This is a genomic window from Marimonas arenosa (assembly GCF_030848945.1).
GTDB classification, from domain to species: Bacteria; Pseudomonadota; Alphaproteobacteria; order Rhodobacterales; family Rhodobacteraceae; genus Marimonas; species Marimonas arenosa.
In genome coordinates this window covers 285,963-508,427 of the sequence record NZ_JANHAX010000003.1, presented here as the reverse complement: position 1 = coordinate 508,427, position 222,465 = coordinate 285,963, and the positions used below count along the sequence as shown (strand labels likewise).

The 222,465-nt window shown below is 63.9% G+C and carries 234 protein-coding genes, 1 tRNA gene, 2 pseudogenes and 1 riboswitch (2 of these 238 running past the window's edge); of the genes and pseudogenes, 134 read left to right on the top strand and 103 right to left on the bottom strand.

Going from position 1 to position 222,465, the window contains the following annotated elements:
- From recO to NO357_RS12655, 7 genes are all read right to left on the bottom strand, one after another.
- Positions 1–116, bottom strand: partial view of a DNA repair protein RecO gene (gene recO, locus NO357_RS12685; RefSeq protein ID WP_306736040.1) — the beginning only. Its footprint begins 619 nt before the window's first position; only the first 116 of its 735 coding nucleotides appear in the window; it begins with the start codon at positions 114–116; the stop codon falls past the left edge of the window.
- A 419-nt stretch (positions 117–535) separates the two neighbouring features.
- On the bottom strand, positions 536–1,486 hold the full coding sequence (locus NO357_RS12680; protein WP_306736039.1) for a phosphotransferase enzyme family protein: 951 nt from the start codon (positions 1,484–1,486) through the stop codon (positions 536–538).
- Complete coding sequence (locus NO357_RS12675) at positions 1,479–2,741, bottom strand: aspartate aminotransferase family protein (RefSeq protein WP_306736038.1); 1,263 nt, start codon at positions 2,739–2,741, stop codon at positions 1,479–1,481. The genes NO357_RS12680 and NO357_RS12675 overlap by 8 nt, the downstream gene beginning before the upstream one ends.
- 227 nt (positions 2,742–2,968) lie before the next feature.
- Positions 2,969–4,141, bottom strand: a complete 1,173-nt coding sequence (locus NO357_RS12670; RefSeq protein ID WP_306736037.1) for a lytic murein transglycosylase — start codon at positions 4,139–4,141, stop codon at positions 2,969–2,971.
- A gap of 60 nt (positions 4,142–4,201) precedes the next feature.
- Complete coding sequence (gene cbiB, locus NO357_RS12665; RefSeq protein ID WP_306736036.1) at positions 4,202–5,098, bottom strand: adenosylcobinamide-phosphate synthase CbiB; 897 nt, start codon at positions 5,096–5,098, stop codon at positions 4,202–4,204.
- Between the two features lie 52 nt (positions 5,099–5,150).
- The gene (locus NO357_RS12660; protein WP_306736035.1) at positions 5,151–6,167 is read right to left on the bottom strand and encodes a threonine-phosphate decarboxylase; all 1,017 of its coding nucleotides are present in this window, start codon (positions 6,165–6,167) and stop codon (positions 5,151–5,153) included.
- On the bottom strand, positions 6,164–6,565 hold the full coding sequence (locus tag NO357_RS12655; RefSeq protein ID WP_306736034.1) for a DUF1636 family protein: 402 nt from the start codon (positions 6,563–6,565) through the stop codon (positions 6,164–6,166). The genes NO357_RS12660 and NO357_RS12655 overlap by 4 nt, the downstream gene beginning before the upstream one ends.
- A 151-nt stretch (positions 6,566–6,716) precedes the next feature.
- Between NO357_RS12655 and NO357_RS12650 the strand changes: the two genes are divergently transcribed.
- Positions 6,717–7,082: a response regulator gene (locus NO357_RS12650; RefSeq protein ID WP_306736033.1), complete on the top strand. Its 366-nt coding sequence runs from the start codon at positions 6,717–6,719 to the stop codon at positions 7,080–7,082.
- A 168-nt stretch (positions 7,083–7,250) separates the two neighbouring features.
- Here the strand turns inward: NO357_RS12650 and NO357_RS12645 are convergent, their stop codons facing one another.
- The gene (locus NO357_RS12645; RefSeq protein WP_306736032.1) at positions 7,251–8,237 is read right to left on the bottom strand and encodes a glutathione S-transferase family protein; all 987 of its coding nucleotides are present in this window, start codon (positions 8,235–8,237) and stop codon (positions 7,251–7,253) included.
- Positions 8,238–8,550: 313 nt separating this feature from the next.
- Between NO357_RS12645 and NO357_RS12640 the strand changes: the two genes are divergently transcribed.
- From NO357_RS12640 to NO357_RS12605, 8 genes are all read left to right on the top strand, one after another.
- Positions 8,551–8,769: a DUF6732 family protein gene (locus tag NO357_RS12640; protein WP_306736031.1), complete on the top strand. Its 219-nt coding sequence runs from the start codon at positions 8,551–8,553 to the stop codon at positions 8,767–8,769.
- Positions 8,770–8,774: 5 nt separating this feature from the next.
- Entirely contained in the window at positions 8,775–9,983 is a 1,209-nt protein-coding gene (locus tag NO357_RS12635) for a sirohydrochlorin chelatase (RefSeq protein WP_306736030.1), read from the top strand.
- Positions 9,984–10,068: 85 nt separating this feature from the next.
- Entirely contained in the window at positions 10,069–10,707 is a 639-nt protein-coding gene (locus tag NO357_RS12630; RefSeq protein ID WP_306736029.1) for a precorrin-8X methylmutase, read from the top strand.
- Positions 10,704–11,906: a precorrin-6y C5,15-methyltransferase (decarboxylating) subunit CbiE gene (gene cbiE / locus NO357_RS12625; RefSeq protein WP_306736028.1), complete on the top strand. Its 1,203-nt coding sequence runs from the start codon at positions 10,704–10,706 to the stop codon at positions 11,904–11,906. The genes NO357_RS12630 and cbiE overlap by 4 nt, the downstream gene beginning before the upstream one ends.
- A 2-nt stretch (positions 11,907–11,908) precedes the next feature.
- Positions 11,909–12,610, top strand: coding sequence for a precorrin-2 C(20)-methyltransferase (gene cobI, locus NO357_RS12620; RefSeq protein WP_306736027.1), 702 nt, complete (start codon positions 11,909–11,911; stop codon positions 12,608–12,610).
- Positions 12,601–14,406 (top strand): precorrin-3B C(17)-methyltransferase, encoded by a 1,806-nt coding sequence (gene cobJ, locus NO357_RS12615; protein WP_306736026.1) that lies wholly within the window; start codon positions 12,601–12,603, stop codon positions 14,404–14,406. Before cobI ends, cobJ begins: the two co-directional genes overlap by 10 nt.
- The gene (gene cobM / locus NO357_RS12610; protein WP_306736025.1) at positions 14,403–15,194 is read left to right on the top strand and encodes a precorrin-4 C(11)-methyltransferase; all 792 of its coding nucleotides are present in this window, start codon (positions 14,403–14,405) and stop codon (positions 15,192–15,194) included. Before cobJ ends, cobM begins: the two co-directional genes overlap by 4 nt.
- 96 nt (positions 15,195–15,290) lie before the next feature.
- Entirely contained in the window at positions 15,291–15,644 is a 354-nt protein-coding gene (locus NO357_RS12605) for a hypothetical protein (RefSeq protein WP_306736024.1), read from the top strand.
- A 29-nt stretch (positions 15,645–15,673) separates the two neighbouring features.
- Here the strand turns inward: NO357_RS12605 and NO357_RS12600 are convergent, their stop codons facing one another.
- A complete protein-coding gene (locus tag NO357_RS12600; protein ID WP_306736023.1) occupies positions 15,674–16,843 on the bottom strand; it encodes a MalY/PatB family protein in 1,170 nt (389 codons plus the stop codon).
- Positions 16,844–16,942: 99 nt separating this feature from the next.
- Here NO357_RS12600 and def (NO357_RS12595) point away from each other — a divergent pair, with 99 nt between their 5' ends.
- The 7 genes from def (NO357_RS12595) to NO357_RS12565 all read left to right on the top strand — a co-directional run bounded on the left by def (NO357_RS12595) (position 16,943) and on the right by NO357_RS12565 (position 20,494).
- The gene (gene def / locus NO357_RS12595) at positions 16,943–17,461 is read left to right on the top strand and encodes a peptide deformylase (RefSeq protein WP_306736022.1); all 519 of its coding nucleotides are present in this window, start codon (positions 16,943–16,945) and stop codon (positions 17,459–17,461) included.
- A gap of 11 nt (positions 17,462–17,472) precedes the next feature.
- Entirely contained in the window at positions 17,473–17,970 is a 498-nt protein-coding gene (gene def, locus NO357_RS12590; RefSeq protein ID WP_306736021.1) for a peptide deformylase, read from the top strand.
- Complete coding sequence (gene def, locus NO357_RS12585; RefSeq protein ID WP_306736020.1) at positions 17,967–18,461, top strand: peptide deformylase; 495 nt, start codon at positions 17,967–17,969, stop codon at positions 18,459–18,461. Before def (NO357_RS12590) ends, def (NO357_RS12585) begins: the two co-directional genes overlap by 4 nt.
- A gap of 89 nt (positions 18,462–18,550) precedes the next feature.
- Positions 18,551–19,459: a methionyl-tRNA formyltransferase gene (gene fmt / locus NO357_RS12580; protein ID WP_306736019.1), complete on the top strand. Its 909-nt coding sequence runs from the start codon at positions 18,551–18,553 to the stop codon at positions 19,457–19,459.
- A 10-nt stretch (positions 19,460–19,469) separates the two neighbouring features.
- Positions 19,470–19,709, top strand: a complete 240-nt coding sequence (locus NO357_RS12575) for a hypothetical protein (protein WP_306736018.1) — start codon at positions 19,470–19,472, stop codon at positions 19,707–19,709.
- 15 nt (positions 19,710–19,724) lie between these two features.
- Positions 19,725–19,970: a GlsB/YeaQ/YmgE family stress response membrane protein gene (locus tag NO357_RS12570; protein ID WP_306736017.1), complete on the top strand. Its 246-nt coding sequence runs from the start codon at positions 19,725–19,727 to the stop codon at positions 19,968–19,970.
- A 269-nt stretch (positions 19,971–20,239) separates the two neighbouring features.
- Complete coding sequence (locus NO357_RS12565; protein WP_306736016.1) at positions 20,240–20,494, top strand: hypothetical protein; 255 nt, start codon at positions 20,240–20,242, stop codon at positions 20,492–20,494.
- A 6-nt stretch (positions 20,495–20,500) separates the two neighbouring features.
- On the opposite strand, the gene rnhA is transcribed toward NO357_RS12565, so the two are convergent.
- From rnhA to ispH, 5 genes are all read right to left on the bottom strand, one after another.
- Positions 20,501–20,983, bottom strand: a complete 483-nt coding sequence (gene rnhA / locus NO357_RS12560; protein ID WP_306736015.1) for a ribonuclease HI — start codon at positions 20,981–20,983, stop codon at positions 20,501–20,503.
- A complete protein-coding gene (locus NO357_RS12555; protein ID WP_306736014.1) occupies positions 20,976–21,566 on the bottom strand; it encodes a class I SAM-dependent methyltransferase in 591 nt (196 codons plus the stop codon). Before NO357_RS12555 ends, rnhA begins: the two co-directional genes overlap by 8 nt.
- Positions 21,563–22,027 carry a DUF3429 domain-containing protein gene (locus tag NO357_RS12550; protein ID WP_376744383.1) on the bottom strand — a complete coding sequence of 155 codons (465 nt, stop codon included), beginning with the start codon at positions 22,025–22,027 and terminating at the stop codon, positions 21,563–21,565. Before NO357_RS12550 ends, NO357_RS12555 begins: the two co-directional genes overlap by 4 nt.
- A gap of 140 nt (positions 22,028–22,167) precedes the next feature.
- A complete protein-coding gene (locus NO357_RS12545) occupies positions 22,168–22,815 on the bottom strand; it encodes a glutathione S-transferase family protein (RefSeq protein ID WP_306736012.1) in 648 nt (215 codons plus the stop codon).
- Complete coding sequence (gene ispH, locus NO357_RS12540; protein WP_306736011.1) at positions 22,815–23,765, bottom strand: 4-hydroxy-3-methylbut-2-enyl diphosphate reductase; 951 nt, start codon at positions 23,763–23,765, stop codon at positions 22,815–22,817. Before ispH ends, NO357_RS12545 begins: the two co-directional genes overlap by 1 nt.
- Positions 23,766–23,930: 165 nt before the next feature.
- On the opposite strand from ispH, the gene NO357_RS12535 reads away from it, so the two are divergent.
- The gene (locus NO357_RS12535) at positions 23,931–24,398 is read left to right on the top strand and encodes a c-type cytochrome (RefSeq protein ID WP_376744376.1); all 468 of its coding nucleotides are present in this window, start codon (positions 23,931–23,933) and stop codon (positions 24,396–24,398) included.
- Between the two features lie 221 nt (positions 24,399–24,619).
- Here the strand turns inward: NO357_RS12535 and NO357_RS12530 are convergent, their stop codons facing one another.
- Positions 24,620–25,198, bottom strand: a complete 579-nt coding sequence (locus NO357_RS12530; RefSeq protein ID WP_306736010.1) for a LabA-like NYN domain-containing protein — start codon at positions 25,196–25,198, stop codon at positions 24,620–24,622.
- A gap of 136 nt (positions 25,199–25,334) precedes the next feature.
- On the opposite strand from NO357_RS12530, the gene folK reads away from it, so the two are divergent.
- From folK to acpS, 7 genes are all read left to right on the top strand, one after another.
- Positions 25,335–25,904: a 2-amino-4-hydroxy-6-hydroxymethyldihydropteridine diphosphokinase gene (gene folK / locus NO357_RS12525; RefSeq protein WP_306736009.1), complete on the top strand. Its 570-nt coding sequence runs from the start codon at positions 25,335–25,337 to the stop codon at positions 25,902–25,904.
- A 286-nt stretch (positions 25,905–26,190) separates the two neighbouring features.
- Positions 26,191–26,544: a DNA-directed RNA polymerase subunit omega gene (gene rpoZ, locus NO357_RS12520; RefSeq protein WP_306736008.1), complete on the top strand. Its 354-nt coding sequence runs from the start codon at positions 26,191–26,193 to the stop codon at positions 26,542–26,544.
- Positions 26,545–26,575: 31 nt separating this feature from the next.
- Positions 26,576–28,747, top strand: a complete 2,172-nt coding sequence (locus NO357_RS12515) for a RelA/SpoT family protein (RefSeq protein ID WP_306736007.1) — start codon at positions 26,576–26,578, stop codon at positions 28,745–28,747.
- Positions 28,748–28,809: 62 nt separating this feature from the next.
- Positions 28,810–29,472, top strand: a complete 663-nt coding sequence (locus NO357_RS12510; protein WP_306736006.1) for a DUF2062 domain-containing protein — start codon at positions 28,810–28,812, stop codon at positions 29,470–29,472.
- Between the two features lie 105 nt (positions 29,473–29,577).
- On the top strand, positions 29,578–30,327 hold the full coding sequence (locus tag NO357_RS12505) for a pyridoxine 5'-phosphate synthase (protein ID WP_306736005.1): 750 nt from the start codon (positions 29,578–29,580) through the stop codon (positions 30,325–30,327).
- The gene (locus NO357_RS12500; RefSeq protein WP_306736004.1) at positions 30,324–30,815 is read left to right on the top strand and encodes a hypothetical protein; all 492 of its coding nucleotides are present in this window, start codon (positions 30,324–30,326) and stop codon (positions 30,813–30,815) included. The genes NO357_RS12505 and NO357_RS12500 overlap by 4 nt, the downstream gene beginning before the upstream one ends.
- The gene (acpS, locus tag NO357_RS12495) at positions 30,812–31,255 is read left to right on the top strand and encodes a holo-ACP synthase (RefSeq protein ID WP_306736003.1); all 444 of its coding nucleotides are present in this window, start codon (positions 30,812–30,814) and stop codon (positions 31,253–31,255) included. The genes NO357_RS12500 and acpS overlap by 4 nt, the downstream gene beginning before the upstream one ends.
- Before the next feature lie 280 nt (positions 31,256–31,535).
- Here the strand turns inward: acpS and NO357_RS12490 are convergent, their stop codons facing one another.
- The 3 genes from NO357_RS12490 to NO357_RS12480 form a co-directional block, all read right to left on the bottom strand.
- A complete protein-coding gene (locus NO357_RS12490) occupies positions 31,536–31,868 on the bottom strand; it encodes a hypothetical protein (RefSeq protein ID WP_306736002.1) in 333 nt (110 codons plus the stop codon).
- A complete protein-coding gene (locus NO357_RS12485; protein WP_306736001.1) occupies positions 31,869–32,330 on the bottom strand; it encodes a hypothetical protein in 462 nt (153 codons plus the stop codon).
- A gap of 337 nt (positions 32,331–32,667) precedes the next feature.
- Positions 32,668–33,090, bottom strand: coding sequence for a hypothetical protein (locus tag NO357_RS12480; RefSeq protein ID WP_306736000.1), 423 nt, complete (start codon positions 33,088–33,090; stop codon positions 32,668–32,670).
- 115 nt (positions 33,091–33,205) lie between these two features.
- Here NO357_RS12480 and NO357_RS12475 point away from each other — a divergent pair, with 115 nt between their 5' ends.
- The gene (locus tag NO357_RS12475) at positions 33,206–33,889 is read left to right on the top strand and encodes a helix-turn-helix transcriptional regulator (protein WP_306735999.1); all 684 of its coding nucleotides are present in this window, start codon (positions 33,206–33,208) and stop codon (positions 33,887–33,889) included.
- A gap of 233 nt (positions 33,890–34,122) precedes the next feature.
- On the opposite strand, the gene NO357_RS12470 is transcribed toward NO357_RS12475, so the two are convergent.
- Positions 34,123–34,533: a VOC family protein gene (locus tag NO357_RS12470; protein ID WP_306735998.1), complete on the bottom strand. Its 411-nt coding sequence runs from the start codon at positions 34,531–34,533 to the stop codon at positions 34,123–34,125.
- Between the two features lie 127 nt (positions 34,534–34,660).
- Here NO357_RS12470 and lepB point away from each other — a divergent pair, with 127 nt between their 5' ends.
- From lepB to NO357_RS12455, 3 genes are all read left to right on the top strand, one after another.
- A complete protein-coding gene (gene lepB, locus NO357_RS12465) occupies positions 34,661–35,497 on the top strand; it encodes a signal peptidase I (protein WP_306735997.1) in 837 nt (278 codons plus the stop codon).
- Positions 35,494–36,174: a ribonuclease III gene (gene rnc / locus NO357_RS12460; RefSeq protein ID WP_306735996.1), complete on the top strand. Its 681-nt coding sequence runs from the start codon at positions 35,494–35,496 to the stop codon at positions 36,172–36,174. Before lepB ends, rnc begins: the two co-directional genes overlap by 4 nt.
- 367 nt (positions 36,175–36,541) lie before the next feature.
- The gene (locus NO357_RS12455; protein ID WP_306735995.1) at positions 36,542–36,724 is read left to right on the top strand and encodes a P-loop NTPase family protein; all 183 of its coding nucleotides are present in this window, start codon (positions 36,542–36,544) and stop codon (positions 36,722–36,724) included.
- On the opposite strand, the gene NO357_RS12450 is transcribed toward NO357_RS12455, so the two are convergent.
- On the bottom strand, positions 36,721–37,203 hold the full coding sequence (locus tag NO357_RS12450; protein ID WP_306735994.1) for a RidA family protein: 483 nt from the start codon (positions 37,201–37,203) through the stop codon (positions 36,721–36,723). The two genes, NO357_RS12455 and NO357_RS12450, sit on opposite strands and share 4 nt — an antisense overlap.
- Positions 37,204–37,325: 122 nt before the next feature.
- Between NO357_RS12450 and era the strand changes: the two genes are divergently transcribed.
- The 7 genes from era (at position 37,326) to NO357_RS12415 (ending at position 45,591) form a co-directional block, all read left to right on the top strand.
- Positions 37,326–38,231 carry a GTPase Era gene (gene era, locus NO357_RS12445; protein ID WP_306735993.1) on the top strand — a complete coding sequence of 302 codons (906 nt, stop codon included), beginning with the start codon at positions 37,326–37,328 and terminating at the stop codon, positions 38,229–38,231.
- Positions 38,232–38,315: 84 nt separating this feature from the next.
- Positions 38,316–38,648, top strand: coding sequence for a DUF1491 family protein (locus NO357_RS12440; protein ID WP_306735992.1), 333 nt, complete (start codon positions 38,316–38,318; stop codon positions 38,646–38,648).
- A 173-nt stretch (positions 38,649–38,821) separates the two neighbouring features.
- A complete protein-coding gene (locus NO357_RS12435; protein WP_306735991.1) occupies positions 38,822–40,936 on the top strand; it encodes a 3-hydroxyacyl-CoA dehydrogenase NAD-binding domain-containing protein in 2,115 nt (704 codons plus the stop codon).
- Between the two features lie 89 nt (positions 40,937–41,025).
- Positions 41,026–42,222, top strand: a complete 1,197-nt coding sequence (locus NO357_RS12430) for an acyl-CoA dehydrogenase family protein (RefSeq protein WP_306735990.1) — start codon at positions 41,026–41,028, stop codon at positions 42,220–42,222.
- Between the two features lie 13 nt (positions 42,223–42,235).
- Positions 42,236–43,327: an acyl-CoA dehydrogenase family protein gene (locus NO357_RS12425; RefSeq protein ID WP_306735989.1), complete on the top strand. Its 1,092-nt coding sequence runs from the start codon at positions 42,236–42,238 to the stop codon at positions 43,325–43,327.
- A 124-nt stretch (positions 43,328–43,451) separates the two neighbouring features.
- The gene (locus NO357_RS12420) at positions 43,452–44,123 is read left to right on the top strand and encodes an ankyrin repeat domain-containing protein (protein WP_306735988.1); all 672 of its coding nucleotides are present in this window, start codon (positions 43,452–43,454) and stop codon (positions 44,121–44,123) included.
- A 58-nt stretch (positions 44,124–44,181) separates the two neighbouring features.
- Positions 44,182–45,591 (top strand): FAD-binding oxidoreductase, encoded by a 1,410-nt coding sequence (locus NO357_RS12415; protein WP_306735987.1) that lies wholly within the window; start codon positions 44,182–44,184, stop codon positions 45,589–45,591.
- A gap of 277 nt (positions 45,592–45,868) precedes the next feature.
- Here NO357_RS12415 and NO357_RS12410 read toward each other — a convergent pair whose 3' ends face one another.
- Together NO357_RS12410 and NO357_RS12405 are read right to left on the bottom strand one after the other, a co-directional pair.
- On the bottom strand, positions 45,869–46,516 hold the full coding sequence (locus NO357_RS12410) for a class I SAM-dependent DNA methyltransferase (protein ID WP_306735986.1): 648 nt from the start codon (positions 46,514–46,516) through the stop codon (positions 45,869–45,871).
- A gap of 28 nt (positions 46,517–46,544) precedes the next feature.
- Positions 46,545–46,964 carry a nuclear transport factor 2 family protein gene (locus NO357_RS12405; RefSeq protein ID WP_306735985.1) on the bottom strand — a complete coding sequence of 140 codons (420 nt, stop codon included), beginning with the start codon at positions 46,962–46,964 and terminating at the stop codon, positions 46,545–46,547.
- 100 nt (positions 46,965–47,064) lie between these two features.
- Here NO357_RS12405 and NO357_RS12400 point away from each other — a divergent pair, with 100 nt between their 5' ends.
- Complete coding sequence (locus NO357_RS12400; protein WP_306735984.1) at positions 47,065–47,709, top strand: RluA family pseudouridine synthase; 645 nt, start codon at positions 47,065–47,067, stop codon at positions 47,707–47,709.
- Between the two features lie 78 nt (positions 47,710–47,787).
- Here the strand turns inward: NO357_RS12400 and NO357_RS12395 are convergent, their stop codons facing one another.
- Together NO357_RS12395 and NO357_RS12390 are read right to left on the bottom strand one after the other, a co-directional pair.
- Positions 47,788–48,492: a hypothetical protein gene (locus NO357_RS12395; RefSeq protein ID WP_306735983.1), complete on the bottom strand. Its 705-nt coding sequence runs from the start codon at positions 48,490–48,492 to the stop codon at positions 47,788–47,790.
- Positions 48,493–48,644: 152 nt separating this feature from the next.
- The gene (locus NO357_RS12390) at positions 48,645–49,751 is read right to left on the bottom strand and encodes a Hint domain-containing protein (protein WP_306735982.1); all 1,107 of its coding nucleotides are present in this window, start codon (positions 49,749–49,751) and stop codon (positions 48,645–48,647) included.
- Positions 49,752–50,021: 270 nt separating this feature from the next.
- Here NO357_RS12390 and dapE point away from each other — a divergent pair, with 270 nt between their 5' ends.
- The 4 genes from dapE (at position 50,022) to NO357_RS12370 (ending at position 55,694) form a co-directional block, all read left to right on the top strand.
- Positions 50,022–51,170, top strand: coding sequence for a succinyl-diaminopimelate desuccinylase (gene dapE, locus NO357_RS12385; RefSeq protein ID WP_306735981.1), 1,149 nt, complete (start codon positions 50,022–50,024; stop codon positions 51,168–51,170).
- 100 nt (positions 51,171–51,270) lie between these two features.
- On the top strand, positions 51,271–51,816 hold the full coding sequence (locus NO357_RS12380; RefSeq protein WP_306735980.1) for a TIGR04282 family arsenosugar biosynthesis glycosyltransferase: 546 nt from the start codon (positions 51,271–51,273) through the stop codon (positions 51,814–51,816).
- 233 nt (positions 51,817–52,049) lie between these two features.
- On the top strand, positions 52,050–54,311 hold the full coding sequence (rnr, locus tag NO357_RS12375) for a ribonuclease R (protein ID WP_306735979.1): 2,262 nt from the start codon (positions 52,050–52,052) through the stop codon (positions 54,309–54,311).
- Between the two features lie 132 nt (positions 54,312–54,443).
- Complete coding sequence (locus NO357_RS12370; protein WP_376744375.1) at positions 54,444–55,694, top strand: lytic murein transglycosylase; 1,251 nt, start codon at positions 54,444–54,446, stop codon at positions 55,692–55,694.
- Positions 55,695–55,963: 269 nt separating this feature from the next.
- Here NO357_RS12370 and NO357_RS12365 read toward each other — a convergent pair whose 3' ends face one another.
- Positions 55,964–56,380: a hypothetical protein gene (locus NO357_RS12365; protein WP_306735978.1), complete on the bottom strand. Its 417-nt coding sequence runs from the start codon at positions 56,378–56,380 to the stop codon at positions 55,964–55,966.
- A gap of 307 nt (positions 56,381–56,687) precedes the next feature.
- Between NO357_RS12365 and NO357_RS12360 the strand changes: the two genes are divergently transcribed.
- Positions 56,688–57,080: a GFA family protein gene (locus NO357_RS12360; RefSeq protein WP_306735977.1), complete on the top strand. Its 393-nt coding sequence runs from the start codon at positions 56,688–56,690 to the stop codon at positions 57,078–57,080.
- Between the two features lie 15 nt (positions 57,081–57,095).
- Positions 57,096–57,704, top strand: coding sequence for a cob(I)yrinic acid a,c-diamide adenosyltransferase (gene cobO / locus NO357_RS12355; RefSeq protein WP_306735976.1), 609 nt, complete (start codon positions 57,096–57,098; stop codon positions 57,702–57,704).
- Positions 57,705–57,891: 187 nt separating this feature from the next.
- Here the strand turns inward: cobO and NO357_RS12350 are convergent, their stop codons facing one another.
- A complete protein-coding gene (locus tag NO357_RS12350) occupies positions 57,892–58,245 on the bottom strand; it encodes a phasin family protein (RefSeq protein WP_306735975.1) in 354 nt (117 codons plus the stop codon).
- On the opposite strand from NO357_RS12350, the gene NO357_RS12345 reads away from it, so the two are divergent.
- From NO357_RS12345 to NO357_RS12320, 6 genes are all read left to right on the top strand, one after another.
- Entirely contained in the window at positions 58,244–58,474 is a 231-nt protein-coding gene (locus NO357_RS12345; RefSeq protein WP_306735974.1) for a hypothetical protein, read from the top strand. The genes NO357_RS12350 and NO357_RS12345 overlap by 2 nt on opposite strands.
- A gap of 185 nt (positions 58,475–58,659) precedes the next feature.
- Entirely contained in the window at positions 58,660–60,060 is a 1,401-nt protein-coding gene (locus NO357_RS12340; protein ID WP_306735973.1) for a selenium-binding protein SBP56-related protein, read from the top strand.
- Positions 60,061–60,086: 26 nt separating this feature from the next.
- Positions 60,087–60,737: a hypothetical protein gene (locus tag NO357_RS12335; protein ID WP_376744382.1), complete on the top strand. Its 651-nt coding sequence runs from the start codon at positions 60,087–60,089 to the stop codon at positions 60,735–60,737.
- Between the two features lie 51 nt (positions 60,738–60,788).
- Positions 60,789–61,136, top strand: coding sequence for a Lin0512 family protein (locus NO357_RS12330; protein WP_306735971.1), 348 nt, complete (start codon positions 60,789–60,791; stop codon positions 61,134–61,136).
- Positions 61,133–61,498, top strand: a complete 366-nt coding sequence (locus NO357_RS12325) for a Lin0512 family protein (RefSeq protein ID WP_306735970.1) — start codon at positions 61,133–61,135, stop codon at positions 61,496–61,498. Before NO357_RS12330 ends, NO357_RS12325 begins: the two co-directional genes overlap by 4 nt.
- Positions 61,499–61,598: 100 nt before the next feature.
- A complete protein-coding gene (locus NO357_RS12320; protein ID WP_306735969.1) occupies positions 61,599–62,366 on the top strand; it encodes a FadR/GntR family transcriptional regulator in 768 nt (255 codons plus the stop codon).
- Positions 62,367–62,670: 304 nt separating this feature from the next.
- On the opposite strand, the gene NO357_RS12315 is transcribed toward NO357_RS12320, so the two are convergent.
- From NO357_RS12315 to NO357_RS12295, 5 genes are all read right to left on the bottom strand, one after another.
- On the bottom strand, positions 62,671–63,228 hold the full coding sequence (locus NO357_RS12315; RefSeq protein WP_306735968.1) for a F0F1 ATP synthase subunit B: 558 nt from the start codon (positions 63,226–63,228) through the stop codon (positions 62,671–62,673).
- A 4-nt stretch (positions 63,229–63,232) separates the two neighbouring features.
- Complete coding sequence (locus NO357_RS12310) at positions 63,233–63,826, bottom strand: F0F1 ATP synthase subunit B' (protein ID WP_306735967.1); 594 nt, start codon at positions 63,824–63,826, stop codon at positions 63,233–63,235.
- 82 nt (positions 63,827–63,908) lie between these two features.
- Positions 63,909–64,145: a F0F1 ATP synthase subunit C gene (locus tag NO357_RS12305; protein ID WP_306735966.1), complete on the bottom strand. Its 237-nt coding sequence runs from the start codon at positions 64,143–64,145 to the stop codon at positions 63,909–63,911.
- A gap of 74 nt (positions 64,146–64,219) precedes the next feature.
- The gene (locus NO357_RS12300) at positions 64,220–65,011 is read right to left on the bottom strand and encodes a F0F1 ATP synthase subunit A (protein WP_306735965.1); all 792 of its coding nucleotides are present in this window, start codon (positions 65,009–65,011) and stop codon (positions 64,220–64,222) included.
- A gap of 3 nt (positions 65,012–65,014) precedes the next feature.
- Positions 65,015–65,347: an AtpZ/AtpI family protein gene (locus tag NO357_RS12295; protein WP_306735964.1), complete on the bottom strand. Its 333-nt coding sequence runs from the start codon at positions 65,345–65,347 to the stop codon at positions 65,015–65,017.
- A gap of 230 nt (positions 65,348–65,577) precedes the next feature.
- Here NO357_RS12295 and NO357_RS12290 point away from each other — a divergent pair, with 230 nt between their 5' ends.
- The gene (locus NO357_RS12290; protein WP_306735963.1) at positions 65,578–65,925 is read left to right on the top strand and encodes an ArsR/SmtB family transcription factor; all 348 of its coding nucleotides are present in this window, start codon (positions 65,578–65,580) and stop codon (positions 65,923–65,925) included.
- Positions 65,925–66,890, top strand: coding sequence for a glycosyltransferase family 61 protein (locus NO357_RS12285; protein ID WP_306735962.1), 966 nt, complete (start codon positions 65,925–65,927; stop codon positions 66,888–66,890). Before NO357_RS12290 ends, NO357_RS12285 begins: the two co-directional genes overlap by 1 nt.
- Positions 66,891–67,009: 119 nt before the next feature.
- Here the strand turns inward: NO357_RS12285 and NO357_RS12280 are convergent, their stop codons facing one another.
- Positions 67,010–67,864, bottom strand: a complete 855-nt coding sequence (locus NO357_RS12280; RefSeq protein ID WP_306736190.1) for a DMT family transporter — start codon at positions 67,862–67,864, stop codon at positions 67,010–67,012.
- A gap of 41 nt (positions 67,865–67,905) precedes the next feature.
- Positions 67,906–68,775, bottom strand: coding sequence for a LysR family transcriptional regulator (locus tag NO357_RS12275; RefSeq protein ID WP_306735961.1), 870 nt, complete (start codon positions 68,773–68,775; stop codon positions 67,906–67,908).
- Positions 68,776–68,887: 112 nt separating this feature from the next.
- Between NO357_RS12275 and NO357_RS12270 the strand changes: the two genes are divergently transcribed.
- On the top strand, positions 68,888–69,382 hold the full coding sequence (locus NO357_RS12270) for a hypothetical protein (RefSeq protein WP_306735960.1): 495 nt from the start codon (positions 68,888–68,890) through the stop codon (positions 69,380–69,382).
- Here NO357_RS12270 and NO357_RS12265 read toward each other — a convergent pair.
- Entirely contained in the window at positions 69,333–70,109 is a 777-nt protein-coding gene (locus NO357_RS12265; protein WP_306735959.1) for a glycosyltransferase family protein, read from the bottom strand. The two genes, NO357_RS12270 and NO357_RS12265, sit on opposite strands and share 50 nt — an antisense overlap.
- A 120-nt stretch (positions 70,110–70,229) precedes the next feature.
- On the bottom strand, positions 70,230–71,513 hold the full coding sequence (locus NO357_RS12260; RefSeq protein WP_306735958.1) for a hypothetical protein: 1,284 nt from the start codon (positions 71,511–71,513) through the stop codon (positions 70,230–70,232).
- 258 nt (positions 71,514–71,771) lie between these two features.
- Here NO357_RS12260 and ffh point away from each other — a divergent pair, with 258 nt between their 5' ends.
- From ffh to NO357_RS12220, 8 genes are all read left to right on the top strand, one after another.
- Entirely contained in the window at positions 71,772–73,274 is a 1,503-nt protein-coding gene (gene ffh / locus NO357_RS12255) for a signal recognition particle protein (protein WP_306735957.1), read from the top strand.
- Position 73,275: 1 nt separating this feature from the next.
- Positions 73,276–73,569, top strand: coding sequence for a hypothetical protein (locus tag NO357_RS12250; protein ID WP_306735956.1), 294 nt, complete (start codon positions 73,276–73,278; stop codon positions 73,567–73,569).
- A complete protein-coding gene (locus NO357_RS12245; protein WP_306735955.1) occupies positions 73,566–74,117 on the top strand; it encodes a GNAT family N-acetyltransferase in 552 nt (183 codons plus the stop codon). Before NO357_RS12250 ends, NO357_RS12245 begins: the two co-directional genes overlap by 4 nt.
- A complete protein-coding gene (locus NO357_RS12240; RefSeq protein ID WP_376744381.1) occupies positions 74,117–74,743 on the top strand; it encodes a GNAT family N-acetyltransferase in 627 nt (208 codons plus the stop codon). Before NO357_RS12245 ends, NO357_RS12240 begins: the two co-directional genes overlap by 1 nt.
- Positions 74,736–75,032, top strand: coding sequence for a chorismate mutase (locus NO357_RS12235; protein WP_306735953.1), 297 nt, complete (start codon positions 74,736–74,738; stop codon positions 75,030–75,032). Before NO357_RS12240 ends, NO357_RS12235 begins: the two co-directional genes overlap by 8 nt.
- Before the next feature lie 44 nt (positions 75,033–75,076).
- The gene (gene rpsP / locus NO357_RS12230; protein ID WP_306735952.1) at positions 75,077–75,523 is read left to right on the top strand and encodes a 30S ribosomal protein S16; all 447 of its coding nucleotides are present in this window, start codon (positions 75,077–75,079) and stop codon (positions 75,521–75,523) included.
- 98 nt (positions 75,524–75,621) lie between these two features.
- On the top strand, positions 75,622–76,125 hold the full coding sequence (gene rimM / locus NO357_RS12225; RefSeq protein WP_306735951.1) for a ribosome maturation factor RimM: 504 nt from the start codon (positions 75,622–75,624) through the stop codon (positions 76,123–76,125).
- A complete protein-coding gene (locus NO357_RS12220; protein ID WP_306735950.1) occupies positions 76,125–76,904 on the top strand; it encodes a hypothetical protein in 780 nt (259 codons plus the stop codon). The genes rimM and NO357_RS12220 overlap by 1 nt, the downstream gene beginning before the upstream one ends.
- 27 nt (positions 76,905–76,931) lie before the next feature.
- On the opposite strand, the gene NO357_RS12215 is transcribed toward NO357_RS12220, so the two are convergent.
- Entirely contained in the window at positions 76,932–78,425 is a 1,494-nt protein-coding gene (locus NO357_RS12215; protein WP_306735949.1) for an FMN-binding glutamate synthase family protein, read from the bottom strand.
- Between the two features lie 103 nt (positions 78,426–78,528).
- On the opposite strand from NO357_RS12215, the gene NO357_RS12210 reads away from it, so the two are divergent.
- Together NO357_RS12210 and NO357_RS12205 are read left to right on the top strand one after the other, a co-directional pair.
- Positions 78,529–78,972: a DUF302 domain-containing protein gene (locus NO357_RS12210; RefSeq protein WP_306735948.1), complete on the top strand. Its 444-nt coding sequence runs from the start codon at positions 78,529–78,531 to the stop codon at positions 78,970–78,972.
- 337 nt (positions 78,973–79,309) lie between these two features.
- On the top strand, positions 79,310–80,569 hold the full coding sequence (locus tag NO357_RS12205) for a calcium-binding protein (RefSeq protein ID WP_306735947.1): 1,260 nt from the start codon (positions 79,310–79,312) through the stop codon (positions 80,567–80,569).
- A gap of 75 nt (positions 80,570–80,644) precedes the next feature.
- Here the strand turns inward: NO357_RS12205 and clpB are convergent, their stop codons facing one another.
- On the bottom strand, positions 80,645–83,263 hold the full coding sequence (gene clpB / locus NO357_RS12200; protein WP_306735946.1) for an ATP-dependent chaperone ClpB: 2,619 nt from the start codon (positions 83,261–83,263) through the stop codon (positions 80,645–80,647).
- Between the two features lie 242 nt (positions 83,264–83,505).
- Between clpB and NO357_RS12195 the strand changes: the two genes are divergently transcribed.
- Together NO357_RS12195 and pyrF are read left to right on the top strand one after the other, a co-directional pair.
- A complete protein-coding gene (locus NO357_RS12195; protein WP_306735945.1) occupies positions 83,506–83,781 on the top strand; it encodes a hypothetical protein in 276 nt (91 codons plus the stop codon).
- A gap of 57 nt (positions 83,782–83,838) precedes the next feature.
- On the top strand, positions 83,839–84,552 hold the full coding sequence (gene pyrF / locus NO357_RS12190) for an orotidine-5'-phosphate decarboxylase (protein WP_306735944.1): 714 nt from the start codon (positions 83,839–83,841) through the stop codon (positions 84,550–84,552).
- A 97-nt stretch (positions 84,553–84,649) separates the two neighbouring features.
- Here the strand turns inward: pyrF and NO357_RS12185 are convergent, their stop codons facing one another.
- Positions 84,650–85,378: a DUF5765 domain-containing protein gene (locus NO357_RS12185; protein WP_306735943.1), complete on the bottom strand. Its 729-nt coding sequence runs from the start codon at positions 85,376–85,378 to the stop codon at positions 84,650–84,652.
- A gap of 179 nt (positions 85,379–85,557) precedes the next feature.
- On the opposite strand from NO357_RS12185, the gene NO357_RS12180 reads away from it, so the two are divergent.
- Positions 85,558–86,301 (top strand): hypothetical protein, encoded by a 744-nt coding sequence (locus NO357_RS12180; RefSeq protein ID WP_306735942.1) that lies wholly within the window; start codon positions 85,558–85,560, stop codon positions 86,299–86,301.
- 223 nt (positions 86,302–86,524) lie between these two features.
- Positions 86,525–88,282 carry a calcium-binding protein gene (locus NO357_RS12175; protein ID WP_306735941.1) on the top strand — a complete coding sequence of 586 codons (1,758 nt, stop codon included), beginning with the start codon at positions 86,525–86,527 and terminating at the stop codon, positions 88,280–88,282.
- A 136-nt stretch (positions 88,283–88,418) separates the two neighbouring features.
- Here NO357_RS12175 and NO357_RS12170 read toward each other — a convergent pair whose 3' ends face one another.
- Positions 88,419–88,712, bottom strand: coding sequence for an NfeD family protein (locus NO357_RS12170; protein WP_306735940.1), 294 nt, complete (start codon positions 88,710–88,712; stop codon positions 88,419–88,421).
- Complete coding sequence (locus tag NO357_RS12165) at positions 88,712–89,605, bottom strand: SPFH domain-containing protein (RefSeq protein ID WP_306735939.1); 894 nt, start codon at positions 89,603–89,605, stop codon at positions 88,712–88,714. The genes NO357_RS12170 and NO357_RS12165 overlap by 1 nt, the downstream gene beginning before the upstream one ends.
- 161 nt (positions 89,606–89,766) lie before the next feature.
- Here NO357_RS12165 and NO357_RS12160 point away from each other — a divergent pair, with 161 nt between their 5' ends.
- On the top strand, positions 89,767–91,020 hold the full coding sequence (locus NO357_RS12160; RefSeq protein ID WP_306735938.1) for a DNA polymerase IV: 1,254 nt from the start codon (positions 89,767–89,769) through the stop codon (positions 91,018–91,020).
- Positions 91,021–91,155: 135 nt separating this feature from the next.
- Positions 91,156–91,854: an RraA family protein gene (locus NO357_RS12155; RefSeq protein WP_306735937.1), complete on the top strand. Its 699-nt coding sequence runs from the start codon at positions 91,156–91,158 to the stop codon at positions 91,852–91,854.
- Positions 91,855–92,079: 225 nt separating this feature from the next.
- On the opposite strand, the gene NO357_RS12150 is transcribed toward NO357_RS12155, so the two are convergent.
- Entirely contained in the window at positions 92,080–92,943 is an 864-nt protein-coding gene (locus tag NO357_RS12150) for an N-formylglutamate amidohydrolase (RefSeq protein ID WP_306735936.1), read from the bottom strand.
- A gap of 145 nt (positions 92,944–93,088) precedes the next feature.
- Between NO357_RS12150 and NO357_RS12145 the strand changes: the two genes are divergently transcribed.
- The 3 genes from NO357_RS12145 (at position 93,089) to NO357_RS12135 (ending at position 95,291) form a co-directional block, all read left to right on the top strand.
- Positions 93,089–93,163, top strand: a tRNA-Val gene (locus NO357_RS12145).
- A gap of 84 nt (positions 93,164–93,247) precedes the next feature.
- The gene (gene ykgO / locus NO357_RS12140) at positions 93,248–93,373 is read left to right on the top strand and encodes a type B 50S ribosomal protein L36 (protein ID WP_008562923.1); all 126 of its coding nucleotides are present in this window, start codon (positions 93,248–93,250) and stop codon (positions 93,371–93,373) included.
- Between the two features lie 157 nt (positions 93,374–93,530).
- On the top strand, positions 93,531–95,291 hold the full coding sequence (locus NO357_RS12135; RefSeq protein ID WP_306735935.1) for a PHA/PHB synthase family protein: 1,761 nt from the start codon (positions 93,531–93,533) through the stop codon (positions 95,289–95,291).
- 22 nt (positions 95,292–95,313) lie between these two features.
- On the opposite strand, the gene NO357_RS12130 is transcribed toward NO357_RS12135, so the two are convergent.
- Entirely contained in the window at positions 95,314–96,948 is a 1,635-nt protein-coding gene (locus tag NO357_RS12130; RefSeq protein WP_306735934.1) for a peptidoglycan-binding domain-containing protein, read from the bottom strand.
- Positions 96,949–96,989: 41 nt separating this feature from the next.
- Positions 96,990–98,162 (bottom strand): phenylacetate--CoA ligase family protein, encoded by a 1,173-nt coding sequence (locus NO357_RS12125; RefSeq protein WP_306735933.1) that lies wholly within the window; start codon positions 98,160–98,162, stop codon positions 96,990–96,992.
- 104 nt (positions 98,163–98,266) lie between these two features.
- Here NO357_RS12125 and NO357_RS12120 point away from each other — a divergent pair, with 104 nt between their 5' ends.
- Positions 98,267–99,091 (top strand): hypothetical protein, encoded by an 825-nt coding sequence (locus NO357_RS12120; protein ID WP_306735932.1) that lies wholly within the window; start codon positions 98,267–98,269, stop codon positions 99,089–99,091.
- A 65-nt stretch (positions 99,092–99,156) separates the two neighbouring features.
- On the opposite strand, the gene NO357_RS12115 is transcribed toward NO357_RS12120, so the two are convergent.
- The 8 genes from NO357_RS12115 to NO357_RS12080 all read right to left on the bottom strand — a co-directional run bounded on the left by NO357_RS12115 (position 99,157) and on the right by NO357_RS12080 (position 107,673).
- Complete coding sequence (locus NO357_RS12115; protein WP_306735931.1) at positions 99,157–99,984, bottom strand: ABC transporter ATP-binding protein; 828 nt, start codon at positions 99,982–99,984, stop codon at positions 99,157–99,159.
- A 69-nt stretch (positions 99,985–100,053) separates the two neighbouring features.
- On the bottom strand, positions 100,054–101,343 hold the full coding sequence (locus tag NO357_RS12110; RefSeq protein WP_306735930.1) for an ABC transporter substrate-binding protein: 1,290 nt from the start codon (positions 101,341–101,343) through the stop codon (positions 100,054–100,056).
- A gap of 79 nt (positions 101,344–101,422) precedes the next feature.
- Positions 101,423–102,532, bottom strand: coding sequence for a branched-chain amino acid ABC transporter permease (locus tag NO357_RS12105; protein ID WP_306735929.1), 1,110 nt, complete (start codon positions 102,530–102,532; stop codon positions 101,423–101,425).
- On the bottom strand, positions 102,532–102,786 hold the full coding sequence (locus NO357_RS12100; RefSeq protein WP_306735928.1) for a hypothetical protein: 255 nt from the start codon (positions 102,784–102,786) through the stop codon (positions 102,532–102,534). Before NO357_RS12100 ends, NO357_RS12105 begins: the two co-directional genes overlap by 1 nt.
- A 2-nt stretch (positions 102,787–102,788) precedes the next feature.
- Entirely contained in the window at positions 102,789–103,790 is a 1,002-nt protein-coding gene (locus tag NO357_RS12095; protein WP_306735927.1) for a branched-chain amino acid ABC transporter permease, read from the bottom strand.
- 13 nt (positions 103,791–103,803) lie between these two features.
- On the bottom strand, positions 103,804–104,619 hold the full coding sequence (locus NO357_RS12090; protein ID WP_376744380.1) for an ABC transporter ATP-binding protein: 816 nt from the start codon (positions 104,617–104,619) through the stop codon (positions 103,804–103,806).
- A gap of 5 nt (positions 104,620–104,624) precedes the next feature.
- Positions 104,625–106,598 (bottom strand): AMP-binding protein, encoded by a 1,974-nt coding sequence (locus NO357_RS12085; protein WP_306735925.1) that lies wholly within the window; start codon positions 106,596–106,598, stop codon positions 104,625–104,627.
- 172 nt (positions 106,599–106,770) lie between these two features.
- On the bottom strand, positions 106,771–107,673 hold the full coding sequence (locus NO357_RS12080) for a cation diffusion facilitator family transporter (protein WP_306735924.1): 903 nt from the start codon (positions 107,671–107,673) through the stop codon (positions 106,771–106,773).
- A gap of 161 nt (positions 107,674–107,834) precedes the next feature.
- Here NO357_RS12080 and NO357_RS12075 point away from each other — a divergent pair, with 161 nt between their 5' ends.
- The 4 genes from NO357_RS12075 (at position 107,835) to NO357_RS12060 (ending at position 111,553) form a co-directional block, all read left to right on the top strand.
- Positions 107,835–109,760 carry a PAS-domain containing protein gene (locus tag NO357_RS12075; protein WP_306735923.1) on the top strand — a complete coding sequence of 642 codons (1,926 nt, stop codon included), beginning with the start codon at positions 107,835–107,837 and terminating at the stop codon, positions 109,758–109,760.
- Between the two features lie 92 nt (positions 109,761–109,852).
- Positions 109,853–110,557: a response regulator transcription factor gene (locus NO357_RS12070; RefSeq protein WP_306735922.1), complete on the top strand. Its 705-nt coding sequence runs from the start codon at positions 109,853–109,855 to the stop codon at positions 110,555–110,557.
- 24 nt (positions 110,558–110,581) lie between these two features.
- Entirely contained in the window at positions 110,582–111,007 is a 426-nt protein-coding gene (locus NO357_RS12065) for a hypothetical protein (RefSeq protein ID WP_306735921.1), read from the top strand.
- A 147-nt stretch (positions 111,008–111,154) separates the two neighbouring features.
- Positions 111,155–111,553, top strand: coding sequence for an MAPEG family protein (locus tag NO357_RS12060; protein ID WP_306735920.1), 399 nt, complete (start codon positions 111,155–111,157; stop codon positions 111,551–111,553).
- Positions 111,554–111,663: 110 nt separating this feature from the next.
- Here NO357_RS12060 and NO357_RS12055 read toward each other — a convergent pair whose 3' ends face one another.
- The 3 genes from NO357_RS12055 to fdhF are packed head-to-tail and all read right to left on the bottom strand — an operon-like array spanning position 111,664 to position 116,110.
- Positions 111,664–112,863 (bottom strand): hydantoinase/carbamoylase family amidase, encoded by a 1,200-nt coding sequence (locus tag NO357_RS12055; RefSeq protein WP_306736189.1) that lies wholly within the window; start codon positions 112,861–112,863, stop codon positions 111,664–111,666.
- A gap of 35 nt (positions 112,864–112,898) precedes the next feature.
- Complete coding sequence (locus NO357_RS12050) at positions 112,899–113,318, bottom strand: acyl-CoA thioesterase (RefSeq protein WP_306735919.1); 420 nt, start codon at positions 113,316–113,318, stop codon at positions 112,899–112,901.
- Between the two features lie 11 nt (positions 113,319–113,329).
- Positions 113,330–116,110 (bottom strand): formate dehydrogenase subunit alpha, encoded by a 2,781-nt coding sequence (fdhF, locus tag NO357_RS12045; protein ID WP_306735918.1) that lies wholly within the window; start codon positions 116,108–116,110, stop codon positions 113,330–113,332.
- 300 nt (positions 116,111–116,410) lie between these two features.
- On the opposite strand from fdhF, the gene NO357_RS12040 reads away from it, so the two are divergent.
- From NO357_RS12040 to NO357_RS12030, 3 genes are all read left to right on the top strand, one after another.
- Positions 116,411–117,070, top strand: coding sequence for a histidine phosphatase family protein (locus NO357_RS12040; RefSeq protein ID WP_306735917.1), 660 nt, complete (start codon positions 116,411–116,413; stop codon positions 117,068–117,070).
- A 95-nt stretch (positions 117,071–117,165) separates the two neighbouring features.
- On the top strand, positions 117,166–118,221 hold the full coding sequence (locus NO357_RS12035; RefSeq protein ID WP_306735916.1) for a saccharopine dehydrogenase: 1,056 nt from the start codon (positions 117,166–117,168) through the stop codon (positions 118,219–118,221).
- A 3-nt stretch (positions 118,222–118,224) separates the two neighbouring features.
- Positions 118,225–119,352: a saccharopine dehydrogenase family protein gene (locus tag NO357_RS12030; protein ID WP_306735915.1), complete on the top strand. Its 1,128-nt coding sequence runs from the start codon at positions 118,225–118,227 to the stop codon at positions 119,350–119,352.
- Between the two features lie 58 nt (positions 119,353–119,410).
- Here NO357_RS12030 and NO357_RS12025 read toward each other — a convergent pair whose 3' ends face one another.
- From NO357_RS12025 to mutL, 4 genes are all read right to left on the bottom strand, one after another.
- Positions 119,411–119,668, bottom strand: coding sequence for a hypothetical protein (locus NO357_RS12025; protein ID WP_306735914.1), 258 nt, complete (start codon positions 119,666–119,668; stop codon positions 119,411–119,413).
- Positions 119,669–120,020: 352 nt separating this feature from the next.
- Entirely contained in the window at positions 120,021–120,347 is a 327-nt protein-coding gene (locus tag NO357_RS12020; protein ID WP_306735913.1) for a DUF3775 domain-containing protein, read from the bottom strand.
- 102 nt (positions 120,348–120,449) lie between these two features.
- On the bottom strand, positions 120,450–121,616 hold the full coding sequence (locus NO357_RS12015) for a DNA recombination protein RmuC (protein WP_306735912.1): 1,167 nt from the start codon (positions 121,614–121,616) through the stop codon (positions 120,450–120,452).
- Positions 121,613–123,466 (bottom strand): DNA mismatch repair endonuclease MutL, encoded by a 1,854-nt coding sequence (gene mutL, locus NO357_RS12010; protein WP_306735911.1) that lies wholly within the window; start codon positions 123,464–123,466, stop codon positions 121,613–121,615. Before mutL ends, NO357_RS12015 begins: the two co-directional genes overlap by 4 nt.
- A gap of 134 nt (positions 123,467–123,600) precedes the next feature.
- On the opposite strand from mutL, the gene NO357_RS12005 reads away from it, so the two are divergent.
- Positions 123,601–123,987, top strand: coding sequence for a rhodanese-like domain-containing protein (locus NO357_RS12005; RefSeq protein ID WP_306735910.1), 387 nt, complete (start codon positions 123,601–123,603; stop codon positions 123,985–123,987).
- A gap of 65 nt (positions 123,988–124,052) precedes the next feature.
- On the opposite strand, the gene amtB is transcribed toward NO357_RS12005, so the two are convergent.
- Both amtB and NO357_RS11995 read right to left on the bottom strand, forming a co-directional pair.
- Positions 124,053–125,375 carry an ammonium transporter AmtB gene (amtB, locus tag NO357_RS12000; RefSeq protein ID WP_306735909.1) on the bottom strand — a complete coding sequence of 441 codons (1,323 nt, stop codon included), beginning with the start codon at positions 125,373–125,375 and terminating at the stop codon, positions 124,053–124,055.
- A gap of 26 nt (positions 125,376–125,401) precedes the next feature.
- Positions 125,402–125,740: a P-II family nitrogen regulator gene (locus NO357_RS11995; RefSeq protein ID WP_306735908.1), complete on the bottom strand. Its 339-nt coding sequence runs from the start codon at positions 125,738–125,740 to the stop codon at positions 125,402–125,404.
- 256 nt (positions 125,741–125,996) lie between these two features.
- Between NO357_RS11995 and NO357_RS11990 the strand changes: the two genes are divergently transcribed.
- The gene (locus tag NO357_RS11990) at positions 125,997–128,165 is read left to right on the top strand and encodes a transglycosylase domain-containing protein (RefSeq protein WP_306735907.1); all 2,169 of its coding nucleotides are present in this window, start codon (positions 125,997–125,999) and stop codon (positions 128,163–128,165) included.
- A gap of 72 nt (positions 128,166–128,237) precedes the next feature.
- Here NO357_RS11990 and NO357_RS11985 read toward each other — a convergent pair whose 3' ends face one another.
- Entirely contained in the window at positions 128,238–128,855 is a 618-nt protein-coding gene (locus NO357_RS11985; protein ID WP_306735906.1) for an MlaC/ttg2D family ABC transporter substrate-binding protein, read from the bottom strand.
- On the bottom strand, positions 128,833–129,633 hold the full coding sequence (locus NO357_RS11980) for an MlaA family lipoprotein (RefSeq protein WP_306735905.1): 801 nt from the start codon (positions 129,631–129,633) through the stop codon (positions 128,833–128,835). The genes NO357_RS11985 and NO357_RS11980 overlap by 23 nt, the downstream gene beginning before the upstream one ends.
- 185 nt (positions 129,634–129,818) lie before the next feature.
- On the opposite strand from NO357_RS11980, the gene NO357_RS11975 reads away from it, so the two are divergent.
- The 7 genes and pseudogenes from NO357_RS11975 to NO357_RS11945 all read left to right on the top strand — a co-directional run.
- Positions 129,819–131,546 carry a type I secretion system permease/ATPase gene (locus NO357_RS11975; protein ID WP_306735904.1) on the top strand — a complete coding sequence of 576 codons (1,728 nt, stop codon included), beginning with the start codon at positions 129,819–129,821 and terminating at the stop codon, positions 131,544–131,546.
- Positions 131,546–132,856 carry an HlyD family type I secretion periplasmic adaptor subunit gene (locus NO357_RS11970; protein ID WP_306735903.1) on the top strand — a complete coding sequence of 437 codons (1,311 nt, stop codon included), beginning with the start codon at positions 131,546–131,548 and terminating at the stop codon, positions 132,854–132,856. The genes NO357_RS11975 and NO357_RS11970 overlap by 1 nt, the downstream gene beginning before the upstream one ends.
- Positions 132,857–132,950: 94 nt before the next feature.
- Entirely contained in the window at positions 132,951–133,412 is a 462-nt protein-coding gene (locus tag NO357_RS11965) for a RidA family protein (RefSeq protein ID WP_306735902.1), read from the top strand.
- Positions 133,413–133,433: 21 nt separating this feature from the next.
- A complete protein-coding gene (locus NO357_RS11960) occupies positions 133,434–134,192 on the top strand; it encodes a glycerophosphodiester phosphodiesterase family protein (protein ID WP_306736188.1) in 759 nt (252 codons plus the stop codon).
- Between the two features lie 69 nt (positions 134,193–134,261).
- Positions 134,262–135,452: a GNAT family N-acetyltransferase gene (locus NO357_RS11955; RefSeq protein WP_306735901.1), complete on the top strand. Its 1,191-nt coding sequence runs from the start codon at positions 134,262–134,264 to the stop codon at positions 135,450–135,452.
- Positions 135,449–135,745: a 4a-hydroxytetrahydrobiopterin dehydratase gene (locus NO357_RS11950; protein ID WP_306735900.1), complete on the top strand. Its 297-nt coding sequence runs from the start codon at positions 135,449–135,451 to the stop codon at positions 135,743–135,745. The genes NO357_RS11955 and NO357_RS11950 overlap by 4 nt, the downstream gene beginning before the upstream one ends.
- A 151-nt stretch (positions 135,746–135,896) precedes the next feature.
- Positions 135,897–136,361, top strand: a pseudogene (locus NO357_RS11945) (hypothetical protein); the annotation flags it as partial.
- 24 nt (positions 136,362–136,385) lie between these two features.
- On the opposite strand, the gene NO357_RS11940 reads toward NO357_RS11945, so the two are convergent.
- Positions 136,386–136,874 (bottom strand): peroxiredoxin, encoded by a 489-nt coding sequence (locus tag NO357_RS11940; RefSeq protein WP_306735899.1) that lies wholly within the window; start codon positions 136,872–136,874, stop codon positions 136,386–136,388.
- Between the two features lie 86 nt (positions 136,875–136,960).
- Between NO357_RS11940 and NO357_RS11935 the strand changes: the two genes are divergently transcribed.
- The 6 genes from NO357_RS11935 to NO357_RS11910 all read left to right on the top strand — a co-directional run bounded on the left by NO357_RS11935 (position 136,961) and on the right by NO357_RS11910 (position 141,373).
- The gene (locus NO357_RS11935) at positions 136,961–138,169 is read left to right on the top strand and encodes an NAD(P)/FAD-dependent oxidoreductase (RefSeq protein WP_306735898.1); all 1,209 of its coding nucleotides are present in this window, start codon (positions 136,961–136,963) and stop codon (positions 138,167–138,169) included.
- A 49-nt stretch (positions 138,170–138,218) separates the two neighbouring features.
- Positions 138,219–138,782: a 16S rRNA (guanine(966)-N(2))-methyltransferase RsmD gene (gene rsmD, locus NO357_RS11930; protein ID WP_306735897.1), complete on the top strand. Its 564-nt coding sequence runs from the start codon at positions 138,219–138,221 to the stop codon at positions 138,780–138,782.
- Between the two features lie 117 nt (positions 138,783–138,899).
- Positions 138,900–139,382, top strand: a complete 483-nt coding sequence (locus NO357_RS11925) for a PepSY domain-containing protein (RefSeq protein ID WP_306735896.1) — start codon at positions 138,900–138,902, stop codon at positions 139,380–139,382.
- Positions 139,382–140,020: a cytochrome b/b6 domain-containing protein gene (locus tag NO357_RS11920; protein WP_306735895.1), complete on the top strand. Its 639-nt coding sequence runs from the start codon at positions 139,382–139,384 to the stop codon at positions 140,018–140,020. The genes NO357_RS11925 and NO357_RS11920 overlap by 1 nt, the downstream gene beginning before the upstream one ends.
- Complete coding sequence (locus tag NO357_RS11915) at positions 140,017–140,529, top strand: helix-turn-helix transcriptional regulator (protein ID WP_306735894.1); 513 nt, start codon at positions 140,017–140,019, stop codon at positions 140,527–140,529. The genes NO357_RS11920 and NO357_RS11915 overlap by 4 nt, the downstream gene beginning before the upstream one ends.
- A gap of 130 nt (positions 140,530–140,659) precedes the next feature.
- Entirely contained in the window at positions 140,660–141,373 is a 714-nt protein-coding gene (locus tag NO357_RS11910; RefSeq protein ID WP_306735893.1) for a hypothetical protein, read from the top strand.
- An 84-nt stretch (positions 141,374–141,457) separates the two neighbouring features.
- Here the strand turns inward: NO357_RS11910 and NO357_RS11905 are convergent, their stop codons facing one another.
- Positions 141,458–142,633, bottom strand: coding sequence for an MFS transporter (locus tag NO357_RS11905; protein WP_306735892.1), 1,176 nt, complete (start codon positions 142,631–142,633; stop codon positions 141,458–141,460).
- A 137-nt stretch (positions 142,634–142,770) separates the two neighbouring features.
- Between NO357_RS11905 and NO357_RS11900 the strand changes: the two genes are divergently transcribed.
- A complete protein-coding gene (locus NO357_RS11900; RefSeq protein WP_306735891.1) occupies positions 142,771–143,388 on the top strand; it encodes a hypothetical protein in 618 nt (205 codons plus the stop codon).
- Positions 143,389–143,413: 25 nt separating this feature from the next.
- Here the strand turns inward: NO357_RS11900 and map are convergent, their stop codons facing one another.
- Positions 143,414–144,259 (bottom strand): type I methionyl aminopeptidase, encoded by an 846-nt coding sequence (gene map / locus NO357_RS11895; protein WP_306735890.1) that lies wholly within the window; start codon positions 144,257–144,259, stop codon positions 143,414–143,416.
- A 290-nt stretch (positions 144,260–144,549) separates the two neighbouring features.
- Between map and NO357_RS11890 the strand changes: the two genes are divergently transcribed.
- The 3 genes from NO357_RS11890 to tdh all read left to right on the top strand — a co-directional run bounded on the left by NO357_RS11890 (position 144,550) and on the right by tdh (position 147,389).
- Positions 144,550–144,858, top strand: a complete 309-nt coding sequence (locus NO357_RS11890) for a hypothetical protein (protein ID WP_306735889.1) — start codon at positions 144,550–144,552, stop codon at positions 144,856–144,858.
- Between the two features lie 303 nt (positions 144,859–145,161).
- Positions 145,162–146,355: a glycine C-acetyltransferase gene (locus NO357_RS11885; RefSeq protein WP_306735888.1), complete on the top strand. Its 1,194-nt coding sequence runs from the start codon at positions 145,162–145,164 to the stop codon at positions 146,353–146,355.
- An 8-nt stretch (positions 146,356–146,363) separates the two neighbouring features.
- The gene (gene tdh, locus NO357_RS11880) at positions 146,364–147,389 is read left to right on the top strand and encodes an L-threonine 3-dehydrogenase (protein WP_306736187.1); all 1,026 of its coding nucleotides are present in this window, start codon (positions 146,364–146,366) and stop codon (positions 147,387–147,389) included.
- A gap of 321 nt (positions 147,390–147,710) precedes the next feature.
- Here the strand turns inward: tdh and sfsA are convergent, their stop codons facing one another.
- Positions 147,711–148,409, bottom strand: coding sequence for a DNA/RNA nuclease SfsA (gene sfsA / locus NO357_RS11875; protein WP_306735887.1), 699 nt, complete (start codon positions 148,407–148,409; stop codon positions 147,711–147,713).
- 46 nt (positions 148,410–148,455) lie between these two features.
- On the opposite strand from sfsA, the gene NO357_RS11870 reads away from it, so the two are divergent.
- From NO357_RS11870 to NO357_RS11850, 5 genes are all read left to right on the top strand, one after another.
- Positions 148,456–149,178, top strand: coding sequence for a competence/damage-inducible protein A (locus NO357_RS11870; protein ID WP_306735886.1), 723 nt, complete (start codon positions 148,456–148,458; stop codon positions 149,176–149,178).
- Positions 149,175–149,918 carry a GNAT family N-acetyltransferase gene (locus NO357_RS11865; protein WP_306735885.1) on the top strand — a complete coding sequence of 248 codons (744 nt, stop codon included), beginning with the start codon at positions 149,175–149,177 and terminating at the stop codon, positions 149,916–149,918. The genes NO357_RS11870 and NO357_RS11865 overlap by 4 nt, the downstream gene beginning before the upstream one ends.
- The gene (locus NO357_RS11860) at positions 149,915–150,487 is read left to right on the top strand and encodes a peroxidase-related enzyme (RefSeq protein WP_306735884.1); all 573 of its coding nucleotides are present in this window, start codon (positions 149,915–149,917) and stop codon (positions 150,485–150,487) included. The genes NO357_RS11865 and NO357_RS11860 overlap by 4 nt, the downstream gene beginning before the upstream one ends.
- Complete coding sequence (locus NO357_RS11855) at positions 150,459–151,463, top strand: OmpA family protein (RefSeq protein ID WP_306735883.1); 1,005 nt, start codon at positions 150,459–150,461, stop codon at positions 151,461–151,463. Before NO357_RS11860 ends, NO357_RS11855 begins: the two co-directional genes overlap by 29 nt.
- 76 nt (positions 151,464–151,539) lie before the next feature.
- Positions 151,540–153,138, top strand: coding sequence for a serine hydrolase (locus NO357_RS11850; protein WP_306735882.1), 1,599 nt, complete (start codon positions 151,540–151,542; stop codon positions 153,136–153,138).
- A gap of 212 nt (positions 153,139–153,350) precedes the next feature.
- Here NO357_RS11850 and NO357_RS11845 read toward each other — a convergent pair whose 3' ends face one another.
- The 4 genes from NO357_RS11845 to smc form a co-directional block, all read right to left on the bottom strand.
- Positions 153,351–154,256 (bottom strand): LysR family transcriptional regulator, encoded by a 906-nt coding sequence (locus NO357_RS11845; protein ID WP_306735881.1) that lies wholly within the window; start codon positions 154,254–154,256, stop codon positions 153,351–153,353.
- A 185-nt stretch (positions 154,257–154,441) separates the two neighbouring features.
- Positions 154,442–157,420, bottom strand: a complete 2,979-nt coding sequence (locus NO357_RS11840; RefSeq protein WP_306735880.1) for a calcium-binding protein — start codon at positions 157,418–157,420, stop codon at positions 154,442–154,444.
- Between the two features lie 136 nt (positions 157,421–157,556).
- Positions 157,557–158,879, bottom strand: coding sequence for a calcium-binding protein (locus NO357_RS11835; protein ID WP_306735879.1), 1,323 nt, complete (start codon positions 158,877–158,879; stop codon positions 157,557–157,559).
- Positions 158,880–159,069: 190 nt separating this feature from the next.
- On the bottom strand, positions 159,070–162,525 hold the full coding sequence (gene smc, locus NO357_RS11830) for a chromosome segregation protein SMC (RefSeq protein WP_306735878.1): 3,456 nt from the start codon (positions 162,523–162,525) through the stop codon (positions 159,070–159,072).
- A 207-nt stretch (positions 162,526–162,732) separates the two neighbouring features.
- Positions 162,733–162,952, top strand: a riboswitch (cobalamin riboswitch).
- A 122-nt stretch (positions 162,953–163,074) separates the two neighbouring features.
- On the opposite strand from smc, the gene NO357_RS11825 reads away from it, so the two are divergent.
- The 4 genes from NO357_RS11825 to cobN all read left to right on the top strand — a co-directional run bounded on the left by NO357_RS11825 (position 163,075) and on the right by cobN (position 169,159).
- Positions 163,075–163,722, top strand: coding sequence for a HupE/UreJ family protein (locus NO357_RS11825; protein WP_306735877.1), 648 nt, complete (start codon positions 163,075–163,077; stop codon positions 163,720–163,722).
- Between the two features lie 79 nt (positions 163,723–163,801).
- Complete coding sequence (gene cobW / locus NO357_RS11820; RefSeq protein ID WP_306735876.1) at positions 163,802–164,866, top strand: cobalamin biosynthesis protein CobW; 1,065 nt, start codon at positions 163,802–163,804, stop codon at positions 164,864–164,866.
- Entirely contained in the window at positions 164,863–165,318 is a 456-nt protein-coding gene (locus tag NO357_RS11815) for a GNAT family N-acetyltransferase (protein ID WP_306735875.1), read from the top strand. The genes cobW and NO357_RS11815 overlap by 4 nt, the downstream gene beginning before the upstream one ends.
- Before the next feature lie 79 nt (positions 165,319–165,397).
- Positions 165,398–169,159 (top strand): cobaltochelatase subunit CobN, encoded by a 3,762-nt coding sequence (gene cobN / locus NO357_RS11810; protein WP_306735874.1) that lies wholly within the window; start codon positions 165,398–165,400, stop codon positions 169,157–169,159.
- A 216-nt stretch (positions 169,160–169,375) separates the two neighbouring features.
- Here the strand turns inward: cobN and NO357_RS11805 are convergent, their stop codons facing one another.
- Entirely contained in the window at positions 169,376–170,194 is an 819-nt protein-coding gene (locus tag NO357_RS11805; RefSeq protein ID WP_306735873.1) for a sulfotransferase family protein, read from the bottom strand.
- Between the two features lie 239 nt (positions 170,195–170,433).
- Between NO357_RS11805 and NO357_RS11800 the strand changes: the two genes are divergently transcribed.
- Both NO357_RS11800 and NO357_RS11795 read left to right on the top strand, forming a co-directional pair.
- Positions 170,434–172,011 carry a DUF5928 domain-containing protein gene (locus tag NO357_RS11800; protein WP_306735872.1) on the top strand — a complete coding sequence of 526 codons (1,578 nt, stop codon included), beginning with the start codon at positions 170,434–170,436 and terminating at the stop codon, positions 172,009–172,011.
- 84 nt (positions 172,012–172,095) lie between these two features.
- The gene (locus NO357_RS11795; RefSeq protein ID WP_306735871.1) at positions 172,096–172,275 is read left to right on the top strand and encodes a zinc-finger domain-containing protein; all 180 of its coding nucleotides are present in this window, start codon (positions 172,096–172,098) and stop codon (positions 172,273–172,275) included.
- 26 nt (positions 172,276–172,301) lie between these two features.
- Here NO357_RS11795 and NO357_RS11790 read toward each other — a convergent pair whose 3' ends face one another.
- Positions 172,302–172,898, bottom strand: a complete 597-nt coding sequence (locus NO357_RS11790; protein WP_306735870.1) for a TetR/AcrR family transcriptional regulator — start codon at positions 172,896–172,898, stop codon at positions 172,302–172,304.
- A gap of 89 nt (positions 172,899–172,987) precedes the next feature.
- Here NO357_RS11790 and NO357_RS11785 point away from each other — a divergent pair, with 89 nt between their 5' ends.
- The 5 genes from NO357_RS11785 (at position 172,988) to NO357_RS11765 (ending at position 178,015) form a co-directional block, all read left to right on the top strand.
- Positions 172,988–173,377 carry an SRPBCC family protein gene (locus NO357_RS11785; RefSeq protein ID WP_306735869.1) on the top strand — a complete coding sequence of 130 codons (390 nt, stop codon included), beginning with the start codon at positions 172,988–172,990 and terminating at the stop codon, positions 173,375–173,377.
- A gap of 23 nt (positions 173,378–173,400) precedes the next feature.
- Entirely contained in the window at positions 173,401–173,808 is a 408-nt protein-coding gene (locus tag NO357_RS11780) for a hypothetical protein (RefSeq protein ID WP_306735868.1), read from the top strand.
- Positions 173,809–173,995: 187 nt separating this feature from the next.
- Positions 173,996–176,803 carry a DNA polymerase I gene (gene polA / locus NO357_RS11775; protein ID WP_306735867.1) on the top strand — a complete coding sequence of 936 codons (2,808 nt, stop codon included), beginning with the start codon at positions 173,996–173,998 and terminating at the stop codon, positions 176,801–176,803.
- A gap of 121 nt (positions 176,804–176,924) precedes the next feature.
- Complete coding sequence (locus NO357_RS11770; RefSeq protein ID WP_306735866.1) at positions 176,925–177,614, top strand: SGNH/GDSL hydrolase family protein; 690 nt, start codon at positions 176,925–176,927, stop codon at positions 177,612–177,614.
- A 41-nt stretch (positions 177,615–177,655) separates the two neighbouring features.
- Positions 177,656–178,015, top strand: a complete 360-nt coding sequence (locus NO357_RS11765) for a hypothetical protein (protein ID WP_306735865.1) — start codon at positions 177,656–177,658, stop codon at positions 178,013–178,015.
- 52 nt (positions 178,016–178,067) lie between these two features.
- Here the strand turns inward: NO357_RS11765 and NO357_RS11760 are convergent, their stop codons facing one another.
- A complete protein-coding gene (locus tag NO357_RS11760) occupies positions 178,068–178,472 on the bottom strand; it encodes a MerR family transcriptional regulator (protein WP_306735864.1) in 405 nt (134 codons plus the stop codon).
- Between the two features lie 77 nt (positions 178,473–178,549).
- Between NO357_RS11760 and NO357_RS11755 the strand changes: the two are divergent.
- The 3 genes and pseudogenes from NO357_RS11755 (at position 178,550) to NO357_RS11745 (ending at position 181,117) form a co-directional block, all read left to right on the top strand.
- Positions 178,550–179,317: pseudogene (locus NO357_RS11755) on the top strand (transglutaminase-like domain-containing protein).
- Positions 179,307–180,215 (top strand): cation diffusion facilitator family transporter, encoded by a 909-nt coding sequence (locus NO357_RS11750; protein ID WP_306735863.1) that lies wholly within the window; start codon positions 179,307–179,309, stop codon positions 180,213–180,215. The pseudogene NO357_RS11755 and the gene NO357_RS11750 overlap by 11 nt, the downstream one beginning before the upstream one ends.
- 8 nt (positions 180,216–180,223) lie before the next feature.
- Complete coding sequence (locus tag NO357_RS11745) at positions 180,224–181,117, top strand: acyl-CoA thioesterase (RefSeq protein WP_306735862.1); 894 nt, start codon at positions 180,224–180,226, stop codon at positions 181,115–181,117.
- Here NO357_RS11745 and NO357_RS11740 read toward each other — a convergent pair.
- From NO357_RS11740 to NO357_RS11705, 8 genes are all read right to left on the bottom strand, one after another.
- Positions 181,089–181,307, bottom strand: coding sequence for a hypothetical protein (locus NO357_RS11740; RefSeq protein ID WP_306735861.1), 219 nt, complete (start codon positions 181,305–181,307; stop codon positions 181,089–181,091). The genes NO357_RS11745 and NO357_RS11740 overlap by 29 nt on opposite strands.
- A gap of 6 nt (positions 181,308–181,313) precedes the next feature.
- Positions 181,314–182,012, bottom strand: a complete 699-nt coding sequence (locus tag NO357_RS11735; RefSeq protein WP_306735860.1) for a helix-turn-helix transcriptional regulator — start codon at positions 182,010–182,012, stop codon at positions 181,314–181,316.
- 5 nt (positions 182,013–182,017) lie between these two features.
- Positions 182,018–182,392: a VOC family protein gene (locus tag NO357_RS11730; protein WP_306735859.1), complete on the bottom strand. Its 375-nt coding sequence runs from the start codon at positions 182,390–182,392 to the stop codon at positions 182,018–182,020.
- A gap of 72 nt (positions 182,393–182,464) precedes the next feature.
- Positions 182,465–183,148, bottom strand: coding sequence for an NnrU family protein (locus tag NO357_RS11725; protein ID WP_306735858.1), 684 nt, complete (start codon positions 183,146–183,148; stop codon positions 182,465–182,467).
- A gap of 1 nt (position 183,149) precedes the next feature.
- Positions 183,150–184,013, bottom strand: a complete 864-nt coding sequence (locus NO357_RS11720) for a beta-keto acid cleavage family enzyme (protein WP_306735857.1) — start codon at positions 184,011–184,013, stop codon at positions 183,150–183,152.
- 3 nt (positions 184,014–184,016) lie between these two features.
- On the bottom strand, positions 184,017–184,808 hold the full coding sequence (locus NO357_RS11715) for a TIGR03084 family metal-binding protein (protein ID WP_306735856.1): 792 nt from the start codon (positions 184,806–184,808) through the stop codon (positions 184,017–184,019).
- Entirely contained in the window at positions 184,805–186,784 is a 1,980-nt protein-coding gene (locus tag NO357_RS11710) for an acetyl/propionyl/methylcrotonyl-CoA carboxylase subunit alpha (RefSeq protein ID WP_306735855.1), read from the bottom strand. The genes NO357_RS11715 and NO357_RS11710 overlap by 4 nt, the downstream gene beginning before the upstream one ends.
- A complete protein-coding gene (locus NO357_RS11705; protein WP_306735854.1) occupies positions 186,784–188,403 on the bottom strand; it encodes an acyl-CoA carboxylase subunit beta in 1,620 nt (539 codons plus the stop codon). The genes NO357_RS11710 and NO357_RS11705 overlap by 1 nt, the downstream gene beginning before the upstream one ends.
- Positions 188,404–188,602: 199 nt before the next feature.
- On the opposite strand from NO357_RS11705, the gene modA reads away from it, so the two are divergent.
- Genes modA through modC form a run of 3 tightly spaced genes read left to right on the top strand, consistent with a single transcriptional unit; the run spans position 188,603 to position 191,168 of the window.
- The gene (gene modA, locus NO357_RS11700; RefSeq protein WP_306735853.1) at positions 188,603–189,382 is read left to right on the top strand and encodes a molybdate ABC transporter substrate-binding protein; all 780 of its coding nucleotides are present in this window, start codon (positions 188,603–188,605) and stop codon (positions 189,380–189,382) included.
- Entirely contained in the window at positions 189,379–190,071 is a 693-nt protein-coding gene (modB, locus tag NO357_RS11695; protein ID WP_306735852.1) for a molybdate ABC transporter permease subunit, read from the top strand. The genes modA and modB overlap by 4 nt, the downstream gene beginning before the upstream one ends.
- Positions 190,068–191,168: a molybdenum ABC transporter ATP-binding protein gene (gene modC / locus NO357_RS11690; protein WP_306735851.1), complete on the top strand. Its 1,101-nt coding sequence runs from the start codon at positions 190,068–190,070 to the stop codon at positions 191,166–191,168. The genes modB and modC overlap by 4 nt, the downstream gene beginning before the upstream one ends.
- Positions 191,169–191,212: 44 nt before the next feature.
- On the opposite strand, the gene fliP is transcribed toward modC, so the two are convergent.
- The 4 genes from fliP to fliF are packed head-to-tail and all read right to left on the bottom strand — an operon-like array spanning position 191,213 to position 194,526.
- Complete coding sequence (gene fliP / locus NO357_RS11685) at positions 191,213–191,914, bottom strand: flagellar type III secretion system pore protein FliP (protein WP_306736186.1); 702 nt, start codon at positions 191,912–191,914, stop codon at positions 191,213–191,215.
- Positions 191,915–191,961: 47 nt separating this feature from the next.
- Entirely contained in the window at positions 191,962–192,261 is a 300-nt protein-coding gene (locus NO357_RS11680) for a FliM/FliN family flagellar motor switch protein (RefSeq protein ID WP_306735850.1), read from the bottom strand.
- On the bottom strand, positions 192,251–192,865 hold the full coding sequence (locus NO357_RS11675; protein ID WP_306735849.1) for a FliH/SctL family protein: 615 nt from the start codon (positions 192,863–192,865) through the stop codon (positions 192,251–192,253). The genes NO357_RS11680 and NO357_RS11675 overlap by 11 nt, the downstream gene beginning before the upstream one ends.
- Positions 192,865–194,526: a flagellar basal-body MS-ring/collar protein FliF gene (gene fliF, locus NO357_RS11670; protein WP_306735848.1), complete on the bottom strand. Its 1,662-nt coding sequence runs from the start codon at positions 194,524–194,526 to the stop codon at positions 192,865–192,867. The genes NO357_RS11675 and fliF overlap by 1 nt, the downstream gene beginning before the upstream one ends.
- A gap of 134 nt (positions 194,527–194,660) precedes the next feature.
- On the opposite strand from fliF, the gene NO357_RS11665 reads away from it, so the two are divergent.
- The 10 genes from NO357_RS11665 (at position 194,661) to NO357_RS11620 (ending at position 204,770) form a co-directional block, all read left to right on the top strand.
- Positions 194,661–195,191, top strand: coding sequence for a flagellar basal body-associated FliL family protein (locus NO357_RS11665; RefSeq protein ID WP_306735847.1), 531 nt, complete (start codon positions 194,661–194,663; stop codon positions 195,189–195,191).
- 9 nt (positions 195,192–195,200) lie between these two features.
- Positions 195,201–195,566 (top strand): hypothetical protein, encoded by a 366-nt coding sequence (locus tag NO357_RS11660; protein WP_306735846.1) that lies wholly within the window; start codon positions 195,201–195,203, stop codon positions 195,564–195,566.
- Positions 195,563–196,186, top strand: a complete 624-nt coding sequence (locus NO357_RS11655) for a MotE family protein (RefSeq protein WP_306735845.1) — start codon at positions 195,563–195,565, stop codon at positions 196,184–196,186. The genes NO357_RS11660 and NO357_RS11655 overlap by 4 nt, the downstream gene beginning before the upstream one ends.
- Before the next feature lie 72 nt (positions 196,187–196,258).
- Positions 196,259–197,128, top strand: a complete 870-nt coding sequence (gene motA, locus NO357_RS11650; protein WP_306735844.1) for a flagellar motor stator protein MotA — start codon at positions 196,259–196,261, stop codon at positions 197,126–197,128.
- A complete protein-coding gene (locus NO357_RS11645; protein ID WP_306735843.1) occupies positions 197,125–199,524 on the top strand; it encodes an RAD23 family protein in 2,400 nt (799 codons plus the stop codon). Before motA ends, NO357_RS11645 begins: the two co-directional genes overlap by 4 nt.
- Before the next feature lie 86 nt (positions 199,525–199,610).
- A complete protein-coding gene (locus NO357_RS11640; protein WP_376744374.1) occupies positions 199,611–200,369 on the top strand; it encodes a transglycosylase SLT domain-containing protein in 759 nt (252 codons plus the stop codon).
- A gap of 6 nt (positions 200,370–200,375) precedes the next feature.
- Positions 200,376–202,454, top strand: coding sequence for a flagellar biosynthesis protein FlhA (flhA, locus tag NO357_RS11635; protein WP_306735842.1), 2,079 nt, complete (start codon positions 200,376–200,378; stop codon positions 202,452–202,454).
- A complete protein-coding gene (locus NO357_RS11630; RefSeq protein ID WP_306735841.1) occupies positions 202,451–203,224 on the top strand; it encodes a flagellar biosynthetic protein FliR in 774 nt (257 codons plus the stop codon). Before flhA ends, NO357_RS11630 begins: the two co-directional genes overlap by 4 nt.
- Positions 203,221–204,309 (top strand): EscU/YscU/HrcU family type III secretion system export apparatus switch protein, encoded by a 1,089-nt coding sequence (locus NO357_RS11625; RefSeq protein ID WP_306735840.1) that lies wholly within the window; start codon positions 203,221–203,223, stop codon positions 204,307–204,309. Before NO357_RS11630 ends, NO357_RS11625 begins: the two co-directional genes overlap by 4 nt.
- Entirely contained in the window at positions 204,306–204,770 is a 465-nt protein-coding gene (locus NO357_RS11620) for a hypothetical protein (RefSeq protein WP_306735839.1), read from the top strand. Before NO357_RS11625 ends, NO357_RS11620 begins: the two co-directional genes overlap by 4 nt.
- A gap of 80 nt (positions 204,771–204,850) precedes the next feature.
- Here NO357_RS11620 and NO357_RS11615 read toward each other — a convergent pair whose 3' ends face one another.
- From NO357_RS11615 to NO357_RS11575, 9 genes are read right to left on the bottom strand one after another with little or no spacing between them, the layout of a single operon-like run.
- On the bottom strand, positions 204,851–205,378 hold the full coding sequence (locus tag NO357_RS11615) for a flagellar basal body-associated FliL family protein (RefSeq protein WP_306735838.1): 528 nt from the start codon (positions 205,376–205,378) through the stop codon (positions 204,851–204,853).
- A gap of 41 nt (positions 205,379–205,419) precedes the next feature.
- Positions 205,420–206,160 (bottom strand): flagellar basal body L-ring protein FlgH, encoded by a 741-nt coding sequence (flgH, locus tag NO357_RS11610; RefSeq protein WP_306735837.1) that lies wholly within the window; start codon positions 206,158–206,160, stop codon positions 205,420–205,422.
- A 12-nt stretch (positions 206,161–206,172) separates the two neighbouring features.
- A complete protein-coding gene (flgA, locus tag NO357_RS11605; RefSeq protein ID WP_306735836.1) occupies positions 206,173–206,592 on the bottom strand; it encodes a flagellar basal body P-ring formation chaperone FlgA in 420 nt (139 codons plus the stop codon).
- Positions 206,592–207,377, bottom strand: coding sequence for a flagellar basal-body rod protein FlgG (flgG, locus tag NO357_RS11600; RefSeq protein ID WP_306735835.1), 786 nt, complete (start codon positions 207,375–207,377; stop codon positions 206,592–206,594). The genes flgA and flgG overlap by 1 nt, the downstream gene beginning before the upstream one ends.
- A 19-nt stretch (positions 207,378–207,396) precedes the next feature.
- The gene (locus NO357_RS11595) at positions 207,397–208,110 is read right to left on the bottom strand and encodes a flagellar hook-basal body complex protein (protein ID WP_306735834.1); all 714 of its coding nucleotides are present in this window, start codon (positions 208,108–208,110) and stop codon (positions 207,397–207,399) included.
- Between the two features lie 3 nt (positions 208,111–208,113).
- Positions 208,114–208,380: a flagellar biosynthetic protein FliQ gene (locus NO357_RS11590; protein WP_376744373.1), complete on the bottom strand. Its 267-nt coding sequence runs from the start codon at positions 208,378–208,380 to the stop codon at positions 208,114–208,116.
- 10 nt (positions 208,381–208,390) lie between these two features.
- Complete coding sequence (gene fliE, locus NO357_RS11585) at positions 208,391–208,681, bottom strand: flagellar hook-basal body complex protein FliE (RefSeq protein ID WP_306735833.1); 291 nt, start codon at positions 208,679–208,681, stop codon at positions 208,391–208,393.
- Between the two features lie 12 nt (positions 208,682–208,693).
- Positions 208,694–209,089 carry a flagellar basal body rod protein FlgC gene (flgC, locus tag NO357_RS11580; protein ID WP_306735832.1) on the bottom strand — a complete coding sequence of 132 codons (396 nt, stop codon included), beginning with the start codon at positions 209,087–209,089 and terminating at the stop codon, positions 208,694–208,696.
- A gap of 3 nt (positions 209,090–209,092) precedes the next feature.
- The gene (locus NO357_RS11575) at positions 209,093–209,485 is read right to left on the bottom strand and encodes a FlgB family protein (protein ID WP_306735831.1); all 393 of its coding nucleotides are present in this window, start codon (positions 209,483–209,485) and stop codon (positions 209,093–209,095) included.
- 87 nt (positions 209,486–209,572) lie between these two features.
- Between NO357_RS11575 and NO357_RS11570 the strand changes: the two genes are divergently transcribed.
- Positions 209,573–211,033: a FliI/YscN family ATPase gene (locus tag NO357_RS11570; protein ID WP_306735830.1), complete on the top strand. Its 1,461-nt coding sequence runs from the start codon at positions 209,573–209,575 to the stop codon at positions 211,031–211,033.
- An 11-nt stretch (positions 211,034–211,044) separates the two neighbouring features.
- Here NO357_RS11570 and NO357_RS11565 read toward each other — a convergent pair whose 3' ends face one another.
- The 6 genes from NO357_RS11565 to NO357_RS11540 form a co-directional block, all read right to left on the bottom strand.
- On the bottom strand, positions 211,045–211,860 hold the full coding sequence (locus tag NO357_RS11565; RefSeq protein ID WP_306735829.1) for a DUF1217 domain-containing protein: 816 nt from the start codon (positions 211,858–211,860) through the stop codon (positions 211,045–211,047).
- Positions 211,860–212,264 carry a flagellar biosynthesis repressor FlbT gene (gene flbT, locus NO357_RS11560; RefSeq protein ID WP_306735828.1) on the bottom strand — a complete coding sequence of 135 codons (405 nt, stop codon included), beginning with the start codon at positions 212,262–212,264 and terminating at the stop codon, positions 211,860–211,862. The genes NO357_RS11565 and flbT overlap by 1 nt, the downstream gene beginning before the upstream one ends.
- Positions 212,261–212,638: a flagellar biosynthesis regulator FlaF gene (gene flaF, locus NO357_RS11555; protein ID WP_306735827.1), complete on the bottom strand. Its 378-nt coding sequence runs from the start codon at positions 212,636–212,638 to the stop codon at positions 212,261–212,263. The genes flbT and flaF overlap by 4 nt, the downstream gene beginning before the upstream one ends.
- Before the next feature lie 98 nt (positions 212,639–212,736).
- The gene (locus NO357_RS11550; RefSeq protein ID WP_306735826.1) at positions 212,737–213,561 is read right to left on the bottom strand and encodes a flagellin N-terminal helical domain-containing protein; all 825 of its coding nucleotides are present in this window, start codon (positions 213,559–213,561) and stop codon (positions 212,737–212,739) included.
- Positions 213,562–213,802: 241 nt separating this feature from the next.
- A complete protein-coding gene (locus NO357_RS11545; protein WP_306735825.1) occupies positions 213,803–214,162 on the bottom strand; it encodes a flagellar biosynthesis protein FlgN in 360 nt (119 codons plus the stop codon).
- The gene (locus tag NO357_RS11540) at positions 214,152–214,400 is read right to left on the bottom strand and encodes a rod-binding protein (RefSeq protein WP_306736183.1); all 249 of its coding nucleotides are present in this window, start codon (positions 214,398–214,400) and stop codon (positions 214,152–214,154) included. The genes NO357_RS11545 and NO357_RS11540 overlap by 11 nt, the downstream gene beginning before the upstream one ends.
- A gap of 183 nt (positions 214,401–214,583) precedes the next feature.
- On the opposite strand from NO357_RS11540, the gene NO357_RS11535 reads away from it, so the two are divergent.
- The 4 genes from NO357_RS11535 to NO357_RS11520 all read left to right on the top strand — a co-directional run bounded on the left by NO357_RS11535 (position 214,584) and on the right by NO357_RS11520 (position 218,656).
- Positions 214,584–216,416: a flagellar hook-length control protein FliK gene (locus tag NO357_RS11535; protein WP_306735824.1), complete on the top strand. Its 1,833-nt coding sequence runs from the start codon at positions 214,584–214,586 to the stop codon at positions 216,414–216,416.
- A gap of 21 nt (positions 216,417–216,437) precedes the next feature.
- Positions 216,438–217,118: a flagellar hook capping FlgD N-terminal domain-containing protein gene (locus tag NO357_RS11530; protein ID WP_306735823.1), complete on the top strand. Its 681-nt coding sequence runs from the start codon at positions 216,438–216,440 to the stop codon at positions 217,116–217,118.
- A gap of 134 nt (positions 217,119–217,252) precedes the next feature.
- Positions 217,253–218,128 carry a phosphotransferase family protein gene (locus NO357_RS11525; protein WP_306735822.1) on the top strand — a complete coding sequence of 292 codons (876 nt, stop codon included), beginning with the start codon at positions 217,253–217,255 and terminating at the stop codon, positions 218,126–218,128.
- Positions 218,129–218,470: 342 nt separating this feature from the next.
- Positions 218,471–218,656: a hypothetical protein gene (locus NO357_RS11520; RefSeq protein WP_306735821.1), complete on the top strand. Its 186-nt coding sequence runs from the start codon at positions 218,471–218,473 to the stop codon at positions 218,654–218,656.
- Between the two features lie 131 nt (positions 218,657–218,787).
- Here the strand turns inward: NO357_RS11520 and NO357_RS11515 are convergent, their stop codons facing one another.
- The 3 genes from NO357_RS11515 to ubiB form a co-directional block, all read right to left on the bottom strand.
- The gene (locus NO357_RS11515) at positions 218,788–219,474 is read right to left on the bottom strand and encodes a YjbF family lipoprotein (protein ID WP_306735820.1); all 687 of its coding nucleotides are present in this window, start codon (positions 219,472–219,474) and stop codon (positions 218,788–218,790) included.
- Positions 219,471–221,651: a YjbH domain-containing protein gene (locus NO357_RS11510; RefSeq protein ID WP_306735819.1), complete on the bottom strand. Its 2,181-nt coding sequence runs from the start codon at positions 221,649–221,651 to the stop codon at positions 219,471–219,473. Before NO357_RS11510 ends, NO357_RS11515 begins: the two co-directional genes overlap by 4 nt.
- Before the next feature lie 132 nt (positions 221,652–221,783).
- On the bottom strand, positions 221,784–222,465 hold the 3' portion of the coding sequence (gene ubiB / locus NO357_RS11505; protein WP_306735818.1) for a 2-polyprenylphenol 6-hydroxylase. The gene runs 851 nt beyond the window's last position; the window shows 682 of its 1,533 coding nt (coding positions 852–1,533); its start codon lies off the right edge, out of view; the stop codon is at positions 221,784–221,786.

Sequence of the window (222,465 nt, the reverse complement as noted above, 5' to 3'; positions counted from 1 at the left end):
CCGCCACGCACCACGCCGGCATGGCGGCCATGGGCCTCGGTGAACACCTCGATAATGGCCGAGGTTTCCCCGTGCCGCCGTACCGCCAGCAATATCCCCTGATCCCGCCACTCCATGCGGCAAACCTAAAGGGTTTCTGGAAAAAGCTGAATCACGGATTTTCGCAAACCGCTGCGCAATGTCCCTGCATTGCGCCGCGTTTCTCCCGGGTGCCGGCGCCGCAGCGGGGGCCTCGCCAGTTCACCACGCTTTCACCCCCCAAGCCGTCGAAGAAGCCGGGCGCCACATCCCGGACGGGAGCATCCTTGATGGACTGGTCGAGTTCGCACGGTACCACGTTCTCCGGACGGTTGGCGCGAAGCGCGGCGCAGAACGCCGCCGGCCCCGCAGCATCCATCGGGCAGATATCGACGTCTTCGCGCCAGCCCCGCCGAGCCAGCCCGGCCGCCCTGCCCGCGGATGCATTGGGCCAGGTAAGTCAGCTCGTCATTCTTGGTGTCATATGGGCCGACCAACGGGATCGTCATGTGGTTGCTCATGGCGTCCCTCCGTAGGTCTCCAGCCAGCGCCAGGCGCTGCGTGTGGCCGTGGCGACGGCCCGTTGCGAGCGCTCCGCGGCCCCCGGCTCTCCCAGGCGGTCAGCGATCCAGCCGGGATAGGTCAGCGCCCTGAGCAACAGGAACAGATCGAGCTCGTCCTGTCTTACCTGCCGCCGCACGGCATAACCCTCGCATAGCGCGCGGCGCAGCTCCGGGTAATCCGGTGCATCTTCGAAGCGCAACAGGAAGGTGGCGAGATCGAAATCGCGAAATCCCCAACCGCCGTCATCGAAATCGATCAGGAAAACCCGGTCGCCGTCACGCAGCATGTTTTCGCTCAACAGATCGGCATGGATCAGCCCGTAATCCGCTCCGGCCTCCAGCCGTGCCAGCACCGGCCCCGCCGCCGCCCGGACCCGCTCCAGCAACACTCGCTCCGCCGGTTTCAGATGCGGATGCTCCCAGAACCGGCCCCACAGCGGCGCCTCACCCAGAAGCCCGTCCCGGTCCCAGGCTGGCCGGGTGAACGCCGCGGGCCTTTCCCATGCGTCCGAGATGTCGTGCATCCGCGCCATCACGGCACCGAGTCGCCGGCAGAAGACGGCGCGGTCTCCAACCCCGGCCAGTTCACCTGCCCGCCCCAGCGGCGCCCCCGGCACCCAGCTCAGCACATCCACCTGGTGCTCCCCGACCGTGGCGAGATAGCCGCCTTCCGGCCGCGCCACCGGGTCCGGCACGTCGAGCCCGCCGGCAGCCAGCACATGCATCCAGTCCAGTTCCGAGGCCAGTTCGTCATCACTGCGATATCCGGGGCGGTGTAGCCGAAGCGCGAAATCCCCGGCGCCGGTCGCAACGCGGAACACCACGTTCTCCCGCCGTGCCGCCAGCCTCACCCGGGCACCGTCAAAGCCCCAAAGCCGGGCCGCCTCCTGAGCGATCTCAAGCAAGCGGCACCTCGCCCAAGGCTTCGTCCACCGCGTCCAGCATCCGGTCGGCATCGTCGCGGGAAAACACCATCGGCGGGCGGATCTTCAACACGTTGTAGTGAATGCCGAGGAAATTCATCAGCACGCCCTTGTGGCGCAGGGCATTGGCGACCTTCTTGGTAAATTCGGTCGCTGGGGTCTTCTCACTCCGGTCCAGCACAAGTTCCGCGCCAAGGAACAGCCCCGCGCCGCGCACATCCCCGATGCAGGCATGCCGCCCCGCCAGGTCGCGCAGCCCGTCGCGGGCATACTCGCCCACCGCGCGCGCATTTTCCTGCAACTCTTCCTCGCGGATCACGTCCAGCGTCGCCTGCGCTGCCGCCATGCTGACAGGGTTGCCGGCGAAGGTGTTGAAATAGCGGAAGGTATCGCGGAACGCCTCCATCACCCGGCGTTCGGTCACCACGCCTGCCACCGGGTGACCGTTCCCCATCGGCTTACCCAGCGTCACGATCTCAGGGACGACTCCGGCTTTCTCATGGCCCCAGAAATGCGTGCCGAGCCGGCCGAAACCGGGCTGCACCTCGTCGGCAATGACCAGCCCGCCGGCGCGCCGCACCGCCTCGACCGCGGGCAACACCCAGCCCTCCGGCAAATCCGGGAACCCTTCGTTGGCAAAAAACGGACAGATGATCAGCGCCGCCACGCCATGCCCCCTCTCCTCCAACCGCCGGATCGCGGCTTCGACATGCGCCGCCCAGGACGCGGCCGTGATCGGGCGATAACTGTCAGGTGCGGGAACGAACTCGACGCTGTCCCAGCGGTCGGGAGGCGGGTTGGTGCAAGACAGCTGGCTCACCGCATCGGTGTTGCCGTGATAGGTGTGATCGGTGGCGATGATACCGCGTTTGCCGGTCACCGCGCGGGCCATGCGCAGTGCGATGTCGTTCGCCTCGGACCCGGTGCACGTGAACGTCATCGCGTTCAGTGGCTCGGCGAAGGTCGCGGTCAGATCCTCGGCAAAGGCCACGATCCCCTCATGCAGATAGCGTGTATGGGTATTGAGCGTGCCAGCCTGACGGCAGATCGCCTCGACCACCTTTGGATGGCAGTGCCCGACATGCGGCACGTTGTTGTAGCAGTCGAGATACTCGCGACCCTCGGCATCCCAGAGCTTGGTGCCCGCGCCCCGCACCAGATGCACCGGTTCGTCGTAGAAAGTGGTCAGGCGCGGCCCGAGCAGGCGGTCGCGACGGTCGAGAAGAGGTTCGCTCACAGTTGTTTCCTGCCGTTCATGGGATAACTGAACCGTCTATCGCACGAACCGGCTGGCCATGGCCACAACCGGATTGCACCCTACCGGGCCGCCGGCAGTTTCAATCGGAAAGGAACGAGCGTCAGAAAGCTCCGCCGATAAGGTCGGCTGAGGCAGAAGCGCCTTTGGCCGCCGGGCCTTGAGCCTTCGCCCGCGCCTCGATGCGGACTGCGGGGCAGAACACTCTTTCACAACCGCCCGAGCAACACCGCCGTCGGCCAGCCGTCTACCGGCATCCCCAACTTTGCCTGCATCGACCGCACAGCGGCGCGGGTGCCGGCGCCGAGGATTCCGTCGATCTTGCCGACGTCGTAGCCCATCGCCTGCAACTTGCGCTGCAACTCCTTCATCTGCTCTCCCGACAGTCCCGGCTCGGGGTCGCCCGGCTCGAACACCGGGGCGCCCTCAAGACGGGTGGCGAAATACGCCGCGGTCAGCACGTAGACGAAACTCTGATTCCACTCGAAATAGACACGGAAATTCGGATAGGCGAGAAACGCCGGTCCGTTGCGCCCCTGCGGGATGATGACCGAAGCCGGCAGGTTCGCCGACAGCCGCCCCTTGCGCGGCTTGACCCCCAGCTTCGCCCAGTCGTCGGTCGGCAGCTGGGTCTCAAGCCCGGTCTTCGACCAGTCGAGCCCCTCGGGCACCGACACCTCCTGCAACCACGGCTCACCGGCGCGCCAACCCAGGCCTTGCAGCATCTTGGCCCCCGACATCAGCGCATCTGGCGCCGAGGTCTTCAGGCTGACATGCCCGTCACCATCGCCGTCAACCCCGTTCTCAAGGATGTCGCGCGGCAGCATCTGCACCATCCCGATCTCGCCCGCCCAGGCGCCGGTGGTGCGCGCCGGGTCGAAATCCCCGCGCTCGAAAAGCTCCAGTGCCGCGAAGATCTGCGGCCGGAACAGGTGCGGCCTCCGGCAATCATGCGACAAGGTCACCAGCGCATTGAGGGTATTGAAATTGCCCTGGAAGCCACCGTAATCGGTCTCGAACGCCCAGAAGGCCAGCAGCACGCCCCGCGATACGCCATAGCGCTGCTCGATGGTATCGAACACGCGGTCGAATTTCCGCGCCATCGACCGGCCGGTGTTCAGCCGTCCCGCGCTTATCAGCCGCCGGGCGAAGCTGGTGAAATCCATCTGGAACACGCCCTGTGCCCGATCGGCCTTGAGCACCTTGGCGTCCTGGCGCACCCCGGCAAAGAACCGGTCCACCGTCGCCGGCGCATGGCCCATCGCCACCGCCTCTGTCTTCAGATCCTGCACGAAGCCCTGGAAGCTGCCGCCGCAAGCCACCTCGGCCGCAGCCGCCTGTGCCCCGACACCGACCGCGATGGCAGAAAGAAATCGACGCATCTGTCCACTTGTCCTCGATTGCATTCCGGAAAGGTTAACAGCTTCCCGATTGCGTGCCAGTCAGAAAAGCACCGCCAGCACCGCGAACCCCAGAAGCCCGGCCCAAACCCGCCACAGCGCGGTGCAGGCCGCCTCGATCTCGCGCGGCCCCGGTGCACGGTCGCCGTTCGGATTGACCCAGGCAAAATCCCGCATCGCGCCGTCATAAGACCGCGGTCCGGCCAGGGCGACACCAAGCGCCCGCGCCATCGCCGCCTCGGGCCAGCCGGCATTCGGCGAGCGGTGGCGGCGGGCATCGGCAACGATCTCCCGCCACGCGCCCAATTGAGCATGTGAGGCCGCAATCAGCAGCGCCGTCAGTCGCGCAGGCACCAGATTCAACAGGTCATCGAGCCGCGCAGCGGCCCAGCCGAACGCCGCGTGCCGCTCGGTGCGATAGCCGATCATGCTATCGGCTGTGTTGGTGATCTTGTAGACCAGCAACCCCGGCAGCCCGGCGACGAGATACCAAAATACCGGCGCCAGCACCCCGTCACTGAAGTTTTCGGCCGCGCTTTCGATGGCGGCGCGCGCCACCGCCCCCGCGTCCATCGCGGCAGTATCTCTTCCGACGATCATCGCCACCGCCCGCCGCCCCTCGGTCAGCGACATCCGCAATCCCGTCGCCACCGCGCGGACGTGATCGACCAGTGATTTCTGCGCCAGCAGCACTGCCACCGCCAGCACCTCGGCCAGCCAGCCCAGCTCTGCGATCGCCCATCCCAACAGCACCGCCCCCAGCACCAGTGCCGCCACCAAGGCCACGCCCTTCAGCCGACGTGCCGGGCCGCGGTTGAACCGCCTGTCGCACCATCCCACCGCGCGCCCCATCAGCACCGCCGGATGCGGCACCCGGTCCCAGACCACCCGAGGCTCGCCGAAAACCCCGTCGAGGATCATGCCCAGCAGAAGGCTCATGGCGCGCCCCGACACGGTCGGGCGTCGACCCGCGATCCTGCGGTCGCCGTGATCACAACGCCGCCTCCAACCGCTCCCACTGATGCGGCGCCGGCAGACCCAGCCGCAGCCAAGTCTCCGAATAAGGGAAGACCCGGCTCCAGATATGCCGCTCGGCGAGACCCGCCTGGAACGCCAGCGCATCCTCGACGGCGTAAAGCCGGAACAGGTCGGTTCCTCCCAGCAACTGCCCGTGCCTGGCCATTAACCGGTCAAGCCGCACCGCATCCGCGGCCAGCCGCGCCCGCGTCGCCGCGGCCCAGGGGCGATCGGCCAGCGCACGCGCGCCGACCTCCAGCGCCGGGCCAGACACCGACCACGGCCCCAACAGATCCGCGAGCGCCGGGTTCTCGTAGCTGACGGTGACGGGTTTGCCCTTCCCAAACCAACGCTCCAGTTGGGACTGGCCGCGATCGTGGAGCGTCTTCGGGTGGCCTATAGCGAAGCCCAACCGCAGGCCGGCCAGTCCCCAGAATTTGCCCAAGCTCTTCAGAACCATCACCCCCGGCTCATCGGTGCGGGCGACAAAGCTCGCCTCCGGCATGACATCACAGAAACTTTCATCGACAATCGTCCAGGCGCGGTTGCCGACAACTTGGGGATCGGCCAACCTGCCATCCGGGTTGTTGGGATGAACGAAAACTTGCGCCCGCGCCTCGACCGAAGGCTTGTCCAACACGATCCACTCCGCCAGCTCGAAAGCAGCCGCGTGCTCGTTGTAGGTCGGCCCCGGGATATAGACCAAATCGAACGCCCGCATCCGCGGCATCGCGGAAATGATTGCGCTTGCTCCATTGGCAGCAACGACTTCCGCCCCCTCCGGCACATTCCAGAACGTCCGCGCCGCCTGCAACAACCGCTCCATCGCCCGGTTGTCAGGCAGCGCCGTCCACGCCTCGGGCGAAATCTCGCCGACCGGATAGGGCACCGGATTGATCCCGGTCGATAGGTCGATCCAGTCGGCCCGCTCGCCGCCCCAGCGCGCCACCGCGGCATCCAGCCCGCCGCCGTGATCGCGCGGCTGGCTCATGCCTCCGTATCCACGGGCGGCGGCACCTGGCGCGACACGAAATGGCCTTTCACCCCCTGTGGCCACTCGCGGAACGGCACTTGGCCGGTTTCGCTGGCAGCGTGTAACCCGGCATAGTCGACAATCGCCTGCGCCGACACCGCGTCAGGCGTGAATTTCCCAAGGGAATACCCAATCTTGCCTTCGGCCTGTACGACCACGTTGCAGGCTCGTTCGCAGCCCATAGTGCAGGAGACTCGGCGCGTTCTGACCTCGCCGCGGCCCTCGGCGGCCGCCTCGATCAGCGCCGCCAGCGCCTCGCCATCGGTCTGCGCGTCACGCGCCGCGTCCCAGCCTTCGCGCTTGCAGGTATCGCAGATCGTGATCCAGGTGTTCACCTTGCGCCTCCATTCCAGCATCCGGTGCCCCTTCAACCGGATTTCCTATGGCGAAACAAGCCATCCCGTTCACAGCGTTGCCAACAGTTAAACTTTTATTCATGTTTTGCTTCATTTCATATGTTAAGAAAACTCTAATGAAGAAAGGCGCTTGAACGCTGGCCGGGGGAACATGAAAGCGCTCATTGTCGAAAGCAAACGCGAACTCGGTCTGATCTGGAAAATGCATCTCGAGCGCCAGGAGATCGACACCGCCTTGGCCGTCGGCGAGTCCGACGCCGTCGCGCATCTTCAGGCGCAGGAAACCGACGTGCTGATCGTCGACATCGTGCTCGACGACGGCAGCGCGCTCGCCGTGGCCGATTTCGCCTCGTTCCGCCATCCTCGGGCCCAGGTGATCTTCGTGACCAACACCAGCTTCTTTTCCGACGGATCGATCTTCCGGCTCTGCCCAAACGCCTGTGCCTTCCTTCAGGCCGACACGCCACCCGAGGATATCGCCGCCATGGCCGAGCACTACGGCCGGCCGCGGGACTGAAGCGCACGCCGGATTAAGTAAATTTCCGGTGAATCCATACCTGATCGTATGCCATACGCTTCGCAGCCAGACTGCCAGCCAGCGCGCCATACACGCGAAAACCGGGCGTCCGCGGCGATTAACCTGCCGGGACGGCGGATTTACGATACTTTGGTTTCATTTCCGGCTTCAAACCCGCATCGCCGCCCGGCCATGGGCCATTTCAAAGTCCAGAACCGGGCCAACCGGCACGATCCGGTGCGGATTTATGGTCGCGTGGCTGTAATGATAGTGCCGCGTGATGTGGTCGAGGTGCACGGTCTCGCGCACGCCGGGCCATTGGTAAAGTTCGCGGGTATAGGCCCAGAGATTGGGGTAGTCGACGATCCTGCGCCGGTTGCACTTGAAGTGGCCGTGATAGACCGCATCGAACCGCACCAGCGTCGGGAACAGCCGCCAGTCGGCCTCGGTGACCCGGTCTCCCATCAGGTAGCGGTGCTCGGACAAACACCGTTCCAGCCAGTCGAGCGTCTCGAAAAGCGGCACCACCGCCGCCTCGTAGGCGGCCTGCGTCGTGGCAAACCCAGCCTTGTACACGCCATTGTTCAAGGTGTCGTAAATCCTTGAATTCACGTCCTCAATTTCGCTCCGAAGCGGTGCGGGCCAGAAGTCCAGATCGTTGCCGGTCAGGCCGTCGAAGGCCGAATTGAACATCCGGATAATTTCGGAACTCTCATTCGACACGATGGTTTCGCGCTCCCGGTCCCACAGCACTGGGACCGTCACCCGCCCGGACACCCGCGGATCAGCCCTGACGTAGATGTCGCGCAGGTACGCCAAGCCAAAGAGCTCATCGCCTGTCGCTCCGGGGAATTCGGTGTCGAAACTCCAGCCGTCCTCCAGCATGTCGGGATGGACAACCGACACGCCGACATGCGGCGCCAGCCCCTTGAGCGCGCGAAAGATCAGCGTGCGATGCGCCCAGGGACAGGCATAGGAGACATACATGTGATAGCGCCCGCTCTCGGCCGCGAATCCCCCCTCGCCCGACGGCCCCGGCGCCCCGTCGGGCGTGATCCAGTTGCGAAACCCGGCCGTCGTCCTCTTGAACGCACCGCCGCTTTTTTTGGTGTCATACCATCCGGTTGTCCATGTCCCGTCCACAAGCTGACCCATACCGCTGCTCCTTTTTCTTTGCTTTACAAAGACTAAGCACCACCGTTGTAGGACCCAATAGGCGCTCCGCGCGCAGGGGCCTTCGTATCAGCGCACATGTCGTAAAGCAGAGCCGCCGCGGCGGATTGGGAATTGCACCGACCGGCGCCCCCGCCTATACGAAAGACAGACGAAGCCCGTCCAAGGGCCGGAAAGGAGTGTCTGTCAGGATCGACCCATCCCGGGGATCAGGTCAGGCGTCGTCGACAGCGGGCCACCCTGGCCGCTTCGGGTTTCGGCATGTCGGGCCAATCTGAACGACGAGGGGACCAACATGCGCATGCTCACCATCCCGACCGCCACCTTCATGGCCAGCGCCGCCCAGGCCCATCCCGGCCACCTGGCCGAGGTCGCCGGCCATGGTCACTGGCTCGGTGCCGCCGCCCTCGGTGCCGCTATTGCCATCGGGCTGTGGAAGGCCGCGAAAGATCGCAAGGATGCCGCCGAAGGCGACGAGACCGAAGACACCGAAGCCGATCCTCAGGAGGCATGACCCCGATGTCGAAAATCGGTGTGATGATCTGCGGCCACGGCTCGCGCTCTCAAAAAGCCGTCGATGAATTCTCGGTGCTGGCCGAGAAACTGCCGGGCTACTTCCCCGACGACTGGGATTGCGAATTCGGCTATCTCGAATTCGCCAACCCGGTGATCCGCGCCGGCCTCGACAAGCTGCGAGAAAGAGGTTGTGACCGCATCCTCGCCGTCCCGGGCATGTTGTTTGCCGCGATGCACACCAAGAACGACATCCCCACCGTGCTCAACACCTATGCCGCGCAGCACGGCTTGCAGGTGTCCTATGGCCGTGAACTCGGGGTTGATCCCAAGATGATCGCCGCGGCCGGAGCCCGCATCCGGGAGGCGGTGGATCGCGCCAATGTCAAGCTCGGGGCCGTGCCGCTCGCGGAAACCTGCCTCGTCGTCATCGGTCGCGGCGCGTCCGATCCCGACGCCAACGGCAATGTCGCCAAGATCGCGCGCCTGCTGCAGGAAGGCATGGGTTTCGGCTGGCTTGAGGTCGGCTATTCGGGCGTCACCTTCCCGCTGGTCGAGCCATGCCTCCGCCACGCTGCCAAACTCGGCTACAGGCGCATCGTCGTCTTCCCCTATTTCCTGTTCTCCGGCATCCTGATCGATCGCATTTACGGGTTCACCGATCAGGTGGCGGCGCAGCATCCCGACATCCAGTTCGTCAAGGCAGGGTATCTTGGCGATCATCCCAAGGTGCTCGAAACCTTCGCCGAACGCGTGACCGAACAACTGGCGACGACCCCGCCACCCAATTGCGGCACCTGCGCCTATCGCACCCAGATCCTGGCGTTGGAATCGGGCGAAACCCGTGAAATCCCGCCCGGGGAGCGGGCCGGCCATCCGGCTTTCAGCGAGGTTCCGCCAACCAATTGTGTGATGTGCAAATACCGTACCCAGGTGCTGGGCTTCGAGGCTGAGGTCGGTAGCGTACAGGAAAGCCATCATCACCATGTCGAAGGCCAGGGGGCAAACGCCCCGGGCTCCAATGTCGCCGACTGCACACTCTGCGACACGTTCTGCACCGGCGAGTGTCGGCTCGATCTTGACCGGCACCATCATCACCACCATTCCCACGATCATGACCATTCCCACGACCACGAGCATCACCACCACCACCCAGTCTATCCCCACGCCAAACACCCGCATGGACCTGAGAGCGCCCGAAAACACCGTGCCTGATCCGCTCTTTACCTGACCCCAAATACCTCGGGGGTCCGGGGGCAGCGCCCCGGGTCCCGCAGGCACCACTCGCGAAAGATCAGACTTGCGCCCCTACGAGAAAAACCCCAGCGCCATCTACGCCGAAAGCTTCGCCACCGTCCGGCGCGAAGCGCGGCTGGATCGCTTCCCCCCGGGCCTGCAATCTGTTGCCATCCGCCTCATTCACTCCTGCGGCATGGTCGAGGTCGCCGACCGTCTGGCCTTTTCACCGCTGGCATATGACGCCGGCCACGCGGCGCTGCGTCGCGGCGCGCCGATCCTGTGCGATTGCGAAATGGTCGCAGCCGGCATTATCCGCCGTTATCTGCCAGCGAAGAACGAGGTAGTCTGCACCCTCAACCACCCCAAGACGCGGGGAATCGCCGCCGGCATCGGCAACACCCGCTCGGCCGCCGCGGTCGAGCTCTGGACCGACTGGCTCGAAGGCGCCGTCGTTGCCATCGGCAATGCACCGACGGCACTCTTCCACCTGCTGGAACTAATCGACGACGGCGCCGCGCCGCCCGCACTGATCCTCGGCTTCCCGGTCGGGTTCGTCGGCGCCGCCGAATCCAAAGCCGAGCTCGCCGCCAATCCGCGCGGCGCGGATTTCATCGCCCTGCGCGGCCGCCGCGGCGGCTCCGCCATGGCTTCGGCAGCCGTCAACGCGCTGGCCGCCGGATTGCCGGAGGATCGTTTGTGACCGCACCTTGGCTGCATATTGTCGGCATCGGCGAGGATGGGCTTGAGGGCCTGACCCCGGCCACCCGCGCCGTGGTCGAGGCGGCTGAAATCATCATCGGCGGCGACCGGCACCACACGCTGTCGGGCAACGCCACCGCCGAACGCCTCTCCTGGCCCTCGCCGTTCGATGCGCTGATCGACAACCTGGCCGGGCTCAAGGGCAAGCGCGTCGTCGTGCTCGCCACCGGCGATCCCTTGTGGTTCTCGGTCGGCGCCCGTATCGGCCGCGCCATCGACCCGGCCGAAATCACCTACCACCCCCAGCTTTCGGCGTTTCAACTGGCCGCGGCCCGAATGGGCTGGTCGATGGCCGATCTCGAAACCCTCACCGTGCATGGCCGCCCGGTCGAGCAGATGATCGCCTTCATCCAGCCGGATGCGCGGTTGCTGATCCTCACCACCGGCGAGGAAACGCCGGCGCAGATCGCCCGCTTCCTCGCCGAGCGCGGCTTCGGCCAATCGCGCATGACCGTACTGGCGAGTATGGGCGGCAAAAACGAACAACGCTTCGACGGGATCGCCGCAACCTGGGCCCACACCGTTCCCGCCTTCAACACGCTGGCGGTCGAATGCGTCGCCGCGCCGGATGCCGCGCTCTTGCCGCGCGTGCCCGGCCTGCCGGACGAGATGTTCCAATCCGACGGCACCATGACCAAGCAGGAGGTCCGCGCCGCCACGCTGGCCAAGCTGATGCCGATGCGCGGCGCGCTGTTGTGGGATATCGGGTCGGGATGCGGCTCGGTCGCCATAGAATGGATGCGCGGCGCCCGCCACACCCGCGCCATCGGCATCGAACCGCGGCCCGACCGCCGCGCGCTGGCCGCCGCCAACGCGCTGGCGCTGGGCACACCCCGGCTCGAGCTGATCGACGGCACCGTGCCACAGGCGCTCACCGGGCTGGAGCCGCCCGACGCGATCTTCATCGGCGGCGGGCTCAGCCACCAGACCTTGGACGCCGCCTGGGAGGCACTGCGTCCGCTGGGCCGTCTCGTCGCCAACGCCGTGACGCTGGAATCCGAGGCCATCCTTCTGGAATTGAACAAGAAATATGGAGGCCAGTTGGTCAAGCTCCAGATCTCCCGCGCCGCGCCGGTTGGTCCCCGCACTGGCTGGCGTCCGTTGATGCCGGTCACGCAGTGGAGCCTCGTGAAACGATGACAATGCCGGGAACTCTCTTTGGCGTCGGCCTTGGTCCCGGCGATCCTGAACTGATTACGCTGAAGGCAGCACGCCTGATCGCCGCCACCCCGATCATTGCCTATCCGGCGCTTCCCGGCACCGAAAGTATCGCCCGCAACATCGCCGCGACGCATATCTCCGCCAGCGCCCACGAGATCCGCCTCGACATCCCGATGACCCGCGACCGCGCCCCGGCGCAGGCGGCGTATGACCTCGGTGCGGCACGCATCGCCGAGGCGCTGGACTGCGGCCAGGATGTCGCCTTTCTCTGCGAAGGCGATCCATTCTTCTACGGCTCGTTCATGTATGTCCATGCCCGGTTGGCGCCGCACCATACGGTCGAGGTTGTTCCCGGTGTCGCCTCGGTCATGGCCGCGGCGGCGCGTGCCGGCCTGCCGCTGACCGCACGCAACGAGGTGTTCGCCGTGCTGCCCGCCCCGCTCGACGACAAAACCCTTCGTGGGCGTATGGAATCGGCTAACAGTTTCGCCATCGTGAAGCTCGGCCGCCACATGCCGCGTGTCCGCGCGCTGCTGAACGAACTCGGCCTCACCGGTCGCGCCCATTACATCGAACGCGCCACCCTGCCGGATGAGCGCGCCGTGCCGCTCTCAGACGCGCCGCAATCCGCCCCCTATTTCTCGATGATTCTCGTCACGAAAGGCGCCGACCCATGGCTGTGACCCCCGTGATCCTGTGCCTCAACCGCGCCGGCGAACCGTTGGCGCACCGCCTCGCCACCGCGCTCGGCGCGCCGGTGCATGGCCGCGAAGCCCGCGTTGACAAGGCCGACGCGTTCTTCCCCAATGCGCTCGATCACGCCCGCGATCTGTTTGCCGCCGGCACACCGATCATTGGCGTCTGCGCCTCGGGCATCCTGGTCCGCGCCGTTGCACCCCTGCTGTCCGACAAGACCACCGAACCGCCGGTTCTCTCGATCTCCGACGACGGCAAGGTCGTCGTGCCCCTGCTCGGCGGCCATCGCGGCGCCAACCGGCTGGCGCGGCGGATCGCCGGGGCCATCGGCGCCACCCCCGCCGTCACCACCGCCGGCGACATCGCGCTTGGCGTGGCGCTCGACGAACCGCCCGCAGGCTACCGCCTTGCCAACCCCGAGCATGCCAAGCCGGTGATGGCCGCGCTGCTGAACGGCGCCGGGTTCACGCTCAGCGGCCCCGACATCTTCGGCCTCGACGACACCGGCGGCGACATTGAGCTCTGCGTCAGTGAGACGTCCGTGCCGGGGAGCCGTCAGCGGCTCGTTTACCATCCGCAAGCGTATGCTCTGGGCCTAGGCTGCGCCCGAGGCGCCGACCCGGAAGAGATGTGGCAACTCGTGACGCAAACGCTGGAGAAGAACGACATCGCCCCGGGCGCGATCGCCTGCGTCGCCACCATCGACCTCAAGGCCGACGAACCCGCGATGATTCAGACCGCCCGCCGCCTGAACGTGCCGCTGCGGTTGTTCTCGGCGGAAGAACTCGAAGCGCAAACTCCGCGTCTGGCCAACCCGTCCGAAGTCGTCTTCGCCGAAGTCGGCACGCATGGCGTCTCGGAAGCGGCCGCGCTCGCCATCGGCGGCGACCTTGCCGTTCCCAAGCGCAAGACGGAAAACTGCACCTGCGCCCTCTCCCGCGCGGATGCACCCTTGACCCAACTTAACGGCCGTCCCCGCGGCCGCCTGTCGGTGGTGGGTATCGGCCCCGGCCAGGCCGCGTGGCGCACGCCCGAGGTGTCACGGCTCATCGCCGAGGCCGACGAGTTGGTCGGCTACGGGCTTTATATCGACCTGCTGGGCCCGCTCGCCGCCGGCAAACAACGCTCGGATTTCCCGCTGGGCGGCGAAGAGGCCCGCTGCCGCTATGCGCTCGAACGGGCCGGCGAAGGCCACAACGTCGCGCTGATCTGCTCTGGCGATGCCGGCATCTATGCCATGGGCGCGCTGGTTTTCGAGCTGCTCGACCGGACGCCGGAGGATCACGGCGTTTCTGATGCCGCCCGACGCGCCGAAATCGTCTGCTCGCCCGGCGTCTCAGCCCTGCAGGGCGCGGCCGCCCGCGCCGGGGCCCCCCTGGGACATGATTTCTGCACCATATCGCTCTCCGATCTGCTGACACCCCGGGCCGACATCCTGCGCCGCATCAAGGCCGCGGCCGAGGGCGATTTCGTGATCGCGTTCTACAATCCGGTCAGCAAGACCCGCCGCACCCTGCTGGCCGAAGCGCGCGAAATTCTGCTGCGCCACCGCCTCGCCGATACGCCGGTAATGCTGGCCACCAATCTCGGGCGTCCGGAAGAAACCATACGCTACCGTAGGCTTGATGAGCTGCAGGTTGACGAGGTCGACATGCTCACCGTCGTGCTGGTCGGGTCATCCAACACCCGGCTGGCGCAACTGGGCGAGGGCCCGCGCATGTTCACCCCGCGCGGCTATGCCCGCAAGATCGATGGCGATCTGGCAAAAGGACCCCCTCAATGACCGTCTATTTCATCGGCGCCGGTCCGGGCGACCCCGAGTTGCTAACGCTCAAGGCCCAACGCATCATTTCCGACTGCCCGGTCTGCCTCTATGCCGGCTCGCTGGTCCCGCCCGAGGTGGTGGCCTGCGCACCGCAGGGTGCGCGCGTGATGGACACCGCGGCGATGACGCTCGACGACACCCATGCCGAGATCCGCGCCGCCCATGACCGTGGCGAAGACGTGGCCCGCGTGCATTCCGGCGATCCCTCGCTTTATGGCGCGATCGCCGAGCAGATCCGGCGGCTCAAGGCCGACGGCATCGACTACCAGATCATCCCCGGCGTGCCCGCCTATGCCGCCGCCGCCGCCGCCATCGGGCAGGAACTCACCATCCCCGAGATCGCCCAGTCGATCGTGCTGACCCGCCTGTCGATGCAATCCACCTCGATGCCGCCGGGCGAAACCCTGGAAAACTTCGGCCGCAGCGGTGCCACGCTCGCCATCCACCTCGCCGTGCGCAACATGCGCGAGATCGAGCGCCAGCTGACCCCGCATTACGGCTCCGATTGCCCGGTGGTGGTGGCCTATCGCGTCGGCTGGCCGGATCAGCAGATCATCCGCGGCACGCTTTCTGACATCCGCGCCGCGGTCCGCGCTGCCAAGATCACCCGCACCGCGCTGATCCTGGTCGGACCGGCGCTGGCCGAATCGCATGACTTCACCGATTCGGCGCTCTATGACCCGGCGAAACCCCATGTGCTACGCCCAGTAGCAGGTGTCGACCTGGTAGAAGACCACAACACATAGGGTCGTCCGAGGGAATCGCCGCATATCATCAAAGCTTTTCTTGACTGTTCGCCTTTTCGGGCCAGACTTTTCCACAACACCACTGGGAACGGGCCGATGACCGATTTTCTGACCAAGGAGCTACGCGAAGGACTCGCTCAGGCGCGGAAACTGGCTGCGAAAAGAAACGCGCGGCTGCGTGTACAGGTGGGTGAGGAAACCTACCCGGTGCTCCGCATTTGGGACAACGGATTCTCGCTTGATGCCGAGGACGCGCCACATATGCGGGGGCTGGTCGACCTCTACGAGGGTGGTCGCCATAAGGCACAATGCCTAATCATTGCCTCGGAAGAGGACGGCGACGAGATGCGCTTTGAATACAAACGCGCGACCGAGGCGCATGACAGCGCGCCCGTGGATTTCGTCCGCGAAGACGGCGCGCCGGTTGCGTTGATCGAACGGCTTCACTGACGGCAGCGACCGCCCGCATCAAACACCGGCTATTGCAGATCGGCGAAAGCCTGCTGCATCCGCTCCACCGCCTTCTCGACCACGCTGCGTGGGGTCGCCAGGTTAAAACGCAGGAAGCTTTCGCCACCCGTTCCAAAGGTCGGTCCATGGTTAACCGCGATCCGCGCCCCTTGTTCGACCCGCCTGGTGAACTCTCCGCGCGCCATGCCAGTGCCGGCAAAATCGACCCAGGCAAGGTAGGTCGCCTCAAGCGCCATGGACTGCAGCCCCGGGATTGCGTTGATGCCATCGTCGAAAAGCCTGCGGTTACCGTCGAGATAGGCGCAGAGCGCGTCCACCCACTCCGCCCCTTCGGGACTGTAGGCCGCCTCGGCCATGAACAGACCGAACGAGTTGGGAGACAGTCCCAGCCCAGCCATCCGTGCCCCGAACTCCGCACGAAGCTTCTTGTCGGGGATGATTACGTTGCCGGAATGGCTGCCGGCGATGTTGAAGGTCTTGGTCGTGGCGCTCATCATCACCAGGCGGTCTTCGATACCGTCGATCATCGTCATCGGGATGTGGTTATGTCCCGGCATAACTAGATCGTGGTGGATCTCGTCCGAGACCAGCAGCAGATCATGCCTGCGAGCGAACTCAGCGACCTGCTCCAATTCGGTTTTCGACCATACCCGCCCCCCCGGATTGTGCGGACTACACAGGATCACCATTTTTTCCGTACCATCCAGTATGGAATCGTATGCTTCGAAATCCATCTCATAGCGCCCGTCGCGGATCACCATCGGGCATTCCACCACTCGCCGGCCGTTGGCTTTGATAACCTTGGCGAAGGCATGATAAACCGGCGTGAACAACACCACGCCATCGCCCGGATCGGTCCAGGTATCGACGCACATCGCCGTGCCGTTGACGAGGCCGTGAGTGGTGAAAATCCACTCCGGGTCGATGGCCCAGCCATGGCGGGTCTTCATCCACCACTGGATCGCCGCGCGATAGGCCGCATCATCGCCATAGTAACCATAGATGCCGTGATCCAGCATGCCCTGCAACGCATTCTGGATGCATTGCGGCGGGCGAAAATCCATGTCCGCCACCCACATCGCGATGCCGTCATCCGCCGACACCCCGTAGAGCTTCTCCATCATGTCCCATTTCACCGAATGGGTGCCGTGCCGATCAATGATCTCGTCAAAACTCATGGGGGGGCCTCCTTGACACATCGGGCAGCACGCTACCCGATCCCTCCCGACGCGCAACCCCATGTTGCGATTGGCCCCGGCATCGCCTAAATCAGCCACATGAAACGGCCTATCCTCATCCACCCCGATCCGCGGCTCAAGAAGGTCTGCGATCCGGTCACCGACCTCAGCGACGAGCTGCGCGCGCTAGCTGACGACATGCTCGAGACGATGTATGACGCTCCCGGCATCGGCTTGGCGGCGCCACAGGTTGGCATTACCCAGCGCCTGATCGTGCTCGATTGTGTCAAAGAGGAGAACGCGCCCCCCCGCCCGCTGATTATGTTCAACCCCGAGGTCGTGGCCTCGTCGGACGAAAAGAACACCTATGAGGAAGGCTGCCTGTCGATCCCCGATCAATATGCCGAGATCACCCGGCCGGCCAAAGTGACCGTCACATGGATCGACCGCGAAGGCAGCGAACAGCGCGAGGATTTCGGCGGCCTCTGGGCCACCTGCGTCCAGCACGAGATAGACCATCTGAACGGCAAGCTGTTCATCGACTATCTCAGCGCCATGAAACGCCAGATGATCACTCGCAAGATGCAGAAGCTGAAGCGCGAAAAGGCGCGCGCTTAAAGGCGGCGGGCATGAGCATACTGCCGATCCTGACATGGCCTGACCCACGGCTTTCACAGCAATGCGAGCATGTCGGCCACGCCGACCTGCGCCCGCTGATATCCGATATGTTCGATACCTTGTATGCCGCCAAGGGCCGCGGCCTTGCGGCACCGCAGATCGGCGTCATGAAACGGCTCTTCGTGATGGACGTGACCTGGAAGGAAGGCGAACACAACCCTCTCGTGATGATCGACCCGGTGGTCATGGCGTGCGAACGCGTGCCGGTCACCATGGAGGAGATGTGCCTGTCAGTCCCCGGCGTTACGGTGCCGGTCGAACGCCACAAGGCGGTGACGATACAATGGACGGACGAGACCGGTGACATTCACATGGGCGATTTCGACGGGGCCGAGGCGCGTGTTATCCAGCACGAATTCGACCACCTGAACGGTATGGTCCACTTCGACCGCATCGACCCTGCGCTGCGCACCAAGCTGGAAGATCCCTATCTGGAGGCGCGGGGATGACCGTCCGCCGCTGCATCCCCTGGCCCGACAAACGCCTGCGAACCCCGGCCGATCCGGTTTCCGAGATCAACGACGTGATCCGCGCCACCTGGGACGACATGATCGACACGATGGAGGCGATGCCTGGCGTCGGGCTTGCCGCACCACAGATCGGCGTCTTGCTGCGCCTCGCCGTGGTCGATGCCAGCGAGGAGCGCGGCAAGGCAATCCGCATGGCCAACCCCGAGATCATCGACGCATCGGTGATTCTGCGCGAACATGACGAAGCCAGCCCCAACCTGCCCGGCGTCTCGGCGAAAATCAAACGTCCCCGCGGCGTGACCGTGCGGTTTCTGAACGAACACGGCCAAGTTGACCGCCGCGAACTTGTCGGTCTCTGGGCCACCTCCGTCCAGCACCAGATCGACCATCTTAATGGCCGGATGTATTTCGACCACCTCTCCAAACTGAAGCGCGATATGCTGATCAAGCGTGCCCGCAAGGTGAAATGACCTGCTCCTTAATCTGGCCTGAAACACTCCGGGAGCGTAGAGGCAGGTCCCCACTCCCACTTTTGCTTCCTGACCAAGGATACTGAGCGATGCGCATCATTTTCATGGGAAGCCCCGACTTCTCCGTCCCCGTCCTCGACGCGCTGGTCGACGCCGGACACGAAATCGTCGCCGTCTATTGCCAACCCCCACGCCCCGCCGGCCGCGGTAAAAAGGACCGCCCTACGCCGGTCCACGCCAGAGCCGACGAACTCGGACTACCGGTCCGCCATCCGGTGACACTCAAATCGTCCAACGAACAGTCTGCCTTCGCCGCGCTGAATGCCGACGTCGCCGTGGTCGTCGCCTATGGTCTCCTCCTGCCCAAACCGATCCTCGACGCCCCGAAACACGGCTGCCTCAATATCCATGCCTCACTGCTGCCGCGTTGGCGCGGCGCGGCGCCGATCCATCGCGCCATCATGGAAGGCGACGCTGAAACCGGCATCTGCATCATGCAGATGGAGCAAGGACTCGACACCGGCCCGGTGCTGCTGCGCCGCGCCACCCCCATTGGCCCCGAGGAAACCACGGCCCAACTGCACGACCGTCTGTTGCAGATCGGGGCCGAGCTCATCACCGAGGCTCTTGACAAACTCGGCAGCCTCACCCCCGAGCCGCAGTCGGAAGACGGCGTGTCCTATGCCGCCAAGATCGACAAATCCGAGGCCCGCATCGACTGGATCAGACCGGCCGAAGAGATCGACCGCCAGATCCGCGGCCTGTCCCCCTTCCCCGGCGCCTGGTGCAACCACGAGGGCGCGCGGCTGAAACTCCTGAGATCGCGCCTGACAACCGGCACCGGCCAGCCCGGGGAAATCCTCGACGAGGCGTTGACCATCGCCTGCGGCGTCGGCGCCATTCAGATCACGCGCTTGCAAAAAGCCGGTTCACGCGCGCAGGATGCAGAGGAGTTCCTGCGCGGCATGCCGATCCCGCGCGGCGCACGGTTGAACTGAGGATACCACCATGTTTCCCACCCTGATGGGTACCGTCATCATTGCCGGCATCATCGGCTACGCGTCCGAGAAGTCGGGCTTCACCCGCAACGGCTATGTTCAGTCGATCATCATCTGCGTCGGCGGGGCGTTTCTGTTCTATTTCGTCCGGTTGATGTTCGGCTTCGGTTTTTCCAGCCCGGGGCTCAACGCTATCGTCTCTTCCATCGGCGCGTTGATCATCGTGCCGACCCATTACCGTAAACGCTGAAGACAGGAGACGCGCATGCAAATCGTCTGGCTCATCATCATCGGCGCGGCCGCAGGGTTCATCGCGACGCGGATGATGAAGATGGAAACCAATATCGTCACCACCATTGCCATCGGCATCGGTGGCGCGCTTATCGGCGGGCTGGTCCTGCGGGCGCTGCTCACGGTTCTGGGGGCCGCTGCCGGATTCATCGGTGCCATCCTCGGGGCGCTGGTGCTGATCTGGCTTTGGCAGACCTACATCGACAAAGGTCGGGACTGAGCCGACCTGTTTTCTGGGTGATTCCTTGCCTTCCGGGTTTTTGCACCTGCGGCAAGCCGTTGGATTCTCTGGAAACTCACCGCTTTGCGTTCAGAAGATTCGGGCGCAGACTTCCCTTGTCGGTTGAAACGCGCGCGCCGACGACAACGCATTGCGCGGAAATCGGAAGCTAGCGGTTTCTGTGGCATATGCGAACCGTGCATTCGTTTCACGGCGTTTCGCCTCCACCGTGTCCCCGGTTTGCAGGCGAAACGCGTTTGGGAGGACATATGACCATCTTCGTCTCGGCCGTCATCGGCCTCATAGCCGGTTGTTTCGTCAACTACGCGATCACCCTCAGAACCGGAAAGGCGCGCAACTTCGTTGTCTGTATCGTGGGCGCGTTTCTCGGCGGCGCGCTGATCCCGTCGCTGATATCGATCTCCGGTTTCTGGAGCGCGCTGATCGGTTCGGTCCTGGGGGTTCTGGTGCTGCTGTGGATCACTTTCAGGCTCGTGGTCAACCCGATCCACACCAGTTCCTGAACCGCCTCAGGCCTGACCTCTGTTGCCCGCTCCGTTACTCGGCTTGAACGGGGCCATGCCCTTGCGGGCAAGTTCGTCGGCCTTCTCGTTCTCGGGATGGCCGGCATGGCCTTTAACCCATTCCCAATGCACATCGTGGCGCGCCTGCGCCGTGTCGAGCCGCTGCCACAGCTCGACGTTTTTCACCGGTTTCTTATTCGACGTTTTCCAGCCGTTCCGTTTCCAGCCGTGGATCCATCCGGTCACCCCGTTCTTCACATAGGCCGAATCCGTCACCACGGTGATCGTGGAGGGTCGCTCCAGCACCTCAAGCGCATTGATCGCCGCCAGAAGTTCCATGCGGTTGTTTGTCGTCTCTGCCTCGCCGCCGCTCAGCTCACGCTCCTTAAGGACGCGATCCCCCTGCATCGCGCGCAACAGCACGCCCCAGCCACCTGGCCCGGGATTGCCGCTGCAGGCCCCGTCGGTATAGGCGAAAAGCTCAGCCACGGCAGAGCATCGAAACGTGTTTCGCTGTTTCGCCACTCAATCCCGCGCCCTCGCCGAACCGGCGCGTCACGATGGAAAACCCGGCTTCCTGCAACAGGCCGGTCAGTTCGTTCGCGCCATAGTAAGCATAGAAACGGCCGATCGCATCCGGCCCCTCGCCCTCGCCCAGTTTCACCGCGACATGCAGCGTCATCCCAGGCTTGCCCGCGCGCCGGATGCGGGCTAGCACGCCGGGCAGCTCGGCTTTACGGATATGCAGCAGGCTGAAATTGGCCCAAACCCCGTCATAGACTCCGACGACGTCAAGCTCGTCGAATCGTGCCTGCCATGCGGTGACGCCGGAATGGCTTGCTGCACGAGCCACCATCTTGGCCGAGGCGTCGGTGGCGTCTACCTCGTACCCCCACGCCGCCAGCTTGCCGGCATACTGGCCGGGTCCGCAGCCTAGGTCGAGCACTCGCCCGCCCGCGGGCAGCTGCACAGCGAATTCCTCTAGTTCGGGCAATTCGTAAAGCTTCTCATTGAGCTTGGCATAGTCTTCGTCTCGCGCATCATAGACGGAAATGGTTTTTGTATCGATCATGCCAGCACGACCCCTATGCCAAGACACACTACCACCACCACGGTCAGCATCACCCTCAGAGTCATCCACCACGGCGGGGCCAGCCCGGCGCGCCAATAAACCCAGTCGAGCGCCAGAAGCCCCAGGAACCCGGCAATCAGCGCCAGACCAGCCGCATAGGGCCCGCCGCCGGTCATAAAGAAAGCCCAGAGCGCCGGTATCACCGACACGCCGTAGGCCCAGCCGGCCTTGTCGTGAGGAGCCCGGGCGGCGAAGCCCCAGAGCACGCCGGACATGAACGACAGGATCACCATGCCATAGAACAGCTGCACGTAAGGCCCTACCATGCGCGGCCCGATTACCTCGCGAGCGCTGTCCCCCAATGCCGGCGCCACCGTCGTCAGCGCCCCCCAGACGAAGGGAATGAGCCCGGCCAACCCCAACCACAGCGCTGTCCGGGGCAGGGTCGTGTCGCTTGTCATCATGTCTTCTCCATCACCGGACAGCCGGCCAACGCCGCGAGGCTTGCCGCCTTTCGGGAAGAAGAGCCACGACCAGCGCGGTGATCGGGAACTGAATCGACAACATCCGGAGTCTCCTGCCGTTCTCTCGCCGCCGGACCCTAGCGGCCTGCGGCACCGTTTGGAAGTGGCCGGGCGGTCTGCCGAAGGCTGTCGCGCGCTGCGATCCGACGCCACCAGGTCGACAGCGCTGGATACTCCGCCAGCATCTCCGCCCCCTGTGGCGCGCTGGCGAAAGCCGCGATCATCGGCGCCAGATGGCAATCGGCCCGTCCGAACGCCGCGCCGAGCACCAGCCCCTCAGCCGCGACAGCTTCGAACGCCGCCAGCATCCGCGGCGCGGCGGCAAGCCCCTCGACCAGCACCGCATCCGATGCAGGCTCGCCCATTGCCGGGCGGAACACCGCGTGGGAATAGACCTGCCGCACCAGCGGCCAATAGGCATAGGCATCGACGATCCCGATCACCTGCACCGCCCGTGCCATCGCCTCTACGTCCGCCGGCATCAGCGCCGGCCCGTCGAAGGCGGCATCGATATAGGCCGTGATCGCCGCCGTTTCATAGACCTCGAATCGCCCATGCCGCAGCACCGGCACCCGCCCGAACGGATGCGGCGGCCCCTCGGCGCCTTCGGCAAACGGGTCATATTCCTGATAGTCGAAACCTACGCCCTTCTCGGCAAAGGCGATCCGCGCCGCGCGGGTATAGACGCTGAAGCGATAGCCGGTCAGCAGTGGCCGGCCTGGCATCAGACCGGTTCCCGTAAAACCCGCGGCACCTTGAACTCGACCGCCTCCTTGGCGGTTTCGACTTCCTCGATGGTCACGTCGAACCGCGCTTTCAGGGCATCGATCACCTCATCCACCAGCAACTCTGGCGCCGACGCCCCGGCGGTAATGCCGACCGAACGCACCTGTCCCAGCCCGTCCCAGTCGATCTCGGTCGCCCGCTGCACCAGCCAGGCCTTGTCGCAGCCCGCCCGCGCCGCCACCTCGACCAACCGCCGCGAGTTCGACGAATTCGGCGCGCCGACCACGAAGATGGCATCGGCCTTGCTGGCAATCGCCTTCACCGCCTCCTGCCGGTTGGTTGTGGCATAGCAGATGTCCTCCTTGTGCGGCCCCCGGATCGCAGGAAAGCGGGCCTGGAGGGCTGCAACGATATCGATCGTGTCGTCCACGCTCAGCGTCGTCTGGGTGACGAAGGCCAGCTTCTCGGGATCGCGCACTGCGACCCGGGCCACGTCCTCGGCCGTCTCGACCAGCAGGACCTCGCCCGTTGGCAGCTGGCCCATCGTGCCGATGGTTTCGGGGTGCCCGGCATGGCCGATCATGATGATCTGCAACCCCGCCGCAGCGTGGCGCTCGGCCTCGATATGCACCTTGCTAACCAGCGGGCAGGTGGCATCGACAAAGACCATCTGCCGCCGCGCCGCCTCCGCGGGGACGGATTTCGGCACGCCGTGGGCGGAAAAGATCACCGGCCGGTCGTCGGGGCAATCCGAAAGCTTCTCAACGAACACCGCGCCCTTGTCCCGAAGATCATCCACCACGTACTTGTTGTGCACGATTTCGTGGCGGACATAGACCGGCGCCCCCCATTTCTCGATCGCCATCTCGACGATCTTGATTGCCCTGTCCACTCCCGCGCAAAACCCGCGTGGCGCGGCGAGGAAAAGGGTCAGGGGGGGCTGGGTCATTGGCATACTCTCCTTTCCCTGAGCTATGCCACCCGGGCCGACAGGTCCAGAGCCACCGGCCAAAAACCGTGATCGTAAATCAAGGTCTCACGGACAGGTTACTTGACCTTCCTACACTGGAGACCTTCTCGATCAGGACAAACCTGACAGCATATGGGACAAATAGTGACCCAGACGAAAACCGCTCTTTTCTTCCTGGCCGCTCTCGCCGCTGCGGCCGCACTCTGGTTGTTCCGGCCTGTCTCCGCCCCGGCGGCCGGGTTGGGGCTGTTTCCTTATACCGATCCCCAGGCTGTCGCCCTAGGCGAACAGCTTTATGCCGAATACTGCGCCGCCTGCCACGGGACTGATCTCGAAGGCGAGCCCGACTGGCGGGTACGCGATGAAGATGGTTATCTGCCAGCCCCGCCGCATGACGCGACCGGTCACACCTGGCACCATCCCGACGAGCAGCTTTTCCTGATCACAAAGCACGGCACCGCAGCCTTGGTCGGCGGCGACTACCAATCACGCATGATGGGTTTCGGCGACGTTCTTACAGACGACGATATCCTCGCCGTGCTGGCCTACATCAAGTCCACCTGGCCAGCTGGCGTCATAAACCGGCACAACCAGATCAACGCGGCGCAATGATCAACCGTATCGTCACGCCTGCCCGCGTGGTTCAAAGCAGGTCGAAGCGAGAAGTCACAAATCGGGCATGGGCACAAACCGCGGCCCTGGCCAAGCCGGACTGCGTTGCCGTCGACGCCGGGCCGCAACATCTCGGGTCAACCGATTCTCGCCAGAACGAAAAAGGCCGGGCTGCGCATGGCATACCCGGCCTTTCTCGGTGTTCCGGTCCCGGTCGCGCCTCAGCGGTCACCGGCCATCGCCACCTCGCGGTCGCGATCCGGCTGGGGCTCGCGCGGGGGACGGCCGATCACTTCTTTCAGCTCGTCGAGTTCGATGAAATTGTCGGCTTGGCGGCGGAGTTCGTCAGCAATCATCGGCGGCTGGCTGCGGATGGTCGAAACCACCGAAACCCGCACGCCCTGGCGCTGCAGGCTTTCCACCAGCGGGCGGAAATCGCCATCGCCCGAGAACAACACAATATGGTCAACCCGCGGGGCAAGCTCCATGGCATCGACGGTCAGCTCGATGTCCATGTTGCCTTTCACCTTACGGCGCCCCTGGCTGTCAGTGTATTCCTTGGCCGGCTTGGTCACCATCGAAAAGCCATTATAGTGCAACCAGTCGACCAGCGGGCGGATCGGCGAATAATCGTCGTTCTCCAAAAGCGCCGTGTAGTAGAAAGCACGCAACAGCTTGCCGCGGCGCATGAATTCGTGGCGCAGAAGCTTGTAGTCGATGTCGAAACCCAATGCCTTGGCTGCCGCATACAGGTTCGAGCCATCGATGAACAGCGCAAGCCGTTCGTCTTTGTAAAACATAAAATTTCCTTCCGATCTGGCCCGGCCTTTTCCGTGAGTGTGTAATGATCGGCCGAGCGGTCTGCGACGATTATTCAAATTTTTTGCGTGTTTCAAGGCTATAGAACACGCGCAATAAGATAGGGAGTGCGTCAAATTGGATCAAGTTGCACTGATTGCGTTCGGCGCAAACCGGCCATCGCCCGCCGGTGACCCTGTTGAAACTGTGCGCGCCGCGCTGGCAGGGTTGGCGGCGTCCCAGGGTCTGTGCCTTCGCGCCGCCAGCCGCCTGTTCCGCACGCCGGCCTTCCCACAGGGGTCTGGGCCTGACTTCGTCAACGCCGCCGCGGCCTTCGATTGCAGTCTCGAACCCGCGGCCCTTCTCGCCCTCCTGCATCGCGTCGAGGCCGAACACGGCCGTCGCCGCGACATCCGCTGGGGCGCACGGAGTCTCGATCTCGACCTCCTGGCGCTGGGTGACGCGGTGCTGCCGGACACCGAGACCTGGCGCCACTGGCATGACCTGACGCCCGACCGCCAGACCCTCGAGGCGCCCAAACTGTTGATCCTGCCCCACCCCCGGCTCCAGGACCGCGCCTTCGTGTTGGTGCCGCTGGCCGAGATCGCCCCGGACTGGCGCCACCCCGTGCTCGGTTTGACCGTGACCGGGATGCGCGACCGCCTGCCGCCAGAGGATCTGGCGGGTGTCACCCCACTGCCGGGCTGAAGTTCAACTCAGCGCCGCGCGATGTCACTGCCTTTGCCAAGAGATCATGGGACCCCGCTGATCCTGAACTTCATCGCCGGCCAGGCAATCGGATCGACCCGGTCGACACCGTCTCAGACAGGGGCAAAGGCAAGCCCGGTCTCGACTGTGCTTGGGCCGGAAAACCGGTGCTGCGGCGCAGGATTGGTTTGGCGCTTTTCCACGCCTGAAATCGACGCATTCCCCTTGTAATTCGCCGCAAGGCAGCATAATAAGCGCGTTCTGAAGCCCTGATCAGGAGTGTCCCATGGCCCGTGTGACCGTTGAAGACTGCGTCGACAAGGTTCCCAACCGTTTCGAGCTGGTGATGCTTGCCGCCCATCGCGCTCGCGAAATTTCCGCTGGCGCGCCGATCACGGTGGACCGTGACAACGACAAGAACCCGGTTGTCGCCCTGCGCGAGATCGCCGACGAAACCCAGTCGGCCGACGACTTGCGCGAACGCCTGATCGAATCGCATCAGACCCAGATCGAGGTGGACGAGCCCGAGGATGACGCCATGGCGCTGCTGATGGGAGCCGAACAGGACAAACCAGACGAGGACGACGTCTCGGAAGAGCAGCTCCTCCGCGCGCTGATGGAAGCACAGGGTCAGGGCTGACCCCCGGCCCGAGGGACAAGGTGCGGAGCGGATGATTCCCGTCGATGACCTGATCGCCAAGGTCCGCGCCTACAACCCCAAGACAAACGAAGCCAAGTTACGCGAGGCCTATGCCTTCGGTATGGCTGCGCATGACGGGCAATACCGCCATTCCGGCGAACCCTATTTCAGCCATCCGGTGGAGGTGGCGATGATCCTTGCCAGCCAGCGGCTGGACGACGCCACCATCATCACCGCGTTGTTGCACGATACGATCGAAGACACAGGGGCGTCCTATTCCGAGGTAGAGAAACGCTTCGGCCGCGAGATCGCGGATCTGGTCGATGGCGTTACCAAGCTGACCAATCTCCAGCTCACCTCGTCCGAAACCAAACAGGCCGAGAACTTCCGCAAGCTTTTCATCGCGATGTCTCGCGATCTGCGCGTGATCCTGGTGAAACTGGCCGACCGGCTGCACAACATGCGCACCATCAAGGCAATGCGCCCTGACAAGCAGGTGCAGAAAAGCCGGGAGACGATGGATATCTACGCACCCCTCGCGGGCCGCATGGGTATGCAGTGGATGCGCGAGGAACTCGAGGACCTCGCCTTCAAGGTTCTCAATCCCGAGGGCCGCAACTCGATCATGCGGCGGTTCCTGACGCTTCAGAAGGAAACCGGCGATGTCGTTGAACACATTACCGGCGACATGAAGTCCGAGCTCAAGAAGGCCGGCATCAACGCCATCGTACTGGGCCGCGCCAAGAAACCCTATTCGATCTGGCGCAAGATGCAGGAGAAGGAACTCTCTTTCTCACGCCTCAGCGACATCTACGGTTTCCGCATCCTGACCGAGACCGAGGAAGACTGCTATGCCACGCTGGGCGTGATCCACCGCCGCTGGCGCGCCGTGCCAGGGCGGTTCAAGGACTACATCTCGCAGCCCAAATCGAACGGTTACCGCAGCATCCACACCACCGTTTCCGGTCGCAACGGTCGCCGGGTCGAGGTCCAGATCCGCACCTTCCAGATGCACGACGTGGCCGAGAGCGGCGTCGCCGCGCACTGGTCCTATCGCGACGGCGTGCCTTCCGAGAACCCGTTTGCCGTCGATCCTGCCGCCTGGGTTGCCGGTCTCACCGAGCGCTTCCGGGACGACGAGGACCACGAAGATTTCCTCGAGGCGGTGAAACTCGAAATGTATGCCGACCAGGTGTTCTGCTTCACGCCAAAGGGCGATGTGGTCAAGCTGCCGCGTGGCGCCACACCGATCGACTTCGCCTACGCCATTCACACCCGCATCGGCGATGCCTGTGTCGGCGCCAAGATCGACGGCATGCGCGTGCCGCTCTGGACCCGGGTCAAAAACGGTCAGTCGGTCGAGGTAATCACGGCCGAGGGCCAGACACCGCAGGCGACATGGCTCGACATCGCGACCACTGGCAAGGCCAGAACCGCGATCCGCCGTGCCCTGCGCGAGGTCGATCGCGACCGTTTCATCAAGCTTGGGCGCGAACTCGCGCGCGCCGCCTTCGAGCATGTCGGAAAACGCGCCACTGACAAGGCCCTCGACACCGCGGCCAGCAAGCTGCGCCTCACCGACCGCAACGAATTGCTGGCTAGGCTTGGCAGCGCCGAACTGACCACCCAGCGGGTGATCGAGGCGCTCTATCCCGACCTTTCGGGCGAAGACCATACCGAGGTCAGCTCGGAACGCGCCGTGATCGGGCTCTCGGCCGATCAGTCGATGCATCGTGCACTCTGCTGCCAACCGCTGCCGGGCGAACGCATCGTCGGCATCACCTATCGCGGGCAAGGCGTGGTCATCCATGCCATCGACTGCGAGAACCTGTCGAACTACGAAGACCAGCCTGAACGCTGGCTCGACCTGCACTGGCAACCTGGCCAGCACGGGCCGATCTACACGGTCACGCTCGATCTCACGATAGGGAACGACGCCGGCGTTCTTGGACGAGTGTGCACGTTGATCGGAGAGCAAAAGGCCAATATTTCAGATCTTGAATTTCTCGACAGGAAACCAGACTTTTACAGACTGTTGATAGATGTCGATCTGAGAGACGCAACGCACCTGCATCGGCTGGCATCGGTTCTCGAAGCAGAAAGTGACATCGCCGAAATCAGGCGCCACCGCGATCCTGCCCGCGCCGGGCAGCGCATGACCGGTGACAACGGGCGGCGTCAGGGCGACATCGACCGGGGCTGAGAGAAAACTTTCAAGTCCGGCAGACGGGTCTGACCGGGCGGCAATTTCTGGGGGGAAGACCATTGGTCTTCAAGCGACGCGACAAACGGCCCATCTGGAAGATTGTGGTCGAGCTGTTCTATCCACGCGGCGGCTGGCTGCGCGCCGCCCAGTATGTTCGTCACCGACTGCACCGCCTGCCCGATCCGCCACACAAGATCTCGCGCGGCATCTGGGCCGGGGTCTTCACTACCTTTACGCCGTTCTACGGCCTGCATTTCGTCATCGCCGCGATCCTCGCCTTTGTCATGCAAGGCAATATTATCGCCGCGCTTCTTGCGACCTTCTTCGGCAATCCGCTGACCTATCTGCCGATCGGGATCATTTGCCTCAAAACCGGTCACTGGCTACTGGGCACCGAGTTCGATCCCGAACATGTCGAACGCTCGCTCGGCAGCAAATTCGCCGACGCCGGCAGCGACCTGTGGCACAACATCACCACCACCTTTTCCGGCGGGCAGCCCGACTGGGAGGGTCTCTCGGTCTTCTATGACGAGGTGTTCTTTCCCTACCTCATCGGCGGACTCATCCCCGGCATTATCGCCGCAACAGTCTCCTACTATCTCGCGGTGCCGCTGATTCAGGCCTACCAGCATCGCCGCAAGGGCCGCATCCGCGCCAAGCTTGACACGATCAAGGCCAAGCGCGCCGCCGCCAAGGCCAAGGATCGCGCCGCCGGCAAATGACCACACCCCAGCAGGATTGGCCTGACCTCCGGTTCAGCCATTGGCCCTTACGGCGCTTTTGCAAAGCGTCTAGGTTCGGTCCGAACAACAAGGGAATCACGGTGCATGCAGCCTCTCGGCAAACTCCGCCTCGGCGTGAATATCGACCACGTCGCCACCGTCCGCAATGCGCGCGGAAGCAGTTACCCCGAACCGCTGCGCGCCGCGCTTCTGGCTGAAGAGGCAGGCGCTGATGGCATCACCGCGCACTTGCGCGAAGACCGCCGCCACGTCCGCGACGACGATATCGAGGCGCTGATGGACGCGCTCACCGTGCCGCTGAACTTCGAGATGGCCGCGACCGAAGAAATGCAGAAGATCGCCCTGCGCCACGTCCCGCACGCCGTCTGCATCGTGCCGGAAAAGCGCGAGGAACGTACCACCGAAGGCGGGCTGGAAGTGGCGCGCGAAGAAAACCGCCTGGCGCATTACATTGCGCCGCTGCGTGAGGCCGGCTGCCGTGTGTCGCTTTTCATCGCGGCCGACAAGGCGCAGGTCGAGGCCGCCGCCCGGATCGGCGCCCAGGTCGTCGAGCTTCATACTGGGGCGTATTGTGATTTCCACTACGACGGCAATTTCGCCGAGCGCGACGCTGAACTAGAACGTCTGCGCGAGATGTCGGCCCACGCTCATTCCCTCGGCCTCGAGGTTCATGCGGGCCACGGACTCACTTACGAAACGGTGAAACCCATCGCCGCCTTTCCGGAAGTGATGGAGCTCAATATCGGGCATTTCCTGATCGCCGAGGCGATCTTTTCCGGCCTGCCCGTCGCTATTGCCGAAATGCGCCGCCTGATGGACGAGGCGCGTGGATGACCGTCGGTGGAGTGACTTCCTTGGTGATACCCTGCTGCCCTTTACGGAAACTTCTGCCCGCACTACTGGCCTTCGCCCTTCCCCTGCCTGCCGCCGCGCAAGAGGTCAGCCCCTGTGACTGGGAGGCTTCCGCCGGCAACATCGTGGAGCCATGGGAGGACAACACCCGCACCTTTTCCAATGGCAAGACCCGTTTGGCCTTGCTCGACACGATCGAGCCCGCCGCGGGGTCGTTTCATGTACTGGTCCTCTCCCTACCGCTGAACGAACTGGGCGATCGCCAGTGCCGCACGATCGGCATGGGCGGCGGGATCGGGTTTTCCGGAGCCGATTTTTCGACTCTCGATGCCACCTACGATCCAGCCATCGGCCTCATCTTCACCATGACGGTTGGCCGTTACGTACCCGACACCGGCCTGTTCGACTCGGTTGGGCTTCGCTTCACGCTCAACCAGGCCACCGGTCAGATCAGGGCGGCGCTGCAATGATCCTGGGCATCGGCACCGACCTGGCCAATATCGACCGCATTTCGCGCACGCTCGAACGTTTCGGCGACCGTTTCCGCAACCGCGTCTTCACGGACGTGGAACAGCGCAAGGCAGAACGACGCCACGACACGCCTGGAACCTACGCCAAGCGCTGGGCCGCCAAGGAAGCCTGCTCCAAGGCGCTGGGCACCGGCCTCAGGATGGGGATTTCCTGGAAGGACATGGCGGTTTCCAACCTGCATACCGGCCAGCCAGTGATGCATGTCACGGGATGGGCCAAGGACCGGCTGGATGAAATGACGCCACCGGGCCACGAGGCCATCATTCACGTCACGCTGACCGACGATCACCCGTGGGCGCAGGCCTTCGTGCTGATCGAGGCGCGGCCGGTCGAGGAAACTGCCCCGCCCGGTACGCGCCGCCCGCGCGCTCAGCACTGACCTGATCGACCTCAATCCAAGGCCCGCTTTGCGAGACTGAGTGGACCCGCGCGCGAGCAGCGGATGCACGTGCAAAAAGTTCAAAATGACGTTCGCGCCCGCAGCGTTGAGGATTCGGCTGCGCGGCGGATTTCATCGAACCGGTCATTGAAAGCCACGCTGAGGAGCGATTCTCAAACCGCCCGTTCGCTGCGGTAGGCTTCAACAATCAAGACGCGGGCCGAAGCGTTCATTCGGGGCTCTCCCGATGACAACCAAGTCAAGGCCAGAACCCTCGTGGCTATTCCAACTTCAGCGCATACTCCTCGCGAAGAAGTCTCAATACCCCTTGGCTGTCCTCATAGCGGCGCGACACCTCCGCCAACTCCGCTTCCGAAAAATCTCCATCTCCGTCGGTATCGGCCTCTTCGATTGCCTGCGTGATCGGATCGAAGAACTCGTTCACACCAGCGCCGAGATCGCCGTCGAGATCGAAGATCGAAAAGTAGGGCGGCCCGATGAGATTCGGATTTCCGAGTTCGTCCTGATAAGTGTACGTCCGGTCTATCGCGCCCGAGAGGGCAACATCGCCTTCCGCCTCCACATCGGCGCGAGCGCGGATGTCAGAGGTCAATTACTGCAGCTTCAATTCGAATCGTGCGCGGGCGTCCGAATAGCTTTCCTCAACTGGTTTCCACCCACCGATCTCCAGCCAGGCCCGACGAACGAAGCTGACCTCCAGCTCATCCTGCGTCACGATGGAATCCCGATCCAGATCGTACCGGAAGAGGTTGGCCGTTTGCTTGACGTCATACGCCGCCACCATGACCCTTGCTGAGTCGACCGCGTCCTGGGCGCTAATGACATCGTCCGTATTCCTTTGCGCCGCAACGAAAAAATTTGCCGCGGCCTGCTTCAAGTCCTCTACGCTGTGTCTGTCTTCGCCGATTTGGTCGCGAAGTTGGACGAACACGCCGACGTAGTAGTCAAGCGCGGCCCTACGATGCAGTTCCTTGTCAGTTTGAGCCGCTATTGACGATGCGCCGGCAATTAACACCGCTATTGCCGCAAGAGCTATACTGACATGAGCTTTCATAAACGTCGGGCTCCTAACCTTGAGTGTTAAAATGGTATCACGCGGCAATGCCTGCTTGAACCCCGGCGCCACGAGGCGAAGCGAAGGACACTACTTTGGGCTCAGAGCGAGCGCTCGACGAAAAGTCCGGAACGACCCTTGTCCCCGAGGGAATGGCACACGATCCTGGATTGGTTCCCGTGGCAGGCAAGAATTCGAACAGCTTGGCAGCAGGCAGGGCAGTTATAGCCAACGGCGGGTCTCGGGACACTGAAACGTCACCGATCGCTGCAACTACGCATGGCGACAGATCACCCTTGTCGCATGTATTTGGTCCTGCCGCGAAAGGTTGCTTCACCTAGACCTCAAACCCTCGGTTCCACCATCGGTTTGGATTTTCCCGATCTTCGCTGAAATCTGCGCGACTTGCTAAGACCTGCTGAACGATGATGACCGGTTCCTCGTAGCAATGAGTGTGTCGAACGGCCTCAATCGCCTTGGCAAGTTTTCCTAGGTCGCCCTCGACTGTGAATGTCAGCACCCTTGCTGGCATCTCGACCGCTTCTTCCGTGTTGCCTAGCTTCGACCCCTGCTTTGGTTGGAAGAACTGCTTTCCCGGCCCACTCTCGAACGCGACACCTTCGTAAGGGCCATATTGAAGGCCGACGGCATCAACCACCGCTTGACGAACGCGCGCGTCATCACGATCCGCCAGTTCGACCCAAACCATCCACGATGCAACAAATGAACAGGTCGTCAACTTACCGTTGAGTTCTGACATTTCTCTCATACTTGGAACCCTCTCCACTTCGATTTGAGGGTCCAATAGCAGAGGCTTACTGACACATAGGTGGCAGTAGTGTTATGTTTTCGTTGAATGCAGCTGAAGGACATCCATGGCGAGAACAGAGCGCCTTTTTGATATCATTCGAATTCTCCGCGCAGCCAGCAAACCTGTTCTCGCGGCAGACATCGCGGAAACACTGGAAGTTTCGATCAGGACCATCTATCGCGACGTTGCCCATCTTCAGGCACGGCAGGTACCCATCTACGGGGAAACCGGGATCGGCTATGTCATGCGGGCCGGATACGATCTTCCTCCGCTGGCTTTTGATGAGGATGAGGCTGAGGCGATCATCGTCGGCCTGTCTCTGGTCTCGAGGACAGGCGACAAGGGATTGTGGAAGTCCGCGAAGAGTGCAGCACGAAAGCTTCGAGAAGTGGCACCGGGCGTGCGGCATCTGATAGCCTCCTCATGGGGGAGTGAGGCATCGAACACAAACGACATCTTGTACATAAGGCGCGCCATACGAGCGGAACGTAAATTGCAGCTGTCCTATTGCGACGCTGACGGATCAAGGACCGATCGCACCGTTTGGCCTTTGGCGATGATCTACTACTGCGACAACGAAGTGCTCGTTTCCTGGTGTGAAATGCGGGCAGCGGTCAGGCATTTTCGCGTGGACAGGATGCTCAGTTGCACCGTTCTCGCAGATCAGTTTCCGGACTGTGGGGCAGCGATCTTGTCGGACTGGGAGGAAAACCAGAAGGGGCTGGTCGTTCAGGCAAACCAGCTTTGAGCCCAAGTGTTGAGCAAGCTGACACTCGAAACGACGCTGAGAAAACCTGCTTTGTCCCGCGTCTCGGGCATTGCCCGTCGAAATAACGCTGCGCTTTGCCTAAGTGGTCGCATTTTCTTCTGCCACGCAGCGGGTGTCTTTCGGCGGCGCAGCACGTCGGAGCGCTGCGTGCGCACGCAGCACGGTTTTAGCACTTCCGCAATGGGCTCAGAGCCGCTGTTCCCACCGCCGCCTCACGCGTCCTTCCTCTGATGCACCTCGATCACGTTGCCGTCCGGGTCATAGAAAAATATCTGGTGCCAGCCGGCCACCGCCCGATCGCCCCAGTCGGAATAGGGCACGCCTTTTACCTCCAGTTCACGCTTAAACGCCGCGATATCGTCGCAGCGATAAGCGATGTGGCCGCGGGCGACCGGGTTCACGATCTGCCCGGTCCGGAACCCCGCCATTACGTCCTTCTCAGCCAGGTGCAGCTGCACCGCGCCGTCCCAGACAAAGCCGACATCGCCGGCATAGCCCTTTTTCTTCTCCAGCACCGGGATATCCTGCGTCGGCACCGGCATATCCAGAACGTCGCGGTAAAACCGCGTCATCTCTTCGACCTTCTCGGTCGCCAGGTTGATGTGATGCAGCTTCAATTTCATCTCTGGGTCCTTTTTCTCGTTGACCCGGAGGTTACGCATATCCCACCACCCCTGTCTGCCCCAAGCTTGACAGCAGCAGCCCTGCCCCTCATGTAGCGCTTGCAACCAGAACAGGGAGTTTCGGGGCATGAGCAGCGAAGGCACTTTCGGCGGCGCCATCATCGAGACGATCAAGACCATCGTCTATGCGCTGCTCATCGCCGGCGTCTTCCGCACGGTGTTCTTCCAGCCCTTCTGGATTCCGTCCGGCTCGATGAAGGACACGTTGCTGATCGGCGATTTCCTCTTCGTCAACAAGATGGCCTATGGCTATTCCTACGCCTCCTGCCCCTCTATCCGCATTCAGCGGCTGGGGATCGATATCGACGCGAAAGACATCTGCGGCTGGATGCGGGACGACAACTCGCGGATCATGGGCGGTGAACCCGAGCGCGGCGACGTCGTGGTGTTCCGCCACCCGGTGACCGGGTCTGACTACATCAAACGCCTGATCGGCCTGCCAGGCGACCGCATCCAGATGAAGGACGGCGTGCTGCAGATCAACGGCGAACCGGTACAGCTCGAAGACGGCGGCACCTTTGCCGAAGTGATGGCTCCGCAAGGCCCCGAGCGCAACCTGCCACGCTGTGAAAACGGCCCCGTCGGCCAGGGCGGCACCTGCGAGAAACCCCGCTCCTACGAAACCTTGCCGAACGGCGTGCGCCACGCCGTCCTGAACATCGGCGATTTCCGCACCGACAACACCCCGGTCTTCACCGTGCCGCCGGGGCAGTATTTCTTCATGGGCGACAACCGCGACAACTCTACCGACAGCCGCGTCGCCCAGACCGCGGGCGGTGTGGGCTTCGTCGACTACGAAGACCTCATCGGCCGCGCCGACCGGATCATGTTCTCCTCTGCCGGGCGCTCGATGCTGTTCTTCTGGACCTGGCGCTCGGACCGCTATTTCAAGGCGATCGAATGAAGCTCGGCAAAGAGCTCAAAGCCTTCGAAGACCGCCTCGGCCACCGGTTCACCACGCCAGAATTGCTGGTCCGCGCCGTCACCCACGCCTCGATCTCCTCGCCGACCCGCGACGATAACCAGCGGCTCGAATTCCTCGGCGACCGGGTGCTTGGCCTCGCCATGGCCGAAGCCGTTCTCGAACACGACCCGTCGGCCACCGAAGGCCAACTCGCGCCGCGCTTCAACGCGCTCGTGCGCAAGGAAACCTGCGCCGACGTTGCCCGAGAGATCGACCTCGGGGCGGTGCTGAAGATCGGCCGCTCCGAGATGATGTCCGGCGGGCGGCGCAAGAAGGCGCTTCTGGGCGACGCGATGGAGGCGGTGATCGCCGCAGTCTATCACGATGCCGGGTTCGAGGTGGCGCGGGCGCTGATCCTGCGGCTTTGGGGCCAGCGGATCGCCCAGGTCGAGGCCGACGCCCGCGATGCCAAGACCAGCCTGCAGGAATGGGCCCAGGCCCGCGGCATGGCCCCGCCGGTCTATACCGAGATCGCCCGCAAAGGCCCGGACCACGCCCCAGAATTCACCGTCGAGGCGCGGCTGGAGAACGGCGCCGCCGTCGAGGCAACCGCCCGGTCGAAACGCGCCGCCGAACAGGCCGCGGCAAAAGCGCTGTTTACCCGTCTGTCGGGCTGAGCGTCATACCCGGCCCCGCGCAAGGCCCCGCGTTCACATCACCGGCGCATCGGGCAGCGGCACCACCACGCTGGGCCGGATCCTGGTGGACGCGCTCAGGCTTCCGCATCTCTGAACCGACAGGTTCAACTGGCGACGCACCGACCGCCCTTCACGGAAAAGCCGGCAGCGAACGGGTGCGCTTGTCACAATAATTACAGGGTGGCGGTGGCTGGGGGATCTCGGGCGTGCTCATGGGCTTGGGCGAGGCCGCCATCGCCGAGGTCGGTCTCATCGTCTTCCTGACTGCGCCGACCGAGCTTCGGCTCGCCCGGCTGCGCGCCCGTGAGCGGGCCAAATTCGGCGACCGCCTGGTCCGGGCGGCGACTTGCATCGCATCGACGCCGGTTTTCTCGACTGGGCCAGCCGCTACGACGACACCAGCTTTACCGGGCGCAACCTGCGCAGGCAGCGGGAATGGTTCGAAGCTCGGTCGGCTGCTATCTTGTGCCTTCAATCCACCGCTGCACAGGCTGTGCTGGCCGAAAAAATATGCGCCCATCTGCGCTAGGCGATCAGAACCTCCCCCTCAATCTCGATGGCGAAATTCATCGGCAGCGCGGCGACACCCACGGCCGAGCGCGCATGCCGCCCCACTTCGCGCCCGAACACGTCGAGAATCAGATCGGAAAACCCGTTGATCACCAGGTGCTGATCGGTAAATCCCGGCGCCGAGTTGACCATCCCGAATACCCGCGCCCATCCCGTCACGCGTGTCAACTCACCCAGTTCCGCCTTCAAGTGCGCCAACACGCTCAGACCGATCTCACGCGCGGCGCCCTGCGCTTCCTCCAGCGTCAGGTCCGCCCCCACTTGCCCGAACGGCCCGCTGATCGCCCCGTCCATGCCATGTCGCGGGTGTCCCGAAATCAGGATCCGGTCGCCGCGCCGGTTTACCATCGAAAACGGCAGATACACGCCTTCCGGCACGACCACCGGCGGCGGCAGCGTCAGCCCCAACTCGTCAAGCCTCTCCTCAGGTGTCGTCATTCGCACCTCCTCCCTTTCTGTTTCGTGTCATCCTTGCCCGGCCGCACCGCCCGATCAAGCGGACTCGCCAACGCCCGCGCAATCCGCTATCCCCGCCGCAACACCATCGAGGAAACCCCTGAATGACCACCAGATGCGGCTTCGTCGCCCTGATCGGAGAGCCTAACGCCGGCAAGTCGACGCTGACCAACCACATGGTCGGTGCCAAGGTCTCGATCGTCACCCACAAGGTCCAGACCACCCGCGCCCGCATTCGCGGCGTCGCGCTCGAAGGCGACAGCCAGATTGTCTTCGTCGATACGCCGGGGCTCTTCCGCCCTCGCCGCCGACTCGACCGCGCCATGGTGGCGGCCGCTTGGGGCGGCGCCGCCGATGCCGATATCATCGTGCTTTTGGTCGAGGCCCATCGCGGCATCACCGAAGGTGTGACACGCATCCTTGACGGCCTCTCGGAGCTGCCAAAGGGCCGTAAAATCGCTCTGGCGATCAACAAGATCGACAAGGTCGAGGCACCCCAGCTCCTCAAGCTCACCAAGGACCTCAACGACCGCTTCCCCTTTTCCGAGACCTTCATGATCTCGGCCGAGAAGGGCCATGGCACCGGCGCCCTGCGCGCCTGGCTTGCAGAAAATCTGCCCGAAGGCCCCTGGCTCTACCCCGAAGACCAGATCGCCGATCTTCCCCTGCGCATGATCGCCGCCGAAGTCACCCGCGAAAAACTCACCCTGCGGCTGCACCAGGAACTGCCCTACCAACTCACCGTCGAGACCGAGAACTGGGAAGAGCGCAAAGACGGTTCCGCCCGCATCGACCAGGTGATCTACGTGATGCGAGACGGTCACAAAGGCATCGTTCTGGGCAAGAAGGGTGAAACCATCAAGGCAATCTCGAAACTCGCCCGTGAAGAACTCGAAGAGTTCCTTGGCCGACGCATCCACCTCTTCCTTCAGGTCAAGGTGCGCCCGGGTTGGCTGGAAGAAAGCGAACGCTACAGCGAAATGGGCCTCGATTTCAAAGATGGCAACTGACCCGATCGCAGGCCCAAGCCCGCTGCTTCATCTTGCCGAAAATATTCCGGGGGTGTGGGGGCTGGCCCCCACATGCGCCCGGATATGACGCGCCTCACGGCAGAATTCTGGGTGAAGGCCTATCTCGCCCGCCTGCGTCTGCAGGACATTCCCGCTTTCATTACCGCGCATGGCGACGACACCTCCGGTGCCGTGCTGGTCAAACTCAACACGCTGGATGGCAGCGCCCAGGCATTCCACCGCACTTTCGACGTCATGACCGGGGCGCGCAAATGGGACCTGCTGGCCGAGGGTCCGGAAAGTGACGTGGATCGCTCGATCACGAAACAGCGCGGCTTCGATCCCGACCTCTGGGTGATCGAAGTCGAGGACCGCGCCGGCCGTCACCTCCTCGACGAGCCGGGCCTCAGCGATTGAACGCAAGGCAGGCTTCAGCCCGTACCCTCGCCCCGTAACGCCGCGTCAAAACGCGTGACGTGGCGGCGAAATCCACTGCCGCTGTTGCCCCTTTGCCCTCAGACAAGGCATATTCTCCGCCATGCCGGGCACCCGCGCTGCGGCTCCGGAAGAGAACATCAGGGAAAAAAGCGATGAGCGATCAGGTCACCCTTACGCGCGATGGCGATATTGCCGTCGTGACCGTCAACAACCCGCCGGTGAACGCGCTGGGCACCGCCGTGCGCCAGGGCCTGGTCCGGGCGATGGACGACATTGATGCCGACACCTCGGTCAAGGCCGCCATCATCATCGGCGAAGGCCGCACCTTTCCCGCCGGCGCCGACATCCGCGAATTTGGCCAGAAACCCCAGCCCCCGGCGCTGTGGGAGGTCTGCACGCGCATTGAAGAGACCACCAAGCCGGTGATCGCCGCCATCCATGGCACCGCGCTGGGCGGCGGCCTGGAAATCTCGCTCGGCGCGCATTACCGGATCGCCGATCCCAAGGGCCGCGTCGGCCTGCCGGAAGTCCTGATCGGCGTCATGCCCGGTGCCGGCGGAACTATCCGGTTGCCGCGCATCATCGGTATCGCGCCAGCACTGGAAATCATGGTTTCGGGCCGCCAGGTCCCGGCGCAGGAGGCCCATGCGCTGGGCATTATCGACCGGCTCGCCGAAACCGACCTGCTCGACGACGCCAAGACCTTCGCGCGCGCGCTGATCGCCGAAGGCGCCGGCCCACGCAAAACCTCGGACCGTACCGAGGGCCTCGGCTCCGATGCGGAAAACGCCGCCGCCCTGCAGGCCGCCCGCGACGGCATCGTCAAGAAGGCCAAGGGCCTGTATGCCCCGGCCCGCATGGTCGACTCGATGGAATACTCGCTCAGCCACAGCCTGCTCGAGGCTTCGCACTATGAACGCGATGCCTTCATGTCCTGCCTCGGCACGCCGCAGCAACAAGGCCTCAACCACGCCTTCTTCGCCGAGCGTGCGAGTTCAAAGGTCCCCGAAAACGGCCGCGCCGAGCCGCGTCCCTTGAACAAGATCGGCGTCATCGGCGGCGGCACCATGGGCGCAGGCATCACCGTGGCGGCCCTGAACGCCGGCCTCAACGTCACCATGGTCGAACGTGACGACGAGTCGATCGCCAAGGGCCGGCAAAACGTCGAAAAGGTCTACGCCCGCGACGTCCAGAAAGGCCGTAAAACCGAGGACCAGAAAGCCGCTATCATGGCGCGCTACATCCCCTCGACCGACTACGCTGACCTCGCCGACGCCGACCTGATTATCGAAGCCGTGTTCGAGAACATGGACGTTAAAAAGGAGGTTTTCGGTATCCTCGACAAGGTCGCCAAGCCCGGCGCCGTGCTGGCGTCGAACACCTCCTATCTGAATATCGACGAAATCGCTTCGGCCACGTCCCGGCCTCAGGACGTGATCGGCCTGCACTTCTTCTCGCCCGCAAACATCATGCGGCTGCTGGAAATCGTCATCCCCTCCAAGGCCTCGGACGATGCCATCGCCACCGGCTTCGCACTGGCCAAGGCAATGAAGAAAGTGCCCGTCCGTGCAGGCCTTTGCGACGGGTTCATCGGCAACCGCATCCTCGCCAAATATGGCGCGGCGGCGGCCTATATGGTCGAAGACGGCGCCTTGCCCTATGCCATCGACGAAGCGCTGGTGAATTTCGGCTACCCGATGGGCATCCACGCCATGGGCGATCTGGCGGGCCTCGATATCGGCTGGTCAAACCGCAAGAACAAGGCTGCGAGCCGCTCGAATGATACCCGCTACACCGGAACCATCGCTGACCGTATCTGCGAAAACGGCTGGTTCGGCCAGAAGACCGGCAAGGGCTGGTATGTCTACGAGGCGGGAAGCCGCCGCGGCACGCCCAACCCGGATATCGACGCGATCATCACCCAGGCCCGCGCTGATCTCGGCATCACCCCGCGCGATTTCACCGAGGAAGAGATCATCCGCCGCTACCTCGCCGCGATGATCAACGAGGGCGCCAAGGTGCTGGAAGAAGGTATCGCGCTCAAACCCTCGGACATCGACGTGACCTTCCTCTTCGGCTACGGCTTCCCGCGCTATCGCGGCGGCCCGATGAAATACGCCGACATGTACGGGCTCGAAAACGTGCTGAACGACCTGCGCGAGTTCGAAAAGGAAGACCCGAAATTCTGGAAACCGGCTCAGCTGCTGGTCGATATGGTCGAAAAAGGTGAAACCTTCGACGACCTCAACAAACGTGCCTTGGCCTGACACATGAAGGCCGGGAACAACAGCAGAGCGGTGCTCCCTGTCGCGCAGCGACGGGATGCGACCGCCCAACAGCGACGAGGAGACCTCTGATGGACCTCAATTTCACCCCCGAAGAACAGGACTTTCGCACCGAGGTGCGCGACTGGATCGCGGCGAACCTGCCGGAAGAGATCGCCCGCAAGGTCCGCCACGACGCGCCGCTCACCAAAGACGAAATGGAGCGCTGGCAGCTGATCCTGCATGAAAAAGGCTGGCTGACCTATTCCTGGCCGGCGGAATTTGGCGGTACCGGCTGGGGCCCGGTCAAGCAGTTCATATTCGAGGACGAAATGGCCCGCGCCTGCTGCCCGCGCATCCTGCCTTTCGGCCTCAAGATGCTGGGCCCTGTGCTGATGAAATTCGGCTCGAAGGAACAGCAGGACTACTACCTGCCGCGGATGTGCGACGGCACCCATTGGTGGTGCCAGGGCTATTCCGAGCCCGGCGCCGGGTCCGATCTCGCCTCACTTAAAACCTCGGCCGTGCGCGATGGCGACCATTACATCGTCAACGGCCAGAAAACCTGGACAACACTGGGCCAGCATGCCGACATGATCTTCTGCCTTGTTCGCACTTCGACCGAAGGCAAGCCGCAGGAAGGCATCTCGTTCCTGCTGATCGACATGCAAAGCGCCGGCATCGAGGTCCGCCCGATCCAGACGATCGACGGCGGCCGCGAAGTCAACGAGGTCTGGTTCACCGACGTGAAGGTGCCGACCGAAAACCTCGTGGGCGAAGAGAACAAGGGCTGGACCTACGCCAAGTACCTGCTCACCCACGAACGCACCAACATCGCCGGCGTGGGTAAATCGAACCAGGAACTCGACCGACTGAAAGATCTCGCCACCAGCCAGAAACGCAACGGCAAACCGCTGGCCGAAGACCCGCTGTTCGCCGCCCGACTGGCGAAGGTTGAGATCGAACTGATGAACATGGAGATCACCAACCTCCGCGTTCTGGCCCAGGCCGAAGCCGGCGGTGCTCCCGGCGCCGAAAGCTCGATGCTCAAGATCCTCGGCACCGAGATCGAACAGGAACTGACCGACCTCACCCGCCGTGCCCTCGGCCGTTCTGCCCAGGCGCTCACGCCGGAAGTGGACGAAACCGGCTACAACGGCCCGCATGTCGCCCCCGAAGGCTTCAACAATGCCTCGGGCGTCTATTTCAACCACCGCAAGACGACGATCTACGGCGGCTCGAATGAGATTCAGAAGAACATCATCACCAAGATGATCGTCGGGCTCTGAGGGGGAAAACATCATGGACTTCAGCCATAACGAAACCCGCCGCATGCTCGCCGACACCATCGAGCGATATCTTCGCGACAAATATCCCCTCGGCCCCCGGGTCGAGGCAGGCAACAGCGACGCGGGCTTCCAGCCGGCCCATTACGAGGCTTTGGCCGAGCTTGGCGTCCTCGCCGCGCTGTTCTCAGAAGACTTGGGTGGCTTCGGCGGCGAAGGCTTCGACATCGCCGTGGTATTCGAGGAACTGGGCAAACGACTGGTCAACGAACCTGTGCTCGACAGCGCCCTCGTCCCCGGCAGCATCCTTGGCCTCGCGGGCAAGACCGATGCGCTGGAAGAGATCATCGCCGGCGCCGCCCGTTACGCACTCGCCGCCGAAGAGCCGCAGGCGCTCTATGACCTGACGGACGTGGAAACAACCGCCAACAAATCGGGCGACGGCTATACGCTTACCGGCACCAAGACGGTGGTGAAATACGCCGAAGGCGCCGCGGGCTACATCGTCTCGGCGCAGAACGACGGCAAACTGTCTCTCTTCCTCGTCGCGCCCGATGTCGCCGAGCGGCGCGACTTCATCACCTCCGACGGTGGCCGTGCCGCGGAACTCAGTTTCACCGACGCCCCCGCCGAGCTGCTGCTCGAAGATGGCGCAGCGGCATTGGAGGATGCTGCCGACCGTGCCATCGTCGCGCTCTCGGCCGAGGCCTTGGGCATCATGCAGACGATCCGTGAGATGACCATCGAGTACCTGCGCACCCGCAAACAGTTCGGCGTGGTCATTGGCAAGTTCCAGGCACTGCAGCACCGCATGGCCGAGATGCTTCTGGAAATCGAACAAGCCCGCTCGGCGGTGATCAACGCAGCCAACGCGCTCGGCTCGAAATCCGGCGCCGAGAAAGCCCGCATCCTCGCCGCTACCAAGTATTCCATCGGCCGCATCGGCCAGCTGGTGGCCGAGGAAAGCATCCAGATGCATGGTGGCATCGGCATGACCTGGGAGTACGATCTCGGCCACTATGCCAAGCGGCTGATCATGATCGACCACGAGTGGGGCGATCAGGATTTTCACCTCGCCCGCTTCATCGAGTTGGGCCGCGCCGCGTGAGCCGGCACGCATCCTGCGCCTCCGCAGGGTGCGTGTCCGCACGCACCATCCCTGTGCGAAAACAAAATACCGTCCGAATGCGTCCCTTGGCATACTCTCCGCTGACTTCAGACGGAGCCGATCCATGTTACGTCCCCTGATCACCACTCTTTGCCTTTTCGCCGCCCCGGCCCTGGCCCAGACCACACCGTCACAGGCCGAGGTCGCCGCCTATGATGGCCTCCACCGCGCCGCGCACGAAGGCAACGTCGCCGAAATCCGTCGCCTGGCGTCCGAAGGCGCCGACGTCAACGCCCGCGACCGCCGCCGCCGCACCCCGGCCCATGTCGCCGCTTTCGCCTCTAACGACGACGCCCTCCAGGCGCTCGGGGAAGCCGGGGCCGACATGAACGCGCTCGAACACCAGGCCTACGACGTCGTAACCATCGCCGCCGTCGCCGACGACCCCGAACTGATGTCGCTCGCCATCGCGCTTGGCAACGACCCTGGCCTTGTCACCTCCCCCTATGACGGAACGGCCCTCATCGCCGCAGCACATCTCGGCCATGACGAAGTGGTCCGCCGCCTGATCGCGGCCGGCGCCCCGCTCGATCACGTCAACAACCTCGGCTGGACCGCGCTCATTGAGGCGGTGATCCTCGGCGACGGCGGCCCGACGCATCAGGCTTGCGTCAGGGCCCTGATCGAAGCTGGCGCCAACCCCACCATCGCCGACCGTGACGGAACGACGCCACTGGAACATGCCCGCGCGCGCGGCTTTGACGCCATCGCCACCGTGATCGACGCTGCGAACTGACCTTGCCACCCCCACCGAACCACGCCAATCTTGGCGACAGAGCAAGAGCGAGGGCAGCATGATCGACACACTCAAGGACATTGTCGGCGACAGCCATGTTCTGACCGGCACCGACATGGGCAAATACTCCCACGACTTCACCCGCAGCTATGCCTGGACCCCGCTGGCCGTGGTCCGCCCAGCCAACACGGACGAGGTCGCGGCCATCGTGAGGCTGGCCAACGACTCGAAAACCGCGATCGTCCCGGTCTCCGGAAACACCGGGCTTGCCGGCGGCGCCCGCGCCGACGGCGCGATCATGCTCTCGCTCGAACGGATGAACGCGATCCGCGAGATCCGCCCGGACGCCCGCATCGCCATCGTCGAAGCCGGCGTCGTGCTGTCCACCCTGCGCGAGGCGGCCGAAGAACACGGTCTCATCTTCCCGCTGACCTTCGGCGCGCAGGGCAGTGCCATGATCGGCGGCAACCTCTCGACCAATGCCGGCGGCTCGAACGTGCTGCGCTACGGTAATACCCGCGACCTGGTACTGGGGGTCGAGGCGGTCCTGCCCACCGGCGAGGTGGTCGACCTGATGTCGGAGCTGCACAAGGACAATTCCGGCTACAACCTCAAGCACCTGCTGATCGGCGCCGAAGGCACGCTCGGCATCATCACCGCCGCGGTCCTGAAGCTGGTGCCGAAGCCCGGTGCCTATGCCACTGCCATGGTCGCCGTGCCCGCGCTCGACCAGGCGCTCGGGCTCCTCAATCGCCTGCAGCAGGCCACCGGCGGCGCGGTCGAGGCGTTCGAATACATGCCGCGCAGCTATATCGAACAGCATCTGAAAACCATCGACGGCGCCCGCGAACCGTTCGAGGCGCCGCATGAGGTCAACATCCTCGTCGAACTTGGCGCCACCGCCCCCCGCGACACCCAGCCCGGCCCCGACGGCCGCGCCCCGATCGCTGCCTATTTCGAGGACATTCTCGCCGAGTTTTTCGAAGACGGTGCGATCCTTGATGCCGTCGTGGCACAGAACGAAGCCCAGCGCCGCGAGATGTGGGAACGCCGCGAAGCCGCCGCCGAGGTCACCCTGTCGCGCCAGCCGATCCAGAACAACGACGTCGCCGTGCCGCTGGACCAGGTCGCCACCTTCCTCGACCGCGCCAACATCATGCTTGGCCGGGTCGACCCCGGCAGCACCGCCATGGTCGTCTCACATTTGGGCGACGGCAACGTGCACTATGCCGTCTGGCCCAAAAGCCAGGACCCCGAGCGCATGGACGCGATCATGGAAGGCGTCGAGGACATCGTGCTCGATCTCGGCGGCAGCTTCTCGGCCGAGCACGGCATCGGCACCTCGAAACTGCCGTCGATGGCACGGCGCAAGAACAAACCCGCGCTGGCAGCGATGCGCGCGATCAAAACGGCGCTCGACCCCAACAACATCATGAACCCCGGCAAGGTGCTGCCGCCGGAAAACTGAAGACGAAGCCCGGGAGGATTTGCGCCGGCCTCGCTGTCGCCCCGGAGTCGTTTCTTGGCGAAGCGTAGCTGCCGGACCGGGCGCTGGTTCCGCTGCGAAGACATTCAGGCACAGCCAGACGGGTCGCGTCGGAACTGGTCTCTTTCTTGGCAAAAATACTCATGGCCCGAGGCATCGGCTAGCCTCAGACCTCGAAGATCGCCGCGCCGCCCCCCGGGCGCGGCGGGCGGGTGGGCCGGCGCCGAGCCGCCGGGGGCGGCCCCGACGACAGTCCCTGTCACTGCTTGCGGAAAACCGCGATCCACCCAGTATCCGCGGCATGCGCGCCCGTGGCCTGGTCACCGTAGTACCGCACCGGGACAAGCCGAAACCCGTCGATCTGCCCTTCCAGCGCCGCGAACTTGGCCGCGAAACCGGCCGTCTCCCAATGCTCGCCGTTGATCGACAGCGCAATCAAACCGCCCTTGCGCACGACGCGCAGCACCTCGTCGACGCCGTCAGGTCCGACATGGCCATTGGTGAAGGTTCCGGCGCTCACCGCGCTGGCATAGGCGCCGTCATCGACCGGCAGGCGGTCCAGCAGGTCACCTTCGAACAGCCGGCGGTAGACGTCTTTCTTCGCCGCCTTTTCCAGCATGCCGGGTGAAATATCGGTGCCGTCCACCGGCCCCACGCCCAGCGCGCCCAGCGTCACCCCGACAAGCCCGGTGCCCGCGCCCACGTCCAGAACCGGCGCGTCGGGTCCTTCGGCGACAAACACCTCGGCAACCCGCTCGGGCAGTCGGTAGTCCATGATTTCCACGAATTCACTGTCATAAGCCTCCGCCCAATCGTCGTAATGACGGCGGTTGTCATCCGGAGTTTTCAACGCATAGACCGCGTCAAGATCGTCGTTGCCATCGCCCATGGCCCCAGCCAAGCCCATCCGGCCCCACCCGGTCAAGCCTCGCGCCTCAATTCCCTGACCGCAGCGCCTCGCCGAACTGCAGAAACCGCGGGTCGCTCTTCACCCGTTCGTTCATCGCCTCGCGCAGCGCCGCCACCGATTTCAGCGGCCGCATCACCACCTCGAATTCGGCAATCAATCCGTCCGCGTCGAGCGTGATCAGGTCCACCCCGACGGCGTCGAGATCACCCACCCGGCACTGGAACTCCAGCGCCCAGTCGCGGCCGTCGCCCATCACCCGGCGATAGCGGAAATCGGAAAACACCTGGCCGACATGCCCCAGCACCGCCGCCACCGCGTCACGCCCCTGCCAGACGGCCCAGTATGTCGGCGGCAGGAATCGCACGGTCTCGGCCATCAACGGCGCAATCGCCGTGTCGTCGCCCTTGGCCACAACTTCCATCATGCGCTCGACCGTCGGATGCATCGCGTTCCTCCCTTGCCGGTCCAGCCTGCGCCGCGCCGGTTCACGGGGCAAGCCTGACGTCGGGTTGCGCGGCGCTCTCCGCCACGCTATCCCGCCGCGCATGAGCAACAGCTACCACCCGCCGCAAGACCCGCTCGACGTGCTTTACGAAGATCACGAACTGATCGCGGTCAACAAACCGGCGGGGCTGCTGTCTGTGCCGGGCAAGGGCGAGCACCTGTCCGATTGCTTGCTCACCCGGGTGCAGGCGGCGTTTCCCACCGCTTTGCTGGTGCACCGGCTCGACCGCGACACCTCGGGCGTGATGATCTTCGCCGCGACGCCCCATGCCCAGCGCCATCTCGGCCTGCAATTCGAGAAGCGGCAGGTGAAGAAAACCTATGTCGCCCGGGTGCATGGTCGCATGGCGGAAAAAGACGGCACCATCGACCTGCCGCTGATCGTCGACTGGCCCAACAGGCCGCGCCAGATTGTCTGCTTTGACACCGGCAAAGAGGCCGTCACCGACTTCAAGGTGCTGAAAACCTCCGACACCGAAAGCCGCGTCCGCCTGATGCCCAGGACCGGCCGCAGCCACCAACTGCGCGTGCACCTGGCCGCCATTGGCCACCCGATCCTGGGCGACCCGTTCTATTCCCAAAACCCGGGTGACTACTCGCGCATGATGCTGCACGCCGAAGAGTTGCGCCTGCGCCATCCCGATGGCGGCCGCGGCATGCGGTTCTTCGCCAAGGCACCGTTCTGATCCTGCCGTCTCTCGCGTGCTCACACGGCCCGCCAAGGCGGCGGAAAGACCGGCTGCACTGTCAGCCGCACCGCCGCTTTACTTCCCCGGGTCTTTCGGCATCGGATCGAACTTAGCCCGCATCTCGGGCGGCAGTTTCTTTGCCGCCCGATGATAGTCTCCGCGCGCGTCGGAGTATTCCGCCCGCGCAAAGGCTTCGGTCAGCGGGTTCTTCTCTGCGATGGCTTTCTTGACCTTGGCGCGTTTCGTCTCGGCAATATTGCGCAACTTGATCACCTCGAACGCGCGCAGGATACCGCGCGCCCATTTCCGCAGCGCCTTGTCCTGCTTCTGGTTGGCATAGCATTGCATCTGCTGAAAGATCAGGTTGAACTCGATGGATTTCCAACCGGAATAGCTGTCGCCCATCTTGTTGATCTGGGAAACGAAATTCTCCAGCCGTTTCTTGGTGGTCGCCAACCCCTTGAGCTTGTCCTTCTTGGCATAGCCGGCAATCTTGCTCTGGATGTCGCGGACTTCACGCAGCCTCGATTGCTTGTAGTTGATGCAGGGTCCGGCGCCGCGTGGCGCGGTCTGGGCCCGTGGCTGCTGCGGCGCAGCCGGGGCGTTGGTCATGCCTGTATCCGACCCGTCGCTGGCGCCGGATCCCCGCGGGCGGGGCTGGTCGTCGGAGAAACCACCGCCGTCGCCGCCATCGGCATGCACTGCGGTCGGCCCTCCCGGGCCGCCGCTCAGGGCCAGCGCCAGTACCAGAAACGCCGTGATGAAAACGCGATTGACCATATGTTCGTCCCCTTGGTCTGCCTTGGATGATCAGACTGCCCGGCACTGAAACCGCCGAGCTCTACTGGCACGTCGCGACAGCAGCCTAGCACAAGAACCGGGAAAACTCCGAACGCCAGCGTGCCGCAGCCGAAGACAGGGCCGATCCGGGCTCAGGCAGCCCGGCGCTGCATCAGGGTGATCGCCTCGAACGGCTTAATCACCAGATAGGCCGACCGCCCGTGTTCCGGCAGCAGCCGCCGGTCGCATCCCGCCATCAGGCTCGCAACCAACTGTGCCGGCTTGCGCCGGATCCGGCCGACATAAAGGCTTTCCACCGGGCAGCCCGCGGCGATCAGCGATTCATGCCGCGGCAGGATCACCTGATGGTAGGTCGCCGTCACGGCACCGGTCAGTTCGATCGCGGAAATCCCGTTGACCAGGTGCCGCGCCGGCACCAGAACCGCTTCGCGTCCGAAGATGTACTCCACCTCGGAACCGCCCACCACCAGCCGTTGGTCGGGGGCGACGACGATGTCGCTCTGCAATCCGAAATAAGGGGCCCGCAGCCGCACCGGCCGGAACGACCCACAGGCCGGCACCGTGCGGCGCACCGTCTGAAGCACCGGCACCAGCCCTGATTCCAGGGTTTCCACCATATCGCCCTGCTTCAGCCTGCCGGCATAAGCATAGGCCCCTTCCCCCAACACCGGCACCTTGGCCGACAGGGTCGGCATCGGTCCGATCGGCTCGACCCGGTCCGAGACGGCGAAGAACACGACATCCGCGTCCAGATGCCGACGCCGGGGGTCGGTGGCCATCACCCGTATGTCTTCCACCGCCAGTGGTGGCGCGCCGATCAGGTCGACCGAGCTGACCCGGTCGTATTCCGGTTGCTCGATCGCCAGTCGGCCCCAACTCGGGCCGTCCCGGCCCTTAAGGGTCGTGTCCCAGCTATAGGTGATCCGCAGGATGTCGGGCCGATCGTGACTGTTGTGATAGAGCGCCGTGTGGAACACCTCGCCCCCGTCGGCGATCACGACAACAAGCCCGCCGCCGGGCAGGGCCTGCACCGACAGGCGATAGTCATGCCGCTGGCCTCTTTCGTAAGCCAGCAGCATCTGCGGCCGCCCATCCGGCGACAGACGCGTCTCCAGCATCAGGCTGCCGCGCGGCAAGCGGCCGTTCTGCAACATCGGACCGGCTGTGCCGACACCCGGTTCGAGCCCATCGGCACTGAAACGATGCTCCTCGGCATCCGAAATCGCGATCCAGCTCATCGCCGGTCCTCTGCTCAGCACCCGGGCAGATGTATGGCACCGCCGCACGGACGCAGTGCCCGCACCTTTCGATTTCTTCGCCAATCCGCTCGTCCGGGTGGGTCCCGGATCAGCCCTGCCTCGGGTCTTTTCCCTGCAGAAATCGTAACACGCCCTGGCCCTCCCTGTTAAGTCCGGATTTTTCCGCTGCGGCGCCCTCGGTTGCCGCCATTTGCGCCCGGCCGCGTTCTCGGCTAGGCCTTGTGCCGAAACCCCAGCAATAGGCCCGCCATGACCGCCAACCTTGATCCCGTCCACCTGACTCAGAACCTGATCCGCTGCAACTCCGTCACCCCGGCCGAAGGCGGTGCGCTGGCGCTTCTCGACGAGGTCCTTTCCGAGGCCGGGTTCACCTGTGTCCGGGTGGACCGCGGCGGCGTGGCCAACCTCTTCGCCCGCTGGGGCGACAAGGGCCATGCACGCAGCTTCGGCTTCAACGGCCACACAGACGTGGTTCCGCCGGGAGACGACGCCGCCTGGACCCACGGCCCGTTCTCGGGCGACCTTGTCGATGGCGTCCTCTGGGGCCGCGGCGCCACCGACATGAAATCCGGCGTCGCCGCCTTCGCCGCAGCCGCAGTGGATTTCGTCAGAAACACACCCCCAGAAGGGGCCATCATTCTCGCCATCACTGGCGACGAGGAAGGCGACGCGGTGGACGGCACGACCGCACTGCTGGACTGGATGTCGAACAATGGCGAGGCGATGTCCGTCTGCCTCGTGGGCGAACCCACCTGCCCCGACGAGATGGGCGAAATGATGAAGATCGGCCGCCGCGGCTCGATGTCCGCGTGGTTCACGGTGACCGGCAAACAGGGACACTCGGCTTATCCTCATCGCGCGGTCAACCCGCTCCCGGCGATGGCCCGGCTGATGGACCGGCTGGCTTCGCACAAGCTCGACGATGGCTCCGAGCATTTCGACGCCTCCTCCCTCGCCATTGTCGGCATCGACACCGGCAACCCGGCCACCAACGTCATTCCCGCCCATTGCACCGGCACCGTCAACATCCGCTTCAATGACCTGCATTCCGGCGCGTCGCTGTCGAAATGGATGGAGGAGGAAGCCGACATGGTCGCTGCCGATTTCGGCGTCGGCATCGACATGCGAGTGAAGATCTCGGGCGAAAGTTTTCTGACACCCCCGGGGCCGCTCTCGGACCTCGTCGCCGGCGCAGTCGAAGGTGAGACCGGCCGCCGCCCGGTGCTCTCGACCTCGGGCGGCACCTCGGATGCACGCTTCGTCAAGCATCACTGCCCGGTGGTCGAATTCGGCCTGGTCGGTCATTTCATGCACCAGGTCGACGAACGCGTGCCGGCCGACCAGATCACTCAGTTGAAGACGATCTACGGCCGAATCCTGCGGGATTATTTTGCCTGACCGTCCGGCGCGCCGCTTTTCCTGCCGGCGGGGTCCCGACCGAAATCACCTGCCGGGACAACGCATCCCGGCTGTACCGCGTAGACCCCGCCTGATCATCATGGTCAAGGCACCTGTCGCGGGACGGGTCAAAACCCGGCTCGCCCACGATATCGGCACGATCCCGGCGACTTGGTGGTTCCGTCATCAGGTTGCCCGTCTCGTCCGCGAGGTGACCGATCCGCGCTGGGACACGATATTGGCCGTCTCTCCCGACACTGACCTCCGCGCGCCATTTTGGCCCGCGCTCCTGCCGCGCGTCCCGCAAGGCGCGGGCGATCTCGGCCAGCGCATGGCCCGGCTCCTGCGCCTGCCGCATCCCGGCCCCGTCTGCCTGATCGGCGGAGATCTCCCCGGGCTCAAGGCGGCCCATATCGCTCGGGCCGTCCGCCTCTGCCGGGGCCACGATGCCGTGTTCGGCCCCGCCAGCGACGGCGGCTTCTGGCTGGTCGGCCTGCGCCACCCGTCGCTGGCCCGCGCCGGCCTGTTCAACAGCGTCCGCTGGTCGACGCCGCATGCCCTGGCTGACAGCCTCGCCTCGCTGGACCGCCGCCGGGTCGCGCTGGCCGACACCCTCGCGGATGTCGATCGCGCCGCCGATCTCTGACAGATATCGCAGCCCGGGACCGCCGGCCCTCCCTTCATCGTGCCAAGAACATCCCGGAGGTGTCGGGGTTGGCCGCCACGCCCGCCCTCCCGCGCCCCGCGCCGAACGGACCGCGCCAAGCCGCCTCGGCGCAGCGGGGAGGGCGGGCGGGCGCTGTGCCGAGGCGGCGACCCAAGGTGTCCACCCGCGACTTTCCCGATGACGCGGACCACAGCCCGTGCTAACCCGGCGCCATGAGCCAGCTGCCGACAAAGGACGAGATTCTGCAATGGATCTCCGACAATCCGACTGAAACCGCCAAACGCGATATCGCCCGCGCCTTCGGGATCAAGGGCGCGGCGCGGATCGACCTCAAGCGCCTGCTTAAGGAACTCGAGGAAGAAGGCCACCTGCAAAAGCGCAAGAAGACCTATCGCGACCCCGAAAAGCTGCCGCCCGTCGCCGTTCTCCAGATCTCCGATCCGACTCCCGACGGCGATCTCACCGCCCGGCCGATGGAATGGAAGGGCGACAGCCCCGAGCCGCGCGTCCTGATCATCGCACGCGCCTCGGATCCGGCGCTGGGTGTCGGCGATCGCATCCTGGCCCGCCTCACCGAGACCAAGGGCGACTTCGCCTACGAGGCCCGCCTCATCCGCCGTATCGGCACCAACCCCCGCCGCGTCCTCGGCATCTTCCGCAAGACCCCCGAAGGCGGCCGGATCCTGCCTATCGACAAGGGTGACGGCAAGGAATGGCTGGTTGGCAAGGCCGAGATGGGCGGCGCCAGGGAAGGCGAGTTGGTCGAGGCCGAACAATCCGGCCCGAAAGGCCGTATGGGCCTGCCGCGCGCCCGCATCGTCGGCCGCCTGGGTGACCCGTCTCAACCCAAGGCCGTCTCGCTCATCGCCATCCACCAGCACGGGTTGCCGCACGATTTCCCCGACGCGGTCATTGCCGAGGCCGACGCCATGCACCCGGCGGGGCTCGACGCCCGCGAAGACCTGCGCGACATGCCGCTGATCACCATCGACCCGGCCGACGCCCGCGACCATGACGATGCCGTCTGGGCGCATGAGGACGACGACCCCAAGAACGACGGCGGCCATGTCATCTGGGTTGCGATCGCCGATGTGGCCCAGTATGTCCGCCCCGACACCGCGCTCGACGCCGAAGCCCGCAAGCGCGGCAATTCCTCTTATTTCCCCGACCGCGTCGTGCCGATGCTTCCCGACCGGCTTTCCGGTGATCTCTGCTCGCTGCACGAAGGGGTCGAGCGCGCCTGTCTGGCCGTGCGCATCCAGATCGACGCCCATGGCGAAAAACGCGCGCACCGCTTCACCCGCGGCCTGATGCGCTCGGTCGCCTCGCTGAATTACCACGAGGTGCAAGAGGCCCAGGACGGCAACCCGAACGAAAAATGCGCCCCCCTGATGGAAGACGTCATCCGGCCGCTCTATGCCGCCTACGATGCGCTCACCCAGGCCCGTCACCGCCGCCAGCCGCTCGACCTCGACCTGCCCGAGCGCAAGATCGTGCTCTCCGAGGAAGGCGAGGTCCAGTCGGTCAACTTCGCCGACCGTCTCGACGCCCACCGGCTGATCGAGGACTTCATGATCCTCGCCAACGTCGCCGCTGCCGAAGACCTCATCGCCCGGCGCTCGCCCCTGCTCTTCCGCGTCCACGAGGAACCGCCCAAGGAAAAGCTCGACGCGCTGCGCGACACGGCGCAGGCCGCCGGCCTGACGCTGGCCAAGGGTCAGGTGTTGAAAACCTCGCACCTGAACGCGCTGCTGTCTTCGGCCGAGGGCACCGATCATGACGAGTTGATCAACCTCGCAACGCTGCGGTCGATGACCCAGGCTTATTACAGCCCGTCGAATTTCGGCCATTTCGGTCTCGCCCTGCAGGCCTATGCCCATTTCACCTCGCCGATCCGGCGCTACTCCGACCTGATCGTGCACCGCGCCCTGATCACCGCCCACAAATGGGGCGACGATGGTCTGTCCCCGGACGACATCCAGCGGCTCGAACCCACCGCTGCCCATATCAGCGAAACCGAGCGCCGCTCGATGATGGCCGAGCGCGACACCACCGACCGCTACCTCGCCGCCTTCCTTTCCGAGCGTGTCGGCAGCGAGTTCTCCGGGCGCATCTCCGGCATTGCGCGGTTCGGCGTCTTCGTCCGGCTCGATGAAACCGGCGCCGACGGGCTCATCCCGATGCGCAGCCTGGGTCACGAATATTTCCATTTCGACCGCGACGCGGGCCATCTCGTCGGTGCAGACACCGGCACCGTTATTTCGCTGGGCGACCGAGTCGTCGTCCGCCTGTCCGAAGCCGCGCCGGTCACCGGTGGAATCGCGCTGGAACTGATCACGCACCAGGGCAAATCCCTGCCGCAAGGCTCCGGTGCCGGGCGCGGCCGCCGCGGCAAACCGGCGAAACGCAAACTCGCGCGCGCGAAGAAAAAAGCCGCTAAAACCGACCGCAAGGTCAAACGCCGCCGCAAATAGCCCCCCGGGCCCGCTCTCCTCACCCGGGCGTGATCCGGGTCTTTTCCGGCAGGCGGAATTCCCCCTGCACCCTTCCCCCGCACCCGATTCCGCCCTACCATGCAGGCAAATCCCACCAAGGGGCACGAGCATATGCGTATCGGTTTTCTTCCTGCCCTTCTCGGGCTGTTTCTGGCCGCCCCGGCCCTTGCCAACCCGCCTGAAACTTCGCTCCGCCCTCTCACCCGCGCCGCCAAGACCATGGTTTCCACCAAAAACGCCGCCTTCCAGCGCTGGGTGCACGATTTTCGCGCCCGCGCCGCCGCCGGAGGCATCCCCACCGAGATCCTCGACGCCGCCTTTACGGGCATCAAATACAATACCGACGTGGTGCAGAAAGACCGCACTCAGAACGAGTTCACAAAGACCGTCTGGGTCTATCTCGACAGTGCCGCCTCCGACGCCCGCATTGCCGCCGGCAAGAAGGCAATGAAAAAACACGCCGCCCTGCTCGGGCAAATCGAAAAACGCTACGGCGTCGAAAAGGAAATCGTCACCGCGATCTGGGGACTGGAAAGCGCCTATGGCAGCTTCCGCGGCTCGATTCCGACGATCGAGGCGCTGGCGACGCTCGCCTTCGATGGCCGCCGCGGGGCCTTTTTCGAGACCCAGCTCCTCGATGCACTGAAAATTCTGAACGATGGCCACACCAGCCCAGCCGGGATGAAAGGCAGCTGGGCCGGTGCCATGGGCCATACCCAGTTCATGCCATCCAGCTGGCACGCCCACGCGGTAGACTACGACCGCGACGGCAAGCGTGACATCTGGGGCGACGACCCGGCCGACGCGCTGGCCTCGGCAGCCAACTACCTCAAGGCCAATGGCTGGGAAACCAGGGTGCCCTGGGGGATCGAAGTGCGCCTGCCCGAGGGTTTCAACTACCTCCTCGCCCGCCGCGATCTGGAAAAAATGCCGTCGGAATGGGCCAACCTCGGGGTGAAGGATATTCGGGGAAACCCGGTGCCCGACCACGGCCCGGCCACTATCCTGCTGCCCGGTGGCGCCGAGGGGGCCGCTTTCATGATCTTCCGCAACTTCGCGGTCATCGAAAGCTACAATACTGCCGATGCCTATGTGATCGGCGTCGGCCATCTTGCCGACCGCATCGCCGGCGGGCCGCCGATCCAGGGCGGCTGGCCGCGCGAAGACCGCGCCCTCACCCTGCCCGAGCGCATGGAGTTGCAGACCCTGCTGCGCCGCCACGGCTTCGACCCGCAGAAACTCGACGGCAAGATCGGCCCGCTCACCATCGACGCCGTGCGGTCCTTCCAGAAGGCCCATGGGCTCACGCCCGACGGCTACGCCTCGCCGGGCTTCCTGCAAACCCTGCGCCGGATGCGCTGAATCAGCGGCGTCCCCGTACGCGCAGGCGCTTGGGGCGCGCGCGGTCCCGCACGCCTCATGAATATTTTGGCAAGAGGAAACCGGAAACACCCAACCTCTTCCTCTTGCTGCAAACTATCCCCGCCGGAGACATTCAACGGATGCTCCAGACACGGAACTCCGGGCTGCGCAGCCCCATGGCCGCCCGAGGGCGTCGGGGCGGGCGGGCGTGACGCTGCGGCCGGGCCCGCGCTCTCCGGGGTGGGCGACGCCCGAGGGCGGCCATTTCCTCAATAGGGGCGCGGCGTGCAGGTCATCTCGGCGATCCTCTCAGCCAAACTCCGGTTCACATAGACGTCGTCGATATCGCAGTCGTATTCGATCCGCCCGGGCGCGACCGTCATCGGCGTTGCGTCACCCGCGCATCGCAGCCGGGCGGTGATCAGCGCCTGGTCGCCCCCGAGTTTCGTCACTTCGCAGCCCGACACCTTCTCGATGGCCACCACCGCCCGCGGCGCCACGGCCTCGAGCCGCGGCGCCCATTCCCGGTTCAGCCGAATCGCTTCCGCCCGGTTGCCATCGACTCGGACGTCGAAAGTGCTTTGCCCCGCCGTTATCCGCACCGGCGCCACCCCGCGAAACCCGAGGCTGGGCGTGTTGCAGGCGGTCAGAGTCAGGTAAATTCCAAGCTTCAGCAATGTTTTCATGCCGTTAAGAAACCGAAACGGGGTTAACAGACGGTTAACTGTGCCTCGATCATAAAAGCGTCATCAGCGAGTCAACTTTCCCCGTTGCATTCCATTTTCGGCATGATATTTATATTCCAAATGTGAAATGTGACATGCAAAACGTGTCACAAGGAACACCGGGCCGCGACCTCCCTTGCGCCCGGTTCAGCGGGCGGGCGGCTCCTTCCTCCTTAACAGGCCGCCCGCCCTTATTTTCCCGCCACCACCGGCTTGCATCCGCCCGGTTGCCTGCGCACACTGTTCTTCGCGAACAGGAGAACGGCGCATGCCCAACAGCGATGATATCACCGGCCACTGCCTGTGCGGCGCCTGCGGTTTCGCCTATTCCGGTGCGCCCCGTTTCATGGCCCATTGCCACTGCGAAAGCTGCCGCCGGGCCACCGCATCGCCGTTCACCAGCTTCATCGGCGTGCCTGACGGGCAATGGCGCTGGACCGGCGAAACCCCCGTCGATTTTGCCTCCTCTCCCGGCGTCATCCGCAGTTTCTACCCGCATTGCGGCAGCCAGATAGCCTACCGCGCCGACCGCTTCCCGGGCGAGATCCACTTCTACGCCGCGCTTCTCGACGACCCCGGGCATTTCCGCCCCATGGGCCACGTGCACACCGACGAAATGCTGCCCTGGCTCCACCTCTGTGACGACCTGCCAAGGACATGATCCAAGGACATGACAATGACCAATGATGCCGACCGCCACGCCAGCAAGATGGCCAAGAAAAAAGCCGCCCGCGATAAGATCATGGCCACCAAAACCGACAAGAAGGGCCTGGTCATTGTCCACACCGGCAAGGGCAAGGGCAAAAGCTCGGCCGCCTTCGGCATGATCTTCCGCTGCATCGCCCACGGGATGCAATGCGCCGTGGTGCAATTCATCAAGGGCGGCATGAAAACCGGCGAACGTGACCTGATCGAACGCCACTTCTCCGATATCTGCGCTTTTCACACCATGGGCGAAGGCTTCACCTGGGAAACCCAAGACCGCGACCGCGACATCGAGATGGCTCGTGCCGCCTGGGAGAAATCGAAAGAACTGATCCGCGACCCCGCCAACAGCATGGTGCTTCTGGACGAGATCAATATCGCACTGCGCTACGATTACATTCCCATCGACGAGGTGGTCACGTTTCTCACCGACGAGAAACCCGAAATGACCCACGTCGTCCTGACCGGCCGCAACGCCAAGGACGAACTGATCGAGATCGCCGATCTCGTGACCGAGATGGAACTGGTCAAGCACCCGTTCCGCTCCGGCATCAAGGCGCAGATCGGGGTGGAGTATTGAGCGCGTCCGTCTGCTTCACACAACGAAGCCGCCGTCCGGTTCTCCCGGCGCCCGCGTCATCTCGGCAGCAGCCTGCCACCAAGCATTCGAGCGGACTGACGGAAATCCCTGCCACGCAGCATGCCTGAGACAACAGGCCGTGTTGGCCCAGATTCCGCAGACGATCCTGTCACCACCCCGCCTGGGCTCACAGCGGCACGTCGTTATATTCGCGGGAATGACCCGATTGCACGTCCTTGATCGTGTCTTCCGTCGCCTTGGACATCATTTCGAAGAGGCGCTTGGCTTCGTCGGTGTATTGTTCAATGGCCTTTTGGAAAAACTCTGTTTGAACCTGCAGCAATTCCGTCGGGTTCTTGCATGCCAGCATGGCCTTTTGAATGTCCAGATCCTGTTGCAGGCGATCCGCTACGAACCGTGTGCTTTCGGACAGGACGTCCAGCCAGGCTTTGGTGGCGACCGGACTGACGGCCATCATCGCGGAGGCAAATGCAGGTGTGGCGATGTCCGCGTCGGTTTTCGTCTTCTTGGGTTTTCCCATGTCTCGTACTCCTCTGCAGATTTCGCTGCCTCGCAACTCCGTCACCGCGAAGCGCGAAACATCTATTTTGTTTTTATACCACTTCCTGGGACGCGGCATTGACCTGAATCGTGCGCATGCAAAAAACCGCCAAGAGAAAGCGGTCACGATCCGTTTGCTGGCGAAAACCAGCCGGGCAAAGCTCAAAGCCGACCAGGCAAGGCCTATCGGGCGCCAGAAACCGAACTGACCGGCCCTGGCGAAATCCGGACGTCACGGCCCCCGATGCCTCCGTCCCAAAAGTGGCGCCCCTCTGCCTCCGCTGACCCGAGGGACAGATTCCAATTGTCTGACATTTGATTCTGTGCGACATTCTGCCACAGACGCACTCAAGCATTTTTATCACCAACCGCGTCACCAAGGGAGGAATTACACATGAACCTACGCCCCGACCCGACATTTCACGCCACTGCCAAACTCGCCATGGAGGCTCCGGTCGAAACGCTGGCGTTTACGCTGATGCTTAGCCCCGATGGCTCTCAGCCCGACGGTCTCGCCGTGGTCGATGTCGATCCGAAATCCAAGAAATACGGCCAGATCGTGCATCAGGTGATCATGCCCAACAAGGGCGACGAGTTTCACCATTTCGGCTGGAATGCCTGCTCCTCGGCGCTGTCGCCGCTTACCGGCCATGCCTTCCTCGAACGCCGCTACCTGATCATCCCGGGCATCCGCTCAAGCCGCATCTACGTGGTCGACGTCAAGGACCCGCTGAAAGCGAAAATCCACAAGATCATCGAACCCGAAGAGGTGTTTGCCAAGACCGGCTATTCGCGGCCCCACACCATCCATTGCGGCCCCGAAGGCATCTATGTCTCGACGCTGGGCGGCGGCGGCGAAGACGGCACCGACGGCCCGCCGGGCATCTTCATCATGGATTGCGAAACCTTCGAGATCCTCGGCCGCTACGAGATGGACCGGGGCGCGCAGGATAAGCACTATGATTTCTGGTGGAACCTGCCGCGCGACTATATGGTCAGCTCGGAATGGGGCCTGCCGCCGCAGTTCGAAAACGGCATCGTGCCGGAAGACCTGCTCAGCAACAAATACGGCCACAAGATCCACTTCTGGAACCTGCGCGAACGCCGCAACGTCCAGACCATCGACCTGGGCGAAAACCACCAGATGGCGCTCGAGATTCGCCCCGCCCACGACCCGTCCAAGGATTACGGTTTCTGCGGCGTGGTGGTCGACACCACCAACCTGCAGGGCGCGATCTTCACCTGGTGGCAGAAGGACGACGGCACGTTCGAAGCCAAGAAAACCATCACCATCGATCCGCATCCCGCCGCCAAGGACGACCTGCCGCCGCTCTTGCAAGGGTTCGAGGCCGTGCCGCCGCTGGTCACCGACATCGACCTCAGCCTCGATGACAAGTATCTCTATGTCGCCTGCTGGGGCCAGGGCGAGATGCATCAATACGACGTCTCCGACCCGATGAACCCGAAACTCACCGGCAAGGTCGAAATCGGCGGCATCGTCAAGAAAACCTCGCATCCCAACGGCAAGGCCTTCGCCTACGGGCCGCAGATGGTCGAGATCAGCCGCGACGGCAAGCGGGTATACTGGACCAACTCGCTCTACTCCACCTGGGATGACCAATTCTATCCCGATGACGAGGGCGGCCAGATGGTTATGGCCAATGTCGGGGAAAACGGCGGGCTGGAACTCGAGAAGGACTTCTACATCGAGTTCCCCAAGGGCTATCGCAGCCACCAGATCCGCCTCGAAGGCGGTGATTGCTCGACCGACAGCTTCTGCTACCCCTCCGTTTGACGCCCGGGTTCTGAAACGTGGATGACATGACAACGGCGGCGGCCCTGTGGTGGGCCGTCGTCGCCTCGGGAATATATCACGGGGTCAACCCCGGCATGGGGTGGCCGCTGGCAGTGTCCGCCGCGCTGATGGAACGCGACTACGGCAGCCTCTACAAAGCGCTCGGCGCGCTGGCCGGGGGTCACCTACTTGCGATGGCGGCGATCCTGTTTCCCTTTACCGCGCTCTTGGTGCTGGCCGAATGGCAGAAAGAAATCCAGATCGGCGCCGCACTTGTGGTCATCGCGCTCGGAATCTACCTGTTGCTCAACCGCCGGCATCCCCGCTTCCTGGCCCGGGTGCCGCCGTCTCGGCTGGCGCTGTGGTCGTTCCTGGCGGCCATGGCCCATGGTGCGGGGCTGATGCTGGTGCCGATCTATCTCGGCATTTGCCGTACGGTGGAAAGCGATCAGGGCCACGCCGCCGCTGCAACTCTGATGTCGGGCAATACCAGTGTTGCCGCAACGGTGGCCGTGCTGCACACCCTCGCCATGATGCTGTCAGGCGGCGCGCTCGCAGTCGGAGTCTATCACTGGCTCGGCCTTAAATTCCTGTCGAAAAGCTGGTTCAACCTCGATGTCGTCTGGGCGTTCAGCCTGATCGCCGTGGGCGGTATTTCGCTCCTTAGCCTGCATTGACGCCACGCGCGGTACAGGTCAAGCATGGCGCATCTTGAGCGAGAAAACGACATGCCAGAGACCCGCCTTCTCACCGAATTCGGCATCGGTACCTCCCTGCGTCGGCAGGACTATACAGAGGCCGCCTTGCGCGCCGTCCGCGACGCGCTTTGGCGCAACTCGATCAATCTGGCCGAGTTGTTCGGCGCGCGGAAAGAGGCGATGATCCTCGATGTCGAGATCGGCGTGGCCCGGCCCGACGCGGTGGACGTCGACGAGATCAAGGCCGCCTTTCCCTATGGCCAGCCCCGCATCCACGTGCGCCAGGGCGGGCTTGACGTTCCTCGTCCCGACGCGCCCCCGAACGTGATCGCCAACGTCGCGATCTCGGTCTCGCTCGATCTGGAGCCCCGGCAATGACCGATCAACGCTTCATCATCGAAATGGGCATGGGTACCGACCTGCACGGCCGCGACTATACCAAGGCCGCCAGGCGCGCCGTGGAGAACGCACTGCGACGGTCGTCCTTGCACATCCTCGGGCTGCCGGGCCTCGACCGCGCGGCGCTGCGGGTCAAGGTGACGATCGGTGTTCAGGCCCCGGATCGGGTCGATGTCGATGCTATCTGTGCGTGCCTGCCCCATGGCTCGCCCGAAGTGATGATCACGCGCGGCGGGCTCGACGTCACGCACCCAGAAACCGGCGACACCGCTGCGATTGCCAGCGCCGCGATCGAGGCCTTCCTGCCACCGCAGTCCGGGATGGTGCCGCCGCCGAGCTGACCAAGCGCCGGACCAGTTGTGGTGCACGGACTGCAAACGGTGTCTTGTCCTGCATCCAGGGCGGTCATATTATCTGACCAATTCAAAGCGAGTGCCCGGTATGCCGTTCCAACCCGTCCAATCCGAGAAACTGTCCACCGCCGTGGTCCGGCAGATCGAGCTTCTGATCCTGCGCGGCATCCTGCGGCCCGGAGAGCGGTTGCCGTCGGAACGGGAGCTCGCCGAGCGGCTCGGCGTCTCGCGCCCATCGCTGCGCGAGGCCATCGGCGAACTGCAGCAAAGCGGGCTGCTGGCGGCGCGCGCAGGTTCCGGCGTTTATGTCGCCGAAGTGCTCGGATCTGCGTTTTCACCAGCGTTGGTACGGTTGTTCGGGACCCACGAAGAAGCTGTGAACGACTATGTCGCCTTCCGGCGCGATCTCGAGGGTTTGGCGGCGGAACGCGCGGCGAAATACGGCTCCGACCTGGATTTGAAGGTGATCGATCAGGCCTATCGCCGGATGGAAGCGGCACACGACGGCCGCAACCCCGCCCGCGACGCTGAACTCGACGCGGCGTTTCACATGGCTATCATTGAAGCCAGCCACAACGTGGTGATGTTGCACATGATGCGCTCGATGTACGAGCTGCTGCGTGAAGGCGTGTTCTACAACCGCGGTCAGATGTTCCAGCGGGCCAGTTGGCGCGAGGACCTGTTGGCTCAGCACAAGGCGATCAACGACGCGCTGCAGGCGCGCGACGGCGCCGGAGCTCGGGCCGCCATTGGCCGGCACATGGATTACGTCGAGTCGGCGCTGGCCGCCCAACGCAAATCTGACCGAAATGCAGCGATTGCACGCCAGCGGATCGAACACGACAATGTACGCTAGAATGGGCCGGTGGTTCTGCGACTCGTCGTTCTCGGTTGGTCCGGACCCGAGGTTCACTGCAACGCCCAGCGCAAACAGCGTCGACGCCGCGGCGCGCGCCAGACATCGCGCAGCGTGTCTCCGGAGCGTTCGGGGTCAGCAACAAGCCTGCTCCGGTTATTATTCGGTAAGGCCCTAACCGGTTCCGAGCACTGCCGGCAATCCTGTTGCAGCCACCGGCCACGATCCGTCCCATCATGGAAAACGTAAAGAGCCCAGACGCTTGCGGTCCGGGCTCTTCAACAGTTCTGGGTGTGGGCCAGCCTCAGTGCAGCTTGGTTTCCACCTCGGCAATGGCCGCGTCGATCAGCTTGTTACCTTCCGCCGCCGTCATCTGCTTGGCGATCACGTCACGGGCGGCACCGACGGCGATCTGGACCGCCTGGTCGCGCACGTCCTTGATGGCCGAGGCCTGGGCGCTGGCAATCTGGTCTTCCGCCGCGGCCAACCGGCGCGCAATCGAGACCTTCAGGTCTTCCTTCGCCTGTTCGGCGGCCAAACGCGCCTCTTCCTTGGCGTGCTCGACAATCCGCTGTGCCTGGTCGGCAACGTCCTTCTGCTTGCGCTCATAGGAGGCCAGAACACTCTGGGCTTCGTCGCGCAGCTTGCGGGCTTCATCCAGCTCTGCCTTGATCCCCTCGGCGCGCTTATCCAGCATCCCGCCCAGCAGGCCGGGCACCTTGAGATAAACCAGCACGGCGATGAACAGGATGAACGAGATCAGCACCACGAAGTTGGTGTTGGCCAGCGAGAAAAACGGCCCCGAAGCGGCCAGCGCCGGGCTGGCGGCAAAAAGGGCAATCAGCGTAGCAAGAATGCGCATGGTCTTACCCTTTCATCCGAGTGCCGATGGCACTGGTGATCGTCTTGGCGTCGGCCTTGCCACCCATGGCGGCGACGATTTCCTTGGCCGTGTCCTTGGCCACCTCTTTCACGGCTTCCAGCGCACCGGCGCGGATCTCCGCGATGGCTTTCTCGCTTTCGGCCGATTTGGCCGCGATCTCGGCGTCCGCCTTGGCGATCTCGGCGTCGAGCTCGCTCTGGATCTCGGCCTTGGCCTCGGCGACGATACGGCCGGCCTCGGCACGGGCATCGGCAAGCGCCTTGTTATAGGCCTCCTCGGCCTCGACCGCCTTGTGCTTCAGATCTTCGGCCGCGGCCAGATCGCTGGTGATCGAGCCCTGACGCTCGGCCAGGATGCCGGCGATCCTCGGCAGCGCGATCTTTGACAGCACAAAGAAGATCACGACAAGCGTGACGACCAGCCAGAACACCTGGTTGCCCATCCACTCGCCGCAGAGCTGCGGCATGCCGATGGCGCCGCCATACTCGTTCAGGCAGACGCTGGTTGTCGCGCCATGCGCCGCGTCTGCGGCTCCGTGCGCTGCATCGGTGGCGGCTGCGTGCGTTTCCGTTGCCATGTCGTCGTCCTCCTCGAACCGGGATTACAACGGGTGGATCAGGCTTGGCCGACCCACCCGCGCGTAAGGATGGTTCGTTGGATCAGACGGCGAACATCAGCAGAAGCGCGACGAGGAACGAGAAGATCCCCAGCGCTTCCGAGAACGCGATGCCGATGAACATGGTCGCGATCTGGCCGCCGGCGGCCGACGGGTTGCGCAGGGCGCCCGACAGGAAGTTGCCGACCACGTGGCCCACACCAACAGCCGCGCCGCCCATGCCGGTGCATGCGAGGCCCGCGCCGATGTAAGCGCCCATTTGTACGATATCGCCTTCCATAGTCTTGTCTCCTTACGTTGGAATTAGCTTGATTTCAGGGTTCCATAAGGTGCGCAGTCACTGCGCACCGTTGTTTAGTGATGCGGGTGCAGCGCGTCCTTCAGATAGACACAGGTCAGGATCGCGAACACATAGGCCTGGATGAACGACACCAGCAGTTCAAGCGCATAAATCGCGGTGATCGCCAGGACCGCAAAGGGCGAGATTGCCAGCAGCGCGGCGAAGGCGGCGAACACCTTGATCACGGCGTGCCCGGCCATCATGTTGCCGGCCAGACGAATGGAGTGGCTGACGGGCCGCACGAAATAGGAAATCACCTCGATGATCGCCAGGATCGGGCGCAGCACCAGAGGCGCGCTCGAGATCCAGAACAGGCTCAGAAAGCCAAAGCCGTTCTTCCAGAAGCCGATGATGGTGACGCTCAGGAACACTACCATCGCCATGACCGCGGTGACGGCGATATGCGAGGTGGTGGTGAAGGCCATCGGCAGAAGGCCCAGCATGTTGGCCATCACGATGAACATGAAAAGCGTCATGATATAGGGGAAATAGCGCAGCCCGTCCTTGCCGGCCACGTCCTCGACCATCTTGTAGACGAAGCCATAGGCCAGTTCCGCGATCGACTGGGTGCGTCCCGGCACCACCGCGCGGCGCGACGTGCCCACGACCAGCAGCAGGATGATCGACAAAACCGCAAGCGCCATCCACAAAGTCACGTTGGTGATCGTGAAAGTGCCCACCGGACCGTCGCCAAACAGCGGCTTGACGATGAACTGGTCCATTGGGTGAAAGACGAGGCTCGACCCCTCTTCGGCGTGCTCCGCGCCATTTGCGGCGGCTTCGGTGGAATGCGTCTCGGTTGCCACGTCTTACGTCCTCTCGTCGTCTTCGGGCGCCTGGCCCATCTCCTGCGCCTGGAACTCCTTAGCGGTGCGCATCATCGTGCGAACCCCAGCCACGAAGCCCAGCAATGTGAACAGTATGAGAAAGATCGGGATCGTCCCGAACAGGCTGTCCAGCCCGAATCCCATACCGAAGCCGATCAAGAGACCGGCGACCAATTCGATCACCATCCGCCAGCCCTGCTGGGCCTGGGAATAGTGCTCGTCCTGGTGGCGCTTTTCCGGCGCCCCGGCCTTCTTCGCAGCCTCGATCCGGGCTTCCAGCGCTCGCAGACGCTCATTCGGATCAGGTTCGGACATGAGGAAAGCCCCCATCGGACGAGTGCGCCTTTGCTATGTGGGCGGCCCCGCAGAGTCAAGCGCGCCCACATCCAACGTAAAAACATGTTAACCAACTGTTATATAACAATAAATGTTCGGAACAGAAACGGTGCGCCCTTCCGCCGCGCCGGGCGTTAGCGCTGACTCCGGAAGAAATCCATATTCAACCAAATGGTTGACGAATGCGCGGGCCTTGCGCAAATGGGCGCATGAGCGACGCTCTCGATACCACCTTCGCGGCGCTGGCCGATCCCACCCGCCGGGCGATCCTTACCATGCTTCTCGAAGATGACATGGCGGTCACCGACGTGGCCGAACCCTTCGAGATGTCGCTGGCCGCGATTTCCAAGCATCTCGGCATCCTCAGCCGCGCCGGGCTGATCAGCCAGGAAAAACGCGGCCGGGTGAAATGGTGCAAACTCGAGCCCGACGCCCTGCGAGCCGCCTCGGTCTGGATGCAAGGCTTCGGCCAGTTCGAGCCGGTCAACCTCGACGCCTTCGAGCGCTTCCTCGCCGCCGAGCTCGGCGAGGCGCAGCCCGAGGACCCCGCCGCCTGATGCACAGCTTCGATCGCATTCCCGCGCCTCATGTCGACACGCTGCACGGTGCCGTTGCCGTGCCGCCCGCCGCGGGCCACAACCTGCCCGGCGGCGTGTTCGATGCGCAAGGCGATATCGTGCCGAATTCCCGCACCATGATGGGCGGTCCGCGCTGGTCGGACATCCCCGAGAGACCAAGCCCCGAAACCTTGGAACAGCTGGCTGGCCGCCATCTCTATGGCGGCGTCGGCCGGGTGCATTTCGGCCATTTCTTCATCGAGTCGATCTCACGGCTCTGGGCACTCGACCAACTCGACGGGCCCGTCGACAGTGTTCTGTTCTCACCGATGCACGGGCGCAAGCCCAAGATGACCTTTGGCAAGACGCTGGGCGAACTGATCCGCGTGTTCTGCGGCGACGTGCCCGTCACCCCCATTGCCGTGCCGACCCACGTCGAGGAAATGCTCGTGCCCAGCCAGGGAGTAGGTCACCTCAACTGGTCCACCGGCACGCCCGTGTTCCGCCGCTTCGTCCGATCCCGGCTGGAAGCCCATTATGCCCCGCTCGGCCCCGAGAAACTCTATGTCTCGCGCACACGCCTCGCCAACAAGGACAGTCTCGTCGACCAGGAAGCCCAGATCGAAGAACTGATGGCGGCGGCCGGCTATACCGTCTTTCATCCCGAGCGCTACACCATCCGCCAGCAGATCGAACACCTGATGGCCGCCCGCGCAGTGGTCGGCGCCGACGGCTCGGCCTTCCATCTTGCCGCTCATGTGCTCCAGCCGGGCACCCGTGTCGGCCTGATCAAACGCCGCCACCGCACCGCCGTCTTCAACGCCATCGCCGAACAGCTCAAGGCCTTCGGCGAGATCGAACTCTCCACCCTCCACCCGCTCAAGCCCCAAGAGCCGGGCGAGCCCCGCGCTCGGCTCAACTTGTTCCGCCTCGAGCGCGCCCTGCGACAGAAAGGGTTCATCTGAGGCGGGCCTGCGTCAGATCGCGCGTGCATCGACACTTCAGAAAGAAACACAGGGCATAGCATGGTCACGGCCGTGCGATGCCGGGCCGCTTACGCGACGGTTCCGGGCACGTCATGCTTTCAATGCCCCTCATCCTTCAAGAGCACCAACAATGCCAGCACGGTCAGGCCGACACCGCCCAGCACCAAGGGCGGCGGCACCTCGTGACCCAGCGCGATCTCCCACGCGATCACCCAGCTGGGCGTGAGGTAGGTATAGGCCATCACCTTGGCTGCCGGCAGCCGCAGCGTGGCGAACTGCAGCAGCACGAAGGTCACCGCGCTGGCGAAAACGGCCACATAGATCAGCGTCACCCACACGATCCCCGGCAGCGCCGCCCAATCGGTTGTGCGGATGTCCTGCCAGCCATAAACCGTTACCACCAGGCATCCCGCCACCAGCATTCCGAAGGTAAAGACCACCGGTGTCTCGCCGCGGTTCAGAAACCGCACCATCGGGGTATAGGCGGCGTGCGCGACGCAGCCCCAGAAATAGATCACCTCGCCGCGCCCCACCGCAAAGGCCCGGAACGCGCCCCAGTCGGCGCGGAAGATCACCCACAACGCCCCTGCGCCCCCCAACGCCAGTGCCGCCGCCATCCTTGCCGTGGTCACCTGCCGCAGCATCACGTATCCGATCACCGCCGACAGGACTGGCGTCAAGGTAAACACCGCCGCCGCCGAGACCGGTGGCGCCGTCTTCAGCCCCTCGAACATCAGAACGAAGTAGGTGGCGAAGGTCCCGCCCAGCAGAAAATAGCGCCAGGGCGCCTGCGCCGCCGCGCGCGGGATCCCGGTGGTGATCAACGCGGCGGCGCCCACCAGAACCGCGGCGATCAGAAAGCGCGGTGCGTTCAGCGCCGCCGGCGCGATGTGCGGCGCCGCCATCACCCCGAGCGAAAAAGATCCTGCCACCAGCGCCGAAAAAGCCAGCATCGCCAGATGCCCCTGGCCTGCTCGACTCAAGGCGCGTGCGGTCACTTGAAGTGTTCCTTGAGGTACTGCACCAGGGCCTGCACCTTGGCAGTGCGATGCAGGTCCATATGGGTGACCAGCCACAGCGGTACGTCCCAGTCTTCCCGGTGCCCCAGCACCTCGACCAGCGCATCGTTGCCCAACGCCTCCGCGCGCGGCAGGAAGCCGAGTCCCGCCCCGGCCAGAATGGCCTGCTCCTGCGCCCGGAAATCGTCGGCCCGGAACGTCATTGCCTCAACCGGTGCGTGACCGCGCAGCCACACCGCGAACGGCGCGCGCGACTCTGTGTCGTCGGTCGTCACAAAGTGATGCTGCATCAGTTCAGCCTCGCTGGCGGGCCGGCCCTGTCGCTCCAGGTAGTCGCAGCTCCCGAACAGCCCGACCTCGAGCACCGTCAGCCGCTGCACCACGTTGTCGAGCTCGCCCGGCGCCTCGGACCCGGCGCGAACTGCTACATGGGCCTCGCCATATTCCAGCCGGAACACCCGTTCGCTCGCCAGAAGCCGTACAACCACGCCGGGATGCTCGATCTGAAACGCTCCCAGAACCGGCGCCAGAAGCGGCGTGATTTCAGGCAGTGCCGTCACCACCAGCTCGCCCGTGACCTCGCTGCCCCGGCCCTTGATCCGGCCGGCCAGTTGCGAGAACTGCTCGTCGGTCGCCTTGGCCACACGCAGCAGGTCTTCACCGGCTTCGGTCGGCGTATAGCCGCGGGCATGGCGCTGAAACAGTTTCACGCCCAGGCGCCCTTCCAGCGCATCGATATGGCGGATCACGGTGGCGTGGTGCACCCCCAGCGCCTCGGCCGCGCCACTGACCGTACCACAACGCGCCACATGATAAGCGGTGCGTACCTCGTCCCAGTGTTCCATTTTACCCTCGCTCCGATCAATCTGTGCACATGCTCACACAGATACGACATTTTCGCCGACAGCGTGGAAAAACGCAATTTATACTGGCGCGGGACACGCGTATTCTGTCGCCATGAAAGTCAAGAAGAACACCGACCACACACTGATCGCCGAAGACAATCCGTGGCTCTTCGGCTTCATGATCATCGGCTTCATCCTGGTCTTTTCCGGCGTAGGCGTTTTCCTTATTGCCGACGGCGAATGGATGGGACTGGGCTTTCTCGCGGGCGGCTTGCTGCTCGCCCCGATCTTCTTCGTCATCTTCGTCCGCCGCGTGCAACTGGTCTTCTACCGCCCCGAAGGCTGGGCCGAGATCCGCCGCAAGAACGTCTTCCGACAGACAGCCACCCGCTATGACCTGTCCGAGATCCGGCGCGCCGTGGTCCAGACCACAAGCGGCGACAGCGGCACGCTCTACCGCGTCGCCCTGGTCGTCGAGAAGGGCGGGGTCGAAGGCGACATCCCGCTCACCCAAGCCTATTCCAATGTCGGCGACCATCGCGGTGTCGCCCAGGCGATCAACGCCTGGTTGGGCGTTTCGGAGACGGAGCTTTCGGATACCGCCTGAGCCGCCCCGCCCCGCGCCATTCCGCCTCCAGCGCCGCGCGCTCGGCCTCGATCAACGCGTCCAGATCGGCAATCTGCGCGCCGCGCCCCTCCAAGTGGTCCTTCAGCCGGTGCGAATGCAGGATGGTGGGGCGCACATCGCCCGGCTCCCAGGCATCCAGCATCGTCACCCGGCGCAGGTTGAACTCGGGCGGCAGCACGTAGAACCTCAGGTCCGAACGCCACAGCATGTCCTTCAGGATCACCTGATCGCGGTCCACCTGCGCCTCGGCAAACCGCCTTGCCCAGTCCAGCAGAAAGCCGGTCACACGGTCCGATCGCCGGTATAGCACCACGCCCGAATTCATCTGCGGAAAAGCATAAGGCGTTTCCGCCTCCAGCCCCTCGCGGATCAGTGCCGTGTCGCGCCGCATGTCATGCGCCAGCGCCATCTCGAACCGCTCCAGCACGTCGAACAGATCGCCCAGCGGCGCCAGCACCAGCGTATCGCAGTCAAGGTAGAGCGTGCGTGCGAACCGGGTCTGCGCCATGCAATCAAGTTTCGAGCGCGGATGCGGATCGGCAATCCGATGCACCCTGTCGAAAAGCCCGTCCTGCACGTCCTCCGGGTCATCGGTGAACAGATCCACCGCAAGCTCCGGCTGCACCGCGTTCAGTGACCGCGCCGAGGCCTCGGCCAACGCGCGATAGCCTGCTCCGGTCGCGACATAGATCACACCCTTCTCCATGACCTCAGCCTAGCGTGCGCCCGGCGCGCCGAACAGGCCCCGCATGTCCGCCTCAACGGTCGGCCGGCGGCCGCGGGTAAAGCGCCGTCCTCCCCGACGCGCGTGTACGGCCTCCACCCGTCATTCCTCGCCGCGCCGCAACAGCCCCTTCATCCTTTCCAGCGCGCCTTTGACCTTGCCATCGGACTGTCCGGCCGCGTCCTTCGCCTCGTCGGTCGTCGCTCGCCCGATCAACTGGTCCGCCACGATGTCCCAGAACCCTGACAAATCCCCTGACCGCGCCACCGCGATCTGCTTCTGATCAAGGTTCAGCCGGTAATGGAACTCCGCATCGCCGCCCTTGGCCGCCACGATCTTGCCGAACCCCTTGGCCAGCGCCGTCTCCCGCAGCCCGGCTCCCGCCGGTGCTGTCACCTCAAGCCCCTCGAAGGCCAGCCGCCAGTCCATCTCGATCCAGTCCTCCTCAAGACTCCAGCGGTCATCGACGCGCGCCGAGACCGTACCGCCGTTCAGCCAGGTCAGCGGCGCCCTCGGCACCAGCAGCTTCAGCTTGTCGGCCTCGACCGCCTCGAACCGCCAGAAGGTCTCGCGCCCGTAATCGGTGATCGCCCGGGTTTCCACCGACAGACTCTGACCGGCCACTTGGGCCTGCATGTTAGAGCGGAACAGCAGATCGAAAAGCGCCGTTTCGCTGCGGAACGGCACCACTTCGGCCCGGGTGACGACAAAGGGATAGGTCGCCGTGCCCCTTGGCCGCACCTCAAGTGCGACATCCTCGACCCTGATGGCATCGGCAATGAACGCCCGCCGCTTCGATCTGCGTTTGTCCGGCGTCTTGCCGTTCCGCTCGGGTGGGGTCACGAAACCACGCACGCCTACCACCTCGGCCTGTTCGATCCGCGGCTCAGCCAAAAGGCTGGTCAACACCACGTCCAGCGCCACCCGTTCCGCCGTCACATCGAATTCCAGACCCGCACCCGCCTGCCGCCGCATCCGGATGCCGTCCAGCGCCAGTTCGCCCGTCAGAAGGTTCCCGGCACTGCGCTCATAGGTGATCTCCACACCCGACTTGGCCTCGGCCCGGTTCAGCCCCCAGCGCAGGATCGGATCGAAGAAAAGATAGCTCGCCGCGATCCCTGCAAGCCCGATCGCAAACACAATCCCCGCGCTCCAATGTACCAGCTTGCGCGGAATCAGCGGTTTGCGCGCCGGGGCCGGTCCCGCACCCGCCTCATCCGCCGACCGAAGTTTTTTCCGCCGCTTTCGACCAAGCAATTCGAACAACAATCCAAACAGCGCGATCAGCACCTCGCCGACGAAACTGAACACCGCGCCGGCTACCGCCACGACCGGCACCATCAGGATCTCGAGCAGCGGCGCAAAAAGAATAAGAAGCGCTTCCAAGAAACTTGCCTCCGGCAATCACGACACGCGCCGACCCTAGCGGCCCTGTCGCGCGGGTCAAACCCTCACGCTTGACTCGCCTGCGCTACAGGCCTACATCCCCGGTAAATCTCCGGAAGTTCACAGGCTTCCGGTCCCTTGGGCCTTGTCCCGGGATCGCCCCCCACCAGCGCGTTGCGCCCGTGGGGGCATTTGTGCATTCGCCGTCTGGCCCCCACATGAGGGTCAGGCAAACGACAACCGGTCAAGGAGGCCGCAATGTTTGAAAACCTGTCCGAGCGCCTGTCCGGCGTCTTCGACCGACTGACGAAACAGGGCGCGCTCTCCGAGGACGATGTCAAGACTGCCCTGCGCGAGGTCCGTGTCGCACTTTTGGAAGCCGACGTGTCGCTCCCCGTCGCCCGCGATTTCGTCAAGCGGGTGCAGGAGCAGGCCACCGGCCAGGCCGTCACCAAGTCCATCACCCCCGGCCAGCAGGTCGTCAAGATCGTCCACGACGCCTTGGTCGACACGCTCACCGGCGACGAAGACCCCGGCAAGCTCAAGGTCGATAACCCGCCCGCGCCGATCCTGATGGTCGGCCTGCAGGGCGGCGGCAAGACCACCACCACCGGCAAGCTCGCCAAGCGTCTGAAGGACCGCGAAGGCAAGAAAGTGCTGATGGCATCGCTCGACGTTTATCGCCCCGCCGCGATGGATCAGCTTGCCATCCTCGGCCAGCAGATCGGCGTCGATACCCTGCCCATCGTGCCCGGCCAGAAACCCGTCGACATCGCCAAACGCGCCAAGCAGCAGGCGGCCTTGGGCGGTTACGACGTCTACATGCTCGACACCGCCGGCCGCCTGCATATCGACGAAGTGCTGATGCAGGAGGTCGAAGACGTCCGCAACGTGACAGAACCGCGTGAAACCCTTCTGGTGGTCGACGGCCTCACCGGCCAGGTCGCCGTCGAAGTGGCACAAGAGTTCGACGACAAGATCGGCATTTCCGGAGTCGTGCTCACCCGGATGGACGGCGACGGCCGCGGCGGTGCCGCGCTGTCGATGCGCGCGGTGACCGGCAAGCCGATCCGCTTTGTCGGCCTTGGCGAAAAGATGGACGCACTGGAAACCTTCGAGCCCGAGCGCATCGCCGGCCGTATCCTCGGCATGGGCGATATCGTCAGCTTGGTGGAAAAGGCCCAGGAAACCATCGAGGCCGAACAGGCCGAACGCATGATGAAGCGCTTCCAGAAGGGCCGCTTCAACATGAACGATCTGAAGATGCAGCTCGAACAGATGATGAAGATGGGCGGCATGGAAGGCGTGATGGGCATGATGCCCGGTATGGGCAAAATGGCCAAACAGGTCGAACAGGCCGGATTTGACGACAGCATCCTGAAACAACAGATCGCGCTGATCAATTCGATGACCAAGATCGAACGCGCCAATCCCCAGATCCTTCAGGCCAGCCGCAAGAAACGCATCGCCAAGGGCGCCGGGCTCGAGGTCAGCGATCTCAACAAGCTTCTGAAGATGCAGCGCCAGATGGGCGACATGATGAAAAAGATGGGCCGCATGGGCAAAGGCGGCATGCTGAAACAGGCCATGAAGGGCATGTTCGGCAAGGGCGGACTGCCCAAGGACATGGCCGAAGGCATGGACCAGCAAGCGCTGGAACAGGCCGCCAAGCAGCTCGGCAAGGGCGGCGGGTTGCCCGGCTTGGGCGGCGGCGGCATGGCGCTGCCCCCGGGTCTCAGCGGGTTCGGGAAGAAGAAGTAACGTGTCGCCCCGAGCCGCATATCCCCACGAATTGCCGATCGAGGGCAACACAGCGGAATTCGCCGCGATCCTGCGTGCGTCTCTGCCGCAGCTTGTGGCCGAGCGCCTCGCTCTCCATGCACCCGTTCTCGAAGACTTCGCTGACTATCGTGAAATCCTGATGTCCGGCCGCGCACGTTTCATGCAAGACAAGCCGCCGAGCCGCCAAGGCGCGTGGCGCGACGACAAGACCGCCGCCGAATTCGACGAACCGGTCCTCGTCTACCGCCACCTCCCGCGCGGAGGAACCGCATGACCCTCTCGCTCACCATCCCCACGCTCGAAACCGCCCGGCTGATCCTGCGCGCGCCGCAGGAAAGCGATTTCGAGTACGAGCGCGAATTCTACGCCAGCGAGGCCTCGCAATTCGTCGGCGGGCCGCAGCCCAAGCACCGCACCTGGCGGATGCTGGCCCTGTTCCTCGGCCACTGGGCACTGCGCGGCTATGGCTTCTGGGCGCTCGAGGACAAGGACACCCGCACCTATCAGGGTCGGGTCGGCCTGTGGTTCCCGCATGGCTGGTTCGAACGCGAAATCGGCTGGACCCTGATGCCACACGGCCAGGGCAAGGGCTATGCCACCGAGGCCGCCTTGGCCGCCCGCGCCCACGCCTATGACGTGCTGGGCTGGGACACGGCCATTTCGCAGATCGCTCCCGGAAACGACCCGTCCAAGGCCGTCGCCCGCCGGCTGGGCGCGCGGTTCGAGCAGGTCTACGACGACCCGGAATACGGGCCGATCGAAATTTGGCGGCACCTTGAACCCTCCGAAATCGTAAATGGTGGAATGGAAGCCTACGCATGATGGATACCGGCAGTTTCTCGATCCACACCGAGAACATCCCCACGCTAGAGACCCGGCGCCTGATCCTGCGCGGGCCCGAGGCCGAGGATTACCCTGATTTCAAGGCGACGTTTTCCTCCTATCGCTCGCGCTTCATGGGCGGGCCCTTGAATTCCTACGAAGCGTGGATGCTCTATGCCGCCGAGATCGGCCACTGGAATATCCGCGGCTACGGCATGTGGATGATCCACCTGAAAGACACCGGCGAAACCGTCGGCATGACCGGCGGCTGGATGCCGGCAAAATGGCCGGAGCGCGAGATCGCCTGGATCATCTGGCCCGACAAGGGCGGACATGGCTATGCGCTCGAGGCGACCCACGCCGCGCGCAACTACTTCTATTACAGTCAGGGCTGGGAGGGGGCGGTCAGCTATATCGACCCGAAAAACCTCGACTCGATCCGCCTTGCCGAACGTCTCGGCGCCAAGAAAGACCCGGACGCTGCGACCATCGACGGTTCGGATGCGGTCTATCGCCATCCCTCGCCAGAAGCCCTCAAGGGTACCCAACTCGAACATGGCATCGAAATGGAAATCGCGCACTACGCCGACCCACTCTTCAAGCCGAAAGGATGGGCCATTGACTGACGCCGTCACCCGCGCAGCCGCGCTCCTGAAAGACCACCGCCTGAGCATCGACCGGCTCGACGCGATCCTGGTCTATACGCTGGGCGAACGGTTCAAGCACACCCAGGCCGTGGGCAAGCTCAAGGCCGAACACGATCTTCCGCCGTCCGATCCCGCGCGCGAAGCGCAGCAGATCGCCCGGCTCGAAGCTTTGGCGAACGAGGCCGATCTCGACCCCGAATTCGCCAAGAAGTTCCTCAATTTCATCATCGCTGAAGTCATTCAGCATCACAAACAACACCAATCGTAAGGCGGGTCACCCGCCAAACCCGCCATTCAAAGGAGACACGAACAATGGCAATGAAAATCCGGCTCGCCCGCGGCGGCTCGAAAAAACGTCCCTTCTACCGCATCGTCGCAGCCGACTCGCGCATGCCGCGCGATGGCCGCTTCATCGAAAAGCTGGGCACCTACAACCCGCTGCTGCCGAAAGACAGCGAAGAGCGCGTCAAGATGGACATGGAGCGCGTGCAGTACTGGCTCGGCCAGGGCGCACAGACCACCGACCGCGTCTCCCGGATGCTCGAGGCCGCCGGCGTGCTCGAAAAGAAAGAGCGCAACAATCCCAAGAAGGGTACCCCGGGCAAAGCCGCGCAGGAGCGCGCCGAAGCCAAGGCCACCAAAGCCGCGGAAGCGGCTGAAGCCGCCGCTGCGCCAGCCGAAGAGGAGGCCCCGGCTGCGGAAGCCCCCGCCGAGGGCGCGCCGGCTGAAGAAACTGCTGCCGAAGAGACCACCGAGTAATCGGCGCACCCTGCCTGCGGCCCCACCGCAGGCAGGGCACACTCCCCGGACCGAACCCTGGCCGGACCGGGTCACACACAATGATTGGGGCAAAACCCATGCCTGATCGCATCTGCGTCGGCGCGATTGCAGGCGCCTACGGTGTCCGCGGCGAGGTTCGGCTGAAAAGCTTTACTGCCGATCCGCAGGCGATCGCCGACTATTCCCCGCTGACCAGCGAGGACGGTACACAATCCTTCACGGTCACGATCACCCGCCCGATCAACAACGGCTTTGCCGCCCGGTTGTCAGGCATTTCCACAAAAGAACAGGCCGACGATTTGCGCGGGCTCAGGCTCTACGTCTCGCGTGACAAGCTGCCCTCGCTGCCTGACGACGAATTCTACCACGCCGACCTGATCGGCCTTGTCGTCGTCGACACCGGCGGCACCGAGCTCGGCCGGGTGAAATCGGTGCAGAACCACGGCGCCGGCGACCTGCTGGAAATCCACGGGCCGAACCTCAAGTCCACCGTGCTGCTGCCTTTCACGCACGAGGCGGTGCCCACCGTAGATCTCGCCGCGGGGCGTATCGTCGCCGACCCCCCCGACGGCCTGTTCTGATGACGCAAATCCTGGTCCACGCCGGTTTCCACAAAACCGGTACGACCAGCGTGCAACAAACCCTGCGCGAAAACCGCGGCCTCCTGAAAGAACGCGTCGTCCTGGCACTGCCGTGGAAATTGAAGCCGCTTCTGCATGCCGCACGGGCCTGGTCCGCCTATCGCGACCCCTTGAGCCTTGCCAAGTTCACCCACCGGGCCGAGGCCTTCGTGGCCGAACTGCCGCCGCTCAGACATCGTGGCCTGATCATGTGTTCCGAGGAACTCTCCGGCCATCTGCCCGGCCGCGGCGGCATCCCTGACTACCGCGGCGCCGTTCCCCTGATGGGCGAACTGACCCGCGCCCTGCGCCGTCGCTTTCCCGACCACGACCTCCGCGTCGTTTATTCCACGCGTGCGCCCGACGCCTGGCTCGAAAGCGCCTACTGGGAACAGGTGAAATCCTCGTCGCAAACAATGTCACTCGCCGCCTTCCGCGACCAATATACTCGGGCCGCCGATTTCAACCCCGTCCTGGCGGCCATACGGCGGGCCATCGCCCCGGCTTCACTGGAGAGTTTCGCGCTGGAAGACTGCGCCGCAGACCGCCTCGGCCCGGCCGCGCCACTGCTGCGCCTCGCCGGCCTCGACGACGCGGTGTGCGCCGGGCTCACACCGCTGCCCCCGGCCAACACCCGCCTGGCACAAGAGGCACTCGATCATCTGCTGGACCTCAATCGCACGCATCCTGACAGCGCCGACCGCGCCGCGGCGAAACAAGCCTATCTCGACACGCTCTGAGCCCAGACCAGGCCGCATCGAAGGCCGTTATGTCCCCGCCAGCCCGTCCTGACTCGGAAACAGCCGGTTCATCGGGATCGAGCGGCCGTCATCCTGCACGATCCGCACATGCCGCCGCCGCATCTGCCGCGGCTCGGCCACGCCAACCGAATGGGCGATGGTCTCGACCTCCTTGATGATCGACTTGGCGTAATCCGCCACACGATGCTCTTTCTCCTCAACCACCAGCCCCCTTTGCAGCCTCGGATCATGGGTGGTGATCCCGGTCGGGCAGGTGTTGCGGTTGCATTTCAGCGCCTGGATGCAGCCAAGGCTGAACATGAAGCCCCGGGCCGAGGTCACGAAATCGGCCCCGGAGCAGATCGCCCAGGCGACATCGCCGGGATTGACCAGCTTGCCGCTGGCGACGATGCGAATCCGGTCTTTCAACCCGTGCCGGTCGCGCAGATCGACGATCCGAGGCAGCGCCTCGCGGATCGGCATGCCGACCAGGTCCATCAGCGGCATCGGTGCCGCCCCCGTGCCGCCCTCGCCGCCGTCGATGGTGATGAAATCCGGCGCGCTTTCGGGACCGCGCTCTTCGATCAGGGCAAAGAACGCGTCCCACGGGTCGGACGAGCCCAGTACGGTCTTGAACCCCACCGGCCTGCCGGTGACCGCCCGGATATGGCCGATCATGTCCAGCAGATCGCCCCAGTCATCGATCTCGGCATGGCGGTTCGGTGAAATCGAAGGCTGCCCTTCGGCAATGCCCCTGATCTCGGCAATCTCCGCGCTCACCTTCTCACCCGGCAGGATGCCACCCTTTCCGGGTTTGGCGCCCTGCGCCAGCTTCAGTTCGAACATCTTCACATGCGGATTGTCAGACACCGCGCGCAGCTTGTCGTCGCTCAGTCGGCCGGCGGCGTCGCGCACGCCATACTTGGCCGTGCCGATCTGAAAAACAATATCGCACCCCCCCTCAAGGTGAAACGGCGACAGCCCGCCCTCACCGGTGTTCATCCAGATCCCCGCCTTGGCCGCGCCCCGGCTCAACGCCCGTACCGCCGGGCGTGACAGCGCCCCATAGCTCATACCCGAGATGTTGAAGATCGACTTCGCCTTGTAGGGAATCGCCGCTCCCGGCCCGATCACCATCGGCTCGGTCACGGCATATTGCTCGGCCAGCGGCGGAAAGGCCGCGTTCATGAAAATCGGCGTCCCGGGCACGCCCAGATTGCGGGTCGAACCGAACGCCACCGTATTGTCCATGCCTTCGGCCGCCCGCTCGACCCAATCGCGCTGGGCCCGGTTGAACGGCATTTCCTCGCGATCCATGGCAAAGAAATACTGGCGGAAGAACTCGCCCAGCGCCGTAAACAAGCGCCGGAACCGCCCGATCACCGGGTAATTGCGCCGGATCGCGTCCTTGCGCTGCAGCCGGTCGGCCACGAACAGTGCCAGCACAGCCAATACGGTCAGACCGATCACCAGCACGAACAGAGTGACCAGAATGTTGAGTGCGTTCATCGCAAAACCCATGGCCCATTCCCTCCCGACGCGATATTCTTCTCTTTGCTGCACTTTGCGGCGGATCGGCGGACGGGACAAGTCACCGCTCCGTCAGCTTTCGGGAGGAGACATCATGAAACAATTCGCACTGGCGGCCGCGACGGCTTTCTTTGCCACCGTGGCCCAGGCCCAGACCGACGTGATCACCTACACCACCGACGAAAGCTTCGAGGACGTGGTCTTCGGACTGGAGAACGCCATCGTCGATGCCGGGCTGGTGGTCGATTCTGTCAGCCATGTCGGCGATATGCTGGAACGCACCAAGGCCGATGTCGGCTCCGACGTGACCATCTTCGCCCATGCCGACACCTATTCCTTCTGCTCGGCCGCGATCTCGCGACGGGTCATGGAGGCGGATCCGATGAACGTGGTATTCTGCCCCTATGACATCTTCGTCATCCAAAGACCCGGCGACGACAAGGTGACGATCGGTTTCCGCGACTATCCCGACGGCGCCATGCAGGCCGTCGAAGACCTGCTCGACGGCATTGCCAGGGCGGCGATCGGCTTGAACTGAAGACCACTGCCAAGAGCCGCCCGGGCGGCCCGACCGGCGCCATGCGCTCTTGTGCCCATGGCGGGACCGTGATTCTCGGCGAAATCCGGCCGGTCCCTTGGCTGAAATGGACAATGTACGGCGCACCGCGGAACTGTTTCGCGGACATGCACGAATATGTTTTCCGAAACGGGCAAAATCCGTGAATATGTCCAATTTCCGCCACATTTCTTGGGGCGGCCCGGGCCCCGTGCTACCCAGTTTACCCTAGTCGATACCGGCACTGCCGATGGGCGGCCCGCCGTGCAGGCGGGCCTTCGTGCCGCGACAATTTGAGAATGTTGAAGGACGCGAATACATGATTGCACTTGGGCCGACGATCCTCGGGACACCGCTCGACGACAAGCTTTCTGGCACCAGCGCCGCGGACTGGGCGGTTTTGCTCGAAGGCGCCGACATCTTTTCCGGCGCTGACGGCGATGACACGATCGAGGGCGGCCCGGGCAACGACACCCTGTTCGGCGATGGCGGCCATGACCTGATCCTCGGCGGTGCCGACGGCGACCGGATCTACGCTGGTGCGGGCGATGATATCGTGAATGGCGAAGCGGGGCGCGACCGGATCTACGGCGAAGACGGCGCCGACACCCTGTCCGGCGGCGATGGCAACGACCAGCTCTTCGGCGGGACCGGCGACGACCAGCTCGACGGCGGCGCCAACAACGATCTGCTCGACGGCGGCGATGGCAGCGACACGCTGGCAGGCGGCAGCCACAACGACATTCTCCTCGGTGGCGGCGGCGCCGACCTGCTCCTGGGGGAAGGCGGCCACGACCGTCTCGACGGCGGCAACGACGCCGACCGGCTTGAGGGCGGCAGCGGCCGCGACACCCTCACGGGTGGGCTGGGTGACGATACCCTGCTTGGCGGCGACGGCCGCGACACGCTCTCGGGCGGCGATGGCCAGGACCTGCTTCTGGGCGGCAATGACGGCGACCTTCTTTCGGGCGAAGCCGACAACGACCGGCTCTATGGCGAGGCCGGGGACGACACGCTCTCAGGCGGCGACGGCCGCGACCGACTCTCAGGCGGCGAAGGCAACGATACGCTCTCCGGCGACGCCCAGAACGACCAGCTCTATGGCGACGCCGGCAACGACCTGCTTCTGGGTGGCGCCAACAACGACCGCCTCGTCGGCGGGACCGGCGACGACACGCTCGAAGGCGGGTCGCACAGCGATCTGTTGTTCGGCGGGGCCGACAACGACCTGCTTGCAGGCGACGGCGGGCATGACCGGCTCTATGGCGAGGATGGCAACGATACGCTCTCGGGTGGCGACGGCCGCGACTATCTGTCAGGCGGCACCGGCAACGACGAGCTTACCGGCGGCGCGGCGGCCGATACCTTCATCTTTGCCCCCGGCGGCGGCCACGACACGGTTACCGATTTCGAAGACGGCGTCGATGTGATCGACCTCACGGCCTATGGCACAGGGATTGTCGTGGGTGCGGTGCAAAATGGCACCGGCGTTGACATCACCGTCGACGGCACTCTCATCGCGACGCTTCAGAACGTGTCGGTCACCGACATCAACGGCAGCGATTTCCTGCTCGCCTGATCGGCGACCAACCGCAACAAAAAAACGGCCCGCCGGATCGCTCCGGTGGGCCGTTATCTTTCAGACAGTCCCGGCTCAGTGCACCACGGCATCGTCCGGTTTGGGCCGGTTGCTGGCGCCCACCCGGTCACCGATGATCAGACCCTCGGCACCGGCGCTCACCGGCACGGTCGCACCGTCCAGGATGTCGCCCGCCAGGATCGCTTCGGCCAGCGGATCCTGCAGCGCGCGCTGGATCACCCGCTTCAGCGGCCGCGCGCCATAGACCGGGTCATAGCCTTCGTCGGCCAGCCAGGTCTTGGCCGCGTCGTCCAGCTCCAGCGTGATCTTGCGACCCGCCAGGCGCTTGGCCAGACGGCGCAGCTGGATCTCGACGATACCGTCCATGTCGCCACGGCTCAGCCGGTCGAACACGATCATGTCATCGAGACGGTTGAGGAACTCCGGCCGGAAATGCGCCCGTACCGCGTCCATCACATCACGCCGCGCCTGGCCAGCATCCGCCCCCTCGGGCAGTTGACTCAGAGCCTGGCTCCCGAGGTTCGAGGTCAGCACGATCAGCGTCTGCTTGAAGTCGACCGTGCGGCCCTGACCGTCGGTCAGCACGCCGTCATCGAGCACCTGCAGCAGCACGTTGAACACTTCCGGGTGCGCCTTCTCGACCTCGTCGAACAGCACCACCTGATACGGGCGCCGACGCACGGCCTCGGTCAACACGCCGCCCTCGTCATAGCCGACATAGCCCGGAGGCGCCCCGATCAGCCGGGCCACCGAATGCTTCTCCATGAACTCCGACATGTCGATGCGCACCATGGCGTTGTCGTCATCAAACAGGAACTCGGCCACGGCCTTGGTCAGCTCGGTCTTGCCGACACCCGTGGGCCCGAGGAAGAGGAAAGACCCCAGCGGCCGACCCTCGTCGTTGAGACCGGCACGTGCCCGGCGCACGGCGTTGGCCACCGCGGTCACCGCCGCATCCTGGCCGATCACCCGGCGGTGCAGGTTCTCCTCCATGCCGAGCAGCTTCTCGCGCTCGCCTTCCAGCATCTTGCCGGCGGGGATCCCGGTCCAGCGCTCGACCACAGCGGCGATCTGGTCGGGGCGCACGGCCTCTTCCACCATCATGCCCTGGTCTTCCGCCTTTTCGGCTTCGCCGAGCTGCTTTTCCAGCCCCGGAATGACGCCATAGCTGAGCTCACCGGCCTTCGCCAGATTGCCTTCGCGCTTGGCGATGTCGAGTTCCGCACGAGCCCGATCGAGTTGCTCCTTGATGTCCCGGGCCGACGCGAGCTTGTCACGCTCGGCCTGCCACTTGGCGGTCATCTCGGCGGACTTCTCCTGCAACTCGGCCAGTTCCTTCTCGAGTTTCTCCAGCCGGTCTTTCGACGCCTGATCGTCTTCCAGCTTCAGCGCTTCGACTTCGATCTGCATCTGCAGGATGTTGCGGTCGAGCTGGTCGAGCTCTTCGGGCTTGCTGTCGACCTCCATGCGCAGCCGCGACGCGGCTTCGTCGACAAGGTCGATCGCCTTGTCCGGCAGGAACCGGTCGGTGATATAGCGATGCGACAGCGTCGCCGCCGCCACCAGCGCCGAGTCCGAGATCCGCACCCCGTGGTGCAGCTCATATTTCTCCTTGATGCCGCGCAGGATACTGACGGTATCCTCGACCGTCGGCTCCTCGATCATCACCGGCTGGAACCGCCGCGCCAGGGCGGCGTCCTTCTCGACATATTTGCGGTATTCGTCCAGCGTGGTCGCGCCGATGCAGTGCAGTTCGCCGCGCGCCAGCGCCGGTTTGATCAGGTTGGCCGCGTCCATCGCGCCATCGGTCTTGCCGGCGCCCACCAGCGTGTGCATCTCGTCGATGAACAGGAGGACCTCACCGGCCGCGTTCGTCACCTCGTTGAGAACCGCCTTCAGCCGCTCCTCGAACTCGCCGCGATACTTCGCACCGGCAATCAACGCGCCCATGTCGAGCGCCAGCAGCTTCTTGTTCTTCAGCGATTCCGGCACGTCGCCGTTGATGATGCGCAACGCCATACCCTCGGCGATCGCGGTCTTACCGACACCGGGTTCACCGATCAGCACCGGGTTGTTCTTGGTCCGGCGGGACAGCACCTGCATCGAGCGGCGGATTTCCTCGTCGCGTCCGATGATCGGGTCGATCTTGCCTTCGCTGGCGGCTTCGGTCAGGTCGCGCGCGTATTTCTTCAGCGCGTCGTAGCCTTCCTCGGCACTCGCGGTGTCGGCAGTGCGGCCTTTGCGGATGTCATTGATCGCGGCATTCAGCGCCTGCGCGTTGACCGCGCCGGCATCCAACGCCTCCTTGGCCTTCGACTTGACCATGCATAGCGCCATCAGAAGGCGCTCGACCGGCACGTAGCTATCGCCGGCCTTTTTGGCCAGTTTCTCGGCCTCGTCGACAACCTTGACGAAGGCGCCGTCCATGTAAACCTGGCCAGCATCACCCGACACCTTGGCGATCTTGCCGAGCGCAAGATCCACCGCCTCGGCCACGCGCTCGGGTGCACCACCGGCGCGCTTGATCAGGTTGCTCGCCAGCCCCTGGTCATCGTCCATCAATGCTTTCAGAAGGTGTTCGGGAAGAAGCCGCTGGTGATCTTCCCGCATCGCGATCGTCTGTGCAGCCTGAATGAAACCGCGCGATCGTTCGGTGAACTTCTCCAAGTTCATGTCTCTCTCCTTTGTCAAGCTTTCCCATGTCGCGCACCCTCTCAGAGGCATGCGTCCGTCGGGAATCTCAAATTTGAAATGGGGACGAAAACCTGGCCCTTCAAGCAGCCATGTGCGGATTTTCGCACATGGTCACAATTTTCCGTGACCGCCCTACAAACTGTCATAGTCGATTTCTAAGTTATCCACAGGTTTTCCCGAAGCGCGGCGAAGCGCACAGAGCAGTAAAGGAGCGAGAACCGATGACCGCAGACAAACTGAGAATTTCCGAGATCCGCTTCAACCCGGAACGTGCCGGGTTCGAGGCACTGGTCACCGTCCATGACGGCCGCCACAGCTTCCGCTATCCCGCCTTCGTCGCGGCCCCGGTCCATGCCGAATACCGCCTCGTCGCCCGCGGTCTGACCGAGCGCGCGCTTGCCGCGCATCGCGCGGGTAAACATGGGCTGCGCGCCTGGCTCCGGCCGCTGACCGCAGCCCGACCCGTTCAGCCCGAGCTGCCCCCGCTCGCGGCTTGACGTCGGGGGGTTTTCCCCCGACAAGGGCGGCACGCCAGAGTACCCGGAGTGCCGCCCATGCCCGCTTCCCCTCAGCCCGCCAGTCCCGATGACCGCCTGATCGTCGCCCTCGATGTGCCGAACGCGCTCGAAGGCCTGGCGCTTGCCGAAAAGCTCGGCGATACGGTCAGCTTCTACAAGATCGGGCTCGGCATGCTGACCACCGGCGGGCTGGCCCTGGCGCGCGAACTCAAGGACGAGAGGGGCAAGCGAATCTTCCTCGACATGAAGTTCTTTGATATCGGCGCGACCGTGGAAAAGGCGGTGCACGGCGTGGCGCAGTTCGACCTCGATTTCCTCACCGTCCATGGCGACCCGCACGTGGTCCGCGCCGCCAAGCAGGGCGCCTCGGGCAAGGACCTCAAGATCCTCGCCGTCACCATCCTGACCTCGCTTGACCGAGACGACCTCGACAATGGCATGATGAAGCCCGGAGCAATGGCCGACATGGTGGTCGAACGTGCCGAGCGCGCCTTTGAGGCCGGCGCCGACGGGGTGATCGCCTCGCCGCAGGAGGCCGCGCTGATCCGCGCCCTGCCCGCTGCCGCCGGCCGGCTGATCGTCACCCCCGGCGTCCGCCCCGCCGGGGCCGACCGCGGCGACCAGAAGCGTATCGCCACGCCGGGTCGGGCCATCCGCGACGGTGCCGACCACATCGTCGTCGGCCGCCCGATCTGGCAGGCTCCAGACCCTGCCGCCGCCGCCCGCGCCGTGATCCAGGACCTGCCGTAGGCCTCTCGTTCACACTCGCCCATCGGCATTTGCCGCCGCCACTCCGGCAAGCTCTCCTGCCCGGTATCCGGTATAATGTCGCGTCCGCCATGAAGCCCTAAGGTTTCGCGTCGGCAACGGACCGACCCGCGCCGAAGACATGTCGGCGCACGAGCGGGCTGAGCCCGCCCAGAACCAGCCCGATCGAGAACAGACACCACACCGCCGGTATTTCGTTGGGATTGTCCGTCAGCACCGTCGCAAGCATCGGACCAAGCATCGCGTGGAAAATTACCAGACGCCACGCGCCATAGAAAAGTGGCAACACAAATACCGACAAAACATAAGCCGGGAAGGGAAAATAGTCCCGGAACACCTCTCCCAGCGATCCCCACATATCGTTGAGCTGCATCTCCCAAGCGATGTGCCAGTTGCCCGAAAACGTGCAAAAGGCCGGACCACAGAGTATGTCGCCGGGCCTGCATCGACCGGCCCAATCGAACGGCACCAGACGCATCAGGATCAGGATCGTGGCAAGCCCTGCGGCCGCATAGACCAGCCGCCTCGTCGCCGGAGGCACGACAGCCGGCGCCACGGCCATGGCAAAGGCGTTGATGAAGATCGGCTGCAACGCGATGTGTATGTAGGACAGCACCGTGACCGACTGGTTCACCGGCAGGCTGCATTCATCGACCACCCAGTAGCCGGCAACCTGCAAGGCCTCCATCAATGTGAAGAACCCGAGGGTTATCGGAATCGCCGAGGGTTCGCCCCGCCGGGTCGTGATCACGGTTGCGGCAGCGCCAATGCCAACCATCGCGACCGAGGCGCCTTCGCTCCAGCACATCTTGCTCGTTCCCCATATTGTTCCGTCAATTCTGTAAGGCGCGTTCTCATCGGTCAATGACGCAATCGATCAGACAGGTGTTTTTGTTTGGGCGCCATCGGCAGCCCACGTCGGCCAGATCCCTGTCACTTGCCAGGCCGATCCAGAAAGCGCACCCTATGGGCGAGGAGGCCTCATTGATGAAACCGCAAGAGATGTCTCGGCGCCAGCTGGAGCGCACCGCCAGTCACCACGAAGAAGCGATGAACCGCCTGCGCCGGTCGATCGGCCTGATCGGCGTCGGCCTACCGATCCTGCTGCTCGCCGGCGTCGCGCTGTTCGGCGTCGCCATGCAGGACTCGATCTCCGAGTTCTTTTTCACCCCGATGCGCGAGGTCTTCGTGCTCACCCTGACCGGTATCGGCGTCTTCCTGATCAACTACTACGGCCACGACCCCGAACGCGGCGATCTGCTCACCGACTGGCGGGTCTCGACCACGGCTGGGGTCACTGCGCTGGGCGTCGCGTTGATCCCCACCTTCTGCGGCCCCGAGGCTTGCTATCGCCCGCTCTCCCTGCTCGACGGCCTGATATCCAGCGACATGCTGCAAAGCGCCCTGCATTTCGGTTCCGCCGGGTTGTTTCTCACCGCGCTGGCGGTGATGTGCCTCAAGCTCTTCACCAAGACCGACCGGGCGTCGCCCGGCCGCCACAAGCTGCGCCGCAACCGCCTTTACCGTGCCTGCGGCTGGACCATCGTGGCGATGGTGGCGGGCCTGTTCGTCTTCAAACTCCTGCTGCGCGACATCGGCCGCAGTTGGGACGCGGCCTGGCACTTCACCTTCTGGGCGGAATCCGTCGCCGTCTGGGCCTTCGGCATCGCCTGGCTGGTCAAGGGCGAGGCCATGGCCCGCACCCTCACCTTCCTGCACGGCCGGGACTGACTCGCGGCCGTTGATCCCCCACGCCGCCAACCCGGCGGTGTTGGGCAGATAAGCGCCGGTAATCCCGGTCTCTTTCGCAAGCTTCTGCCGGTTCACAGGCGGTTCTTTGCCCGCAGCCGCAATTCGCCCCGGTCTCGCCATAATGCCGTCAAAGCAATGGCGTGGATGGGCGTGCGCGACACCCACGGCTTACAACCTGAAGGACAGCTAGAAGGACAGCGATATGCCCAACCCGACCCAAGGCACGACCGGCACACATCTCGACGACATCATCGACATGATCTGGGCAGATGCCGACCTCGTCGATCACATCTCCGAGGCCGACATCATCGGCGGCACCCAGGCCGCCGACGCGATCAACCAAATGATCCTCGAAGCGATCGAGACGCACGGCCTGTTCGACGATGGGTTGATCCAGGTCGAGGATATCTACGTCATCAACCAGTATATCCGCGACAACTATTACGACGAATTCGTGGCCCTTCACGGCGATGACGAGGGCTACATGGAAACCGGCTATCACCTCGTCCAGAATGATGGCGGCTCGACCACGCTGGAATACGAACAGCTGGTCAACACCGTGTTCGACGGCATCTACCATCTCGGTTTCGAAATCGTTGATGGCCGGATCTACAACGAGGACGGCAATGCCAATGCCACGGTGACCGACCTCGCGCACTGGCTGACTTGGGTCATGACCGGCGGGTTGTCCTACTATTTCGGCACCGAGACCAACAACCGTGTGAACGGCGAGATCCTCGACGACACGCTGCTGCTCGGGGCCGGCGACGATACCGGCAACGGCGCCGGCGGCGATGACACGATCAAGGCCGGTGCCGGGGCCGACCATGTCAATGGCGGCGACGGTCACGACGTGCTGCATGGAGAGCTTGGCCATGACCATCTCTCGGGCGGCAATGGCCGCGACACGCTCTACGGCGAAGCCGGCGACGACGTGCTTTCGGGCGGCGACGCCGAGGACAAGCTGATCGGCGGCAGCGGCGCCGACTCGCTCTACGGCGGCAATGAAAACGACACGCTCGATGGCGGCGGAGGGGCCGACCGGGTCTATGGCGACTACGGCAATGACGTGCTGCGCGGCGGCAACGGCACCGATACGCTGGCCGGAGGCAATGGTCATGACCGGATGTTCGGTCAGCTCGGCCACGACCGGCTCTATGCCGGCGAAGGCAACGACAAGCTGTATGGCGGCATCGGCAACGACTCCCTTTACGGCGACGAGGGCAACGACGAACTCACCGGCAACTCCGGCAATGACGAGCTTTGGGGGGGCGACGGCAACGACACCGTCCGCGGCGGACTGGGCGACGACAAGCTCGGCGGCGGGGTCGGCTTCGACAAGCTGTTCGGCCATGCCGGCGACGACACGCTCTATGGCCAGGAAGGCCTCGACAAGCTGTTCGGTGGTGCCAACAACGACCGGCTCTACGGCGGCACCGGTGCGGATACGCTCAACGGCGGCGACGGCCTCGATACGCTTTACGGCGAAGATGGCGACGATCTTCTCATCGGCGGCCTCGGCGCCGATTACCTGCATGGCGGCTTCAACAATGACACGCTTTACGGCCAGATCGGCGACGACTCGCTCTACGGCGCCGAGGATGACGACATGCTCTACGGCGAGGCCGGTGACGACAGCCTGCGCGGCCAGGACGGCAATGACACGCTGATGGGCGGCGAGGGCAACGACAACCTCGATGGCGGCGCCGGGGCCGACACCTTCCTGTTCACCGCCAGCGACAACGGCAATGACGAGATCCACAATTTCGATGCCGCCGAAGGCGACCGGATCGTGATCCAGAGCGGGATCGACGTGGAACTGGCGTCGTTGTCGGGCGGTGACCACACGTTGGTCATCCTGACCGATTCCACAACCGGCACGGTCGTGGGCACCGTCACCGCCTACTGGGCCGATATCGAGATGAGCGACATCGTGATCGACGACACCGCCTTCGTCTGAGGCACATGTCCACGGGCCTCCCGGGGGACACGCCCCCTGAGGGGTCCGCGCCGGGCCGCTCCAGGACCAAGGCACACAACATCCGCGCGGCGCCATCCCGGGCGCGGCGTCCCGGGCGGGCGGCCCGCCCCTCCGTTCAGTCTTCGTTGATGTCCCGGGTCCAGACCTTCTTCTGGCCTTTGCGCTCGCCCTCGATGCGGCGCAGCACCAGCCAGGCCACCAGCGAGGCCAGCGCAAAGACCAGTAGCTTCATCGACAGCGATCCGGTCAGCAGGGCGGCAATCTGCTGCCCGCCCAGCGCCAGCAGCAGGCCGACCACCACGGCGCCCACCGCGAAGCCGACGAAGATGAAGCCCGGCGCGAACAGCTCCAGGATGGCCAGAACCAGACCGCCGGCCACCCACACCCACCAGGTATCAAGGTAATCCATCACTTCGCCCCCTTCAGCATGTTGAAGGCATCACCAAAAGCCTCCAGCACGTTGGCCGGCAGCAGAACCGTCTGGTTACCCTGGCCTTCGCCAACCTTGGTCAGCGCCTCGACCTGCTTCAGCGCCACCTGGTATTGCGCCGCTTCGAGCCCGTTGTCCTTGATCGCCTGCGCCACCACGCCGGTGGCATAGGCCTCGGCATCGGCCTGGATGCGCCGCGCCTTGGCCACCTGTTCGGCCGCGTAAAGCTCGGCATCGGCATTCAGTTCGATCGCCCGCTTCTCCCCTTCCGCCCGGGTCACCGCGGCGCGGCGTTCCCGTTCGGCGTTCAGCTGCTGCAACATCGCATCCCGCGTCGCCTGGTCGAGGTTCACATCGAGAATCTCGGCCCGCGTCACCTCGATCCCCCAATTGTCGACCGCGTCCTCGACGCTGGCCTTGATATGAGTGATCAGCTGGGACCGGTTCGACTGCACCTCGTCAAGCTCCATCTTGCCGATCTCGGCCCGCACGATCCCCGCTACCGTGGTGGCAATCGCCGCATCCACGTCTCGGATCCGGTACACCGTCTTTTCCGGTTCCAGAATGCGGTAGAACACGCTGGTTTCGACCTGCACCAGCACGTTGTCGGCGGTGATCGCGTCCTGGCTGGCATTGGGCAGCTGGCGTTCGAGAATGGAAATCTTGTGTCGCACCCGGTCGAGGAAGGGCACGATGAAGTTGATCCCCGGCCCCAATACGGATTTCAACCGCCCGAAGCGCTCGACCACGTGCTTTTCGGACTGCGGTACGATCCGCACGCCGAGGAAGATCGAAATGATGATAAACGCTGCCAGCAGCAGCAAAATGACCGAACTGTTCGAAACCTCGTTCACAATCTGATCCGGGTTCATATCCAACTACCTTTCAAGACGAAACTGCCCTTCATATTGGGTGTGCATCGGCAATTTGGAAGAAAAAAGCCGCGAAGCGCGCCGTTTCATGGCATTTGCGCCACGCCCGCGACGGCCCATTTTTCTGGCAGAACAAGCGGCGAACATGTAGGCTGCCGGCCATGCCCGCCCTGTGCCGCACCTGTCTTGAAACCTTCGATGACGGCCGCCGCTGCCCGGCCTGCGGGTCCCCGCGCGTGACCGCCCACCCCGAGCTGTTCAGCCTCTCGATCGCCCACATGGATTGCGATGCCTTCTATGCCAGCGTGGAAAAACGCGACAATCCCGACCTGGCGGACAAGCCGGTGATCATCGGTGGCGGCAAGCGCGGCGTCGTCTCCACCGCCTGCTATATCGCCCGCATCCGCGGCGTGAAATCCGCCATGCCGATGTTCCAGGCGCTGAAACTCTGCCCCGACGCGGTGGTCATCCGCCCGCGGATGAAAGTTTACGCCGAGGTCTCGAAACAGATCCGCGCCCTGATGGACGAGTTGACCCCCGACGTCGAACCGCTGTCGCTCGACGAAGCCTTCATGGATCTCTCGGGCACAAGGCGCCTGCACGGCCATCCTCCCGCGGTGATGCTCGCGCGGCTGGTCAAGCGCATGAAGGACGATCTCGGCCTCACCGGCTCCATCGGCCTTTCGCACAACAAGTTCCTGGCGAAAATCGCCTCCGACCTCGACAAGCCGCGCGGCTTTTCGGTGATCGGCCAGGCGGAAACCGCCGCCTTCCTGCAAGACAAACCGGTGCGCCTGATCTGGGGCGTGGGTCAGGCCACGCAGGCGCAGCTAGAAAAAGCCGGCATCCACCGCTTTTCCGACCTGCTCAGGTGGGAGCGCGAAGACCTCCATGCCCGCTTCGGCGCGATGGGCGACCGGCTCTACCATCTCGCGCGGGGCGAAGATCACCGCCGCGTCTCGGCCAACGCGCCGGTGAAGTCGATTTCGAACGAGACCACGTTTTTCGAGGACACCGCCGACCCCGACCTGCTCGACGGCCATATCTGGCGGCTGGCCGAAAACGTCTCCGACCGGGCCAAGGCCCGCGGGATGGCTGGCAGGGTGGTGACGCTCAAGCTCAAGCGCGCCAACCACGCATTGCTGACCCGCCGCGTGACCCTGCACGACGCGACCCAGATGGCCGACACCATCTACCGCACCGCCCGCGCCCTCTATGACGCGGCGGGCGACCAGGGCCCCTACCGCCTCATTGGCGTCGGCATCTCGCATCTCGTCGCCGAGGCGCAGGCCGACCGCTCGACCGACCTGCTCGACCCGCAAGCCGCCAAACGCAGCGGCGCCGAACGCGCCACCGACGCCATCAGGGCGAAATTCGGCGAGGGGGCGATATTGAAGGGGCGGGCACTGAGATAAGTTTTCAGAAAGGCCGGTTTGAGCCCTTAGCAGACGCGATGCTCATGATTTCGCACAACGGAAACTGGGTTGTATTGCTGTAGATGGGGAATTGTTGCAGCATTTCCCATCTGAACACAGGGATAGAGACATACGATGATTGAAGCCCTACCGACGCTGACGATAAGGTCCGCGTTTCGACGGCCGACCGATGCGCAGATTTCCGCCTTTCAGGGGATTCCAACGGGATTTGTTGTGGACGCTCTTCTCGGAGGAGGCGCTCTGTCGTCCAGCATCCAGCCGATTGGAGGCGGACGGGATCTGCATTGCGTCGCCGCAGGGCCCGCTTTGACTGCCGACTGCGGCGCTGCGGATGTACTTGCAACATTCGCGTCCCTGAAATTCATCAAACCCGGCGACGTGGTCGTATCGGCGTTTGCAGCCCATACCGGTTGCGCCGCTGCGGGGGATCGCCTTGTCGGCATGATGAAAAACAATGGCGCGGCGGGTTTTGTCACAGATGGCCCGGTTCGGGACTATGAAGGCATCGTGCCAGTCGGATTACCGGTTTGGTGCGCAGGTCTTACGCCTGCATCTCCGCACATGTCGGGTCCCGGATCGGTGGGCTTTCCGATACAGATCGGCGGTCAGGAGATCGAAACGGGCGACATGATTGTCGCCGACCGAGATGGAGTGGTTACCGTTCCCTTCGAGCGAATAGACGAGGTTATCCAAAAGCTGGCGCATATCTCTGAACTGGAGACGTCATTGGACGCCGAAGTGGCTCAAGGATTGAAGGTGCCCAATTGGGTGGAGGAGTATCTGGCAAGCGACAACACCGTTCGGAAGGACTGAGAAATTTCTCAACTTATGCCACGACAGCTTCGTCCCGCTGAAGAGACATCCAAAAACCAGCCGCGCGGCCCCTTAACCCATCCCCTATCCTAACCTTACCCCACCGCACGCCAGACGGGGTGCCAGCCAGGCTGCCAGCCGGGCTGCCATACACCGGGTTTTCTGAACTCGAGCGCCGTTAACCCTGTGGGACTCTGACTTGACAAAGCTTTAGCCGGGGACCGATCACTCCGCCGCCAGCGGCAGCTCCTGGGCGCGGCCGATCTCGGCGATCTCGGCCACGACCTGGCGCATCAAGCGCCTGAAAGCATTGAAGTTTCCGTTGGGTCGCACCATCGTCTCGTTCATATAGAGCGAGCGGTCGACCTCGATCTGCACCGCGTGGCGATTCTGCGCCGGGCGGCCGTAGGTCTGCACGATATAGGCACCGGCAAAAGGCGAATTGCGGACCACGGTCAGCCCGGCGGACGCAAAAGAAGCTTCAATTCTTTCAACCACTTCGGTCGAGGCCGCCGCGCCGAAACGATCGCCGATCACCACCTCGGGACGCTTTTTCACGCCGCGCGCAATCACGTCCAGCGCCTCGTGTGGCATCGAATGGCAATCGACCAGAATCGCTTCGCCGAACAGGGCGTGCGCCTGGTTCAGCTGAAGTTCAAGCATCTGGTGATAGGGTTTCCAATAGGTATCGATCCGCCGTCTCGCCTCTGCATAGGCCAGCTTACCGCGATAGATCGGCCGCCCGCCCGACACCACCCGCGGGATCACGCCCAACCCGCTGGCAATGCGCGGGTTATGGCCCTGCTTGGCCACCCCCTCGATCAGCGCCGGGTCGAGCTCATCAGGCCCGCGGTTGAGGTCGACGAAACAGCGCGGCGCCCCGGCCCGCAGGAAAGGTGCTCCAAATTGGGGTGCAAAATCAAATAGTTGATCCACAAACGCATCTTCGGACGAACGGATTGTCTGGCGATCGAGCCGGGTCGAACGCAGGAAGGTCCAGGGATAATCCCGCCCCGAATGCGGCGAGGCGAACACCACCGAGGTGGTGCGCTTCTCGGGGTGGATCAGATCATAGGCAACCTTGGGCATCGCGTCTCCTGTTGCGACATGATTACCCGGTTTTTTCAGCGCTCAAAAGCCCTTGATCCCTGTCCCGACTCCTTTTATAGACGCGCAGACCGGCGCGGATTTTCCCGCGCCCCAGTTTATTGGGGTGCAGTCCCACCGGACCATAGGGCGGTTAGCTCAGCGGTAGAGCACTACGTTGACATCGTAGGGGTCACTGGTTCGATCCCAGTACCGCCCACCATGGAATTCACGGCCTCGCATCCAACGCGGGGCGCCCGAAACCCGAAGGCGCATGGCCCAGCGCCGCGAAAATGAGGAGAGACCGATGAAGGTCAAGAACTCGCTGCGTTCGCTGAAGAACCGGCACCGCGATTGCCGCGTCGTGCGCCGCAAAGGCCGCGTTTACGTGATCAACAAGACCCAGCGCCGGTTCAAGGCCCGGCAAGGCTGAACCTGACGCAAAGCTTTGAAAAACCGCCCGTTTTCCGGGCGGTTTTTTCGTTTCCGGGCAGAAGGTTCGGCACAGAAGCGGCCCGGACAGGCCGTTTCACAACTTCGACATGAAGCTTCCGCAAAAAACCGTCATCCTGTCCCTAGACACGAATCGCATGCCACACATCACCATGACGCCTCCGCCCGCAAAACACACCGGCCACGACAAGCTCGGCCATCCCCACGATCTGCTCGACCGCGCGCTGCGCGCCCATTTCGCTCGTCTGACCATGGGCGCCTCGCCGCATTCCGCAGCCGATGCCTGGTTCGACTGGGCGGTGCACCTGTCGCGCGCCCCGGGCCGCCAGCTCGAACTGGCCGAGCACGGGGTTGAAAACGCCTGGAAGGTCTTCGCTCACGCCATCGGCCAGGGCGAGCCCCCCTTCGCCCCCGGCCCGAACGATCACCGCTTCACTCACCACGGGTGGGCCAAGCCACCGTTCAACGCGATGCAGCAGGCCTATCTCGCACTCGAAGACTGGTGGGATCACGCCGCTTGCGACATTCCCGGTCTCCAGCATTCCGACGCCCAGCGAGTGCACTTCATGGCGCGCCAAGCGCTTGACATGGTGTCGCCGTCGAACCTGCTTTTCACCAATCCCGAGACTATCGAGGCCACCGCGAAATCCCGCGGCGGCAACCTCGCCTTGGGTGCTCAACTCTTCTGGCGCGATCTCATGAAAGCAGCGCTGCACGAAAAGGACACGCCGCCAGAGAACTTCCAGGTTGGTCGTGATCTGGCCTGCACCCCCGGCAAGGTGGTCTATCGCAACGAACTGTTCGAATTGCTGCAATACACACCACAAACCGACACGGTCCGTCCCGAACCGATCCTGATCGTGCCGGCCTGGATCATGAAATATTACATTCTCGACCTGCGGCCCGAGAATTCCCTGATCAACTACCTCGTTGGTCAGGGCTTTACCGTATTCTGCATCTCGTGGATCAATCCCGGTCCCGAGCTGCGCGACGTCTCGCTCGACGACTACCGCGCCAAGGGGGTGATGGCGGCGATGGACGCGGTCTCGACCATTTCCGGCGGCGAGAAGATCCACGCCACCGGCTATTGCCTTGGCGGCACCATCCTGGCGATCGCGGCCGCAACCATGGCCCGCGACGGCGACGACCGGCTTGCCTCCATGACCCTGCTCGCGGCCCAGACCGACTTCACCGAGGCCGGCGAGTTGCTGCTCTTTCTCGACGAAAGCCAGGTCTCGTTGCTCGAGGATCTGATGTATGATCAGGGTTATCTCGACGCCGCCCAGATGGTCGGTGCCTTCCGAGCCATCCGCGCCGAAGACCTGGTCTGGACCCGCGCGGTGCGGCGCTATCTGATGGGAATCGAGGAAGCAGCTACCGACTTGGGCACATGGAACGCCGATGCGACCCGCATGCCGGCGCGGATGCATTCGGAGTACCTGCGTGGGCTGTTCATGGAGAACCGCCTGACCGCCGGTCGTTTTGCCGTCAACGGCCGTGTCATCGCACTCTCGGATATCACCGCGCCGATCTTTCTTGTCGGAACCGAAAAAGACCACATCGCGCCTTGGCAATCCGTGTACAAGACAAAGCTCTTCACCGATGGCGACCTGACCTTCGTGCTGACCAAGGGCGGCCACAACGGTGGAATCGTTTCGGAACCCGGCCACAAGGGCCGGCACTACCGTATCCATCATCGTCCGCCCGGCGCGCTCTATACCGGGCCCGAAGAATGGTTCGCGACCAACGGCCAAATCGAGGGCAGCTGGTGGCCGGCCTGGACCGACTGGTTGGCCGGGAAAAGCGGTGATCCCACCGACCCGCCACCGTTGGGGGCACCCAAGGCCGGCTATCGGCCGCTCGACGACGCCCCCGGCAGCTACGTTTTGCAGCGCTGAGGACCCGGGTCACCAGTGCGCTTCAGCGCGACAACATGAGAACGACCATCGTTTGCTGGCTCACGAACCCGGTCACCGGCAAGCCCCGTTCACGCTGGAAGCGGCGGATTGCGCGACGGGTCTCTCGGGTAAAGTTGCCGTCCACGTCGCCGGGCTTGAAGCCCCGCACCGACAGGATCTGTTCCACCACCTTGCGCGCGCCCTGGTTCGGCAGGATCTCGGCCTCGTGCTTTCTCAACCGCTCGATCTCGGCGGCATTCTCGGACTCGGCCCGCAGTTCGGCGATGCGGTCGCGCGCCTCGGCCGCGAAACTGCCATTTGGGAAACGGTCGAGGAAACCGCGATATGCCGCGATAGTATTGGCCTCCTGTGCCCGATCCCAGGCGGCCCGTTCACGGGCCTCGGCCCGCGCGAGACGTTCTTCCAGAATCAGGTCGAGCCGGGCTTGCGCATCCTCGGCGAAAAGCCCGTCCGGGTATCGCTCGAGATAGCGTCGAAGGCTGGCCTCGTCGCGGCCCAGCTGCTGCCAGAACTGTCGGTCAGCACGTTCCTCTGCCTCGCGTCGCAACTGCGCCTCGCGTTCCAACTCGGCGGCACGCACAGCGGCCTGGCGCTGCAGTTCGGCCACTTGCCCAGCGGTCAGAAAGCCGTTGCCTTCATAGCCGGCGGAGCGCTGCCAGGCGGCAATCGCCGCCCGCGAGCCCCGGCCGAAAAGCCCGTCGATGCCGCGCGGATCGAAGCCCAGAAGCGCCAAGTTGCGCTGGATCTGGCGCCGGTCGTTGCGCGTGAGCCCCAGCGCCTCCTCAGCCTCGCGTGCCACGTCCAGCGGATCGCGCGTCAACTCGGCCAACCTGGTCCGCGCCTCGGCAGCGAACAAGCCGGCAGGAAAACGATTGAGATAGGCCTGCAGCGCCTCGAGCGACCCAATATCGCGCACCGCGTTCCAATAGGCCATTTCGCCCATCGGCCCCACGGTGGTCCGTTCACCAGCGACGGTAAAACTTTCGGCCTGCGAGCTGTATCCCCGTGCGGCGCTGTTGCGCGGCAGCCCGCGCAGCGCTTGCTCGATGCTGTTTTGCGGGTCGAGCAGAGTGTCGCGCGCCCAGCGCCGCAGCGCCCCCATCTGGCCCTGCACCACGATCACGCCCTGGGGCGCCGTCACGCTGCCAGGGCCCGGGCGCAGGCCCATGCCCAATTCGACCGCCGCATCTACCTGACCGATCATCAAAACCGCCTTGCCCGGCGCCAGGCCGGCGATCTCGGCCAAGGCACCAAGGCTCAGCCCCTGCGCCCCGATGTTGAGCATGTCCGGCTTCTCGGCGGTGTCAGCCAGAAGCCAGCTGTCACGGTCGTTTTCCGCCATCAGGCCGGTGATGGCGATGATCACCCGATCGGGCTCGGGCGTGCGCTGCATCGTCGCGCGCAAGTCGCGGGCCTTTTGCCGCATGTCGGCCAGGCTGCTATCGCGCGCCGTGAACACCGTCCAGCCGCGCTCTTTCAGGTCCTCAGCCAAGCCGGCTGCGGCCTCGCCTGCGATCAGTGGCGCCTGGCCTTCGTATTTATGGTTGGAGATCACCAGCGCCAGGTCATCCGCCCAAGCGCCGGCGGCCAGAACCGACAGGCAAATGCCCACCAGCCCGTTGAAAACGTACTTCATCGCACAGCTCCCCTGTTGATCCGAGGGCTGCGCCCCCGGGGTCAATCGTAAGTGCGCGTATCTTCGATGACTTTTCCGTCGTTGGGAAGGCTGCCAGGCGCGACGATTTCGATCTGGCCTTTCAACTTCAGGACTTCGCTGACCGACTTGGCATAGACCGCAGCATCGCCGCCGGCGGCCTCGATCTGCACCGTCATCGTGTCCATCTCGCCGTCGCGTCCGGCAATCACGCGTGCCTTGGCGATTTCGGTATGCTTGGCCACCAGCGCCGCCACCTGCTCGGGCCGAACGAACATGCCCTTGATCTTCGTGGTCTGGTCGGCCCGCCCCATCCAGCCCTTGATCCGCATATTGGTGCGCCCGCAAGGGCTTGCACCGGGCAGAACCGCAGAGAGATCGCCGGTGGCGAAGCGGATGAGCGCATAGTCGGGGTTCAACGTCGTCACCACCACTTCACCGACCTCTCCGGGCGCAACCGGATCACCGGTGCCCGGCGTGACGATCTCGACGATCACGCCCTCGTCGACAATCATGCCCTCCATTGCCGGGCTTTCGTAGGCGATCGACCCCAGATCGGCGGTGCCATAGCCCTGCAGGCATTGGATGCCTCGGTCGGCGTATTCCTGCCGAAGGGTCGGGAACAGGGCACCGCCGCCTACCGCCGCCTTCGAGAAGCCGAGGGGCAGTCCCATTTCTTCAGCCTTGTCGAGGATAATCTTGAGGTAATCCGGCGTCCCGGTATAGGCGGTGCAACCGATGTCATGGGCGGCCTGGGCCTGCAGTTCTGTCTGGCCGGTGCCAGCGGGCAGCACCGCGCAGCCAATGGCCCGGGCGCCGGTCTCGAACATCATGCCGGCTGGCGTCAGATGGTAGGAAAAACAGTTCTGCACGATGTCATTGGCCCGGATGCCCGCGGCATACATCGCCCGGCCCGACCGCCACCAATCGCGGCTGATCCCGCCCGGCTCATAGATCGGTCCGGGGCTCTGGAAATAGTGCGCGACGTTCGACACCGGCAGGCTGCCAAACGGCGGCTGCGCCTTCTGCCGCGCGCCAAGGTCGGACTTCCGCAGCACCGGCAGCCCGACAAGAGCCGCCAGATCCGGCAGCGATGCCAACCCATACTTTTCCAACTGCCCGTTCAGGGCCTGAAGTTGCTCTGCCGCGCGCTGATCCGCCGAACGGGTTTCCAGATCATCGAAATACTGGCTCATCGGCCCGACCTCCCAAACTTTGCATACACCGGTATACAGTTCTTGCTTTCCCCTGCGTCATCCTCTACTAGGAGGCGAGTTTTGCCGCCTGTGGGGACTTGCCCGTGACTGACGTTTTCGATGCCCGCATCACGTTCCATGACGATCTGCAGACCATGGAGGCCGATTTCTCGGGCTTCGATTTTTCCAGCTCGGCGCTGGTCAATGAATTCTACGACCGGATCGAAGAGCGCATCCGCGAAACCGGCGAGGACCAGTGGTTCTTCCTGGTCAACTATTCGGGCTGCACCATCGACAGCTCGGCCTGGATCGCGTTTTCGCGCCGCGGCAAGGATCTCAACATGGCCCATTCCATGGGCTCGGTGCGGTTTGACGCCTCCGAGGCCACCCGCCGCCAGATCGAGCGCGACGCCGCAACCGAACGCTTCGATCCCAACCTCTTCGCCGACCGCGACAGCGCCATCGCCCGGATCAAGACCTTCAAATCCAAGCGCCGTGCCCGGATCACGCATGATCCCAATTTCACCCTCGACCAGATCGCCGCGCGGATCAGCTTCGATCCCGATGGTCCGATCATGGAGGCCGATTTCTCCAACATGACCTTCGAGCATTCCCGCGATGTCGATGATGTCTATGACTACCTCGAAGAGAAGATCAAAGAAAGCGACCGCAAGTGGTTCTTCCTCGTCAACATGGAGAATTGCGAGATCCATCCCGGGGCCTGGGTCCGCTACGCCTATCGCGGCAAGCGGCTCAACATCGCCGCCTCGCTCGGCTCGGTCCGCTTCGCCCCCGGCTCGGAAACCGAAGAGGAAATCCGCCTGCGCGCCGAAAGCCAGGGCTTCCGCCCCAACATCCGCAACACGCGGGCGGAGGCGCTGGAGTGCATTGCCGAGATCAAAGCAGACCTCCTCGCCCGCCAGGGCTAAGCCAGCCTCTGCCAGCCGGACCGCGGCAAACGGCCCGTTTTCAGCTATCGAGATGGCGGGTCGCATCAGCTCAGCCAGCGTTTTCGGCGGCGATAGGACCGGACTTCACGGAAGGATTTGCGGCCTTCGTCGGACATGCCGAGATAGAATTCCTTGACGTCCGGGTTCTCACGTAGATCGGCCGCGGGGCCGTCCATGACCACACGCCCCGATTCCAGGATGTAGCCGTAGTTTGCAAAGCGCAGCGCAACGTTGGTGTTCTGCTCGGCCAACAGGAAGGTCACGCCTTCCTTTTCGTTCAAGTCCTTGACGATACCGAAAATCTCTTCCACCAGCTGCGGCGCCAGGCCCATCGACGGCTCGTCCAGAAGAATGGTTTCAGGCTTGGACATTAGCGCCCGGCCGACGGCCAGCATCTGCTGTTCACCACCCGAGGTATAGCCGGCCTGGCTACGGCGGCGTTCCTTGAGGCGCGGGAAATAGGAATAGACCTTTTCCAGATCTTCACCAACGGCGCTGCCTCTGTCCCGCCGGGTATAGGCCCCTGTCATCAGGTTTTCCTCGACCGTCAGGTGCTCGAAGCAATGGCGGCCCTCCATCACCTGGATCACGCCGCGCTTGACCAGTTCGGCCGGATCACGTTCGGCGATGTCTTCGCCGCGATAAGTGATCGACCCCTTGGTCACCTCGCCACGTTCCGAATGCAGCAGGTTCGACACCGCCTTCAGCGTCGTGGTCTTGCCCGCGCCGTTGCCGCCGAGCAGGGCGGTGATCCCGCCCTTCGGCACCTTGAGCGACACACCCTTCAGCACCAGGATCACGTGATTGTAGATCACCTCGATATTGTTGACCTCAAGGAGCGTCTCTTGTTGGGTCTGTCCGGCGTCAAGCATTGTACGATCCACAGATATCTTGGTTGATATCCCGGCCCGCCGATATGGCGGACCGGGCATTTGCCTGCCTTACGGGCAGAACTTCTTCTCTTCGAGCTTGTTCTCGGCAGCATAGGCTTCCGAGTCGGCCTTGATCAGCGGCCCGAGAACATCCTGATCCGACTGCATGTAGTCGGTGATCAGGCTCCAGCTGCCGGACTTGGCATCCCACTGGGACACAGCGCCATAGCCGTCACCGCCATGGTTGGTGCAGGTCACGGTGAAGCTCGGGCCGAAGTCCGGCATGCCCAGTTCGGTCATGCGTGCCTCGGTGATCGACAGACCTTCCATGCCATCCCGCATTTGGGCCGGCGTGATCGCTGCCGTTCCGTGGAGTTCCTGCGCAGTACGGGCGGCTTCCGCGGCCAGCATCGCGGCATAGAGACCACGGTTATAGAGCACGGTGCCGATCTGGTCGCCCGCACCGGCGGCTTTGCCGGTGTCGACGACGTGCTTCTTGATGTCGTCGAAGATCGGGTAGTCCGAGCCCACGTTGTGGAAGGTCAACGCCTTGTAGCCATTTGCGCCTTCACCGGCCGGCTTCACGTCGTTTTCCGAGCCCGACCACCAGATGCCGATGAAATTTTCCATCGGGAAGCGGATGTTCACGGCTTCCTGGATCGCGACCTGGTTCATCACGCCCCAGCCCCACATCAATACGTAATCAGGACGCTCGCGGCGGATTTGTAGCCACTGCGATTTCTGCTCCTGGCCAGGGTGGTCGACCGGCAGCAGGCTCAGCTCGTAGCCGTGCTTCTTGGCCAGCTCTTCCAGCGTGCGGATCGGCTCCTTGCCGTAGGCCGAATTGTGATAGACCAGTGCAACGCGCTTGCCATTGATGTCGCCGCCGTTGAGGTCAAGCAGGTGCTTGATGGCAATCGAGGCGCCATCCCAGTAGTTGGCCGGGTAGTTGAAGATGTTGCGGAACACCGACCCGTTCTTGGCCGAGGTCCGGCCATAGCCCATCGAGTGCACCGGGATGCCGTCGGCGGTGGCTTTCGGGATCAGCTGATAGGTAATGCCTGTCGAGAGCGGCTGATAGACCAGCGCGCCCTGGCCCTTGGTCGACTCGTAGCATTCCACACCCTTCTCGGTGTTGTAGCCGGTTTCGCATTCGATCAGGTTGATCTTCTCGCCACCGATGCCGCCGTCACGCTCGTTCAGCAGGGTGAAATAGTCGGCATAGCCGTCCGCGAAGGGGATGCCGTTGGCGGCATAGGGCCCCGTGCGGTAGCTCAGCGAGGTAAAGGTCAGTTCTGCCAGCGCCGGGCCAGCGGCCAGTGCCGCGCCTAGTGCCAGAGTGGCCAGTTTCATGTTCATCGGGTTACTCCTCCCATTGGTTGATTCCGATGTTGGCTCCGGGGATTGTCCCCCCCGAATTGGGTATCAAGCCGATCCCTCAGTGCGGGAAGGGCCAGAGTCTCAGTTTCTCCTTGATCACCCTCCAGAGTTGCGCCAGCCCATGCGGTTCGAGGATCAGGAAGGTGACGATCAACGCACCTACGATCATGAATTCCAGATGCGCCGCGAGGTCGGTGGGCCAGCCGAGCCCACCCACCAGCACGTTCTTCAACAGCACCGGCAGCAGCACCAGGAAGGCCGCGCCGGCAAAGGAGCCGAAGATCGAGCCCAGCCCGCCGATGATCACCATGAACAGCACCAGGAACGATTTCTGGATACCGAAGGCTTCGCCTACCTCGACTGCGCCGAGATAGACCGAAAAGAACAGCGCTCCGGCGATGCCGACATAGAACGAACTCACCGCGAAGGCCGTCAGCTTGGCGCGCAGCGGGTTCACCCCGATGATCTCGGCAGCGATGTCCATGTCACGGATCGCCATCCATTTGCGGCCGACACTGCCACGGGTCAGGTTGCGGGCGATGAAGGCCAGGATCACAACGAAGACGAGGCAGAACAGATAAGTGGCCCAAGCCTCGGTCGCGGGACCGGTAACGGGAATGCCGAACACGCCGCGCTCCGGCGCATTGATCTGGCCCGAGGCAGAATAGTTATATGCCCATTCCCACTTGTTGAAGAGCCAGACCAGGAAGAACTGCGCCGCCAGCGTCGCCACCGCCAGGTAGAATCCTTTGATGCGGAGAGATGGCAGGCCAAAGAGCACGCCAACGAAGGCGGTGACGAACCCGGCCAGGATGACCGAGAAGAAGATGTTGATCGGCGGCAGGGCGTATTGCACGCCATCGATCCAGATGTCGATCCCGGTCATGAACTTGTAGCAGGCATAGGCGCCCACCGCCATGAAACCACCGGTGCCCAGGCTGACCTGCCCGGCATAGCCCACCAGGATGTTCAGCCCGATCGCCGCGATCGCATAGATCAGGAACGGCAGGAAAATCGCGTTCACCCAGTAGGAATTGATCAGGAACGGGATGACGGCGAAGGCCACGAGCAGAACGGCGTAGAACCCGATCCTATCGAATTTGATCGGAAAGCTTTGCCCGTCATCGACATAAGAGGTTTTGTAATCCCCGGCCTCACGATACAGCATCAGGAGGTCTCCCCGTTATTTTCTTCAAGATGCGATTTGTCGGCCATTTTCGGCGCCTTGGCATAGCCAGAAGCCTCGCTGATGCGCACCAGTTTCAGGTAGGCCCACATCCCCAGCGCCCCGCCCGCGGCCGCGAGGACCGCGGCCGTCAACATCTGGCTGGTGTTGCTTACTTCTGTCGTCAGGGCGATATAGCCAAAGGCCCAGAAGCCCGCCCAGGCTATGACGTTCAGGATGGCGATTAGTTTGTTCACTATCACACCCTCTCGATGATCTTCTCGCCAAACAGGCCCTGCGGCCGGAAGACGAGGAAGAGCAGCGCCAGCACATAGGCAAACCAGTTCTCGGTCGCCCCACCGACCAGCGGACCGATCCAGAACTCGAACAGCTTCTCGCCCACGCCGATGATCAACCCGCCGACGATGGCGCCCGGTATCGAGGTAAACCCGCCCAGCATCAGAACCGGCAGTGCCTTCAGTGCGATCAGCGAAAGCGAGAACTGCACCCCCGATTTGGCGCCCCACATGATGCCCGCAACCAGCGCCACGAAACCTGCCAGCGACCAGACCAGAACCCAGATGAAGTTCAGGTTGATCCCAACGCTCAACGCCGCCTGGTGGTCATCGGCCACCGCGCGCATGGCGCGGCCCTGCTTGGTGTATTGCGAAAACAGCACCAGCGCCCCCACCAGAACCGCGGCAACCATGGTCGCAATCATATCGAGGTTGTCGATATACATCCCGTAGTAACGCTCACCCTCGGCGGCCCAGGTCCGGGTGATGTCCTCGATCGCGAAGGATCCGCCCTGTGGCAAGCCGACGTTCAGCGTCTTGATGTCCGAGCCCCACATCATGTCGCCGAAGCCTTCCATGAAATAGGCCAGGCCGATGGTCGCCATGAACAGGATGATCGGCTCCTGGCCGACCAAGTGTTTGAAGATCACCTGCTGCACGAACCAGGCGAAAAGCACCATTATTGCAATCGTCAGAACGATCCCTACCAGCGCCGGCAGGTGCCAGCCGAAATGGTGCACGTCGGTACCGAGGACCGCGTTGATCAGGTGCGAAAACGGCACCTGCCCCTCCATGATCCCCACCAGCGTCAGCGCCGCGAAGAGCGCCATCACGCCCTGGGCATAGTTGAAGATGCCCGACGCCTTGTAGATCAGCACGAAGCCCAGCGCGACCAGTGCATAGAGGACCCCGGCCATCAACCCGTTGGCCATCACTTCCAGCGTGTTCAGAAATGCTGCTGACATGCCTCTGCCCCCTCTAATCGTGCGCCACGCCAAGATAGGCGTCGATCACATCCTGGTTGTTGCGCACCTCGTCCGGGGTGCCGTCTCCGATCTTCTTGCCATAGTCCATCACCACCACCCGGTCGGACAGGTCCATGACCACGCCCATGTCATGCTCGATCAGGGCGATGGTGGTGCCGAACTCGTCGTTCACATCGAGGATGAAACGGCTCATGTCCTCCTTCTCCTCCACGTTCATGCCCGCCATCGGCTCGTCGAGCAGCAGAAGCGACGGCTGCACCGCCAGCGCGCGGGCCAGTTCGACCCGCTTCTTAAGACCATATGGCAGGCGCGCGACAGGTGTCTTGCGGATGTGCTGGATTTCCAGGAAGTCGATCACTTTCTCGGCCACTTCGCGGTTGGCGACTTCTTCGGCCTCGGCCTTGCCCTTCCACAGCGCCTGGGCGAAAAGCCCGGTCTTCATGTGATTGAGCCGCCCGGTCATGACATTGTCGAGCACGGTCATGCCTTCGAACAGCGCGATGTTCTGAAACGTCCGGGCGATGCCCTGCTGCGCCACCTCGTAAGGCTTCATCTGCGGTCGCGGCGCGCCCTTGTACCAGACTTCGCCCTCCTGTGGGATGTAGAAACCGGAAATCACGTTCAGCATCGACGATTTGCCGGCACCGTTCGGGCCAATGATGGCGCGGATCTCGCCCTCGCGGATGTCGAAGCTGATATCGGTGATCGCCTTCACCCCGCCAAACCGCAGGGTGATGTTCTTCATCTCCATCAGCACGCCACCGATCTTGCGGCCGTCGGCGGTGAAATATCCCTCTTCGCTGCTCATCTCGTTCATTCCGCTGCCACCTTGTGCGGGGTCACCGGCACGACCTTGGCGTCGCGGATTTCCAGCGTCGCCTTGATCGAGCCCTTGCGCCCGTCTTCATATGTCACTTCCGTCTCGGTGCTCACCTTCTCGGACCCGTCATAAAGCGCCTCGACGATGTCGTTGAACTTCTCGGCCACGAAGGCGCGGCGCACCTTGCGTGTCCGCGTCATCTCGCCATCGTCGGCATCCAGTTCCTTGTGCAGAATCACGAAGCGGTGGATCTGACAGCCCGAAAGCATCGGGTCTTCGGCCACCGATTTGTTCACCGTCTCGACATGTTCCTGGATCGTGTCCAGAACCCGCGGATGCCCGGCCAGCTCCTGGTAAGAGGCGTAACCGATATTGTTGCGCTCGGCCCAGTTGCCCACAGCCGTGAGATCGATGTTGATGAAGGCGACGCAATGGTCCTTGTCCGCGCCGAACAGCACGGCTTCAAGAATATCGGGATAGAACTTCAGCTTGTTCTCGACGTATTTAGGCGCAAACATCGACCCATCGGCCATCTTGCCCACGTCCTTGGCGCGGTCGATGATCCGCAGATGCCCGCTGCCTTCCTCGAAGAAGCCCGCGTCGCCGGTATCGACCCAGCCTTCGGCATCCTTGGTGTCGGCCGTCGACTCGGGGTTCTTGTAGTACTCCACGAAGGTGCCGGGGGATCGGTAGTAGATCCGGCCCTCGTCGTTGATGCGGATTTCCACGTCCGGCGCCGGCACGCCGACGGTGTCGGCGCGGACCTCGCCATCGGGCTGCACAGTGATGAACACCGACGCCTCGGTCTGGCCATAGAGCTGCTTGAGATTGATTCCAAGCGACCGGTAGAAATCGAAGATTTCCGGCCCGATCGCTTCGCCTGCCGTGTAGCCCACGCGCACGCGGCTCAGGCCCAGTGTATTCTTGAGCGGGCCATAGATCATCAGGTCGTAAAACTTGTACTTCAGCCGGTCCATGAAGCTCACCGGCTTGCCGTCGAGGATATTCGGGCCGACCTTCTTGGCATGCGCCATGGCGCGGTCGAACATTCGCTTCTTGAACTTGCCCGCATCCTCCATCCGGATCATCACGTTGGTCAGCTGGGTCTCGAAAACCCGCGGCGGTGCAAAATAATATGTCGGCCCGATCTCGCGCAGGTCGGTCATCATCGTGTCGGCGCTTTCCGGGCAGTTGACGCAGAACCCGGTCCAATAGGCCTGGCCGATCGAAAAGATGAAATCACCCACCCAGGCCATCGGCAGATAGGCCAGCACCTCGTCGCCCGGGCCGAGATGATCGAACTCGGACGAGTTCTTGGCGCTGACGATGATATTGCGGTTGCTGAGCACTACGCCCTTGGGTTTGCCGGTGGTGCCCGAGGTGTAAAGCATGACGCACTGGCTGTCGTAGTTCAGCTTCTCGCGCCGCGCCTTCAGGTCTTCGATCCACTCGTAGTAGGCCGCACGGCCCTGTTCCTGAATATCGACGAAGCGGTGCAGTTGGTGGTGATCGTATTTCCGCAAACCGCGCTGGTCGATATAGATCATGTGCTCAAACTGGTGCAGGCGATCCTGAATCTCGATCACCTTGTCGACCTGCTCCTGGTCTTCGACAATGGTAAAGCGTGCGCCGCAATGCTCGAGAACATAGGCCATCTCTTCGGCGGCACTGTCATTGTAAAGCGGCACCGGGATCGCGCCTACCGATTGTGCGGCCACCATCGACCAATAAAAGTGCGGCCGGTTGCGTCCAATGACGGCGATGTAATCGCCCTCGTTGACGCCCAGGTTGATCAACCCCAGCGCTAAGGCTTCGATCTCCTTCTCGGCTTCAGCCCAGGTCCAGCTTTGCCAGATGCCGAATTCCTTCTCGCGATAGGCTGCCTTGTTGCCGAATTCGCGCGCGTTACGCTGCAAAAGCGCCGGAATGGACTCAAGTCCCCCGGCCGTCGCTGACGGTTCAACCAAGTCTTATCCTCCCTCTACCCGCTTCCCTACGGGCGGTCCCTATTTTGCCACAGGGTGATTCTCCCGTGCTCTAGGGTGCGTGTTTGACGCTCGCCGTCAACTTTTTCCCCAAGATTTCCGAATTCTAACGAATTGTAACAAGAAACAGCACCGCAGTCCGGCCCGCACCGTCTCAGGGCGAATTCAACAAAACGCGCACCCTGGTCACCTCGGGCATGATCACCCGAACGCGTGCCTCAATCGAGTCCAGAACGGCTTCGATTTGCGTCGTGTTCAGATCCTCGCGCAGATCCAGATCCGTATCCACCAGGATCTCAAAGGCCCCGGAATGAATGGCGACCAGGTTGTTCACGGCTTCCACCATCGGATCGGCCAGGATCGCCGCGCGCAGGTCCCGAAGCTTCTCTTCGGACAGCGACCGCCCGGTGATCAGCGCCCGGGCCTGCGCCATCAGAACGATCGATCCCACCGCCATGCACACTGCAGCCGACAAGGCGCCAAGCGCATCGAGAACCAGAAGCCCGAACATGTTGTACAGCAACAGCGCAACAAGGCCCAAGATACTGGTGAACGTGCCGATGACATCGCGAATGAAGGCGCCCTTCACCAGCGGCTGATCCACGCGCTGCAAAACTTTGCGCAGCCCTGCGCGCCCGACCCCCAGTTTGCGGGCGCTCAGCCCGACGGCATAGCCATTGGTGAACACCGCCAGCACCAGAACCGCCACCGCCAGCAGCGGCGTGTCCAACGGCTTCGGGTCCATCAGTTGCTGAACCCCGCGCCACGCGCTCAGTCCCGCGCCGAAGATCAACATCGAAACCGCCGACAGAATGCTCCAGAAAAACGCTTCTCGCGCGTATCCCAGCGGATGCCGTGCATCTGGCGGACGGGCCGCGCGGCGCGCGCCCAGCACCAGCAGCGCCGAGCCAACACCATCGCCAAGGCCTTGCGCCATTTGTCCGAAAACCACGGCACTGCCCGTCACCAATGCGACAACGAGATTAGTGATCACATCCAATAGATTGACGAGAAAGGAAACCAGAACGACTTTGCGCTGGGTGATCTTCTTGGCCATGCTTCGATTTCCCCCTGTCGGCTTCCGCCGCCATTCTACTCGGCCCAAGCCTTGCCTCTATAGCTGAAATCCCGGCCCAGACCATCTCGGTTGCCGGGCACCCTCGGCAACCGGCTTCCCAGACGCGCGCCTTTGCGCTACCTCCAAAGCAGGGAGGCCCCATGCAAACCACCGGCACCGATACCCATGCCATGACCATGGCCGGGCTGAACCTCATTCAGCAGGCGCTGTCGATCTATGACCGCGAGTTGCAGCTTGTCGTCTCGAACCGCATGTTCCGCGACATGTTCGACCTGCCCACGGCGCTGGTCACCCCCGGCGCCAGTTTCGAGGATACCATCCGCTACCTCGCCACCCGCGGCGAATACGGCCCCATCGACGATTTGAACGTTTTCGTCGCCGCCCGCACCGAACAGGCCCGCGCGTTCGAGCCGCACTACATGGAGCGCGCCCGCGCCAATGGCCGCTGGATTTCGGTGGAAGGTTCTCCCCTGCCCGAAGGCGGCTGGGTGGCCGTCTATACCGACATCACCGCCGCCAAGCGCGCGGAAGAACTGCTACGCACGCGCTCGGAAACACTCTCCGATCAACTCCTGTCCCATGCTGAAGAGCTATCCGCCGCCAACCGCGAACTGGCCGCCACCGTCACCGCGCTGGAGGAGGCAAAGCGCCAGATCACCGAGGCCGAGGCGCGTACCCGGCTGACCACCGAGATGATGCCAGCCCATATCGCCCACGTCGGCCCCGACCGGCGTTACACGTATTCAAACCGTCGTCTCAGCGCGGTGATGCCGGGCTCGAAACCCGATCCCGTCGGCCTTCACGCCGCCGAGGTTCTGGGCCCGCAGCCCTGGTCGATGATCGCGCCCGAACTCGACAAGGCCTATGCCGGCCAGCCATCTGTCTTCGAGTTCACCCATGGCCCCAGTTCGCGCCGCATCCGCGTGGCACTGACCCCCGATCCGGCCACGGGCGGGGCCTATATCCTGTCGATGGACATCACCGAGGAATCCCAGACCCGCGCCGCCCTGCAGCAGACCCGCCGGCGGGAGATCGCGGCACAGATGATCTCGGGGCTAGCGCATGACTTTTCCAATCTGCTCACCATCATCCTCGGCACCCAGTCGCGCCTGCAGCGAATGCAGGCGCTGCCCGAGGCCGCGGACGAGCTGATTGCCGCCACGCTGTCAGCGGCGCGCCGCGGCGGCACGCTGCTCAATCGCATCGCCGACATGACCGGCGCGCGCGAGGTCACGCCCCAGCCCACCGACATCCGCGCCTTCCTGCGCGATTTCGAAACCCTGGCCAGTTCGGCCCTGCCGCCACAGATCACGCTCTCCGTCAACAACCTCATCGCGCAGGACGCGCTGATGCTCGATGCCGGCATGCTGCAGGACAGCCTGCTGAACCTGGTGCTCAACGCCCGCGATGCCTGTGGCGGCAGCGGTGCCATCACGCTCACCGCCTGCACCGTTCAGAACACCTGGGCCGAGTTCAGCGTCTGCGACACCGGCCCCGGCTTCACCGAAGAAGCTCTTGAGCACGGGTTCGAGCCCTTCTTCACCACCAAGGGTGGTGAAGGCTCAGGCCTCGGCCTCGCCATGGTCTACGATATGACCAAGCTCGCCGGTGGCCGCGCCACGCTCGCCAATTGCGACACCGGTGGCCAGGTGGCGGTCCGCCTGCCGCTGCGCCCCGCCCCCCTGCCGGTGCCCCCCGGCCTTGTGCTGCTGGTCGAGGACAGCCCGGATCTGCGTGCTTCGGTGCGCGACATGCTGACCGGCGCAGGCCACACCGTGATCGAAGCCGCCTCCGCGGACGAGGCGTTGGCGCTCGCGGGGCAGATCCCTGACATTTCGCTGCTACTTTCAGACATCTCACTCGAAGGTACAGCCACAGGCATCGACCTGATCGACCAACTGCCCGACCCGCACCCACCGTGTTTCCTGATGACGTCGCTGCCCGCCGCCCACCCGCTCCACCAGCAGGCTCTCGCCCGCGCACCGGTTCTGCCGAAACCCTTCACCGCCGAAATTCTGACCGCGTTTCTCTCACGGCAATCCGAACCCGCCCCTTCCTCCGTTTAAAAAACGCCTCGGGGCATGGTGACAAAATGCCCTGCATTTTGCACCTTGGGGGCTGGCCCCAGCACCAGCCGCCGCCACCTAGGACGAACCCCATGAGCGACTCCCCTCTCGTCACCATTCTCGACGACGAACCGGCCATCCGCGCCATGCTGACGCAGGCGCTGGAAGAAGCCGGGTTCCGCACCATGAGCTTCTCACGGGCCACTGAGTTTGAAGCCGCACTTAAGACAACCACGCCTGATGTCTGTCTGGTCGACCTGTCGCTGCCCGACCGCGACGGGCTGACGCTAGTCCACAGGCTGGCGCTTGAACAGGGCGCCACCGTCATCATTATCTCTGGCCGCGCCCAGGTGCAGGACCGGGTGACCGGGCTGGAACTGGGCGCAGACGACTACATCATCAAACCGTTTGACCCGGCCGAGGTCGTGGCCCGCATCCGCGCCCGGCTGCGCAAACCCACCCCGGCGCAGCTATCGGGCGAAACCGCCCGCTTCAATGGCTGGACAGCACATTTCGACCGCTACCTGCTTATCGACGACACCGACCGGGAAACTCCCTTTTCACATGCCGAGGGCGAAGTGCTGCGGCTCTTTCTGGAGCGGCCCAAGAGATTGATCTCGCGGGCGATGATGCAGGAGATGCTGGGCGGGGCCGCAGGCGAAAGCTTCGACCGTGCCATGGACGTGCGCATATCGCGGCTGCGCACCAAATTGCGTGAGGATCCCAAGAACCCGCGCCTGATAAAAACCATCTACGGAGCGGGTTATATCTTTCTCGGTGATGTAAGCTGGCGCTGAAACCGCCGCCATCAAGGGTGTGACATGTCGCTTGAATTCTTGCTTATTCAGGTGCCCGGTTGGGCGCTTTTCATCTATCTCGTCATTGCCCAATGCAGCGCGGCGGTTTCCTGGCGGCTGGGCGAGCGCATGGGAACGCAGGAGACGGCCGAAAACGTCACCGCCGTCGGCGTCGCGTTTTGGAAAGGCTATGCCTTCGCCGACTTGGTCCTCTACACACCGCTGCTCGGGCTCGGTCTTTTTGGCCACGCCAGCGGCGCGAGCTGGGCGCCCCTTGCTCTCGGTGCCGCGCTCGGCATCACCGCCTATTGGCCGCTGGCGTGCCTGCGGTCCATCTCGGCAGCACGCGGCGCGGCGGGTTGGACCCTGCCCAAGGAACGCGATTACTGGGTTGTTCTTCCGCTGATCGCAGCGTGGGGCCTTCTTGGCATCGTCCTGCTTTGGTTATGACGCTCCCAATATCTTGTGGCCCGCGACAATACGACACAGAAATGTAGATTTTGTCCCGAATTTAGGCTAATGTGCGGGCCAAGAGAAAGGTGAAAACTTTCCACACCGTCGGCCAAAGAGCCGAAAATACAGGAAGGGATTCGGACAGTGACCCAACTTGAAACCTACACCGCCCTTGCGGCGCTTTGGCTTGCCATATCCTGGCTGCCGTACATTCTTGATCGCATCATGGTCCGCGGCCTGATCGGCGCGACGGCCAATTACGACCCGAACGCCACCCCGCAGACCGCCTGGGCCCAACGGGCCATGCGCGCTCACCGGGTTGGCGTTGAGGCGTTCGTAGCCTTCGGCCCGTTGGCGGTTATGGCGATGCTGATGGCGCCGGATGACACTTATCCCGGCATCCTGGCGATGACGTGGTTTTACGCCATGCTCGCCCATTACATCATCTATTGCCTCGGCATCCCGGTCATCCGCACGCTGGCATTTACCGTGGCGGCGGCATCGACCGTTGCCCTGGGCTTGCGGCTGCTCGGCATGATCTGACAGCGACTCTCCCGAGGCCCTGCCAATTTTTGCTCCCCCGGCAGGGCAAAACGGCCGGTGCAGTCATCCTTCAGCCAGAGGACTGCACCGGCCGAATTTCGTTCACCAGCCTATCCGCCCAGCCGCGCCACAGCCCCGGCCAGCACCTTCAGCCCGGTGACCAAATCGCGTTCGTCGGTGTCCTCCTCGAAAGCATGGCTGATCCCGCCGATCGATGGCACGAACAACATCGCGACCGGCATGTGCACCGCCACATTGGTGGCGTCATGCAGCGCGCCGGACGGCATGACCCGCCATTTGCCGGGCGCCTCTGCCTCGGCCGCCGCTTCCAGGGCGCCGCGCAGGCGCGAGTCCATTTCCACCGGCTCGAGACCCAGCATCGGCCCGAATTCGAGTCCAAGTCCGCGCGCCTCCGCCACTTCCCGCGCCGTTGTGCGAATGATGTCCTCCATCCGTTTCAGCCGCTCGGCATCACCGTCGCGCCACTGCATGGAAAAGGTCGCACGCCCCGGCACGATCGAGTGGGCGTCGGGGTGAAGGCTGACATGACCGATGGTCCAGACCGTCTGCGGCGTCACCACATTCTGGAAGCGTTCGCCCAACAGGGCATTGAATGCGGCCAGCCCCTGGAAGGCATCGCGGCGCAGATGCATCGGCGTGGTGCCGGCATGGTTCTGTTGGCCCTCCAGCGTGATTCGCATGTCACGAATACCGACGATACCGCTGACAACCCCCGCCGCCTCTCCAGCCTGATCCAGCCAGGGTCCCTGCTCGATATGCATCTCGATGAAGCCGGTGAACCGCTTCGGGTCGACCCAGTCACCCAGCAGATGCGCCATCGCGCCGCGTGCCTCGGACAGCCGCATGCCGTCGCGGTCCTCGAGCTCATCGGCCTGTTCCAAGCTTAGAGCACCGGACCAAACGGTTGAACCGGTGGTGACCCCGAACCGGCCTTCCTCGTCCTGAAAGCTGACCACCGAAACCGGCGGCCCGCCCGCCTCCTTCGCGGCCCTGACCACCTCAAGCGCCGCACAAACCCCCAGCGCCCCATCGAGCCAGCCACCTTCGGGCTGGCTGTCGGAGTGTGACCCCAGAAGGAGCGAGCGTCCCTCGGCAAGTCCGAAAAGGCTTCCCATCGGGTCGTAATGCGTTGCAAGTCCTGCCGCATCCATCCGTCCGCGCAACCATTCCCGCGCGGCAATATCAGCGTCGCAATAGGCCGGGCGCACGACACCTTTGCCAATGCCTGAAGCACCAAACTGGCGCAATTCGTGCAGGTCGGCTAGGAAACGATCAGGTTTGACAGTCAGGGACACGTGGACCTCCGGTTTCTTTGGTCACGACCTCAATTCGCGGCCATGAAATCTTTGGCGGTTTCTTTGACCTCGTCCGGAATCGGTTCGGCCGTTCTGGTTTCGAGCCCCAACATCACACATTTGAAAAGGGTCTGAAATGCAATCGTTTTGTCTGCCGCGCGGACCAATCGGTGGCGAAAGATGATCGACTTCGTTCCGATTTCGACAACTTCCGTTTCAAGGAAGATGCTTTCGCCTGCAATCAGCTCCGCACGAAACTCGCTCTCCGCATGAACAACCGCAAACGAAAGGCGGCGCCCGGATAGCATGTCGTCTGCCGTCAGCCCCATTTCGGTCTGTATCGCGAAAACCCCGTCGGAACAGGCCTGGAAGTACCGCGAGACATTCATGTGACCCAGAAAGTCGCAATCCGAAGGGTCGACCACCGACCTAAATGAAACATACGCCATGTTGTCCCCGTCTATTCTGCCGCCAAACTCTCGGCTTTCTCGACCCTTACCGCCGCGAACTTGAACTCGGGGATCTTGCCGTAGGGGTCGAGCGCCGGGTTGGTCAGGACATTCGCCGCCGCCTCGACATAGGCAAACGGCAGGAACACCATATCCTCGGCGACCGCCCGGTCGGCCCGCGCCATCACGGTCACCGAACCCCGCCGCGTGGTCAGCCGCACATACCCGCCGGGCTCAACGCCCAACCTCTGTAGTGTGGCCGGGTGCAGCGAGCAGTTGGCCTCGGGCTCAACCGTGTCGAGGACCTTCGACCGCCGCGTCATCGACCCGGTATGCCAATGCTCCAGCTGCCGGCCCGTGGTCAGGATCATCGGATAGTTCGCATCCGGCGCCTCGTCGGGCGGAATGACGCTCGCAGGTGTGAACTTCGCCCGCCCCTCGGCCCGTGGGAATCCGTCGCCGAACACAATCGCCTGACCCGGATCTTCCGGGCTGAGCGACGGGTATGTCACCGCCCCTTCGCTGTTCAGCCGCTCCCAGCTGATGTTGTTCAGACTCTTCATACCCTGCTTCATCTCGGCAAAGACATCCGCCGGGCTGGCATAGTCCCAATCCAGCCCCAGCCTTTGCGCCAGTTCGACGGTAATCGCCCAGTCCTCGCGCGCCTCACCCGGCGGTGTGACAGCGGGACGGCCCATCTGCACCTGCCGGTTGGTGTTCGTGACCGTGCCGGATTTCTCGTAGAAAGCGCTCGCCGGCAGGATCACGTCGGCATAGTTCGCCGTCTCGGTCAAAAAGATGTCCTGCACCACCAGGTGCTCCAGCCGCGCCAGCGCCTCCCGTGCATGTTCCACGTCCGGGTCCGACATCGCCGGGTTTTCGCCAAGGATATACATTCCCCGAATGTCACCCGCATGCACCGCATCCATGATTTCGGTTACGGTCAGGCCCTTCTGCGCGTCGTCATAACCACCCGCACCCCAGATCTCGTTGAAGGCCGAGCGCACGCCATCGTCGGTCACGCTCTGATAGTCCGGCAGGAACATCGGGATCAGCCCGGCGTCCGACGCTCCCTGCACGTTGTTCTGTCCGCGCAGCGGATGCAGTCCGGCGCCAGGCTTGCCGACATTGCCGGTCATCAGGGCCAGGCTGATCAGACAGCGCGAATTGTCCGTGCCGTGGATATGCTGGCTCACCCCCATACCCCAGAAGATCATCCCCGCCTTGGCGCCGGCAAAGATCCGCGCCACTTCGCGGATCTCCTGCGGTTCGATGCCGCAGATTCCGCTCACCGCTTCGGGGGTGAAGGTTTTGAGATGCTCTTTCTCCGCCTCCCAGTTCTCGGTGAAGCGGTGGATATACTGGCTGTCGTACAGCCCCTCCTCGACGATCACATGCATGATCGCGTTCAGAAGGCTCACATCCGCCCCCGGCCGGAATTGCAGCATGTGGCTGGCAAACCGGCGCAGGCCAACCCCGCGCGGGTCCATCACGATCAGCTTGCCGCCGCGCTTGGCGAACTGCTTGAAATAGGTCGCGGCGACGGGATGGTTCTCGATCGGGTTGCAGCCGATCATGATGGCTACGTCGGCATGCTCGATCTCGTTGAAGGTCGCCGTAACTGCGCCGGAACCGACATTTTCCATCAACGCCGCAACGCTCGACGCATGGCACAGCCGAGTGCAGTGATCGACATTGTTATGACCGAACCCCTGACGGATCAGCTTTTGGAACAGATAAGCCTCTTCGTTAGTACACTTGGCGCTGCCGAACCCGGCCACTGCGCGGCCGCCCGCCTCGTCGCGCAGACGCGCCAAGCCACCGGCTGCGCGCTCCATCGCCTCGTCCCAGTTCGCCTCGCGGAACACCTCGGAAAAATTGCCCGGGTCGACGTTCAACCCCTTGGCTGGGGCATCGTCCCGTCGGATCAGCGGCCGTGTCAGCCGATGCGGATGGTGAATGTAGTCGAAGCCGAACCGCCCCTTGACGCAAAGCCGTCCCTCATTGGCCGGCCCGTCGACGCCATCGACATAGACCACCTTGTCGGCCTTCACTTTCAACGAGACCTGGCAACCCACGCCACAGAACGGGCAGACGCTTTGCACCTCGCGGTCAATATCCGCCCGGTCGCCCTTCTGTGCTGCGTCCAGCACCGTTGCCGGCATCAACGCGCCGGTGGGGCAGGCCTGCACGCATTCACCGCAGGCCACGCAGGTCGAGGACCCCATCGGATCGCCCTGGTCGAACACCGGAAAGGCGGCGTGCCCGCGCCCAGCCATGCCGATCACGTCGTTGACCTGCACCTCGCGGCAGGCCCGTACACAGAGCCCGCAGGAAATGCAGGCATCGAGATTGACCCGCATCGCTACGTGGCTGTCATCCAACAGTGGCACACGCTCCGTCTCCAGCGTCGGAAACCGGCTGGCCTCGATACCGTTCGCCTCGGCCATGTCCCAGAAATGCGCCGAGGCATCATGTGCTTCGCCCCGAGGCGGCTGATCGGCGGCCAGCATCTCGATCACCATCTTGCGTGCCGACGTCGCCCGCGCCGAGGAGGTCTTGACAACCATCCCCTCGGCTGCCTCGCGGATGCAGGACGCCACCAGTGTCCGCTCGCCCTCGACCTCGACCATGCAGGAGCGGCAATTGCCGTCCGGCCGATAACCCTTGGCCGGCTTGTGGCAGAGATGCGGGATCACCTGCCTGCGGTTCCGGGCGACCTCCCAGATCGTCCGACCCTTTTCTGTCTGAACTTCTTCGCCATCGAGCGTGAATCGGATCATGTCCGCCATCGCGCAGCCCTCCTGTTTCGCGGTCCAACATAACCCAAGCCGGCCTCCTGCCGCATCCTCTAATCCCGACCGCTCGCACCCGATTCGCGCCACCCGGCCTTTCATCTTTCCGCAAATGCTCCCGCCGGAGGCGTTCCATCCACACAATGGGCGGACCGTTTGCCGGTCTCAACCCGCCCCTTTTGGCATGTTGTTAGGATGAGCCGGACGCGTGACAAGAGGCGACCGGAAAAACCCGGCCATCCCCCTTCCCACCGACGCCCCGCTGGCATAGGGAAGAACCCCGAAAGGACCGCAGCCATGCCCCACATTACACTCGTGCGCCACGGCCAGGCCAACGCGATGGCCAAGGACGAAACCGGCTATGACAAGCTCTCTGATCTGGGCCACCAGCAGGCCCGCTGGCTGGGCGAGCATTTCGAGGCCACCGGCGAACGCTTCGCCCGGGTCTATTCCGGCACGCTGCACCGCCAGGTCGACACCGCCCGTTCAATGGGGGCGGAGCGCCACGCGCCGCTGGTGCAGGACGCGCGCCTCAACGAGCTCAGTTACTTCACCATGGCCCGGCTGATGGAAGAACAGCACGGTTTGCCCCTCCCCGCCACGCGCGAAGCCTATGTCACCCACCTGCCGCAGGTCTTCGGCGCCTGGGAACGCGACGAAATCGCGAACACGCCGGAATCCTACGCCGACTTCACCGCCCGGATCGACGCGTTGCTCGAAGAGATCGCGCAATCAAACGGCCGCGCCCTCCTGGTCACCTCGGGCGGGGTGATCGCCACAATCATTCGCCGCGTGCTCAACCTCGACGTTCAAGGCTGGGCACATATCGCGCTCACCATCATGAACAGCTCGGTTCACCGCCTGCACGTGCTGCACGGCTACCCTACACTGGCGCATTTCAACGCCATCCCGCATCTCGAACACCGCGACCGCCAGTTCGCCCAAACCCATCTCTGAAGCCTGAGACGCGCCCATAGGGGATTGCCTGGCAGGCGACTGCACGGCAGTCTGCCGAGAGGGACGCAGCGAGGCCACCCCGCAGGAGACCTAATATGACACATCTCTGGGTCCGCGCCGAACAACGCGAAAACGAGGAACGCGTCGGTCTCACCCCCGAAGGTGCCAAGCGCTTGATCGACGCCGGCTTTCGCGTGACCGTCGAGAAAAGCAGCGTCCGCGCCATTCCGCTGCAAGGTTATGTCGAAGCCGGTGCCGAGATCGTGCCTGAAAATTCCTGGCCGCAAGCCCCGCAGAACGCCATCATCTTCGGCCTCAAGGAGTTGCCCGACGACGGCACGCCGCTGCCGCACCGCCACATTATGTTCGGTCATGCCTTCAAGGGTCAGCATTCCGGCAAGGCACTGCTCGAACGCTTCAAGGCCGGCGGCGGCACGCTCTATGACCTTGAATATCTCGTCGATGAGGCCGGCCGCCGCGTCGCTGCCTTCGGTTACTGGGCGGGCTTCGCCGGCGCAGCCGTGACGCTCATGGCCTGGGCAGCGCAGCAGCATGGCGAAATCTGCGGTCCGGTCCACGCCTATCCGCACAAAGACGCCCTGTTGGCCGACCTCGCCGACCGGCTCGACACAACCCAGCACCCCCGCCCGAATGCCATTGTCATCGGCGCCCTGGGCCGGGTCGGCACCGGGGCTGCCGATCTCTGCGAAGCAGTGGGCGTTGACGTCACCAAATGGGACTTGGACGAGACCGCCCATGGCGGCCCCTTCCCCGAGATCCTGACCCTTGATCTCTTCCTCAACTGTATTCTCGCCCGCCCCGGCACGCCGGTCTTCGTGCCGCGTTCGGCGCTGGCCGCCCCTCGCAAACTCACCGCCATCGGCGATATCGCCTGCGATCCCGACAGCGATTACAACCCGGTGCCGGTTTATGACCGCGCGACAACATGGGAAGCCCCCGTCATCCGCGCCCATGACGCCCTTCCGCTCGACGTGATGGCGATCGACAACCTGCCCTCGATGCTGCCTGTCGAATCCTCGGAAGATTATGCCGCCCAACTCTTGCCAACCCTGCTGACGCTGTCCAATCTCGACGGTGGCGTCTGGAAACGCGCCCGAGAACAATATCTGACCCATGTCAAAGAGGTTTGATCCATGACAATCCACTGGTGCGGCACCGGCCTCAGTTCCATCCCCGGCCTGCGCCGCTTGATCGAGGCGGGCCACCCCGTCACCGTCTGGAACCGCACCGTCGAAAGGGCCAGAGACGCAGTCGGAGATCTGACCGACGATATCCGCGCCTTTGACATGGACGCGCTGACCGCGGCGACGCGCAAAGGCGATATCGTCGTTTCGATGCTGCCCGGCGACTGGCACGTGCCGCTGGCCAAAATGTGCCTTGACCGTGAGGCGCATTTCGTCAGTTCGTCCTACATCTCGCCCGAGATGCGCGCGCTGGACTCCGAAGCCCGCGACAAGGGCCTCCGCTTTGTCAACGAGGTCGGGCTCGACCCCGGAATCGACCACCTGATGGCGCACCGGCTGGTGGCCGATTACCGCGCGTCCAAGGCTTATGCGCCCGACAACGCGATCAGCTTCATCTCCTATTGCGGCGGCGTGCCGAAAATTCCCAATGCCTTCCGCTACAAGTTCTCCTGGGCACCGGTCGGAGTGCTGAAGGCGCTACGCTCGCCGTCGCGCTCGATCCGCTATTTCACGGAACTCAACGTCGCTCAGCCCTGGGATGCAATCAGCCGCTACGACGCGCCACTGCCGGACCCCGAAAGCTTCGAGGTCTACCCCAACCGCGATAGCCTGCCGTTCATCGCGGAATACGGATTTGGCGAAGGCTGGAAGATCAAGGATTTCGTCCGCGGCACGCTGCGGCTGAATGGCTGGGCGGACGCCTGGGGAGAAATCTTCGCCGAAGTCGGCACCGCCACCGACAAGAGGCTACAAGAAATCGCCGACAATCTGCTGGCCGAAAACGCCTATGACGCCGACGAGCCCGACCGCGTCGTGCTCTGTGTCGGGCTCAGGGCCGAGAAGGACGGCCAGGCCGTCTGGCACAAGACCTATGTCATGGATGCATGGGGCGACGAGCGCGGCACCGCGATGGCGCGGCTCGTCTCGGTGCCGGTGTCGCTGGCAGTCGAATCAGTGCTCAACCGAGAGATTGCGGCAGGGGTTCACGCCGCTCCGTCCGATCCGAAGCTGGTCGCACGCTGGCTCGGCGAAATCGACAGGCTCGCGCAGCACATGGAAATCGTATCCCAAGCCTGATGCTGTTGGCCGGGGCCCCCTAAGGCGCCCCGGCGGGTTTCGATGTCACACCCGGTGATCAGCGGGCGTTGTACCCAGATGCGTGGGCATCGGTGGTGCCCGCATCGAACACAGTGACCGCCTTGGTGCCGTCGGTGCTCCAATCGACGTTCGGTCCAGCCGGGTAGACGGCTACTTCGATCGTCCCGCTCTGGCCCGACCGCAGTTCGCCGGCAGCAGCTTTTTCATCAATGGCGCGCTCATAGGGGCCGATCATGGCCGAAGCGCTGGTGGCGAGGGCGAACGTGGTTGCGAAGGCTGCGATTGCGAGTTTCATAATGTCTTCCTTCCAAGGTTGGTTCTGGTTGCGTTGGACGATCGTTTCGTTCGATCTGCATCCAACATGCGCTTCCCGATGACAGCTTTCAAAACACATGGCCTCACCGCCGCGTGCTCAGCCGCGAGAGATCGTCTGTTTTCACCCCTTGGGTCCCAAGAAGGGCTTTTTTCCAATATTTTTCATAATGTTATATAAGGATGAAAAGATCGTCTCTGTAACCTCGCTCACGCATCACGGCCCCGTTCCTGCGCCGTGATGCGATTCGTGAACGAAAATGCATGCATCTGCATACCGAAAACCGGCGCCGTGCTACCCGCCCGGTTTCCGTCGTGAACAATGTTTCGGGAAATCAGCCCCCGCGGACGAGGTCATCCTCCTCATCCACCGCCGAAAGACCCAATTCGTCGAGCCCGTTTTCGAGGTGATCCGACAGGTGCGGCGTGCCGATCAGGTAATCCGCAGTGGGAATTGTCGCCTCTGCCAGCGCCGTCGCCTTGGCCTCTTCCAACTCGTCCGCAGCAAAACTTTCGCGGCCGATCCACATCACGGCGACCAGGCTCGCCTGCTCTTCCTCGGTCAGCCGCTCGATGAATCCACGCAGCTCGCCCTCGGCCCGGCCGAGTTCCCGAGCCATCAGAATCACCTGCGCAATCTTGTAAACCGAAATATCCAGCATGATCCTGTCTCCCGTTCGCGGTCTGTTGTTATTGTCGTTCAAAGATTCCGCTCGCGCAATCCCCCGTCGTTGATCTGGCGCAAACAACCCTTCCACGGGGTCTCAGCCCTTGGCATCGCTCTTGGGCAGCGCCACCACGGTGGGTTCTTTCGGCGCCAGTTCCTCAAAATCGAAATTGTCCAGCCGCCGCGCCCGCCGCCCGGCCTTGCTGGCCGAGATCTTGATGTCGGAGATATCCTTCGCCGCCTGACCGAAATGGGTGTCGAGCTTCTCGACTCGCGCCGACAGCCGATCGACATCTTGAAAGAGCAGCCCCAGTTCACGCCGGATGGCCCCGGCCTGCTCGCGCATCCGCGCATCCTTCAGGATCGCTCGCATGGTGTTCAGCGTTGCCATGCAGGTGGTGGGCGACACGATCCAGACCCGCGCGGCAAACCCTTCGCGCACCAGCTCGGGGAAATTGGCGTGCAGCTCGGCATAGACCGCCTCGGAGGGCAGGAACATCAGCGCGCCGTCAGCGGTTTCGCCTTCCAAAATGTAACGCTCCGCAATCGCCTTGATATGGATGCGCACCGAGGCCCGCATCATCCGCGTCGCCTCGGTCAGTTCGGCCTGCGTGCCGGCATTGCGCAGCGCCTCGTAAGCCTCCAGCGGGAACTTCGAATCGACAACGATAGGCCCCGGCGGGTTCGGCAGATGGATCAGCAGGTCCGCCCGCTTGCCGTTCGACAGCGTTGCCTGCATGGTGTAGCTGTCGCTCGGCAGCGCCTTCGAGACGATATCGTTAAGCTGGATCTCCCCGAACGCTCCGCGGGTCTGCTTGTTCGACAGGATATCCTGCAGGCTCAGGACATCCCCTGAAAGCTTGGTGATGTTCTCCTGCGCCTTGTCGATGGCCGTCAGCCGCTCCTGCAACTCGCCCAGGGATTTCGCCGTGCGCTGGGCGCTGCCGTGCAGGTTTTCGTGCATCTTGCCTGATACATCCGCGAGCCGCTTTTCCATCAGCTCCATCATGCTTTTCTGGGCCATTGTCTGGGCCTCGCTAACATGGTTCAGCCCACCAGCCAGTTGCTGCTGCCCGTCCGACAGGTGCTCGACCCGCGCCGTCATCGACACCAACTGGTGCAGCAAGGGCTCGGTTGCTCGGGCACTGCGCCCGGCGGCGCGGACCGCCATGAGCAGCAGGATCAGCATGATGAGCAACACTGCCCCACCGCCTATCGCAGTAAGCTGCCATTCGGTCAGCACGGTTCCGTTAATCTCGATCATGTCCGCCCGAACAGCCTCTCGATGTCCTTCAGTTTCAACTCCACATATGTTGGTCGGCCATGATTGCACTGGCCCGAATGCGGCGTCGCCTCCATCTCGCGCAGAAGCGCGTTCATCTCCTCGCCGCGCATCCGCCGTCCCGAACGAATCGACCCGTGACAGGCTACCCGGCTTAAGATCGCCTCTATCCGCGCCTGCACCGTGATCGCTTCGCCGATATCGTCCAACTCGTCGAGAATGTCGCGAAGTATGGCCTCGGCATTCACCTCGCCCAGCAACGCCGGGGTCTCGCGCACCGCCACCGCGGTACCGCCAAAGGGCTCGACTCCCAGCCCCAGCCGCTCCAACTCGGGCGCGATCTCCATCAACCTGGCGCAGTCCCCATCGCTCATCTCGACGATCTCGGGGATCAGCAGCGCTTGGGCTGCAACGCCGTTCTCTGCCATTTGACGCTTGAGTTTCTCGTAGATCAGCCGCTCATGCGCCGCGTGCTGGTCGACGATGACGATGCCGGTTTCGGTCTGGGCAATGATATAGTTCTCATGTACCTGGGCCCGCGCGGCCCCCAGGGGCAGCGCCTCGCCCGGCTCTTGCGTACCGGTCTCGTCCGGGTCGCGCTTCGGCTCAATCCGCGCGCTCATCGCCTCGGCAAAGCCTGGTGCTTCGTATTGCGGTGCCTGTGCCTGATAGGTCATCGACAACGCAGGCCGCGACGCCCGGTCCATCTGGTACACCCGCGCCGTACCTGCCGCCTCAGGCCGCATCGCTTCCAGCGTCGCGTCAGCCACGGTGGACGAGGCGCGGTGTCCTGCCTCGGCCAGTGCGTGCCGCAACGCCGAAACGATCAACCCCCGCGCCGCGCCCGGTTCGCGGAACCGCACCTCGGATTTCGCCGGATGCACGTTGACGTCGACCAGGTGCGAGTCACATTCGACAAACAGCGCCGCGGCCGGATGGCGGTCGCGGCTGAGAAAATCGAAATAGGCGGCGCGCAGAGCGCCATAGAGCATCTTGTCCTTCACCGGCCGGCCATTGACGAACAGATATTGCGCCACCGCCGCGCCGCGCGAATAGGTCGGCAGCGCGGCATAGCCGGACAGTATCAGCCCCTCGCGCTCGGCCTCGATCCTGAGCGCGTTCTCGGCGAACTCGCGTCCCAGCACCCGCGCCAGCCGCCCGTGCAGCGCGTCGAACAGCTCACCCTGTTCGGCGTCGGCGCGGAAAACCTCTCGCCCGTCGCCATTCGACACGTCGCGCAGCACGAAGCCGACAAAGGGTTCCGCCATTGCCAGCCGCTTGATCACATCGCCGATCGCCTGCGCCTCGGCCCGGTCCGAGCGCATGAACTTGAGCCGCGCTGGGGTGGCGTGGAAAATGTCGCGCAACTCGACGATGGTACCTCCGGTCAGCGCCGCCGGCCTCACCACGCTTGCCCGCCCGCCCGACACCTCGATCCGCGCGCCCTCGAACCCGTCGGCCCGGGTGGTGATCGAAAGCCGCCCGACCGCGCCGAGACTGGGAAGTGCCTCACCGCGAAACCCAAAGGTGTGTATGTCGAGCAGATCTGAACCGTCGATCTTCGACGTTGCATGCCGGCTCAGCGCCAGCGGCAAGTCCTCTGGTGCCATGCCGCAACCATCATCCTTGACCCGGATCAGTGTCTTGCCACCTTGCGAATAGTCCACCTCGATCCGCCGTGCGCCGGCATCGATGGCGTTCTCGACGAGCTCTTTCACCGCGCTCGCCGGCCGCTCCACCACCTCGCCGGCCGCAATACGATTTATCGCTGCGTCATCCAACTGGCGGATTCTGGGGCGGTTTTCGCTTATCTGGGGGCTCAGTTCGGACATGACGCAAGATTTAGCATGTCCGCGCGCGATTCGACCACCCGGGACCGACATATTCCAATTCTTGAAAGCCGAAATATGAGTCTCTAAGTGACCTTTCATCACACGCCCACAACGAAACGAAAGGAAACGCCAACATGAAGACCGAAACCCTTGGCACCGCCACGCTCGAAACCTGGACGCCGGCGCAGACCCAGGCCGCACTGGACCAGGGCGAGATCGTTTTGATCGACGTGCGCACCCCGCAGGAGTACATGTTCGAACATATCGACGGCGCGCTGCTGCTGCCGATGTCGTTTTTCCGGGCCGACAAGCTACCAGGCCAGTCGGACAAGCGGATCGTGTTCTACTGCGGTTCAGGCGTGCGCTCGGAACGGGTTGCCCGCGCTTACCTCGAAGCCGGCTATGACTGCATTGCCCATATCGAGGGCGGCATGGCCGGATGGAAGACCGCCAGATTGCCCTATATCGGCACCAACATGGCCACTGGGGCGCCGCAGAACGTTCTGCCGCAGGCGGCCTGATCCCACAGAAAAGCCCGGGCACACGCGGTGCCCGGGCCAGTTTTCAAGGGTAATCCGGAAGGAGATCAGCCCTTGGCGAATTCCGGATAGGCTTCCATGCCCAGTTCGGCTTGGTCGAGCCCGGTGATCTCTTCTTCTTCAGACACCCGGATACCTATGGTGGCTCTCAGGATGAACCACACCACGGCCGAGACCACGAAGACGAAGACACCAACCACGACGATCGAATAGAGCTGCTGACCCAGCGACGCTTCATCGTTGGTCAGAACCACCGCGATGGTGCCCCAGATACCGGCGAACAGGTGCACCGGGATGGCACCGACCACGTCGTCGATCTTCAGTTTGTCGAGGAACGGCACCGCGAAGACGACGATCACGCCGCCCACCATGCCGATCAGCGTGGCCGCACCCAAACCCGGGGTCAACGGCTCAGCGGTGATCGACACGAGGCCCGCCAGCGCGCCGTTCAGCACCATGGTCAGGTCGACCTTCTTGTAGATCAGCTGCGTCAGGATCATCGCGGCGATCGCACCACCGGCTGCTGCGGTGTTGGTGTTGGCAAAGATGCGGCTGATGTCAGCGACGTTGCCGGCGGTGTCCATGTAGAGCTGCGATCCGCCATTGAAGCCGAACCAGCCCAGCCACAGGATGAACGTGCCCAGCGTTGCCAGCGGCAAGTTCGAACCCAGCATCGGATGCACCCGGCCGTCCTTGTACTTGCCCAGGCGCGGCCCGAGGATCAGTGCGCCGGCCAGAGCCGCCCAGCCACCGACCGAGTGCACGACGGTCGAGCCGGCGAAATCGAGGAAGCCACCGGCGTCAAGGAAGCCGCCACCCCATTTCCACGACGCCTGGATCGGGTAGATCAAGCCGGTCAGGATCACGACGAACACCAGGAACGGCCACAGCTTGATCCGCTCGGCCAGGGTGCCCGAAACGATCGAGGCCGTGGTGGCACAGAACATCAGCTGGAAGTAGAAGTCCGATCCCACCGACGCATAGGTCAGGTCGGTTTCGGTATCGGCCAGCCCCACCGGCTCCATCGCCGCGGGCGAGAAGGCGCCGAGGATGCCGTCAATGCTCCAGCCATCGCCGGGATACATCAGGTTGTAACCGATCAGGTAATACATCAGCGCGGCAATCGAGAAGAGCGCCATGTTCTTGGTCAGCTGCATGGTCACGTTCTTCTGCCGCACAAGCCCGGCTTCCAGCATGGTGAACCCGGCGGCCATCCACATCACCAGGAAACCAGTGACGAGGAACATGAAGGTGGTGAAGATATAGCCGATTTCTTCGTTCGGCGGCGTCACGTCCGCCTCTTGGGCCATGGCCAGCGTCGGCAGCGTCATCACTGCAGCAGCCAGACCGAATTTCGTCAGGGTTTTCATCTCTTGTCGTCCTTTCCCCAGTCGCCTCAGATGGCGTCTTCGTTGGTTTCACCGGTGCGCACCCGCACCGCCTGGCTCACGTCGAGCACGAAAATCTTGCCGTCACCGATCTTGCCGGTGCGTGCCGTGGCGGTGATGGTCTCGATCACCTGGTCGGCCATCGCCGCAGACACCACGATTTCCAGCTTGATCTTGGGCACGAAGTTCACGGCGTATTCCGCGCCGCGGTAGATCTCGGTGTGGCCCGACTGCGCGCCGAAGCCTTTGATTTCGGTTACCATCATGCCGCGCACACCGATTGCGGTCAGCGCTTCGCGGACCTCCTCGAGCTTGAACGGCTTGATCGTCGCTATGATGAGTTTCACGAGTTTCCCCTTCCATTTCGCCGGAGCGCCCGGCCATGTTGCACGTGCAGAAAACAGCGCTTGATCGTGGATTCGGAAGAAATGGCCCCGAAGCTGCGACGTTTTTGCAGGCCAATCGCCTATTTTTTAACCTATTAAAAATTTTTGCCTACTTTTTACGCAAGTCGAGAAGGGCCAAATGCGAAGCACCCCCTCTACTTTTTCTTTCTCGACGGGTAGTGTGCCGTGAAAGAACACGTGCCGGGCAGAGCAGAGCATGAGTAATTCAGGTCGCAAACGGCCGCCCTTGGTGGCGGACAGACGCTATCCCAAGGCGCAGTCAAAGCCGAAAGCCAAGGCGAAGGCAAAACCCGCCACACGCACGTCGCGCAAGTCCCGCCGCAAGCCCGCCCGCAAGCGCAATTTCATCGTCGCCTTCTTTCTGGGCATCATCAGCTGGGTGTTACGTCTGATCTGGAGCCTCAGCTGGCGCATCGGGCTGATCACCGCCGCCATCATCGGGCTGGCCGTAGGCTATGTCGCCTACACCCTGCCGCCGGTCGACCAGTTGTTGGACGGCCGCGCCCGTGGCTCGGTTACCCTGCTCGATAACAAGGGCGATGTATTCGCCTGGCGCGGCGATCAGTTTGGCGGCGTGGTCACCGCAAACTCCGTCTCACCGCATCTCAAACACGCGGTCATCGCCACCGAAGACAAGCGCTTCTACCGCCATTTCGGCGTCAGCCCCCGCGGCGTCGCGTCGGCCATCCGCATCAATCTGCGCGAAGGCCGTGGGCCGCTGTCCGGCCACGGCGGCTCGACCATTACCCAGCAGACCGCCAAGTTGCTCTGTCTCGGCGTGCCCTATGATCCGGAAAAGTGGAAAACCGAGGCCGACTACGAATCCGACTGCCGCACAGGTTCGCTCGCCCGTAAGATCAGGGAAGCAATTTATGCACTCGCCATGGAGGCCAAGTATTCCAAGGACGAAATCCTCACGGTTTATCTCAACCGCGCCTTCCTCGGTGCCGGCGCCCGCGGGTTCGAAGCCGCGGCGCAGCGCTATTTCGGCAAGTCCGCCGCACAAGTGAACCCGCAGGAATCGGCGATGCTGGCCGGTCTGCTGGTCGCACCCACTCGCTATGCGCCCACCAACAATCTCACGCGCTCCCAGGCCCGCGCCGAAACCGTGCTCAAGTTGATGTACGAACAGGGCTATCTCAGCGATACCCAGCACGCCAGCGCCGTCGCCAGCCCGGCCACACTCTCCGAAGCGGCCCAGAAAAAGGCGGGCGGCTACTTCGCCGACTGGGTCATGGTGACGGGGCCGGAATTCTTCACCCGCGACACCACCGAAGACGTGATCATCCGCACCACGCTCGACCAGCGCATCCAGGCCGCTGCCGAAGACGCGATGCGCACCGTGTTCGAGGCCAAGGTCAAGGAAGGCTCCGAAGCTCAGGCCGCCATCGTGGTGATGTCTTCGGACGGTGCAGTGCGTGCCATGGTTGGCGGCCGAAAAACCCGCGTGTCAGGCGAATTCAACCGCGCCACCATGGCCAAACGCCAGACCGGTTCCGCCTTCAAGCCGTTCGTCTATGCTGCCGCGCTCGATCTCGGCCGCTCGCCGCTCGATCCGATCGAAGATGCGCCTTATTGCGTCAACGTCCCCGGTTCCGGCGAATATTGCCCCAAAAACTATACCCGCAAGTTTTACGGCACGGTCACGCTAACCGATGCGCTGAAGAACTCTCTCAACATCCCCGCGGTGAAGCTGGCCGTCGAATCCGGACTCGACGTGGTGCGCACCGTGGCCGAGCAATTCGGCATCGCGTCGGACCTGGCGCAGGGCCCGGCACTGGCGCTCGGCGCCTCCGATGCCTCGCTTTTGGAGATGACCGGCGCCTATGCCGGTATTCTCAACGGCGGCAGCGCCGTGGTGCCCTACGGCATGACCGACCTGCGGCTTCTAGGCTCGGAAGAGCCGATCTTCTCGGCCTCCTCCGGCATCGGCGAGAGGGTGATCCAGGAAAGCTCGGCGGCCCAGTTGACCTGGATGATGCGTAAAGTGGTGACAGAAGGCACCGGCGCCCGTGCCGCCCTGTCCGACCGCGAAGTTGCCGGGAAGACAGGCACCTCGCAATCAGCCCGCGATGCCTGGTTTCTGGGTTTTTCGGCCGACTACGTGGTCGGCGTCTGGATGGGCAACGACGACAACCAACCGCTCAAGAACGTGACCGGCGGCGGCCTGCCAGCCGAAATCTGGCGTGAAACCATGCAGCGCGTGCATGAGGGTCTGCCACCACGGCCGTTGCCGATGCGTGCACCCAAGCCGCCGACATCACAGGTGGTTACGCCGCAGCCGCATATCAGCGATGAAGGCCGGCGTACCCGCGGCACCATCGACAACATGCTGCGCGGCATCCTCGGCGCCGACAATCGCTGACCCTATTTGCCGCGGCCCGCCGGAAGGCAAGCGTCGCTGGTGTCAGCCGGCTCACGGTTCTGAAAACGCGGCTCAGCTTGCCTTTTGCAAATCGCTGATCAGCGCGTCGATATCGCCGCGGCGCTTGTCGAGCATCGCCCCGATCTCGGTGCGCTCGGTCAGCAGCATGTTGACCCCCTCGACGAAGAGGTTGAAGAACTTGTCGCGCCCCGACCGGTCGGAAACCAGGAAGGTCACCTCGAACGGCGCTTCGCCACGCAGATGCGCAATAGTCTTCACTTCATAGAAGTTCTTCACCTTGCGTGCTTTCTGCACCTCGATCTTGCTGCCGATGAACTCGCGGAAGCGTCTGCCGTATTTACGGCTGACATAGATCTGGAAGGCCTTGGTAAAGGCGTTCATCTGGGCGCTCGTCGCCCGGCGCGCATCGACCCCGAGCGCATAGCGCGCGATGGTCGGCACGTCCGAGTAACGCACGAAGATCCTTTCGAACTCCCGTATCTTCTGCGTTTCCGAACTCGGCGTGGCAATCACCTTGTTGATGTCGGACACGATCGCATCGACAAGTTTCTTTGCCCCGGCCTCGCTCAGCGCCAATGCCGGACCGGCTGCGGCGGTAAGCGCCAGCGACGAAATCATGCCCAGAAGGACGCTGCGGCGGCGGGGATTACTCTGTGTAAGGGTCTGCATAGGGGTCACCATATGGATCATCGTAAGGATCGACATAAGCACTGCTGTCATCACCGCCAAGCTCGAAGCGGCGGTTCTGCAAATAAATCAGCCGCGACTGGGCATAGCTGTCGGCGCTTTCATAGAGGATCGAATCGACCGTGTCGGAATAGCGCCCGCGGTCACCCACTCTCGCGGCGAGTTTTGCAGCGGTGCCGTAATATTTCTCCGGGCTGGGGAGGACATAGCTCAGCGGATTGGTGAACAGGTCCACCACCTTGCCCACCGCGTCGCGCTCGGTCGAGGGGCCCAGCACCGGCAGCTCGACGAAGGCACCTTCCGGCACACCCCAGACATGCAGGGTCTCGCCGAAATCGGTCTCGACCTCATAAAGGCCCAGCTCACCAGCCGGATCTCCCAGCCCACCGATGCCGATAACCGTGTTGAAAACGAAGCGCAGCGTGTTTTGCCCGGCACCCGCCAGGTCGCCCTGCAACACGTTGTTCACCACCGTGCCCGGCAGGCTCAGGTTCGACGCGAAATTCGATACCCCCTCCTGGACCGGTTCGGGCACGATACCGGAATACCCTTTGCCGGCCGAACGAACGAACGTGCGGTCCAGTGCCCGGTTGAGCTCGTGGTTGCGGCGGTTCACGTCTTCATAAGGGTCGTGCACGCCGTCCGGCGCGCCCCCCGGCCCCGGCACCGAACAGGCCGTCAGCGCCAACGCTGCAACGGCGATCGTCAGAAACCGTTTCAGATCACGATTGCCGGGGAAAGAGATGAACGTATCAGCCAATGGAAATTCCGTTCCGAACTAGGTAGGCTTTACTTAAGTGTTGCCACGATATAGCCCAATGTGATTTCCGGCTTCAACGCCAGATGTGGCAGATCGGTGACAACGCCGGCAGGCCTGCCCCGGAAGACAAGAAATATCGCCCACCTTTCCAACGGTTGATCATAAACAAGCCCATGCGCAGAAACATGCCATCAATCGACGCAGGCCTGACCGAACTTCGCGCCGCGCGTCGCGAAAGCCGTGGCCTCTACTGGGCGGTGGGGTTGTTCGGGGTTTTCGTCAACCTCCTGATGCTCACCGGCCCGCTCTACATGCTGCAGGTCTATGACCGGGTGCTGGGTTCGCGCTCGGTGGCGACACTGATCGCGCTTTCGGCGCTGGTGCTGTTCCTCTATGCCATGTACGGGTTGCTCGATTTCGCCCGCGGTCGGGTAATGGCGCGCGCTGGCGCCCGCTTCCAGTCGCGGCTTGACGGCCGGGTGTTCGACGCGGTCCTGCGCAAGTCAGCCCTGCGGGGCCCGTCCGAAACCGCCTCCAACCTCGCCGATCTCGAATCGGTGCAGCGGCTGATGTCCTCGCCGGCGCTGCTGGCGATCGCTGACATGCCGTTCACGCCACTTTTCCTCATGGCGATCTTCGTCTTTCACCCCTGGCTCGGCACCCTCGCGGTAACCGGCGGCGCGGCGCTCATCCTGCTGGCGGCGATCAACCAGTGGGTCTCGCGCACCCCGCTCACCCGGGCCGGCACCGCCGGAATGCAGGCCGAACGGATGGCCGGTAACCTGCGCGAAGAGGCCGAACTCGTGGTCTCGCTCGGGATGCGCGACGCCGCCTTCCGCCGCTGGCAGTCAGGCCGCACCCAATCCCTCGAGGCGCAGATCGGCGCCGCCGATCTCTCGGGCTCGTTCACCTCACTGTCCAAGGCGTTCCGCCTGTTGCTGCAGTCGGCGATGCTCGGGCTCGGCGCTTATCTCGTGCTTCAGGGCGAGTTGACGCCAGGCGCGATGATCGCCGGCTCAATCCTGCTTGGCCGGGCGCTGCAGCCGGTCGAACAGACTGTCAGCCAATGGCCGATGATCGAACGTGCCCGCCGCGGTTGGCATAACCTCGCCCAGCTTCTGACCGAAGTGTCCCCCGAGTCGCCCCGCACCGCCCTGCCGCGCCCACGCGCGCGCCTGGATGTACAAAGCCTCACCGTGGTGCCGCCCGGTCAAAACCAGGCCAGCCTGCGAATGATCAACTTCAAGCTCGAACCCGGCACGGCTTTGGGCGTGATCGGCCCCTCCGGCGCCGGCAAGTCGACGCTGGCGCACGCGCTCACGGGCACCTGGCGCCCGGCGGGCGGCCATATCCGCCTCGACGGCGCCGCGCTCGATCAGTACGACCCCAACGTGCTCGGCTCTTATATTGGTTACCTGCCGCAGCGGGTACAGCTGTTCGACGGAACCATCGCCGAGAACATTGCCCGGCTGTCGCCCAACCCCGACGACACCAAGGTGGTCGACGCCGCCAGGAAGGCGGACGCGCACGAGATGATCGTAGCGCTGCCGCAGGGCTATGACACGCCGGTCACCTCGGCCGGCGGGCGACTCTCGGGCGGCCAGATCCAGCGCGTCGGCCTGGCCCGCGCGATGTATGGCGACCCGGTCCTGCTGGTGCTGGACGAGCCCAACTCGAACCTCGACAACTCCGGCTCGATGGCGCTGAACAAGGCGATCCGCGCGATGAAGGAGGCCGGTGGCGCGGTCATCATCATGGCCCACCGCCCCGCCGCGATCCAGGAATGCGAATTGCTCATGGTGCTTGAAAACGGCACCCGCCGCGCCTTCGGTCCGCGTGACGAGGTGCTGCGCGAAACCGTGCAAAACGCCTCCGATATCGCCAAGGCCCAACGGCCCGGAGGTATCCGCTGATGGTTGACAAGGCTCCCAAGCGCTGGTCTGCGCACGTGCCGTTGATCGTCGGTTTCCTCGGCGTGGCCCTGCTGCTGGGCGGTTTCGGCACCTGGGCCACGATGACCGAGATCGCCGGCGCTGTTGTTGCGCCCGGACGGATCGAGGTCGACCAGAACCGCCAGGTCGTGCAGCACCCCTATGGCGGCGTGGTGGCCGATGTGCTGGTCAGCGAAGGCGCTACGATCGAGGCCGGTCAAACCCTGATCCGCCTCGACCCGACCGAACTGCTGTCGCAGAAGGCGATCATCGAATCCGAACTGTTCGAGATCATGGCCCGCTCGGCCCGGCTCGAAGCCGAACGCGCCAGCAGCGACGAGTTGCGCTTCAACGAAGAACTTCAGGCCCGCGCCGCCGCAGACCCCGATATCGCCGAGCTTATGAACGGCCAGGAAAACCTGCTGCGCGCCCGCTCCGAGTCGATCGACCGAGAAACCGAGCAGCTCTCGCGCCAGCGCGATCAGCTGCGCAGCCAGATCAAGGGGATCGACGCCCAGTCCGCTGCGCTCGAAACCCAGCTTGATCTGATCAGCGAAGAACTGACCGCACAGCAAACCCTGCTCGACAAGGGGTTGGCGCAGGCCTCGCGGGTGCTGGCACTGCGGCGCGAGCAGGCCAACCTCTCCGGCACCGTCGGCGAACTGACGGCCCGCAAGGCCCAGGCCGAGGAACGCATCACCGAGATCGAGATCGGCATCCTCAAGCTCGGCACCAATCGCCGGGAGGAGGCGCTTTCGCAACTGCGTGACCTGCGAATCCGCGAGTTGGAGCTGCTGGAGAAACGCCGCGCCGTGGACGAGAAACTTGCCCGGCTCGAGATCACCGCACCGGTTTCCGGCGTGATCTACAACCTTGCCGTCTTCGCCCGTCGCGCCGTGATCGCCGCCGGCGATCCGCTGCTCTTCATCGTGCCGCAGGACCGGCCGCTGGTGATCACCGCCCAGGTCGATCCGATCCATGTCGACATGGTCTATGTCGGCCAGAAGGTGACCCTGCGGTTTCCCGCCTTCGACCAGCGCGACACGCCCGATATCTTCGGCCACGTCGCCAACCTTTCGGCCGACGCCTTCCGTGACGAGACCACCGGCGCCACCTTCTACCGTGCCGAAATCGTAATGGACGACGGCGAAGCCGAACGACTGCCCGACGGCGCCAGTCTGATTCCAGGCATGCCAGTCGACAGTTTCATCCGCACCGACGACCGCACGCCACTCGCTTACCTTTTGCGCCCGATCACGGTCTATTTCTCCAAGGCCTTCCGCGAAAGCTGACCGCCCGCGCCCGCGGGTCAAGCAACGTCTCGCCTTTGTCATCGCTTTCCTCTAGCGTCTGCGCGACTCGCGAACAGCCAAGGAGGACAGTCCCATGTCGAAAATCGAAGCCCGCCTCGCCGAACTCGGCGTCACCCTACCCGACGCGCCGGCACCGGCCGCCAACTACGTGCCCTTCGTGCAGGTCGGCGATCTGGTCTTCGTCTCGGGACAGATCTCGATGCAGGACGGCAATCTCATCACCGGCAAGGTCGGCACCGACCTCACGACCGAGGAAGGCGCGGCCGCCGCGAAAACCTGTGCCGTGTCGCTTCTGGCCCAGCTCAAAGCGGCCTGCGGCGGCGATCTCGACCGGCTGGTACGGGTGGTGAAGCTTACCGGTTTCGTCAATTCGGCCCCCGATTTCACCCAGCAGCCGCAGGTGATCAACGGTTGCTCCGATTTCCTGGTCGAAGCGCTCGGCGATGCCGGTCGCCATTCCCGCTCAGCAGTGTCGGCCGGCGCATTGCCGCTCGGAGTCGCCGTGGAAATCGAGGCAATCTTCCAGATCAAGTAACCCTCGGCCTGTCCGTTGAAGATACCCGCGCTCGATCCCGTCTTCCTGGCCCGTCCCATCGCCCACCGGGCGCTGCATGACATGGCCGATGCCCGCCCAGAAAACTCCCGCGCGGCGATCCGAGCGGCGATCGCGGCGGGTTACGGGATCGAGATCGACCTGCAACTGTCGCTCGACGGCCACGCCATGGTGTTTCACGACTACGACCTCGGGCGGCTGACGCCGGAGACCGGCCCAATTCGCCAGCGCAGCGCAGCCGAGCTGGCCGCGATCCCGCTCAAACATGGCGACGGAGAAAGTGTGCCAACTCTCGAAGACGTGCTGGCGCTGGTCGCCGGAAGGGCGCCATTGCTGATCGAGATCAAGGACCAGGACGGCGCCATGGGCAGCAATGTCGGGCCCCTGGAATACGCCGCGGCCGAGGCGTTGAAATCCTATCAAGGCCCGGTGGCGCTGATGTCCTTTAACCCGCATGCGGTCGACGTGCTGCGCCAGCTCCTGCCCGAGACCACCCGTGGCATCACCACCTGCGGCTACAGCCCGCTCGACTGGCCGCTGCTGTCGGATGCGACCTGCGATCACCTGCGGCTGATCCCTGATTACGACGCCGTGGGCGCGAGCTTCGTGTCCCACGACGTGAAAGACCTGCACAACCCGCGTCTGACCGAGCTCAAGGCGCATGGCGCACATGTTCTGACCTGGACTGTCACTTCGCCCGAGATCGAGGCCGAGGCCCGCAAGGTGGCCGAGAACATCACCTTCGAAGGCTACCTCGCGTGACTGGCCTACCTCAGGCGCACGCCAAGCTACCACCTTGTCGCCGCGCCCTCGCGCACCGATATTCAAACCATGGACAGTGAAACGGCTATCGATATCCGGATCCTCTCCTCGCTCGACAAGATCGCAGCGGCAGAGTGGGATGCCTGCGCCTGCCCTGAGGCCGCCGATGGCGGTCGCCCGAACGATCCCTTCACCACGCACCGGTTCCTCGCCGCTCTTGAGCAGAGCGGCTCGGTCGGCCCCGGCAGCGGCTGGCAGCCGCGCTATCTCACCGCCCGCCTCGGCGACACGCTGATCGCCTGCGCACCGCTCTACGCCAAGTCCCATTCCCAGGGCGAGTACATCTTCGACCATAACTGGGCCCACGCCTACGAGCGCGCCGGCGGGCGCTACTATCCGAAGTTCCAGATCGCGGTGCCCTTCACCCCTGTCTCCGGCCGCCGCCTGCTGGTTAGACCGGGCTTCGAGGAAACCGGACGCGCCGCGCTCGTGCAGGGTGCAATCCAGCTCGCGACGCAGAACGGGATCAGTTCGCTCCACATCACCTTCTGCACCGAGGCCGAAGCACGGGCCGGCCAGGACATGGGCCTCTTGCACCGCACCACTCAGCAATTCCATTGGGAGAACGCGGACTATGCCGGCTTCGACGACTTCCTGGGTTCGCTGAGTTCGCGCAAGCGCAAGAATATCCGCAAGGAGCGCATGCAGGCGCAAAACTTCGGCGGCCGCATCCTGGAACTCAGCGGCGACGATATTTTTCCCGAACACTGGGATGCGATGTGGCACTTCTACCAGGACACCGGCAGCCGCAAATGGGGCTCGCCCTATCTCACCAGGTCGTTCTTCGACATTGCCCACGAAAGCCTGCGCGACGATATCCTGCTGGTGCTGGCCGAACGCGACGGGCACTATGTCGCCGGTGCTCTCAACCTGATCGGTCGTGACACGCTCTATGGCCGCTACTGGGGCTGCGCCGAACATCACCCCTGCCTGCATTTCGAGATCTGCTACTATCAGGCCATCGACTACGCCATCGGCCATGGCCTTTCCCGAATCGAGGCCGGGGCGCAGGGCGAACACAAGCTGGCGCGCGGATATTTGCCCACCACCTGCCACGCGCTGCACTGGATCGCCGATCCGGGTTTCGCCGATGCGGTTTCGCGCTATCTTGAGGCCGAGCGCGAAGCCGTAGCCGAGGAGATCGAGATCCTCACCGCCTACGGCCCTTTCCGCAAGACCCACGAGGAGGAACACGATTGAACGAACTGCTCTCCGACACCGCCCGCGAAAACCTGCTGCCGCCGCTATTCGCCAGGGGCTGGGCGATGGCCGAGGGGCGCGATGCCATCGTCAAGACCTACAAGTTCGAGGAATTCACCAGCGCCTTCGGCTGGATGACTCAGGCTGCGCTCTGGGCCGAGAAATGGAACCATCACCCGGAATGGTGCAATACCTACAACCGCGTGACGGTCACGCTGACCACGCACGATGCCGGCGGGTTATCTTCGCTCGATGCCAAGCTGGCGCGCAAACTCGACAGCCTCGGGACGTAATACGGCCCCAAACAACCATTGAGGTGCATCAGGGACAGGACCTGCCATCTGCTGTATTGGGACCAGGTTATCACCAATTCGGCCCCATCCGGAACGGCGAGGTCACCCATGAAAGGCGCAATCTTCTACACCACCCGGTTCGGGCAGCACCGCACAATACGCGCAATGGATCGGCGCGGCGTCCGGCCTTGACGCCCACGATATCAAGACGACCGACGCCAAACCGGACAGCTTCGACTTCCTCGTCCTTGGCTGCCCGGTGATCTATCACAGGTTGCCGATCGCGCTCTGGTTGCGCCGCAATGCCGCCGCCATCGACAGCAAACCGGTCATCTTCTTCACCGTGTCGGGGGCACCCGCCGGGGCCAAGCTCGACGGCTGGATCGCGGGCAGCCTGCCGCCAGGGCTCGTCACCCGCATGGATCACTTTGCCCTCCTCGGGCGGCAGGACCCCAACGAGCTTACCCGTTACGACCGGGTGATGCTGATCATCGGCAGCCTGATGAACCGCGACCGCAAAGCCGCCAGCGAAGAACTGCACGGCTTCGACTTCATGGACAAGGACAGCATCGCCCCCGTGCTCGACCGCATCCGCACGCTTCAATCCGGCGCGTGACCGGCCCGCGGCCGATGCCGCGCCTCACAAGTTCTCGAGCAGCTTTTCGCCGACGGTCAGTTCGCACACGCCGCCCTGCACTTCCTCGTTGAGATGGGTCACAACCCCGTCCTCGGCCACCAGGGCATAACGCTTCGAGCGGCCGAACATCCCGCCCTGCGGGAAATCGAACTCCATGCCCAGCGCGCGGGTGAAATCGCCGCTCGCGTCGCCAAGCAACGTCACGCCGGCCTCGGCCGCGCCCATATCCTTGTCCCACGCGGCCATGGTGAACCCGTCATTGACCGAAATGCAGTAGATGTCTTCCACGCCTTTTTCGGCAAACGCATCACGCGTCCGCATGAAACTGGGCAAATGCGCCGCGCTGCAGGTTCTCGAGAACGCTGCCGGCAGGCCAAACAGAACCACCTTGCGCCCTTTCACCATGTCCGCCGTCTGCACCGCCTCGATGCCGTTTTCGTTGAATGTGTAAAGCGTCGCATCCGGTATCCGGTCGCCAACCTTAATCGCCATTTCGGGTTCTCCTATTCGCGCGTTGCGTTTTGCTTTGGTCACGCTATAGGCTCGCCGCGCGGGTTCAATCCGAAAATGAGGTCGTCATGGCTCACATCGTCGTTATCGGGGCTGGCCAAGCCGGTTCGTCGCTCTGCGCCAAGCTGCGTAACCTGGGGCATACCGGTTCGATCACACTGATCGGCGAAGAATCCGCACCGCCCTACCAGCGTCCGCCGCTCAGCAAGGCCTATCTGCTCGGCGAGATGGAGCTCGAACGGCTCTATCTCAGGCCCGAAAGCTTCTACGCCGAGAACGGGATCGAACTGCGGCTCAACACCACCGTGCAGGCCATCGACCGCGCCGACAAGACGGTGATCGCCGGGGGCGAGACCATTACCTACGACATGTTGGCGCTATGCACCGGCTCGGTGCCGCGCCGCCTGCCGGGTCGGATCGGCGGCGAGTTGGAAGGCGTGCATGTGGTGCGCACGCTTTACGATGTCGATGAGATGGCCCCCGAATTTGCCGAGGGCCGCCATGCGCTGATCGTCGGCGGCGGTTATATCGGGCTCGAAGCCGCGGCGGTGGCGGCCAAGAAGGGGCTCAAAGTCACATTAGTCGAGATGGCCGAGCGCATTCTTCAGCGTGTCGCCGCACCGGAAACCTCCGACTACTTCCGCGCCCTGCACGCCGCATATGGTGTCGACATCCGCGAGGGCGTCGGCCTCGATACCCTTCTGGGCGACACCCGCGTCACCGGGGCAAAACTCTCTGACGGGACCGAGCTTGCGGTCGATTTCGTCATCGTCGGTGTCGGTATCACTCCAGCCACCGCGCTGGCCGAGGCCGCCGGGCTCGAGATCGACAACGGCATCAAGACCGACGCGCAGGGTCGCACCTCCGACCCAGCGATCTGGGCGGCGGGCGATTGCGCCTCATTTCCCTACCACGGCGAACGCATCCGGCTCGAGTCGGTGCCAAATGCCATCGATCAGGCCGAATGCGTGGCCGAAAACATGCTCGGCGCCGGCAAGGACTACGTGGCAAAACCGTGGTTCTGGTCGGATCAATACGACGTCAAACTCCAGATCGCGGGACTGAACAGCGGCTATACCCAAGTGATCACCCGGCCGGGCGACAAGGACGGCAGCACTTCGTTCTGGTACTATCAGGGCGACACACTGCTTGCCGTCGACGCGATGAACGACCCGCGTGCCTACATGATCGGCAAACGCCTGATCGAGGCCGGCAAGTCACCCGACCCGGCGGCCGTGGCCGATCCGGCCACCGATCTGAAATCGCTGATGCGATGACTGACGCCTACCTCCGTAGGGCGCGTTTTCAACGCACCGCTCCGATCCAATGCGCATAATCGGAGGCTCCTTCCGCGGTCGGGCGCTGGCCTCGGTTGGCAAGGGCGATGCCGGCGCGCATCTGCGCCCCACCACCGACCGTACCCGGGAAAACCTTTTCAACATCCTGCAGGGCGGCCGGTTTGGCGATCCCATCACCGACGCCCGCGTGCTCGACCTCTTTGCCGGCACCGGCGCGCTGGGGCTCGAAGCGCTCAGCCGCGGCGCCGCCCATGTCACCTTCGTCGATGATGGCGCCAAGGCGCAGGCATTGATCCGCCGCAATGTCGAGATCTGCCAGGCCCGCGACAAGACCGAACTGATCCGCCGCGATGCCCGCCGGCTCGGACAATGCCCCTCGGCACCCTACACCCTCGTCTTCCTTGACCCGCCCTACGGCAAGAGCTTGGGTGAAACGGCGCTGGTGGCCGCGCTGTCTGGCGACTGGATTGCCCCAGGCGCGCTGATCGTCTGGGAGGAGAACAGTGTTGTCACTCCGCCCGCCGGGCTGACCCTGCTCGACAGCCGGCGCTATGGCGATACCACCCTCTCGATCCTGCAGGCCTCCGTGTAAGCGCACGCTTATTCGCCAGTTGTTAAGCTGCGGTCCTATCGCGCCGGGTAGCGATCTGCGCCAGGTTAGCGTCACGACGGGGCACGCCGCCCCGACACGTCTGAACAGGAGACCCCGATGACACGAATTGCCAAATCCCTCGCCTTGATCGCCGCAGCCACGCTGGCATCCGGCGCAATGGCCGTTACTCCCGATACCGGTGCAATCCTCGGCAGTAACGCCGCCACGATCGGCACCGCGCTGGCCGAAGACGGTTTCGAGATCACCCGCTACCGCAAGGCGGCGGCGCTCATCCAGGTGACCGCCGTCAAGGATGGCCGCAAGCACTTCATCCTGGTATCATCGCGTGACGGCGCAGTGATCAGCCACAAGACCGCAACGACGATCTCCGACCCGATGACGCGACCGGCGCTACCATCCCAACCCGCAGAGCTTCCAGCTGATCTGACCGAAAAACTGGCAACGCAAGGCTACGAACTCCGGCGGATCAAATCCGAAGGGCACGAACTCGAAGCCTACGCCCTGCGCGACGGCCGGATGTGGGAACTCAAGCTCGACGCCGCCACCGGCGAGATCCTGCGGGCCGAGGTCGAAGACTGATGCCAGCGCCCGTGCGACCCGGGGGCAGGCGGGGCTGGGATCCGCTTGTCCGCCTCACCCACTGGACCATCGCGCTGGCGATCCTGGTCAACGGGGCGCTCCTGCGCGATGGCACCGTGGCGCATGTCTGGATCGGCTATGCCGCGCTGTCGGCGCTGATCCTGCGGTTGCTCTGGGGCCTCATTGCCCCCGGCCCCGCCGCGCTGGCCGAGATGCCACTGGCCCCGTCCCGGGCATTGGCACATCTGCGCGACCTCGTGGCGTGGCGCTGGCACGACAGCCCCGGCCACACCCCGCTCGGCGCCTGGATGGCGGTGGCGATCTGGTCGCTGCTGGCGGTGACCGCCGTCACCGGCCTCGTGCTCGAGGCCGATCCCTTCCCCGATGACGACACCCACCACGCCTGGTCGGACTATCGCTACGACCATGACGACGACGAAGAGGATGAAGATGACGACGCGCACGAAACCGGCGGCGCGGGCGCGGAGGTTGCCGAAGACCTGCACGAGGCGGCGGCAACCGGCCTGCTGATCCTCGCGGCGCTGCACGTGGCCGGTGTCGGACTTGAATCCCGGCTTTCTGGCGTCAATCTTGCAAAGGGCATGATCTTCAACCGCCGCGAAAGGACCAAGCGATGAGCCACCCGCCCGGGGATCTGCGCCGCGCCTCGCTTCTGGCAGCTGCGCTGGCGCTGCAGACGCTGGCGGCGGTGTTCTTCATCGGCGACGTGGCCAGCGACTACCGCTGGATCGGCTTCGACCCGCATACCACCTTCGAGGCCATGGTGGCTCTGGCGCTAATCATCGGCATCGGCATCAGCGCACTCGAGATGCGCCGCACATTGCTGCGAATCCGCCGCGCCGAAGAGGCGCTGTCACTCGCCTCCGGTGCTTTCGCCGAGGTGATCGAAGCGCGTTTTGCCGGCTGGGGGCTCACCCCGGCCGAAGCCGATGTGGCGCTGTTCACGCTGAAGGGGCTCGAAACCAGCGAAATCGCCGCGCTCCGCAGTGCCGCCGAAAGCACCGTCCGCGCCCAGCTGACCCGTGTCTTCGCCAAGTCCGGCGCAGGTAGCCGGGCGCAGTTCGTCGCGCTATTCGTCGAAGATCTGCTGGAAAATGCCCGAGCCGGCCCGGATAGCGGGCTCTGACATCCGAACATCACCCCGGCCAAGGCTCACGATCGCGTGTTCCGCTCCAAGGGTTTGACATGGCTCAATTGCAAGGCTGAAAAAATCCGGCACTGCTGCGCCATCCTGCCCGCTGATCGAGGAATTACCGATGACCCTGCGCCCCGTCTCGCTCGCCCTGGCCCTACTCTTTGCCCCGCTCGCCGCCACCGCCGGCCCGGTGGCCGATTTCGAAACGGCCTATCGCGACGCCTATGCCACCTACCGAAAAGCACTGTTCCTGACCAATTCCGGCGACACCGCCGGCTCGGCCGAGGCCGCGCACGCGCTCTCGGACAAATGGACCGCGTTGCGCGACAGCTGGGAGGCCGCCCCGCCGCCGCATTATGAAGATGACCCCGGCTGGCGCGATACGCTGGTGCAGGTGGCCTGGCTGATCAACCGGAGTTCCGGCCAGATCGTCGAAGGCGACCTAAACGGTGCGCACGAAACGCTCGAAGGCGTCCGCGAAGAGCTCGCAGCCCTGCACGACCGCAATGGGATCGAATCCTTCTCCGACCGGATGAACGCCTATCACGCCGAGATGGAACACGTGCTGATGACTGATCTCTCGACACTCGACGCCGCCGCGATCGACGCGCTGCAGGAACGCGCCGCACTGCTCCATTACCTCGCCCGCGACCTTCTGGCCGCACCACCACCCGAAGGCCGCGATAACCCGGACTTCGATGCGCTGGCCAAAACCTTCGAGGCCTCGGTCGCAGCGTTCCTCGCCGCGGCGCGCGCAGGAGACGCCGAAGCCATCCGCAAGGCAGCGGCGGGACTCAAGAAGCCTTATGCCAGGCTGTTCGTGAAGTTCGGCTGAAGCGCCCGGTTTCATCAGCGGGTCAGGCCACCACCGGCCTGACCAAACCTGGTACGCCATCACCTGTGCCACGCAACAGCGGCGCTATCGCACTGCGATCCGCTCGGACCACAGAAGATGCAGCACCGCCCACCCGGCGACCAGCGCACCGCCGATCCCCAGCATACCCAGCCCCCAATGAATCAGCACTGCGCCGCCAAAGGCCGACCCGGCCGCAACCCCGGCATAGAGCGCCGCGGCATTGAGCGCCATCATCACCGGCGCCCGCTCCGGAGCCAGTCGCAAGAGCCGGGTTTGCTGCGCCACGAAGAACGACCAGCCGAAGGTGGACCAGCCGAACACCAGCAACAGCAGCAGAAAATGCGGCACCGGCAGCGCAGCGAAGCTGGCGTTGAACGCAACCTGAGACAACGACAGGATCAACAGGGTCCGGAACGGCCCGATCCGGTCGGTGAGCCAGCCTCCCATCAGGTTGCCTGCCACCGCGCCGGACCCATAGAGCAACAGCACCACCGCCATCTGGTCGCGGCCGAACCCCATGGTCTCGGTCAAGAGCGGCGTGAGGAAGGTGAAAACCACGTAAGTCGCACCCACGAAGCTGAAGGTGAACAGCACCGCGACCATGTGCCGCCAGTTCGACAGGACCAGACCCAGATCCGACAGCCTGACCGCCCGAAACGTCAACCCGGCCGGAATCAGGAGCCACACACCAACCAGCACCGGCAGGGCCATGCCGCCAACGATCCAGAACGCGGCCCGCCACCCGATGGAATAGGCCAGGAAACTGCCCGCCGGTACGCCAACCACCTGGGCCAGCGTGAACCCCAGGAACACTGCTGAGAGCGCCCTGCCCTGCGCCTCAGGCCGGCTGATTCCGGCAGCCACCGCCGCCGCCACAGGCGTGACGATCCCGGCGCCCGCCGCCGCGATCACCCGCGCCGCGTTCAGCACGATATCGCTGGGCGCCGTCGCTGCCACCACGCAGGAGACAGCAAAGAGGCCAAGTCCCGCAGCCAGCACCTTGCGCCGCCCGGCCTCGCCGGTGAGCGATACGATCACCGGCGACAGCACCGCATAACTCACGGCATAGGAGGTCATGATCCAGCCGCCGCGCGCCGCGCTCACGCCCAGGTCCTCGATAATCGGCACCATCGCCCCGATCACCAGGAAGGCGCCGATGCCGATAATGAAATTGGCCGCCGCCAGGACCGGGATGATCAGGCGGGTAGCGGCGACTGTGCTGGGTTGGGTGCTTGGCACGGCGCCTCTCCTGCGGGCAAGGAAGCCCGTTGAGGCATTGTTGCGCTGGATCGCGCGCCGGGCCAAGCGCGTTTGCGCCATGGTGACGGGACGTTTTCAAGCTTTTCGCGGCGCGCCAGTCATGCGATCTTGCCTATATGGAGAAGGATCCCGACGGTATTCCGGCGATGGAATTCGATGACGCCGTGCGCAAACGGCCGGGGATGTATCTGGGCGATACCGGCCGGGTGGGAACCGCACGCCTGATCGGGTCGGCGGTCTACATTCTGGCCATGCTCACCCATGCAAGGCGCGACAATGGCCCATGGTACAGTCACCACGCCTTTCTGGACGTGTCGCTGGATGGACGTACCGTCACCACCGTGATCGACCATCACCCAGACGAAGCGCCGGATATCGCCCAACGTTGCGCGGCACTAACGCAGAACCGGGAGAACCCTCGGCGGGATGACGGGCTTGGTCCCCGGGCCTTCTTTGGGTTTGCCGACCTTCCAGTGCTGTCAGCCCTGACCGAAGGCCTGCATATCATCCGATCCATTGGTGACAACCGCGCGCAAACCGTGCTTGCCGATCCCGCGCCCCTGGCAATTAAGCTTGCCCCGGGGGTCAAAGGGGCTGCCATCGCTTCGCGGTTCGAAATCCGCGACCAGGTCGATCCCCGCGGGCTGACCCTGGATTTTCTGGAAGGTTTTCTGGAAGGCCGTCGCATGGTCGGTCTTGTTTTGCGCGACATCCGCGTGCGTCACGACACTTAAACGCCGGAATCCCGAACCCGCGACCCTAGCCCCAGGTCGGGTGGAACTTGCCGGCGGGTGACAGCGTGAAGATCTCGACCCCGTCCGCCGTCACCCCGACCGAATGCTCGAACTGCGCCGAAAGCGATTTGTCTCGCGTCACCGCCGTCCAGTCATCGGCCAGAACCTTTGTCTCGGGTCGCCCGAGATTGACCATCGGCTCGATGGTGAAGAACATGCCTTCCTCAAGCACAGGCCCGGTGCCCGTACGGCCGTAATGCAGCACGTTGGGCGGTGCGTGAAACACCCGGCCCAGCCCGTGGCCGCAGAAATCGCGCACCACGCTCATCCGGTGGCTTTCCACGTAAGTCTGGATCGCATGGCCGATATCGCCGAACGTATTGCCAGGCTTCACCGCCTCGATCCCCTTGAACAGCGCATCATGCGTGACCTGGATCAACCGCTCGGCCTTGCGGCTGAGTTTGCCCGCCACGTACATCCGCGACGTGTCGCCATACCAGCCATCGACGATCACGGTCACGTCGATATTGAGGATATCGCCGTCCTTCAGCACCTTGTCGCCAGGGATGCCGTGGCAGACAACGTGGTTCACGCTGATGCAACTGGCATGCTGATAGCCCTTGTAGCCGATCGTCGCCGAGAGCGCCCCGGCGGCATCGACCTTCTCCTCGATCATCCGGTCGATCTCGCCGGTGGTCTGGCCGGGAAAGACGTGCTCGGCAAGCTCGTCTAGAATCCGCGCCGCCAGTTCGCCGGCCTTGTGCATGCCGGCGAAATCCGCCTTTTCGTGAATCCGGATGCCGTCGCGCGTCATGCGCCCCCGATGCGTCTCGTTCACTGGCTTTGCCTTCTTGCCGATATTCAGGATCATGAACCCTATTTAGGGCAGTTCGACGCCAAGGACCAGAGCATGAGCCCGGGCAGTATGTGCCCTTTCCGGGCTCCGGCACCCGACGCTAACCTGCTGTAAGAGTTACAATGCCTTTCAGGACCTTTCCCATGCACCGTCTCGCTTTTGCCGTGATTCTTTGCGCCGCTGCCCCCGCCTCGGCCGACACCTGACGCGACGAGATCGCCGCCCTGTTCGACCGTGGTGCCCTCGATCCGTTCACCCGTCCACCGCACCGGATCGAAACGACGGTAACGGATGCGGCCGGTGCCGTGAACTACGAGATGCTCACCACCTGCGACACGCCGCTGCGCGCGATGTCGGGGCTCAAGGGCCAGATGGTGACGCTGATGATCGGCGCCGACACCTGGATCGCGCCGGACCCGGATGGTCCCTGGACGAAGCCCCCCAACCGGAACCCGCCGGATATGGAGGCTTTCCACAAATTGCTGCGCGACCAGTTGGCCGCCAATCTCGGCGATGACAACTGCCCGGGCATGGTCATCCAGGATGGTCGGAGCTATCTCGGTTATCGTTACACCTCCCGGACCGATCCCAGCCCTGACCAGGGCGGCAGGTAGTTCGGCGCCAGCTATACTGTCTTCATCGACGCTGGAACCGGCCTCCTGATGCGCGACGAACAGACCGGCGCCTTCTCTCTTTACCAGCCTGAGCCTGGTAACGACCTGACCGTCGCTCTGTACGGCTAATACCCCACGATCCGCCTCGCGGTCCCGGAATGATCCGTGTCGCGCGGGTGGGCGCCGGGCTTTCGCACGGCAAGCGCGCAAAGCGACACCACCCGCCCACCTCCTGCCGCAATTTGACACTCCGCCCTGCCGCGCGCACCCTAAGCTGACGCCACAGCCGGATGAAAGCCCGCCATGACCCCAGAATTCACCCGCCAGTTGCACGACACGCTTGCACAGATCGAAGCCGACGGGCTTTTGAAACGCGAACGCGCGATCACGTCACCCCAAGGCGCCCATATCGACGTCGCCGGGCGCGACATGCTCAACCTCTGTGCCAACAACTATCTCGGCCTCGCCGATCACCCTTCCCTGATCGCCGCCGCCAAGCAGGCGCTCGACCATGATGGCTTCGGCATGGCCTCGGTGCGCTTCATCTGCGGCACGCACGAACTGCACCGGGCGCTGGAATCCCGCCTGGCACAGTTCCTCAGCAAGGACGACTCCCTCCTTTTCGCCGCCTGTTTCGATGCCAATGGCGGCCTGTTCGAGCCATTGCTCGGCCCCGAAGACGCGGTGATTTCCGACGCGCTCAACCACGCCTCGATCATCGACGGTATCCGGCTCTGCAAGGCGCGTCGCTACCGCTATGCCAATGCCGACATGGACGATCTGGAAACTCAGCTTAAAGCCGCCCGCGCCGATGGTGCGCGCCACATCCTGATCGCCACCGACGGGGTCTTTTCGATGGACGGCTTGCTCGCCCCCCTGCCCGCCATAACGGATCTCGCCGCGCGATATCAGGCAATGGTAATGGTCGACGATTGCCACGCCACCGGCTTCATGGGGCCGAAAGGCCAGGGCACCGGTCACCACCACGGCCTGCACGACAAGATCGACATCGTCACCGGAACCCTGGGCAAGGCGCTGGGCGGCGCGATGGGCGGCTTCATCGCCGGGCCGCAGCCGGTGATCGACCTCCTGCGCCAGCGCGCCCGGCCGTATCTCTTCTCCAACGCGCTGCCGCCGATGATCTGTGCCGCAGCGCTTGCCGCGCTCGATATCGTCGAAAAGGGCGACGACCTGCGCACCCGCCTGTTCGACAACGCCGGCTACTGGCGCGCGGGCCTCACCGCCCGCGGCTTCGAACTGCTGCCAGGCGAACATCCGATTATCCCCGTGATGATCGGCGACGCGCGCCAGTCGCAGGACATGGCAGCGCGGCTGGGCGATCTCGGCGTCTATGTCGCCGGGTTCTTCTTTCCCGTGGTGCCCCAGGGCACCGCCCGGATCCGCACCCAGATGAACGCCGCCCTGACTCGCGCCGATCTCGATTTTGCCCTCGACGCCTTTGAAAGCGCCGGCCGCGATACCAGAGTCCTGACATGAGCAACACCATGAAAGCCCTCGTCAAAAAGTCCCCCGGTCCCGGCCTGTCCTTCACCCACGTCCCGGTTCCCGAAATCGGACCGGACGACGTGCTGATCAAGATCCGCAAAACCGGCATCTGCGGCACCGACGTCCATATCTGGACCTGGGACGACTGGGCGGCCAAGACGGTGCCGACACCGCTTGTGGTGGGGCATGAATTCGCCGGCGAGATCGTCGCGCTGGGCCAAGACGTCGAAGATCTGGAAATCGGCCAGCGCTGCTCTGGCGAAGGCCACATCATCGGCCACCATTCCCGCCAGGCCCGCGCTGGCAAGTTCCACCTCGATCCCGAAACCCGCGGCATAGGTGTCAATGTCCCCGGCGCGTTTGCCGAATATCTCCGCCTGCCAGCGTTCAACGTCGTGCCCCTGCCCGACACCGTCGACGACGAGATCGGCGCCATCCTCGATCCGCTGGGCAATGCCGTGCACACCGCGCTCAGCTTCGATCTCATCGGCGAAGACGTACTGATCACCGGCGCCGGACCGATCGGTATCATGGCCGCCGCCGTCGCTCGGCATGTCGGCGCCCGTCACGTGGTGATCACCGACGTCAACCAGGCCCGGCTCGATCTGGCCACGCAGGTGGCCGACGTGGTCCCGGTCAATGTCGCGCACCAGGACCTGCGCGAGGTGGAAGGCGCACTGCGGATGAAACAGGGCTTCGATGTCGGTCTCGAAATGTCCGGCAACCCGGCGGCATTCGACCAGATGGTCGACACGCTGGTGATGGGCGGGCGCATCGCCATGCTCGGCATCCCGTCCGGGCCGACGCAGGTCGACTGGACCAAGATCGTGTTCAAGGCCATCACCATCAAAGGCGTCTATGGCCGCGAAATCTTCGAAACCTGGTACAAGATGCTTGCCATGCTGGAAAACGGCCTCGATGTGCGCGGCGTCATCACCCACCGTTTCCCCGTCGCCGATTTTTCCCAGGCGTTCGAGGCGATGCTGTCCGGGACCAGCGGCAAGGTCGTGCTCGACTGGACCTGAGCAGGCGGCGTGCTGCACGCAAGGGTCGGATTTCTGTCAGACCCGCCGCCGGCAGCACCTTTCGGTACGGAACATCCCGAGAAGACGCAGGCTTTGGGACCACTGCCCCCCAAAACCTCGGGACATTCCAGGTCAGGTGAAACCGGCAAACCGGTCCGCTCTTCATCTTGCCGAAAATACTCCCGCCGGAGGCCCGCATCGCCGCTGGCTCAACGTCGGGAGAACGCCTCCATGGCCACCCGAGGGCGTCGGGGCGGGCGGGCGCGCCGCTGCGGCCAGGGGGGGGCGCTGCCAGGGTGGGCGACGCCCGAGGGCGGCCATTCATCCCACGAAGGGCAGCGCCCGTCCCAGCGTGATCGCGTCCGGGGAAATCCGGCAGTCGAACGCCATCACCTCGACCCCGGCGGCGCGTGCCGCGGCCAGACCCTCGGCATAGGCCGGGTCGATATCGCCGGCGATGCCCATCCGGTCGCAATCGGTGCGCTGCACCAGATAGAACATCACCGCCCGCGCGCCGCCCTGTGCCACCCGGCTCAGCTCGTGCAGATGTTTCAACCCCCGCGCGGTGCGGGCATCGGGAAACTCCGCCAGCCCCGCTTCGCGGCACAGCGTCACCGATTTCACCTCGATATAGATGTCGGGCCCCGCCCCCGAGAGCAGGAAGTCGATCCGCGAGTTCTGGCCGTACTTCACCTCCGGCCGCACCATTTCCGCCTCCAGCCCCGGCACCGCGCCCGCCATCAGTGCCGCCTTCAGCGCGCGGTTTGGCACCGATGTGTCGACGCCGGTGAAATGGCCGTTCTCGTGATCGACCAGTCGCCAGCCGATTTTCAGCTTTTTCTTCGGATCGTCATTGGGCTCGACCCAGATTCGCGTCCCCGGCTCGGCCAGACCCATCATCGACCCGGGATTGGCGCAGTGCGCCGTCACTTCGCGCCCGTCCTCCAGCCGGACATCGGCCAGGAAGCGTTTGTAGCGGCGGATCAGCCGCGCCGGCTCAAGAGGGGTTTGAAAGCGCATCGCGCAAGGCCTATACCGGCCTCGCGCGCCCTGCAAGGAGTGACCGATGCCCAATCCCACCGCCGCCATGCTAGTGATCGGAGACGAGATTCTCTCCGGTCGGACCCGCGACGCCAACATGCACTACCTCGCGGGCGAACTGGCCAAGACCGGCATCGACCTCAAGGAGGTCCGCATTGTCTCGGACACCGCGGAGGCCATTACAGACGCGGTCGGAACGCTCGCCGACACATACACCCACGTCTTTACCTCCGGCGGCATCGGCCCAACCCATGACGACATCACCGCCGATTGCATCGCCGCCGCCTTCAGCCTCGCCATCGACGTGCGCGACGACGCCCGCGCAATCCTCGAAGAACACTACCAGCGCACCGGTACCGCGCTGAACGAGGCCCGGTTGCGCATGGCCCGCATCCCCGAGGGCGCGACGCTGATCGACAACCCGGTCTCGGCGGCCCCCGGCTTCACGCTCGGAAACGTCCATGTCATGGCCGGGGTACCGCAGATCTTCCAAGCCATGGTTGCCTCCGTGTTGCCTACTCTCACCGGTGGCGCGCCGCTGTTGTCGCAAAGCCTGCGCATCGAGCGCGGCGAAGGTGACATTGCCGGTCCGCTGGCCAAACTGGCACAAGAATTTCCCGACCTCACCATCGGGTCCTACCCCTATTCCCATTCCGGCACGTTCGGTGCCCACATCGTGATCCGCGGCCATGACGGCGCCCGGCTCGACGCCGCCATGCAGAAGCTCAGTCGGCTCTTCCCCGAATGACCCTGCCCGATATCAACACAGTTTACGACGTGATCGACGGCACCTGGCCCGCCGCGGACTATGTCACGTCCGGCCCGTTCACCCTGCGCAAGGGCAGCGGCGGCGGCCAGCGCGTCGCCGCCGCGACGACGGCCCGGCCGGTTGGCGAGGAAGAGATCACCGCGGCTGAGACGGAAATGCGCCGGCTCAACGCTGGCGACCAGCCGCCGCTTTTCATGATCCGCGCGGGTCAGACGGATCTCGACGCCCGGCTTGACGCGCGCGGCTATGACATCGTCGACCCGGTCAATCTCTACGCCACGCCGGTCGACACCCTCACCACCGAACCGGTCCCGCCGGTTACCGCCATCCCAGTCTGGGAACCGCTCGCGATCATGCGCGATATCTGGGCGGCTGGCGGTATCGGGCCCGGCCGACTCGCCGTGATGGAGCGCGCCCCGGGACCCAAGACCGCCATCATCGCCCGCTGGAACGACCACCCCGGCGGCTGCGGCTTCGTTGCCATCCATGACAGCATCGCCATGGTGCACGCGCTGGAAATCCTGCCACATCAGCGCAACCAGGGTCTGGGCAAATGGATGATGCGCCGCGCCGCTTTCTGGGCGCGCGAAAACGGGGCCCACACCCTCTCGGTCGTCTGCACGCAGGCCAATCAGGGCGCCAACGCGCTCTACGCTTCCCTTGGGATGACCCTTGTGGGACAGTATCACTACAGAAAGCTGAAAGAGCCCAAGACATGAGCAAAACCCGACAACCCACCGCTCTCGACCTGCCGATGGTCGATCCCCTGCCCGACGCCACGCAGAAATATTTCGACATCTGCGACGACAAGCTCGGCCTCGTCCCCAACGTGCTCCAGGCCTACGCGTTCGACATCGACAAGCTCAACGCCTTTACCGGGCTCTACAACGACCTGATGCTCGCCCCCTCGGGTCTATCCAAGCTCGAACGCGAGATGATCGCGGTCTGTGTCTCTTCGATCAACAAATGCTTCTACTGCCTCACTGCCCACGGTCAGGCGGTGCGCGAGCTTTCGGGCGATCCGATGCTCGGCGAGATGATGGTAATGAACTGGCGCGTGGCCGATCTCGACGAACGCCAATACGCGATGCTGGAGTTTGCCGAGATGATGACGGTCGAGAGCCACAAAATCGAAGAGAAGCACCGCCAGAAGCTGCGCGACGCGGGCTTCTCCGATCGTGACATCTGGGATATCGCCAACGTGGCGGGGTTCTACAACATGTCCAACCGTGTGGCTTCGGCCACAGACATGCGCCCGAATGACGAATACCACGCGAAATCGCGGTAATCTGCGCGCGGGCCTTGCCGCCGCGCTGGCAGTGCTGATGGCCGCGGCGATACCGGCCCGGGGGCTTGACCTGGCGCTTCCCTCGAATGCCCGTCAAACCGCCCGAACCGAGGCGGCGCCGGACAGCTATGCGCTTGCCAAGGCGCCGTTCGCCAACGGCAGCCTGCCGACGCAGACCATCGAAGGCCGAGTCAGCCGCAGCGCCTGGCGGGTCGAGGCGCAGGGAATTACCACGCTCCAGCTGCTCGCCCCCCTGCGTGGCCAGCTCCAGGCCGACGGATTCGAGATCCTATTCGAATGCGAGGCTGCGGACTGCGGCGGTTTCGATTTCCGCTACGGGCTCGAGGTCTTTGCCGAACCCGCCATGCATGTCGATCTGTTTGATTTCCGCTACCTCGCGGCGCGGCGCGGCGCGGACGGGTCCGCATCCGACTACGTCGCCCTGCTCGTCAGCCGTTCCTCGGCCGCCGGGTTCATCCAAATCACCACCGTATCGCCGCCCGGACGCGATGGCCCGAAAACCTCCACCGGCGCCACCCCGGTCCGCCCGCCGCCGCTTCCCGGCTCCGCCACGCCAACCACGGTTTCGCACCCCGACCAGCCGCTCGACCGCGCGCTGCTGGAACAGGGCCGGGCGGTATTGTCCGACCTCACCTTCGAAACCGGCTCGTCAGCGCTCGGCGACGGCGCCTTCGCCTCGCTAACGGCACTGGCCGACTTTCTCAAGGCCGACCCCGCCCGCCGCATCGCACTTGTCGGTCATACCGATGCCGTGGGTTCGCTGACCAACAACATCGCACTGTCGAAACGCCGCGCCGCCTCGGTGCTCGAACGGCTTGTCTCGGCCCATGATGTTCCGCGCAACCAGCTCGCGGCCGAGGGCATGGGTTATCTCGCGCCGCTCACCACCAATCTGACCGCGGAAGGCCGCGAGCAGAACCGCCGTGTCGAGGCGATTCTGCTCAACACCGAATAGACCTCTGGATTTGTGACAGGTCATTGGGCCAGCGCCGTGTTCGGTCTAGGATCAAACGTAAAAGGAGGCTTTTGCCTTGTTTCTTACCGTGCTCCGCGCAATCGCCCTGATACTGGCTCTCACCGGCATCACCCGCGCCGACGAGGCGCCGTTGCTGATGCTGCCGGTCGCCGTCTTGCAGGACAATGCCGACGTTGTCGCCGCCCATGCTGCGGCCGGCACCGATCTGAATGCGCTCGATCCTTATGGCTCGCGTCCGCTGACCATAGCCGCCACCTTCGGCAGCATGAACGCGCTGCAAGCCCTGATCCAGGGCGGCGCCGATCTCGAAGCCCGCGACGCGCAAGGCTCCACGGCGCTTCACATTGCCGCCTTCTTCGGCCGCACCCGGATGGTCGAAACCCTGCTTTCCGCCGGCGCCGACCCGCTGGCGCGCAACGGCGATGGCTCGACCGCGCTCGACATCGTGCTGGCCCCCTTCGCCTCCGACGTGCCGATCTACGACACTTTGGCCAAAGCGCTGGGCCCGCTTGGGCTGACCCTCGACTACGGCGCCATCGCCGCCGCCCGCCCCGGAATCGCCGCCCTGCTGCGCCCCGACCCCGAGGTCCTGGCGAAGGTGGATTTCACGCCGCCGCCAGACACGCCCTTTCCGGTGGTCAAGGCGGAAAAGGCCCTGCTGGACCGTGCCGCACTGGCCGAGCTTTACTATGAGGCCGGACATCTGGAGAACATCTATGGCCTGCTCGTCCTCAGGGGCGGCGCGGCGGTGGCCGAGCGTTATTTCAACGGCAACGGCCCGGACCAGCTTTCGACTCGTCACTCGATCACCAAAAGCGTGCTTTCGGCGCTTTACGGCATCGCGCTTGAACAGGGCTGCGCGCCCTCGCTCGACGCGAACCTGATTGACTATTTTCCCGAAATCGCAGACCAGATCGGCGACCCGCGCAAAAAGACCATCACAATGCGACAGGCGCTGCAGATGCGCTCGGGCTTTCCGATGGAAACGACCAATCCGCCGCTGCACGACGCCCTATTCTTCTCGGAAGACTGGGACTGGATCCCGCATTTCGCCGACTTCCCGCTGGCCACCGACCCGGGCACCACATTCGCCTATTCCAACCTGACCTCGCAGTTGATTGCGATTGCCCTGCAACGCGCCTGCAGCACCGACCTTAAAAGCTTTGGCCAAGATAACCTGTTCAGCCCCATCGGCGGCACCGTCGCCAGCTGGAGCGCGGACCCGCAAGGCTATTCCATGGGCTGGGGCGAATTGACGATCACCGCCCGCGATATGGCGCGCTTCGGGCAACTCTACCTCAACTTCGGGTTCCATGACGGCAAGACGGTCGTGCCCCCGGAGTGGGTCTCGGCCTCATCGCTCGACAGCTATTCCGAGGATGCCTGGACCACGCCGCGCCTCGGCCGTCATATCGGCGGCGTAGGTTACGGCTATCAGTGGTGGTCGGGACAGGCGGGCAACACCGCCTTCGTCTTCGCTTGGGGGCATGGCGGCCAGATCATTGCTCTGATCCCTCGGCACGCGCTGGTCATCGTCGCCACCGCTGACCCGCAGTTCGGCCTCGACCCGGCCAAGGGCGAAGGCTGGGACAAGGAACAGGCGATCCTCAACCTTGTCGGCAAATACATCGCCACGCTTGGCGTCCGGCCCTGACGTCCAAGCCGCGCGCTGCATTAACCTCAACGGCGGCGATTACATACGGCAGCGTATGCCATACGCTTCGCAGCCAGCCTGCCAGCCAGGTTGCCAGATTGCCGGTCTCGACCGTACGGTGCCATTAATCACTGACAAAAAGAGGCCCCGGAATGGATCCGGGGCCAGTCAGGTTGCGGAAGACGCCCTTGCGGGCCACCTTCAGGGGAAACTCACCAGTCGTTCGGTCCCTTCTCGCCGAAGACATGGACAAGGAAATCGATGAATGCGCGCACCTTCGGCTGGGTGAAGCGACCCGGCGGATAGACCGCGTAAATGCCCTGAGTTTCGACCGGCAAATCGGGGATCACGTCCTCGACCAGACCCTTGTTCATCGCGTCGGCGTAAAGGAAGGACGGCAGATAAGCGATGCCCAGGCCCGAAATCGCCGCGTTCAGAAGGCTTTGGCCGTCATTCACACTCAGCCAGCCCGCGGTTCTCACCTGGCGCTTCTCGCCCGACGGCGCGGTCAGCTTCCAGACGTTGCCGGCCGACTGGTTGGAGTAGTGCAGCAGCTTGTGTTCGTTCAGATCGTCAATCTTCTCGGGTCGCCCATAACGCCGGAAATATTCCGGGCTGGCGATCATCCGCCTGACCGTCTCGGTCAGTTTTCGGGCGCGCAGCGTGCTGTCCTCCAGCTCACCGATGCGGATTGCCATATCGAAACCTTCCGAAATCAGTTCAACATAGCGGTTGTTCAGCACCATGTTGACCGTGATATCGGGAAACTCGGCCAAGAAATCACCCAGAACCGGGCTCAGGTGATTGACCCCGAAATCCGTTGCCACGCTGATCCTAAGCAACCCCGAGGGATCGGATTGCATCGAGGATACCAGCGCATCCGCCTCGCCCGCATCGTTCAGCACGCGCCGCGCACGGTCGTAATAGGCCAGACCAATTTCGGTGGGAGAAACGCGTCGCGTGGTACGGTTCAAAAGGCGCGCGCCCAGCCGGGCCTCGAGCGAGGAGACGTGTTTCGAGACGGCAGATTTCGAAATCCCCATCTTCTTGGCGGCATCTGTAAAGCCCCCTTGGTCCACCACAGTGGCGAAGGCTTCCATTTCCGTCAAACGGTCCATACTCGATCCCTCAAAGCGTCTTTTTATCTTGTCTCGAGGCTCGTTTATGGTCGCAGAATTGGGCAGAATACGGGCGGAAGAGAGATAATATCGGGGATTTGTCGCGGATCGTTGAAGGCAGCGAAACGGTCGGCAGGGTGCTTCCAATGTGGACCACGCGCCATAATTCCGGTGGCCCCAGGCTCTCAGAACACAAAATCACCGGCGCCGAGATCGGCGATATCGACTTTTAACAACGTTATCGAATTGCCGCCGCCGGTGTCGATCACCACGTTCGCGCCAACCTGGGTCATGTGATTGGCCGCAAGGTCGGCATAATCGGAAATCGCCGAAACATCGCGCAGGATGATCGTTTCACTGTTGTTCGTGGCATCGAAGTCGTTGATCGTGTCGTCCCCGTGACCGTCGGCGAAAACGAAGCGGTCGGCGTTAAAGCCGCCGATCAGCACGTCGTTGCCTATACCGCCATCCAACCTGTCGAAGCCGAGCCCGCCGATCAACGTGTCGTTGCCGGCACCGCCGTACAAAGTATCGTGACCACCGCTACCCTGCAGGTTGTCGTTGCCCTGACCGCCATACATCGTATCGCGACCGGTGCCGCCGACCAGCAGGTCGTAGCCACCGCCGCCATAAAGACGGTCAGCGCCGGCATTGCCACGCAGCACGTCGCCGCCGCTGCCGCCATAGAGCGTGTCGTCGCCGTCATAGCCCAGAAGCGTATCGTTCTGGCCGCCGCCATACAACCGGTCATTGCCGCCCTCGCCATGCAGGAAGTCGTCCCCGACCCCGCCAGAAAGCCAGTCGTTGCCCAGCCCTCCGCGCAGCACGTCATGGCCGAGATCGCCTTCCAGCACGTCGCAGCCACTGCCGCCAAGAAGCGTGTCCCGGCCCGTGCCGCCGTCGAGAGAATCCGCGCCGGCATTGCCAACAAGCTTGTCCGCGCCATCACCGCCAAGAAGCGTATCATTGCCGATACCGCCGTAAAGCCGGTCAGCATCCGTACCACCGTCCATCGCATCGTCGCCCGAACCGCCGCGCATCTCATCGTTGCCGCTGCCGCCGATCAGCGTGTCGTCGTCATCCCCACCGTCGAGCAGGTCGTTGCCCGCCCCCCCGTCCAGCGTGTCTTCACCGGCCAGACCGGACAGCGTGTCATTGCCGCCATTGCCCAGGATTGCCTCGCGGAAACTGCTTCCCTCGATCGACTCGGCGTCGCCATCCCCGATGATCCGGGCAAAGTCATCCGGACTGGAAATGGCTAGCGGTAGAGAATAGGCAAACGTCGTCAAATCGCCCATATCGATCTGCAAAACCATCGAATATCCCGCCGTGTCGCCAAAAACCTCGACAGAGGTAAACTGGAGGTATTGTTCGGCCAGGAAGAAGACATTCATCACGCCCGGACCGTTGGCCACCCCTGCATTCCAAGTCAGGATTTCGAAACGGATGAGCGTGTCGTCGCGGAAATCGAAGGTATCGCCATTGTCATAGCCGACGATATTGAAGGTATCCTGACCCGCGCCGCCGTTGTAATACTCACCGGCCGCATCGTGCCCGCCATAGACCTCTACCCGGTCGTCCCCGGCACCGGCGTAAACAGTATCCCGCCCGCCGCGCGGCCTGATGCGATCATCACCCGCACCGGCCCGGAAAAAGTTGTTGACCGATCCTTGTTGGCCGCGGATGTAGTCGTCGAAGGCGGTCCCGATAATGTTGTCGATATGACTTAGAGTATCCCCCGCGGCATCGCCGCTGGAGCCACTAAGGCCTGCGATGACCTGAATCCCCGTCGATGCGCCGGAATAGTCGACCCAGTCGTCGCCGCTCCCACCATGCATGCTGTCGGCACCGGCGCCGCCGATGAAGGTGTCGTTGCCTTCGCCGCCATCCATGGTGTCGTTACCATCGCCGCCATCAAGGACATCGTTGCCGCCATTGCCATACATCTGGTCGGCGCCGTCGCCACCGCGCAGGGTGTCGTTGCCGCCGATCACGGTCGCGGTCAGCGGATAGTTCAGCGTGTCGCCATAGATCGTGTCGTTGCCACCGCCACCTTCCAGAATGTCGTCGCCGCCGGTCAGCGTGCTGGAGCCGAACACTTCCTCGACATCGCCGAAGATCCTGTCGCCGTTCGCCCCGCCGGTGATCGAATCGTTGCCGCCCACAACATTGGCGCCGTCGATGGATTGTGCGTCCCCGACAAGCAGCGACGATGCCGCCGCCCCGCCGGCCAGGCTGATGGTATCGTCCCCACCGATCAGCTGCGCACCGTTCAACACTGTCTCCGAGTCACCGTGCGCGATGACATTACCATTGGTGACCAGCGAGAAGAAATCGTCGCCACCGGTCACGGTGCTGGCCCCATCGATGAAGCGCGCGTCGCCATGCAGGTCGTAATCGGTGTTGCTGACGATATCGCTGATAAACTGATCGGGGCCGCCGACAACGGTCGCGGTGCCAAACACATTGCGCACGTCGCCCGTGAAGGTCACATTGGGGTCCCCGGTAAACGCAATCGTTTCGTTGAAAACGTCACGGCCGCCGTTCAGCGTGCCATCCGTCACCGAAAAGACATCGCCGATCACCCAATCGAACGCCCCGTTGAACGTGTCCCACCCGCCATAGACCGAGGCGCCCGCTGCAATCGTGTTCCCGTCGCCACGGATATAGCTGTTGTTGCCGCCATTGCCGGTGAAGGTGTCGTCGCCCACCTGGCCGGCGCCGGTGCCGCGCAACAGCGTCTCGCCGCTGACGGCGTCGAAGAAATCTCCCGCCACTGTGGCCCCGGCATTCGAGCCGCCAAAGACAAACGCCGTGTTGCCCGCCAGGATTTCACGGTAGAGGATTTCATTCTGCAGCGCATCGTTGGTATTGCCGATCAGCTGGGCGTCGATGCCGCTGTCGAGCGTGATGACGACGTCGGGGTTGGTTTCATTGCCATTACCTATGGCGATTTCCAACTGGGTGAAACTTCCTGAAATCGGATTACTGCCGCCGATGTAGCCCAGGGTCGCGCCCGTCAGCTCTATGTCATCAAGCGGAGAAAGGTTGTTTCCGTAAGAGAAATCGCCCCCGTTTTCGACCACCCCGGCAGAGCCGTAGCTGAGGTCGTGGGTGAACATGTCGTAGAAACTGTCGAGATTGGCAAAATTGATCGTTGTCATGAATTAAGAGTCCCACCGAAATTCCAAAAAATATTCCGGAACTGTGCGGGAAAACATGTCAACAGGTCAACATTATCCGACCGGGCAGCACCTGCTTGTGATCGGGCGGCCGGTGATGCCAGCTGACAGGCGCGTCCTAGAATACGAAGTCGCCAGCGTCGAGATCAGCGATATTCACATTTTGAATCGTGATCGAGTTGCCGGCACCGGTATCGATCACCACGTCCGCACCGACCTGGGTCATGTGGTTGGCCGCCAGGTCGGCATAACCGGTGATGGCCGAAACACCCCGCAGGATGATCACCTCGCTGTCGCTGAACTCGTCGAAGTCATTGATCGTGTCGTCCCCGTGACCGTCGGCGAAAACGAAACGGTCGGCGTTCAGCCCCCCAATCAGCACGTCATCGTCAAGGCCACCCTCGAGGCGGTCAATCCCACCTCCGCCGATCAGCGTGTCGTCGCCAATGCCCCCGAACAGCGTGTCATAGCCACCGGCACCCTGGAGGTTGTCGTTGCCCAGATTGCCATAGATCGTGTCGCGTCCGGTGCCGCCGATCAGCAGGTCGAACCCGCGGCCGCCATACATCCGGTCATCGTCGCCATTGCCGCGCAGTTCATCCCCGCCGCTGCCCCCGAACAGCGTGTCGTTGCCGTCATAACCCAACAGCGAATCCCGCTCACTGCCGCCATAGAGCCGGTCGTTGCCGTCCTCGCCATGCAACTTGTCGTTCCCTGCCTGACCGTAGAGCGTGTCATTGCCGAGCCCGCCGCGCAGCGTGTCGTTACCGAGATCCCCCTCGAGCAGGTCGCGCCCGCTGCCGCCAAGCAGACTGTCCCGGCCGCCGCCGCCTTGGATCGTGTCGGCACCGGCAACACCAAGCAGCGTGTCATTGCCGAAGCCGCCATACAGGCTGTCATTCTCGACCTCACCGGACAAATGGTCGTTTCCTTCGGCACCGAAGATGATGTCAATTCCATCCGTTCCCGTGATGCTGCGGTCGAACCCGAACACCGTATCCGATCCGACGGCGCCATAGGTCGTGGTGTCCGGCGGATCGGGCTCGACATCTGCAAAGACGAGGCCCACAAGTTGCAGCAGGGTGGCCGTCACCGAGTTGCTGTTGTCGGTCAGCGGGTAATAGTCGATCCCCTCGGCGTCGATCAGCACAGCTAGTTGCAGAAGCAGCAGGTACACGTCATCGGCGCTGACCCCGGCAGGGAACACGAGTTCAACCTGACCCCTGTCCTCTGGCGTGTCGTCACCCCGGGCGTCAATCGAATCTTCGAGAAGAATGTCGTAGTAAACGTCGATCGTCCCGAACGTCCCCCCTCCCGGCCCGCCGGATACGCCGCCGATCACCCACTCGGTTCCACTGTCCTCCTGGTAGACGACATAAGAATGAAGCGCGGTGACCCCGCCGACCTCAATGACTCGCGCCTCGATGTAAAGCGTCCCCATACCAGTCCGGCTCCTCGCTGATCCGGGGGCAGTTTTGCCGTTTCACGACTTATGCTGCGCAATCCCCGCGAGTCACGTCCGTTTCGCGGCAGGACAATGACCCAACACCATCATTCTGCACCCGCATCGCCAGAGCGAAAACCCCGTTTCTCCAGAGATGCCGAAATTTTCAGGGATCGGGGCGCGGGTTTCAGGCCACCAGCTGCTCAGCCTTCTTCAGATCGACCGACACCAGCTGGCTGACACCCTGCTCCTGCATGGTGACCCCGAACAGTCGGTCCATCCGCGCCATGGTCACGGCATGGTGGGTGATGATCAGGAACCGCGTGTCGGTGCGGCGGCACATCTCGTCCAGAAGATCGCAGAACCGGGTAACATTGGCATCGTCCAGCGGCGCATCGACCTCGTCGAGCACGCAGATCGGCGCCGGGTTGGCCAGGAACACGGCAAAGATCAGCGCCAGCGCGGTCAAAGTCTGTTCCCCGCCTGAAAGCAGGCTCAGCGTCGACAGTTTCTTACCCGGCGGCTGGCACATGATCTCGAGCCCCGCCTCCAGCGGATCGTCGCTTTCGACCAGGACGAGGTTGGCCTCACCGCCGCCAAAAAGATGCTTGAACAACAGCGAGAAGTTGGCATTGACCTGCTCGAAAGCTGTCAGCAGCCGCTCGCGCCCTTCGCGGTTGAGGCTGGCGATGCCGTTCCTCAGGGTGCGGATCGCTTCTTCCAGGTCGGTTTTCTCCTTGACCAGTTCGTCGTGCTCCTCCTGCACTTCCCGCGCGTCCTCCTCAGCCCGCAGGTTGACCGCACCCAGCGCATCGCGCTGCCGTTTCAGACGGTTGACATCTGCCTCGATGGATTCCGCCGGAGGCATCTTCTCGGGATCGGCGGCGAGGCTCTCCAGCAACTCGGCCGGGCCGCAGTCCTGCTCCTCCTCGATCCGCTCCTGGGCATAGGCCACCGTCTCGCGCGCGGCATCTGCCCGCGCTTCGGCCCGCGCCCGCGCCTCGCGCGCCTCGCCGGCGGCGCGTTCGGCCTCACGTTCTGCCTGAACCGCTGTGCGCTGCGCCTCCTCGCCCACGGCCAGTGCATCCGCCGCCGTTTGTCGCCGTGCTTCCGCCTCGGCAATCGCATCGGCCAATTCCTCGCGCTTGGCAGCGATCTCGCCCGGCGCGGCGTTGGCCTCGGACAGTTCGAGCTCCGAAGCCTCTTTCCGCTCCTGCAACTCGGCGATCCGCTTGCCGGCTGTTTCCAGCCTGTGCTTCCAGCCCGAGATTTCCTTGGTGACTTCCTGGTCCCGCTTCGTGCGCGCCTCGCCTTCCCGGCGCAACTCGTCATGGGCCGAGCGCTTCGACATCATGGTGATCCGCGCCGCCTCGACCGTCATCTTGATGTCGTCGACCTGCGCCCGCGCGGCATCGAGATCACCCAGATCGTCCACACCCTGCTCGGCCTCGGTCATTTGCTTGCGCGCCGCCATGGCGTCTTCCTCGTGGCGGCTCACCGCCAGACCCGCGCTTTCCAGCCGCGAGCTGGCGAGGTTGCGATCGGCCTCAGACCGGCTCAGGGCGCGAGCCGCATCGTTGACCCTGTTGTCCGCCTCGCGCCGTGCCTGCCGGGCTAGCCGGTCGGCCTCGGTCAGATCGGTCAGCCTTTTCTGCAACATCTCATGAGCCTGCTTCGCCCCCATGGCACGGGCGGTAGCCGTCTCCATCTGCTGCTTCAGCGCCTCGAGCCGGTTCAACTGCTGCAGCCGCAACGCCGCGGCGCTCGGGGCGTCTTCTGCCCAGGCCCGGAAGCCGTCCCAGCGCCACAGATCGCCCTCCAGCGTCACCAGCCGTTGCCCGGGCTTCAAAAGCGATTGCAGCCGCGGCCCGTCCTCGGGGTCGACCAGCCCGATCTGGCTCATCCGCCGCACCAGCACCTCGGGCACCGAGACATGGTTAGTCAGCGCATCCGCCCCCTCGGGCAAGGGTTGCGGCTGGGCGTAGGCCGGCAGCGCGGTCCAACCCGATGGCCCATCCGCGTCAACCTCCGGTGCGCGCAGATCGTCGGCCAGCGCCGCGCCCAGCGCCTTCTCATATCCCTGTTCGACCTGCAGCCGGTCGAGAATCTGCCCACCCTCGGCGGTGTCCCGCTCCACCAGTTTGGCCAGCGCCGTCGCCTCGGCAGACAGCGCCCCCAGTTCACCTTCGGCCTCCGAGCGCTCGGCCCGGGCATCGGCCTCACGTGCCTGGCAATCGGCCCGCGCCGCATCGGCCTGCGCCAGCGCCTCCTCGACCTCTTCCGCCTTGGCAACCGCCGCGGTCTCCGCCTCGCTCGCCGTTGCATGGTCGGCTTCCGCCCTCTTAAGCGCCGCCTCGGCCTCGCTTGCCGCCGTCTTGGCCTTGGCCGCTTCGGCTTCGCTGCGCTCCAGCGTCCTGCGGCTGTCCTCCAGCAAGCGGTGTGCCGACTGGTGCCGCGCGGCCAGCCGCGCCACGTCCTCGGTCAGCTGGGAAAGGTCGTTCTCACGCTCGGACAGTACCCGCGCCGCCTCGTGTGCCTCGGCCGCCGCCGACTCGAGACGGGCCTCGTGGCCTTCGCCGGCCTTGGCCAGCTCGCGCGCCTCCCACTCCAGCCGCTCGATCGTCTCGCCCGCGTCGCGGTTGAGCCCCGACTCGCGCTCCATATCGGCACCCAGTTGCGCGATCCTCCGCTCCAGTGTCTCGATCGCTTCGCGCGCGCGCGCCTCCTGATCGTTGAGCGTGTCGCGCTGCACCTGCAACCGCTGCAGCACCGCCGCGGCAATCGCCTCTTCCTCGCGCAGCGGCGGCAGGGCCTCGTCCTTCTCCTGCCGCTGCCTGGCCGCAGCCCGCGCCGCCGCCTCAGCCTGGGCCGCCGCACTGACCCGGCCACGCAGGTCCTCCTCGGCCCGGGCACGGGCCTCGTCAGCTTCTTTCCAACGGCGATAGAGCAACATGCCTTCAGCCTTGCGCAGGTCTTCCCCGATCGCGCGATAGCGCGCCGCCTGCCGGGCCTGCCGCGCCAGCTGCCCTAACTGGGTGGCAAGCTGTTCAATCACGTCGTCGACCCGCGCCAGGTTCTGCTCGGCCCCTTTCAGCTTCAGCTCGGCCTCGTGCCGGCGCTGGTATAGCCCGCTGATCCCGGCGGCTTCCTCCAGGATCCGGCGCCGGTTCTTCGGCTTGGCGTTGATCAGCTCCGAAATCTGTCCTTGCCGCACCAGCGCCGGCGAATGTGCCCCGGTCGAGGCATCGGCGAACAGCATCTGCACGTCGCGGGCCCGCACATCCTTGCCGTTGGTCTTGTAGGCCGAACCCACATCCCGGGTGATCCGCCGCACGATTTCCAGCACGTCACTGTCGTTGAAGCCCGACGGCGCCAGCCGTTCCGAGTTGTCGATCAACAGCCCCACTTCGGCGAAGTTCCGCGCCGGCCGGGTCGCTGCCCCAGCAAAGATCACGTCCTCCATGCCGCCGCCGCGCATCGCCGTGGGCCGATTCTCGCCCATCACCCAGCGTAGAGCCTCGAGCAGGTTCGACTTGCCACAACCGTTCGGGCCGACCACGCCGGTCAACCCGTCGGCAATGATCAGCTCCGTCGGATCGACGAAGCTCTTGAAACCGGTCAGTCTGAGCTTGGAGAAACGCAAATTCCTGAGCCTGCCCGTTGCCTGTTGCTCTGATTCCGAGATTTCGGCGAGTTTGACGGCCACCCGCCCTCCGAGTCAATGTCCCAGACCCAGCATCTTGCGGGATAGGCGAAGTTATCCACAAAATATTGCCAACGTCGACGTGTGACCGCGCCGCGAACGCGCGGCAGCACGTCGGAATCGGCCTTGACCCTGCGGCGCAATTGCGGCCATTGTGCCGATGCATGGTTCCCCAGGGGCGCAAAGCGTCCGGGGATGAAATGGGAATGCGGGCCGGGCGACCCAAATCGGGACCCTCATCCGCAGCCGCCCCCGCGACTGTAAGCGGTGAGCGCGCGTGATCGAAGCCACTGGGGCTATACCCCGGGAAGGCCACGTGGCGCTGCGACCCGCAAGCCAGGAGACCAGCCATCGCACGCGGGCCCTCGGGCCCGACCATTTCAACGGACGGGGTGTTCCGTGAGGGTGGAGGACAGGATCGGACAGCCGTATCGTGCCGCCTCTCACAAGCCCCCCTTCAACAACGGATGTACCCAAGGGGACATGAAAATGAAAAAGCTTCTGATCGCCGCAGCCGCCTCGCTGGCCGCCACGCCGGCGCTGGCCCACCACCCGCTGGCGGGTGAGCCGATGATGACCTTCGCCCACGGGATTCTGTCGGGCGTTGGCCACCCGGTGCTCGGCTTCGATCACCTGTTCTTCGTCGCCGTCATGGGCGTCGCCGCGCTGTTCACCGGCCGCAAGCTGCTGGCCCCCGCGGCCTATATCGCCGCGATGATGGCCGGCGTTTTGATCGTCTCGCTCGGTGGCGCCCTGCCCATGGTCGAAGGCGTGATCGCGCTGTCACTGCTTACGCTCGGCGGCATCGTGCTCTCGGGCCGCGCGCTGTCGCTCGTGCCGGCCGCAGTGATCTTTGCCGGCTTCGGCCTGTTCCACGGCGCCGCTTTCGGCGGCCCGATCGCCGCACAGGAGGCCGGCATGGGCACACAGGTTCTCGTCGGCTACCTGATCGGGCTGGCGTTCATCCAGTATGCCATTGCCCTCGCCGCCGGCTGGGTGGTCGAGCACCTGCTAAGCGCCTCTGAGGCCGCCGCAGTCAATGCCCGCCTGTCGGGCGCCCTGGCCGCCGGGGCTGGCCTGTTCTTGTGCCTCGAGGCGGTGGAAGGCCCGGCGCTCACCGCGCTGTTCGGCGCCTGAGTCGTCCTTACCCCTGACATTCGAGCGGTCCGCCAGCCGGGCCGCCCGCTTTCTTGATTGCCGTTCAAGAGGTGCCACCATGCCCGCCAAGGTTCCCGCCACCATCGTCACCGGCTTCCTCGGCGCTGGGAAAACCACGCTGATCCGCCACATGCTGGAAAATGCCGGCGGCCGTCGCATCGCGCTGATCATCAACGAATTCGGCGATCTCGGCGTCGATGGCGACCTCCTGAAAGGCTGCGGTGACGAAACCTGCTCCGAAGACGACATCATGGAGCTATCGAACGGCTGCATCTGCTGCACCGTGGCCGAGGACTTCATCCCGACGATGGAGGCGCTTCTCAATCGCGAAAACGCCCCGGACCATATCGTCATCGAAACCTCCGGCCTCGCGCTGCCTCAGCCTCTGGTGCGCGCCTTTAACTGGCCCGGCATCTCGACCCGCGTCACTGTTGACGGCGTCGTCACCGTCGTCGACGGCAAGGCGGTGCATGAAGGCCTCTTCGCCTCCAACCTGGCCGCCATCGAGGCCCAGCGCGCGGCGGACGAAAACCTCGACCACGAAACCCCGCTCTCCGAACTGTTCGAAGATCAGCTCGCCTGCGCCGACATGATCGTGATCAACAAGTCAGACTTGCTGAACGCGGATCAGCTGACCGAAACCACCGGCAACATTCAGTCCGGCGCCCGGGACGGCGTGCACGTGGTGCATGCCACTATGGGCGCCCTGCCGGTCGACGTGCTGCTCGGACAGGGCATCGGCGCCGAGGCCGATCTCGACGCCCGCCACGAGGTCCACCACCATCACCACCACGATGACGACCACGACGATCATCACCATGAACACGAACACGGCCATGACGAATTCGAAAGCTTCGTCGTCACCCGCCCCGAGATTGCCGACGCCCAGACTTTCGCCGAACGCATCGCCGGTACCATCCGCCACCACGACATCCTGCGGCTCAAGGGCTTCGCCGCGGTCGCCGGCAAGCCGATGCGCCTCGCCATCCAAGCGGTCGGCCCCCGCGTCGATACCTATTTCGACCAGCCGTTCGCCCCCGGCACCCCGCGCGAAACCCGCCTCGTCGTGATCGGCCAGGCCGGGCTCGACCGCGCCGCCATCGAGGCCGCCCTTTCAGCATGATCTCCATCGCGCCCACCACTCCGCGCGATCCCGCCACCCGGGCGCTGCTCAAGGCGTCGCACGCGCTGATGGGCTCGCTCTTCCCGGCCGAAGCCAACCACTTTCTCGACCTCGATGCGCTCGACGCCGACAACATCCGCTTGTTCGCCGCGCGCGACGGCCGGGCCACCCTCGCCACCGGCGCGCTCGCGGTTAAAGACGGCTATGGCGATGTCAAATCCATGTTCACCGCGCCCCGAGCCCGTGGCAAAGGCGCCGCCGCCGCCCTGCTCAAGCATATCGAAGACACCGCCCGCGCTCTCGACCTGCCCGTTCTGCGCCTCGAAACCGGCGCCGGGCTCGACGCCGCCCACCGGCTTTACGTTCGCCACGGCTTCGCCCCCCGCGGCCCGTTCGGCGATTATCCCGACAGCCTGTACTCGTTGTTCATGGAAAAACCGCTGGCGGAGTAACCGGTCCCATGCTTGGTCTTGCCAAATATTTTTCCGCCGGAGGCACCCTGCCTCTGTGCCAGTGCCGCGGGTCAACCTGATGCACCTGCTCGCTGCCACGCCCGGAGCCATAGATTACGGTAAGGAGCCCGTCGATCTCGGCCAGACCCCGGCCGATATCGTCTTTATCTCCGCCGCCGACACCGAGCTTGCCGCGCTCTCCGACGCCCGCGCCGAGATGGCAGCGCCCCCAACCCTGCGGCTGGCCAATCTCACCCATCTCCAACACCCGATGTCGGTCGATCTGCATCTCGACGACACCGCCACGACGTCCCGCCTCGTCATCGCGCGCGTCCTTGGCGGCGCGGGGTATTGGCGCTACGGCGTAGAACAATACGCCGCCCGGTGTCACCAGACGGGTGTCCCGCTGGCGCTGCTGCCCGGCGACGACAAACCTGACGCCGAGCTGCGTAGCCTCTCGACCGTGTCGGATGAAGACTACGACGCGCTTTGGGCCTATCTCGTCGAAGGCGGTCCGCAGAACAGCGCCAATTTTCTCGCCTATGCCCGCGCCATGCTGGACGGGGGCGAAAAACCTGCGCCCGCGGCCCCGCTATTGCGCGCCGGCATCTACTGGCCCGGTGCGGGCGCGGCCGACTTGGCCGCCGCCCGCGACAACTGGACCGCCGGCGCCCCCATCGTGCCGGTTATCTTCTACCGTGCACTGGTCCAGGGCGCCGGTCTCAACCCGATCAACCGCCTCACCCGCGCCCTGCTGCGCCAGGGCCTCAACCCGTTGCCGATCTTCGTCGCCTCGCTGAAAGACCCGGTCAGCAAAGCCACGCTCGAAACCCTCTTCACTCAGGCCCCGCCCAGCGTCATCCTCAACGCCACCGCCTTCGCCGTCGGCTCACCGTATACCGGCGACGACAGCCCGGCCAATCCGCTGGCCACGCCCGCCGCCAACGCCGCCCCGGTTTTCCAGCTGGTACTGGCCGCCTCCTCCGAAGACAGCTGGCGCGACGGTCTCACCGGTCTCTCGGCTCGCGACATCGCCATGAACGTCGCCCTTCCGGAGGTCGACGGCCGCGTCCTGACCCGCGCCATCTCGTTCAAGGGCGAGGCCTTCTTCGACGAAGCCACCGAATGCCCGATTGCCACCTACCGCGCGCAGGGCGACCGCATCGACTTCGTCGCCCGTCTCACCGCCAACTGGGCCAAACTGCGCCACACCGTCCCTGCCGACCGCAAGGTCGCGCTGGTCCTCGCCAACTATCCCAACAAGGACGGCCGGCTCGCCAACGGCGTCGGTCTGGACACCCCCGCTGCCACTGCTCACGCCCTCTCGCTGCTCGCCGAAAACGGCTACCGCGTCGACGCCCCGCCCGCCGACAGCGATGCCCTGATGCAGGCCATCCTCGCCGGCCCGACCAACTGGCTCACCGACCGCGCCAAACGCGACGGCGGCGTCACCCTGCCGCTCTCGACCTACACCGAGCACTACGCAAGGCTCCCCTGGATGCTTCGCGAGGCGATGGAATCCCGCTGGGGCAAACCGGAAACCGACCCGTTCTTCATCTTGCCGCAAATACTCCCGCCGGAGGCATCCGACAGGGCCTCAAGCGAAGGCGGTTTCAAGCTTTCGATCCTGGAACACGGCAACGCCGTCATCGGCATCCAGCCCGCCCGCGGCTACAACATCGATCCGACCGAGACCTACCACTCCCCCGATCTTGTCCCGCCGCACAATTACCTCGCCTTCTACATTTGGCTGCGCCACGTCCACGGTTCACACGCCATCGTCCACATGGGCAAGCACGGCAATCTCGAATGGCTGCCCGGCAAGGCGCTGGCGCTCTCGGCGGAATGCTGGCCCGAGGCCGTGCTCGGACCCGTGCCGCACATCTACCCCTTCATCGTCAACGACCCCGGCGAGGGCACCCAGGCCAAGCGCCGCGCGCAGGCGGTGATCATCGACCACCTCACGCCGCCGCTGACCCGCGCCGAAACCTATGGGCCGCTCAAAGACCTCGAAGCCCTGGTCGACGAGTATTACGAAGCGGCCGGCGTCGATCCCCGCCGCATCGACCACCTACGGCGCGAGATCCTGTCGCTGTCCGCCGCCACCGGGCTCGACAGCGATGTCGGCATGACCGGGCAGGACGAGGACACCGATCTCGCCAAGCTCGACGCCTATCTCTGCGAGTTGAAAGAGGCCCAGATCCGCGACGGCCTTCACATCTTCGGTCAGTCGCCCACCGGCCCGCAGGAAACTGACCTTCTGATCGCTCTCACCCGCATTTCCCGCGGCGACGGCAAGGGCGGAAACGCCTCGCTCCTCCGCGCCCTCGCCGCGGATCTCGAGCTCGATTTCGACCCGCTCGACGCCGACATGGCCGAACCGTGGCTGGGCATCCGCCCGACGATCCTCAATTCACTCGGCGGCGCCTGGCGCTCAACCGGCGATACGATCGAGCGCCTCGAAATCCTGGCGCAGACCCTGTTGCGGGACGGTGGGGGGGGCGATGCGGAGCGAGCGCCCGCCCCCGGCCCGGCTGCGCAAGCCGTGCTCGACGAGATCGAAACCCACATCCGTCCCGCCCTGCGCCGCTGTGGCCCCGGCGAAGGAAACGGCCTTCTCACCGCGCTCGATGGCCGGTTCGTCCCACCCGCACCCTCCGGTGCCCCCACCCGCGGCCGCCTCGACACCCTGCCGACCGGGCGCAACTTTTTCTCGGTCGATGCCCGCGCCGTGCCCACCCCCACCGCCTGGGCGTTGGGTTGGAAATCTGCGAACCTGCTGATCGAAAAGCATCTACAAACCCACGGTGACTGGCCACGGACCATGCTGATCACCGCCTGGGGCACCGCCAACATGCGCACCGGCGGCGACGACATCGCCCAGGCCCTCGCCCTGATCGGCGTCAAACCGCAATGGGACACAGCCAATCGCCGGGTCACCGGTTTTGAAATCCTGCCGCAATCCGTCCTCGCCCGTCCCCGCGTCGACGTCACCCTGCGCATCTCCGGTTTCTTCCGCGATGCGTTCCCCCAACTCATCGCCCTGTTCGACTCGGCCTCTCGCGCCGTGCAGGAACTTGACGAACCGGAAGATCTCAACCCCGCGGCGGCCCGCGCCCGCACGGACGGCACCCAACCCCGCATCTACGGCTCCAAGCCCGGCGCCTACGGGGCCGGGCTCCAGGCCATGATCGACGAACGCCTCTGGGCCTCGAAATCTGACCTGGCCGAGGCTTACCTGGAATGGGGCTCCTATGCCTACGGCGCGGGGCTCGAAGGCCGACGCGACCGCGGCGGCTTCGAGACCCGCCTGAATCAGACCGAGGCCATCGTCCAGAACCAGGACAACCGCGAACACGACCTGCTCGACAGCGACGACTACTACCAGTTCGAGGGCGGTGCCGCCGCCGCGGTCTCCACGCTTCAGGGCCAGAACCGACCGATCTATCACAACGACCACTCCCGCCCCGAACGCCCCCTTATTCGCACGCTTGACGACGAGATTGCCCGCGTCGTCCGCTCGCGCGTCGTCAACCCGAAATGGATCGAAGGTATTAAGCGCCATGGCTACAAGGGCGCGTGCGAAATCGCCGCCACGGTGGACTATCTCTTCGCCTTCGCAGCCACCACAGGCGCGGTGAAAGACCACCATTTCGACATGGTCGAAGCCGCCTTCCTCGAAGACGACTCCACCCGTGATTTCATCGCCGAACACAACGAACCCGCCTTGCGCGAGATCGCGGAGCGCCTGCAGGAGGCCATCGACCGCGATCTCTGGCAGCCTCGTTCGAATTCCGCCCGGGCCCGAATTTCGGCACTGATGGACCCACGGACCGGATAGCGCCTGCGCCGCCCGCGGCGGCGCGCCGAGTTGACCCCGCTAAGCTCGGGTCGGGCGGAAGTTGAGCCCCGCCGCGCGCCGTTGCCTGAAGGAAACAATTGAACGATCCAGCTTGGAACGTACCAGGTTGTGATGGAAACACCGCCGCTTTTGGTCTTTAGGAGACAGCAAGCTTTCCGCGCGACTGACGCACCCCGCCATCCGCGGTCCGCTGTCTCAATCCCCCAGCTTGGCGTGGATCTCGTCGAGATCGATCTCGCCCACCGGCATCTTGTTCGACGGGTCGTCGAAGTCGTATTTGAACAACTCGAAATCGCGGTGATAGATCTCTTTCACCAGGTGCATCGACAGGTCGTCGAAATACGCCTCCACCGGATGCGCCCGTTTCGGCCCGTGGCCCTCGCTCTCGTTGAACCGCGGGATCTCGTCCAGCTTCACCTCGACCGGCGTTTCGATCGCGTCCAGAACCTCGCCCATGCCCTCGTTGAACTTCTCGGTCCAGACGATCTTGTCGTAGCGCCCGCCATTGACGATAAAGGTGCTGACATGCCCCGACATCGCGCTCCAGTGAATGTCGGGCTCCATCGGCCGGCGCCAGCGAATGGTATCGCGGGTGAACAGCAGGAAACGGCGGAACGACTTGATCTGGTCGAACTCGAATCCGCTTTCCGGGTCTCCCACTTCGATGCCGTATTTCTGGATCAGAAGCGGCACCAGGTTGCCGCGGTATCGCTTGCCGTTGCGCTGGATGCCGCAAATCTTGTCGAAAAACGATGACAGGATTCGGGTGTAGGGGTTGCGAACGCAGGTGAAGGCATAGGATTGGTGCGTCTTCACATTGGCATTGATCAGCGGCTGGCTTTTCTCCAGCGCCCATTTGTGCAGCCCGTCCTGGGCATCGTGGATATCACCGTCGAAGAACGCGCCATGATCGGAGTAGAACATGATCTGGCCGATGGTTGAGCAGGCGCATTTCGGCACCACCCGATACACCACACTCTCGCTCTCCGTCATCCAGGTTCCCGGAAAACCCATTGACCCGCTGCCTCCGCAAGACCTTTTTCTTGTTGTCTTTGCTGCCTTATAGCAATTGACAAAACCCTAAACAAACCCTGTTTCTCGGGGGTAGGGTACCTGTGTCCCTACCGCCGCGCCGGCCTGTCACGCCGCCGGAACGCGTGACGGCCACGACTGGCGTTTCTTGGTTTATTCAGAGGCCATTCACCTTTATCAAGGACAACAAACACGGGCAGTTGGAATGAATTGGTCACAATATGGCAAAAATCGCCTTCATATTGCTGTGCCACAAGGACCCCGAAGCGATCATCAAGCAGGCTGAGCGGCTTACCGCCGTGGGCGATTACATGGCGATTCACTTCGATTCCAGTGCCAAGCCCGAATACTACCAGCAGATCCGCGCCGCACTGGACGACAACCCCAACGTCACCTTTGCCAAGAAACGGATAAAATGCGGCTGGGGAGAATGGTCTCTGGTCCAGGCCACGCTGAACGCCACCGAAGCTGCGGTCGAGGCGTTTCCGCGGGCGACCCATTTCTACATGCTCTCGGGCGATTGTATGGCGATCAAGTCCGCCGAGTATGCCCACGATTTCCTCGACCGCGACGATGCCGACTACATCGAAAGCTTCGACTATTTCGAAAGCGACTGGATCAAGACCGGATGGAAGGAAGAGCGGCTGATCTACCGCCACTGGTTCAACGAACGCACCCAGAAACGCCGCTTCTACGGTATGTTCGAGCTTCAGAAGCGCTTGGGCCTGACACGCAAGATTCCCGAAGACATCCAGGTCATGATCGGCTCGCAATGGTGGTGCCTGCGCCGCCGCACGATCGAGTGGATCCTCGATTTCACCAAGCAGCGCAAGGACGTGATGCGCTTTTTCCGCACCACCTGGATCCCCGATGAAACCTTTTTCCAGACGCTGGTACGCCACCTCGTGCCCGAACAGGAAATCCGCTCGCGCACGCTCACCTTCCTGATGTTCACCGACTACGGCATGCCGGTGACCTTCTACAACGATCACTACGACCTGCTGCTCAGCCAGGATTTCCTCTTCGCCCGCAAGATCTCGCCCGAGGCGAACGAACTCAAACGTCGCCTCGGGCTGCTTTACGCCACCCGCGGCTGGGATTTCAAAATCTCCAACGAAGGCCGCTCGCTGTTCAAGTTTCTCACCGGCCGCGGCCGCATCGGCCGCCGCTTCGCCACCCGCTTCTGGGAGGCCGAAAGCACTTTGGGCCGCGAACGCGAACTGCTGATCGTGGTCTGCAAGAAATGGCACGTTGCCAAGCGTCTGGTCGACCGCATCCGGCAAATGACCAACATCCCCTGCATTGAATACCTGTTCAACGAAGAGGCCTGCCAGTTGCCCGATCTCGGCGGCATCCAGTCGACCATGGGCAAGCGTCACCGCCACCGCCGGGCGCTGATGCGGATGCTGTTCGACTACTACGACACCGACCGGCTGATCATCTGCCTCGACCCCAGCAATATAGAACTCCTGCACGATTTCTGCGGCGACCGCTCGGTCACGCGGCTTCTGGAAATCGACTGCATCTTTACCGACGACTATTTGATCGGCCACGCCATGCGGGTCGGCCTCGCCGGCGAAAAAACGCCGCAGGAAACCCTCGACCGGCTGCTGCCCACCATCCGCGGCGACATGCAGTTCGAGTCCGACCAGATCCGCGACGCCGAGTTCGCCAATCACTACCGCGTGCGCGAAACCGACTCGCCCGAAGAAAACGCCGTGGCACTACAAAAATTCCTCGCCATCGGCCACGAAAAGGCGGTCGAGCTGGCCTCGACCCACTATCTCTATGCCGACTGAGTCGGTGCCCGCCACAGTCTTGCCTCGGCCCGCCGGATCGCCCATATTCGCGGCCAAGGACGCATTGCCAGAAGGACGTCGCGTATGACCACCAAAGCCCCCGAAACCCGCATCGTCGACACCTGGCGCGTCTCCTGCGACGGCGGCGAAGGGGCGCTCGGCCACCCCCGCGTCTGGCTGCAGATCCCGCATGAACACGGCTGGGTCGAATGCCCCTATTGCGACTGCAAGTTGGTCCACAAGGATTTCGAAGGAAAGGTCTGACGGGCCACTGATCGAAACCGACGGCGTCAGGTGGTCTCCGTCCAGCGGTCGATCAACGACAGCAGAAAATCAACCTGCTGTTGCGCCGCACCCAGGTCTTCCTGCATCCGAACGAAAACCTCGACCCCCATCGAAAAAGTCAGCAGCGTTCGCGCGGCCGCAGGTATGTCGAACTCTAAGGGCAGTTCACTGTTCTGTTTCGCCATGCGCAGCGCATCCTCGAAACTGGCCTGCAAGGCGTCGAAATGCGCAGTGGCGATCGCGCGGACCTCCTCCAGCCCGAGATCGGCATTCTCGATCACTGTATTTACCATTAGGCATCCATACCGGCGCGGGTCCGATGCCCCACCCTTCACGAGCCCTTTCAAAAAGGCCCTGATCCCGTCAAGCCCGCCGGCACTCAGGTCCTTCAGCATGGTTTCCCGCGACATCGCGAGATAGGCGTTCAACGCCTCCAGAAACAAACCTGTCTTGCCGTTGAACTCGGTGTTCAGGGCAAAGCGGTTGATCCCCGTTTCTCGTTCGATCTGGCGCACGCCCGTATTGCTGTACCCCCTTGCCCAGAAGGTATGCATCGCGGCTGTCACCGCAGAGTCCCGATCGTATGATTTTCTTCGTGCCATGGCGATGTCCCCAGCAAGTATCGAACATGTCTTTACAGTTGTCTAGAAATACTATTATCTAGACATATGTCTAGAAAGGGAGAGCGGACATGACCACCATCCTCAGAACAATCGACATCGACATGCCAAGCGACGCGGTCTGGGCGAAAGTCGCCGATACCAGCCAGATTTCCGAGCTCATCGGCTTTGTCGCGGAAAGCTCTCAGGACGGCGCAACGCGGGTCTGTGCGCTCGAGGGGGGCGGAGAACTCAGGGAGACTATCGTCAGTGTCGACGACGACCTGCGGCGGGTGATGTATTCGATCACCGAGTCGCCGCTGAACATGGAATTCCACGCGGCTTCGATGCAGGTTGTCGACAATGGCGGAAAGGCTCGTCTGATCTGGACGGTCGACCTCCTTCCGGACGCCGCAGCCGAACATATGGCTCCGATGATAGACAGCGCCTGCGCCGACATGAAAACCGCGCTTGCCGGCTGATCGGCCACACGGGAGACACTGCTATGCACCGACTGATCCTTCTGATCCTCACCCTGATGCTGTCGGGGCGAATGATGACACTTCTCTTCATCGCCCGCGCCGGACGGGGTGCGCCCGGCGATCCCCCGCTCGGCTGGTTGATGCCTCTGATCGGTGACGCCGTGATCGGCCTGACGGGGCTGGTTGTTGCCTTGCTTGTCTGGAAGGCTCGCGGTCTCGCCGCCTGGACCGCGATCATCGTCTGGAACGCGGTTGCCATCTGGGACGCGCTCTCGGCCTACATCGTCAGCCGCACCGACCCCTGGCCGGAATTCTTCATGCTGCAAATTTTCGGAGCCTCTATGTTCTTCATGGCCTCGGCAATGCACGCTTTGTCGATCTGGATCGCAGCCCATCCGGATTTTCGGCAGAGGTTTCTTGGAGCCTCCTAGGCGAACGACACCACAAGCCACTAAATGACGGCAGACAGGCCGGTTTCCGTCCCCCCGGGCAGCGTCCGGCCCTTCTGCGACCGAACCGGAAATGGCGCTGTTTTGAACTCCGTCGCTCTCATATCCCCCTAGCCCCCCGCGCGCCCTTGTGCGACACATGACGCCGACCAAACCGGGGGAACCGCATATGTCATTCGGCAAAGGCTGCCACCTGCACCTCATCGACGGCTCGGCCTTCATCTTCCGCGCTTATCACGCCCTGCCGCCACTGACCCGTAAATCCGACGGTTTGCCGATCGGCGCGGTGGCGGGTTTCTGCAACATGCTGCAGAAATATGTCGAGGAAGCCACCGGCGACGACGCCCCCACCCATGCCGCCGTGATCTTTGACTATTCCGGGCGGTCGTTCCGCAATGACCTGTATCAGGAGTACAAGGCCAACCGCCCCACCGCGCCCGAAGACCTCGTGCCGCAATTTCCGCTGACCCGCGAGGCCACCCGCGCCTTCAACGTGGCCTGCCACGAGATCGAAGGTTACGAGGCTGACGACATCATCGCCACCCTTGCCACCCAGGCGCGCGAACTGGGCGGCCGCGTCACAATCATTTCCTCCGACAAGGACCTGATGCAACTGGTCGGCGGCGGGGTCGAAATGCTCGACGCGATGAAGAACCGCCGCATCGACCGTGACGGCGTGGTCGAGAAATTCGGTGTCCCGCCGGAAAAGGTGGTCGATGTTCAGGCGCTGGCCGGCGACAGCGTCGACAACGTCCCCGGCGCGCCCGGCATCGGGATCAAGACGGCGGCGCTCCTGATCAATGAATACGGCGATCTCGACACGCTTTTGGACCGCGCCGACGAGATCAAACAGCCCAAGCGCCGCGAAACCCTGATCGAAAAGGCCGACCAGATCCGGATGTCTCGCGAACTGGTGCAGCTCAAAGAAGACACGCCGCTCGATTTCACCCTCGACGATCTCGAAGTGCAGGATCCCGATCCCGAGGTCCTCCTGCCGTTCCTCGCCTCGATGGAATTCCGCACGCTCAGCAAACGCATCGCCGACAAGATGGGGGTTGAGCCCCCGATCATCCCCGAGACCGCCGTGCAACCGGGCGGAGGCGGCGACCCCGCGCCGGCCCCCGAATTTCCGCCCATCGATCCCGGCAAGTACGAATGCGTCCGCGACGCGGTGGCGCTGCAACGCTGGATCGATCTGGCGCACAAGCGCGGTTACATTGCCGTCGACACCGAGACAACTTCGCTCGACGAAATGCAGGCCGATTTGGTGGGCATCTCGCTCTGCGTCGAGCCGGGCGCGGCATGCTACATCCCCCTCACCCACAAGGACGGCGGCGCCGACGATCTTTTCGGCTCCGAGGCCTTGGCCGACGGCCAGATGCCGCTGGACGAGGCGCTGGCCCTGCTCAAACCGGTTCTCGAGGATGATGCCATCCTCAAGATCGGCCAGAACATGAAATACGACGCCAAGATCTTCGCCCGCCTCGGGGTGGAGGTGGCGCCGATCGACGACACCATGCTGATGTCCTATGCCATGCATGCCGGCCTGCACGGCCACGGCATGGACGCGCTCTCCGAACGCTATCTCGGCCACACCCCGATCCCGATCAAGGAATTGATCGGCTCGGGCCGCTCGGCCATCACCTTCGACCGGGTGCCGGTCGACGAGGCGGTGAAATATGCCGCCGAAGATGCCGATGTCACGCTGCGCCTCTGGACGTTGTTCAAACCTTCGCTGCACCGCGAACGGGTCACCTCCGTCTATGAAATGCTCGAGCGTCCTCTCGTATCCGTACTTTCTCGTATGGAAATGGACGGCATCACGGTTGACCGTGACACACTCAGCCGCATGTCCAATGCCTTCGCGCAGAAGATGGCTGGGCTCGAGGCCGAACTGCACGAGATGGCGGGACATGAATTCAACGTCCAGTCCCCGGCCCAGGTTGGTGAGATCCTGTTCGGCGAGATGAGGTTCGAGGGCGGCTCGCGCACGAAAACAGGGCAATGGTCCACCCCGGCTGATGTGCTGGAAGACCTTGCCACAGAACATGAATTTCCAGCCCGGGTGCTCGACTACCGCCAACTGCAAAAGCTCAAGTCGACCTATACCGACGCTCTACAGACCCATATCAATCCCGAGACTGGCCGCGTCCATACCTCCTATGTCCAGACCGGCGCCAACACTGGGCGATTGGCCTCGACCGACCCTAACCTGCAAAACATACCTATCCGTACGGAAGAAGGTCGGCGCATCCGCGAAGCCTTTGTTGCGCCTGCGGGAAAGACGCTTATCTCGCTCGACTACTCACAGATCGAACTGCGCATTCTCGCCCATGTCGCCGGGATCGAGACGATGAAGCAGGCCTTCCGCGACGGGCTCGACATCCACGCCATGACCGCCTCCGAGATGTTCGGTGTGCCGCTCGATCAGATGACTCCAGACATCCGTCGCCGCGCCAAGGCGATCAATTTCGGCGTGATCTACGGCATCTCCGGTTTCGGCCTGGCGCGGAACCTGCGCATTCCGCGTGCCGAAGCGCAGGCCTTCATCGACGCCTATTTCGAACGCTACCCGGGTATCCGCGCCTATATGGACGATACGGTAGCGTATGCGAAAGAGCATGGATTCGTCCAAACCCTGTTCGGCAGGCGTATACACACCCCCGAGATCACCGCTAAAGGCCCCCGCGCCGGCTTCGCCCGCCGCGCCGCGATCAATGCCCCGATCCAGGGCACCGCCGCCGACGTCATCCGCCGCGCCATGATCCGCATGCCCGTCGCGATATCGGGCCAGCCGGCCAAGATGCTCCTGCAGGTGCACGACGAACTGCTGTTCGAAGTCGAGGAAGCCGCCGCGGACAAGCTCATCGATACCGCCCGCGAGGTGATGGAAGGGGCTGCCCATCCCGCGGTGCATCTTGATATCCCCCTTACCGTCGATGCCGGTCGCGGGCAAAACTGGGCCGAGGCGCACTGATCGGCGCCGCGCGGACGCGGAAACGCTGCGTTTCGTGATCTGTTCTTCCGGGGCGCATTGATCGAGCGTAAAGTTGTTTTCGTTATCCAGACGCCATTGCGACATATCGGGGGCATTCGCAGTGCAGGCATTTCGCATCATGTTGCTCGCGGTGGGCCTCTTTGCCGCGGCTACCGTCGCATCCGCCGACACGGCCTCCGGTCCCCGCATTCTGGTGATCGGCGACAGCTTGCTGGCGTCGCATTCGATCTCCGGGCGCTCGGTCGGCCACAATCTGTCGCGGCTGCTCCGGGCCGAGGTCAGCAACCATCCCGTCGGCGGCGCGCGGATGATCTACAACCTGCCGATCACCGGTGCGATGGGCCTGTCGATTCCCAAGCAATGGCGCGGCGGCGACTGGGATTGGGTGGTAATGAACGGCGGCGGCAACGACCTCTGGCTTGGCTGCGGCTGCCGCAAAAATGGCTGCATCCGCAAGATGAACCGGCTGATCGCCGAAAACGGCCGCCGCGGCGCCATCCCGTCGCTGGTCTCGAAAATCCGAAAATCCGGCGCGCGGGTGATCATTGTCGGCTACCTGCGCAGCCCCGGCTTCACCTCGCCGATAGAATCCTGCAAGGATGAAGGCGACGAATTGGAAACGCGCGTCGGCCGGCTGGCGGCGCTCGACCCCGGTATTACCTTCCATTCCCTGACCGACCTGGTGCCGCATGGCGACCTGAGCTTTCACGCCGCCGACCGTATCCACCCCTCGCTTAAGGCCAGCCGGGCCATTGCCGCCCGGATTGCACGGATCATCCGCGGCAAATAGGCTGCCGGCATTGCTAAACTCAGGTCTTAACGGAGAGAGTCATGAAACGCCTTTGCCTTGTCCTTGTCTTCTGGGCCGCCCCGGTGCTGGCAGACGACAGCGCCTATTACGTCTCCTCGGCGGGGGACGACTATGCCATCACCGTCAACGATAACGGCTATGTGCTCACCAGCCGCTACCCCAAGGCCCGTTTCGTCGAAGCCGGCGCCGACAGCCACGTCGTGCGCGGTATCGACACCTTCTACTTCGGCAAGGCCTGCGATGCTGCCCACGCGCTTTTCGGCGCGGGCAAGTGGGGTTGGGCCAATGGCGGGTTCGGCGCCGATTTCGGATCCGGCTTCAGGTTGCGTTTTCCGCGTCAGGAGTTGCCCCAGGGCCACGGCGACATCTGCCGCTGGTAGAACACCTCAGGCATTTTCAGAGAGAAGCGCGAAGGCGTTAGTGATCCCCGGCTTAGTGATCCTCGACACAGCCGGCGTGATCGCCGAAGGCATCCAGCACCGTACAGGGATCTCCCCGTTGTCCGGCGCAGCTTGCGCTGATCCGTTCAAGCTCTGTTTCCAATCCCTGTAACCGCGCGATCCGCGCGCGGATATTGGCCAGGTGCCGCTCGGCCAACGCGTGGGTGCGCGCATGGTCGTTCGGATCCATCCCGATCAGTTCGCGGATCGCCTCCAGCGGCAGACCCAGAGCGCGGGCATGGCGGATGAACGCCAACCGTTCCAACCCCTCGCGGCCGTAGCGCCGCTGATTGCCCTCCGTGCGCCCCTCGGGCGCAACCAGCCCCATCTGTTCGTAGTACCGGATGGTCGGCACCTTCACCCCGGTTCGCCGCGCCAGATCGCCGATGGAAAACATCGGTCTCCCCCTCTTGAACCTATAGCTACTAAAGACATTAGGTTTTCCTCTGACCCTGAATCAAGAGGCCAGACATCATGACCGATCTTCTCTCCGCCACCCCGTTGCTCGACTTCAACGCACCCCCCATCCAACACTTGATCACCACGCGCGGCTGGCGAAACCTTTCCCAACATGACCGCATCGGCGCGGCCTACGAGTTCACCCGCAACGCCATCCCCTTCGGCTACAACACGCGCGACGACCTGCCCGCCAGCCGGGTGCTGGCCGATGGCTATGGCCAGTGCAACACCAAGACGATCCTGCTGATGACCCTGCTGCGCGCCCTGGGCGTCCCCTGCCGCCTGCACGGCTTCACCATCGTCAAATCCCTGTAACGCGGCATCGTACCGGAACCCGCCTACCGCCTGGCACCCTCCGAGATCGTCCACAGTTGGGTCGAGTTCTACCACGAGGACCGATGGGGCGCGCTCGAAGGCTTCATTCTCGACGACCCCCTGCTATCGGCCCTGCAATCCCGCTTCGGCCCCGGCCCACTCTGCGCCTATGGAGCCGGCACCAGTTGCCTTGAAAATCCTGGCGTCGACTGGACTGGTACCGACACCTTCATCCAGGCCACCGGCATCACCCACGATCTCGGGGTTTTCAACACGCCCGACGCCTTCTATGCAGAGCACAGGCAGGATCTCGACCCTCTCCGCGCGGCGCTCTACCGGCATATTGTCCGCCACTGGATGAACGCCCGCTTGCGCGCCATGCGCAAGGGCCGGATCCCGGATATCCCCGGCGGCCCCGACCCCGCCCCGCAACCCGACAGCCGCAAGGGCAAACTCGATGCCGCATGACCAACACCATCACAACCACTCCGGTCTCGCAGGCGACAAACGCGTCGTCTGGGCCGTCGCCGTCAATCTTGTCCTGACGTTGGCGCAGATCGTCGCCGGGGTGATCTCCGGCAGTCTCGCGTTGATCGGCGACGCGGTTCACAACATGTCGGATGCGCTGTCACTGTTGGTCGCGCTCTCTGCCCGCCGTATCGGCCGCCGCCCGGCCGACGAAACCATGACCTTCGGCTATGGCCGGGCCGAGGTGGTGGCCGCCCTGATCAACTACACCACCCTGATCGTCATCGCCCTCTATCTTACCGCCGAAGGCATCCAGCGCCTGTTCAACCCGGTCGAGGTCGATGGCTGGATCGTCGTCATCGTGGCCGGCATCGCGCTCGCCGTCGACACCGTCACCGCGCTCCTCGTCTTCCGCCTGTCGAAAACCAGCGTCAACATGCGCGCCGCCTTCCTGCACAACCTCGCCGATGCACTGGGCTCGGTCGCAGTGATCGCGGCCGGAACGCTGATCCTGCTCTACGACTGGCGCCTGGTTGACCCGATCGTCACCCTGATGATCGCCGGCTACATCCTCTGGCATGCGGGTCAGGGCATGCGTCCGGTGGTCCGTATCCTCATGCTCGGTGTGCCGGACGACGTCTCTCTCCCCGACGTCATCGCAGCGATGGAAGCTGTCGATGGTGTCGAAAACGTCCACCATCTCCACCTCTGGCACATGCAGGAGCACGACGCCGCGCTTGAGGCGCATGTCGCCCTGCATGATGGTGCAAATCCCGAAACCGTGAAAAGCGACCTCAAGTCACTCTTGCGGTCCCGTTTCGGCATCGCCCATTCTGTGCTCGAATTCGAAACCCCCGCTGAAACCTGCGCAGATCCGCAGGTCATCGGCCACGACTGAGGTCCGCCATGTCGTCCGACACCCCCCAGCCCACGCCCCAGGAACTCGCCGACGCGCTGGTCGGTATCCTCGATGTCGAGCCGGTCGAACTGAATTTCTTTCGCGGCATCGCCACCCCTGGCGGCCGTGGCCGCAGCTTCGGCGGCCAGGTCATCGCCCAGGCGCTGATGGCCGCGATCAAGACCGTGCCCGAAGACCGCCCGGCGCATTCTTTGCACGGCTATTTCATGCGCCCCGGTGACGCCACTGCGCCGGTGCTCTACCAGGTCGAACGTGACCGAGACGGTGGCTCCTTCACCACCCGACGGGTGATCGCGGTGCAGAACGGCAAGCCGATCCTCAACCTCGCCGCCTCTTTCCAGGTCGAGGAGCCGGGCCTGGCCCACCAGGACGACATGCCCGACGTGCCGCCGCCGGAAAACCTCAAAACCGAAGAAGAACTGGCCGACGCGCACGAGGGCGAGCTGCCCGAGCAATTCCTCAAATGGCTTCGCATTCCGCGCCCCGTCGAAATGCGTCCAGTCAACCCGCGTCCCCCCTTCACCCGCGAACCGCTGCGCGAACAGAGCTTCTGGTTCCGCGTGCCTGGCCATATCGGCGCCAACCCCGCTTTGCACCGCGCCGCGCTGGCGTTTGCTTCAGATTTCGGGCTGCTCGGCACCGCCGCCTATGTCCATGGCAAGGCCTTCGCCGATCCGGACATGCAATTTGCTTCGCTCGATCATGCGCTCTGGATCCACGGCGATGTGCGCGCGGACGACTGGCTGCTTTACACCATGGATAGCCCGTGGGCCGGTGGCGCCCGCGGCTTCACCCGCGGCCGCATCTTCACCCGCGATGGCCGCCTGGTCGCCAATGTCGCCCAGGAAGGTCTTATTCGTCGGATTGTCCCGAAAAGCTGACGCTCTCACCATTTGCCAGCGGCACATAGACGGGAACTGCCGTGCCATCGGCGTGCGGTGCTTTAGCGAATTTTCCCGCCGAACCACGCACCTCGGGCGCCATACGCAGTGCAGGCAGGATGCAGACGCTTTGCAGACGCCGGATTTTCCGCCAGATTTCCACCTTAACTCGCCGGGGCGGTGCCATCATATTTCGTCAATCCCGGCGCTGTGCACCCTCTGCCCGCATCTTCGCATACAATGCGGTCCGCGACTTGTCCCTTTCCGTCCGGAACCGCCCTCCGGGTGCCATGCCATTGATCCGGTCCAGCCGGAACATCCTGAAATCGTTGCGTAACTCGCACCACGCCACCAGAGTCCAGACCTTACCCCAAAAAAACAGCCCCAGTGGCCGGATCACCCGTCTGCTTTCCTCTCCGGCTTCGTCGCAATAGGAAATCTTGGCGGCCTCGTGCGTCTCGGCCATGGCCTCCAGCCGGTCCAGCCGTGCGCGCAATTCCTCAGTCATGTCAGGGGTTTGCATCGCATGCACCGGCACCTGCGCCGCCTTTGTCCGGGCCGCTTCGGGCAGCACCGCCTCGATCTTTACCAGCGCCTCCTGCGCTGCTTCCGCCATCGCTGCTCCGCCCCAGGCCCGCACCAGCCGTGCGCCCGCCACCAGCGCGGCCACTTCATCACTTGTAAACATCAAGGGCGGAAGATCGTATCCGGCGCGCATCACATATCCCATGCCTGCCTCGCCCTCGATCGGCACCCCCGACCCGATCAGGTCGGCCACATCGCGATAGATTGTGCGGCGGCTCACTTCCAGCCGCCCGGCCAGTTGCTCTGCGGTGACAAGCCGACTGCCCCTTAGATACTGCACGATCTGGAAAAGGCGGTCGGCGCGGCGCATGGGCGCTACCCCTTGGGCTCGAAAAGCCCGATGGAATTGCCATCCGGGTCGGTCGCATAAGTCCAGCGCCCGAAGGGCATCTCGACCAGCGGCCCGCTCACCGTGCCGCCACCGGCTTCAACCCGCGTGCTGGCGGCCTCCACGGTGTCGCCCGGCGCCAGCGCCAAGTGCACCGTCGGCCCGGTTCCTGCCACCGCTGGCTTGCCTGGATACAGATTCCCCGCCGGGCCGTTCATCTCACCGTTCAGCACCGCCATTGGGTTGGGGCCGGACGTGTCGATCTCCATCTTATAGCCAAAGACCTTGGCATAGAAATCGCAGGCCTTGTCCATGTCCGTCACCGGAATTTCGCTCCACACCAGAACGGGTTGCTGGGTCATATCATCTCTCCTTTGTCAGACTCACTGACTCCTTATCGCACAGCCCTGCTGACAGCTTCCTGTCAGCATGTTTCACGGGCCAGGCCACACCCCGATCACCGGCAGATGCAGACGCCAAAGCGCAGCCCAGCTCAGCACCCAGATCGCAAGACGCACCAGCGACGGCAAACTGCGCGGCTGCCAGCGCCCCGAAACCATTGCCGCAAAAGGTAAAAGCCCCGTCCGCCGCGCCGCTCTGTCCCAGGCCTCGGTCCCCATCCCGGCCCGCCGTCGCCGCTCGACAATCGCCATCCCCGCCAGCGAAAACCCCAGGAAAAGCCCGAAAAGGATCAAATGCGCTAGGTCGCCATTGGCCAGCAGATGCGCCCCTGACCACAGCGCGAGCGCCCACAGAAGCGGCTGCCGCGTCAATCCTGCAATCCCGGGCCGGTCGGGGTCGAAGCCGTCGGTGCGGCCTTCGAAGGCAAAGGGATTGGCCGCGGCGGTGCCAAAAACCATAAGCGCTATGACCAGCGGCATCACGATATTCACTGCCCAGCGCTGCCAGCCCGCCTGATCCCAGAGCGGCACGAACGGTGCCCGGCCCGCAGCGAAGATCACCCAGAACAACAGCAAGGTCGAAACCAGGCTGAACACGATCACATAGCCCCGCCGCCCCAGCGCACGCTCCAACCTTGCCTTCAGCCCCGCCATCGCTGGGACCCGGTGCGACGCCATGAACACAATCAGCGCCAGTGCGAACTCGATCCAGCCCATCTCAGAGCGCTCTGAGCCCCAGCATGTTTCGTGCCTCCTGCGGCGTCGCCACGGCCCGGCCGGCGGCACTCGCACAGTCTGCCAACGCCCGAATCAGTTCACCGTTCGAGCCCGTCCTAGCACCGTTCGGCAGATAGAACGTATCCTCAACCCCGGTCCTTAACATGCCTCCCAACTCCGCCGCGCGCTTGTGCACGTCCCAGATTTCACCCCGCCCGATCAGCGTCGCCTGCCAGCGCGCACCGGGCATCAGATACCCTGTCAGAAGGTCCAGAAGCTTGCCATCCGCCGGCATTCCCGATGCCACCCCCATCACCAGGTTGTATTGCGCCCGATCCGCCATACCATGGCGTATGTACATCTCGACCGAACGCACGATCCCGGTGTCAAAACACTCGAACTCGGGCAGCGTACCGGTTTCGGCCATCACGTCGAGGAAGTCCTGAACCTTCGCCGGCGTATTGTCGAACAGCATCGGCGGCCAGGCCCAGTCGCCATTGGACTTGAGTTTGAGATAATTCAGCGAGCCAGCGTTGCAGGCGGCGATCTCGGGACGCAGCGCGCGCAATACGTCAAGCGGCCCCTGGTAGTCGGGCCCGGGCATGCCCGTGGTCGAGTTGATGATGACCCCGGGGCAGGCCTCGCGGATGGCGTCGACGATCTCGCCCGCGACCACGGGGTCCCAACTCGGCAGGTGCCCTTTACCTTCGCTCTGATGACGGTAGTGAATATGGACAATCGCCGCGCCCGCCTCCATCGCCTCTCGCGCCGAAGCCGCGCATTCCGCCGGGGTCACTGGCACCGGATGCTGCGTCGGATCGGTCAGCACCCCGTTCAGCGCGCAGGTGATGATCGCCTTGTCCATGCTTCAAACCCTCCTCCGCGTGCCCCGCGCCGGCGGCGTTTCCGGCGGCCCGGCAAAGCATTGCGCATGCGCCATCCAGGTCTCGGCCACCGGCCCTTCGACCCGCAGGTCGGTATCCGCCAGCGCCCGCGTCTGGGTCACCACTGCGGCGAAATCAGCGGCTGTTCCTGTGATGCTCCCAGCGCTTTCACCGAATTCCCACGCCGCCCCAGACGGTGCCTCCAGTACCAGCTTCGGCATCGATCCCGGCACCTCCAGCCCGTGCACCTGATGGGCCCACCCGAAGGTGTTTACCCCCAGCACCACGATGTTGCGGATGCGGTCCTGCTCTTCTCTTTCCAGCCCCAGAAGGTCAAATATTTCAAATCCATGCGCCCATGTCTCCATTTGCCTCGCAGTGATCGCCGACCGCGCCGACATCGACGGCCCGACCCAGGGAAGGCGCGCTTTCGGATCCTGGTTTTGCCACCGGTGCGCCAGTGCCCGCGCAAACCCGATCCAGGTCGCGCGCAGCACCATCCCGCCTTCCGGAATCGCTTTGCGTTCAACCTCGCGCAACGAGATACCGTTCTCGATCGCGTTCGTTACGCGATCGCGCAATCCTTTGAAGGCGTCCTCACCCTGGGCCGCGAACTCCACTGCGCGGTTCCAGAAATGCAAATGGCGCAGAACGTCCTCGACGGTCCAGCCCTTGAACTGGGTGGCGCGCCCGAAATCGGTCTCGTCCAGACCGCGCACTGCGTCGTACAGTGTCTCGCTTTCAGCCAGGAAGTCTTCGACCTGCGAAAAACTCATCGGCTCTCCTTTCCGATCACCACGATCACCTGCCCGCCGGTCACCTGCGCACCCGGCGCGACAGCGACGGTCTCGACCACCCCGCCGGCGTCGGCGACGAGTTGATGCTGCATCTTCATCGCCTCCAGCACAGCCAGCCGCTGGCCGCGCTCGACCCGGTCGCCCTCGGAAACGTCCAGCGCAATCACCTGCCCCGGCATCGGGGACAGGACCGCCCCATCGCCGGCCGCCGCGCCCGCCGCGCCGGCAGAGACCCGCGCAACACGCCAGGCCCGCGCGCCGTGTTGCAGATACAAACCACCCGCCGGATCGACCGCAAACCAAACCTCTTTTCGCACCCCATCCAGACGCAGTCGCGCCTTCGACCCCTCGATCCACTCGAGATCGACCTCGTGCTGCCATCCCACCGCATCCATACGCCAGCGCATGGATTCGCGCACCCACCCGCGCAACGCCAGGACCTCCCCCCCGACGGCGAGATCCAGCGGCACCGGCCGGACACCATCCGAGGCAAACCCCAGCAACCGGGAATCGGTCATCAGCGACGCCCCGCACGCCGCCTGCATCTCCTGCCAGAGCAGCATCGCCCCGGCGATGGCGATCTCGCCAGATGCCGGGGCAGACACCGCAACCCCGCCCGGGAATGCCGTTTTCAAGAACCCGGTTGTGACCCGACCCGCAGCAAAGTCCGGTGCCGCCAGAATGTCAGACAGGAAACCCGCGTTGGTAGTCACCCCGAGGCAGGCCGTGCCGTCCAACGCCGCAAGCAACCGCTGTCGGGCCGTCTCGCGGTCGGGCCCGCTGGCGATCAGCTTGGCTAGCATCGGATCATAGAAGGGCGTCACCGTGCTGCCGCTGGCAACACCGCTGTCCACGCGCAACCCGTCACCCTGCGCCGCCCGCCAAAAAGCGATCCGGCCAATCGCGGGCAGAAAACCGTTGCCCGGATCCTCAGCATAGAGCCGCGCCTCGATGGCATGACCCTGCAGTGCCACGTCGGCCTGCGCGATCTTCAATGGCTGGCCCCGCGCCACGTCGATCTGCATCGCCACGAGGTCCAGCCCGGTAACAGCCTCGGTCACCGGATGTTCGACCTGCAACCTCGTGTTCATCTCTAGGAAGTAGAATGCGCCGCCGTCATCGAGCAGGAATTCAACCGTGCCGGCGCCACGATATCCAACCGCCTGCGCCGCCGTCACCGCGGCCGCGCCCATTTCGCCGCGCAACGCCTCGCTGACCCCCGGCGCCGGGGCCTCCTCGATCACCTTCTGATGCCGCCGCTGCACCGAACAATCCCGTTCGCCGAGATGGATACAGGCGCCGTGGGCGTCGGCAAACAACTGGATTTCGATATGTCGCGGGTCTTCCAGCGCCTTCTCCAGGATCAGACAATCCGACCCAAAAGCGGCCAATGCTTCGGAGCGGGCCCGGGCAAGTGCCGCTGGCAGATCCGCGGCCTCGTGGACCAGACGCAGCCCCTTGCCACCCCCGCCCGCCGCAGCCTTTACCATCAACGGAAATCCGACGCGCCCCGCTTCGGCAATCAGCCTGTCGTCGCCCTGATCCTCGCCATGATAACCCGGCACGCAGGGCACACCTGCGGCCTCCATCACCCGCTTGGCCGCAGCCTTATCCCCCATGGCCGCGATTGCCTTGGGCGTTGGCCCGATGAAGACAAGACCGGCTACCTCGACATCACGGGCAAAGCTGGCGTTCTCGCTCAGAAAGCCATAACCGGGATGGATCGCCCCCGCTCCGGCCTGTTGCGCCGCCGAGATGAGTCTTTCGCCGTCAAGATAACTTTCCGTTGCCGGCCCAGGCCCGATCCGTACTGCGATGTCCGCCGCCGCCACATGCGGCGCATCGGCGTCTGCATCGGAGTAGACCGCGACCGCGCGTAGCTTCTTCGCTTTTAACGTGCGGATGATGCGGCAGGCGATCTCACCCCGATTGGCCACAAGAACGGTGTCGAACATCACATCCTCGCCACGCCAAAACTGTTCGGCCGCACCACCCGCGCGCGGGCTTCCAGAATGGTCTGCAAGCAGAAGGCGATGACCTTGCGGCTGTCGCGTGGGTCGATCACACCATGATCGAGACACCGGCCCGAGGTGAAAAACGGTGAGGCCTGTCGATCGAAAAGTTCCATGATGGCGGCTTCCTGCTGTGCCAACCGGTCCTCGTCGATCTCGGCACCGCGCCGCACCGCGCCGGCGCGAGCCACCGTGCTCATGGTTTTCGCCGCCTGCGCGCCGCCCATGACGCCGGACCGGGAATTGGGCCAAGCGAAGAGAAAATCCGGCTCGTAGGCGACGCCGCACATGCCATAGTTGCCAGCACCGAAACTCGACCCACAATACAATGTGATCTTTGGCACCGTGGCATTCGACACCGCTTGGATCATCTTCGAGCCGTGCTTGACCATCCCCGCCCGTTCATAGGCGGTGCCCACCATGTAGCCAGTGGTGTTCTGCAGGAAGATCAGTGGCGTGCCCGCCTGCTCGCAGGCCTGGATGAAGTGCGTCGCCTTGTTGGCGCCGGCCGGGTCAATCGGGCCATTATTAGCCAGAATTCCCACCGTCACTCCGTGAATCGCCGCTTGCAGGCAGAGTGTGGCGGCGCCGAAGCCCGGTTTGAATTCGTCGAATTCGGAGCCATCCACCAACCGCAGCACCAGTTCGCGCGCGTCATACGGCTGCTTCAGGTCCGCCGCCACAACGCCGGCCAGTTGGTCAGGATCGTATATCGGCTCGCGAAAGTCGCCGGCCGCGGGCCGTGCCATGCCCTTGTTCCAGTCGAGCCGTCCCACCACCCGCTGCGCCAGCGCGATGGCATGGATGTCATCCTCGGCCAGGTATTCTACCAGCCCCGACACTGAGGCATGCATTTCGGCCCCACCCAGATCGGCATCGCGGGCTTGCTCGCCGGTGGCGGCATAGACCAGCGCCGCCCCGGCCAGCGCCGCCACGCCGTTTTTCTTCACCCCGATCACATAGTCCGAGAGCCCTGGCATGTAAGCGCCTCCGGCCGTCGACGGACCATGAAGCACCGCAATCGTTGGCAGCCCGGCAGCCGAGAGCCGCGCGAGGTTGCGGAATACCGCCCCACCCTTTGCCCAGTCTTCGACCTTGTAGTTCATAAGGTTGGCGCCGGCGCTTTCGACCAAGTGGATGAACGGCAGTTTCTGCCGGAGCGCGATCTCCTGTATCGAGATCATCGCCTGCAAGGCCATTGGTCCCAGCGCGCCGGCGTTGATCCCGCTGTCATCGACCACCACCATGGCACGGGTGCCCGCAACGAAACCGATCCCGCCGATGAAGGTCGATCCCGGCACCGTCTTTTCCGGATCATCGCTGTCGGCCATATAACCGGCCAGAGAATGTAGCCGCAGCCACGGCATGCCTGGGTCCAGCAGCCTTGCCAGCCGCTCGCGTGGGGTGATCTGGCCGCGTTCGTGGAACCGGGCCCGGCGTTCTTCCGATTTTTGCTCGGCCCTGGCTTCGAGAACCCGCAATTCGTCGACCGCTGTGAGCATAGCGCTGCGGTTTTCCGCGAATCCCGGGCTATCGGGCAGGATCTTGGCCCCGCGTCGCATGTCTTCTCCCTCTCACGCGCTGACGCCACTCTAACGGCTAGACACGCACCCGCCACGGAAATTTCCGCGGCCAGACGGAACGAAACCCGTGGATCAGGGTCTTGACCGTTCTTGGCACCCGCGCAAATCCACTTGCAAAGAACCGCTTGCGCGCAGAAGTGCCGCGCATGATAGTCGCCGAAACCGTTCAGCATGGCCGATGCCCTTTCGTGTACCCCATATCGCATGCCTGCTAGTCGCTGGCTTCCTGTCCCTGACGCTCACCGCCGCGGGTCGGGCAGACCAGATCACTGTATTCGCGGCGGCCAGCCTGAAAACCGCCCTCGACGACATCGCCAGGCAATTCTCCGAAACAACCGGCCACGAGGTAACGCTGTCCTATGCCGGATCTTCGGTGCTGGCCCGCCAGATCACGCTCAGGGCACCGGCAGACATCTTCATCTCGGCCAATCCCGGCTGGATGGACCATCTCGAAACCGCCCGTCTCATCGCGCCTGGCACGCGGGCCGATATCGTGTCGAACCGGCTCGTGCTGATTGCCCATGGCCCCGGCGGCGCGGCCTTAGCGCCCGAAGAGCTACCGGCGCGACTGGGACAGGAATACCTGGCCATGGCCCTGACCGATGCGGTTCCGGCCGGGATCTACGGCAAGGCCGCGCTGACGCATCTCGGTCTCTGGGAAAAGGTCGCTCCCCAAGTCGCCCAGGCCGACAACGTCCGCGCGGCGCTGGCCTACGTCGCATTGGGTCAAGCTCCCTACGGCATCGTATACAAATCTGACGCCATTGCCGAGCCGCGGGTTTCGATCGTGGCTACCTTTCCCGAGGACAGCCATCCGTCGATCCGCTATCCCGCCGCCGCAATCACCGGGCGGGACAGCGCGGCGGCGCATGCCCTCCTCGCGTTCTTACGCGGCGACATAGCGCGCGGTGTGTTGGTCCAGCAGGGCTTCACCCTCCTCGAAAAGGCTTCGCCTTGAGCTGGCTCGGTCCGCAGGAATGGCAGGCGGTGGCGCTGTCGCTTAAGGTCGCGGGATGGGCCACGGCACTATCGTTGCCGTTCGGGATCGCGATGGCTCTCGTCCTCGCGCGCTGGCAATTCCCAGGGAAACAGCTTGTCAACGGGCTCGTCCACCTGCCGCTGATCCTGCCACCGGTCGTGACCGGCTATCTGCTGCTGCTGGCTTTCGGCACACAGGGCTGGCTGGGAGCGGCACTGCAATCCATGGGCCTGAGTTTCGCCTTCCACTGGACCGGCGCGGCCCTAGCTGCCGCCATTATGGCCTTTCCGCTGATGGTCCGCGCCATCCGGCTTTCGATTGAGGCGGTCGACCCGCGGCTGGAACAGGCCGCTGCCACGTTCGGGGCATCACGGACCTGGGTGTTTCTGACCGTGACCCTGCCGATGATCCTGCCCGGCATTCTGGCGGGCGCGGTTCTTGCCTTCGCTAAGGCGATGGGCGAATTCGGCGCAACCATCACCTTTGTGTCGAACATTCCTGGCCAGACGCAGACCCTGCCTTCGGCGATCTATGCCTTTCTTCAGGTACCCGGCGGCGAGGCCTCGGCGCTGCGGCTGGTGGTCGTGTCGATCGTGATCGCCATGGCCGCCCTGCTGTCGTCGGAGTTCCTCGCCCGCCGCCTCGCCCAACGAGTGGCCGGATCATGACGCTGTCGGTGCGCCTCCGCCATAACCTGCCGGGTTTCATCCTTGATGCCGCGTTCGAGGCGCCGCCCGGCCTGACCGTTCTGTTCGGGCGCTCGGGTTCGGGAAAGACCACGGTGATCAATGCCGTAGCCGGGCTGCTACGCCCGCAGGCAGGCCGGATCGTCGCCGGCGGGCGCGTGTTGTTCGACAGCACCCAAGGCATCTGCCTGCCGCCCCGGCAGCGGCGGCTGGGTTACATCTTCCAGGAAGGCCGACTGTTCCCGCATCTGACGGTGCGCCAGAACCTGGCTTATGGCCGCTGGTTCGCGCCACGGGATGCGGCACGCGAGGATATGGGCCGCGTCGTCGAGATGCTGGGCATCGGCCATCTGCTGACACGCAGGCCAGCCCAGCTTTCCGGTGGCGAGAAGGCGCGGGTCGCCATCGGGCGGGCTTTGCTGGCCGCGCCGCAACTCATCCTCGCCGACGAGCCGCTGGCGGCTCTCGACGAGCCCCGGAAGGCCGAGATCCTACCGTATTTCGAACGCCTGCGCGACGCGGTGAACGTGCCGATTCTCTATGTCAGCCATTCCGCCGCCGAGGTGGCCCGCCTGGCCACCACGGTTGTGGTGCTGGAAGAGGGACGCGTGACGCACCAGGGGGCGGCGGCGGAACTGTTGAGCGATCCGCGGATTTCCCCGACCGGCGTGCGCGAGGTGGGTGCGGTACTCGAGGCCCGGATCGTGACCCACCACACCGATGGTCTGACAGAATTGATCGCCGGCACGGCCGCGTTCTTCATTCCCCGAATCGACCGCGCACCCGGGACTTCGGTGCGGATCCGGATCGCGGCGCATGATGTCATGCTGGCGCGTGACCGGCCCACGGGTCTGTCGGCTCTGAACATCGTCGAGGGTCGGGTTGAACAGTTGCGATCAGGCACCGGGCCGGGCACCATCGTGTCGCTCGACACCCCGGCCGGTCGGATCCTTGCCCGGGTGACCCGTCGCTCGGCCGAGGCGCTGGGGCTCGCCGAAGGGGTACGCTGCCACGCCATCGTCAAGTCAGTGGCCATCGCGCCGCAGGACGTCGGCGCGGCCGACTCGCTGCCGTCCTAATCGGCGGAATCGGCAGCTCGCACTCCCGCTTGGCGCACGAGCGGTCAGAAATAACTTCGCACCAGGCTCCCGGCAATCAGGCTCCAGCCGTCTGCGAGCACGAAGAAGCTGAGCTTGAACGGCAACGACACGATTGCCGGCGGCACCATCATCATTCCCATCGACATCAGGATCGCAGCAACCACGAGGTCGATGATCAGAAACGGCAGGAAAACGAGAAACCCGATCTGAAAGGCGCGGGCGATCTCCGAGAGCAAGAAACTCGGAACCAGCACCGACAACGGGGCGTCAGCGCTCAGGGTCAGTTGCGACACGTCTGGGCGCAGCGCGGCCATCGACGCGAAGGTCTCGGGATCAAGCCGAGCGGCCATGAAGTCACGGAACGGCGCGACAATGCGTGGGACGGCTGCTTCGACGTCGATTTCTTCTGCCACCATCGGCGCTACGCCCTGTTCCCAGGCGGCAGTGAAGACCGGTTCCATCACGAAATAGGTCAGAAACAGCGCCAGGCTGACGATCAGCATGTTGGGCGGCGACTGCTGCAACCCGATGGCTTGGCGCAGGATCGACAGGACGGTGACCAGAAAGGGAAAGCAGGTCACCATGATGGCGAGCCCGGGTGCCAGGCTGAGCACGGTGATCAGCAGGATGAGTTGTACCGACCGAGCGGTCAGCGACCCGCCCTCGCCCAGCGAGATCGACAGCTCCTGAGCCAGCGCTGGCTGCGGCGCCAGGCCCGGGATCATCAGCGTCGCGACGGCCAGGAAAAACGCAATCCGATGCCGGCGAGATTTCATGTCAGGCCGCGTCCGGGTTCCGCTACCTCGGTCAGGCGCACGGCCAGCTGGCCGGCTTGGTCGCCGTCGAGTTCCTCGAGCTCGCCACGGGCGATCAGCTTGTCGCCAACGAACAGTTCGACCGGGTCGTCGACGCGGGTGTCGAGCGCCAGCACGGAATCCTGCCCCAGTGACAGCAGGTCGCGGATCAGTGGTCGTGCCTTACCGACCGAGATGGTGATTTCAATCGGTACAGACGAGAAAACCCCGCCGCGCTCCTGTCCGCGCGCACCGCCGGCCTGATCGTCATCCGCCATGCTTCAGTTCCTTTTCGCTTGTGTGTTTCAACTCGTCGAAAAACGCGTCCAGCGCCTTGGCGATCCTGGACAGCACCTCGTCATGGTCGATCTGGCGCTCGCCGTCGCCGAAGCGGAGATAGGCCTGCCCCGCCCCCAGGGACGGCTCCTCGACCAGCTGCACTGGGAATCCCGGGTCTTCGTCCAGCAATCCGCGCACCAGAGCAATGTTCTGTGGCGCGACAACGATCTCGACCCGCTGTTTACCGACCGCCAGGGCCAGACCGGTCAGTTGCTCGGCAATGCGCGGGCCAAAGCTCTTGCGGGCAATCTCGGGCAGCACCGCCTCGACAATCTGGGTCATGACCGGCCTGAGTGCCCGGGCAAGGTGGCCACTGGCCTCATGATAGGTGAAAGACAGCTCCTGCAGGTTGTTGGCGAAATCGCTGGTTAAGTGGTTGCGGTCCTCGGCCTGGGCCTTTGCGGCATCGTCCCAGCCAGCCTTGTAGCCGCGCTCGAAAGCTTCGAGTTTCTCCTCCTCGAGGGAGAGTTCGGACATCGAGATCGACCCGCCGTCATCTTGGTCGGCGCCTTCGAAACTCTCCAGGAGGTGCGAAATCGACATCAGGCATTCTCCTCGCTCGGCTCAAGCCAGTTGCGCAGGATTTCCATGGTTTCCTCCTGGCGTTCGCCGATGAGAGTCCGAAGGCGCTCTGCCGGGTCGGATGGGATGCCGGGATCGCCGGTGAACCCGCCGCCGGGCAGCTCACCGAGAGTGGGTGGCGCACCGTCACTACTGTCGGACACCAGCGCCAGATCGGGCAGGTCTCCGGGTCCGTCATCGATCTCTCCGGTCAGAGCCTCGAGCCCGACGCCGTTTTCAGACGTTGCTGCCGCGCGTCCGCCGGACGCGCCGGGGGCGGCCAGCGCCCGCACGCCGCCTTCGGGGGGGGCCGACAAGAGCGGTCGCAGCACGAACAGACCTAGGATCAGCGTCACCAGCGCAAGCACCGCCATCTGGATGATCGACATCACATCGAGATGCACCCCTGCGAACAACCCGCCCCCGACCTCACTACCACTTGCGGCGATCGGCTCGAACCCCATCGACTTAATGGTGATCACGTCGCCGCGGTCGGCGTCATATCCCACGGCCGAGGCGACCAGTTCGCGCAACGCGTCAAGTTCTTCGTCGGGCCGCGGTGCCAGGGTTTCGGTGCCGTCCGGCGCCACCGTGGTGGTACCGTTGACCAGCACGGCAACGGTCAGCCGCCTGATGGCGCCGGGCTGGCGCACGATTTCGCGCAGCGTCTCGGATACTTCGTAGTTCACCCGCTCGCGGGTTTCGGAGTTCTGGCTGGAGGCATTGTCGCCCTGTGCGCCGTCGCCGTCGGGAAGATTCGACGCGACGGTGACCTCGCCCCCCCCCGATTCGGTGGAATTGTTGGAGCGTTCCTCGGTGTCGGTGCTGATCGCCACCCGGCCGGTAGGATCAAACAGTTTCTCGCGGATCGATTCGCTCTCCGTTACCGTTTCGACGCTGAGTTCGACCACGGCATTGCCATAGCCCACGCGGGCTTCCAGCAGGTTCTGCACCCTCTCGCGCAGCCGGTCGGCCTTGTCGTCGATCGAGCTGCCCTGACCGGGCTCCTCGCCGGTGCCGATTAGCCCACCCTTGCCGTCAATCACCGAAACATCCGCGGGGGCAAGCCCGGCCACGGCTGACGCCACGAGGTATTTGAGCGCTTTGGCGTGGCTGGCTGAAATCCCACCCTGGGCGGCGGTGATCGAAACCGACGCACTGGGCCTGACATTGCGCTGAAACGGGTTTGAGCCAACATTGGCGATATGCACGCGCGCGCCGGCGATCAACGGCGACGAAACGATGGTGCGGGCCAACTCGCCCTCTTTGGCGCGCCAGTAGGCAGCATCGAACATCTGGCTGGTGGTGCCGAACCCCGACAGCGAATCGAGCAGTTCGTAACCTTTCGCACTGTTCGTGGGCAGCCCTTCGCTGGCCAGCGTCATACGCAACTCGTCCCGCTTGGCCGAGTCGACAAAGATGCCCCCGCCGCGGACGTCATAGGCGACGCCGCGGGATTCCAGCGCCTGTACGACCTCGCCCGCGGCACTGCTTTCCAGGCCGGAATATAGCAGGCTTAGACTGGGCCGTGCGGCCATGCGCGACATCCCCAGAATCGCCGCGAATACCGCCACCGTGGCGAGGATCACGATCAGCCGGCGGCGCTTATCGAGCGACGACCATACATTCTGAAGCTGCTGCACCGAAATGCCTCCGAACCGAGAAATATGCCAAGGGCCTTCTGCCCGCCTGGCACCCATCTTTCGCCGATCAGGCTTAACAATCGGTTAGGACCGAACGGGTTATAGACGGTTCGTCAAAAGAGATTGGATCCGCGATGGCTGACGAAGAAGACCCCCCCGTCGAGAGCGCTGAAAAGACCCCGAAGAAAAAGTCGAAACAGCCGTTGATTCTCGGGCTGGTGCTGGCCTTGGCAGGAGGTGGCGTGGGCTTCTATGCCACCTTTTCCGGCATGATCCTCGGCAGCGATTCGCGTGCGGCAGAGGGCGGGCATGACAGCGGTAAAGACGACCACGTGTCGGATCATTCGTCCGATCCCGCGATAGGCGACATCGCCTTCGTCGCTGTCGATCCGATGGTTGTATCGATGGGACTCGGCGCCGATGCCCAGCATCTGCGGTTCCGTGCCCAACTCGAAGTGCCGACGCAGTATCAGGCGGATGTCGAAAAGCTGCTGCCGCGAGTGGTGGACGTGCTCAACAGTTATCTGCGCGCACTCGAAGTCAGCGATCTTGCCGATGCCGCCGCGCTGGTTCGGCTGCGGGCCCAGATGCTGCGGCGCATTCAGATCGTCATCGGGACCGGCCGGGTGAACGATCTTCTGATCATGGAATTCGTACTGAACTGAGGTGACGAGATGGAAATGATTGCCGACATATTGCTGGTCGCCGGGGCGCTGGGCGCCGGCGTCTACTGTTTCGTGCTGGCGAGGCGGCTGGCACGATTCAACGATCTGGAAAATGGGGTCGGAGGCGCTGTCGCAGTGCTGTCGGCTCAGGTCGACGATCTGACAAGGACCTTGGTGACTGCCCAGGCCACCGCGTCGAATTCTACGGAATCGCTTGATGCGCTGACCGAACGCGCAGAAGGCGTGGCTAAGCGGCTCGAACTGATGGTGGCCTCGATGCACGACCTGCCTGACTCTGCTCCTAAGCCGGAACCTGCCCCCGAGGCGCCGCCGACCGTGTTCTTCCGCCACCCGCGCGAGGAACGCGCCTCATGAGCCGCCCGCAAACGCCCCGCAAGACGTCAAAGAAACGCGGCAGCCGGCCAGGGCGCGGCACGCTTTTTGTGATTGCCGGCTTGTTGATCAGTTCGGCCATCATCAGGCTGGGTCTCGATGCCGGGCAGGCGATCGCCCGCCAAAGCGACGCGACCACGGTCGATGAGGCCCGCGACTCCGCCCGCGCCAGGCCGGAAAACTGTGCCCCGCCCCCGGATGTCGCGGCGATGCTGGTCGCGTTCCAGCAGCGTGAAACCCGACTCAAGCAGCGTGAAGCTCAGCTTCGAGCCCGCATACAGGCGCTTTCGGTAGTCGACCGGGAAATCAGCGAGAAAATGGCCGCTCTGACCGGCGCCGAGGAAGAGCTCCGGACAACCCTCGCCTTGGCCGATTCCGCAGCCGAGAACGATCTCGGCCAGCTCACCTCCGTCTACGAGAACATGAAGCCGAAAGATGCGGCGGCCCTGTTCGAGGCGATGGACCCGCGCTTTTCGGCCGGGTTCCTGGGCCGCATGCGCCCGGAAGCCGCCGCCGCCATCATGGCCGGCCTGACGCCACAGACCGCCTATACGATTTCTGCGATCCTGGCAGGACGCAACGCCGACGTGCCGAAGGAATAATTCCCCGCGATGAAAGTTTCTTAACCCGGGTTTGCCAAACTCGGGCCCGCAGTTCTGAGAGGTAAGGAACAGATGCTCGGTATCGTCGGTATTGCCGTTATCTTCGTTATGGTCTTCGGCGGCTACATCCTTGCCGGAGGCAAGCTGGCGATCATCATCAAGGCCCTGCCGTTCGAACTCATGATGATCGGCGGTGCGGCCGTCGGCGCCTTCCTGATCTCGAATGACATCGGGTCTGTGAAACACACGCTGAAGGACATTGGCAAAGTGTTCAAAGGGCCGAAATGGAAGCACGAAGACTATCGCGACCTGCTCTGCCTGTTGTTCGAATTGATCCGCCTGGCCCGCGCCAACCCGGTGGCGATCGAGGAACATATCGAGGCGCCCGAAGAAAGCTCGATCTTCTCGAAATACCCCAAGATCCTGACCGATAAGGAAGCAATCAACCTGATTTCCGACACGCTGCGCTCGGCGTCTATGAACTATGACGATCCGCACCAGGTGGAAGAGGTTTTGGACAAGCGGATGGACGCCAATCTCCACCATGCACTGCATTCAAGCCACGCATTGCAGAGCATGGCCGACGGTCTGCCGGCGCTGGGGATCGTGGCTGCCGTGCTGGGCGTGATCAAGACGATGGGCGCCATCGACCAGCCGCCGGAAGTGCTGGGCAAGATGATTGGTGGCGCTCTGGTGGGCACCTTTCTTGGTGTCTTCCTAGCCTATGGGCTGGTCGGGCCGTTCTCGGCCAAGGTCAAGGCGGTGACCGAGGAGGACGGCCATTTCTATCACCTGATCCGCGAGGTGCTGATCGCCAACCTGCACAATCACGCTACCAATATCTGTATCGAGGTTGGCCGCCAAAACACGCCTTCGCATTGTCGTCCCAGCTTCGGTGAGCTCGAAGAGGCGCTCAAGACCGTGAAACAGGATGCCGCATGACGAAACCGTCCTTCAACCTGAAACACGCGGCGATGATCACGCTGTTCCTCGCCACCCTGCCCGATACGGCCCAAGCCGAACGCGTTGTGGTGCGGTCGGGCGAACATGACGATTTTTCACGTCTGACGCTGGCGCTGCCGCGAGCCCTGCCATGGGCGCTTGACAGCGACGGCACCAAGGCGCGTTTGAGCCTGTCGAACATCAATGCGGATTTCGATCTGAGCGGTGCATTCCGCAGGCTCTCCGCCGGGCGCATCACCGATCTTGCGCCGGGGACCGGAGAAAGCACGCTTGCCATTTCGATGAGCTGCGCCTGCGAAATCGAGGTGTCCCGCTACGGTGCCGACCTGCTGGTGGTCGACATTCGCGGCACACCCGGATCTGTACCGGCCCCCGACTCGCAGCCTGAACCGAAGGCGGAGACCCGTGCGAACGCTGGCACCGTCATCCCGCCGGACCCGGTCGCACCGGCGGCCATCGCATCGCGCCATCTGTTTCCGTTTGAACCGGCTCGGACTAGCGCGGAAATGCCACTGACGTTCGGCCCGATGATCGCGACTGCCTCGGCCGAGCATCGCAGCTCGACGCGGGATTCCGAGCCGGAGACGGGTTCGACCCTGGAGACCGGTTCGGACACGGACCCGCTCACACGGATGAAGCGGTTGTCCGAGGCCGAGCAGCGGCTGGCGGAACAGCTCAGCCGTGCCGTGTCACAGGGGTTGGTGAACCCGAAAGACCCACGGTTGCCCGACATACCTGAACGTACGGCAGAGACCGCGCACCAGCGGCACCCGCCAGCAGCGGATCATTCTGCGCCCGCGACCCCTCCGGCCACGCCAGGGCTGAACCTGCGGGCCCAAACCAGCGCAGACCGCGACTTCTCGGTGCTGCTCGCCGCGCTGCCGCAAACCGGAAACGGTGAGACATGCCTGACCGATGCCGATCTCGATATCACCGCGTGGGCCGGCGACGCACCGTTCGGCGAACAGGTGGGTCGCCTGCGTGGCGCTCTGGTGGGCGAGTTTGATCGGCCCAATCCGGAAGCTGCCCGCAAACTGGTCAAGCTCTACATCCACTATGGCTTCGGTGCCGAAGCGCTGCAGGTGCTCCGAGTGTCTGCCCTGACCGGCGACGGCACGATGGTGTTGAAATCGATGGCCGAAATCATGGAGTTTGGCCATGCCACCGGCCCCGGGCCGCTGTCGAACCAGGTCGACTGCGACAGCCATGCCGCGCTCTGGGCGGTTCTGTCCCATGCCGACCTCCCCGAGGAAGCGCGCCCCAACGGGGCGGCGATTCTGCGCGCCATCAACACTCTGCCACCGCAGATCCGCGGCCTTGTCGGCCCGATGGCCAGCGAGCGTCTGCTGGCAGCACATTTCGAAGATCTTGCGGCACAGGTACTCGCAATCGTCGCACGCGGACAGGATACACCCGACCCACGCTTCAACATGGCCGATGCCAGGGTACAGCTGGCCGAGGGCGATATCGATGCCGCAGGCGCCGCGCTCGACGGTGTGGTCGCGTCGAATACCGACCAGGCTCCGAGGGCACTGATCACACTGATCGATACCCGTCTCGACGCCGGGCTACCGGTCGATATCCAGACTGCGGCCCTGGCTGGGGCCTACGCCCAAGAATACCGCAGCGATCCGCTGGGCGCCGAGCTCAAGCGCGCCCATGTCCTCGCCTTGGCGGAAGCCGGCGACTACGACACGGCGTTTCGCGAACTGGCACTGTTCACCGCAGCGCATGAGCCCGGGGAAAGCCGGAACGTGCGCTCGCATGTCATGGCCGCGCTGGCTGGCGATGCCGGTGACGTGTCGTTCTTGAAACACGCACTCGACCCGAGTGTTGCAGACCGGCTCGATCTCAGCATCGCGAGCGCCAATGGCGTCGCCCGCCGGCTGATCGACCTCGGTTTCGCAGCCGAGGCCAGCGCCTTTCTTCTCGCCGATGCGGAGGGTGCCGAGGGCCGTAAACGCCAACTGTTGCGCGCGCGCGCGGCGCTGCTTCTGGAGGAGCCGCGCCGCGCCGAGGCCGCTCTCTTCGGATTGACCGGGCCTGACGCCGACCTGTTGCGCGCCGAGGCCCGGGCGATGATCGGCGACCATGACAGTGCCCGTCAACTGTTTGCCGATCTCGGCCGCCAGGACGACATGGTCGCGGAAGCTTGGCTGGGCGCGCACTGGGACACGCTGCGCGACGCCGATGATCCGCTCTGGCAGGAGGCGGCCCGAATGGCCACGACCCCGGCGCCGGAGGCTGCGGCAGATACGCCCGGCGTTCTGGCCAAGAACAGAACCCTGATCGAGGAGAGCGTGGCCGCACGTGCGACCATGTCCGATCTGCTCACGCGTCTTTCCCTCGACGCGGCCCCTCCTGCCGAAGAATGAGCCGCGTTCCGACGGCTGCTTACCGAAAATAAACCGCTGCACTCTAACCTACAGCAACTGCCAGAAGGCCGCAAAGGGGAGAACCCGTGACACCGTCTGCATCTCGTTGGGCCGCTGTGACGGCCTTGCTAACCATCGTTCTGACCGCCGAGTCCGGCCAGACTGCCGCACGCATGGCACCCGAACAGGTCTGCGATCACGTTGCCACACTCGCCTCTCAGAAGTCCGGGGTGCCGTTGTCCGTGCTCCAAGCGATCACCCGTACCGAAACCGGGCGCAAAAAAAACCACCATTTCACCCCTTGGCCTTGGACCGTGAATATGGAAGGTAAAGGCGTCTGGTTTGACAGCCTGGACGAGGCTCGCGCTTTTGTCTTCCGGCACTTCAAGCGCGGCGCCCGCAGCTTCGACGTCGGCTGCTTCCAAATCAATTACAAGTGGCACCATAAGGCCTTCGACTCGATCGACGAGATGTTCGATCCCGAGGCCAACGCCCTCTACGCCGCCGCATTTCTCAAGGAGCTCTACGCCGAGAAAGGCAGCTGGACCGACGCGGCCGGCGCCTACCACTCGCGCACTCCGAAATATGCCAAGCGCTACAAAGCGATTTTCGAGAAACACCGCCGCAATACACCTGCTGACCCCGTTGCGGCCGGGCAAAAGCCGGTCGCGGCCAGTGCGCCTCGACCGCTTGCCCCTCGGGTCAATACCTTCCCGCTGCTACGGGCCGGTACAGAGGAAAACAGCAACGCCCGGCTCGGATCACTGGTTCCGCTCGGCAACCGGGCTGCGGCCAGCGGATTTCTTCAGATCAACCGCCGCCCCAGCGGTCTGGCCGGAGGGTGACCGGCTATGTCGCTGCGCGTCGTCTTCCAGCCCACCATTCTCCTGGCACTGGCACTGATGGCAATCATCGTGATGATGATCCTGCCAATGCCCGCCTGGGTTCTCGATATCGGGCTCGCCGCCTCGTTCGCTTTGGCGATCCTCATCTTCACCGTCACGCTGTTTATCGAGCGGCCGCTCGATTTCTCGTCGTTTCCAACGGTGCTGCTGGCCTCGCTGATGCTGCGGCTGTCGCTCAACGTCTCCTCGACCAAGCTGATCATTGGCCAGGGTCACACCGGTACTCATGCCGCAGGTGATGTGATCCAGGGCTTTGCCAATTTCGTCATGTCGGGCAGCGTGTTTCTGGGCCTTGTGGTCTTCGGCGTCCTCCTGATCGTCAACTTCATGGTAATCACCAAGGGAGCCGCTCGGATGGCTGAGGTTGGCGCGCGTTTCGCGCTTGACGGGATGCCGGGCAAACAACTCGCCATCGATGCCGACATGTCCGCCGGCGCCATCAACCACGACGAGGCCAAGGCGCGGCGCGAGCGTGAGCAACAGGAAACCACCTTTTTCGGCTCGCTCGACGGGGCGTCGAAATTCGTCAAGGGCGATGCGGTGGCGGGGCTGTTGATTACGCTCCTGAACCTGCTGATGGGGCTGGTGATGGGCGTCGTCGTGCACGGCATGGCGCTGCGAGATGCGTTCGAAACCTATACCATACTCACGGTTGGCGACGGCCTCGTCAGCCAGATCCCAGCAGTTATTATTTCGATCGCCTCCGCACTTCTGCTGGCGCGTGGTGGAGCGACCGGTGCCACCGATCTCACCCTGCTCAATCAGTTGGGCAAATACCCGTCTGCGCTCGCCACCGTCGCTTTGCTCATGGTGCTTTTCGCTATCGTGCCGGGGCTGCCTTTTCTGCCGTTCATCACCGGCGGCGCCACGCTCGGCACTGCGGCATGGGTCATCTGGAAAAGGGCGCAAGCGACCGCGGCCGCCACACCCGAGTCAACGGATGCCGACGCGCCGACGCGCGAGAAACCGATGGGCGATATGCTCGATATCGACGACGTCCATGTCGAGTTTGCCTCCGATCTCGTCAACATGGTGCTCGATCCCGGCACCGGGCTGGAAGCCCGGATCGCCAACATGCGCCGACATATCGCCCGAGTCTATGGTCTGATCCTGCCCGAGATCCGCCTGACCGATGCGCCCAACTTAACGCCCGGCACCTATGTCGTCCGGATCCAGGGCGTCGAACAGGCCCGCGCCCGGCTGCGACCCGAACATGTCATGGCGCTGCAGCCCGACAATCCGGCAGCGCTACCGCCCGGCACCGATTTGGAGGAGCCTGTTTACGGCGCGCCGGCACGCTGGATCGATCCCGCGCTGCAAGAACAGGCGGCGCTGGCCGGCGTCACCATCGTCACCCCGACCGAGGTGCTGGCCACCCACCTGCTGGAAATCATTAAGCGCAATCTCCCGCGCCTTCTGACACTGAAGGCACTGCGCCGCATCCTCTCCGAGATGGTCAACCTGTCCGACCCCACCCGGGCCGAGGCCAACCGAAAACTCCTCGACGAGCTGATCCCCGACAGGGTACCGACCGACCTGCTGCACGCGGTGTTGCGGCTCCTGCTCGACGAGCAGGTCTCGATCCGCAACCTGCCGCTCATTCTCGAAGCGATTGCTGAGGCCCGCTCACTCCACAGCCAACCCGACGCCATCTGCGAACATGTCCGCCAGCGCCTCGGCTTCCAGCTGGTGGCAGATATCAAGCGCGACGACGGGACCATTCCGCTAATCCAACTCGCCCCGGAATGGGAGGATACCTTCGCGACTTACCAAGTCGATGGCGAACGCGGCAGCCTGGATGTCGCGCTGCCGCCGGACCTGTTCACCCGGCTGACCACGGCTCTGGCCGACAAGATCAGCGCCGCCAGCGAACAGGGGGTGTTTCCGGCCGTTGTCACTTCGACGCGTCGCCGCCGTTTCCTGCGCACCGTGATGCGCGCTAAGGCGATCAACAACCCGGTGCTTTCTTTCGAAGAAATTGGGCTCGAAGCGCGCCCGTCGCTCGTGGGGGTGATCGCCGCGTGACCGAGACGCTTGTTGATCTGCTGGACCTGGTGCAAAGCCTTCTCTGGCAAGGCTTCGTGACATTCCTTCGGATCGGACCGATGATGACGCTTTTGCCCGCCTTCGGGGAACAGTCGGTACCGATGCGAGTGAAGCTGGCGCTCGGGCTCTGCTTCACGATGATCGTGGCCCCGGCGGCACCGGCCGCCCTCACAACACCCGAGACCGGCGTTCCGGCGCTGCTGCTGGCCGAAACCGTCGTTGGCCTGACTATCGGCATCGGCATCCGCATGTTCGTGATGGCCCTGCAGACCGCCGGCTCGATCGCCGCGCAGGCCACCTCGCTGGCCCAGATCTTCGGCGGCGCGGCGTCCGAACCAATGCCGGCCATGGGCCACGTTCTGGTGGTCGCCGGACTGGCGCTGGCCGTGATGTCCGGGCTGCATGTGCGCGTGGCAGAACTCATGATCTGGTCGTACGAAGTCCTGCCGCTCGGCCGGTTCCCGGCCCCGTCGGCCATGTCCGACTGGGGCGTACAACAGATTGCCCGCGCCTTTTCGCTGGCCTTCACCCTCGCCGCCCCGTTCGTGATCGTCTCGGTGCTCTACAACCTGACCCTCGGCGTCATCAACCGCGCCATGCCGCAGCTCATGGTCGCCTTCGTCGGCGCCCCGGTGATTACCGCCGGAGGCCTGAGCCTGCTGTTCCTGATGGCCCCGTTGATGCTGTCCCGGTGGCATGATGCTCTGGTTCTGTTCCTTGCCAATCCGTTCGCCGGAACTGGTCCATGAGCCAGGGTGAAGACAACACCGATAAGCGCCACGACCCGACGCAGAAGAAGCTCGATGATGCGCGCAAGAAGGGCGAAATCCCGCGCTCCTCCGACCTGTCGGTGGCGGCCGGGTACGGTGGACTCCTGATCTGTGCGCTCGCTGCCGGGGCAAGCTCGATCCAGGCTCTGGGCACGACGATGATGACGATGATCGACCAGGCCGGCAGTCTGGCTCCGCTGGTATTCAACGGCGATCCGCGGGCGCCGCTGGGCGGACTGGCGAGCGCGGTTGTGCGTGGTGCTCTCCCTTGGTTTCTGCTGCCGGCCCTCGCGGTTCTGAGCGTGCTTGCCGCCCAGCGCGGCTTCACCTTCGCGCCCACGAAACTGCGGATGAAATTGTCGCGCATCGCGCCGGTGTCCAACGCCAAGAAAAAATACGGCCGCGCCGGCCTGTTCGAGTTTTTCAAGAGCTTCACCAAGCTCTTGGTTTTTTCCGCCGTGCTCGGGCTGTTCCTCAAGGCGCGCCTGCCGGAGATGGCGTCGGCCGTATTGGGGGGGCCGAACTATGCGGCGGTTCTGATGGCGCAGGTTTCAGTGGAGTTCGTCTTCGTTTCGTTCCTGATCGCGCTCGCCATTGGCGGCATCGACTTTCTCTGGCAACGCGCCGAGCATCAGCGACAGAACCGTATGTCTGACAAGGAAATGCGCGACGAGCACAAGGAGGCCGAGGGCGATCCGCACATGAAGAACCACCGCCGCTCGCGGGCGCAGGAAATCGCACTCAACCAGATGATGTCCGAGGTTCCCACCGCCGACGTGGTTATTGTCAACCCCGCCCACTATGCCGTTGCGCTGACCTGGAGCCGCAAACGCGGCGACGCGCCGGTGTGCGTCGCCAAGGGCGTGGACGAGATTGCCCGCAAGATCCGCGAAGTGGCTCGGGAGGCCGGGGTGCCGATCCACGCCGATCCTCCCACCGCCCGGGCCCTGTACGCGACGACTGAACTTGGCCAGGAAATTGCGCCCGAGCATTTCAGGCCCGTCGCCGCTGCCATCCGTTTTGCCGAGGCAATGCGCCGCCGCGCCCGCCGGTGGCCGCAATGAGCCGCCTTCTCGATGATCTTGCGGCGGTCACGGATGCCGCCTACCGGGCCGACCTTGCGGGTCTGAAATCCATCGTCGCGGAAGAAGACGAACTGCGCCGCAACCTCGCCAATCTGGCCGCGGAGGAGCGCCGTAGTGCCACCGCGGATCCCGACCGCGTGTTGGCGCTCAACCAGATCGGTGGCGACATCCTCTGGCGGGCCTGGGTAGGGCGTAAACGCGAGGCCCTGAACCTGCGCCTGGCTACCGTGATAGCGCGTAAGCTTGCCGCCGCACAAGCCGTGCTCAATTCGTTCGGCCGATCCTCCATAGCCGAGGACCTACGCAGACAGGCCGGGGAAAAACACCGATCGGAGCAAGCAACGCGGCGGACAATCGCGGATCAGACGCTGATGACACTTACGGCCGGCAGAACCCGACCAGGGATACGCATCGGAACCGGAGGCAACAGCGCGCGCTGATGGTCTTCCGGGCTGTAAGTCGCCCACCGCGAACGGCGATCTCCGGGCCCGGTCTCGGCCGTCCTGAACACCCGGCCGGATCAGACATCCTGGCGATTGATGTCGACGATCAGGACATCCGAAATCAGATCGTCCACAACCTTGCGCGCGGTTTCGCGAAGCGCCTGGCGCAGCACGTCCATGTTGTTGGAATTGGTAAAACTACCGCGGAATCCGCCCATGTTGGCATGGTCGAACAGCACCTGCAGAAAGGCATCTCGCAGCTTCGGTTCGCGCTTGAACACCTGCTCCTGCTGTCCGGCCAGAACCTCGACGCTCAGCGACATCACCACCAGCGATTCGACCTTGTCCTGCCCCACGACGGGCACGATGAACTGGTTGTTGAGTTTGACATAGTCATGCGCCTGCCCATCGTATTCGGCGTGGTCGTCACCGTGGGAATCCGCCATCGCGGCATGGACGTCTTTGCCCTGTTCCGTCCTCTCGCCGCAAGGATTGACCGCCAGCGCCGCTTCGGGCATCGGCGCGGGTTTCAGTACCAGGCCTGCTCCGATGCCGCCACCGACGCCGACCAGGATCAGAAGAATGGGAAGAACCTTGCCGATCATATCTTTCTCCTTGCCGCCATTGCGCTGACCTGCCGCTTTGCTCAGAACGGCAGGACAGCGTCGACCACCTGCTGACCATAGCGCGGTTGCTGCATGTCGCTGATCTGACCACGGCCGCCATAGGAAATCCGGGCCGAAGCGATCTTGTCATAGGTGATCTGGTTTTGACGCGAGATGTCCTCGGGTCGCACAAAGCCAGACACCAGCAGTTCGCGCATCTCGAAATTCACCCGCACTTCCTGGCTGCCGGAAATCGCCAACACGCCATTGGGCAGCACATCCGCCACCGTTGCCGCCACCCTGAGTTCCAGCTTCTCCTTGCGCCGCACCGTGCCGTCCCCGGTCGACTGCGAACTCGAACTTATCGATACGGCCTCCTCCATTGACGCGCCTTCGGGCAAGCTGCCGTTGATCCGCTGCGGGATGCCGAAGAACCCGGGCACAGACAAGCCCTCGGACCCGCTGCGCGCGCGCGACGTCTTGTTCGAAATCTCGGCCTTGTCGTCGATCTCGATCACCACTGTCAGGATGTCGCCGCGTCTCAGCGCCCGCCGGTCTCCCAGAAGCGATTGCCGGTTTCCGCTCCAGAGCGACGCCTGGTCCAGCCGGCGCACCCGCTCCGCCATCAGTGGCAGGCCAGGGTTCATCATCGCCGCGTGTTCAGGATTGGCCATGGTACGCGTGTCGGAAAAGCTGGGCGGCTTGCCGAGGTGATCGACACGGCCGCAGCCCTGCAGCAGCAACACCAGACACAGACCGGCAAAGGACAGGCGGAACGTCATCGTCGCAAACTCCTATTCGGAAACGGAAATCGAGCCATCGGTCTGCACCCGGCCCATCACCGTATTGCGAGACGCGAGGTTCATCACCTTCACACGGTCGCCGACGGCGGCGCGGTCAAGCGCCCGGCCTTCGGTGCGGATAGACAGGCCGCCGCGAGCATAGGTCAGCGGGACAACCTGATTTCGCTCGATCACGGCCGGTGGACCGACATCGACAGGCCGCACCGGGCGGCCCGGGTAGAGCGCGACCTTGGCTTCAAGCCCCGCAACTTCGTCGACGGCGGTGAAGCCCCCGGCCACATCGACCGCGCGCAGTTGCAGATCGCCCGGAGCGATCACCTCCTGCGCCCGTATCGTGCGCACCGGAACGACTGTATCGGCCGCAACCGGGCCGGCAAGCCAGAAGAGCGCTACCACTGCCAGAGTCCGCATCAGCGTACCTGCGTGGTGGCGCCCATCATCTGGTCGGCGGCCGAGATCACCTTGGCGTTCATCTCATAGCCGCGCTGCGCCTCGATTAGTTCGGTGATCTCGCGCACCGCGTCGACCGAGCTGTCCTCGAGATAACCCTGCCGCAGGGTACCGAGTCCGTTCTGCCCCGGCGTAGCGGCGATCGGCGCACCCGAGGCTTCGGTCTCGGTAAAAAGGTTCGAGCCCCGTGCTTCGAGCCCCTTGGGGTTGGAAAAGCCGACCAGGTTGAACTGGCCCAGAAGCTGCGCCTCGCCGCCCTGATCGAAGTACGCATAGACCTCGCCATCAGCATTGATCGAAACGGCGCGGGCATCTTCAGGAATGGTGATTTCGGGCTGCACCGGAAAACCGTCCGCAGTCACGATCAACCCGTCACCAGTTCGTTTCAGACCACCATCGCGGGTATAGGCCGACTGCCCCGAGGGCAGCGTGACTTCAAGATATCCGCGTCCGTCGATCGCCACGTCGAGATCACCGCCGGTGGCTGAAAGCGAGCCCTGCGCCAGCTGCACCGAGACCGCGGCCGGCCGCACACCCAGCCCCAGCTGCACCCCTGTGGGCAGGACCGTGCCATCAGCGGCGTTGACCGTGCCGGGCCGTGTCATCTGCTGGTAGTGCAGGTCGGCGAACTCGGCCCGTCGCGGGTTGTAGCCGGTCGTCGACAGGTTGGCGAGGTTGTTCGAGATGGTCTCGACCCGCATCTGCTGGGCGGCCATGCCCGTGGCGGCGATCTTCAATGCCCGCATGTTACTGCTCCTTGAGGTTTCATCTGATGAAGGTCTTCACTGCGTCGCGCAGCCTCTCGTTCTCGGAGTCGAGGAAGCTTTGACCCAGCTCATAGGCGCGCTGTACCTCGATCATCCGGGCGAACTGGCTGATCGGATCGACATTGGAATTCTCGAGAAAGCCCTGCACGATCCGTCCCGCCTCGGTTGGTTCAATGCCGCCCTCGGCGCGGAACATCACACCATCCTCGCGGGCGAGCCCGAACGGATCGGCCGGCAGATAAAGCCCGATCTGGGTCAACGGCCGGCCACCCGCGCTGACCGTGCCGTCGGCAGCCACCGACAAGTCGGTGACATCGGGCGGGATGAAGACCGGCGCGCCGCCGGCATCGAGCACCCGGAAGCCGTCATTGGTCACCAAGTCACCCGCGCCGTTGCTGGTGAAGTTACCGGCGCGGGTCAGCCGCTCGCCCTGCGGGGTCTCGACCAGAAAGAACCCATCGCCCTCGATCGCCAGATCGAGCGGACCACGTGTTTCGGTCAGCGTGCCCTGCACCATCGAGGTGTGGCGCACCGTGGCGCCAGCCATCGAGATTGACGGGCTATCACCAATTGCCGCAACGTGCTCGGAAAATACCAGCCCCTCCTGGCGGAACCCGGCAGTGGCCGCGTTGGCGATATTGTTCGCCACGATCCGCATCTCGCGCATCAGTCCGGATTGCCGCGACAGCGCGGTATAGCCTGCATTGTCCATGTCTCAGCCTCCTACGATCAGCGGCACGATCCGATCCTGAAAGAACGACACCAGCGTCTGCGCCATGAAGCCCATCGACATCCAAAACACGACGACAATGGCCGCCAGTTTGGGCACGAAGGTCAGCGTCAGTTCCTGGATCGAGGTCAGCGCTTGGAACAGCCCGACCGTGACGCCGGCAAGCAGCGCGACCGCCAGGATCGGAAACGAGGTGATCACAGCTACCCACAGCCCCTGCCGAACCGTGTCGAAGAAAATCGCTTCATCCATGATGGCGGCCTCAAACCGGCATTCGCAAGATTTCCTGATAGGCCTCGACCACCTTGTTGCGTACCGTTACCGCCGTCTCGACGGCCAGCTCGGTCTGCACCAGCGCCTGCACCAGCGCGTGGGGATCGGCATCGCCGGTCATCGCCGCTTGGGCGATTTCCTCGCTCTCTCGCAAAGTCCGGGTGAAGTCGCGGATCACGCCTGCCGCCGTCTCATCGGCTCCGGTAGCGCCTTCGGCGGCCCGGGTCGCCGGTTTCAGAGCCGCGTAATTTTGCTGTGCGTTGACCGCTCGAATATCCATTCTGGACCTCCTTTACCGCTTCAGTAGCTCCATCAGGCTCGACGACATCTGCCGTGCCTGGTCGAACATCTTCAGGTTCGCTTCGTAGCTGCGCTGCGCTTCGCGCGCGTCAGCAATTTCGATGATCAGGTCGACATTCGACCCCATGTAGTGCCCGGTCGCATCGGCCATCGGGTGCGACGGATCGTAGATCCGGTCGAGGTCGGATTGGTCGAGGCTGACCCGTCCGGTTTCGACACGCCCGACGCCATCGCGGCTGCCATCGAACACCGCCTTGAACGGCACCGACTTCCGGCGATAACCGGGCGTGTCCGCATTGGCGATGTTTTCGGACACGTGGCGCAGTCGCTGCGACTGTGCCTTCAACCCGCTGGCTGATACACCAAGCGCTTTCGAAAACTCACTCATCGCTTACGCCCCCCGACCCAGGCTGGTACGCAGGATGTTGAGCCCCGAGCGATAGATCGCGAGCGCGCGGTCATGCTGGCGCTTGACCGCGACTGCCTTCAGCATTTCTGCCTCCAGCGTGACTTGGTTGTCGTTTGGATTGGCCAGCGCATCTTTCGCCGCGACGATCTCGGGACGCAGCGATCCGTCCCGGCCGTTCAGGTGACCGGCCCGCGTGGCGCGCGTATAGAATCCACCCGTGTCGCGGCTCACCAGTTCGGCAAATGGAACAACGTCGCGGGCCTTGTATCCGGGGGTATCTGCGTTGGCGATATTCTGCGCCACCAAGGCCTGCCGTGTTCCGGCGTGTCTGGCCATCGCGGCGGCCACGCGGAAGATTTCGATTTTGTCGTGCATCGGGGCTTCTCCCTCGATCGGTTTCAATCAAGGCTTAACCCCGAATCCTTTAGAAACCGTTTTCAGAAGAATTTTGGAGAATCCGAAATGACAACGATCGAACTGTCCCGGCTGGGTGCCGAGATCGCATCGCTCAAAGCGGTTCGCGAGGTGGGCCGCGTCGTCGCTGTCGACGGCGGCCTTCTGCATCTTCGCGGGCTGGAGCATAACGCCCGCATGGGCGATCAGCTACAAGTCTATCGCCGCAGCGGCAAAACTCTGGGCGGCGAGGTGTTGCAACTCAACGCTGACGGCGTCGTGATGCTGCCCGATGCCGCACCCGAAGGCGTATCGCTCGGGGATCGAGCGGCACTGCACGAAGCCTCCACAATCTCGCCCTCGCCGGCCTGGATTGGCCGCGTCGTCGATCCGTTCGGCGTCCCGCTGGACGGCCGGCCGCTCTTGCGGGGCGAACGGCCGCAGCCCTTGCGCGCCGACCCGCCGCCACCGGCGACGCGGCATCCGATGGGCGCGCGGCTTGAGACCGGCATGACCGTCTTCAACACCATGCTGCCGATCGTCGAAGGTCAGCGCATCGGGCTTTTCGCCGGCTCCGGGGTCGGTAAGACCTCACTGCTGGCGCATCTGGCGCGCAACATGGAGGCCGACGTCGTGGTCATCGCCATGGTTGGCGAGCGCGGGCGAGAGCTGCGCGAATTCGTCGACAACGTTCTGGGCGAGAAGGGCATGCGGCGTGCCGTGGTGGTCGCCGCCACTTCGGACCAGTCGCCGCTGGTGCGCCGCCGTTGTGCCTGGGCCGCGATGGCGGTGGCCGAGTATTTCCGCGACCAGGGCAACCACGTGCTGTTGCTGGCCGATTCGATCACCCGCTTCGCCGAGGCCCATCGCGAGGTTGCCGTCGCCGCGGGCGAGTTACCCTCCCTGCGTGGCTATCCTCCGTCGACCGCTCACACCATCATGTCACTGTGCGAACGCGCCGGGCCCGGCGCGGCCCATTCCGGCACGATCACCGCAATCCTGACAGTGTTGGTGGCGGGGTCCGACATGGAGGAGCCGGTGGCCGACATCCTACGCGGCGTGCTCGACGGCCATGTCGTGCTCGACCGGGCGATTGCCGAACGCGGCCGCTACCCGGCCATCGACCTGTTGCGCTCGGTCTCGCGATCGCTGCCAGATGCTGCTTCCGATGAGGAGAATCAGACCATCGCCGAAGCGCGCAAGTTGCTCGGGGCTTATGCCCAGTCCGAGATGATGATCCGTGCAGGGCTCTACACTCAGGGCTCTGATCCGCACCTTGACCAGGCGATCAGAGCCTGGCCCGAACTCGACGCTTTCCTGGCCGAGAACGAGGCCCAGGACACGGCCAACAGCTTCAATCGGCTGCGCCTGATCCTGCGCCGCTCGGCGGCGCGTTCCGGCGCCACCGCAACCACGACCCACCGACCCGCTCCGCAAGCACCGGGGCTGCTTCCACCGCGGTCGGCGTCAGTCCCAAACCAAGCGGGACCCGGAGACGGCAGACGCACGCTACTCGCGGACCCGAGTTGAACTGAACCGGCTCAGAAAAGTCCTTGTCGCACGGGCGCTGCACTCTGCAACAGGGTCAGCGCGACGGAGCCCGCGGCGGTGGTCTGAAACCCGGCCAACTGGGCCCGTACCAGAAAGCGCTGCACCAGGTTTTCGACAGCCGCTTCGTCAGTGAATTGCGAAATCTCGCCATTCCCGAGCTGCCGCATGGCCTTGTCGCGGAAGGTGGTCAATTGCTGCTCAAGGTCGAGTTGGCCAAAGCCCGAAGGCAGGCCGAAGGCGGTTTCGAACACCCGCCGCAGGGGCTTGTTGCCCATCACCCGGAACCATTTCGTGTCTTCGGTTCTATCTTCCGCGGCCAGCGCCGCAAGCTCGCGCTTGGCATTGAGCGCCAGCCGCAGGGACTCATCCTGTTCACCCACCGCCACCTCGAACGACCGCAGTTGGTAAAGCCCTATGATCTCATCGGCAAAATAGGTCAGCTTGGTGCGCGGGGTGGCGAAGTCACCAAACCCAAAGGCCTTCGAAAACGCCTTGTAGCGATCGTCCGCCATCCGGTTGGCAAAGGCATCGGCGTCAGTCGTCCCCTCTTCCAGCATCTTGCGGACGAAAAAACGGTTGTCGATGTCATCCTGCAGGCCGTATGCCCCCAGCGCCACGGCCAACAGCCGCCGGTCGGCGACCAGCTGTTCGGCGGTGTCGATTGCGCCGATCATCTCGGCAAAATACGCGGTATCGCGCCGGGTATCACTTACGGCTTCGAAAGCCGCGGTCTGACGCTCGAGGGTGCGGTTCAGAAAGGTCCAGCCGACAAGGCCGCCCGTGGGAATGACGGGCTGAAACGCCATCACTGCACCCGGTGTGCCAGCAGTCTTTCTTCCCGCGGCAACAGCGCGCGCAACGCTTTCAGGCAGTGATAGAACTGGCCGTCCAACACCGCCTGCGTCGCCAGCCCGAGCTGGGTGCGGCTGTCATGATCGGTCAGGACCCGGCTCAGTTCCTCGATCCGGCGCAAAAGCGGCATTTTCGCGTCGTCCGGGGTGGCATCACCCGACAGCACCAGCTGCGCGGCATAACACACCCGGCGTACCGGCGTGGTCGCTTCTTCGGGATGGATCGCGTCACGCAGACGCAGGATATTGGCGCCCGGTGTCACGATCGACAGCCGCGACCGGCGGTCGCCATTTTCGATCACCGCGCCATTGATCAGAACCCGTTCCTTCGGGCCCAGTTTCAGAACCAGCCCGCTCATGTCTTTGGCCCCGTTCCGCGCAACCCCCGCATCATCGCGGCGTTGATCTCGACCAGCGGCGCGATGCTGGCGCCTTTCGACAACACCTTGCCGGAATAGTCATGCGTAAACTCTGCCAGATAGAAGATCCGTGCGCGTAGATCCTTGGACAGGGCGTTGTCGCCGTCGGCGACGTCAGCGGCCAGCATGGTCCAGAGCTGGCGGTTGTTGTGCAGCGCCTCGGCCAGGGCGGCAAAGCCGGCTTGTCCACGAGCCGCGGCGGCGCGCATCTTGTGGGTGATGCGGGCGAAAAGCTCGTATTCGGTGCCACGATCGGTCCGGATCGGCATCGCGCCGCGGGCATAGGCAGATTTTGCCTGGGTTTGGGAAATCACTGCTCGCTCCCTTGTTGCGTTGGGTATCGTACCGGATCAGGCCCGGGTTTTCAGAAAAGAAACCGGGGGCGCGGCGGCCGCGCCCCCGGGTCTTACTCTTACCGGAACAGCGAGAGCAGCGTCTGCGGCGTCTGGTTCGCAATCGAAAGCGCCTGAACGCCGAGTTGCTGCTGCACCTGCAGTGCCTGCAGCCGGGCCGATGCGGCTTCCATATCCGCGTCGACCATCGCCCCGATGCCCGATTTCATCGCGTCCATCACCTTACTCACGAAATCACCCTGATCGTTGAGGCGTTTCGCGGAAGCACCGAGCGCCGCCGCGCCATCAACAGCGGTCTGGATCAGCGTTTCCATGGCCGCGAGCGAGGTATCCGCTGCTGTCGCGGACGTGACATCGATGGTCGTGAGGTCGAGACTGGCTTCGAAGTCAACCGACGCGACGGTGATGTTGGCGGCCGTCACGGTGCCGCTGGCATCGCGGTCAAGCGACGAAAGCACGGTGATGTCGCCGCCCGCCGTGTTCAGCAGGTTGGCACCGTTGAACTGGGATGCTGAAATGATCGCGGTGATCTGGTTCTTGAGTTCGGTGACGTCGGCGTCGATCTTCGTGTGATCGACGTTTTCGCCGGTTGCCGCGACCACCTTCTCCTTCATCTCGTTGAACAGGTTGGTGATCTGCTCCGCACCGGCAGAGGCGACAGCGACGGTCGACTGGCCGAGTGACAAGGCATCCGATACGGCCCGGAAGCCGCTGACATCCGATTCCATTACTTTGGAAATCGCCCAGATCGCGGAGTTATCCATGGCTTTGCCGATGGTTTTCCCGGTGGAAATTTCATTTTGTGTTTTCGCAAGGTTCGCGTTCGTCGATTTCAGCGTTTGCAGCGCCACCATGGCACTGTTGTTGGTCAGAATACTGGACATGATTTCTTTTTCCTTCGGTCCTTGGGCGCTTTGCACCCGTTGCATATCCCGCCCACTCACCGGGACGGATCCAAAGTCGTTCTGACATCTGCAGCAGGAGGTCGCCCCGTTGCCGCGCCAGCCGGGTCATTGCCGGATGCGCGGCCAGCTTGGGCCAGCATGTGCTAACGAAGTCCTAAACCCGCACCGCCAACTGCCCGGCATTTTATCCGTATTGCAGCCATCGCGGGCCCGCCCCCGGTCAGGCCCGCTTTTCCATGTGGCCTGCGGTCACGCCTTCGATCGTGGTCTTGCGACCGGCTTCGTCATAGGTGTCGAGCGAGCGACGGATCCGGTGCAGCGCGCTCATTCGCCTGGCAACGCTTCGGATGCCGTCCAGTGCACTGTCCAAAAGCGCCTGGTTGCGCAATACCTTGCGCTGAAGCGCCGCGAGGCTCTCGCCTCCTGCATCGCCGTGGTTGTTCAGTGTGTCGATCAGCGCCTTCTTCTCGTCGAGCTGTCCGACCAGGAGGTCAAGATCACCTTCGAGCAGCGCCGCCCGTTCGCGGTCCAGCAGCCCGTCGAGCGCCTCGATCGTGTGTTGTGTCTTCTCAGAACTCATCGTTTTTCTCCTTCAGCGCCTGATAGAGGGATTCGGCCAGACCGATCCCACCCGACTTCACCATTTCCGTCGCCTGTGCCTGTCGCAGGAACGAGGCGAACTGCTCTTCCCCGGCACCGCCACCAAAGGCGCTGCGCACCTTGCCCAGACCAGCGGCCTTCAGCATCTCGGCCAGGAAAGTCGCTTCGAGTTTTTCCGTCGCAGCGCGCAGAGCACGGTCGTGATCCTCCGCAGCCAGCCGGAGGTGCGGCGAATGCGATTGGCCCGGCAACGGGCGCAAAGGTGAAAAATCGGTCACGGGATTGCCTCCAATTCAAAGGACTTTCCGGACTCTGCACAGATATCGGTAAAGAACCGGTAACCGGGTCTGTGGATACTGCCGGCAACCGGAAGAAATCCCGAGGTCGCCATGGCAGCAAACATGATCCAGTCCGTTCCTGCCCGTATCCTGCCGGAAGGGGCATTGGCGCCGGTCACCCCGGTGGCGGCGCAAAAGGGTGAGGCGGTCTTCGCAGAAATCTTCTCCGCGCTGTTGTCCGAAGCATCGACTGCTCCGCAACCTGACACGCCGGACGCGCCCGATGACCTATCCGATCGCAACGCTCCCGATTTGGCTGCGCTTCTGTCATCCCTGCCCGACGACGTGGCGCGCCACCTCGCCGCCGTGCTTGCCACCGACGGCCAGGGTCAAGCCGAACTGATCGATCGTGTGCTCCAGATCCTTTCACACGATCCCGGCAAGTCGCATCCGGCCGTCCTCGGGCGAACGCCGGATGCGTCCGAAGCGGCCCCGTTGTCCCAGTACGCGTCGCAGCAGGGCGCTTTCGGCATGGTGGCGGCCGCGGCATCGCTGCCCGTGACGCCCTCGGACACGCCTATCCCGCATCCTCGGCTGACCGATGCCATTGGCAGCGCGCGTCCCGGGCCCGCTCATAGTCCCCGTCCCATGCTTCAGGAGCCTCGCCCTGCATCGGCCAGCGTCGCTGAACTGCTTCCGCCCCGGTCCGGCACAACGCCGCCTACGGCACCGGAGCCTACAGGAACCATAGGGAAAGCTGACATGGGGGCGTCCGTGCAGACCGCCATGCCGACCCTTGCACCTGAGACTTCCCGGATCGACCCCCGGCTTTTGGCCCACAGCCAATCCCGAACCATTTTACCGATCCACGCGGCCGATATCGCCCCGCAGACCGCCGCAGCAGATCGAGGAACCACAGATCCGCCGTTGGACGGCCGCGCCGCCGCGCAGAACCAGAGTCCGGTGCGGCCGCCAAACCTGCCGGGTACTCTGCCGCGGCCACCTATGCCGGCGGTCGCGGTAACACCTCCTTGGTCAGCAACCACCGCCAGAGACCAGGCCGCCCCGACGACGATCCAGTCGTCGTCCGAACGCCAGGTCCCGCCGGCAGGCCCCCAACCCGCGTTCGCGATCGCGCCGCAAACTCAGGTCGCAATCCAGCTGCCGCCGCACTTCCACCGCGTTCCACCGACGCCGCCGCCAGCGTCGGCCGTCACCACCGTTCCGGCGCCGGAAACACCCCCCAGGGTCACGCCGCAGAACCTGCAGTCACCCGCGACCACGCCCGGCAACGATTTCATGCCGATGCCGGTCCGGATCACGTCCCCGTATCTTGCGCGTTCCCGAACGCACGTTGTCGCCCCGAGCCGGACCGTCCCACCCATGATAACCGGCACGGACGCGGCAACGGCGGCGACTGGCAGTAACCGTTCGGACGCCCCACTGGCCGCACTGGGTTCAAGCGATCCCGGACAAATCGTGCCGGCCACCCCGAACCCGATGATTGGCACGGTGGGCCATGGCCCCGCATCCGGATCAACCCTCACCCGCCATATCGCGCAGCAACTCGCCACGGCGGCGCCGCACGCAAGAGATCGCCCCGTCGAACTGGTCCTCAACCCAGAAGAGCTCGGCCGGGTTCGGTTCATGCTGGTTCAGGGAGAGGGCGTGATCACCGTCTCCCTTCAAGCCGAACGCGGGGACACGCTCGATTTGTTGCGTCGCCATATCGCGCAACTCGAAAACGAGTTCCAAGACCTCGGGTTCAGCGACATCCGGTTTTCCTTTGGGACCGCCAGCCAAGACGGCCGGCACCCGCAAGCCTCGCCCGACCGCGAAGATGCAACGACGCTAGGTTTCAACCACGCCCCTGACGAGCCCGGCATCGATACCGACACGATCGCCTCCCACCTGACCTCCACTCGCGACACCGGCAGCCTCGACCTGCGCCTCTGACAGAAACGAAAGGCCCGACATATGCCCGCTCCCATTCCCTTCGCACCCTCCGCCGCCGCCGCGGCCGCAACTCAAAATGCCACCGCGTCAGCCGCGGCCGGCAACCGCCTGATCAGCTCGGATTTCCAGACCTTTCTGGAAATGCTCACCGCGCAGATCACCAACCAGGATCCGCTGAACCCGATCGACAGTTCGGACTACGCGGTGCAGCTTGCCACCTTCTCCTCGGTCGAACAGCAGGTTCAGACCAACGACCTGCTGACCGGCTTGATCGCGCAGATGTCCCAATCCGGCATCAGCGAGCTTGCCGGCTGGGTTGGGATGGAGGCTCGCACGGCCGCCCCGGTCCATTTCGATGGCGCCCCGATTACTCTCTCACCGCTGCCGGCGATCCTGGCCGACGAGGCCTGGCTGGTCGTACGCGACGCAACCGGTACCGAGATCAACCGCACGCAGATCGGTCTCGACGGGGCAGAGATCACCTGGGCGGGGGCAGATGGCTTCGGCAATCCATTGCCCGACGGCAGCTACATGTTCGAAGTCGAAAACCACGCCAACGGGTCACTGCTCGGCACCACCCCGGTCGAGCATTATGCCATGGTCAGCGAGGCGCAGAATATCGACGGCAACCTGATCCTGGTGCTCGATGGCAGGGTACAGGTCTTCGCCTCCGACGTGATTGCCCTGCGCAACCCCACCTAACTCCAACGTCCGCCAGGCAAACGCCCCACCGCTTGCGGCACCGGCCGGGTTGAAAATCTGTTACGGCTCGCGTAACCCGCAGAAACGCCCCGGTGCCGCTTTGCCGGGGCAACGACCTGCGAAAGCCGCTGACGATGCTGCCCAACCCCCAGGCCGACCGCCACGCAACTGCCACGCTGCAAGGCGACCTGATCTCGCGCGGCGTTCTGCCAATACGAAGCCGTCTGATCCCGCTCTCCGGAGGGCGCACCAACCGGCTATGGCGCGTCGAGACTGTATCTGGAACCCTGGTCGTGAAACTCTACACCGACCGCGGCGACAACCCGCTTTTCGGCAATGATCCCGGGGCCGAAGCCCGAGTGCTGTCCCACCTCGCCGAGACCGGGCTGGCGCCACAACCAGAAGCCGCCGTGACCACTCCGCTGGGGCCAGTGCTGATCTATCGCTATGTCGCGGGAACGACCTGGCGCCACGATCCCGTACCGGTGGCGGAAACCCTGGCCCGGCTGCATGCTCTGCCGCCGCCCACCGGTTTGCCCACGGCGCCCGACGGCAGCGCCGCGCTGGCCCGCCAGACCGACGATATCCTCGCCCGCTGCCCCGCCGACGCCGCCAAAAACCTGCGCCGCCATGCCCCACGCGGTGTGGTGCCGCCCTCGGGCCTAACCGCTCTGCTGCATGGCGACGTGGTGCCGGGCAATCTCGTCTGCGGTCCCGCCGGCGTCACACTGATCGACTGGCAATGCCCGGCCCGCGGCGATCCGGTGCATGACCTGGCCGTCTTCCTTTCCCCCGCCATGCAACAAGCCTACCGGGGCGCGCCGCTGACTCGAGCCGAAACCGAGCGCTTCCTAGACGCCTACGGCGCACCCGCCACGGTCGCCCGTTACCGGTCGCTGGCGTCGTGGTTTCACTGGCGGATGGCGGCCTATTGTCTGTGGCGAAGTATACGCGGCAGCATCGACGACCATACCGAGTTCGATCTGGAACTGGCTTGTCTCGTGGGTTGAAATCCACGTTCATCATCTTGAATCCCACCCTGGCCGTTTGAACCGACTGTTACACAAGGGTAAATCTCTACCCGATCATGTCTCCTGCCAGGGTCCGCGCGCCATTTGTTGCAGCCCAGCAACAACTGCGAGCCATTCCTGCGCGCGGGATCGGGCGCCCCATAATCCTTTTGTGTTTTATTTTTTGATTTCAATATTTTACATGGTCTCTGCGCAAAGATCGAGCAGCCCCCTGATCGCGCTGCATTTCCACCAATTTCTGTTCCAACGGCGTAGGATCTATGCAATATTGCCCTTGGTCGCGCCGATTTCGGTCGGCTTAACTGTGGTTTGGAGAGAATTATGAAGAAGCTTTCGACCTTGGCAGCAGCTGCTGCTCTGGCCGCAGCAACCGCTGCACCGGTTGCCGCAGAAACCAAGAATGATCCGTTTGTCTCGACTCAGGGCGCCCTGGGTGCCGGTGCCGGCATGGCAATTGCCGGCCTCGTCTCCGTGGTCGTTCTGGTCGCCGCATCGAACGGCACCTGATTTTCGTTCCGGTTTCGCACCGGATCGAACGAAAAATGCAAAGCGGCGGTCCTCGGGCCGCCGCTTTCGCTTTGCGCCGTTCAGACTGTGGCTCGGGAGCAGCGGGAGCAGGACGCCCCGTGTCGCTGCACCTATCTCAGCAGTTGAAGCGCGATATATCCGTTGGCCTCTCCCAGCCACTGCCGCGACGCCAGCACGCGGCCACGGCCGTCCACGAGATAGCTGTTGGAAAAGCTCTTCCCACCGGACATGCTGCAGATTTCCGACATCTCGGTCACCAACACGTTCTGGATCGTGCCGCTGCTCACTCGTTTCTGGCCGCCCCGCGCGATCCGGCAATCCGACGCGATCTCGACCGTGTGGTTCTCACCGTCAAGATAGCGCATCACACGCCGGCCGGTCCCGGCCTTGCGCCCGGTGACCAGCGCGGCAACCTGGCTGACGGACGACGACATGATGTCATTGCCCAGCCCGCGCGTCGCGGTCACCAATCCCTGCGCCGTGGTCACGGTGCGCCGGTCCGAGGTGCCCCAGGTCCGGTAGGCCCCGTTGGTCTCGATATTGGCCAGAATGGCCGTCGCCTGCCGCTTCTCCACCACTGCCAGCGCCAGCGGCAGATCGGTCTGCGCCAGCGACGCCTGAACCGCCGCCGCGGTCTGCTCCGGAGCCATCGCAGACATGGTCTGACCCGAGTTCTGCGACAGGCCCTGCAGCACCGACTTGTACACCAGCCCCTGGTCGGTCTCGTTGCCACAGCCGGCCAGCGCTGCGACAGCGGCCAGCGCGGCCAGCCGGGCAATCTTCCGAAGCACCGTCATCTCCAGAACCTCCCCCAGGTCTTCGCCACGTCCGTCTGATGCGTGCTGCGCACCGCCTCGTAGAGTCGCCCATTCACGCTCACGCGCGCCCCACCATTCCGGGTCAGCGACTGGATCACCACGTCGTTCTTCTTCTTCGAGGGAGTGCCGATCGACCAGCTCAGCGGCAGGGTGATGCGAATGCCCTTGTCAAACGAGCCCTCGCCGAAAGCCGCCGACGACACATTGGTCTTGGTCACATAGGCTCCCACGCGCCAGCCATTGCCGAACTCGCGATCCAACGCCACGGTCGCCCCCCAGTCGCCGGCCAGATAGCGGCCCATGTCGAGCTGCCCGTGAAAGCCGTTGCCGAAATCGTAATAGGCCGAGACATGGCCGTTGACCTCGGGAATCCGTCCCATCGGGGTCACCGGACTGCGCAACCCGAACAGCATGTCGTAGTCCCGCGGCCGCACGACGTTCACCTCGGCGCCGATGGCGAGCCGGCTCGAGGTGGGTTTCCACAACACCTCGCCCGAGACACCGCCATACATCGGTTCGAGATAACCCGCTGTCACCCGGCTATACCAATCCTCGCCCAGGCGCCCGTAATGCGCCAGCGTCAGGTATTCGATCTTTGGATCGTTGCCCATCGCGTACAGCCGTGAGTCCGACCGCACAGGCGGCAACGTGCCCGGCCCCGCACCCGTGCGTCCCGACGGCGCCGCATCGAGGTTGCCGACCAGCTTCACGCTGACTGCTCCCGAAGCCACCCAGCCCGGCGCGATATGATAGTCACCCTTCAGCATCAGCCCCGCATCGGCCTTCACCGGGTTGTCGGGGTCGAACACGCTCAGCTTGGCAAAGGGTCCGAGGCTCCAGGACAGCCGCGGATAGGTGCCCGGAACCGGGTTGATCCCGTCCCACGCCCCGGCGCCGCCGCTGAAGGCCACGCGAGACAGCATGTTCCCGGCCGGTGCGTTTTCCAGCGCCTCGACATCGCTGCGCGTCATCGTCACGGCGCCGGTCGGCATGCCCTTGTAGGTCTGAACGATGGTGAATTCTTCAACCGAGTCCGGCAGGTTCCGCGTCAGAACCCGCGCCGCCCTTCCAAAGCCCTGCGCTTCGATATCATAGCGTGGGTTGCGCAACACCACGCGCACCCGGTTGCCTTCCAGCTTCATGCCTTCCAGAACCATACCTTCCTTTGCCATGGCCCCGGCGACATCTTTCTGCACCGCGTCGGTCTTGCCCGGCTCCACCGTCCAGCCCAGGTCGCGGGCCGAGAACTTCGGCCGCACGGCGACCGGCAGCGGCGCCGTCTCCTGCCCCCCGGGCACCGGCGCGCCTTTGAGATCCGTTGCCAGCGACACCTTCACCCCGAAGGTCGATCCGTGCATGTAATAGGCCCCGACGCTGACGGCGCGGTTCACCTGGTAGTCGAACCCGAAGTTCCACGGGCTCTTGCGGGTTAGAAGGTTGGCACCCGGGTCCTGCCCGCCGCCCGTTTCTTCCACATAGGCATCCGAGGAATACTCAGCCTTGAAGCTCAGCCGGTCATTGGCCTGAAAACTCACCCCGCCGAAGGCCGCGACCGGCCCGCGGAACCAGCGGTCATAGGTCGGAATCCCGCCAGACCCGATGGTGTCCGACGGCCGCGTGCCCATGGTGGTAAAGCTGTTATAGCTGCCCAGCCGGCCCCAGCCGACCCCACCGGTTACCCGCAGGCGTGAACCAATGGTCTTGGTCGCCACGACGTATTCACCGGAATAAAGCCCGGTGCCGATGAGATCGCGCAACCCGACAGCGACGCCCGGGCGGTACTGGCCTTCCTCGATCAGCTGATAGCGCAGGTCGAAACTGCGGTCGTAATATGTCGCGTTCGGATACGCCGTCGGCAGGCCCCGGTCCGGCCGGTAGTCGGACAGCGCCGAGTATCGGAATGAACCAGTCAACCGCGGCATCACCTGGAAGGTGAGCGTGGTCTTGGTCGTGTTCCCTGAATGCGAAACCGTCGTCGCCAGTTCGCCATCCGGCGCCATCTCGGCCGTCGGCATGTCGATCAGCCCGCCTGGCGTGCCGTACATGTTTTTCGACGATGTCACCAGGCTCTCAGGGGTTGCCGTTACCGGCACCAGGGCGAGAGTCCCGATCATCGCTGCTGAATAGCGCACCCGCATTTTTTCGTGTCCTGCCACTCGATGTCCTCATCCACACTTTAGGTAAAAGCGTTGGCATTGAACAGTTGAGATATCGGCGACGCGCCGCCGACGTTCTTCTATTGTCACAAAATTGCCAGTTCCTGCCAACCGCCCGGTGACCCGGCGGCGTCACACTGCGGCAAACAGCAGCCCCGCTCCACCACCAAGTAAGACGCCAACCAGCAACCACAGGACCCACCAGAGCTGGGGTTTTGATTTCTTCTGCGGGGTATCCAGCTCGCTCTGCCGGATCAGCATCGCCTCGACCATGCCGGGCAGGCGCGGCCCGAACCGGGCCAGCACCCGGGCGGTTTTCGTCAGGTCGCGCAGCACAGCCCGTGGCCCGATCGACTGCTTGATATAGTCCTCGACGATCGGCTTGGCGACTTCCCAGATGTTGAGATGCGGGCTCAGCGACCGCGCCACGCCTTCCACCACAACCATGGTGCGTTGCAGCAAGATCAGCTCGGTTCGCGTCTCCATCCCGAAACGTTCCGTGACTTCAAAAAGATAGCTCAGAAGTCGCCCCATCGAGATCTGGCTCGCATCCATCCCGAAGATGGGCTCGCCCACGGCCCGCAACGCCCGGGCAAACTCGTCCACATCGCGGTCGCCAGGCACGTAACCAGCCTCGAAATGCACCTCGGCCACGCGCTTGTAATCGCGCTGGATAAAGCCGAACAGGATCTCGGCATAGACCCGGCGGGTATACTCGTCGATATAGCCCATGATGCCGAAATCATAGGCGATGATGTCGCCATTGGCGGCCACCTTCAGGTTGCCCTGATGCATGTCGGCGTGGAAAAACCCG

Bases quoted from the DNA above. Each gene is read 5' to 3' on its own strand.
- NO357_RS12530 (WP_306736010.1), bottom strand. From the start codon at position 25,198: ATGTTTTACAAAGACGAACGGCTTGCGCTGTTCATCGATGGCTCGAAC.
- NO357_RS12080 (WP_306735924.1), bottom strand. From the start codon at position 107,673: ATGGCCAAGAAGATCACCCAGCGCAAAGTCGTTCTGGTTTCCTTTCTC.
- NO357_RS12130 (WP_306735934.1), bottom strand. From the start codon at position 96,948: ATGAAGTACGTTTTCAACGGGCTGGTGGGCATTTGCCTGTCGGTTCTG.
- NO357_RS11615 (WP_306735838.1), bottom strand. From the start codon at position 205,378: ATGATCGGCAAGGTTCTTCCCATTCTTCTGATCCTGGTCGGCGTCGGT.
- NO357_RS12380 (WP_306735980.1), top strand. From the start codon at position 51,271: ATGGTCAAGGCACCTGTCGCGGGACGGGTCAAAACCCGGCTCGCCCAC.
- NO357_RS11805 (WP_306735873.1), bottom strand. From the start codon at position 170,194: ATGGGTTTTCCGGGAACCTGGATGACGGAGAGCGAGAGTGTGGTGTAT.
- NO357_RS11835 (WP_306735879.1), bottom strand. From the start codon at position 158,879: ATGGGGACGCTTTACATCGAGGCGCGAGTCATTGAGGTCGGCGGGGTC.
- NO357_RS12110 (WP_306735930.1), bottom strand. From the start codon at position 101,343: ATGAACATGAAACTGGCCACTCTGGCACTAGGCGCGGCACTGGCCGCT.
- NO357_RS12095 (WP_306735927.1), bottom strand. From the start codon at position 103,790: ATGTCAGCAGCATTTCTGAACACGCTGGAAGTGATGGCCAACGGGTTG.
- acpS (WP_306736003.1), top strand. From the start codon at position 30,812: ATGATCCTGGGCATCGGCACCGACCTGGCCAATATCGACCGCATTTCG.
- NO357_RS12545 (WP_306736012.1), bottom strand. From the start codon at position 22,815: ATGCCAGGCCGGCCACTGCTGACCGGCTATCGCTTCAGCGTCTATACC.
- NO357_RS12405 (WP_306735985.1), bottom strand. From the start codon at position 46,964: ATGCATCCGACGGTCGAGCGCATGATGGAAGTTGTGGCCAAGGGCGAC.
- NO357_RS12275 (WP_306735961.1), bottom strand. From the start codon at position 68,775: ATGGAACACTGGGACGAGGTACGCACCGCTTATCATGTGGCGCGTTGT.
- NO357_RS12475 (WP_306735999.1), top strand. From the start codon at position 33,206: ATGGCGAGAACAGAGCGCCTTTTTGATATCATTCGAATTCTCCGCGCA.
- NO357_RS11965 (WP_306735902.1), top strand. From the start codon at position 132,951: ATGTCGAAAATCGAAGCCCGCCTCGCCGAACTCGGCGTCACCCTACCC.
- def (WP_306736020.1), top strand. From the start codon at position 17,967: ATGACCGTCCGCCGCTGCATCCCCTGGCCCGACAAACGCCTGCGAACC.
- NO357_RS11675 (WP_306735849.1), bottom strand. From the start codon at position 192,865: ATGTCGATTTCGCACCTCCTGGAGAGTTTCGAAGGCGCCGACCAAGAT.
- NO357_RS12670 (WP_306736037.1), bottom strand. From the start codon at position 4,141: ATGCGTCGATTTCTTTCTGCCATCGCGGTCGGTGTCGGGGCACAGGCG.
- NO357_RS12605 (WP_306736024.1), top strand. From the start codon at position 15,291: ATGACCGATTTTCTGACCAAGGAGCTACGCGAAGGACTCGCTCAGGCG.
- rsmD (WP_306735897.1), top strand. From the start codon at position 138,219: ATGCGCATAATCGGAGGCTCCTTCCGCGGTCGGGCGCTGGCCTCGGTT.
- NO357_RS11790 (WP_306735870.1), bottom strand. From the start codon at position 172,898: ATGGCACGAAGAAAATCATACGATCGGGACTCTGCGGTGACAGCCGCG.
- NO357_RS11860 (WP_306735884.1), top strand. From the start codon at position 149,915: ATGAGCAAAACCCGACAACCCACCGCTCTCGACCTGCCGATGGTCGAT.
- NO357_RS12215 (WP_306735949.1), bottom strand. From the start codon at position 78,425: ATGGGTTTTGCGATGAACGCACTCAACATTCTGGTCACTCTGTTCGTG.
- NO357_RS11900 (WP_306735891.1), top strand. From the start codon at position 142,771: ATGGAGAAGGATCCCGACGGTATTCCGGCGATGGAATTCGATGACGCC.
- NO357_RS11920 (WP_306735895.1), top strand. From the start codon at position 139,382: ATGCCAGCGCCCGTGCGACCCGGGGGCAGGCGGGGCTGGGATCCGCTT.
- fmt (WP_306736019.1), top strand. From the start codon at position 18,551: ATGCGCATCATTTTCATGGGAAGCCCCGACTTCTCCGTCCCCGTCCTC.
- NO357_RS12330 (WP_306735971.1), top strand. From the start codon at position 60,789: ATGCCAGAGACCCGCCTTCTCACCGAATTCGGCATCGGTACCTCCCTG.
- NO357_RS12320 (WP_306735969.1), top strand. From the start codon at position 61,599: ATGCCGTTCCAACCCGTCCAATCCGAGAAACTGTCCACCGCCGTGGTC.
- flgA (WP_306735836.1), bottom strand. From the start codon at position 206,592: ATGCGGACTCTGGCAGTGGTAGCGCTCTTCTGGCTTGCCGGCCCGGTT.
- flgH (WP_306735837.1), bottom strand. From the start codon at position 206,160: ATGACGTTCCGCCTGTCCTTTGCCGGTCTGTGTCTGGTGTTGCTGCTG.
- NO357_RS12150 (WP_306735936.1), bottom strand. From the start codon at position 92,943: ATGCCCAAGGTTGCCTATGATCTGATCCACCCCGAGAAGCGCACCACC.
- NO357_RS12115 (WP_306735931.1), bottom strand. From the start codon at position 99,984: ATGCTTGACGCCGGACAGACCCAACAAGAGACGCTCCTTGAGGTCAAC.
- NO357_RS12220 (WP_306735950.1), top strand. From the start codon at position 76,125: ATGACGCAAATCCTGGTCCACGCCGGTTTCCACAAAACCGGTACGACC.
- rpsP (WP_306735952.1), top strand. From the start codon at position 75,077: ATGGCAATGAAAATCCGGCTCGCCCGCGGCGGCTCGAAAAAACGTCCC.
- NO357_RS11765 (WP_306735865.1), top strand. From the start codon at position 177,656: ATGAAACGCCTTTGCCTTGTCCTTGTCTTCTGGGCCGCCCCGGTGCTG.
- NO357_RS11725 (WP_306735858.1), bottom strand. From the start codon at position 183,148: ATGGGCTGGATCGAGTTCGCACTGGCGCTGATTGTGTTCATGGCGTCG.
- NO357_RS12325 (WP_306735970.1), top strand. From the start codon at position 61,133: ATGACCGATCAACGCTTCATCATCGAAATGGGCATGGGTACCGACCTG.
- NO357_RS12425 (WP_306735989.1), top strand. From the start codon at position 42,236: ATGGACTTCAGCCATAACGAAACCCGCCGCATGCTCGCCGACACCATC.
- NO357_RS11740 (WP_306735861.1), bottom strand. From the start codon at position 181,307: ATGATGGCACCGCCCCGGCGAGTTAAGGTGGAAATCTGGCGGAAAATC.
- NO357_RS12205 (WP_306735947.1), top strand. From the start codon at position 79,310: ATGATTGCACTTGGGCCGACGATCCTCGGGACACCGCTCGACGACAAG.
- NO357_RS12295 (WP_306735964.1), bottom strand. From the start codon at position 65,347: ATGTCCGAACCTGATCCGAATGAGCGTCTGCGAGCGCTGGAAGCCCGG.
- cobI (WP_306736027.1), top strand. From the start codon at position 11,909: ATGCCGGGAACTCTCTTTGGCGTCGGCCTTGGTCCCGGCGATCCTGAA.
- NO357_RS12070 (WP_306735922.1), top strand. From the start codon at position 109,853: ATGAGCGACTCCCCTCTCGTCACCATTCTCGACGACGAACCGGCCATC.
- NO357_RS11595 (WP_306735834.1), bottom strand. From the start codon at position 208,110: ATGGACAATGCAGGCTATACCGCGCTGTCGCGGCAATCCGGACTGATG.
- NO357_RS12065 (WP_306735921.1), top strand. From the start codon at position 110,582: ATGTCGCTTGAATTCTTGCTTATTCAGGTGCCCGGTTGGGCGCTTTTC.
- NO357_RS12090 (WP_376744380.1), bottom strand. From the start codon at position 104,619: ATGAGCAGCGAAGAGGGATATTTCACCGCCGACGGCCGCAAGATCGGT.
- NO357_RS12575 (WP_306736018.1), top strand. From the start codon at position 19,470: ATGTTTCCCACCCTGATGGGTACCGTCATCATTGCCGGCATCATCGGC.
- NO357_RS11545 (WP_306735825.1), bottom strand. From the start codon at position 214,162: ATGAGTTCTGAGAAGACACAACACACGATCGAGGCGCTCGACGGGCTG.
- NO357_RS11705 (WP_306735854.1), bottom strand. From the start codon at position 188,403: ATGCGACGCGGGGCCAAGATCCTGCCCGATAGCCCGGGATTCGCGGAA.
- NO357_RS12565 (WP_306736016.1), top strand. From the start codon at position 20,240: ATGACCATCTTCGTCTCGGCCGTCATCGGCCTCATAGCCGGTTGTTTC.
- fdhF (WP_306735918.1), bottom strand. From the start codon at position 116,110: ATGGCGGACATGATCCGATTCACGCTCGATGGCGAAGAAGTTCAGACA.
- NO357_RS12165 (WP_306735939.1), bottom strand. From the start codon at position 89,605: ATGAACCCGGATCAGATTGTGAACGAGGTTTCGAACAGTTCGGTCATT.
- motA (WP_306735844.1), top strand. From the start codon at position 196,259: ATGCTCGGTATCGTCGGTATTGCCGTTATCTTCGTTATGGTCTTCGGC.
- flgC (WP_306735832.1), bottom strand. From the start codon at position 209,089: ATGAGTGAGTTTTCGAAAGCGCTTGGTGTATCAGCCAGCGGGTTGAAG.
- NO357_RS12310 (WP_306735967.1), bottom strand. From the start codon at position 63,826: ATGGCAACGGAAACGCACGCAGCCGCCACCGATGCAGCGCACGGAGCC.
- cobW (WP_306735876.1), top strand. From the start codon at position 163,802: ATGCCCGCCAAGGTTCCCGCCACCATCGTCACCGGCTTCCTCGGCGCT.
- NO357_RS12505 (WP_306736005.1), top strand. From the start codon at position 29,578: ATGCAGCCTCTCGGCAAACTCCGCCTCGGCGTGAATATCGACCACGTC.
- NO357_RS12600 (WP_306736023.1), bottom strand. From the start codon at position 16,843: ATGAGTTTTGACGAGATCATTGATCGGCACGGCACCCATTCGGTGAAA.
- NO357_RS11910 (WP_306735893.1), top strand. From the start codon at position 140,660: ATGACCCTGCGCCCCGTCTCGCTCGCCCTGGCCCTACTCTTTGCCCCG.
- NO357_RS11625 (WP_306735840.1), top strand. From the start codon at position 203,221: ATGAGCCAGGGTGAAGACAACACCGATAAGCGCCACGACCCGACGCAG.
- NO357_RS11870 (WP_306735886.1), top strand. From the start codon at position 148,456: ATGCCCAATCCCACCGCCGCCATGCTAGTGATCGGAGACGAGATTCTC.
- NO357_RS11795 (WP_306735871.1), top strand. From the start codon at position 172,096: ATGACCACCAAAGCCCCCGAAACCCGCATCGTCGACACCTGGCGCGTC.
- NO357_RS12025 (WP_306735914.1), bottom strand. From the start codon at position 119,668: ATGAAACTCGCAATCGCAGCCTTCGCAACCACGTTCGCCCTCGCCACC.
- NO357_RS11955 (WP_306735901.1), top strand. From the start codon at position 134,262: ATGGACAGTGAAACGGCTATCGATATCCGGATCCTCTCCTCGCTCGAC.
- NO357_RS12365 (WP_306735978.1), bottom strand. From the start codon at position 56,380: ATGAAAACATTGCTGAAGCTTGGAATTTACCTGACTCTGACCGCCTGC.
- NO357_RS11575 (WP_306735831.1), bottom strand. From the start codon at position 209,485: ATGCACGACAAAATCGAAATCTTCCGCGTGGCCGCCGCGATGGCCAGA.
- map (WP_306735890.1), bottom strand. From the start codon at position 144,259: ATGATCCTGAATATCGGCAAGAAGGCAAAGCCAGTGAACGAGACGCAT.
- cobN (WP_306735874.1), top strand. From the start codon at position 165,398: ATGCACCTGCTCGCTGCCACGCCCGGAGCCATAGATTACGGTAAGGAG.
- NO357_RS11570 (WP_306735830.1), top strand. From the start codon at position 209,573: ATGACAACGATCGAACTGTCCCGGCTGGGTGCCGAGATCGCATCGCTC.
- NO357_RS12075 (WP_306735923.1), top strand. From the start codon at position 107,835: ATGCAAACCACCGGCACCGATACCCATGCCATGACCATGGCCGGGCTG.
- NO357_RS11840 (WP_306735880.1), bottom strand. From the start codon at position 157,420: ATGACAACGATCAATTTTGCCAATCTCGACAGTTTCTACGACATGTTC.
- NO357_RS11940 (WP_306735899.1), bottom strand. From the start codon at position 136,874: ATGGCGATTAAGGTTGGCGACCGGATACCGGATGCGACGCTTTACACA.
- NO357_RS11800 (WP_306735872.1), top strand. From the start codon at position 170,434: ATGGCAAAAATCGCCTTCATATTGCTGTGCCACAAGGACCCCGAAGCG.
- ykgO (WP_008562923.1), top strand. From the start codon at position 93,248: ATGAAGGTCAAGAACTCGCTGCGTTCGCTGAAGAACCGGCACCGCGAT.
- NO357_RS12480 (WP_306736000.1), bottom strand. From the start codon at position 33,090: ATGTCAGAACTCAACGGTAAGTTGACGACCTGTTCATTTGTTGCATCG.
- NO357_RS12340 (WP_306735973.1), top strand. From the start codon at position 58,660: ATGAACCTACGCCCCGACCCGACATTTCACGCCACTGCCAAACTCGCC.
- NO357_RS12020 (WP_306735913.1), bottom strand. From the start codon at position 120,347: ATGCTGGATATTTCGGTTTACAAGATTGCGCAGGTGATTCTGATGGCT.
- era (WP_306735993.1), top strand. From the start codon at position 37,326: ATGACCACCAGATGCGGCTTCGTCGCCCTGATCGGAGAGCCTAACGCC.
- NO357_RS12415 (WP_306735987.1), top strand. From the start codon at position 44,182: ATGATCGACACACTCAAGGACATTGTCGGCGACAGCCATGTTCTGACC.
- tdh (WP_306736187.1), top strand. From the start codon at position 146,364: ATGAAAGCCCTCGTCAAAAAGTCCCCCGGTCCCGGCCTGTCCTTCACC.
- NO357_RS12420 (WP_306735988.1), top strand. From the start codon at position 43,452: ATGTTACGTCCCCTGATCACCACTCTTTGCCTTTTCGCCGCCCCGGCC.
- NO357_RS12105 (WP_306735929.1), bottom strand. From the start codon at position 102,532: ATGCTGTATCGTGAGGCCGGGGATTACAAAACCTCTTATGTCGATGAC.
- NO357_RS12485 (WP_306736001.1), bottom strand. From the start codon at position 32,330: ATGAAAGCTCATGTCAGTATAGCTCTTGCGGCAATAGCGGTGTTAATT.
- NO357_RS11915 (WP_306735894.1), top strand. From the start codon at position 140,017: ATGAGCCACCCGCCCGGGGATCTGCGCCGCGCCTCGCTTCTGGCAGCT.
- NO357_RS12285 (WP_306735962.1), top strand. From the start codon at position 65,925: ATGCACAGCTTCGATCGCATTCCCGCGCCTCATGTCGACACGCTGCAC.
- NO357_RS12440 (WP_306735992.1), top strand. From the start codon at position 38,316: ATGACGCGCCTCACGGCAGAATTCTGGGTGAAGGCCTATCTCGCCCGC.
- NO357_RS11565 (WP_306735829.1), bottom strand. From the start codon at position 211,860: ATGGCGTTTCAGCCCGTCATTCCCACGGGCGGCCTTGTCGGCTGGACC.
- NO357_RS12555 (WP_306736014.1), bottom strand. From the start codon at position 21,566: ATGATCGATACAAAAACCATTTCCGTCTATGATGCGCGAGACGAAGAC.
- NO357_RS12040 (WP_306735917.1), top strand. From the start codon at position 116,411: ATGCCCCACATTACACTCGTGCGCCACGGCCAGGCCAACGCGATGGCC.
- NO357_RS12390 (WP_306735982.1), bottom strand. From the start codon at position 49,751: ATGAGCTGGATCGCGATTTCGGATGCCGAGGAGCATCGTTTCAGTGCC.
- NO357_RS12645 (WP_306736032.1), bottom strand. From the start codon at position 8,237: ATGGGTCAGCTTGTGGACGGGACATGGACAACCGGATGGTATGACACC.
- NO357_RS12410 (WP_306735986.1), bottom strand. From the start codon at position 46,516: ATGGGCTTGGCTGGGGCCATGGGCGATGGCAACGACGATCTTGACGCG.
- NO357_RS11780 (WP_306735868.1), top strand. From the start codon at position 173,401: ATGCACCGACTGATCCTTCTGATCCTCACCCTGATGCTGTCGGGGCGA.
- NO357_RS11845 (WP_306735881.1), bottom strand. From the start codon at position 154,256: ATGGACCGTTTGACGGAAATGGAAGCCTTCGCCACTGTGGTGGACCAA.
- NO357_RS11990 (WP_306735907.1), top strand. From the start codon at position 125,997: ATGAGTAATTCAGGTCGCAAACGGCCGCCCTTGGTGGCGGACAGACGC.
- NO357_RS11735 (WP_306735860.1), bottom strand. From the start codon at position 182,012: ATGCGCCGCGCCGACCGCCTTTTCCAGATCGTGCAGTATCTAAGGGGC.
- NO357_RS12005 (WP_306735910.1), top strand. From the start codon at position 123,601: ATGAAGACCGAAACCCTTGGCACCGCCACGCTCGAAACCTGGACGCCG.
- NO357_RS11530 (WP_306735823.1), top strand. From the start codon at position 216,438: ATGCCCGCTCCCATTCCCTTCGCACCCTCCGCCGCCGCCGCGGCCGCA.
- NO357_RS12635 (WP_306736030.1), top strand. From the start codon at position 8,775: ATGTCGAAAATCGGTGTGATGATCTGCGGCCACGGCTCGCGCTCTCAA.
- dapE (WP_306735981.1), top strand. From the start codon at position 50,022: ATGACCGCCAACCTTGATCCCGTCCACCTGACTCAGAACCTGATCCGC.
- NO357_RS12500 (WP_306736004.1), top strand. From the start codon at position 30,324: ATGACCGTCGGTGGAGTGACTTCCTTGGTGATACCCTGCTGCCCTTTA.
- rnr (WP_306735979.1), top strand. From the start codon at position 52,050: ATGAGCCAGCTGCCGACAAAGGACGAGATTCTGCAATGGATCTCCGAC.
- NO357_RS12170 (WP_306735940.1), bottom strand. From the start codon at position 88,712: ATGGATTACCTTGATACCTGGTGGGTGTGGGTGGCCGGCGGTCTGGTT.
- pyrF (WP_306735944.1), top strand. From the start codon at position 83,839: ATGCCCGCTTCCCCTCAGCCCGCCAGTCCCGATGACCGCCTGATCGTC.
- flhA (WP_306735842.1), top strand. From the start codon at position 200,376: ATGTCGCTGCGCGTCGTCTTCCAGCCCACCATTCTCCTGGCACTGGCA.
- def (WP_306736021.1), top strand. From the start codon at position 17,473: ATGAGCATACTGCCGATCCTGACATGGCCTGACCCACGGCTTTCACAG.
- NO357_RS11985 (WP_306735906.1), bottom strand. From the start codon at position 128,855: ATGCAGACCCTTACACAGAGTAATCCCCGCCGCCGCAGCGTCCTTCTG.
- NO357_RS11865 (WP_306735885.1), top strand. From the start codon at position 149,175: ATGACCCTGCCCGATATCAACACAGTTTACGACGTGATCGACGGCACC.
- NO357_RS12265 (WP_306735959.1), bottom strand. From the start codon at position 70,109: ATGGAGAAGGGTGTGATCTATGTCGCGACCGGAGCAGGCTATCGCGCG.
- NO357_RS11885 (WP_306735888.1), top strand. From the start codon at position 145,162: ATGACCCCAGAATTCACCCGCCAGTTGCACGACACGCTTGCACAGATC.
- NO357_RS12430 (WP_306735990.1), top strand. From the start codon at position 41,026: ATGGACCTCAATTTCACCCCCGAAGAACAGGACTTTCGCACCGAGGTG.
- cbiB (WP_306736036.1), bottom strand. From the start codon at position 5,098: ATGAGCCTTCTGCTGGGCATGATCCTCGACGGGGTTTTCGGCGAGCCT.
- NO357_RS11680 (WP_306735850.1), bottom strand. From the start codon at position 192,261: ATGGCGGATGACGATCAGGCCGGCGGTGCGCGCGGACAGGAGCGCGGC.
- rimM (WP_306735951.1), top strand. From the start codon at position 75,622: ATGCCTGATCGCATCTGCGTCGGCGCGATTGCAGGCGCCTACGGTGTC.
- cobM (WP_306736025.1), top strand. From the start codon at position 14,403: ATGACCGTCTATTTCATCGGCGCCGGTCCGGGCGACCCCGAGTTGCTA.
- def (WP_306736022.1), top strand. From the start codon at position 16,943: ATGAAACGGCCTATCCTCATCCACCCCGATCCGCGGCTCAAGAAGGTC.
- NO357_RS12400 (WP_306735984.1), top strand. From the start codon at position 47,065: ATGAGCAACAGCTACCACCCGCCGCAAGACCCGCTCGACGTGCTTTAC.
- NO357_RS12305 (WP_306735966.1), bottom strand. From the start codon at position 64,145: ATGGAAGGCGATATCGTACAAATGGGCGCTTACATCGGCGCGGGCCTC.
- NO357_RS12175 (WP_306735941.1), top strand. From the start codon at position 86,525: ATGCCCAACCCGACCCAAGGCACGACCGGCACACATCTCGACGACATC.
- NO357_RS11550 (WP_306735826.1), bottom strand. From the start codon at position 213,561: ATGTCCAGTATTCTGACCAACAACAGTGCCATGGTGGCGCTGCAAACG.
- NO357_RS12640 (WP_306736031.1), top strand. From the start codon at position 8,551: ATGCGCATGCTCACCATCCCGACCGCCACCTTCATGGCCAGCGCCGCC.
- NO357_RS12035 (WP_306735916.1), top strand. From the start codon at position 117,166: ATGACACATCTCTGGGTCCGCGCCGAACAACGCGAAAACGAGGAACGC.
- ispH (WP_306736011.1), bottom strand. From the start codon at position 23,765: ATGACCCAGCCCCCCCTGACCCTTTTCCTCGCCGCGCCACGCGGGTTT.
- NO357_RS12650 (WP_306736033.1), top strand. From the start codon at position 6,717: ATGAAAGCGCTCATTGTCGAAAGCAAACGCGAACTCGGTCTGATCTGG.
- NO357_RS12185 (WP_306735943.1), bottom strand. From the start codon at position 85,378: ATGTGCTGGAGCGAAGGCGCCTCGGTCGCGATGGTTGGCATTGGCGCT.
- NO357_RS11660 (WP_306735846.1), top strand. From the start codon at position 195,201: ATGGAAATGATTGCCGACATATTGCTGGTCGCCGGGGCGCTGGGCGCC.
- NO357_RS12160 (WP_306735938.1), top strand. From the start codon at position 89,767: ATGCCCGCCCTGTGCCGCACCTGTCTTGAAACCTTCGATGACGGCCGC.
- ffh (WP_306735957.1), top strand. From the start codon at position 71,772: ATGTTTGAAAACCTGTCCGAGCGCCTGTCCGGCGTCTTCGACCGACTG.
- NO357_RS12210 (WP_306735948.1), top strand. From the start codon at position 78,529: ATGAAACAATTCGCACTGGCGGCCGCGACGGCTTTCTTTGCCACCGTG.
- NO357_RS12195 (WP_306735945.1), top strand. From the start codon at position 83,506: ATGACCGCAGACAAACTGAGAATTTCCGAGATCCGCTTCAACCCGGAA.
- NO357_RS12335 (WP_376744382.1), top strand. From the start codon at position 60,087: ATGACAACGGCGGCGGCCCTGTGGTGGGCCGTCGTCGCCTCGGGAATA.
- NO357_RS12345 (WP_306735974.1), top strand. From the start codon at position 58,244: ATGTCTCGTACTCCTCTGCAGATTTCGCTGCCTCGCAACTCCGTCACC.
- NO357_RS12155 (WP_306735937.1), top strand. From the start codon at position 91,156: ATGATTGAAGCCCTACCGACGCTGACGATAAGGTCCGCGTTTCGACGG.
- NO357_RS11925 (WP_306735896.1), top strand. From the start codon at position 138,900: ATGACACGAATTGCCAAATCCCTCGCCTTGATCGCCGCAGCCACGCTG.
- NO357_RS12370 (WP_376744375.1), top strand. From the start codon at position 54,444: ATGCGTATCGGTTTTCTTCCTGCCCTTCTCGGGCTGTTTCTGGCCGCC.
- NO357_RS12180 (WP_306735942.1), top strand. From the start codon at position 85,558: ATGAAACCGCAAGAGATGTCTCGGCGCCAGCTGGAGCGCACCGCCAGT.
- NO357_RS12245 (WP_306735955.1), top strand. From the start codon at position 73,566: ATGACCCTCTCGCTCACCATCCCCACGCTCGAAACCGCCCGGCTGATC.
- NO357_RS11935 (WP_306735898.1), top strand. From the start codon at position 136,961: ATGGCTCACATCGTCGTTATCGGGGCTGGCCAAGCCGGTTCGTCGCTC.
- NO357_RS12435 (WP_306735991.1), top strand. From the start codon at position 38,822: ATGAGCGATCAGGTCACCCTTACGCGCGATGGCGATATTGCCGTCGTG.
- NO357_RS11620 (WP_306735839.1), top strand. From the start codon at position 204,306: ATGAGCCGCCTTCTCGATGATCTTGCGGCGGTCACGGATGCCGCCTAC.
- flbT (WP_306735828.1), bottom strand. From the start codon at position 212,264: ATGAGCGGGCTGGTTCTGAAACTGGGCCCGAAGGAACGGGTTCTGATC.
- NO357_RS12015 (WP_306735912.1), bottom strand. From the start codon at position 121,616: ATGATCGAGATTAACGGAACCGTGCTGACCGAATGGCAGCTTACTGCG.
- NO357_RS11975 (WP_306735904.1), top strand. From the start codon at position 129,819: ATGCCATCAATCGACGCAGGCCTGACCGAACTTCGCGCCGCGCGTCGC.
- NO357_RS11825 (WP_306735877.1), top strand. From the start codon at position 163,075: ATGAAAAAGCTTCTGATCGCCGCAGCCGCCTCGCTGGCCGCCACGCCG.
- NO357_RS12350 (WP_306735975.1), bottom strand. From the start codon at position 58,245: ATGGGAAAACCCAAGAAGACGAAAACCGACGCGGACATCGCCACACCT.
- NO357_RS12030 (WP_306735915.1), top strand. From the start codon at position 118,225: ATGACAATCCACTGGTGCGGCACCGGCCTCAGTTCCATCCCCGGCCTG.
- NO357_RS12050 (WP_306735919.1), bottom strand. From the start codon at position 113,318: ATGGCGTATGTTTCATTTAGGTCGGTGGTCGACCCTTCGGATTGCGAC.
- NO357_RS11715 (WP_306735856.1), bottom strand. From the start codon at position 184,808: ATGAGTTTTTCGCAGGTCGAAGACTTCCTGGCTGAAAGCGAGACACTG.
- rpoZ (WP_306736008.1), top strand. From the start codon at position 26,191: ATGGCCCGTGTGACCGTTGAAGACTGCGTCGACAAGGTTCCCAACCGT.
- NO357_RS11665 (WP_306735847.1), top strand. From the start codon at position 194,661: ATGGCTGACGAAGAAGACCCCCCCGTCGAGAGCGCTGAAAAGACCCCG.
- cobO (WP_306735976.1), top strand. From the start codon at position 57,096: ATGACCAATGATGCCGACCGCCACGCCAGCAAGATGGCCAAGAAAAAA.
- NO357_RS12240 (WP_376744381.1), top strand. From the start codon at position 74,117: ATGGATACCGGCAGTTTCTCGATCCACACCGAGAACATCCCCACGCTA.
- sfsA (WP_306735887.1), bottom strand. From the start codon at position 148,409: ATGCGCTTTCAAACCCCTCTTGAGCCGGCGCGGCTGATCCGCCGCTAC.
- NO357_RS12470 (WP_306735998.1), bottom strand. From the start codon at position 34,533: ATGAAATTGAAGCTGCATCACATCAACCTGGCGACCGAGAAGGTCGAA.
- NO357_RS11525 (WP_306735822.1), top strand. From the start codon at position 217,253: ATGCTGCCCAACCCCCAGGCCGACCGCCACGCAACTGCCACGCTGCAA.
- rnc (WP_306735996.1), top strand. From the start codon at position 35,494: ATGAAGCTCGGCAAAGAGCTCAAAGCCTTCGAAGACCGCCTCGGCCAC.
- fliE (WP_306735833.1), bottom strand. From the start codon at position 208,681: ATGGATATTCGAGCGGTCAACGCACAGCAAAATTACGCGGCTCTGAAA.
- NO357_RS12550 (WP_376744383.1), bottom strand. From the start codon at position 22,027: ATGACAAGCGACACGACCCTGCCCCGGACAGCGCTGTGGTTGGGGTTG.
- flgG (WP_306735835.1), bottom strand. From the start codon at position 207,377: ATGCGGGCATTGAAGATCGCCGCCACGGGCATGGCCGCCCAGCAGATG.
- NO357_RS11655 (WP_306735845.1), top strand. From the start codon at position 195,563: ATGAGCCGCCCGCAAACGCCCCGCAAGACGTCAAAGAAACGCGGCAGC.
- NO357_RS11515 (WP_306735820.1), bottom strand. From the start codon at position 219,474: ATGACGGTGCTTCGGAAGATTGCCCGGCTGGCCGCGCTGGCCGCTGTC.
- NO357_RS11745 (WP_306735862.1), top strand. From the start codon at position 180,224: ATGTCGTCCGACACCCCCCAGCCCACGCCCCAGGAACTCGCCGACGCG.
- NO357_RS11720 (WP_306735857.1), bottom strand. From the start codon at position 184,013: ATGGACAAGGCGATCATCACCTGCGCGCTGAACGGGGTGCTGACCGAT.
- modC (WP_306735851.1), top strand. From the start codon at position 190,068: ATGACGCTGTCGGTGCGCCTCCGCCATAACCTGCCGGGTTTCATCCTT.
- NO357_RS11750 (WP_306735863.1), top strand. From the start codon at position 179,307: ATGCCGCATGACCAACACCATCACAACCACTCCGGTCTCGCAGGCGAC.
- NO357_RS12360 (WP_306735977.1), top strand. From the start codon at position 56,688: ATGCCCAACAGCGATGATATCACCGGCCACTGCCTGTGCGGCGCCTGC.
- NO357_RS12570 (WP_306736017.1), top strand. From the start codon at position 19,725: ATGCAAATCGTCTGGCTCATCATCATCGGCGCGGCCGCAGGGTTCATC.
- lepB (WP_306735997.1), top strand. From the start codon at position 34,661: ATGAGCAGCGAAGGCACTTTCGGCGGCGCCATCATCGAGACGATCAAG.
- NO357_RS11535 (WP_306735824.1), top strand. From the start codon at position 214,584: ATGATCCAGTCCGTTCCTGCCCGTATCCTGCCGGAAGGGGCATTGGCG.
- NO357_RS11710 (WP_306735855.1), bottom strand. From the start codon at position 186,784: ATGTTCGACACCGTTCTTGTGGCCAATCGGGGTGAGATCGCCTGCCGC.
- modA (WP_306735853.1), top strand. From the start codon at position 188,603: ATGCCCTTTCGTGTACCCCATATCGCATGCCTGCTAGTCGCTGGCTTC.
- polA (WP_306735867.1), top strand. From the start codon at position 173,996: ATGTCATTCGGCAAAGGCTGCCACCTGCACCTCATCGACGGCTCGGCC.
- fliP (WP_306736186.1), bottom strand. From the start codon at position 191,914: ATGATCCCGGGCCTGGCGCCGCAGCCAGCGCTGGCTCAGGAGCTGTCG.
- NO357_RS12655 (WP_306736034.1), bottom strand. From the start codon at position 6,565: ATGCTGGAATGGAGGCGCAAGGTGAACACCTGGATCACGATCTGCGAT.
- mutL (WP_306735911.1), bottom strand. From the start codon at position 123,466: ATGTCCGAACTGAGCCCCCAGATAAGCGAAAACCGCCCCAGAATCCGC.
- NO357_RS12280 (WP_306736190.1), bottom strand. From the start codon at position 67,864: ATGCTGGCTTTTTCGGCGCTGGTGGCAGGATCTTTTTCGCTCGGGGTG.
- NO357_RS12450 (WP_306735994.1), bottom strand. From the start codon at position 37,203: ATGACGACACCTGAGGAGAGGCTTGACGAGTTGGGGCTGACGCTGCCG.
- NO357_RS11785 (WP_306735869.1), top strand. From the start codon at position 172,988: ATGACCACCATCCTCAGAACAATCGACATCGACATGCCAAGCGACGCG.
- NO357_RS12515 (WP_306736007.1), top strand. From the start codon at position 26,576: ATGATTCCCGTCGATGACCTGATCGCCAAGGTCCGCGCCTACAACCCC.
- NO357_RS11520 (WP_306735821.1), top strand. From the start codon at position 218,471: ATGAAGAAGCTTTCGACCTTGGCAGCAGCTGCTGCTCTGGCCGCAGCA.
- NO357_RS11815 (WP_306735875.1), top strand. From the start codon at position 164,863: ATGATCTCCATCGCGCCCACCACTCCGCGCGATCCCGCCACCCGGGCG.
- NO357_RS12125 (WP_306735933.1), bottom strand. From the start codon at position 98,162: ATGAGCCAGTATTTCGATGATCTGGAAACCCGTTCGGCGGATCAGCGC.
- NO357_RS12395 (WP_306735983.1), bottom strand. From the start codon at position 48,492: ATGGTCAATCGCGTTTTCATCACGGCGTTTCTGGTACTGGCGCTGGCC.
- cobJ (WP_306736026.1), top strand. From the start codon at position 12,601: ATGGCTGTGACCCCCGTGATCCTGTGCCTCAACCGCGCCGGCGAACCG.
- NO357_RS11590 (WP_376744373.1), bottom strand. From the start codon at position 208,380: ATGGATGAAGCGATTTTCTTCGACACGGTTCGGCAGGGGCTGTGGGTA.
- NO357_RS11645 (WP_306735843.1), top strand. From the start codon at position 197,125: ATGACGAAACCGTCCTTCAACCTGAAACACGCGGCGATGATCACGCTG.
- amtB (WP_306735909.1), bottom strand. From the start codon at position 125,375: ATGAAAACCCTGACGAAATTCGGTCTGGCTGCTGCAGTGATGACGCTG.
- NO357_RS12660 (WP_306736035.1), bottom strand. From the start codon at position 6,167: ATGAGCCAGCCGCGCGATCACGGCGGCGGGCTGGATGCCGCGGTGGCG.
- NO357_RS12270 (WP_306735960.1), top strand. From the start codon at position 68,888: ATGAAAGTCAAGAAGAACACCGACCACACACTGATCGCCGAAGACAAT.
- NO357_RS12290 (WP_306735963.1), top strand. From the start codon at position 65,578: ATGAGCGACGCTCTCGATACCACCTTCGCGGCGCTGGCCGATCCCACC.
- NO357_RS12135 (WP_306735935.1), top strand. From the start codon at position 93,531: ATGCCACACATCACCATGACGCCTCCGCCCGCAAAACACACCGGCCAC.
- NO357_RS11760 (WP_306735864.1), bottom strand. From the start codon at position 178,472: ATGTTTTCCATCGGCGATCTGGCGCGGCGAACCGGGGTGAAGGTGCCG.
- NO357_RS12315 (WP_306735968.1), bottom strand. From the start codon at position 63,228: ATGCGCATTCTTGCTACGCTGATTGCCCTTTTTGCCGCCAGCCCGGCG.
- NO357_RS11970 (WP_306735903.1), top strand. From the start codon at position 131,546: ATGGTTGACAAGGCTCCCAAGCGCTGGTCTGCGCACGTGCCGTTGATC.
- NO357_RS11730 (WP_306735859.1), bottom strand. From the start codon at position 182,392: ATGACCCAGCAACCCGTTCTGGTGTGGAGCGAAATTCCGGTGACGGAC.
- clpB (WP_306735946.1), bottom strand. From the start codon at position 83,263: ATGAACTTGGAGAAGTTCACCGAACGATCGCGCGGTTTCATTCAGGCT.
- NO357_RS11855 (WP_306735883.1), top strand. From the start codon at position 150,459: ATGACGAATACCACGCGAAATCGCGGTAATCTGCGCGCGGGCCTTGCC.